The sequence below is a fragment of the Haloechinothrix salitolerans genome, assembly GCF_042662605.1.
Lineage (GTDB): Bacteria > Actinomycetota > Actinomycetes > Mycobacteriales > Pseudonocardiaceae > Haloechinothrix_A > Haloechinothrix_A salitolerans.
This window is the reverse complement of record NZ_JBHSXX010000001.1, coordinates 1,882,430-2,113,115: the sequence shown is the minus strand read 5'-3', so window position 1 is coordinate 2,113,115 and position 230,686 is coordinate 1,882,430. Positions and strand designations below refer to the sequence as shown.

At 67.5% G+C, this 230,686-nt stretch carries 205 protein-coding genes, 2 tRNA genes, 3 pseudogenes and 1 riboswitch (2 of these 211 cut by a window edge); of the genes and pseudogenes, 96 read left to right on the top strand and 114 right to left on the bottom strand.

The genetic code is table 11. The features are described from left to right. The 3 genes in view from ACFQGD_RS09955 to ACFQGD_RS09945 are tightly spaced (each overlapping or abutting the next) and all read left to right on the top strand, a layout consistent with a single transcriptional unit that may run on beyond the window. A protein-coding gene (locus tag ACFQGD_RS09955; RefSeq protein WP_345405426.1) for a LolA family protein crosses the window boundary here: on the top strand, positions 1-431 show its 3' end. The gene continues 670 nt to the left of window position 1, outside the view; only the last 431 of its 1,101 coding nucleotides appear in the window; its start codon lies off the left edge, out of view; it ends in the stop codon at positions 429-431. Then, positions 428-1,438: an ABC transporter ATP-binding protein gene (locus ACFQGD_RS09950; protein ID WP_345405423.1), complete on the top strand. Its 1,011-nt coding sequence runs from the start codon at positions 428-430 to the stop codon at positions 1,436-1,438. Before ACFQGD_RS09955 ends, ACFQGD_RS09950 begins: the two co-directional genes overlap by 4 nt. Further along, positions 1,435-2,307, top strand: coding sequence for an ABC transporter permease (locus ACFQGD_RS09945; RefSeq protein ID WP_345405420.1), 873 nt, complete (start codon positions 1,435-1,437; stop codon positions 2,305-2,307). The genes ACFQGD_RS09950 and ACFQGD_RS09945 overlap by 4 nt, the downstream gene beginning before the upstream one ends. Positions 2,308-2,311: 4 nt before the next feature. Here the strand turns inward: ACFQGD_RS09945 and ACFQGD_RS09940 are convergent, their stop codons facing one another. Further along, the gene (locus ACFQGD_RS09940) at positions 2,312-3,385 is read right to left on the bottom strand and encodes a thiamine ABC transporter substrate-binding protein (RefSeq protein ID WP_345405417.1); all 1,074 of its coding nucleotides are present in this window, start codon (positions 3,383-3,385) and stop codon (positions 2,312-2,314) included. Positions 3,386-3,482: 97 nt separating this feature from the next. On the opposite strand from ACFQGD_RS09940, the gene ACFQGD_RS09935 reads away from it, so the two are divergent. After that, positions 3,483-3,773 (top strand): 4a-hydroxytetrahydrobiopterin dehydratase, encoded by a 291-nt coding sequence (locus ACFQGD_RS09935; protein WP_345405414.1) that lies wholly within the window; start codon positions 3,483-3,485, stop codon positions 3,771-3,773. 124 nt (positions 3,774-3,897) lie between these two features. Here ACFQGD_RS09935 and ACFQGD_RS09930 read toward each other — a convergent pair whose 3' ends face one another. The 3 genes from ACFQGD_RS09930 to ACFQGD_RS09920 are packed head-to-tail and all read right to left on the bottom strand — an operon-like array spanning position 3,898 to position 5,797. Continuing rightward, positions 3,898-4,158 (bottom strand): helix-hairpin-helix domain-containing protein, encoded by a 261-nt coding sequence (locus ACFQGD_RS09930; RefSeq protein ID WP_345405411.1) that lies wholly within the window; start codon positions 4,156-4,158, stop codon positions 3,898-3,900. After that, entirely contained in the window at positions 4,155-4,754 is a 600-nt protein-coding gene (locus ACFQGD_RS09925; protein ID WP_345405408.1) for a maleylpyruvate isomerase family mycothiol-dependent enzyme, read from the bottom strand. The genes ACFQGD_RS09930 and ACFQGD_RS09925 overlap by 4 nt, the downstream gene beginning before the upstream one ends. 59 nt (positions 4,755-4,813) lie before the next feature. Further along, positions 4,814-5,797 (bottom strand): RNA polymerase subunit sigma-70, encoded by a 984-nt coding sequence (locus ACFQGD_RS09920; protein ID WP_345405405.1) that lies wholly within the window; start codon positions 5,795-5,797, stop codon positions 4,814-4,816. A gap of 138 nt (positions 5,798-5,935) precedes the next feature. Here ACFQGD_RS09920 and ACFQGD_RS09915 point away from each other — a divergent pair, with 138 nt between their 5' ends. Continuing rightward, on the top strand, positions 5,936-6,412 hold the full coding sequence (locus ACFQGD_RS09915) for a hypothetical protein (RefSeq protein ID WP_345405402.1): 477 nt from the start codon (positions 5,936-5,938) through the stop codon (positions 6,410-6,412). 11 nt (positions 6,413-6,423) lie between these two features. Here the strand turns inward: ACFQGD_RS09915 and ACFQGD_RS09910 are convergent, their stop codons facing one another. Beyond that, positions 6,424-7,014 (bottom strand): TetR/AcrR family transcriptional regulator, encoded by a 591-nt coding sequence (locus ACFQGD_RS09910; RefSeq protein ID WP_345405399.1) that lies wholly within the window; start codon positions 7,012-7,014, stop codon positions 6,424-6,426. Between the two features lie 89 nt (positions 7,015-7,103). Here ACFQGD_RS09910 and ACFQGD_RS09905 point away from each other — a divergent pair, with 89 nt between their 5' ends. Next, complete coding sequence (locus ACFQGD_RS09905; protein WP_345405396.1) at positions 7,104-7,778, top strand: haloacid dehalogenase type II; 675 nt, start codon at positions 7,104-7,106, stop codon at positions 7,776-7,778. Positions 7,779-7,785: 7 nt separating this feature from the next. On the opposite strand, the gene ychF is transcribed toward ACFQGD_RS09905, so the two are convergent. Further along, positions 7,786-8,868: a redox-regulated ATPase YchF gene (ychF, locus tag ACFQGD_RS09900; RefSeq protein WP_345405393.1), complete on the bottom strand. Its 1,083-nt coding sequence runs from the start codon at positions 8,866-8,868 to the stop codon at positions 7,786-7,788. Positions 8,869-8,975: 107 nt separating this feature from the next. Here ychF and ACFQGD_RS09895 point away from each other — a divergent pair, with 107 nt between their 5' ends. Both ACFQGD_RS09895 and ACFQGD_RS09890 read left to right on the top strand, forming a co-directional pair. Continuing rightward, the gene (locus ACFQGD_RS09895; protein ID WP_345405390.1) at positions 8,976-10,541 is read left to right on the top strand and encodes a DNA-3-methyladenine glycosylase 2 family protein; all 1,566 of its coding nucleotides are present in this window, start codon (positions 8,976-8,978) and stop codon (positions 10,539-10,541) included. Then, positions 10,538-11,050: a methylated-DNA--[protein]-cysteine S-methyltransferase gene (locus ACFQGD_RS09890; protein WP_345405387.1), complete on the top strand. Its 513-nt coding sequence runs from the start codon at positions 10,538-10,540 to the stop codon at positions 11,048-11,050. Before ACFQGD_RS09895 ends, ACFQGD_RS09890 begins: the two co-directional genes overlap by 4 nt. Before the next feature lie 78 nt (positions 11,051-11,128). Here ACFQGD_RS09890 and ACFQGD_RS09885 read toward each other — a convergent pair whose 3' ends face one another. Beyond that, positions 11,129-14,104, bottom strand: a complete 2,976-nt coding sequence (locus ACFQGD_RS09885) for an SMC family ATPase (RefSeq protein WP_345405383.1) — start codon at positions 14,102-14,104, stop codon at positions 11,129-11,131. Further along, on the bottom strand, positions 14,101-15,246 hold the full coding sequence (locus ACFQGD_RS09880; RefSeq protein ID WP_345405380.1) for an exonuclease SbcCD subunit D: 1,146 nt from the start codon (positions 15,244-15,246) through the stop codon (positions 14,101-14,103). The genes ACFQGD_RS09885 and ACFQGD_RS09880 overlap by 4 nt, the downstream gene beginning before the upstream one ends. Positions 15,247-15,335: 89 nt before the next feature. On the opposite strand from ACFQGD_RS09880, the gene ACFQGD_RS09875 reads away from it, so the two are divergent. Together ACFQGD_RS09875 and ACFQGD_RS09870 are read left to right on the top strand one after the other, a co-directional pair. Continuing rightward, complete coding sequence (locus ACFQGD_RS09875) at positions 15,336-16,253, top strand: DNA recombination protein RmuC (protein ID WP_345405377.1); 918 nt, start codon at positions 15,336-15,338, stop codon at positions 16,251-16,253. Positions 16,254-16,271: 18 nt separating this feature from the next. Beyond that, positions 16,272-17,543 carry a DUF6542 domain-containing protein gene (locus ACFQGD_RS09870; protein WP_345405374.1) on the top strand — a complete coding sequence of 424 codons (1,272 nt, stop codon included), beginning with the start codon at positions 16,272-16,274 and terminating at the stop codon, positions 17,541-17,543. 203 nt (positions 17,544-17,746) lie between these two features. Here ACFQGD_RS09870 and ACFQGD_RS09865 read toward each other — a convergent pair whose 3' ends face one another. Next, positions 17,747-18,721 (bottom strand): 4-hydroxy-3-methylbut-2-enyl diphosphate reductase, encoded by a 975-nt coding sequence (locus ACFQGD_RS09865; RefSeq protein WP_345405371.1) that lies wholly within the window; start codon positions 18,719-18,721, stop codon positions 17,747-17,749. Positions 18,722-18,926: 205 nt separating this feature from the next. Between ACFQGD_RS09865 and ACFQGD_RS09860 the strand changes: the two genes are divergently transcribed. From ACFQGD_RS09860 to glpX, 4 genes are all read left to right on the top strand, one after another. Beyond that, positions 18,927-19,604 (top strand): lipid droplet-associated protein, encoded by a 678-nt coding sequence (locus tag ACFQGD_RS09860; protein WP_345405369.1) that lies wholly within the window; start codon positions 18,927-18,929, stop codon positions 19,602-19,604. Continuing rightward, entirely contained in the window at positions 19,601-20,854 is a 1,254-nt protein-coding gene (xseA, locus tag ACFQGD_RS09855; RefSeq protein ID WP_345405366.1) for an exodeoxyribonuclease VII large subunit, read from the top strand. The genes ACFQGD_RS09860 and xseA overlap by 4 nt, the downstream gene beginning before the upstream one ends. A gap of 82 nt (positions 20,855-20,936) precedes the next feature. Continuing rightward, the gene (locus tag ACFQGD_RS09850; protein ID WP_345405363.1) at positions 20,937-21,242 is read left to right on the top strand and encodes an exodeoxyribonuclease VII small subunit; all 306 of its coding nucleotides are present in this window, start codon (positions 20,937-20,939) and stop codon (positions 21,240-21,242) included. A gap of 9 nt (positions 21,243-21,251) precedes the next feature. Beyond that, complete coding sequence (gene glpX / locus ACFQGD_RS09845; protein WP_345405360.1) at positions 21,252-22,292, top strand: class II fructose-bisphosphatase; 1,041 nt, start codon at positions 21,252-21,254, stop codon at positions 22,290-22,292. A 15-nt stretch (positions 22,293-22,307) separates the two neighbouring features. On the opposite strand, the gene ACFQGD_RS09840 is transcribed toward glpX, so the two are convergent. Beyond that, positions 22,308-23,327 carry an NAD(P)/FAD-dependent oxidoreductase gene (locus ACFQGD_RS09840; RefSeq protein WP_345405357.1) on the bottom strand — a complete coding sequence of 340 codons (1,020 nt, stop codon included), beginning with the start codon at positions 23,325-23,327 and terminating at the stop codon, positions 22,308-22,310. A gap of 61 nt (positions 23,328-23,388) precedes the next feature. Between ACFQGD_RS09840 and ACFQGD_RS09835 the strand changes: the two genes are divergently transcribed. The 3 genes from ACFQGD_RS09835 (at position 23,389) to guaB1 (ending at position 28,063) form a co-directional block, all read left to right on the top strand. Next, positions 23,389-24,783 carry a class II fumarate hydratase gene (locus ACFQGD_RS09835; RefSeq protein WP_345405354.1) on the top strand — a complete coding sequence of 465 codons (1,395 nt, stop codon included), beginning with the start codon at positions 23,389-23,391 and terminating at the stop codon, positions 24,781-24,783. Positions 24,784-25,067: 284 nt separating this feature from the next. Next, on the top strand, positions 25,068-26,576 hold the full coding sequence (locus ACFQGD_RS09830; protein WP_345405351.1) for an ATP-dependent DNA ligase: 1,509 nt from the start codon (positions 25,068-25,070) through the stop codon (positions 26,574-26,576). A 47-nt stretch (positions 26,577-26,623) separates the two neighbouring features. Then, the gene (guaB1, locus tag ACFQGD_RS09825) at positions 26,624-28,063 is read left to right on the top strand and encodes a GMP reductase (RefSeq protein ID WP_345405348.1); all 1,440 of its coding nucleotides are present in this window, start codon (positions 26,624-26,626) and stop codon (positions 28,061-28,063) included. A gap of 38 nt (positions 28,064-28,101) precedes the next feature. Here the strand turns inward: guaB1 and ACFQGD_RS09820 are convergent, their stop codons facing one another. Continuing rightward, positions 28,102-29,394, bottom strand: coding sequence for a PhoH family protein (locus ACFQGD_RS09820; protein WP_345405646.1), 1,293 nt, complete (start codon positions 29,392-29,394; stop codon positions 28,102-28,104). 438 nt (positions 29,395-29,832) lie between these two features. Further along, positions 29,833-30,609 carry an isoprenyl transferase gene (locus tag ACFQGD_RS09815; RefSeq protein ID WP_345405345.1) on the bottom strand — a complete coding sequence of 259 codons (777 nt, stop codon included), beginning with the start codon at positions 30,607-30,609 and terminating at the stop codon, positions 29,833-29,835. A gap of 86 nt (positions 30,610-30,695) precedes the next feature. Between ACFQGD_RS09815 and trhA the strand changes: the two genes are divergently transcribed. Together trhA and ACFQGD_RS09805 are read left to right on the top strand one after the other, a co-directional pair. Then, a complete protein-coding gene (trhA, locus tag ACFQGD_RS09810; RefSeq protein WP_345405342.1) occupies positions 30,696-31,391 on the top strand; it encodes a PAQR family membrane homeostasis protein TrhA in 696 nt (231 codons plus the stop codon). A 63-nt stretch (positions 31,392-31,454) separates the two neighbouring features. Then, complete coding sequence (locus ACFQGD_RS09805; RefSeq protein ID WP_345405339.1) at positions 31,455-31,889, top strand: SRPBCC family protein; 435 nt, start codon at positions 31,455-31,457, stop codon at positions 31,887-31,889. 9 nt (positions 31,890-31,898) lie between these two features. Here the strand turns inward: ACFQGD_RS09805 and ACFQGD_RS09800 are convergent, their stop codons facing one another. The 4 genes from ACFQGD_RS09800 to ACFQGD_RS09785 form a co-directional block, all read right to left on the bottom strand. Next, positions 31,899-33,134: an RNA polymerase sigma factor gene (locus ACFQGD_RS09800; RefSeq protein ID WP_345405336.1), complete on the bottom strand. Its 1,236-nt coding sequence runs from the start codon at positions 33,132-33,134 to the stop codon at positions 31,899-31,901. A gap of 11 nt (positions 33,135-33,145) precedes the next feature. Then, positions 33,146-33,493 (bottom strand): YciI family protein, encoded by a 348-nt coding sequence (locus tag ACFQGD_RS09795; protein ID WP_345405333.1) that lies wholly within the window; start codon positions 33,491-33,493, stop codon positions 33,146-33,148. Positions 33,494-33,606: 113 nt separating this feature from the next. After that, complete coding sequence (locus ACFQGD_RS09790) at positions 33,607-34,167, bottom strand: hypothetical protein (protein ID WP_345405643.1); 561 nt, start codon at positions 34,165-34,167, stop codon at positions 33,607-33,609. A 288-nt stretch (positions 34,168-34,455) separates the two neighbouring features. Then, a complete protein-coding gene (locus ACFQGD_RS09785; protein WP_345405330.1) occupies positions 34,456-36,462 on the bottom strand; it encodes a thioredoxin domain-containing protein in 2,007 nt (668 codons plus the stop codon). 61 nt (positions 36,463-36,523) lie between these two features. On the opposite strand from ACFQGD_RS09785, the gene ACFQGD_RS09780 reads away from it, so the two are divergent. Both ACFQGD_RS09780 and ACFQGD_RS09775 read left to right on the top strand, forming a co-directional pair. Continuing rightward, positions 36,524-37,924 carry a 3' terminal RNA ribose 2'-O-methyltransferase Hen1 gene (locus ACFQGD_RS09780; RefSeq protein ID WP_345405327.1) on the top strand — a complete coding sequence of 467 codons (1,401 nt, stop codon included), beginning with the start codon at positions 36,524-36,526 and terminating at the stop codon, positions 37,922-37,924. Beyond that, on the top strand, positions 37,921-40,482 hold the full coding sequence (locus ACFQGD_RS09775) for a polynucleotide kinase-phosphatase (RefSeq protein ID WP_345405324.1): 2,562 nt from the start codon (positions 37,921-37,923) through the stop codon (positions 40,480-40,482). The genes ACFQGD_RS09780 and ACFQGD_RS09775 overlap by 4 nt, the downstream gene beginning before the upstream one ends. A 13-nt stretch (positions 40,483-40,495) precedes the next feature. Here the strand turns inward: ACFQGD_RS09775 and ACFQGD_RS09770 are convergent, their stop codons facing one another. Both ACFQGD_RS09770 and mca read right to left on the bottom strand, forming a co-directional pair. Then, positions 40,496-40,783: a hypothetical protein gene (locus tag ACFQGD_RS09770; protein WP_345405321.1), complete on the bottom strand. Its 288-nt coding sequence runs from the start codon at positions 40,781-40,783 to the stop codon at positions 40,496-40,498. Beyond that, positions 40,780-41,652: a mycothiol conjugate amidase Mca gene (gene mca / locus ACFQGD_RS09765; RefSeq protein ID WP_345405640.1), complete on the bottom strand. Its 873-nt coding sequence runs from the start codon at positions 41,650-41,652 to the stop codon at positions 40,780-40,782. The genes ACFQGD_RS09770 and mca overlap by 4 nt, the downstream gene beginning before the upstream one ends. A gap of 146 nt (positions 41,653-41,798) precedes the next feature. Here mca and ACFQGD_RS09760 point away from each other — a divergent pair, with 146 nt between their 5' ends. Together ACFQGD_RS09760 and greA are read left to right on the top strand one after the other, a co-directional pair. Then, positions 41,799-42,221: a DUF4307 domain-containing protein gene (locus ACFQGD_RS09760; RefSeq protein WP_345405318.1), complete on the top strand. Its 423-nt coding sequence runs from the start codon at positions 41,799-41,801 to the stop codon at positions 42,219-42,221. 184 nt (positions 42,222-42,405) lie between these two features. After that, on the top strand, positions 42,406-42,900 hold the full coding sequence (greA, locus tag ACFQGD_RS09755; RefSeq protein WP_345405637.1) for a transcription elongation factor GreA: 495 nt from the start codon (positions 42,406-42,408) through the stop codon (positions 42,898-42,900). Positions 42,901-42,939: 39 nt separating this feature from the next. Here the strand turns inward: greA and ACFQGD_RS09750 are convergent, their stop codons facing one another. Continuing rightward, complete coding sequence (locus ACFQGD_RS09750) at positions 42,940-43,416, bottom strand: Lrp/AsnC family transcriptional regulator (protein ID WP_345405315.1); 477 nt, start codon at positions 43,414-43,416, stop codon at positions 42,940-42,942. A gap of 165 nt (positions 43,417-43,581) precedes the next feature. On the opposite strand from ACFQGD_RS09750, the gene hppD reads away from it, so the two are divergent. The 3 genes from hppD (at position 43,582) to ACFQGD_RS09735 (ending at position 45,753) form a co-directional block, all read left to right on the top strand. Continuing rightward, positions 43,582-44,778 (top strand): 4-hydroxyphenylpyruvate dioxygenase, encoded by a 1,197-nt coding sequence (gene hppD / locus ACFQGD_RS09745; RefSeq protein ID WP_345405312.1) that lies wholly within the window; start codon positions 43,582-43,584, stop codon positions 44,776-44,778. An 83-nt stretch (positions 44,779-44,861) separates the two neighbouring features. After that, entirely contained in the window at positions 44,862-45,230 is a 369-nt protein-coding gene (locus ACFQGD_RS09740; protein ID WP_390221032.1) for a CD225/dispanin family protein, read from the top strand. A 10-nt stretch (positions 45,231-45,240) separates the two neighbouring features. Further along, on the top strand, positions 45,241-45,753 hold the full coding sequence (locus tag ACFQGD_RS09735; protein ID WP_345405306.1) for a DUF2752 domain-containing protein: 513 nt from the start codon (positions 45,241-45,243) through the stop codon (positions 45,751-45,753). 75 nt (positions 45,754-45,828) lie between these two features. Here ACFQGD_RS09735 and ACFQGD_RS09730 read toward each other — a convergent pair whose 3' ends face one another. Further along, on the bottom strand, positions 45,829-46,098 hold the full coding sequence (locus ACFQGD_RS09730; protein ID WP_345405303.1) for a hypothetical protein: 270 nt from the start codon (positions 46,096-46,098) through the stop codon (positions 45,829-45,831). Positions 46,099-46,195: 97 nt separating this feature from the next. Here ACFQGD_RS09730 and ilvA point away from each other — a divergent pair, with 97 nt between their 5' ends. Then, positions 46,196-47,401, top strand: coding sequence for a threonine ammonia-lyase (gene ilvA / locus ACFQGD_RS09725; RefSeq protein ID WP_345405300.1), 1,206 nt, complete (start codon positions 46,196-46,198; stop codon positions 47,399-47,401). On the opposite strand, the gene ACFQGD_RS09720 is transcribed toward ilvA, so the two are convergent. The 4 genes from ACFQGD_RS09720 to ACFQGD_RS09705 form a co-directional block, all read right to left on the bottom strand. Continuing rightward, complete coding sequence (locus ACFQGD_RS09720) at positions 47,398-48,552, bottom strand: cystathionine gamma-synthase (RefSeq protein ID WP_345405297.1); 1,155 nt, start codon at positions 48,550-48,552, stop codon at positions 47,398-47,400. The two genes, ilvA and ACFQGD_RS09720, sit on opposite strands and share 4 nt — an antisense overlap. Positions 48,553-48,573: 21 nt before the next feature. Then, positions 48,574-48,999, bottom strand: coding sequence for a hypothetical protein (locus tag ACFQGD_RS09715; RefSeq protein WP_345405294.1), 426 nt, complete (start codon positions 48,997-48,999; stop codon positions 48,574-48,576). 80 nt (positions 49,000-49,079) lie between these two features. Further along, positions 49,080-50,420 (bottom strand): RDD family protein, encoded by a 1,341-nt coding sequence (locus ACFQGD_RS09710; protein ID WP_345405291.1) that lies wholly within the window; start codon positions 50,418-50,420, stop codon positions 49,080-49,082. Positions 50,421-50,520: 100 nt separating this feature from the next. Further along, a complete protein-coding gene (locus tag ACFQGD_RS09705; RefSeq protein WP_345405288.1) occupies positions 50,521-51,924 on the bottom strand; it encodes a cystathionine beta-synthase in 1,404 nt (467 codons plus the stop codon). 245 nt (positions 51,925-52,169) lie between these two features. Between ACFQGD_RS09705 and ACFQGD_RS09700 the strand changes: the two genes are divergently transcribed. Next, a complete protein-coding gene (locus ACFQGD_RS09700) occupies positions 52,170-53,390 on the top strand; it encodes an acetyl-CoA C-acetyltransferase (protein ID WP_345405285.1) in 1,221 nt (406 codons plus the stop codon). A gap of 122 nt (positions 53,391-53,512) precedes the next feature. On the opposite strand, the gene ACFQGD_RS09695 is transcribed toward ACFQGD_RS09700, so the two are convergent. Beyond that, positions 53,513-54,331 (bottom strand): Bax inhibitor-1/YccA family protein, encoded by an 819-nt coding sequence (locus ACFQGD_RS09695; protein WP_345405282.1) that lies wholly within the window; start codon positions 54,329-54,331, stop codon positions 53,513-53,515. Between the two features lie 303 nt (positions 54,332-54,634). On the opposite strand from ACFQGD_RS09695, the gene ACFQGD_RS09690 reads away from it, so the two are divergent. From ACFQGD_RS09690 to ACFQGD_RS09675, 4 genes are all read left to right on the top strand, one after another. Next, a complete protein-coding gene (locus ACFQGD_RS09690) occupies positions 54,635-56,626 on the top strand; it encodes an SDR family oxidoreductase (protein ID WP_345405279.1) in 1,992 nt (663 codons plus the stop codon). Between the two features lie 151 nt (positions 56,627-56,777). Then, positions 56,778-57,842 (top strand): coiled-coil domain-containing protein, encoded by a 1,065-nt coding sequence (locus tag ACFQGD_RS09685; RefSeq protein ID WP_345405276.1) that lies wholly within the window; start codon positions 56,778-56,780, stop codon positions 57,840-57,842. A gap of 151 nt (positions 57,843-57,993) precedes the next feature. Beyond that, on the top strand, positions 57,994-59,646 hold the full coding sequence (locus ACFQGD_RS09680; RefSeq protein ID WP_345405273.1) for a M14 family zinc carboxypeptidase: 1,653 nt from the start codon (positions 57,994-57,996) through the stop codon (positions 59,644-59,646). Between the two features lie 128 nt (positions 59,647-59,774). Continuing rightward, positions 59,775-60,752, top strand: coding sequence for a pirin family protein (locus ACFQGD_RS09675; protein ID WP_345405270.1), 978 nt, complete (start codon positions 59,775-59,777; stop codon positions 60,750-60,752). A gap of 42 nt (positions 60,753-60,794) precedes the next feature. On the opposite strand, the gene ACFQGD_RS09670 is transcribed toward ACFQGD_RS09675, so the two are convergent. Further along, positions 60,795-62,198 carry an amidase gene (locus tag ACFQGD_RS09670; protein ID WP_345405267.1) on the bottom strand — a complete coding sequence of 468 codons (1,404 nt, stop codon included), beginning with the start codon at positions 62,196-62,198 and terminating at the stop codon, positions 60,795-60,797. A gap of 142 nt (positions 62,199-62,340) precedes the next feature. After that, positions 62,341-64,023, bottom strand: coding sequence for a choice-of-anchor B family protein (locus tag ACFQGD_RS09665; RefSeq protein ID WP_390221031.1), 1,683 nt, complete (start codon positions 64,021-64,023; stop codon positions 62,341-62,343). Positions 64,024-64,406: 383 nt separating this feature from the next. On the opposite strand from ACFQGD_RS09665, the gene ACFQGD_RS09660 reads away from it, so the two are divergent. Continuing rightward, the gene (locus ACFQGD_RS09660; protein ID WP_345392756.1) at positions 64,407-67,484 is read left to right on the top strand and encodes a M14 family metallopeptidase; all 3,078 of its coding nucleotides are present in this window, start codon (positions 64,407-64,409) and stop codon (positions 67,482-67,484) included. A 270-nt stretch (positions 67,485-67,754) separates the two neighbouring features. Here ACFQGD_RS09660 and ACFQGD_RS09655 read toward each other — a convergent pair whose 3' ends face one another. Further along, the gene (locus tag ACFQGD_RS09655) at positions 67,755-69,092 is read right to left on the bottom strand and encodes an HNH endonuclease signature motif containing protein (protein WP_345392759.1); all 1,338 of its coding nucleotides are present in this window, start codon (positions 69,090-69,092) and stop codon (positions 67,755-67,757) included. A gap of 229 nt (positions 69,093-69,321) precedes the next feature. Between ACFQGD_RS09655 and ACFQGD_RS09650 the strand changes: the two genes are divergently transcribed. After that, on the top strand, positions 69,322-70,911 hold the full coding sequence (locus tag ACFQGD_RS09650; RefSeq protein WP_345392762.1) for a serine/threonine-protein kinase: 1,590 nt from the start codon (positions 69,322-69,324) through the stop codon (positions 70,909-70,911). Positions 70,912-70,930: 19 nt separating this feature from the next. Here ACFQGD_RS09650 and ACFQGD_RS09645 read toward each other — a convergent pair whose 3' ends face one another. Then, positions 70,931-71,551, bottom strand: a complete 621-nt coding sequence (locus tag ACFQGD_RS09645; RefSeq protein WP_345392765.1) for a hypothetical protein — start codon at positions 71,549-71,551, stop codon at positions 70,931-70,933. A 267-nt stretch (positions 71,552-71,818) separates the two neighbouring features. Here ACFQGD_RS09645 and ACFQGD_RS09640 point away from each other — a divergent pair, with 267 nt between their 5' ends. From ACFQGD_RS09640 to ACFQGD_RS09565, 16 genes and pseudogenes are all read left to right on the top strand, one after another. Next, a complete protein-coding gene (locus tag ACFQGD_RS09640; protein WP_345392768.1) occupies positions 71,819-72,049 on the top strand; it encodes a hypothetical protein in 231 nt (76 codons plus the stop codon). A 202-nt stretch (positions 72,050-72,251) separates the two neighbouring features. Next, the gene (locus ACFQGD_RS09635; protein WP_345392771.1) at positions 72,252-73,904 is read left to right on the top strand and encodes a ferritin family protein; all 1,653 of its coding nucleotides are present in this window, start codon (positions 72,252-72,254) and stop codon (positions 73,902-73,904) included. Between the two features lie 121 nt (positions 73,905-74,025). Further along, positions 74,026-75,069 (top strand): NADH:ubiquinone reductase (Na(+)-transporting) subunit F, encoded by a 1,044-nt coding sequence (locus ACFQGD_RS09630; protein ID WP_345392774.1) that lies wholly within the window; start codon positions 74,026-74,028, stop codon positions 75,067-75,069. Positions 75,070-75,154: 85 nt separating this feature from the next. Then, positions 75,155-76,324, top strand: a complete 1,170-nt coding sequence (locus ACFQGD_RS09625; protein WP_345392777.1) for a ferritin family protein — start codon at positions 75,155-75,157, stop codon at positions 76,322-76,324. After that, the gene (mimD, locus tag ACFQGD_RS09620) at positions 76,321-76,692 is read left to right on the top strand and encodes a propane 2-monooxygenase effector subunit MimD (protein WP_345392780.1); all 372 of its coding nucleotides are present in this window, start codon (positions 76,321-76,323) and stop codon (positions 76,690-76,692) included. The genes ACFQGD_RS09625 and mimD overlap by 4 nt, the downstream gene beginning before the upstream one ends. A gap of 131 nt (positions 76,693-76,823) precedes the next feature. Continuing rightward, on the top strand, positions 76,824-77,849 hold the full coding sequence (locus ACFQGD_RS09615) for an amidohydrolase family protein (RefSeq protein WP_345392783.1): 1,026 nt from the start codon (positions 76,824-76,826) through the stop codon (positions 77,847-77,849). 2 nt (positions 77,850-77,851) lie between these two features. Next, positions 77,852-78,646: an iron-sulfur cluster assembly protein gene (locus ACFQGD_RS09610; protein ID WP_345392791.1), complete on the top strand. Its 795-nt coding sequence runs from the start codon at positions 77,852-77,854 to the stop codon at positions 78,644-78,646. A gap of 10 nt (positions 78,647-78,656) precedes the next feature. Further along, entirely contained in the window at positions 78,657-79,682 is a 1,026-nt protein-coding gene (locus ACFQGD_RS09605) for an NAD(P)-dependent alcohol dehydrogenase (protein WP_345392794.1), read from the top strand. A gap of 46 nt (positions 79,683-79,728) precedes the next feature. After that, a complete protein-coding gene (gene groL / locus ACFQGD_RS09600; protein ID WP_345392797.1) occupies positions 79,729-81,420 on the top strand; it encodes a chaperonin GroEL in 1,692 nt (563 codons plus the stop codon). Between the two features lie 10 nt (positions 81,421-81,430). Next, on the top strand, positions 81,431-81,760 hold the full coding sequence (locus tag ACFQGD_RS09595; protein ID WP_345392800.1) for a putative quinol monooxygenase: 330 nt from the start codon (positions 81,431-81,433) through the stop codon (positions 81,758-81,760). Further along, positions 81,757-82,497 (top strand): aldehyde dehydrogenase family protein, encoded by a 741-nt coding sequence (locus ACFQGD_RS09590; RefSeq protein ID WP_345392803.1) that lies wholly within the window; start codon positions 81,757-81,759, stop codon positions 82,495-82,497. Before ACFQGD_RS09595 ends, ACFQGD_RS09590 begins: the two co-directional genes overlap by 4 nt. 5 nt (positions 82,498-82,502) lie before the next feature. Beyond that, positions 82,503-83,183, top strand: a complete 681-nt coding sequence (locus tag ACFQGD_RS09585) for an aldehyde dehydrogenase family protein (RefSeq protein ID WP_345392806.1) — start codon at positions 82,503-82,505, stop codon at positions 83,181-83,183. After that, positions 83,180-84,038, top strand: a pseudogene (locus ACFQGD_RS09580) (IS5 family transposase). Before ACFQGD_RS09585 ends, ACFQGD_RS09580 begins: the two are co-directional and overlap by 4 nt. A 256-nt stretch (positions 84,039-84,294) precedes the next feature. Then, positions 84,295-86,070, top strand: a complete 1,776-nt coding sequence (locus tag ACFQGD_RS09575; RefSeq protein ID WP_345403469.1) for a sigma-54-dependent Fis family transcriptional regulator — start codon at positions 84,295-84,297, stop codon at positions 86,068-86,070. Between the two features lie 148 nt (positions 86,071-86,218). Then, positions 86,219-86,399 (top strand): annotated as a pseudogene (locus ACFQGD_RS09570) (hypothetical protein); the annotation flags it as partial. A 173-nt stretch (positions 86,400-86,572) separates the two neighbouring features. Further along, positions 86,573-87,139 carry an enoyl-CoA hydratase-related protein gene (locus ACFQGD_RS09565; protein ID WP_345403466.1) on the top strand — a complete coding sequence of 189 codons (567 nt, stop codon included), beginning with the start codon at positions 86,573-86,575 and terminating at the stop codon, positions 87,137-87,139. A 16-nt stretch (positions 87,140-87,155) separates the two neighbouring features. Here the strand turns inward: ACFQGD_RS09565 and ACFQGD_RS09560 are convergent, their stop codons facing one another. The 4 genes from ACFQGD_RS09560 to ACFQGD_RS09545 all read right to left on the bottom strand — a co-directional run bounded on the left by ACFQGD_RS09560 (position 87,156) and on the right by ACFQGD_RS09545 (position 91,840). Further along, positions 87,156-87,416 carry a hypothetical protein gene (locus ACFQGD_RS09560; RefSeq protein ID WP_345403463.1) on the bottom strand — a complete coding sequence of 87 codons (261 nt, stop codon included), beginning with the start codon at positions 87,414-87,416 and terminating at the stop codon, positions 87,156-87,158. 47 nt (positions 87,417-87,463) lie between these two features. Next, positions 87,464-90,718: an AfsR/SARP family transcriptional regulator gene (locus tag ACFQGD_RS09555; protein WP_390183629.1), complete on the bottom strand. Its 3,255-nt coding sequence runs from the start codon at positions 90,716-90,718 to the stop codon at positions 87,464-87,466. Between the two features lie 6 nt (positions 90,719-90,724). Next, complete coding sequence (locus ACFQGD_RS09550; protein WP_345403457.1) at positions 90,725-90,955, bottom strand: hypothetical protein; 231 nt, start codon at positions 90,953-90,955, stop codon at positions 90,725-90,727. Between the two features lie 99 nt (positions 90,956-91,054). After that, complete coding sequence (locus ACFQGD_RS09545; RefSeq protein ID WP_345403454.1) at positions 91,055-91,840, bottom strand: rhomboid family intramembrane serine protease; 786 nt, start codon at positions 91,838-91,840, stop codon at positions 91,055-91,057. Positions 91,841-92,713: 873 nt separating this feature from the next. Between ACFQGD_RS09545 and ACFQGD_RS09540 the strand changes: the two genes are divergently transcribed. Further along, the gene (locus tag ACFQGD_RS09540; RefSeq protein ID WP_345403451.1) at positions 92,714-92,992 is read left to right on the top strand and encodes a helix-turn-helix domain containing protein; all 279 of its coding nucleotides are present in this window, start codon (positions 92,714-92,716) and stop codon (positions 92,990-92,992) included. Positions 92,993-93,596: 604 nt separating this feature from the next. Here ACFQGD_RS09540 and ACFQGD_RS09535 read toward each other — a convergent pair. The 3 genes from ACFQGD_RS09535 to ACFQGD_RS09525 all read right to left on the bottom strand — a co-directional run bounded on the left by ACFQGD_RS09535 (position 93,597) and on the right by ACFQGD_RS09525 (position 95,792). Next, positions 93,597-93,899, bottom strand: coding sequence for a hypothetical protein (locus ACFQGD_RS09535; protein ID WP_345403448.1), 303 nt, complete (start codon positions 93,897-93,899; stop codon positions 93,597-93,599). A 172-nt stretch (positions 93,900-94,071) separates the two neighbouring features. Further along, a complete protein-coding gene (locus tag ACFQGD_RS09530) occupies positions 94,072-95,007 on the bottom strand; it encodes a hypothetical protein (protein ID WP_345403445.1) in 936 nt (311 codons plus the stop codon). A 65-nt stretch (positions 95,008-95,072) separates the two neighbouring features. Continuing rightward, positions 95,073-95,792 (bottom strand): hypothetical protein, encoded by a 720-nt coding sequence (locus ACFQGD_RS09525; RefSeq protein WP_390183627.1) that lies wholly within the window; start codon positions 95,790-95,792, stop codon positions 95,073-95,075. A gap of 500 nt (positions 95,793-96,292) precedes the next feature. Between ACFQGD_RS09525 and ACFQGD_RS09520 the strand changes: the two genes are divergently transcribed. Then, the gene (locus ACFQGD_RS09520) at positions 96,293-96,469 is read left to right on the top strand and encodes a hypothetical protein (protein ID WP_345403439.1); all 177 of its coding nucleotides are present in this window, start codon (positions 96,293-96,295) and stop codon (positions 96,467-96,469) included. Continuing rightward, positions 96,466-98,919, top strand: a complete 2,454-nt coding sequence (locus ACFQGD_RS09515; protein WP_345403436.1) for an AAA family ATPase — start codon at positions 96,466-96,468, stop codon at positions 98,917-98,919. Before ACFQGD_RS09520 ends, ACFQGD_RS09515 begins: the two co-directional genes overlap by 4 nt. Positions 98,920-99,020: 101 nt before the next feature. Here the strand turns inward: ACFQGD_RS09515 and ACFQGD_RS09510 are convergent, their stop codons facing one another. After that, complete coding sequence (locus ACFQGD_RS09510) at positions 99,021-99,383, bottom strand: hypothetical protein (RefSeq protein ID WP_345403433.1); 363 nt, start codon at positions 99,381-99,383, stop codon at positions 99,021-99,023. A 5-nt stretch (positions 99,384-99,388) separates the two neighbouring features. Then, positions 99,389-100,798, bottom strand: coding sequence for a helix-turn-helix domain-containing protein (locus ACFQGD_RS09505; protein ID WP_345403430.1), 1,410 nt, complete (start codon positions 100,796-100,798; stop codon positions 99,389-99,391). Positions 100,799-101,203: 405 nt separating this feature from the next. Here ACFQGD_RS09505 and ACFQGD_RS09500 point away from each other — a divergent pair, with 405 nt between their 5' ends. From ACFQGD_RS09500 to ACFQGD_RS09460, 9 genes are all read left to right on the top strand, one after another. Then, entirely contained in the window at positions 101,204-101,467 is a 264-nt protein-coding gene (locus ACFQGD_RS09500) for a hypothetical protein (protein WP_345403427.1), read from the top strand. A gap of 2 nt (positions 101,468-101,469) precedes the next feature. Further along, the gene (locus ACFQGD_RS09495) at positions 101,470-101,904 is read left to right on the top strand and encodes a recombinase family protein (RefSeq protein WP_345403424.1); all 435 of its coding nucleotides are present in this window, start codon (positions 101,470-101,472) and stop codon (positions 101,902-101,904) included. Beyond that, a complete protein-coding gene (locus tag ACFQGD_RS09490) occupies positions 101,905-102,174 on the top strand; it encodes a hypothetical protein (protein ID WP_345403421.1) in 270 nt (89 codons plus the stop codon). A 143-nt stretch (positions 102,175-102,317) separates the two neighbouring features. Then, positions 102,318-102,476 carry a hypothetical protein gene (locus ACFQGD_RS09485; protein ID WP_390221030.1) on the top strand — a complete coding sequence of 53 codons (159 nt, stop codon included), beginning with the start codon at positions 102,318-102,320 and terminating at the stop codon, positions 102,474-102,476. A 57-nt stretch (positions 102,477-102,533) separates the two neighbouring features. Next, the gene (locus tag ACFQGD_RS09480; protein WP_345403415.1) at positions 102,534-102,959 is read left to right on the top strand and encodes a transcriptional regulator; all 426 of its coding nucleotides are present in this window, start codon (positions 102,534-102,536) and stop codon (positions 102,957-102,959) included. A 132-nt stretch (positions 102,960-103,091) separates the two neighbouring features. Further along, entirely contained in the window at positions 103,092-103,463 is a 372-nt protein-coding gene (locus ACFQGD_RS09475; RefSeq protein ID WP_345403412.1) for a hypothetical protein, read from the top strand. Beyond that, positions 103,463-103,942: a hypothetical protein gene (locus tag ACFQGD_RS09470; protein WP_345403409.1), complete on the top strand. Its 480-nt coding sequence runs from the start codon at positions 103,463-103,465 to the stop codon at positions 103,940-103,942. The genes ACFQGD_RS09475 and ACFQGD_RS09470 overlap by 1 nt, the downstream gene beginning before the upstream one ends. After that, positions 103,939-104,343, top strand: coding sequence for a hypothetical protein (locus ACFQGD_RS09465; RefSeq protein WP_345403407.1), 405 nt, complete (start codon positions 103,939-103,941; stop codon positions 104,341-104,343). The genes ACFQGD_RS09470 and ACFQGD_RS09465 overlap by 4 nt, the downstream gene beginning before the upstream one ends. 58 nt (positions 104,344-104,401) lie before the next feature. Beyond that, a complete protein-coding gene (locus ACFQGD_RS09460) occupies positions 104,402-105,028 on the top strand; it encodes a DUF6308 family protein (RefSeq protein ID WP_345403404.1) in 627 nt (208 codons plus the stop codon). Positions 105,029-105,100: 72 nt separating this feature from the next. Here the strand turns inward: ACFQGD_RS09460 and ACFQGD_RS09455 are convergent, their stop codons facing one another. The 5 genes from ACFQGD_RS09455 to ACFQGD_RS09435 form a co-directional block, all read right to left on the bottom strand. Next, a complete protein-coding gene (locus ACFQGD_RS09455; RefSeq protein ID WP_345403401.1) occupies positions 105,101-105,316 on the bottom strand; it encodes a hypothetical protein in 216 nt (71 codons plus the stop codon). A 580-nt stretch (positions 105,317-105,896) separates the two neighbouring features. Beyond that, positions 105,897-106,370, bottom strand: coding sequence for a DUF6416 domain-containing protein (locus ACFQGD_RS09450; protein ID WP_345403398.1), 474 nt, complete (start codon positions 106,368-106,370; stop codon positions 105,897-105,899). 540 nt (positions 106,371-106,910) lie between these two features. Further along, positions 106,911-106,987: transfer RNA gene (locus tag ACFQGD_RS09445), tRNA-Leu, on the bottom strand. A 117-nt stretch (positions 106,988-107,104) separates the two neighbouring features. After that, positions 107,105-108,460 carry an NAD(P)/FAD-dependent oxidoreductase gene (locus ACFQGD_RS09440; protein WP_345403395.1) on the bottom strand — a complete coding sequence of 452 codons (1,356 nt, stop codon included), beginning with the start codon at positions 108,458-108,460 and terminating at the stop codon, positions 107,105-107,107. Positions 108,461-108,518: 58 nt separating this feature from the next. Beyond that, positions 108,519-109,370 carry a uracil-DNA glycosylase gene (locus ACFQGD_RS09435; RefSeq protein WP_345403392.1) on the bottom strand — a complete coding sequence of 284 codons (852 nt, stop codon included), beginning with the start codon at positions 109,368-109,370 and terminating at the stop codon, positions 108,519-108,521. A gap of 32 nt (positions 109,371-109,402) precedes the next feature. Between ACFQGD_RS09435 and ACFQGD_RS09430 the strand changes: the two genes are divergently transcribed. After that, a complete protein-coding gene (locus ACFQGD_RS09430) occupies positions 109,403-110,899 on the top strand; it encodes a S10 family peptidase (protein WP_345403389.1) in 1,497 nt (498 codons plus the stop codon). Positions 110,900-111,008: 109 nt separating this feature from the next. Here ACFQGD_RS09430 and ACFQGD_RS09425 read toward each other — a convergent pair whose 3' ends face one another. The 10 genes from ACFQGD_RS09425 to mfd all read right to left on the bottom strand — a co-directional run bounded on the left by ACFQGD_RS09425 (position 111,009) and on the right by mfd (position 122,754). Next, complete coding sequence (locus ACFQGD_RS09425) at positions 111,009-111,965, bottom strand: Ppx/GppA phosphatase family protein (protein ID WP_345403386.1); 957 nt, start codon at positions 111,963-111,965, stop codon at positions 111,009-111,011. A 46-nt stretch (positions 111,966-112,011) separates the two neighbouring features. After that, positions 112,012-112,512 (bottom strand): DUF501 domain-containing protein, encoded by a 501-nt coding sequence (locus tag ACFQGD_RS09420; RefSeq protein ID WP_345403383.1) that lies wholly within the window; start codon positions 112,510-112,512, stop codon positions 112,012-112,014. A gap of 144 nt (positions 112,513-112,656) precedes the next feature. Next, entirely contained in the window at positions 112,657-113,061 is a 405-nt protein-coding gene (locus tag ACFQGD_RS09415) for an FtsB family cell division protein (protein WP_390183626.1), read from the bottom strand. A 141-nt stretch (positions 113,062-113,202) separates the two neighbouring features. After that, entirely contained in the window at positions 113,203-114,489 is a 1,287-nt protein-coding gene (eno, locus tag ACFQGD_RS09410) for a phosphopyruvate hydratase (protein WP_345403377.1), read from the bottom strand. Between the two features lie 136 nt (positions 114,490-114,625). After that, the gene (locus ACFQGD_RS09405; protein WP_345403374.1) at positions 114,626-115,093 is read right to left on the bottom strand and encodes a VOC family protein; all 468 of its coding nucleotides are present in this window, start codon (positions 115,091-115,093) and stop codon (positions 114,626-114,628) included. A gap of 52 nt (positions 115,094-115,145) precedes the next feature. Beyond that, on the bottom strand, positions 115,146-115,970 hold the full coding sequence (locus ACFQGD_RS09400) for a lysozyme family protein (protein WP_345403371.1): 825 nt from the start codon (positions 115,968-115,970) through the stop codon (positions 115,146-115,148). A 45-nt stretch (positions 115,971-116,015) separates the two neighbouring features. Beyond that, entirely contained in the window at positions 116,016-116,987 is a 972-nt protein-coding gene (locus ACFQGD_RS09395; protein WP_345403368.1) for a nucleoside triphosphate pyrophosphohydrolase, read from the bottom strand. Then, positions 116,984-117,943, bottom strand: coding sequence for a SurA N-terminal domain-containing protein (locus ACFQGD_RS09390; RefSeq protein ID WP_345403487.1), 960 nt, complete (start codon positions 117,941-117,943; stop codon positions 116,984-116,986). The genes ACFQGD_RS09395 and ACFQGD_RS09390 overlap by 4 nt, the downstream gene beginning before the upstream one ends. A gap of 70 nt (positions 117,944-118,013) precedes the next feature. Next, entirely contained in the window at positions 118,014-119,015 is a 1,002-nt protein-coding gene (locus ACFQGD_RS09385) for a DUF3048 domain-containing protein (RefSeq protein WP_345403365.1), read from the bottom strand. 178 nt (positions 119,016-119,193) lie between these two features. Beyond that, positions 119,194-122,754 carry a transcription-repair coupling factor gene (mfd, locus tag ACFQGD_RS09380; RefSeq protein ID WP_345403484.1) on the bottom strand — a complete coding sequence of 1,187 codons (3,561 nt, stop codon included), beginning with the start codon at positions 122,752-122,754 and terminating at the stop codon, positions 119,194-119,196. A 145-nt stretch (positions 122,755-122,899) separates the two neighbouring features. Between mfd and ACFQGD_RS09375 the strand changes: the two genes are divergently transcribed. From ACFQGD_RS09375 to ACFQGD_RS09365, 3 genes are read left to right on the top strand one after another with little or no spacing between them, the layout of a single operon-like run. Then, a complete protein-coding gene (locus ACFQGD_RS09375) occupies positions 122,900-124,096 on the top strand; it encodes a PQQ-dependent sugar dehydrogenase (protein ID WP_390183625.1) in 1,197 nt (398 codons plus the stop codon). A 57-nt stretch (positions 124,097-124,153) separates the two neighbouring features. Continuing rightward, the gene (locus ACFQGD_RS09370) at positions 124,154-124,465 is read left to right on the top strand and encodes a nucleotidyltransferase family protein (RefSeq protein WP_345403362.1); all 312 of its coding nucleotides are present in this window, start codon (positions 124,154-124,156) and stop codon (positions 124,463-124,465) included. Then, on the top strand, positions 124,452-124,832 hold the full coding sequence (locus ACFQGD_RS09365; RefSeq protein ID WP_345403359.1) for a HepT-like ribonuclease domain-containing protein: 381 nt from the start codon (positions 124,452-124,454) through the stop codon (positions 124,830-124,832). Before ACFQGD_RS09370 ends, ACFQGD_RS09365 begins: the two co-directional genes overlap by 14 nt. Here the strand turns inward: ACFQGD_RS09365 and ACFQGD_RS09360 are convergent. Beyond that, positions 124,829-125,431, bottom strand: a complete 603-nt coding sequence (locus tag ACFQGD_RS09360) for a TetR/AcrR family transcriptional regulator (protein ID WP_345403478.1) — start codon at positions 125,429-125,431, stop codon at positions 124,829-124,831. The two genes, ACFQGD_RS09365 and ACFQGD_RS09360, sit on opposite strands and share 4 nt — an antisense overlap. Before the next feature lie 329 nt (positions 125,432-125,760). Further along, entirely contained in the window at positions 125,761-126,705 is a 945-nt protein-coding gene (locus ACFQGD_RS09355; RefSeq protein ID WP_345403356.1) for an acyl-CoA desaturase, read from the bottom strand. 189 nt (positions 126,706-126,894) lie between these two features. Here ACFQGD_RS09355 and ACFQGD_RS09350 point away from each other — a divergent pair. The 6 genes from ACFQGD_RS09350 (at position 126,895) to pth (ending at position 132,714) form a co-directional block, all read left to right on the top strand. Continuing rightward, positions 126,895-126,966, top strand: a tRNA-Gln gene (locus ACFQGD_RS09350). Positions 126,967-127,046: 80 nt separating this feature from the next. Further along, positions 127,047-128,681, top strand: coding sequence for a GGDEF domain-containing protein (locus ACFQGD_RS09345; protein ID WP_345403353.1), 1,635 nt, complete (start codon positions 127,047-127,049; stop codon positions 128,679-128,681). A 49-nt stretch (positions 128,682-128,730) separates the two neighbouring features. Further along, positions 128,731-130,221 carry a bifunctional UDP-N-acetylglucosamine diphosphorylase/glucosamine-1-phosphate N-acetyltransferase GlmU gene (glmU, locus tag ACFQGD_RS09340; RefSeq protein ID WP_345403350.1) on the top strand — a complete coding sequence of 497 codons (1,491 nt, stop codon included), beginning with the start codon at positions 128,731-128,733 and terminating at the stop codon, positions 130,219-130,221. Further along, the gene (locus ACFQGD_RS09335; RefSeq protein WP_345403347.1) at positions 130,218-131,198 is read left to right on the top strand and encodes a ribose-phosphate diphosphokinase; all 981 of its coding nucleotides are present in this window, start codon (positions 130,218-130,220) and stop codon (positions 131,196-131,198) included. The genes glmU and ACFQGD_RS09335 overlap by 4 nt, the downstream gene beginning before the upstream one ends. Before the next feature lie 279 nt (positions 131,199-131,477). Further along, positions 131,478-132,122: a 50S ribosomal protein L25/general stress protein Ctc gene (locus tag ACFQGD_RS09330; RefSeq protein ID WP_345403344.1), complete on the top strand. Its 645-nt coding sequence runs from the start codon at positions 131,478-131,480 to the stop codon at positions 132,120-132,122. Position 132,123: 1 nt separating this feature from the next. Then, the gene (pth, locus tag ACFQGD_RS09325) at positions 132,124-132,714 is read left to right on the top strand and encodes an aminoacyl-tRNA hydrolase (protein WP_345403341.1); all 591 of its coding nucleotides are present in this window, start codon (positions 132,124-132,126) and stop codon (positions 132,712-132,714) included. A gap of 240 nt (positions 132,715-132,954) precedes the next feature. Here the strand turns inward: pth and ACFQGD_RS09320 are convergent, their stop codons facing one another. From ACFQGD_RS09320 to metG, 8 genes are all read right to left on the bottom strand, one after another. Beyond that, complete coding sequence (locus ACFQGD_RS09320) at positions 132,955-134,640, bottom strand: fatty acyl-AMP ligase (protein ID WP_345403338.1); 1,686 nt, start codon at positions 134,638-134,640, stop codon at positions 132,955-132,957. A 72-nt stretch (positions 134,641-134,712) separates the two neighbouring features. Then, on the bottom strand, positions 134,713-136,470 hold the full coding sequence (locus ACFQGD_RS09315) for an ABC-F family ATP-binding cassette domain-containing protein (RefSeq protein WP_345403335.1): 1,758 nt from the start codon (positions 136,468-136,470) through the stop codon (positions 134,713-134,715). A gap of 57 nt (positions 136,471-136,527) precedes the next feature. Next, entirely contained in the window at positions 136,528-137,493 is a 966-nt protein-coding gene (locus ACFQGD_RS09310) for a 4-(cytidine 5'-diphospho)-2-C-methyl-D-erythritol kinase (RefSeq protein WP_345403332.1), read from the bottom strand. 110 nt (positions 137,494-137,603) lie between these two features. Beyond that, entirely contained in the window at positions 137,604-138,641 is a 1,038-nt protein-coding gene (locus ACFQGD_RS09305; RefSeq protein ID WP_345403329.1) for a methionine ABC transporter ATP-binding protein, read from the bottom strand. Positions 138,642-138,811: 170 nt separating this feature from the next. Continuing rightward, positions 138,812-138,902: riboswitch (SAM riboswitch) on the bottom strand. A gap of 64 nt (positions 138,903-138,966) precedes the next feature. Next, a complete protein-coding gene (locus ACFQGD_RS09300; RefSeq protein WP_390183633.1) occupies positions 138,967-140,007 on the bottom strand; it encodes a ribosomal RNA small subunit methyltransferase A in 1,041 nt (346 codons plus the stop codon). 95 nt (positions 140,008-140,102) lie between these two features. Beyond that, positions 140,103-141,512, bottom strand: a complete 1,410-nt coding sequence (locus tag ACFQGD_RS09295) for a ubiquitin-like domain-containing protein (protein WP_390183632.1) — start codon at positions 141,510-141,512, stop codon at positions 140,103-140,105. Between the two features lie 318 nt (positions 141,513-141,830). Continuing rightward, positions 141,831-142,685, bottom strand: coding sequence for a TatD family hydrolase (locus ACFQGD_RS09290; RefSeq protein ID WP_345403323.1), 855 nt, complete (start codon positions 142,683-142,685; stop codon positions 141,831-141,833). After that, on the bottom strand, positions 142,678-144,480 hold the full coding sequence (gene metG / locus ACFQGD_RS09285) for a methionine--tRNA ligase (RefSeq protein ID WP_345403320.1): 1,803 nt from the start codon (positions 144,478-144,480) through the stop codon (positions 142,678-142,680). The genes ACFQGD_RS09290 and metG overlap by 8 nt, the downstream gene beginning before the upstream one ends. A 94-nt stretch (positions 144,481-144,574) precedes the next feature. Between metG and ACFQGD_RS09280 the strand changes: the two genes are divergently transcribed. Both ACFQGD_RS09280 and ACFQGD_RS09275 read left to right on the top strand, forming a co-directional pair. Further along, the gene (locus ACFQGD_RS09280; protein WP_345403317.1) at positions 144,575-145,885 is read left to right on the top strand and encodes an aminodeoxychorismate synthase component I; all 1,311 of its coding nucleotides are present in this window, start codon (positions 144,575-144,577) and stop codon (positions 145,883-145,885) included. Positions 145,886-145,953: 68 nt separating this feature from the next. Beyond that, a complete protein-coding gene (locus ACFQGD_RS09275; RefSeq protein WP_345403314.1) occupies positions 145,954-147,243 on the top strand; it encodes an MFS transporter in 1,290 nt (429 codons plus the stop codon). Positions 147,244-147,246: 3 nt separating this feature from the next. Here ACFQGD_RS09275 and rsmI read toward each other — a convergent pair whose 3' ends face one another. Next, the gene (gene rsmI / locus ACFQGD_RS09270; protein WP_345403311.1) at positions 147,247-148,095 is read right to left on the bottom strand and encodes a 16S rRNA (cytidine(1402)-2'-O)-methyltransferase; all 849 of its coding nucleotides are present in this window, start codon (positions 148,093-148,095) and stop codon (positions 147,247-147,249) included. Positions 148,096-148,349: 254 nt separating this feature from the next. Here rsmI and ACFQGD_RS09265 point away from each other — a divergent pair, with 254 nt between their 5' ends. The 3 genes from ACFQGD_RS09265 to ACFQGD_RS09255 all read left to right on the top strand — a co-directional run bounded on the left by ACFQGD_RS09265 (position 148,350) and on the right by ACFQGD_RS09255 (position 152,107). Beyond that, on the top strand, positions 148,350-149,870 hold the full coding sequence (locus ACFQGD_RS09265) for a dolichyl-phosphate-mannose--protein mannosyltransferase (protein ID WP_390183631.1): 1,521 nt from the start codon (positions 148,350-148,352) through the stop codon (positions 149,868-149,870). Between the two features lie 178 nt (positions 149,871-150,048). Further along, entirely contained in the window at positions 150,049-151,446 is a 1,398-nt protein-coding gene (locus tag ACFQGD_RS09260) for a TrkH family potassium uptake protein (RefSeq protein WP_345403308.1), read from the top strand. Beyond that, entirely contained in the window at positions 151,439-152,107 is a 669-nt protein-coding gene (locus tag ACFQGD_RS09255; protein ID WP_345403305.1) for a potassium channel family protein, read from the top strand. The genes ACFQGD_RS09260 and ACFQGD_RS09255 overlap by 8 nt, the downstream gene beginning before the upstream one ends. Positions 152,108-152,181: 74 nt before the next feature. On the opposite strand, the gene ACFQGD_RS09250 is transcribed toward ACFQGD_RS09255, so the two are convergent. Further along, entirely contained in the window at positions 152,182-153,888 is a 1,707-nt protein-coding gene (locus ACFQGD_RS09250) for a serine/threonine-protein kinase (RefSeq protein ID WP_345403302.1), read from the bottom strand. A 191-nt stretch (positions 153,889-154,079) separates the two neighbouring features. Here ACFQGD_RS09250 and ACFQGD_RS09245 point away from each other — a divergent pair, with 191 nt between their 5' ends. After that, positions 154,080-155,675, top strand: a complete 1,596-nt coding sequence (locus tag ACFQGD_RS09245) for a beta-N-acetylhexosaminidase (RefSeq protein WP_345403299.1) — start codon at positions 154,080-154,082, stop codon at positions 155,673-155,675. Between the two features lie 121 nt (positions 155,676-155,796). Here ACFQGD_RS09245 and ACFQGD_RS09240 read toward each other — a convergent pair whose 3' ends face one another. The 3 genes from ACFQGD_RS09240 to ACFQGD_RS09230 form a co-directional block, all read right to left on the bottom strand. Beyond that, positions 155,797-157,227 carry an LVIVD repeat-containing protein gene (locus ACFQGD_RS09240; RefSeq protein WP_345403297.1) on the bottom strand — a complete coding sequence of 477 codons (1,431 nt, stop codon included), beginning with the start codon at positions 157,225-157,227 and terminating at the stop codon, positions 155,797-155,799. Between the two features lie 19 nt (positions 157,228-157,246). Beyond that, positions 157,247-158,626, bottom strand: coding sequence for an LVIVD repeat-containing protein (locus tag ACFQGD_RS09235; protein ID WP_345403295.1), 1,380 nt, complete (start codon positions 158,624-158,626; stop codon positions 157,247-157,249). 253 nt (positions 158,627-158,879) lie between these two features. After that, positions 158,880-159,749 carry an SCO6745 family protein gene (locus ACFQGD_RS09230; protein WP_345403293.1) on the bottom strand — a complete coding sequence of 290 codons (870 nt, stop codon included), beginning with the start codon at positions 159,747-159,749 and terminating at the stop codon, positions 158,880-158,882. Positions 159,750-159,841: 92 nt separating this feature from the next. Here ACFQGD_RS09230 and ACFQGD_RS09225 point away from each other — a divergent pair, with 92 nt between their 5' ends. Beyond that, a complete protein-coding gene (locus tag ACFQGD_RS09225) occupies positions 159,842-160,399 on the top strand; it encodes a TetR/AcrR family transcriptional regulator (protein ID WP_345403290.1) in 558 nt (185 codons plus the stop codon). On the opposite strand, the gene ACFQGD_RS09220 is transcribed toward ACFQGD_RS09225, so the two are convergent. From ACFQGD_RS09220 to ACFQGD_RS09150, 15 genes are all read right to left on the bottom strand, one after another. Then, on the bottom strand, positions 160,382-160,675 hold the full coding sequence (locus ACFQGD_RS09220) for a hypothetical protein (RefSeq protein ID WP_345403287.1): 294 nt from the start codon (positions 160,673-160,675) through the stop codon (positions 160,382-160,384). The genes ACFQGD_RS09225 and ACFQGD_RS09220 overlap by 18 nt on opposite strands. Before the next feature lie 144 nt (positions 160,676-160,819). Then, positions 160,820-162,199 (bottom strand): nucleotide pyrophosphatase/phosphodiesterase family protein, encoded by a 1,380-nt coding sequence (locus ACFQGD_RS09215; protein WP_345403284.1) that lies wholly within the window; start codon positions 162,197-162,199, stop codon positions 160,820-160,822. Then, the gene (gene eboE, locus ACFQGD_RS09210; protein ID WP_345403281.1) at positions 162,196-163,362 is read right to left on the bottom strand and encodes a metabolite traffic protein EboE; all 1,167 of its coding nucleotides are present in this window, start codon (positions 163,360-163,362) and stop codon (positions 162,196-162,198) included. Before eboE ends, ACFQGD_RS09215 begins: the two co-directional genes overlap by 4 nt. Before the next feature lie 43 nt (positions 163,363-163,405). Beyond that, positions 163,406-164,266, bottom strand: a complete 861-nt coding sequence (locus tag ACFQGD_RS09205; RefSeq protein ID WP_345403278.1) for a TatD family hydrolase — start codon at positions 164,264-164,266, stop codon at positions 163,406-163,408. 8 nt (positions 164,267-164,274) lie between these two features. Next, positions 164,275-164,955 (bottom strand): EboA domain-containing protein, encoded by a 681-nt coding sequence (locus ACFQGD_RS09200; RefSeq protein WP_345403275.1) that lies wholly within the window; start codon positions 164,953-164,955, stop codon positions 164,275-164,277. Then, on the bottom strand, positions 164,952-165,812 hold the full coding sequence (locus tag ACFQGD_RS09195; RefSeq protein ID WP_345403272.1) for a sugar phosphate isomerase/epimerase family protein: 861 nt from the start codon (positions 165,810-165,812) through the stop codon (positions 164,952-164,954). The genes ACFQGD_RS09200 and ACFQGD_RS09195 overlap by 4 nt, the downstream gene beginning before the upstream one ends. Next, complete coding sequence (locus ACFQGD_RS09190) at positions 165,809-166,807, bottom strand: SCO3242 family prenyltransferase (RefSeq protein WP_345403269.1); 999 nt, start codon at positions 166,805-166,807, stop codon at positions 165,809-165,811. Before ACFQGD_RS09190 ends, ACFQGD_RS09195 begins: the two co-directional genes overlap by 4 nt. Beyond that, on the bottom strand, positions 166,804-167,958 hold the full coding sequence (locus tag ACFQGD_RS09185) for an inositol-3-phosphate synthase (RefSeq protein ID WP_345403266.1): 1,155 nt from the start codon (positions 167,956-167,958) through the stop codon (positions 166,804-166,806). The genes ACFQGD_RS09190 and ACFQGD_RS09185 overlap by 4 nt, the downstream gene beginning before the upstream one ends. An 86-nt stretch (positions 167,959-168,044) precedes the next feature. Beyond that, on the bottom strand, positions 168,045-170,165 hold the full coding sequence (locus tag ACFQGD_RS09180; RefSeq protein ID WP_345403263.1) for a PQQ-dependent sugar dehydrogenase: 2,121 nt from the start codon (positions 170,163-170,165) through the stop codon (positions 168,045-168,047). Positions 170,166-170,341: 176 nt separating this feature from the next. Continuing rightward, positions 170,342-171,301 carry a sugar phosphate isomerase/epimerase family protein gene (locus ACFQGD_RS09175; RefSeq protein ID WP_345403260.1) on the bottom strand — a complete coding sequence of 320 codons (960 nt, stop codon included), beginning with the start codon at positions 171,299-171,301 and terminating at the stop codon, positions 170,342-170,344. Positions 171,302-171,396: 95 nt separating this feature from the next. Continuing rightward, positions 171,397-172,398 (bottom strand): sugar phosphate isomerase/epimerase family protein, encoded by a 1,002-nt coding sequence (locus tag ACFQGD_RS09170; RefSeq protein WP_345403257.1) that lies wholly within the window; start codon positions 172,396-172,398, stop codon positions 171,397-171,399. After that, complete coding sequence (locus ACFQGD_RS09165; RefSeq protein ID WP_345403254.1) at positions 172,398-173,585, bottom strand: Gfo/Idh/MocA family protein; 1,188 nt, start codon at positions 173,583-173,585, stop codon at positions 172,398-172,400. The genes ACFQGD_RS09170 and ACFQGD_RS09165 overlap by 1 nt, the downstream gene beginning before the upstream one ends. 35 nt (positions 173,586-173,620) lie before the next feature. Next, positions 173,621-174,661: a substrate-binding domain-containing protein gene (locus ACFQGD_RS09160; protein WP_345403251.1), complete on the bottom strand. Its 1,041-nt coding sequence runs from the start codon at positions 174,659-174,661 to the stop codon at positions 173,621-173,623. 80 nt (positions 174,662-174,741) lie between these two features. After that, positions 174,742-175,788 (bottom strand): ABC transporter permease, encoded by a 1,047-nt coding sequence (locus ACFQGD_RS09155; RefSeq protein ID WP_345403248.1) that lies wholly within the window; start codon positions 175,786-175,788, stop codon positions 174,742-174,744. Further along, positions 175,785-177,323, bottom strand: a complete 1,539-nt coding sequence (locus tag ACFQGD_RS09150) for a sugar ABC transporter ATP-binding protein (RefSeq protein WP_345403245.1) — start codon at positions 177,321-177,323, stop codon at positions 175,785-175,787. The genes ACFQGD_RS09155 and ACFQGD_RS09150 overlap by 4 nt, the downstream gene beginning before the upstream one ends. Positions 177,324-177,473: 150 nt before the next feature. Here ACFQGD_RS09150 and ACFQGD_RS09145 point away from each other — a divergent pair, with 150 nt between their 5' ends. Continuing rightward, positions 177,474-178,649: an ROK family transcriptional regulator gene (locus ACFQGD_RS09145; RefSeq protein WP_345403241.1), complete on the top strand. Its 1,176-nt coding sequence runs from the start codon at positions 177,474-177,476 to the stop codon at positions 178,647-178,649. A 155-nt stretch (positions 178,650-178,804) separates the two neighbouring features. Then, positions 178,805-179,686: a type IV toxin-antitoxin system AbiEi family antitoxin domain-containing protein gene (locus ACFQGD_RS09140; RefSeq protein WP_345403238.1), complete on the top strand. Its 882-nt coding sequence runs from the start codon at positions 178,805-178,807 to the stop codon at positions 179,684-179,686. A 161-nt stretch (positions 179,687-179,847) separates the two neighbouring features. On the opposite strand, the gene ACFQGD_RS09135 is transcribed toward ACFQGD_RS09140, so the two are convergent. The 5 genes and pseudogenes from ACFQGD_RS09135 to ACFQGD_RS09115 all read right to left on the bottom strand — a co-directional run bounded on the left by ACFQGD_RS09135 (position 179,848) and on the right by ACFQGD_RS09115 (position 184,717). Next, a complete protein-coding gene (locus ACFQGD_RS09135) occupies positions 179,848-180,360 on the bottom strand; it encodes a Rieske (2Fe-2S) protein (protein ID WP_345403235.1) in 513 nt (170 codons plus the stop codon). A 27-nt stretch (positions 180,361-180,387) separates the two neighbouring features. Continuing rightward, the gene (locus ACFQGD_RS09130; RefSeq protein WP_345403232.1) at positions 180,388-180,945 is read right to left on the bottom strand and encodes a DUF6529 family protein; all 558 of its coding nucleotides are present in this window, start codon (positions 180,943-180,945) and stop codon (positions 180,388-180,390) included. A 209-nt stretch (positions 180,946-181,154) separates the two neighbouring features. Then, a pseudogene (locus ACFQGD_RS09125) lies at positions 181,155-182,550 on the bottom strand (IS1380 family transposase). A gap of 74 nt (positions 182,551-182,624) precedes the next feature. Then, the gene (locus tag ACFQGD_RS09120) at positions 182,625-183,359 is read right to left on the bottom strand and encodes a hypothetical protein (protein ID WP_345399311.1); all 735 of its coding nucleotides are present in this window, start codon (positions 183,357-183,359) and stop codon (positions 182,625-182,627) included. A 203-nt stretch (positions 183,360-183,562) separates the two neighbouring features. Continuing rightward, on the bottom strand, positions 183,563-184,717 hold the full coding sequence (locus ACFQGD_RS09115) for a GyrI-like domain-containing protein (protein ID WP_345399308.1): 1,155 nt from the start codon (positions 184,715-184,717) through the stop codon (positions 183,563-183,565). Positions 184,718-184,885: 168 nt separating this feature from the next. Here ACFQGD_RS09115 and ACFQGD_RS09110 point away from each other — a divergent pair, with 168 nt between their 5' ends. The 3 genes from ACFQGD_RS09110 to ACFQGD_RS09100 all read left to right on the top strand — a co-directional run bounded on the left by ACFQGD_RS09110 (position 184,886) and on the right by ACFQGD_RS09100 (position 187,102). Further along, positions 184,886-185,326, top strand: coding sequence for a hypothetical protein (locus ACFQGD_RS09110; RefSeq protein ID WP_009151870.1), 441 nt, complete (start codon positions 184,886-184,888; stop codon positions 185,324-185,326). Between the two features lie 198 nt (positions 185,327-185,524). After that, positions 185,525-185,974 carry a hypothetical protein gene (locus ACFQGD_RS09105; RefSeq protein ID WP_009151869.1) on the top strand — a complete coding sequence of 150 codons (450 nt, stop codon included), beginning with the start codon at positions 185,525-185,527 and terminating at the stop codon, positions 185,972-185,974. A gap of 3 nt (positions 185,975-185,977) precedes the next feature. Further along, the gene (locus ACFQGD_RS09100; RefSeq protein ID WP_345399301.1) at positions 185,978-187,102 is read left to right on the top strand and encodes a serine/threonine-protein kinase; all 1,125 of its coding nucleotides are present in this window, start codon (positions 185,978-185,980) and stop codon (positions 187,100-187,102) included. Here the strand turns inward: ACFQGD_RS09100 and ACFQGD_RS09095 are convergent. The 5 genes from ACFQGD_RS09095 to ACFQGD_RS09075 form a co-directional block, all read right to left on the bottom strand. Next, positions 187,021-187,458 carry a hypothetical protein gene (locus tag ACFQGD_RS09095; RefSeq protein WP_345399298.1) on the bottom strand — a complete coding sequence of 146 codons (438 nt, stop codon included), beginning with the start codon at positions 187,456-187,458 and terminating at the stop codon, positions 187,021-187,023. The two genes, ACFQGD_RS09100 and ACFQGD_RS09095, sit on opposite strands and share 82 nt — an antisense overlap. Before the next feature lie 180 nt (positions 187,459-187,638). After that, a complete protein-coding gene (locus tag ACFQGD_RS09090) occupies positions 187,639-188,733 on the bottom strand; it encodes a hypothetical protein (RefSeq protein ID WP_345399295.1) in 1,095 nt (364 codons plus the stop codon). Positions 188,734-188,823: 90 nt separating this feature from the next. Continuing rightward, the gene (locus tag ACFQGD_RS09085; RefSeq protein ID WP_345399292.1) at positions 188,824-191,553 is read right to left on the bottom strand and encodes an RNaseH domain-containing protein; all 2,730 of its coding nucleotides are present in this window, start codon (positions 191,551-191,553) and stop codon (positions 188,824-188,826) included. Positions 191,554-191,556: 3 nt separating this feature from the next. Further along, positions 191,557-194,910 (bottom strand): pPIWI_RE_Z domain-containing protein, encoded by a 3,354-nt coding sequence (locus ACFQGD_RS09080; RefSeq protein ID WP_345399289.1) that lies wholly within the window; start codon positions 194,908-194,910, stop codon positions 191,557-191,559. Continuing rightward, positions 194,907-195,971, bottom strand: a complete 1,065-nt coding sequence (locus ACFQGD_RS09075) for a restriction endonuclease-related protein (RefSeq protein WP_345399286.1) — start codon at positions 195,969-195,971, stop codon at positions 194,907-194,909. The genes ACFQGD_RS09080 and ACFQGD_RS09075 overlap by 4 nt, the downstream gene beginning before the upstream one ends. Before the next feature lie 416 nt (positions 195,972-196,387). Between ACFQGD_RS09075 and ACFQGD_RS09070 the strand changes: the two genes are divergently transcribed. The 3 genes from ACFQGD_RS09070 to ACFQGD_RS09060 are packed head-to-tail and all read left to right on the top strand — an operon-like array spanning position 196,388 to position 201,883. Further along, entirely contained in the window at positions 196,388-199,141 is a 2,754-nt protein-coding gene (locus ACFQGD_RS09070) for a type I restriction endonuclease subunit R (RefSeq protein WP_345399283.1), read from the top strand. Continuing rightward, positions 199,138-200,403: a restriction endonuclease subunit S gene (locus ACFQGD_RS09065; RefSeq protein WP_345399280.1), complete on the top strand. Its 1,266-nt coding sequence runs from the start codon at positions 199,138-199,140 to the stop codon at positions 200,401-200,403. The genes ACFQGD_RS09070 and ACFQGD_RS09065 overlap by 4 nt, the downstream gene beginning before the upstream one ends. Further along, positions 200,396-201,883 carry a class I SAM-dependent DNA methyltransferase gene (locus tag ACFQGD_RS09060; RefSeq protein ID WP_345399277.1) on the top strand — a complete coding sequence of 496 codons (1,488 nt, stop codon included), beginning with the start codon at positions 200,396-200,398 and terminating at the stop codon, positions 201,881-201,883. The genes ACFQGD_RS09065 and ACFQGD_RS09060 overlap by 8 nt, the downstream gene beginning before the upstream one ends. A 216-nt stretch (positions 201,884-202,099) precedes the next feature. On the opposite strand, the gene ACFQGD_RS09055 is transcribed toward ACFQGD_RS09060, so the two are convergent. Next, a protein-coding gene (locus ACFQGD_RS09055; protein WP_390221019.1) for an IS3 family transposase occupies positions 202,100-203,289 on the bottom strand; the annotation gives its coding sequence in 2 pieces (ribosomal slippage) (positions 202,100-203,037 and positions 203,037-203,289; 1,191 coding nt in all). Positions 203,290-203,566: 277 nt separating this feature from the next. Here ACFQGD_RS09055 and ACFQGD_RS09050 point away from each other — a divergent pair. Together ACFQGD_RS09050 and ACFQGD_RS09045 are read left to right on the top strand one after the other, a co-directional pair. Beyond that, positions 203,567-204,196 (top strand): NucA/NucB deoxyribonuclease domain-containing protein, encoded by a 630-nt coding sequence (locus ACFQGD_RS09050; protein ID WP_345395093.1) that lies wholly within the window; start codon positions 203,567-203,569, stop codon positions 204,194-204,196. Further along, the gene (locus ACFQGD_RS09045; protein ID WP_345395090.1) at positions 204,193-204,705 is read left to right on the top strand and encodes a hypothetical protein; all 513 of its coding nucleotides are present in this window, start codon (positions 204,193-204,195) and stop codon (positions 204,703-204,705) included. The genes ACFQGD_RS09050 and ACFQGD_RS09045 overlap by 4 nt, the downstream gene beginning before the upstream one ends. Positions 204,706-205,012: 307 nt before the next feature. Here ACFQGD_RS09045 and ACFQGD_RS09040 read toward each other — a convergent pair whose 3' ends face one another. Next, a complete protein-coding gene (locus ACFQGD_RS09040; RefSeq protein ID WP_345395087.1) occupies positions 205,013-205,273 on the bottom strand; it encodes a hypothetical protein in 261 nt (86 codons plus the stop codon). A gap of 66 nt (positions 205,274-205,339) precedes the next feature. Continuing rightward, positions 205,340-206,110 (bottom strand): NYN domain-containing protein, encoded by a 771-nt coding sequence (locus ACFQGD_RS09035; RefSeq protein WP_345395084.1) that lies wholly within the window; start codon positions 206,108-206,110, stop codon positions 205,340-205,342. A gap of 186 nt (positions 206,111-206,296) precedes the next feature. Here ACFQGD_RS09035 and ACFQGD_RS09030 point away from each other — a divergent pair, with 186 nt between their 5' ends. Both ACFQGD_RS09030 and ACFQGD_RS09025 read left to right on the top strand, forming a co-directional pair. After that, entirely contained in the window at positions 206,297-207,262 is a 966-nt protein-coding gene (locus ACFQGD_RS09030) for a hypothetical protein (protein WP_345395081.1), read from the top strand. Between the two features lie 340 nt (positions 207,263-207,602). Beyond that, positions 207,603-207,731, top strand: coding sequence for a hypothetical protein (locus ACFQGD_RS09025; RefSeq protein WP_345395078.1), 129 nt, complete (start codon positions 207,603-207,605; stop codon positions 207,729-207,731). A gap of 551 nt (positions 207,732-208,282) precedes the next feature. On the opposite strand, the gene ACFQGD_RS09020 is transcribed toward ACFQGD_RS09025, so the two are convergent. From ACFQGD_RS09020 to ACFQGD_RS08970, 11 genes are all read right to left on the bottom strand, one after another. Beyond that, positions 208,283-208,633: a PadR family transcriptional regulator gene (locus ACFQGD_RS09020; RefSeq protein ID WP_345395075.1), complete on the bottom strand. Its 351-nt coding sequence runs from the start codon at positions 208,631-208,633 to the stop codon at positions 208,283-208,285. Positions 208,634-208,664: 31 nt separating this feature from the next. Beyond that, entirely contained in the window at positions 208,665-209,654 is a 990-nt protein-coding gene (locus ACFQGD_RS09015) for an aminoglycoside phosphotransferase family protein (RefSeq protein ID WP_345395072.1), read from the bottom strand. Next, entirely contained in the window at positions 209,651-210,478 is an 828-nt protein-coding gene (locus ACFQGD_RS09010) for an inositol monophosphatase family protein (RefSeq protein ID WP_345395069.1), read from the bottom strand. The genes ACFQGD_RS09015 and ACFQGD_RS09010 overlap by 4 nt, the downstream gene beginning before the upstream one ends. Before the next feature lie 82 nt (positions 210,479-210,560). Continuing rightward, on the bottom strand, positions 210,561-210,902 hold the full coding sequence (locus tag ACFQGD_RS09005; RefSeq protein ID WP_345395066.1) for a hypothetical protein: 342 nt from the start codon (positions 210,900-210,902) through the stop codon (positions 210,561-210,563). 61 nt (positions 210,903-210,963) lie between these two features. Next, positions 210,964-211,398 carry an NUDIX domain-containing protein gene (locus ACFQGD_RS09000; protein WP_345395063.1) on the bottom strand — a complete coding sequence of 145 codons (435 nt, stop codon included), beginning with the start codon at positions 211,396-211,398 and terminating at the stop codon, positions 210,964-210,966. A gap of 87 nt (positions 211,399-211,485) precedes the next feature. Then, the gene (locus ACFQGD_RS08995; RefSeq protein WP_345395060.1) at positions 211,486-212,208 is read right to left on the bottom strand and encodes a 7-carboxy-7-deazaguanine synthase QueE; all 723 of its coding nucleotides are present in this window, start codon (positions 212,206-212,208) and stop codon (positions 211,486-211,488) included. Beyond that, positions 212,205-212,768 carry a 6-pyruvoyl trahydropterin synthase family protein gene (locus tag ACFQGD_RS08990; RefSeq protein WP_345395057.1) on the bottom strand — a complete coding sequence of 188 codons (564 nt, stop codon included), beginning with the start codon at positions 212,766-212,768 and terminating at the stop codon, positions 212,205-212,207. The genes ACFQGD_RS08995 and ACFQGD_RS08990 overlap by 4 nt, the downstream gene beginning before the upstream one ends. 293 nt (positions 212,769-213,061) lie before the next feature. Next, positions 213,062-213,463, bottom strand: coding sequence for an RNA polymerase-binding protein RbpA (locus tag ACFQGD_RS08985; RefSeq protein WP_345395054.1), 402 nt, complete (start codon positions 213,461-213,463; stop codon positions 213,062-213,064). Continuing rightward, a complete protein-coding gene (locus tag ACFQGD_RS08980) occupies positions 213,464-213,718 on the bottom strand; it encodes a helix-turn-helix domain-containing protein (protein WP_345395120.1) in 255 nt (84 codons plus the stop codon). A 27-nt stretch (positions 213,719-213,745) separates the two neighbouring features. Further along, complete coding sequence (locus ACFQGD_RS08975; RefSeq protein WP_345395051.1) at positions 213,746-214,000, bottom strand: hypothetical protein; 255 nt, start codon at positions 213,998-214,000, stop codon at positions 213,746-213,748. After that, positions 213,997-216,174 (bottom strand): helix-turn-helix transcriptional regulator, encoded by a 2,178-nt coding sequence (locus ACFQGD_RS08970; protein WP_345395048.1) that lies wholly within the window; start codon positions 216,172-216,174, stop codon positions 213,997-213,999. The genes ACFQGD_RS08975 and ACFQGD_RS08970 overlap by 4 nt, the downstream gene beginning before the upstream one ends. Before the next feature lie 362 nt (positions 216,175-216,536). Here ACFQGD_RS08970 and ACFQGD_RS08965 point away from each other — a divergent pair, with 362 nt between their 5' ends. Beyond that, positions 216,537-217,814 (top strand): helix-turn-helix transcriptional regulator, encoded by a 1,278-nt coding sequence (locus ACFQGD_RS08965; protein ID WP_345395045.1) that lies wholly within the window; start codon positions 216,537-216,539, stop codon positions 217,812-217,814. A gap of 11 nt (positions 217,815-217,825) precedes the next feature. On the opposite strand, the gene ACFQGD_RS08960 is transcribed toward ACFQGD_RS08965, so the two are convergent. From ACFQGD_RS08960 to ACFQGD_RS08930, 7 genes are all read right to left on the bottom strand, one after another. Then, positions 217,826-218,470: an HAD family hydrolase gene (locus ACFQGD_RS08960; RefSeq protein WP_345395042.1), complete on the bottom strand. Its 645-nt coding sequence runs from the start codon at positions 218,468-218,470 to the stop codon at positions 217,826-217,828. A gap of 52 nt (positions 218,471-218,522) precedes the next feature. Beyond that, positions 218,523-219,743, bottom strand: coding sequence for a methyltransferase, FxLD system (gene fxlM / locus ACFQGD_RS08955; RefSeq protein ID WP_345395039.1), 1,221 nt, complete (start codon positions 219,741-219,743; stop codon positions 218,523-218,525). 120 nt (positions 219,744-219,863) lie between these two features. Then, the gene (locus tag ACFQGD_RS08950) at positions 219,864-220,982 is read right to left on the bottom strand and encodes a hypothetical protein (protein ID WP_345395036.1); all 1,119 of its coding nucleotides are present in this window, start codon (positions 220,980-220,982) and stop codon (positions 219,864-219,866) included. Positions 220,983-220,987: 5 nt separating this feature from the next. Further along, the gene (gene fxlM, locus ACFQGD_RS08945; RefSeq protein ID WP_345395033.1) at positions 220,988-223,081 is read right to left on the bottom strand and encodes a methyltransferase, FxLD system; all 2,094 of its coding nucleotides are present in this window, start codon (positions 223,079-223,081) and stop codon (positions 220,988-220,990) included. Positions 223,082-223,126: 45 nt separating this feature from the next. Further along, the gene (locus ACFQGD_RS08940; protein WP_009151816.1) at positions 223,127-224,377 is read right to left on the bottom strand and encodes a lanthionine synthetase C family protein; all 1,251 of its coding nucleotides are present in this window, start codon (positions 224,375-224,377) and stop codon (positions 223,127-223,129) included. Beyond that, complete coding sequence (locus tag ACFQGD_RS08935; protein WP_345395026.1) at positions 224,374-227,481, bottom strand: lantibiotic dehydratase; 3,108 nt, start codon at positions 227,479-227,481, stop codon at positions 224,374-224,376. Before ACFQGD_RS08935 ends, ACFQGD_RS08940 begins: the two co-directional genes overlap by 4 nt. An 81-nt stretch (positions 227,482-227,562) precedes the next feature. Continuing rightward, positions 227,563-227,748 (bottom strand): FxLD family lanthipeptide, encoded by a 186-nt coding sequence (locus ACFQGD_RS08930; RefSeq protein WP_009151814.1) that lies wholly within the window; start codon positions 227,746-227,748, stop codon positions 227,563-227,565. A gap of 447 nt (positions 227,749-228,195) precedes the next feature. On the opposite strand from ACFQGD_RS08930, the gene ACFQGD_RS08925 reads away from it, so the two are divergent. The 4 genes from ACFQGD_RS08925 to ACFQGD_RS08910 all read left to right on the top strand — a co-directional run. Further along, positions 228,196-229,479: a helix-turn-helix domain-containing protein gene (locus ACFQGD_RS08925; protein WP_345395023.1), complete on the top strand. Its 1,284-nt coding sequence runs from the start codon at positions 228,196-228,198 to the stop codon at positions 229,477-229,479. 14 nt (positions 229,480-229,493) lie between these two features. After that, positions 229,494-229,853: a hypothetical protein gene (locus tag ACFQGD_RS08920; RefSeq protein WP_075849235.1), complete on the top strand. Its 360-nt coding sequence runs from the start codon at positions 229,494-229,496 to the stop codon at positions 229,851-229,853. Continuing rightward, complete coding sequence (locus ACFQGD_RS08915) at positions 229,846-230,373, top strand: NUDIX hydrolase (protein ID WP_345395017.1); 528 nt, start codon at positions 229,846-229,848, stop codon at positions 230,371-230,373. Before ACFQGD_RS08920 ends, ACFQGD_RS08915 begins: the two co-directional genes overlap by 8 nt. 152 nt (positions 230,374-230,525) lie before the next feature. Next, a protein-coding gene (locus tag ACFQGD_RS08910; protein WP_345395014.1) for a helix-turn-helix domain-containing protein crosses the window boundary here: on the top strand, positions 230,526-230,686 show its beginning. Its footprint extends 1,063 nt past the window's final position; the window shows 161 of its 1,224 coding nt (coding positions 1-161); the start codon lies at positions 230,526-230,528; its stop codon lies beyond the right edge, outside the window.

The window sequence follows — 230,686 nt, the reverse complement described above, 5'->3', positions numbered from 1 at the left end:
TCGACGTCGGCGCACAGCCGGACGAACTGTTCGAGTTCACCCCGCCGCGTGACGCCGAGGTCACTACCGCGGACCCAGACAAGGCACGAAAGGCAGGGAAAGCACTGCCGATGCACACCGACCCGGCGCAGGCGCTTGACTACGTCGGCGTTACTGGCTCCGGCTGGGACACGGTGCTCACCGGAACGCTGCCGGGAGACGCGCTCGACGGGGCGGCCGAACGTCTCGGCGAGATGTCCGGACACGACGGTAGGGCGGAGAACGCTCCTGGTGACCTGCTGCACCGGTTCGGGGAGCGGTTCACCGACGGCGAGATCAGCGGCTTCGTCTTCACCACGCGGGCAGGCACGGGCGTCCTGACCGACGACGGCCGGTTCGCCGTCGGCGCGGTCCCCCGCCAGGTGCTCATCGAGGCGTTGGAGCAGCAGTGACAGAAGCACTGAAGGCCGGTGCCGCCGCCCGCGAGGCGGCGGCACCCCGGCTCGCGGCGCGCACGCGCGGGCTGCGCAAGGTCTACCGCAGCGCGGTCGCCGTGGATGGCGTCGACATGGACGTGCCCGAGGGCGCGGTCGTGGGAATGCTCGGTCCGAACGGATCAGGCAAGACCACCACGATCCGTATGCTGCTCGGCCTGGTGCGGCCCACCGAAGGCGAGGTCGAGCTGCTGGGCCAGCCGATGCCCGCGGCGAGCGAAGCGAGCCTGCCGCACGTCGGGGCGCTGGTCGAGGGGCCAGGGTTCCATCCGTTCCTGTCCGGCAGGGACAACCTGCTGCGGCTGGCGGCGGCCGAACCGCTGCTGGGGCGTCGTCAGGTGGACGCCGCCGTGACGGACGCGCTGGAGCGGGTCGGGCTCGCGGACGCGGCGCATCGGGCGTACCGGGGGTACTCGCTCGGCATGAAACAGCGGCTCGGGCTCGCCGGTGCGCTGCTCGCGCCGCGCCGGTTCGTGGTGCTCGACGAGCCAACGAACGGTCTCGATCCCGCTGGCACGCGCGAGGTGCGGCGCGTCATCGCCGACCTGCACGCCGAGGGCGTCACGGTGCTGGTGTCCTCGCACCTGCTCGCGGAAGTGGAGGCGACCTGTACGCATGTCGTCGTGCTCAACCAGGGCACGGTGGTCGCGCAGGGCGAGTTGGACGAGCTGCTTGAATCGAACAGCCCGACGTTGCTGGTGTCCACTCCGGACGGTCCGCTCGCGGTGGACGCGTTGCGGGACAACCGGATTCCCGCCCGGCTCGCACCGGACGGCGTGCGCGTCGACCTCTCGGCGAACACCGCGTCGTCGGTGATCGAGACGCTGGTGCGCGCGGACGTCGCCGTCGAGGAGGCGCGTCGTGAGCGCACCGGCCTTGAGGATGTGTTCGCGCGGCTTACCCAAGCGCAGCCGGACGACCCCGACGACGTCCCGCTCGACCGTGCCCCGGAGTTGATGTCATGACAACGACAACGGGCACCTCCGCACCCACCTCGGAGTGGCAGCTCACCCGGGCACGCGTCGGGCTACCCCGGCTGTTGTGGGCCGAGCTGCGCTGGATCTTCCGCAGGCCGCGCACCCGGGTGATGCTGGGGCTGCTCGCCGTCATCCCGGTGATCATCGGGATCGCGCTGACGTTCGCGGACGGCGGTCCGACCGGCGACGCCGATCCGCCGGTGTTCGTGACCTTGGCGTCCAGTGCGCTGGCGTTGCCGATTGGGGCGCTGACTGTGCTGATGTCGCTGCTGCTGCCGCTGGCGATCACCAATTCGAGTGGCGACGCCCTCGCGGGGGAACAGGCGAACGGCACGCTGCGCGGCTGGCTGCTGGCTCCGGTCAGCAGGGGACGGTTGTTGCTGGTGAAGGCGTTCGGCGTCGCCGTCGTCGGGCTGGTCGCTGCCGGTCTGGTCGGGACGACCGGTTTCCTCACGGGGCTCGTCAGCAATGGCACGGACGGACTTATCACCCTCTCCGGGACGACGTTGCCGCTGCTGGACGCGCTCGGCAGGGTGGCTATCGCCGTCGGGTGGGTGACGGTGCAACTGTGGGCGCTCGGCGCGATCGCGCTCGCGATCTCGGCGTGCACGGAGCACCCGATGCTGGTGCTCGCGACCGTGTTGGGCGGCGTGATCGTGTCCCAGCTGCTACTGGTGTTCGACTCGCTGTCCTGGCTGCACCCGTTCCTGCTACCGGCGTCGTGGGAAGCACTGATCAACCTGGTGCGCGACCCGATCTGGTGGGACGGCCTCGGCGAAGGTCTCGTCCGTGCCGCCTGCTACCTCGTGATCGGGTTGTCGTTGGCGTATGCGCGGATCGTAACCAGCGACGGGTGAGCGTTTAGCGCCACACCTGGCGCCACTCCCGCAGCCAACGTCGCTCGTTCGTGGTGACGTCGGCTGCGGGCAGCGTCATCGGCTCGGTGCGCATGGGAGCGACGCCGCGCCAGTCGTCCGGCAGTGACACCCGTTCGCGTGTCGGATACGTGCCGTAAGTGGGGGCGATCGCGGTTTGGAACTGCTGCGACAGCAGGAAGTCGATCGCGCGGTGCGCCCGTTCGGGGTACTCCGCGTCGGCGAGCACGCCCGCGTAGCGCACGGTGCGGAAGCAGGTGTCCGGCAGCACTGCCACCGGCGACGTACCGTCGTCCTTCAGTTCCTCGGCGGGCGACGACGCCGGAGCGACCACCAGTGGCAGCGACCCGGACGTCGACGATCCGGAGAACCGATCGTCGTAAGCGACGTCGAATGAGCCGACGATGTGCGCGCCGTTGCCGCGCAGCCGTTGCCAGTACGACCGCCAACCGGTCTCCCCGTAGCGCGCGATCGTGGCCTGCAAGAAGGCGAAACCCACCTCGGTGCGGCTCGGGTCAGGCAGCGCCATGAGTCCGGCGTAGTCGGGTCTCGCGAGGTCGGCGAGCGTCTTCGGTTGCGTCCGGTCACGGGAGGTGAACCAGCTCTTATCGACGTTCACGCAGACGTCTGCGAGGTCGATGGCGGACAGGCGTTGCTGGTCGTCGATCGTGAACCGATGCTGCCCCTGGTTGGCTTCTGGGCTGGTGTACGGCGCGAAGACGTCGGCGCCGAGTGCGCGTTTCGCGTACCTGCCCGGCAGTCCGACCGCGACGTCACCGGTCGGCTCGCCCTCGGTCGCGGTGAGGTGCTCGGTCAGCCCAGCCGCGTCCGCGCCGACATGCTCGACCTCCAGCCCGAACCCGGTCTGGCGCTGGAAAGCGTCCCGCAACTCGGGCGGCACGTTCCAGCCCTCGTAGGCGAGCACCGTGACGGCCGGCGCGGCGGGGTCGGGCGGGGTCTCGGCGGGCTCCCCGCAGGCGGCGACCAACGCGGTCACCAGCATGGCGGTCACGGCACCCGCGACTAAGCGGGATGGCACCCGCCGCAACTTCTCGCTCACGATCCCTCCACGACGCCGGGCCAGGCGCGAGCCCCCATCCAACCCCGCGCGCCCGTAGCACGGGCAAGCGTACCGAGTGAGTGGCACGATGAGTGTCATGGTTGAGCTGCTAGCCGATGATCAGATCGCAGAAGCCAAAGCGGCCAGGCCGCACTGGGACGTGGTCGGAGCCGCGTTCGTCCGCACGGTCGAGCTGGCCAGCTTCCCGCAGGCCATCGAGGCCGTCAACCGGGTCGCCGAGATCGCGGAGGACATGAACCACCACCCCGACATCGACATTCGGTGGCGCACGCTGAAGTTCTCCGTGAGCACCCACTCGAAAGGCGGCATCACCAGCAACGACGTCGCACTGATCGACCGGATCGACTCGGTACTGGCGGAGTTGTAGGGCGCGCGGGAGGCCGCCGCGGCGCCGTTCTCGGCTCCGGAGGGGATCTTGAGGCGTTGTGGTCGCTATAACGACCACAACGTCTACCGCTCGCCCACGCCCCCGCCGTGAGCGAGCGGTTGTGTCAGCTGGGGCGGAGCGTCAGCCCCGCCTGCTGGAGTGCCGCGACCAGCGTCCGGATCGCGGTGGGGCCGACGCCATGGAGCGCGAGCAGTTCGGCTTCGGAATACTCGGCGACCTCGGCGAGCGTGATGATGCCGCTGCCGTGCAGCGCTCGCGTCGCGGGTGCGCTGAGGCCTGGCGGCAGTCCCGAACCCGTCGATGCCGCCGCAGGGCTGGCCTCGCGCACCCGCAGTTCCGGCTCACCGCGCTCGAGCGCGCTCATCCGTTCTCCCCCGGCACCTCGGCGAGGGCCCTGCGTCCGGTCACAACCAGGAGGACGTCCTTGGCCGGCATCCGGCGCGTCGCCCCATCGCCGACGGCGATGTCCGCATCGGTCGCCGCCAGCTGTGTGCCGCCGAGGTCGACTCCGAAATGGTCGAGGTTGCGCTTGCCCGCGTGTCGCAAAACGAGTTCGATGCGACTCGGCGGCGGGCCGTCCAGCCCCAACGGCTCGGTCACGTCAAGGCCGTGAATGACGTCGTGGCTCAGCGCGCCTGCCTGACCGCCGCCCGGCGGCCGCCAGGGGTGGCGAACGTTGTCGCGGAGCAGCGAGACCAACTCGCCGTCACTCGTCCGGGCGGCATGGGCCCGCGCGTCGAGGTCCGCGTACCGGTCGAAGGAGAAGCGCGCCCGCACCAAACCAGCGACAAGCCGCACCACGCTCGTGCGGAATGGCATCGTGATGTGCGCGACGACGTCGCGAACACGCCAGCCCGCGCACAAGGACGGCGTGGCCCACTGCGCGGGTTCGAGCCCTTCCAGCAGCGTTGCCAGGCGGGCGCGTTCGGCGTACGTCTCTTCAGCGATGCGGTCGGTCATGTTGGCTCTCCCGTTCAGATCATGGGTCCCACCTCTGGTACGTATGGGAAAGCGAGAACTCATCGCTCGGGACGAGAATCCACTCGCTCGGGGAGCCCGAATTCGGCGAATCGGTCGCCGCTGCCGAGGAAGGTGACGATGTGCGCGACGCGGTTGTCGCGCAGTTCCAGCAGCAGCAGCGCGAAGGGTCGCAGCACGCCGTCGTCGTCCGGCCGGTACTGACCGAACCCCACCGAACCGTTGATGGCCGTTGGCAGCAACCTGTCGCCAGCGCACGCGTCGCTCGCCGCCATCGCCTCGGTGATCCGGGACGCGCCGTGCAGCCACCAGGCGAACGGCGGCATCGACGACGTCGCGTCGTCGCGGAGCAGGGTGGCCAGCCGAGTCACGTCGTGGGCCTCGAACGCGGCGACATAGCTGCGGAGAAGCTCCTGCTGGTCGTCATCCGCCGGGTCAACGAGGTCCGCGGGCTCGACCGGTTTCGCGGCGAGCGCAGTCCTGGCACGCTGCAGCGCGCTGTTCACGGACGCTTCGGTGGTGTCGAGGATTTCGGCGCATTCCCGTGCCGAGAAACGCAGCACGTCGCGCAGCACGAGCGCGGCTCGCTGTTGTGCCGAAAGCCGTTGCAGCGCGGCGATGAACGCGAGCCGCACGGTCTCGCGAGCGACAACGCGGTCGGCGGGATCGGTCACTCCGAAGAGGCGCGCGTCGGGCATCGGCTCCACGAACCGATCGCTCGGCAACGGCGCGCCAAGATCGCTACCGTCGGCGGCTGGCCCTAGATCGGTCGCGAGGGCCCGCTTGCTCGCGCCGCGCAGCATGTCGATACAGACGTTGGTGGCGATCTTGTGCAGCCAGGTCGTCAGCTTAGCGCGGACTGAGTCGTACGAGTCGATCTTCCGGTAGGCCCGGATCAGGGTCTCCTGCACGGCGTCGTCGGTGTCGGCGGCGCTCCCGAGCAGCCGATAGCAGTACCCGGTCAGCGCGGCGCGATGTGCCTCAAGGTCCTCGACCGCGACGGTTCCAGTGCTGTCCACAGACACCGGTACATCATGCCCGACCGTGCGAACGTTCGCCCAGACGTCGAAAGGGACGTCATGTCGGCACGCCGCCCGAAACGCCGCGAGCCGACGAGCGAACGGACATAATGGGAGACCCTCGCACAACACGACGGGAGCGGCATGGTCACGATTGATCTCCACTACGACCGGTGGGGTTCCCGGCTGACGCGCGTCGGCGAAACACCGCTGACCTACGACCGGCTTGGCTCGCGCCCCCGCACGCTGGGGAACTACGCCCTGGAGTACGACATGCTCGGCTCCCGACTGAAGTCCATCGGGGACGCCGAGATCACCTACGACCGCCTGGGCTCACGCCCGTGCTCGCTCGGCACGTGGCCGGTGGAATACGACCGGCTCGGCTCGCGCATGATCCGCGTAGGGCCGTACGGCCTCACGTACCGCCTGCTCGGCAGCAGGATCCACACGATCGGACCGATGCGGATTCACCACGACCGCCTGGGCTCACGGCCGAAGCGGGTGGAACTCACCGACGGCACCGCACATCTCACCGACGAACTGCTGATCACGCTGTTCTTCGTGCTCGACCACATTCGACGTGCACACGAGTCAAGAGGTAACGCCGGAGGGAACTCGTAGCACACCCATGCCTACGCGGAACTCCCTGCGGGCAGCAGTCGGAGAGCAGCCTGACGAGCACGGCGGAGGGAGTCGGTGTTGTGCCGTAACGACGCGGTCACCGTGGCCCCTTCCAGCAGGAGGAACCATTCCTCGGCGATGTCGGCTGGTTGGGCGCAGCCAGCTTCGGTGGCAAAGGCTTCAAGGTGACGCCGGATACCGTCCTTGTGCTCGCGGATGACGACGTGCCCGGGATGGTCGGGATCGGTGAGTTCGGTGGCGGCGTTCACGAATCCACATCCACGGAACTCACCCGCCAGCGCCCATGCTTGATACGCGTCGAACATCGCGATCAGACGTTCCCGCGCAGTGACCCGTCCGGTCATGTACTCCTCGAACTCGGCCCACCACCGTTGATCACGCGCCTGCAGGTGCGCTGCCACGAGCCCGTCTTTGGATCCGAAGTGGGCGTAGAGGGTCACCTTGGTGACTCCAGCTCGCTCCGCGATGGCGTTGACCCCCGTCGCTCGGATACCGCGCTCGTAGAACAGCTGTGACGCGGCGGCGAGGACCCGCTCCGCGGCCGGGGTTTCGCTGCCGGTCCTTCGTTGTGTTGCTGCCACCGCGGCTCTCCCAGCGTCGTTTGGCACTATACAAACCGGTATGTACAGTACCGTTCCGGAAGCTCAATCGCCAACCGAGAGAGGTCCTTGTGTCTACTCGTCCGCACGCCGTTGCCTTCGACGTCCTCGAAACCCTGTTGAACCTGGACCCTCTTCGCGCCCGGCTCGAGAAAATCGGCCAACCCGCGGAGCTGTTGCAGCCGTGGTTCATGCGGTTTCAACGCGACTCCATGGCCCTGACCCTCAGCGGCGACTTCGGGACGTTCGAGTCGGTGGCGCGGCAGGCGTTGCGTACCGACACCAACCACACCGCCACCGAGGACGAGATCGACTACGTCCTGGAGGGGTTCGCGGAACTACCCGCATACCCGGATGCCGAACCCGCACTGCGACGGCTGTCCGAAGCCGGCGTGCGGGTCGGCTGCCTGACCGTCGGCAGCGTACGGAACACGGCACGTTTCCTGGAACGCGCGGGACTGGCGCAGCACGTCGACCAGGTCGTCACAGCGGAGCAGGCCGGCATCTGGAAACCGGCCCCATCCATCTACCGCGTGGCAGCCCACGAACTCAGGACGTCGCCAGAGCACATGGCGCTCGTCGCGGTGCACGCCTGGGACTGCCACGGAGCCAAACGCGCGGGCTGCCTCGCCGGATGGTGTCAACGACTGGAAGGCCGCTACGGCGACGTCTTCACCGCACCCGACGTGAGCGGCACCGATCTGATCGAGGTCGCCGAAGGCCTCCTGCGACTTCCCGCCGCCTGAGGCTCCCTCACACGTTGAAGCGGAATTCCACCACGTCGCCGTCGGACATGACGTAGTCCTTGCCCTCCATGCGGACCTTCCCCGCGGCGCGCGCTGCCTGCATGGACCCGGCCTCGACCAGGTCGTCGTAGGAGACGATCTCGGCCTTGATGAAGCCGCGCTCGAAGTCGGTGTGGATCACACCGGCAGCCTGCGGCGCCGTCGCGCCCTTCGGGACCGTCCAGGCGCGAGCTTCCTTCGGCCCCGCCGTGAGATACGTCTGGAGGCCGAGCGTGTGGAACCCAGCGCGCGCGAGCGCGTGCAGGCCCGGCTCGTCCTGACCGACCGAGGAGAGCAGCTCCTGGACGTCATCCGGGTCGTCCAGTTCCAGCAACTCGGCTTCGACCTTGGCGTCCAGGAACACCGCGTCCGCCGGGGCGACTAGCTCGGCGAGTTCCTTGCGCTTGGCCTCGTCGGTGAGAACCGCCTCGTCGGCGTTGAACACGTAGAGGAACGGCTTCGTCGTCAGCAGATGCAGCTCTCGCAGCTCATCGAGATCGACCTCGTTCTGCGCGGCGAACAGCGTGCGGCCCGAGTCGAGAATGTCCTTGGCTCGTTTCGCGTTCTCCAGCGCGGGGCGGGCTTCCTTGCGAGTCCGCGCCTCCTTCTCCATCCTGACCAGCGCCTTCTCCAACGTCTGGAGGTCGGCGAGGATCAGCTCGGTGTTGATCGTCTCGATGTCGCTCGTCGGATCGAGCGCCCCCTCGACGTGCACCACGTCCGGATCGTCGAACACACGGATGACCTGGCAGATCGCGTTGGCCTCGCGGATGTTGGCGAGGAACTTGTTGCCGAGGCCAGCGCCCTCGGACGCGCCCTTGACGATGCCGGCGATGTCGACGAACGACACCGTGGCGGGCACGGTCTTCTCCGAGGTGTACATCTCCGCGAGCGTGTCGAGGCGCGGATCGGGCAGCGGCACGACCCCGACGTTGGGCTCGATCGTCGCGAACGGGTAGTTCGCGGCAAGCGCCTCGTTGCGGGTCAGGGCGTTGAACAGGGTGGACTTGCCAACGTTCGGCAGGCCGACGATTCCGAGGGTCAAACTCACGACGTCATAGTCTACGGCCCGGTCTGGCGCCGTCCCCGGTCCCCCATCGGCCTGCGATGTCCGATTTCCGCCAGTCATCGCCAGCGCATGGTGGCAGGATCAACGACATGCCCCAGCAGACGGCCACGCACCCGGCGCTCTGGCAGGACTTCGAGCGCTGCTACCGCGCAGTCGCGTCCCGCGAGACGCGCTTCGATGGCCAGTTCATCACCGGGGTGCGCACCACCGGCATCTACTGCCGACCGTCGTGCCCAGCGCAGACGCCGTTGGCAAGCAACGTCGAGTTCTTCCCGACGTCGGCGGCGGCCCAGGCGGCGGGGTTTCGCGCGTGCCGCCGTTGCCTGCCCGACGCGGTGCCCGGCTCGCCGGAGTGGAACCTGCGCGCCGACCTCGCCGCACGCGCGATGCGGCTAATCACCGACGGCGTCGTCGAGCGCGAGGGAGTCCCGGGCCTGGCAGCGCGGCTCGGGTACTCCGAGCGGCAACTGGTCCGGACGCTGACCGCGGAGCTGGGCGCGGGACCGTTAGCGCTCGCCCGCGCGCACCGTGCGCACACGGCGCGGCTGTTGATCGAGCGCACGTCCCTGTCGTTGTCCGATGTCGCGTTCGCGGCTGGGTTCGCCAGTGTGCGGCAGTTCAACGCGACGATGCGCGAGGTGTTCGCGACGACTCCTTCGCGGTTGCGCGGCGCCCGGCGTGTTGCCCTCGGGAATGGCGCGGCGCCGAATGGCGCGGTGACGCTGCGCCTGCGACTCCCCGCGCGCACGCCGTTCGACGGCGCTGGTGTGCTGGACTTCCTGGCGGCGCGCGCGGTTGCCGGGGTGGAGGCGGTAGCCGACGGGGAGTACGCCCGCACGTTGCGCCTCCCGCACGGCACCGCCACCGCCCGGCTCCGGCCCGCTCCCGGACACGTCGAGTGCACGCTGCGGCTCACTGACACCCGCGACATCGCCAGCGCCGTCAACCGGCTGCGCAGGCTGTTCGATCTGGACGCCGACCCCGCCGCGATCGAAGCCACCCTGCTCGGCGAGCCGCTACTGAAGGCATCGGTCGCGGCAATGCCGGGCATCCGCCTCCCGGGCAGCGTCGACGGCGCGGAGACGTTGGTGCGCGCCATGCTCGGCCAGCAGGTCACCGTCGCGGCAGCCCGCACGGCGGCGGAACGACTCTGCGCGGCGCTCGGCGAACCGCTTGACCACCCAGACGACACGCTGACCACGCTGTTTCCCACACCGGACGTCATCGCCGAGCGCGGTCACGAGGTCCTGACCGGTCCTGCCCGCCGGGTCGAATCGATCATCGCGGTGTCGGCGGCACTGGCGTCCGGGGCGCTCGACGTCCACCTCGGTCGCGATCCGCACGAGCTGCGCGACGAACTGCTGGCGCAGCCCGGCATCGGCCCGTGGACGGCGGACTACCTGCTGCTGCGCGTGCTCGGCTCGCCCGACGTCCTGCTGACCGGTGACCTCGCGCTCCGTAGCGGCGCGGAAGCCCTCGGCCTCCCCACCAACCCCACTGCCCTGACCGACCGCATGGCCGCTCTGCGCCCCTGGCGTTCGTACGCCGGGATGCATCTGTGGCGTGCGGCGGGTGCCGTGAAGGGCATCTTGCTGGCGTCAGATGCCAGCAAGATGCCCTTCACGGCACCCCCAACCCCCGAAAGGACGACATGAGCATCGCCTACTGGTCCACGATGGACACCCCGGTCGCGCCATTCACCGCCGTCGTCACCGGCGACGGCGCGGTGCTGGCCTCCGGCTGGACGTCGGACATCGACGACCTCACCCCGCAGATCGCCGCCGCACTCACACCCACCGAGCTGCGGCAGCGCCGCGACCTCGGCCCGGTCAGCGCGGCCGTGCGGAAGTACCACGCCGGGGACCTCGCCGTCATCGACGACGTCGAGGTGCGGCAGACATCCGGCGAGTTCCTGACGCACGCCTGGGAGGTGCTGCGCACCGTCGCGCCCGGCAAGCCGGTCACCTACCGGGACTACGCCGCGCTCGCCGGACGTCCCGCCGCCGTGCGGGCAGCAGCATCGGCCTGCGCCCGCAACGCGGCGGCGCTGTTCGTACCGTGCCACCGGGTAGTGCGCGTCGGCGGCGCGATGGGCGGCTTCCGCTGGGGCGTCGACGTCAAGCGCTGGCTGCTGGCGCACGAGGAGCGCTGCGTCGCGCGATGACACGCAGCGGCCGGCCACCACGAGCGCCCGACGCCCGCGACTAGCCGCAAAGGAGCACGATCCGACGGCTGGGCGACGTCACCCAGCCAGCAGCTCCAGCGTCGAGCCGCTGCGCGCCTTCCGCACCCGCAGCCGGGTCGGGATCCGCTGCCGTAGCTCCTCGACGTGCGAGACCAGTCCGACGACGCGGCCGCCCGCCCGAAGTCCGTCGAGCGTGTTCATCACGACGTCCAGCGTCTCGGCGTCGAGCGTGCCGAACCCCTCGTCGATGAACAGTGTGTCGAGCTGCGCACCGCCGGTCTCAGCGGCGACGACGTCCGCCAGCCCCAACGCCAGCGACAACGACGCCAGGAACGACTCGCCGCCGGACAATGTCTTGGCGGACCGCACCGCACCGGAGTAGTCGTCCAAGACGTCGAGCCCGAGCCCGCCTCTCGTGCCACGCGCGCCCGCCGCGTCCGAGTGCACGAACGAGTACCGACCCTGGCTCATCACCTTCAACCGCGCGGTCGCGGCGACCGCGACCTCCTCCAGCCGCGCGGCGAGCACGAACGAGTGCAGCGACATCCGCCGCGCGTTCTGCCCCCGGCCGTTGACGACGTCGGTGAGCGCGTCCAGCTCCGCGAACTCCGCCTCAGCGGGCGCCAGCTCGGCGGCCAACGCGGACAGCTTCTCCCGCAATCGCGCGAGCTGCGTGGCCCGCTCGGCGGCGGCGCGCTGCGCGACCAGCGCGGCGTCGGCCCGCTCCCGTGCCGCCGTGGCCGCCTGCTGCGCGTCCTCGACGTCGACCTCGGTGTCCGGCGCGATGTCCGCCAGTTCCGGTTCGGCCAGGACAGCCCGCGCCGCCTGTTCCTCGACGGCGGCGTCGTTGATCCGCCGCTCCAACGCCTCGATTTCGACGGGCTCGCGCGCGGCGGCGAGCGCGTCCTCGCGCGTCGCGAAGCCCGCCGCCGTCACCTCGTCCGCCACCCGGTCTTGTTGCTCGGCGAGCCGTTGGCGAGCGGAGACGAGTTCGGCGCGCGCGGACGCCAGTGCGTCGTAGGCGGCGGCGAGCTCCTGGAGTGCGCTACGGCGTTCGGCCACGCTGGCGTACTCGCCGCGCGCGGCGTCAAGCCGGGCGGCGCGTTGTTCGATGGTCGCGGCGAGCCCTTCTCGCTCCGCGACGGCGGTGGCGGCGGCGCGGTCGGCCGCTGCGTGTTCCTCGTCCAGCCGCCGCGCGGTGTCCTCCAGCGAGCGCAGCTCCTGCTCGATGGTCTCCCGTTGCGCGGCCTTGTCCTCGAACGCGGTGACCTCGTCGCGCGCGGCGGCAAGCTCCTCGGCCAGCACGTCGGCGTCGCGGTCGCCCACTACCTCGACCAGCCGGGCCACCGCCGCGTCCGCCTCGTGCCGCGCGGACATCGCCTGCTCACGTTCGGCGTGGGCGCGCTGCTCCGACTGCTCGGCTTCCTGCTCATCGGCCTCACTGACACCGACCGCAGCGGCGGCGGGCGCGGGATGCTCAACCGACCCGCAGACCGGGCACGCCGCACCGTCCGTCAGCTCGCCAGCCAGTTCGGCCGCCATGCCGGACAGCCGCTGTTCCCGGAGCTGCTGGCGACGTTCCCGCGCGGTCTGGTGGACGTCAATGGCATCGCTGAGCCGTTGTGCCGCCGCCCGCGCGGCCTCGTGGGCTCGCGGGAGTTCCCGGGCGGCATCGAGGGCGGTGGCCACGGCGTCACGGTGGGCGCGGGCGGTGTCGAGACGTGCTGCGGCGTCGCTAGCGGCGGCGAGCCGTTCGCGGCAGTCGGTGAGCCGTGTCGGCAGCTCCCGCCTACGTTCGGCGAGCTGGCGTGCGCGTTCCGCCTGTTGCTCGGCCGTCGTGTCGAGCTGCCGCAATCGCTGCTCGTCCTCGCGCTGCCGCTCGGCCTCGACGAGCGCTTCGGAAAGCGCACCCGCCTTCTCCCGCAGCTCACTGGCCCGCTCTCGCAGCTCGGGCTCGGTTCCGTCGGATGGGTGGTCGCCGAGGTTGGCGACGGCGGTGTGCTCAGCGGCGACTGCCTTGTCGACGGCGGCGGCGAGCTGGTCGGCGTTGTGCTGCGCGGTCAGCACGGCGGTGGCGCGTTTGGCCTGCGACAGTTCCTCTCGCGTGCGGTCAAGCGTAGGCGCCTTGTCCGCGAGCAGTCGCAGCTTCTCGTGCGCCGCCGCGACCCGCCGCACCCGTTCCTGCCGCGTCTTGCGCTCCGCGAGGACGTCGTCAGCGCGGGCACTGGCCAGCCGCGCGTCCTCCGCGGCGGTCTCGGCGCGCTGCCGCTCGACGTCAGCCACTGAGCGCCGCTCCTCGGCCCACTCCAACAGTTCGTCAGTCGCGCCCGGCCCGGTCCGCTCCTCTGGTAGCTCCACGCCCGCCGCCTGCGCGAACCGCGCCGCCACCTCACGCAACCGGTCCCGGCGCACCTCCAGCTCGGCTCGACGTTGCTTGCGGCGGTTCATCAGCCAGTGTTGCGCCACCTCGAACCGGTGGGTGTCGAACAGCCGCTCAAGCAGCCGCTCTCGGTCGGCGGTATCGGCGCGCAGGAACCGCGCGAACTCACCCTGTGGCAGCAGCACCACCTGGAAGAACTGCTCAGCCGTCATCCCAACGAGGCGTTGCACCGTCCGAGCGACCTCGTCAATCCGGGTGATCGGCTCGCTTGACTCGCCATCAGGCGCGCCGTCGAGCCAGGTCAGCGACGCCTTCGCTTGCTGCTTGGTGGTGCCGTCTCCTCGACGCTTGGGTCGCTCGTACTCCGGGCTACGCACGATGCGCAACCGGCAGGACTGCACCGTCAGCTCCAACGACACCTCCGTCGGGGTGTCCGCCGCGGCCAGGTCACTGCGCAGGCGCTTCACGTCGCCGCGCGCGCCGGGCACGGTGCCGAACAACCCAAAGGCGATCGCGTCGAGCAACGCCGTCTTGCCCGCACCGGTCTCGCCATGCAGCAGGAACAGGCCGTCCGCGCCGAGCTCATCGAAGTCGACATCTTCTCGCCCCGCGTACGGACCGAACGCGCTCACCTCGAGCCGGTGCAGCCTCATTCCGCACCCACCTCTTCGCGCGCCGCCGCCGCGAGCGCCCGGTCAACGACGGTGCGTTCGCTCGCGCTCAGCTCGCTGCCCCGGCACGCGGTGAAGAAATTGTCCGTGATCTCGGCGTCACTGCGTCCGCGCACCGCGTCCTGGTAGCGCAACGCGTCGCCCTTGCCCTCTGGCGGAACCCACTCCAGGTGCACCGCGTACGGGAAGCGCTCACGCAGCGCGCGCATCCCATCGATCGGCCGCACCGGATCGGTCAGCGTGACGGAGAGATAGCACTCGACCAGGTGGTCGTACGCCGGGGCGGACAGCAGGTCGTCCAACCGCCCGGACACCGTCGCCAATGGACGAGGCACTGGCAGCTCTCGTCGGGTGACGTCGGCGAGGCCATCGGCGTCCAGGTCGACCAGCCACACCGATTTCCGGTGCGACGCCTCGGAGAACGAGTACGCCAGCGGACTGCCGCAGTAGCGCAACCGCTCACTCAGCGTCTGCGGCCCATGCAGGTGTCCGAGCGCGACGTAGTCCGGGCCGTCGAACACCGCCGCGCCGACCTGCTCCACCCCGCCCACGCCAATCGGTCGTTCGGAATCCGACCCGGCACCGCCGGTCACGAAGCCGTGCGCGAGCACAACCGACCGCGCGTCGCGGGTGGCACGGTCGGCGTTGATGCGGCGCATCGCCTCGCCAAGCACCCCGGCGTGGCCGCGCTCGGTGATCCCCATGCTGTGCCGCGCGGGATCGGGCTCCAGGTACGGAATGCCGTAGAACGCGACGCTGCCGTGATCATCATCCAACAGCACCGGCTCGGCGAGCCCGTCGATCGTGGTGCGCAGGTACAGCCCCTCGCCCGACGTGAACTCCCCGAACGCCCCGAGCCGCACCGCGGAGTCGTGGTTGCCCGGCGTGACGACAAGGCGCGCCCCCGCGTCCCTGATGCGTCGGAACGCCCTGCCCGCCACGCGGACCGCCTCCGCCGAGGGCACCGCCCGGTCGTAGACGTCGCCAGCGACCAGTACGACGTCGACACCGTCCTCGGCGACGATGTCCGCGATCGCACCGAGCACGACGTCCTGGTCGGCGAGCAGATCGACGCCGTGGAACGTGCGGCCGATGTGCCAGTCGGAGGTGTGCAGCACCCGCATGCGCCCAACCCTAGGGCGGCACACCGACAGGCCCGTGGCGACGCGCCGCCCGCGCCGTTCTGTCGGCGGTATCTGGCACGCTGCGTGACATGACCGCAACCGTGATCGCGACCGCCGCCGTCGCCATGGCGCTGTTGCTCGCCGCGGGGCTCGCGGTGCTGTGGCGGCTCTATACCGACAGCATGCGCCGGGCGGACGCGTCCGCCCGGCTGCTCGCCGAGGAACGCGCACGGCTGGATGAGCAGCAGAGCGCGCTACGCCGCTACGAGGTCGCGTTCTCGTCCATCCGGGGCAGAGGTGAGCTTGGCGAGCAGGTCCTCGTCGGGACAGCGCGCGCGCTCGGTCTGCGCGAAGGGCTGCACTTCACGCTGCAAACCGATCTCGCGGGTGGCGGCGCGGCCAAACCGGACCTGGTGCTGCACGTCGGCGGCGGCAAAACGGTGCCGGTGGACGCCAAGGCCAGCATGGCGGTGTGGGCCGAGGCGGTCGAAACCGACGATCCCGCTGAGCGGGCCGACGCGCTGCGGGTACACGTTCGCAACCTGCGCGCACGAGCGCAGGAACTGGCGAGCAAGGGTTACCAGCGGTGGGCCGACGCGATCTACGGCACGGTGATGTTCGTGCCTTCGGATGCCGCCGTGGTCGCTGCCATCGACACCGAACCCGAGCTGTTGCGCTGGCTGCTGGACCGCAGGGTGTTCCTCTGTGGACCGACCGGCTTCGCCATCGTGGCGTCGGCCGCGCTGTTCGCGGCCAGCGAGCGCACGTTCGCCGACGACATGGAGCGGGTGCGCGCGCAGGCACGCGGGGCACACCGCGCGGCGTCGAATGCCGTCGACGCGGTGAACCTGTCCAGCACTCACCTGCAGCGCTTCCTGTCGGCCCGACGTCGAGAACTAGACGCGCTGGAGACCTTCCGAACCGCCATCGAGCCGGTCTCCGAAGCCGCGGCGAGTGCGTCGGAACTGGCGGAAATTAGGAGAGGCGATGAGATCGCCACCTCCTAGCGGCTAACGTGGTGACCCGTGGCCAGCATCAGCGATCGCGGGGACGACCTCGCGGATGAGATCGAGCCGGCGCCGTGGAACGAGCGCCCGATCATTGGGACGTCCCAGGGGTTGCCCTGGTGGCAGGCGGTCCTGCTCGCCTTCGGTCTCGCCGTGTTCGCCGCCGTCGTCGACCACCAGTTCAACGACAAGCTCACGGTTCTGTTCCAAGGTGGCTATTTCGTCGCCTGCCTCGCGGCGGTGGGCTGGGTCCAGCGCGACAGTCTGTTCGCACCGATGGTGCAGCCGCCCCTGATCCTGGCGACCATCGTGCCGGGTGTCGTACTGGTCAGCTCCGCGGAGGAGGTCGATGGCACCGGGCTGAAGGACATCCTGCTCGGCTACGGCCTCCCCGTGATCAACGGCTTCCCGACCATGGCGATCACCACCGGAGTCACGCTCGCCGCGGGAATCGCTCGGATGTTCCTGCAGCGCGCGCCCTCCCGCGGTGAGGACACCGACGACGCGGACGATGTCCCACCGCGCGGTCGCCCGCGCACAGAGCGCTCCACCTCGGGCCCGCCCGCCGCGGGAGCGCCACGGGGGCGTCGGGCCCTTCCGGACGAGGACGACCCGGACGACGTGCCGACCAAGCGCCCCCTGCTGGACAAGCTACGCAGGTCCACACGCGAACCTGAGCCGGATACCGAGCGACCACCGCGCGACAAGGAACCGCCCGAGCGACCACCGCGTGGCAGGGAGCCTGCCCAACGGCCACCACGCGGCAGGGAGCCGGTCGAGCCTCCGCCCGGACGACGAGGCGAGCGACCGGTCGAACCACCACCACGGCGGGGCTCGCCAGCCGCGGGTGGCGCGCCTGGTCCCGGCGGTCGCCCTGGGCCGCGTGGTGCGCCTAACCCGAAGGAACCCCGCCCCGGCGCCGCCCCTCCCGGGAGGAATCCGTCCGGGCCGCCGCAACGCTCGCCGCGCACCCCACCGGAACGACGTCCGGACGGACCGCCCGGGGGACCGCCGCCCGGCAGGCGCCGCACCCCAAACGAGCCTCCCCGCAGGCCGCCGCGCGGTGAGGGTGCCGAGCCACCGCCGCGCAGGGGCCCGCCGAAGCCACCGCCCGGGGGGCCGCCGCCCGGAGGTCCACCGCCAAGCGGCAGGCCGCCCGGGGCCGGGGCGCCACCAGAGGGACAACCGCCCCGACGCAGGCCAGCGCCACCACTGGACGATCAGCCGCGTCCGCCGCGCAGGCAACCGCCACCGCCCCGACGTCGTCCATGGGACGACGACCAGGACTGAGCGACTGCGCGCGGACGAAGTTGATCGCGTCTACTCGCGCTGTTGCGAGATCGCTCTCGAGCGCCTCACCCTGCGCAAGTTGATCAACCTTGCTCCTTGAGTGACGAAAAATACCCGACAAAACGGACAAAATTTGGTCACCCGGGGAGCAAGGTTGATCAACTTCTCAGCGGGCCGGATGCGCAGCCAGGCACCGCCGCCCCTCAGCGCACGCTGGACCGCTCGCGGGCGTCCCGGATCTCGCGCGGCAGCGCGAACGCGATCTTCTCGTTCGCCGTGGTGACTTCCTCGACGTCGGACCAGCCACGCTCGGACAGCCACTCCAGCAGCTCCATGACCAGCACGTCCGGTACCGAGGCACCGGAGGTGACGCCGACGGTGCTCACGCCGTCGAGCCAGGACTCGTCCACCTCACGGGCGTAGTCAACCAGGTACGCGTTCGTCGCTCCCGCCTGCAGCGCGACCTCGACCAGTCGCTTGGAGTTGGAGGAGTTCTTCGAGCCGACGACGATCACCAGGTCACACTCGGGCGCCATCTCCTTGACGGCGATCTGCCGGTTCGACGTCGCGTAACAGATGTCGTCGCTCGGCGGGTCAGCCAAGTTCGGGAACCGCTCCTTGAGCTGGTCGACGCGCTCCATCGTCTCGTCGACGCTGAGCGTGGTCTGCGACAGCCACACGACCTTCTCGGGGTCACGGACCCGCACCCGCTCGACGTCCTCCGCGGTGTCGACGAGTTGCACGCGGTCCGGCGCCTCACCAGAGGTGCCCTCAACCTCCTCGTGGCCTTCGTGGCCAATGAGGAGGATGTCGTAGTCCTCACGGTCGAAGCGGTTGACCTCCTTATGAACCTTCGTCACCAGCGGGCAGGTGGCGTCGATGGTGCGCAGGTTGCGTTCCTCGGCCTCGGCGTGCACGGCGGGCGAGACACCGTGCGCGGAGAACACCACCATCGCGCCCTCCGGAACCTCGGAGGTCTCCTCGACGAAGATCACGCCGCGTTCGCGCAGCGTGTCCACGACGTGGCGGTTGTGCACGATCTCCTTGCGCACGTAGATCGGCGGGCCATACTTCTCGAGCGCCTTCTCGACGGTGACCACCGCCCGGTCGACGCCCGCACAGTAGCCGCGCGGTTTGGCGAGCAGCACTCGCTTGGTTGTGGCCTCGCTCGCAGTCATCGTTGTCCCATCGCGTGTCGGATGCTCGCTCGACGCCATCAAGGGTACGGGGTATGCGAGAGTGTTCGGGGTCACGCCTGAGGACTGCTTGCAGGTCCGAAGCATCAGAACCTGAGGACTGCTCGCGGGTCCGAAGCATCAGGCGCCGGCCATACGTGGCCAGCCTCGGTTGGGCGGTGACCGCCGAGTGAGGGAGACTAAAGCCATGAAGCCACTTCCCCTGCCCATTCGCCTCGCGGCGGGCATCGCCGTGAGCGCCAAGGAACGCGCACAAGACCTGCCGAAGCAGCTCAGCGGCCTGCCGGTGACGGTGGCGAGCCAGGTGCTGCAGTTGTCGATGCGGGTGCAGCAGCAGGTCACCGAGCTGGCGATCAAGGGCGAGGCCGCGCTCTCCGGGCTACAGCCCGTCGAGGAGACGCCGAGCTGGGCCACCTTCGACGAGGACGTCGATGAGCGCGAGGAGCTGTATCCGACCGGGTTCGATGAGCCGGACGTAGCCGTCCCACCACCGCGCGGCCAGCTCAACGGACGCCTTCCCGGCGCGTCGCTGCGGTCGAGCCGGTTCGACACGGCGGACGAGCCGGAGCAGGAGGCCGACCCGTGGTCGCGGGAGGCGGACGCGCTCGCCGTGCGAGAAGCGGAGACCGAGCGGGATGAAGCGGGCGAGCAGGTCAGCCCGCCGAGTTGGTTACCGGACTACGACGAGCTGAGCCTGCCCCAAGTCAGGGCACGGTTGCGCCGGTTCACCCGGGAGCAGCTGGTCGAGCTGCTCGCCTACGAGCGCGCGACGGCGAACCGGCCGTCGTTCACCGGGATGCTGGAGCGCCGGATCGACACCGTCAGCAAGCAGGCTGGTGAGGACGGAGCCGGTCCGACCTCGTGACGACTGAGTCCCCCGCCACCAGCACCGGCCAGCAGAAGCCAACCGCCGAGTCGCCGTGGCCGGTCCGCACGGTCGCCCGCAAGATCGCCGACTGGATTCACCGCCTCGGCGCGGTCTGGGTGGAAGGTCAGGTCACCCAGATCTCGGCGCGGCAAGGCACCCGCACCGCGTTCGTGACGCTGCGCGACCCGTCCGCCGACATCTCCATGACGGTCACCTGCCCGACGCGCCTGCTCAGCGATCTGGAGCAGCCGCTGTCAGACGGCGCACACATCGTCGTCCACGCGCGGCCGAACTTCTACGTCGGCAGGGGCACAATCAGCCTGCGGGCCAGCGAGATCCGGCCCGTCGGCGTCGGTGAGCTGCTGGCGCGCATCGAACGGCTCCGCAAGCTGCTGGCGGCGGAGGGACTGTTCGCACCGGAACGCAAGCGTCCGCTGCCGTTCCTACCGAGGGGCGTCGGGCTGATCACCGGGCGCGCGTCGGCCGCCGAACACGACGTCCTCGCCAACGCGCACGCCCGCTGGCCCGCCGTCCAGTTCACGGTGATCAACACCGCCGTGCAGGGCGCATCGGCCGTGCCGCAGATCATGAAGGCGCTGCGCAAGCTGGACGCCGACCCCGACGTCGACGTCATCGTGCTCGCTCGCGGCGGCGGCAGCGTGGAGGATCTGCTCCCGTTCTCCGACGAGACGCTGTGCCGCGCGGTCGCCGCGGCGGGCACGCCGGTCGTCAGTGCCATCGGGCACGAGCCGGACTCCCCGCTGCTCGATCACGTGGCCGACCTGCGGTGTTCCACGCCGACGGACGCCAGCAAGCGAATCGTGCCGGACGTCGCCGTCGAGACGGCGCGCATCGACGAGCTACGGGACCGAGCCCGACGCGCGTTGCGTGGCTGGGTCGACCGGGAGCGCGCGCTGCTGAACCAGCTGTGCAGCCGTCCGGTGCTGGCGGACCCGAAACGGCCGCTTGAGCGGGACTCCGAGCAGGTGTGGCTCCACGTGGAGCGGGCGCGGCGCGCGGCGTTGACGGTGCTGAACGCGGAGCAGGCGATGGTGTCCGAGGCGCGAGCGAAGCTAACGACGCTAGGACCATCCGCCACATTGGATCGGGGCTACGCGGTGGTGCAGTTCCGGCGCGATGACGGCTCGCTGGGCGTGCTGCGGTCGGTGTCCGACGCCCCCGCTGGCACCGGCCTGCGCATTCGAGTGGGTGACGGCGCGATCCATGCCACGGTCGACGACGACTGACGCGGTAGCCTGCCCCGGAGATGACTGGGCGGCACGGCCGTGCCACGAGCGACACGACGAGAAGGCGAGGCAGGGCTGATCCGTGAGCGCTGACGACACCGACACGACCGAGGCCAACGAGACGAGCGCTGCCTCCGACCTTGACGGCCTCGGCTACGAGCAGGCGCGCGATCAGCTGATCGAGGTGGTCCGCAGGCTGGAAGCGGGCGGGCTCTCACTTGAGGACTCGCTGGCGCTGTGGGAGCAGGGCGAGACGTTGGCCAAGGTGTGCGAGCGACACCTTGAGGGCGCGCGGAAGCGCATCGACGACAAGCTCGCCAGCGTAGAAGACACCGCGAACGGCACCGCGCCCGAGGACGTCGAGGGCGGCGCTGGGGCCGCCGGGTAGCATCGGAGCATGCGCACCCACACCAAAGAGGCCCCTGACCGCAACCTCGCCATGGAGCTGGTGCGGGTGACCGAGGCGGCCGCGATGGCGGCGGGCCGTTGGGTCGGCAAGGGCGACAAGAACTCCGGCGATGGCGCGGCGGTCGACGCGATGCGCCAGCTCATCAGCACCGTGTCGATGCATGGCGTCGTCGTGATCGGCGAGGGCGAGAAGGACGAAGCGCCCATGCTCTACAACGGTGAGGAGGTCGGCAACGGCGACGGCCCGCACTGCGACGTCGCGGTCGACCCCATCGACGGCACCACGCTGATGAGCAAGGGCATGCCGAACGCGCTCGCGGTGCTGGCGGTGGCCGAGCGGGGCGCGATGTTCGACCCGTCCGCGGTGTTCTACATGGAGAAGATCGCGGTCGGCCCTGAGGCGGCCGATGTCGTGGACATCTCCGCTCCGGTCGCGGAGAACATCCGCCGGGTCGCCAAGGCGCGGCACTCCGACGTCTCCGACGTCACGGTGTGCATTCTGGACCGGCCTCGACACGAGAAGCTCGTCTCCGAGGTCCGCGAGGCGGGCGCGCGCATCCGGTTCATCTCCGACGGCGACGTCGCCGGCGCGATCGCCGCGGCCCGTCCCACCACGGGTGTCGACATGCTGCTCGGTATCGGCGGCACGCCGGAAGGCATCATCGCGGCGGCGGCCATGAAGTGCCTCGGCGGCACGCTGCAGGGCAAGCTGTGGCCGAAGGACGACGCCGAGCGCGAGCGTGCGCGCGACGCGGGCCACGACCCGGACCAGGTGCTGACAACGGACGACCTGGTGCGCGGCGACAACGTCTTCTTCTGCGCCACCGGCGTCACCGATGGCGACCTGCTGCGCGGTGTGCACTACCGCGCGGGCGGCGCGACGACGCAGTCCATCGTGATGCGCTCGAAGTCCGGCACCGTGCGGATGATCGACGGCTACCACCGGCTGACCAAGCTGCGTTCCTACGCCTCGGTGGACTTCGACGGCTCGCCCGAGACCGGCGAGCGCGCGGTACCGCCGCTGCCCTGATCACAAGCGGCGCCCTCATTCCATGTTGCTGGAGTGTCCAGGGAAGAGGTGCGCGTCGGGGTTGAGCAGGACCGCGATGTTGTTGATCGCGGTGGCTGCCTCGCCGAACCCGGTGGAGATCAGCTTGACCTTGCCGGGGTAGCCCGCGACGTCACCTGCCGCGTAGATACGGTCGCGCGTGGTCGCCATGGTGGTGTCGACGGTGATCTGCCGGTGGTCGACGTGGAATCCCCACGACTCGATTGGCCCGAGATCGGCGGTGAAGCCGAGCGCGGCCACCACGGTCTGTGCGGGTAGCACCTCCCGGTCACCCTGTTTGGTGGTGACCTCGACCTCGGCGAGCTTGCCGTCGCCACGCAACGCCGTCACCTCGGCGTCGGTCATCATGCGCACGCCGAGGTCGCTGGCCTGCCGCACGATGGCCTGCGCCGCGCGGAACCGCGCCCTGCGGTGCACCAGCGTCACGCTTGCCGCGATCGGGTGCAAGGCGATCACCCAGTCGAATGCCGAGTCACCGCCACCGACGACCACGACGTCTTGGCCGCGGTGCTTGTCCAGCTGCGGTACGAAGTGAACGAGGCCGTTGCCGAGCCATTCGTTACCGGCAGGCAGTGGGCGCGGCGTGAACTCACCGATGCCCGCCGTGATCAGCATGGCGCCCGCGTGGACATCGGGACCATCTTCGATACCGACGACGAGTTTGTCGTCGCGTTCGTCGAGTGTGGTGGCCTTGCAGCCGAGCAGATAGATCGGATCGGCTTGTTTGGCCTGCTCCACCAACGCCGAGACGAGGTCGCGGCCAAGCACCGCGGGAAATCCGGCGACGTCGAAAATCTGCTTCTCGGGATACATCGCGGTGATCTGCCCGCCCGACTCGGGTAGCGAATCCACGATCGCGACCGACAACCCACGAAACCCCGCGTAGTACGCGGCGTAGAGGCCCGTCGGCCCGGCCCCCACGATGACGACATCCACGCTGATGTTCTCGCTCGGCGAGCCGGTGTCCGATGGTTCGGGCCTGCCAGCAGTCCTCATGTCCGCCAGGCTATCCCTCCCGCGCTGGTGTGTCTCGGAACTCCGGGCCAGACTCGGTGACATGACTGGCGAGGAATTCCGCATAGAACACGACACCATGGGCGAGGTCCGCGTTCCCGCCGACGCGCTGTACCGGGCGCAGACGCAGCGTGCCGTGGACAACTTCCCGATCTCCGGACGCGGGTTGGAGCGCACCCAGATTCGCGCACTTGGCCTGCTCAAAGCGGCGTGCGCGCGGGTCAACGCGCGGCTCGGCGTGCTGGACGGCGACGTCGCGGCTGCCATCGCGTCCGCCGCCGATGAGGTGGCCGCTGGGGAGCACGATGCGCACTTCCCCATCGACGTCTTCCAGACGGGATCAGGCACCTCATCGAACATGAACGCCAACGAGGTCATCGCGACCCTGGCGTCCCGCGCGCTCGGCACCGACGTCCATCCCAACGATCAGGTGAATGCCTCGCAGTCGTCCAACGACACCTTCCCGACGACGATCCGGGTCGCCGCGACGGAAGCTGTGCTCACGGATGTGATCCCTGCTCTGGAACACCTGGCTTCGGTCATCGAGTCGCGGGCTGCCGAGTGGGCCGACCTGGTGAAGTCCGGGCGCACGCACCTGATGGACGCGGTGCCAGTGACGTTCGGACAGGAGGCGGGCGCGTGGGCGGCGCAGGTGCGGTTCGGCATCGAACGGCTCCAGTCATGCTTGCCCCGGCTGGGTGAACTCCCCATTGGAGGAACCGCCGTCGGCTCGGGTCTGAACGCGCCGCCGGGTTTCGGTGACGCGGTTTCCGCTGAGCTGGCGTCGGTGACCGGCCTGCCACTGACCGAGGCGCGCAACCACTTCGAGGCGCAGGCCAGCCAGGACGGTGTCGTCGAAGCGTCCGGGCAGCTCCGCGCGGTCGCGGTCGCGCTGAACAAGATCGCCAACGACGTCCGGTGGCTCGGCTCCGGCCCGCGCACCGGGCTCGGCGAGCTGACGCTGCCTGACCTGCAGCCGGGGTCGTCGATCATGCCGGGCAAGGTAAACCCGGTGATCTGCGAGGCGACGTTGCAGGTCGTGGCGCAGGTGATCGGCAACGACGCGGCGGTGGCGTTCGCGGGGTCACAGGGCAACTTCCAGCTCAACGTGAACCTGCCGGTGATCGCGCGGAACGTTCTCGAGTCCGCGCGGCTACTCGCGGCGGTGTCGCGGCTACTGGCGGACAAGGTGTTCGCGGGGCTGACGGTCAACGCCGAACGCGCCCGCACGCTGGCGGAAGGTTCGCCGTCGATCGTGACGCCCCTGAACCGCTTCATCGGCTACGAGGAAGCGGCGGCCGTGGCCAAGCAGGCGCTCGCGGAGGGCCGCAGCATCCGGGAGGTTGTGATCGACCGGGGTCACGTCGCGGACGGCAAGCTCACCGAGGCCGAACTCGACAATGCGCTGGACCTTCTCCGCATGGCCCGCGGCACCTGACCCCTCCCGCCGTGTCCGACACTCTCGCACGCGTGTCTGACGCTCTCGCACGCGTGTTGGGCACTCGCGCGCGCCGAGTCCCTCGTTCCCGACCCTGTGTTCCCCGGTCTCGACCTTGTGTTTCGACTTCGGCGTGCCTCGCACGTTGCCGGAGTGCCAAGTACAACGGCGTGAGTGCCTAATACGGCGGCGAGAGTGTCGAACACGCGTGCAGGAGTGCAGGACACGACCCCACCGAACGTCGGACACGGCGGGTTGTCGGTGGGGCGCGGCATCATGGGCGCATGTTGCTTGCGGACGTCGTCGCGGCCTCAGGACGGCTGGCGGCCACGCGCTCGCGGAAGGCGAAGATCGCGGTGCTGGCCGAGGTGCTGCGCGCCGCTGAGCGGGGCGAGCGGGCTGTCGCCGTCGCGTTCCTCACCGGACAGCCGCTGCAGGGCAGGCTCGGCACCGGCTGGCGCACCCTGGCCGAGTTGGACGTCGAGCCCGCGCCGGAACCGACCCTAACGCTGTCCGACGTCGACACGGCGCTCAGCGAGCTGGCCGCGACCACCGGCAGCGGCTCGGCCGCGAAACGCACCGCCGTCCTCACCACCCTGCTCAGCAAAGCCACCGAGTCAGAACACCGGTTCCTCTTCCAGCTCATCACCGGCGAGCTGCGGCAGGGCGCGTTGGAAGGCGTCATGGTGGACGGCATCGCGGCGGCGGCCGAGGTCGACGGCGACGCCGTGCGACGCGCGTTCATGCTCTCCGGCAGGTTGCCCGCCACGGCGGAGGCCGCGATGACCGGTGGTGCGGCAGCGCTCGCGGAGTTCCGCCTCGAACTGGGCAGGCCAATCCGCCCGATGCTCGCCTCCCCTGCCGAGTCGCTGACCGACGCGCTCGCGCAATTGGGCAACGTCGTCGTGGAATACAAGATGGACGGCGCACGCATCCAGGTGCATCGCGACGGCGACGACGTCCGCGTGTGGACCCGCACGTTGCGCGACATCACCCAGCACGTCGCGGAGCTGGTCGACGTCGTGCGGGCGATGCCGTGCCGGTCGGTCGTGCTGGACGGCGAAACGCTGGCGCTCACCGACGACGGCAGGCCCAGGCCGTTCCAAGAGACCCAGGCGCGGTTCGGTGCGACGCGAGAGGAGCAGGTGCACGCGCTGCTGCTGCGGCCGTACTTCTTCGACTGCCTGCATCTCGACGGCGACGACCTGCTGGACGAACCGCTCCGACACCGCCGCGAGGCCCTGCGCCAGGTGGCGGGCGAGCACATCATCCCGGGCGCGATCAATCCGGACGAACCCGAGCGGCTGCTCAACGACGCCCTCGACGCGGGTCACGAAGGCGTTATGGCCAAGGATCTGGACACGTCGTACGCGGCGGGGAGGCGCGGCAGTGCGTGGCTGAAGGTGAAGCCGGTGCACACGATTGACCTGATCGTGCTCGGCGCGGAGTGGGGCCACGGCAGACGCACCGGGACGTTGTCGAACTTGCACCTCGGCGCGCGCGACCCTGACGGCGGTGAGCCGATCATGGTCGGCAAGACGTTCAAGGGCCTCACCGACGAGCTGCTGGCGTGGCAGACCGAGCAGTTCCAGCGCATCGAGACCCGGCGCACGGCGTCGACGGTGTTCATCAGGCCGGAGCTGGTCGTGGAGATCGAACTGGACGGCGTGCAGACGTCGACCCGCTACCCCGGCGGCGTCGCGCTGCGATTCGCGCGGGTGCTGCGCTACCGTCCGGACAAGGACCCGGCGGACGCGGACACGATCGACGCCGTCCGCGCCCTGCTGCGGTAGGTGACTCCCCGTGCGGGCCGCCACCCGAACGACGTAGCGTAGTCAGCGTGCAGTTCTTGAACGGACAAACACCCACGCATGACCTGACCTACGACGAGGTGTTCCTCGTGCCGTCCGCGTCGGGGGTGGAGTCGCGTTTCGACGTCGACCTCGCCACCGTGGACGGCACCGGCGGGACGATCCCGATCGTCGTGGCGAACATGACCGCGGTGGCGGGCAAGCGCATGGCCGAGACGGTCGCCCGCAGGGGCGGGCTGGTCATGCTGCCGCAGGACGTCGACCCGAGCGCGGTCGCCGACATCGTGAGCTGGGTCAAGCACCGCGACACCCGCTGGGACACGCCACTGGTGCTCACGGAGAACGATGCGGTGGTCGACGCGGTCAACCTGGCGGGCAAGCGCGCGCACGGCGCGGTCGTCATCGCCGACGCCGAGGGGCGTCCGACCGGCATCGTCCGCGACGAAGCCTGCCAGGGCGTCGACCGGTTCACCCGGCTGGCCGACGTCGCGGAGCCGCCACCAGTGGTGGTGCCGCTGGACACGCCGCCGCGCGAGGTGTTCGACCAGCTCCACGCGCACGGCAGTCCACTCGCTATCGGAGTGGACGCCGACGGCCGCATGGCGGGCGTACTCACGCCCGTCGCCGCCCTGCGCACGGAGCTGTACACCCCGGCGGTGGACGCCAACGGCGCGCTGCGGATCGGCGCGACCACCGGCGTCAACGGCGATGTCGCGGGCAAGGCGCGAGCGCTGCTCGACGCGGGCATCGACGTCCTCGTCGTCGACACCGCGCATGGGCACCAGGAGAAGATGCTCGCGGCGCTCAAGGCCGTCCGGTCGGTCGAGCCACGCGTGCCGGTCGTGGCGGGCAACGTCGTGACCGCGCAGGGCGCGCGGGATCTGATCAACGCGGGCGCCGACGTCGTCAAGGTCGGTGTCGGGCCGGGCGCGATGTGCACCACGCGGATGCAGACCGGCGTCGGCAGGCCGCAGTTCTCCGCCGTGGCCGAGTGCGTAGACGCCGCCCGTGAGCTAGGCGCTCACGTATGGGCGGACGGCGGAGTGCGCCACCCGCGTGACGTCGCGCTGGCGCTGGCCGCAGGGGCTTCGGCGGTGATGGTCGGCTCCTGGTTCGCTGGCACCTACGAGTCACCCGGCGACCTGCACTACGACGAACACGGCAAGCCGTACAAGGAGTCGTTCGGCATGGCGTCCAAGCGCGCGGTGAGCGCACGGACGCGCACCGAGTCGGCGTTCGACCGGGCCCGCAAGGCGCTGTTCGAGGAGGGCATCTCGACGTCCCGGATGGCGCTGGACCCGGTGCGGCCAAGTGTGGAGGACCTGCTGGACGCCATCTGTTCCGGCGTGCGCTCGGCCTGCACCTACGCGGGCGCACGCTCACTGCCGGAGTTCCACGAGCGCGCGGTCGTTGGCGTGCAGTCCCTGGCGGGCTTCGCCGAGGGCCGTCCGCTCCCGACCGGTTGGTGAGGCACGGGGCGTGCGCCGGGACGCACGCCCCGCCCCGCCTAGCCGTGGTCCTCAAGCAGCTCCGTCACCAGCGCCGCGATCGGCGAACGCTCCGACCGCGTCAACGTCAGGTGCGCGAACAACGGGTTGCCCTTGAGCTTCTCGATCACCGCCGAGACGCCGTCGTGGCGTCCCACCCGCAGGTTGTCCCGCTGCGCGACGTCGTGGGTGAGCACCACACGGGACGCCGTACCCAGCCGGGACAGCACCGTGAGCAGCACGTTGCGCTCCAGCGACTGCGCCTCGTCAACGATCACGAACGAGTCGTGCAGCGAACGGCCCCTGATGTGGGTCAGCGGCAGCACCTCGAGCATGCCCCTGTCGAAGACCTCGTCCAACACCTCCTGGCTCACCAGCGCGCCGAGGACGTCGAACACCGCCTGTGACCAGGGCTGCATCTTGTCGTTCTCGCTGCCGGGCAGGTAACCGAGCTCCTGCCCGCCGACGGCGTAGACCGGTCGGAACACCACGACCTTGCGGTGCTGGCGGCGTTCCAGCACCGACTCCAGTCCGGCGCACAGCGCCAGCGCTGACTTACCGGTTCCGGCGCGTCCACCAAGCGACACGATGCCGACATCGGGGTCGAGCAGCAGGTCCAGCGCGATCCGCTGCTCGGCCGACCTGCCGTGCAAGCCGAACGCCTCCCGGTCGCCGCGCACCAGTTGCACGCGCTTGTCGGCGTTGACCCGACCCAACGCGCTCGACGTCCCGGCGAGCAGCCGCAGCCCGGTGTGGCACGGCCATTCCGCGACGTCCGACCTGCCGAAATCAGCCGGGTCGAAGCTGCCACCGGCGAACAGCGCGTCGATCGCTTCCTGCGGGACGTCGACGTCGCCCATTCCGGTCCAGCCAGACGAGACGACTTCCTGCGCCCGGTACTCGTCGGCGGTGAGCCCGACGGCGCCCGCCTTGACCCGCAGTGGAATGTCCTTGGTGACCAGCGTGACGTCGCCGTGCTCTGCGCTGAGGTTCAGCGCGCAGGCCAGAATGCGGTGATCGTTGCTGTCGGCGCGGAACCCGGCTGGCAACACAGCCGGGTCGGAGTGGTTCAGCTCGACCTGGAGCGTGCCACCAGATTCACCGATGGACACCGGCTGGTCGAGGCGGCCGTGAGTGATCCGCAGGTCGTCGAGTAAGCGAAGCGCTTCCCGCGCGAACCACCCCAACTCCGGGTGGTGACGCTTGCCTTCCAACTCACCTATCACCACGAGCGGCAGCACGACGGCGTGCTCGGCGAACCGGGTGATGGCCCACGGGTCGGACAGCAACACGGACGTGTCAAGCACGAAGATCTTGTCCGAAGCCGATGTGGGGGGTGAGTCGGACGGGGCCTGGGATCCTGCGGTACCACTACCAGGGCGGCCGGTGGTCTTGCGGGACGCACGCTGCTCAGTCACGGCTTCTCCCTTGGGGCGCGGCACCACGCCCCTATGTCGCGTTGGCCGGGCACCGCCCTTTGGTGGTTCGACGCCTGACACCCAGGTCAGGCGCTATCCCCACAAGGGCCGGGTGCCGGCCCCCGCTTCAGTCTCGTGAGCGGGATCTCCGCTCCACCAACGTCAGCCATGACCAGGGCCTCCCGGGACGGTCCGGTACTCAGATCGAGCCGTCACTTCGGAAGTTACCGAAAACACGCGTGATCGCCCAGGCTGCCACACAGGTGATTCGGTGAATTGCAACCTAACCGTCGGTTGCCAGTGACCTACCGAAAGTAGCTATCAGCGCTGTGCTCAGGACCCGAACCGGCGTTGCCGCCACGCGAAGTCACGCAACGCACGCAAAAAATCCACCCGACGGAAGGCAGGCCAATACGTATCGGTGAAGTAGAACTCCGAGTGCGCCGACTGCCACAGCAGGAACCCGGAAAGCCGCTGCTCCCCCGACGTCCTGATGATCAGATCAGGATCTGGCTGGCCGGAGGTGTAAAGGTGCTCGGAGATGTGGTCGACGTCGAGGATCTTGGCGAGCTCGGTGATCGTGGTGCCCTCGCTGGCGTGGTGCTGCAGCAGCCTGCGGACGGCGTTGGCGATCTCCTGCCTGCCGCCGTAGCCGACGGCGACGTTGACCTCCATGCCGTCACGTCCAGCCGTGCGCGCCGCGGCCTCGGAGAGCCGGGTGGCGATCTTCTCCGGCAGCGTGTCCAGCGCGCCCACGATGCGCAGCCGCCAGTGCTCGTTGGGGTCGGCGAGCTCGTCGACGACGTCGGCGATGATCTCCAGCAGCGGGCCGACCTCGTCCGGGTCACGGTTCAGATTGTCGGTGGAGAGCAGGAACAGCGTGACGACTTCGACGTCGGCTTCCTCACACCAGCTCAGCAGCTGCTCGATCTTGCGCGCGCCGACGAGGTGGCCCTGGCTGACATCCGTGAACCCGGCCTCGCGCGCCCATCTGCGGTTACCGTCGAGCAGGACCGCGATGTGACGCGGCGTCCTGCCTTGGCGTTGTTGGATCAGCCGACGCCCGTAGGCGCCGTACACGATGTTCGACAGGTACGAACGAAGACTCACAGCGGCAGCCTACGCAATCTGGCGATGGGACGTGACGCCCACTACCAGCCGCTGAATACGGCCGCGGTGTCACGTAATCTGGCGCTGTGAGTGCCGCGACGGAATCCGAGTCGTCCGTTCTCGACCACCTCGAAGCCGCCGCGCAGCGTCCCCGGCTGCGCGGGCACATTCACTTCTGGTCGTTCCTCACCACGCTCGTCGCTGGCGCGACGCTGATCTCGCTCGCCGCGTCGACGGTGTCCGGGCTCGCCGCGCTGGCGACGTCGATCTACGTCGCGACAGTGCTCGGGATGTTCGGAGTGAGCGCCCTCTACCACCGTCGGACTTGGAGAAGCCGCCGCGTCTACACCTGGATGAAGCGGCTCGACCACTCGATGATCTTCGTGTTCATCGCGGGCACGTACACGCCGTTCACGCTGCTGGCGATGTCGCCGACGACGGGGTGGATCGTGTTCGGCGTCGTCTGGGGCGGCGCGGTCGCCGGGGTGACGCTGAAGCTGTTCTGGCCCACCGCGCCGCGCTGGCTCGGCGTACCGATCTACATCGCCCTCGGCTGGGTCGCGGTGTTCGTCCTGCCAGAGTTGCTGGACAACGCCGGGGTGACCGCGCTGGTGCTGCTGCTGGTCGGCGGGCTGCTGTACACCCTCGGCGGCATCTGCTACGCCGCGCACTGGCCCAAGCTGCGGCCCGACGTCTTCGGCTATCACGAGGTCTTCCACGCCTTCACCGCCGTCGCGGCGCTGTCGCACTACATCGCGATTTGGTTCGCCATGTATGCGTAGGTGCGTCGGGTGTGTCCCAACGACACCCTGCGCTCCCCAGCGCTCCGGCTTAGGATTCGCACCATGGACGTCAGGGCGCAGCGGGTCATTCCGGTCAAGCCGAGCGACGTCGCCGCCTACGCGATGGACTGGCGGCACGACCACGAGTGGACGCAGGGCATCACCAGCGCTGAGCTGACCACCGAGACAGCAGGCGGCGGCTTCGGCGTCGGCGCCGAGGTCACCCGCACCGCGTACTTCCTCCGTAAACGCATCGACTATGTCCTACGCGTCGAGGAACACGAACCGCCGCATCTGCTCGACATGCGGTCGGTACGCGGGCCGTTCCCGATGCACGTGACGTACCGGTTCGACGACCACCCGGACGGCACACTCGCGCAGATCAGGGTGCGCGGTGACGCGGGCGGCTTCTATCGGCTGGCGGGCCCACTGCTCGCGCCGATGGTGCGCGCGAACCTGCGCAAGGACCTCCGCGACCTGGAACGCGCGCTGACCTGACGCGCTCGGTCAGTCACTACCACGCAACGCCGACCGCCGCTCGTGCAGGAACGTCCGTTCCGCCGCGTTGCCGGTGCGCTCGATCGCCGCCGTGTAGGCCCGCAAGGCTTCCTCGTGCCTGCCGAGCCTGCGCAACAGGTCCGCCCGGATCGCGTGGAACAGGTAGTACCGGTCCAGGTTGAGCGCGTCGACCTCGATGAGCGCCTGCTCCGCGCCGTCCACCTCGGCCACGGCGACCGCGCGGTTCAGCGCGACGACCGGGTCGGGAGCCACCGCCATCAGCTGGTCGTATAGCCGCACGACCTGGCCCCAGTCGGTGTCGGACGTCGTGGCCGCGTCACTGTGGACGGCGTTGATCGCCGCCTGGATCTGGTACGGGCCAGGCTGGTTCCGCCGCAGGCATCGCCGCACGATGTCCTGCCCCTCGGCGATCAGCGCACGGTCCCAGCGCCCGCGGTCTTGCTCGGCCAGCGGGACGAGCTCCCCGTCCTCGTTCGTCCGTGCGGCGCGGCGCGACTCGACGAGCAGCATCAGCGCCAGCAGACCCCAGGCTTCCGGCTCGTCCGGCATCAGCTTGGCCAGCACCCTGCCGAGCCGGATGGCCTCCTGGCAGAGCTCACCGCGCGCCAGTTCGTCGCCCGAACTCGCCGTGTACCCCTCGTTGAAGATCAAGTACACGACGGCGAGCACCGCACGCAGCCGCTCGGGCAGGTCGGCCTCCCTCGGAATCCGATACGGAATCCGAGCGTCGCGGATCTTGCCTTTGGCCCGAACGATCCGCTGCGCCATGGTCGGCTCGGTCACGAGGAACGCACGGGCGATCTCGTCAGTGGTGAGCCCGCCGAGCAGCTTCAGTGTCAGCGCGACCTGCGCACCGCGAGCCAGCGACGGATGGCAACAGGTGAAAATGAGTCGCAGCCGCTCGTCACGCACAGGTCCCTCCTCCACCTGCTCGTCGTCCGCGTGGATCAGCGCGGCCTGGGCATGACGCTGATCGCGCGTGGCGTCACGCCGGATCCGGTCGATCCCGCGGTTGCGGGCGGTAGTGATGATCCAGCCCGCCGGACTTGGCGGCATCCCTTTCTCCGGCCACCGGCGCACCGCCTCGGCGAACGCGTCCTGGACCGCTTCCTCGGCGAGATCGATGTCGCCGAGGGCGCGGACCAGGACGGCCACCGAGCGGCCGTACTCCTCGCGGAAGACACGCTCGACGTCCGCGATAGAACATCTGTCGTGCTGTGTCACGCTGACGTCTACTAGCTCTCGTCGGCCAGCGGTCGCACCTCGACCGGAAGCGTGACCGCCTTGGCGAGCTTGCGGCCCCATTCGAGCGCCTCGTCCAAGTCCGATGCCTGGATCACGTTGAGACCGCCCAGGTGTTCCTTACCCTCGATGTAGGGGCCGTCGGTGGTCAGCACGTCGCCGTCCTTGGGGTGCAGGACGGTCGCGGTGCTCGGCGGGAAGAGCCCACCAGCGAACACCCAGGCTCCCGCCTCGTGCATCTCGGCGTTGACCGCGCGGACGTCCGCCATGATCGGCTCGAGAACCTCGGGCTCCGGCGCGGGACCGTCGGGTTGGTAGATGCTGAGCAAGTACTGCGGCATGGGAATCTCCTCCAGCGATTCGGGTGACGCCTCGTGGCGAGGCTTTGCACCCCCTACACGAACCACCCCACGCGTATTCGACACCATGCCGCGAGAAATTTCTGGGAGATTGGCTAGTCGTCCAGCTCGGGCCCCTTGGCGCGGAGGTCACTGACGGTGCGCATCGCCTCGCGAAGCTCGGCCAGCCAGGACTCGGTGTGCTCTCCGACCAGCCGTACGCACCAGGCGAGTGCGTCCGAACGGGACCTGGCGACACCGGCGTCGACCAGGGTGTCCAGCACTTGGCGCTCGGGTTGACGTAGCCGGGTCATGACCGGGGCGGAGTGGGTGGTGAATAGTTCCTCGGTGTCTCCGACCTTGGCACCCCAGGCGATCTTGCGCCGGTAGCGGTGCTCGGCCTGGCGAGCGATCTCGATCCTGACGTCCCGGGTGTCTTCGCGGAACCGCGCGATGCGGCCGGATTCCGCAGCGGCGCGCTCGGCGTCGTCCGCGAACCTCGCAGTGAGCGGAGGCAGTTCACCGACGACGAGGATTTCCTCCCGGTCCACGGTGACGCGCGGAGCCTCGGTGAACCACTCGTCGGGCAGGCGACCCGCGAACCACGCCGCCGCGTCGTCGGCGGGTGGCACATCGGCCTGCGCCCAGCCGCCCCTGCCCTTCCAGCCGCGTCCCATGTGTCCCTCCGCCGCGAAGTGTGCGTACATGGCTAGCTCCTAGTGGATTACACCATTACATCGTTACCAAGGCTACGCCAGCAGCACCACGTCGGCGGCGAAGTTCTCCCAGAGCGGACAGGACGACGTAAAGGGTGAACACGACGCCGGGAACGTCGAGCATGACGTCCCGAACGTCGGACACAACGTCGTGAGTGCAGGACACAGCGTCGTGAGTGCAGGACACGACGTCGTGAGTGCAGGACACAACGTCGTGAGTGCAGGACACGGCGCACGGGCGCCCTGCGGCTACCGCAGCGCCGTGGCCAGCTCCTCCGCGGACGTCGCGGGGCGGTCGCAGACGTAGCCGCGGCACACGTACGCGGCGGCGTCGCCGTCGACGAGCGGGCGGTCGGCAAGCAGCGGCACACCGTCAGCCTCCGGCGGCCCTGCCAGCACCACCGCACCCCCGTGCGCCGCTCCGGCAGCGACGTCGCGCAACAGCGCGCGCTGAGCGTCATCATTGCCGACCACGGCGACCTGCACCGGGCCGGACCGCGCGGCCTCCGCCACCGCGAGCCAGTTGCCCGCGAACCTTGGCGCGCGCGCCAGCAGTGTGCCGTTGCGGTTCAGCATCCGCTCAACCTCGTCACGGTAGCGACCGGCGACGTCCGAACCCGCCAGCGCGGACGCCGTGAGCAGCGCCGACGCCAACGCGGACGCTCCGGACGGGCTGGCGTTGTCGCCCGGGTCGGATGGCCGGTGCACCAGCGTCTCGGCGTCGTCCGCGGTGTCGAAGTACGATCCCGCCGTGTCCGGATCGGCGAAGTGCGCCAGCACGAAGTCGAGCAAGGCGATCGCCTCGGTGAGCCACGACGGCTCCGCTGTCGCCTGGTGCAGCGCGAGCAGCCCCTCGGCCAGGCAGGAATAGTCACCAAGCACCCCGGCCGCGTCACCCACCGTGGCATCACGGGACGCCCTGCGCAGCCTGCCGTCAACGAGGTGGACATCGAGCAGGTACCGCGTGGCCCGCTCCGCGGCCTCGATCCACTCCGGGTGGCCCAGCGCCGTCCCCGCCTCGGCAAGCGCGGTGATGACGAGGCCGTTCCACTCCGCGAGCACCTTGTCGTCACGAGCGGGCTGCGGTCGCTTCGCACGCGCCGCGAACAACCGCTGCTTCACGCGCGCCAGCCGCCGCGGGTCCTCCGGGTCGGCGCGCAGCTGCAGCGTCGACGTCCCGTGCTCGAACGTGCCCTCGTCGGTCACCTCGAACACCGAGGCCGCCCACGCGCCGTCGTCCTCGCCAAGCACCTCGACGAGCTGCTGGGGCGTCCACACGTAGGTCAGGCCCTCGACGCCGTCGGTGTCGGCGTCCAGCGACGCGGTGAACGCGCCCTCGGACGTCGTCATGTCGCGCAGCAGAAACTCCGCCGTCTCCTCCGCGATTCGCCTGGCCAACGCGGACCCGGTGCGCCGGGCCAGGTGCGCGTAGGCACGCAGCAGCAGCGCGTTGTCGTAGAGCATCTTCTCGAAGTGCGGCACGACCCAGTTGGCGTCGACCGAGTACCGCGCGAACCCGCCCCCGAGCTGGTCATACATCCCACCGCGCGCCATCGCGTCCGCGCAGGACTCCACCATGGTGAGCGCGTCGGCCGACCCGGTGCGCTCGTGGTGCCGAAGCAGAAACTCCAGCACCATCGACGGCGGGAACTTCGGCGCACTTCCGAACCCACCGGTAGCGTCGTCGAACTGCGAGCGCAGCGTGGCCACGGCGCTGTCCAGTGTCTCGTCAGTTACCTCGGACCCCGCGAGCGGACGGATCTGCTCAGCAAGGTGCGCGACGATTTTGCCGCCCGCCTCGCGAATCTCGTCGGGCTTCTCGCGCCACGCCCGGGACACGGCCTCAAGCAACTGCGGGAACGACGGCATGCCCATGCGCGGCTGCGGCGGGTAGTAGGTGCCGCAGTGGAACGGTTCGCCGTCCGGGGTGAGGAAGCAGGTCATCGGCCAGCCGCCCTGGCCGGTCATCGCCTGCGTCGCGGTCATGTAGACGGCGTCCAGATCGGGGCGTTCCTCGCGGTCCACCTTGATGTTGACGAAGTTCTCGTTCATCACGGCGGCGATGTCGGGGTCCTCGAACGACTCGTGCGCCATGACGTGACACCAGTGGCAGGCCGCGTAGCCGATCGACAGCAGGATCGGCACGTCTCTGCGTTTGGCCTCCGCCAGCGCCTCGGCCGACCATGGCCACCAGTCGACCGGATTGTCGGCGTGCTGGAGCAAGTACGGGCTCGATGCGCCGCCTAATCGGTTCATACCCCCAGGGTGACAGAAAACCAGGTGTGGCCAGCGCGTGGCTCGGGCACACTGAGCCGTTGTGTTTCTGACCATCTCCACCACCCACCAGCCCGCGACCGATCTCGGATTCCTGCTGCACAAGCATCCGGATCGCGCGCAGTCGGTGCCGGTCTCGGCTGGCACGGCGCACGTGTTCTATCCGCAAGCCACCGAGACCGAATGCACCGCGGCGCTGCTGGTCGAGGTCGACCCGGTCAAGCTGGTGCGCGGCCGTCAAGAAGGCGGGCTGGCGCAGTACGTCAACGACCGCCCGTACGCCGCTGGTTCGCAGCTGGCGGTCGCGCTGCGCGCGGCGTTCACCACGGCGCTGACCGGGCGCTGCGCCCAGCGCCCCGAGCTCGCGGCGATGCCGATCCCGCTCAGCGTGCGGGTGCCGTCGCTACCGTCGTCCGGCGGTGTGGATCTGGTCGAGCGGTTGTTCGCGCCGCTCGGTTGGCAAGTCACGGCCAAGCCGGTCGCCCTCGATCCGCGGCTCGACTGGGGCGAGTCGCGATACCTCGACGTCGAACTGCGCGCCACGCTGCGGCTGGCCGACGCGCTCACTCAGCTCTACGTGCTCCTGCCGGTACTGGATGGCGGCAAGCACTACTGGGTCAGTGACGATGAGGTGGACAAGCTGCTGCGGGCGGGCGAGGCGTGGCTGACCGGGCATCCGGAGCGGACGCTGATCACCCGGCGCTACCTAGCGCACTCCCGGCCGCTGGTCGGCGCGGCGCTGTCCCGGCTGGCGGAGGCGGACAGCGTCGAACCGGAAGCGCTGGACGACGCCCTCGCCGACCCGGTTGTCACCGAGGCGCCGGATCAGCCGGAGTCGCTGGCGGTGCAGCGCCAGGGCAGCGTGCTCGCCGCGCTCAGGGCGTCCGGCGCGCGGCGGGTGCTCGACCTTGGCTGTGGTTCCGGCGCGCTGCTGCGGGTACTACTCACCGAGCCGTCGTTCACCGAGATCGTCGGGGTGGACGTGTCGGCGCGGGCGCTGGAATTCGCCGCACGCAAGCTGCGACTGGAACAGAACGACAGGCGTAGGGCCCGAGTGTCGTTGCGGCAGTCGGCGCTGACCTACGTCGACCCCTCGCTCGCTGGCTACGACGCGGCGGTGCTGATGGAGGTGATCGAGCACATCGATGAGAGCAGGCTCGGGGCGCTTGAACACGCCGTGTTCGGCGCGGCAAAGCCGGGAACGGTCATCGTGACCACGCCGAACGCCGAATACAACGTCCGATTCGAGTCGCTACCAGCCGGGCGGTTTCGGCATTCCGATCACCGCTTCGAGTGGAACCGCGCCCGCTTCAGCGAGTGGGCGCACAACACCGCCGAGGCGCACGGCTACGACGTCCGGCTGCTGCCGGTGGGTGACGTCGATCCCGAGGTGGGGTCTCCCACGCAGTTGGCCGTGTTCACGAGGAAGGAGGGAAAGGCGTGACCGAAGCGGCCAACACCACACTGGGCATCCCCGACATGACGCTGGTGGTGCTCATTGGCGCGTCCGGGTCGGGCAAGTCGACGTTCGCGCGGCGGCATTTCGCGCCGACGCAGGTGCTGAGCAGCGACTTCTTCCGTGGCCTCGTCGCCGACGACGAGAACGACCAGTCCGCCTCGGCCGCGGCGTTCGACGCGCTGCACTACGTCGCGGGCAAGCGGCTCGCGGCTGGCAAGGTCACCGTCATCGACGCGACCAACGTGCGGCGCGCCGACCGTGCGTCCTTGGTGAAGCTCGCCAGGGAGCACGACGTGTTGCCCACGGCGATCGTGCTCGACGTTCCGGAGTCGGTGTGCGTGCGGCGCAACGAGGCTCGACCGGATCGTGATTTCGGGGCGCACGTCGTTCGCAGGCATCGTGGCGAGCTGCGACGCTCGCTCAAGACATTGCAGCGGGAGGGCTTCCGCCGAATCCACGTGCTGCGCGGCGAGCAGGAAGTGGATGACGCCGAGATCGTCGTGGAGCGGCTGCACAACGACCGGCGCGAGCTGACCGGCCCGTTCGACGTCATCGGCGACGTGCATGGCTGCCGCACCGAGCTGGAGGAGCTACTGACCAAGCTCGGTTACAAGCTGACGCGAGACGACGCTGGCAGGGCGGTCGGGGCGAGCCACCCGGAGGGCAGGACGGCGGTGTTCGTCGGCGACCTCGTGGACCGAGGGCCGGACACCCCCGGTGTGCTGCGGCTGGTGATGGGCATGGTCGAAGCGGGCAGCGCGCTCTGCGTGTGCGGCAACCACGAGCAGAAGCTGGTGCGGGCGCTGTCAGGGCGCAAGGTGCGGGTCTCGCACGGGCTCGCGGAATCCCTCGATCAGCTGACCGAGCAGGGCGAAGAGTTCACCCAGCGGGTCAAGGCTTTCTGCGACGAGCTGATCGCGCACTACGTGCTCGATGGCGGCAACCTCGTCGTCTGCCACGCGGGGCTGCCGGAGCGCTACCACGGCCGCGCGTCGGGCAGGGTGCGCGCGTTCGCGCTCTACGGCGACACCACCGGCGAGACCGACGAGTACGGCCTGCCGGTGCGCTATCCCTGGGCCAACGACTACCGGGGCACGGCGATGGTGCTCTACGGGCACACACCGGTGCCGGAGGCCGGGTGGGTGAACAACACGCTGTGCCTGGACACCGGCTGCGCGTTCGGCGGCAAGCTCACCGCACTCCGCTACCCGGAGCGCGAACTGGTCGACGTCGCGGCGCACCAGGTCTACTACGAGCCGGTCAAGCCACTGCGCCACCAGAGCGCCGACACGGCCCCGCGCCACGACCCAGCCACGCTCACGCTGACCGATGTCACCGGCAAGCGGGTGATCGAGACGGCGCACCACGGCCGCATCGGGGTGTCCGCTGAGCAGTCGGCGGCCGCGCTGGAGGTGATGAGCCGGTTCGCGCTCGACCCGCGCTGGCTGGCGTATCTGCCGCCCACGATGGCGCCGAGCGCGACCAGCGACCGCGAGGGCTACTTGGAGCATCCAGACGAGGCGTTCGCCGAGTTCCGGGCGTCGGGCGTCGCGCGGGTCGTGTGCCAGGAGAAGCACATGGGCTCGCGCGCGGTGCTGCTGGTGTGCCGGGACGCGTCGGTGGCGCCTGGCCGGTTCGGCATCGAGGGGCCCGGTGCGGTCTACACCAGGACGGGGCGCGGGTTCTTCGACGACGACCGCACGGCGAGCCTGCTCGACCGCGTCCGTGCCGCCGCGGAGAAGGCTGGCCTATGGGATGAGCTGGACACTGACTGGCTGCTGCTGGACGCCGAGCTGATGCCGTGGAACCTCAAGGCTGGCGCGCTGATCGCCAACCAGTACGCGGCCGTCGGCGCGGCGGGTGGCGCCATGCTTCCCGCGGCCGTCGCCGCACTGGACGACGTCGCGGCACGGGGTATCGACGTCGCCGACCTGCTCACCCGCACGCGGAATAGAGCGGACGCGCTGGAGCGCTACCGGGTCGCCTACCGCCGCTACTGCTGGCAGACCGAGGCGCTGTCCGGGGTGCGGCTGGCGCCGTTCCAGGTGCTGGCCGCCGAGGGCGCCGCGTTCCACGAGCGCCCGCACTCCTGGCACCTCGACCTGCTCGGCAGGCTCGGCGAGGCCGACCCCGACCTGTTCGCGACCACCGCCACCAAAGACGTCGACACCACCGATCCGGACCAGGTGGCCGACGCCGTCGCGTGGTGGGAGCGGCTGACCGAGGCCGGTGGCGAGGGCATGGTCGTCAAGCCGGCCGCCAACCTGACCAGGGCGAAGCGGGGGCTGGTGCAGCCTGGCGTGAAGGTGCGCGGCAGGGAGTACCTGCGGATCATCTACGGACCCGACTACACGATGCCGGAGAACCTGGAGCGGCTGCGTTCCCGTGGCCTCGGCCGCAAGCGGGCGCTGGCGCTGCGGGAGTACGCGCTCGGCCTCGAGGCGCTGGAGCGGCTCGAGCGGGGTGAGCCGCTGTGGCGGGTGCACGAGTGCGTGTTCGCGGTACTCGCGCTGGAGTCCGACCCCGTCGACCCGCGCCTGTAGCGGCCGGGACGGGTCAGGACTCCCGCTTGTCCCCGGTATCGGTGTCGGTGTCGTCGTCGGTGTTGTCGTCTGGCTGTCCAGCGGACTCGTCGAAGCTGGCAGGAACGCGCTTGAGGTGCTTGGTCATTGACCGCACCAGGAACACGACCGCGATCAGGAACAGGATCAGGACGACGAGGCCGACGGGCGACGCCTTTCCCTCGTCCTCGTCGCGCACGGTGTCGTCCTGCTGCGCGACGACGATGGCCGTCGTCTGCGTGTGCGGGACCGGCCCGGCTAGGCCGGGCAGCAGCATCGTCATGCCTGTGCCTTCCGGTCAGTGTTGCGATCAATGCCCGCGAACAGGTCGTCTTCGGGCAGGGTGCTGTCGACGAATGACCGGACCAGCTCGTACTCCTCGGTTGGCCACAGCTCGCGCTGCATCTCTAGCGGCACGGCGAACCAGCGGCTGTTCGGGTCGATCTGGGTGGCGTGGGCCTTCAGCGCGTCATCGCGGTACTCGAAGTAGTCCGCGCAGTGCACCTGCGTGGTCACCCGCTCCATGACGTCTGCCTTGTCCGGATCCCACTTGCCGAGCCACTCGCCATACGGGGAGTCAAGGCCTCGCGCGAGCAGCCCCTCGTGGAACGTCGTGATCTTCGCACGGGAGAAACCGTGCGAGTAGTACAGCTTCAACGGTTGCCACGGCTCCCCCGCGTCAGGGAACCGGTCAGGGTCTCCGGCGGCCTCGAAGGCGGCGACCGAGATCTCGTGACAGCGAATGTGGTCGGGATGCGGATACCCGCCGTTCTCGTCATACGTGACGACGACGTGCGGGCGGAACTCCCTGATCTCGCGCACCAGCGCCTCGGTGGGCCCATCGAGCGGGATCGCCGCGAAGCAGCCCTCCGGTAGCGGGGGCATCGGCTCGCCCTCCGGGAGACCGGAGTCGATGAACCCGAGCCAGCGGTGGCTGACGCCGAGGATCTTGGCGGCGCGGGCCATCTCCTCCCGGCGGACCTCGGTGAGGTGGGCGTGCACTTCGGGGCGGTCCATGGCCGGGTTGAGCACGCTGCCCGCCTCGCCGCCGGTGCAGGTCACCACCCGGACGTCGTGGCCTTCCGCGACGTAGCGGGCCATCGTCGCCGCGCCCTTGCTCGACTCGTCGTCCGGATGCGCGTGCACGGCCATAAGCCGCAACCCATCCCCCTGTGTGGTGACGTGCTTGTCGTGCTTGCCCTCGGCCACCCTCGGCACCCCTTCTCTCACCCAGCAGCGGATACTGTGCATTGTCCTCGTCCCCACGACAGCAACGGCCGGGAGGGTGCATCCATTCCGTGACAGAACACCAGTCGCTGGCCGACCGCTACGGAACGGCCCGCTCGCCAGGCAAGACCCGCAGGGGCCCGATCCTGTTCGCCATCGTGGCCGTTGTCGTCAGCGTGGCCATCGCCTACGTCGCGTTCCGCCTCATCGGATCGGCTCCGCTCTCGGCGGAACGCGTCGCCTTCACCGTGCGACCAGACAAAACGATGGAGGTCACGATCGACGTCGAGCGAAATGAGCCCCAGCGGCCAGCGGTGTGCGTGGTACGTGTGAGGGACATCAGCGGCGCGGAAACCGGCAGGCGAGAGGTGTATATCCCCCCATCGGACGGCAGCATCCGGCTACGGACGGTGATCACGAGCGGATCGCGCCCGGTCACAGCCGATGTGTTCGGATGCACATATTCCGTCCCGAAGTATCTGTCAAGACCATAGCGGCCAACGGAGTGAATCCAGCGGCGAATGCCGGAGATCGATTAGCGAGGGCGGCGTTTGACCCGCTCAGCGTGCTATCCTCGAAGTCTGGCACGGCCCGATCGGGCCGTGTCTTTCCTTATATGTGTTGCGGAGGCGACACGGCCGGTACGAAGCGCGTGCCGGTACGTACGACGAGGAGATGGTGACCGTGAGCGACACCAAGGTGACCTGGCTGACCCAGGATGCCTACGACAGGCTCAAGCAAGAGCTCGATGAGCTGATCGAGAATCGCCCGGTCATCGCCGCGAAGATCAACGACAGTCGCGAAGAGGGTGACCTCAAGGAGAACGGTGGCTACCACGCCGCCCGCGAGGAACAGGGGCAGCAGGAGGCCCGCATCCGCCACCTCCAGGAGCTGCTGCGCACCGCCAAGGTTGGCGAGGCACCCAAGAATGACGGTCGCGCGGAACCGGGCATGGTACTCACCATCCGCTACGACGGGGACGACGAGGAGGAAACGTTCCTGCTCGCCACCCGCGAGGAAGGGGGCGGCGGCGACATCGAGGTGTACTCACCCGAATCGCCGCTCGGCGACGCGCTGCTCGGCGCGACGGAAGGTGAGTCACGGGAGTACGAGCTGCCCAACGGCAACAAGCAGAAGGTCACGCTGATCAAGGTCGTGCCCTACGGCGGCTGAGCACCCCGACGTCTTGAGCGGATCGCGCGTCCCTGAGCTTCAGGGGCGCGCGATCCGTTCGAGTAGGGGCCTGATCCTGGGCCGCACCGGCGTCGACAGGGCGATCGACGTCGACGTCCTGCGCACTCCTGGCACGTCGACCACAGTGTCGATCACCCGCTGCAGATCGTCGTTGGACCGCGCCACCATGCGGACGAACAGGTCGCCTTGCCCTGTGGTGGCGTGCACCTCGCACACCTCATCGATCGCGGCAAGCGCACCCGCCACTTCCTGCCGCCTGCCCTGAGCTATTTCCAGCACCGCGAAAGCGGTCAGCCCGTAACCGATCTCGGTGAGATCGACGTCCGGCGGGAAACCCCGCAACACTCCGCCCGAGGTCAGGCGATCGAGCCGTGCCTGCACCGTCCCGCGCGCGACCCCCAACCTGCGCGCGCACTCCAGCACACTCAGCCGAGGTTCGTCGGCGAGCAACAGCAACAACTCCGCGTCGAGCGCGTCCACCCGCTGCTCCGCCACGTCCAGCCACCTCCGCTCGGATACACAGACTGTTCAATTTGATCGCCATAAACCGGAATTCATAATACAGATTGTTCAGTCGAATCGATGCCGATTGCACATGCTGCCACATGGGGCGCAAGCTGGGTACACCGTGACGACATCCGCACCCCTGAGGAGCCAGCGATGACACACACCGTCAGCCGCGATCAGCTCGACGACGTCAGTTATGACCAGTTGCGCCAGCTCGTCGGTCTGGTCGACCACGACCCGAGCAAGGACCCGTTCCCCGTCAAGGCGATGGACGCGATCGTGTTCGTCGCGGGCAACGCGACGCAGACCGCGCTGTTCTACCAGTTCGCGTTCGGCATGAAGCTGGTCGCCTACGCCGGACCGGAGCACGGCACCGCCGACCACAAGGCCTACGTGCTGACCTCGGGCTCCGCCCGCTTCGTCATCAAGGGCGGCGTACGGCCGGACTCGCCGCTGCTGGACCACCACCGCGCCCACGGCGACGGCGTCGTGGACCTCGCGCTGGAAGTCGCCGACGTCGACAAGTGCATCGCGCACGCCCGCTCGTGCGGCGCGACGGTGTTGGAGGAGCCGCACGACGTCTCCGACGAGCACGGCACCGTCCGCATGGCCGCGATCGCGACGTACGGCGAAACCCGCCATACGCTCGTCGACCGGTCCCGCTACACCGGCCCGTACCTGCCGGGATACGTCGCTCGCGAGGGCACTATCCAGCGACCGGAAGGGAGCCCGAAGCGTCTTTTCCAGGCCATCGACCACTGCGTCGGCAACGTCGAACTCGGCAAGATGGACTACTGGGTCGACTTCTACAACCGCGTCATGGGCTTCGTGAACATGGCGGAGTTCGTCGGCGACGACATCGCCACGGAATACAGCGCGCTGATGAGCAAGGTCGTCTCCAACGGCAACCACCGCGTGAAGTTCCCGCTCAACGAGCCCGCGATCGCGAAGAAGCGCTCGCAGATCGACGAGTACCTCGAGTTTTACGGCGGGCCAGGCTGCCAGCACATCGCGCTGGCGACCAACGACATCATCACGACGGTGACGCGGATGCGCGCCGCCGGCGTCGAGTTCCTGGCCGTGCCCGACTCGTACTACGACGACCCCGCCCTGCGGGAGCGCATCGGCGAGGTGCGCGTGCCGATCGAGACGCTGAAGCAGCACGGGATCCTCGTCGACCGCGATGAGGACGGCTACCTGCTGCAGTTGTTCACCAAGCCGATCGGCGATCGCCCAACGGTGTTCTTCGAGCTGATCGAGCGGCACGGCTCACTCGGCTTCGGCAAGGGCAACTTCAAGGCGTTGTTCGAGGCGATCGAGCGCGAGCAAGAACGCAGGGGCAATCTCTGAGGGTTATGCCCGCAACCCGGCGGCGGAACCAGTAAGGTCTCCCGGGAAGCTACAGGGGATTCCCGGGAGACTAGGGGGACGTCGTGACCAACCCGTACCCACAGCAGCCGCATGACCCGTATGGTCAAGGGCAAGGCACATACGGTCCTGGCATGCCAGCACCGTACGGCGCGCAGCCGCCGGGTCCGCCGCCAGACAACAATCTGGTGTGGGGCATCCTCACCACGGTCCTCTGCTGCCTGCCGCTCGGCATCGTGTCGATCGTCAAGGCCAACGAGGTCAACAAGCTCTGGTACCAAGGGCAATACGACGCGGCGCAGAAGGCGGCCTCCGACGCGGGCAAGTGGGCGATGTGGAGCGCGATCGCCTCGGTCGCGATCGTTGTCATCGTGTTCGTCTTCGTCATCGCCGCTGGCGCGATCTCGTTCAGCACGTACTCGACGTCGTACTGACGAATTCGTCATGGCCACCACCATTGGCTCCGGCGTCCGTGCCAGAACGGCGCTGGGCGCCGGTATCCGCGCCCTGAGCGTCGACTACACCGGACGTCCGGTGCGAGGTGCGCGCGACACCCTGCGCGCCCTCGCACCGCCGTTGGCCGTCGCGGCCGGGGGCGTCGCGGCGTGCGCCGTCGTGCTGGCAGGCGACCCCACGACGCCGGGCGGGCCACTGCCGGTGTGCCCGTCGAAGCTCCTGTTCGGCATCGTCTGTCCTGGGTGCGGCGGTATGCGCATGCTCTACAGCGCGCTACACGGCGACATCGGCGCCGCGCTGCACTACAACGCCGTCTCGTTCGTCATCGGATTCCTGCTCGTGTGGAGCGTGGCGGCGTGGACGCTCGGCAGACTCCGTGGCAGGCGCGTGCGGAGCTGGCTGCACTACCGTTGGGCGCCGCTGGCGTTCGCCGTCGTGTTCAGCGTCTGGTTCGTGATCAGGAACCTGCCGTTCGCACCATTCGACGCGTTGTACGTCTAGCGGCGTGTGGATCTGGATGCGTTTAGGTCGCTATAACGACCACAACGTCTTCAGATCGCAGGTGCCCGTGACCGCTCAGGGCCGGTAGAAGCCCTTGCCCTGCTCGTGCGTGCGGTCGCTGTCGTCGCCACCGTCCCGCGCGGGCAACTCGCTCCCATCGACACAGCCGCCGACCAGCTCCACGTGGTCGGCGTGCCTGATGTAGGTGCCCGGGTCGGCGCAGGTGGCCTGCTGCACGGTGAAGAAGGCTGCCCCGGTCAGGGCGACGGCTGAGGCAACGCCGACGAGCATCGACACCCCACCCGTAGCGCGGGTCGCCCGCGATTCCCTCTTCCCCCGAATCATCCGTTCTCCCACGTCGACAGGTCGTTGTGGCTCTCCAGCGTACCCGGTCCCCATGGGCGACATGAGTCGCGCCTCACACGTGGCATGATCCGCAGGCATGGACCTCGTCAGCATTGACAAGATCGAGGCCGCTCGGGACTTGCTTTCCGACGTGGTGCGCCAGACGCCGATGGAGCACGCCAGGGACCTCGCCCGGCTCCACAACGGCGACGTCTATCTCAAGTGCGAGACGCTGCAGCGCACCGGGTCGTTCAAGATCAGGGGCGCCTATACGCGCATCCACGGCCTCTCGGCGGCCGAGCGCGAGCGCGGCGTCGTCGCGGTCAGCGCGGGCAACCACGCGCAGGGCGTCGCCCTGGCCGCCTCGCTGATCGGCACCCGCGCCACGGTGTTCATGCCAGAGCGGGCCCCACTGCCGAAGGTGGCGGCGACAAGGGGCTACGGCGCTGAGGTTCACCTGGTCGGCACCGAACTGACCGAGACCTTCGCCGCCGCCACCGACTTCGCCGAGCGCGAGGGTGCGGTGTTCATCCACCCGTTCGACCACCCAGACATCATCGCGGGGCAGGGCACCGTCGGTCTCGAAATCCTGGATCAGGTGCCTGACGCCGCTACGGTGGTCGTGCCCACCGGTGGTGGCGGCCTGCTCGCGGGCGTCGGCGCTGCCATGGCCGCCCGCAGGCCGGACGTCAAGGTCGTCGGTGTGCAGGCATCGGGCGCGGCCGCATACCCACCGTCGCTCGCCGCTGGACACCCAGTGCCGCTGGGATCGACCTACACGATGGCGGACGGGATCGCGGTCGGCCAGCTCGGCGAGGTGAGCTTCGGACACGTCTCGTCGCTGGCCAGCGACGTCGTCACAGTCAGCGAGGAGTCACTGTCACGTGCGGTGCTGCTCTGCCTCGAACGCCGCAAGCTCGTGGTGGAGCCTGCCGGAGCGGCCGGGGTGGCGGCGTTGCTGGAACATCCACGCGCATTCAAGCCGCCGATCGTGTCGATCCTGTCCGGTGGCAACGTCGACCCGCTGCTCCTGCTGCGCATCATCCGGCACGGCATGACCGCTGGCGGCCGGTATCTGTCGCTGCGGTTGCGGGTCCGCGATCGGCCCGGTTCGCTCGGCGAGATCTTGACAACGGTGGGCAAGTTGGGCGCCAACGTCCTCGACGTCGAACACTCGCGGACCGCTGGCGCGCTGGAGCTCGACGAGGTCGAGGTGTCACTGAACCTGGAGACACGCGGCCCCGAACACCGTGCCGAGGTCGCTGCCGAACTGCAGAACTCCGGCTACACGGTGATCTCCTAGGCCAGCGCCGCCGACAGGTCCGCCATGAGGTCATCGGCGTTCTCGATCCCTACCGAGATGCGCAACAGCCCAGCGGGCACCTGAAGCTGTGACCCGTCCACGCTGGCGTGCGTCATGCGACCAGGGTGCTCGATCAGCGACTCGATGCCGCCCAGCGACTCCGCGAGCAGGAACAGCTTCGGCTTCGCCGCGACGTCGAGTGCGCGCTGCTCGCCACCCGCGACGGTGAACGACACCATCCCGCCGAACCGCCGCATCTGCTTCGCCGCCAGGACGTGCCCGGGGTGCTCGGACAGGCCCGGGTAGTACACCTCGGTGATGCCGTCGTGCTCGGCAAGCATCCGCGCGATGCGCTCGGCGTTGTCGCAATGCCGCTCCATCCGCACGGCGAGGGTCTTCATGCCGCGCAGCGTGAGCCAACTGTCGAACGGCCCCGGCACCGCGCCCGCCGAGTTGCGCAGGAAGAAGAGCTGTTCGCGCGTCTCGTCGGAGTTCGTCACCACCGCGCCGCCGACGACGTCGGAGTGCCCGCCGAGGTACTTCGTCGTGGAGTGCACGACGAAGTCCGCGCCGAGCCCGAGCGGCTGCTGGAGGTACGGCGTCGCGAAGGTGTTGTCCACGACGAGCCGCGCACCGCCGGAGTGCGCGATGTCGGCGAGCCCGGCGATGTCGGCGATGCCGAGCAGCGGATTGCTGGGCGTCTCGCACCAGACGAGCTTGGTCTCCGGCCGCAGTGCCGCGCGCACCTCGTCGGGCGAGGACATGTCGGCAACGGTGTAGTCGACGCCCCAGCCGGTGAGCACCTTGTCGATGAGCCGGAACGTGCCGCCGTAGGCGTCGTTGCCGAGCACGAGGTGATCGCCGGGCCGCAGCACGATCCGCAGCACCGCGTCACTGGCCGCCATCCCGGAAGCGAACGCGACACAGTGCGCGGCGTCCTCCAACGCGGCCAGCGCGTCCTCCATGACGGTGCGGGTCGGGTTGGCGGTGCGGGAGTACTCGTAGCCCTCGCGCGTGCCACCGACGCCGTCCTGCGCGTAGGTCGACGTCTGGAAGATGGGCGTGATCACCGCTCCGGTTCGCGGATCGGGCTCCTGTCCGGCGTGGATGGCTCGGGTTTCGAATCCAAGGTGTGAGGTGTCGTCGACCATGGTCCCGAGGGTATGCCCGGCTCACCACGTCGGTGGCCGCGACCCCTGCTCCCGCCGCGGCACCAAGGCGAGCGCCAGCATCACAATGGCGAGCACGAGGGCGACCACCGCGATCTGCCGTAGCTCGGTGTTCGCGGATGCCGCGAGCTCAGGCGTAACGCCCATTGGCGCGGTCGACGTCCTGAGCAGGACATAGCTGATCCCGCCGATGCTCAGCACGGCGCCAGCCACGACCGTCCACTGTCCCGATGCCCTACGGGCGAGCAACAGCACACCTCCGGTCAACAGCAGTCCGGAGATCACGACCAGGGCCAGGAAGACCACGGCACCGACCGGATCGAGCGTGTCGGCACCGGCAAGCTCGGCGCCGCCCACCACGACGAATACGCCACCGATGACGCCATACAGCACGGCGAGCGCTCCCGCGATCAAGGCACACCAGTTCACCAACCGCTCCCTCCCGGACGAGAGCCGCACACCAACTCCCCGACCAGGGACGTCAGCGTGCGGCTCGGCGGGAACGTCGATCAGCCCTGCTGCGGCGGCTGTCCGTACCAGCTCTGCTGCGGCTGGCCCTGCTGGCCGTAGTCACCGTACGGCGGGGACTGCTGGGCGAAGCCGTCCGATGGCGGACCCTGCGGAGGCATTCCCGGCTGGCCGAAGCCACCCGATGGCGGACCCTGCGGAGGCATTCCCGGCTGGCCATATCCGGGCGGCGGGCCCTGCGGCGCGCCGGGCTGACCGAAGCCGCCCGATGGCGGACCCTGCGGAGGCATTCCCGGCTGGCCGTATCCAGGCGGCGGGCCCTGCGGCGCGAAACCGGGTGGCTGCCCATGCGGCATGCCCGGCTGGCCGTAGCCCTGCGGCATACCCGGCTGGCCGTATCCGGGCGGTGGGCCCTGCGGCATCCCCGGCTGCCCGAACCCGCCTGGCGCACCTGGCGCGCCAGCGGGAGCGGGTGACGCTGTCACGACGACCGTGTGCATCAGCTTGTCCGCGAAGGTCTGCTTCTTGTCATCGAACAACGGCCAGAGGTATCCGATGCCGAACTCAAGCGCGTGCGCGATTTCGCGCACGAACGCGTTGCCGACGCCGATCGGCTGTCCGGTCGTCTCCCCGATCAGCCGGAGCTTCATCACCCTTTTCCCGAGGGACTGACCCGTCTTGCCTTGCTGGAACACCCGGTTGTAGATGCCGAACGCCGTGACCGCGAGCGCCACCAACATGAAGAGGATGAAGCCGACCACCATGTCGACGAAAAAGACGAACATGCTGAGGAACAGGGCCAGCATGGGGATGCCGTTGTCGATCAGCATCCCGGCGGCACGCGGTCCCCACTCGGCGAGCTGGCCGCCCGGCGCCGCACCCATCGGCGGTGGGAACCCGGGCGGCGGTGCACCGAATCCTGGCGGTTGGCCAGGTGGCGGGCCACCGAACTGTCCCGGCGGTGGCCCCTGCGGCGGCATGCCAGCACCCGGCTGACTCTGGTACGGGTCAAAGCCGGGTGCTGGCTGCTGGCCGAAGCCCGCAGGCGGCGACGCGGGTTGCAAGCCCGGCTGCGACATGGCGCCTGGGTTGTCCGCCGCGCTCGGCGGCGGCGTGTACGGAATCCCCGACGGCTGCTGTGCTGGCGACACCAGCTGTGTGGACTCGGCGTTCTGTCCCTGCCCACCCCCGGGCTGCTGCGCGGGCGAGACGATCTGTGTCGCGTTCGCCTCGTGCCCCTGGTCCTGCTCGGACGGCTGCCCCGGCTGAACGACCTGCGTTGGCTCCGGCGCATCGCCGAAGGGGACGTCCTGTTGTTGCTGTTCACCGCCCGGCGGACCCTGGTCTTGCTGCTGTGGATTCGGTGGCTCGGGAGCACTCATGTGGGCTCAATCCCCTTAGCGATCACGTGAAACTCTCACTCGCGGCACACGCTAGCGGATAGTCGTCGTCCTCGCCGGGATTACCCCACGGATCGTGGTGTCAGCCGCCCGCCAGGAACGCGAGCAGGTCCTGCCGGGTAATAACGCCGACCGGTTTGCCGTCCATCAGCACTAATGCCCCATCCGCGTGGACCAGCGCGTCGCTCACCGAAGAGATGGGCTCCCCCGCTCCGATGGTGGGTAGCGGCGCCGACATGTGCCGGTCAAGCCGGTCAGCGAGCTCCGCCTTGCCGGAGAACAGCGCGTCGAGCAGCTCTCGCTCGTTCACCGCTCCGACGACCTCGGCGGCCATCACCGGCGGTTCCGCGCTGACCACCGGCATCTGGCTGACGCCGAACTCGCGCAGGATCGACACCGCCTCGGCGACGGTCTCTGTCGGGTGGGTGTGCACCAGCTCGGGCAGCGAGCCATCCTTGCGCCGCAGGACGTCCCCAACCGTGGCGTCGGTCGATCCAGGTGGCAGGAAACCGTAGGAGGCCATCCAGGAGTCGTTGAACACCTTGGTCAGGTAGCCCCTGCCACCATCGGGCAACAGCACCACGATCACCGCGTCTGAGCGGCCTTCGTCGGCGAGTCGCTCCGCCAGCCGGATCGCGGCCGCGACCGCCATGCCGCACGACCCACCGACGAGCAGCCCTTCCTGCTCGGCCAGCTCACGAGTGGTGGTGAACGAGTGCGAGTCGCTGATCGCGATGATCTCGTCGGCGATGTTCCTGTCGTAGGTTTCCGGCCAGAAGTCCTCACCGACGCCTTCCACCAGGTACGGACGTCCGGTGCCGCCCGAGTACACCGAGCCCTCGGGATCAGCGCCGACCACCCGGACCGCGCCGTCGGACACCTCCTTGAGGTACTTGCCGGTGCCGCTGATCGTGCCGCCGGTGCCGACGCCCGCGACGAAGTGCGTGATCTTGCCGTCAGTCTGCTGCCACAGCTCGGGACCGGTGGTCTCGTAGTGGCTCCGCGGGTTCGCCTGGTTGGCGTACTGGTTCGGTTTCCACGCGCCGTCGATCTCGGTGACAAGCCGGTCGGATACGCAGTAGTAGGAGTCTGGGTGGTCCGGCGGCACCGCGGTCGGGCACACGACGACCTCGGCGCCGTACGCCTTGAGAACGTTGCGCTTGTCCTCGCTGACCTTGTCAGGGCAGACGAACACGCAGCGGTAGCCCTTACGCTGGGCGACCATGGCCAGCCCGACACCGGTGTTGCCGGACGTCGGCTCGACGATGGTGCCGCCTGGCTTGAGCTCACCGGACTCTTCCGCCGCCTCGATCATGCGCACGGCGATGCGGTCCTTGACGCTGCCACCCGGGTTGAAGTACTCGACCTTCGCCAGCACCGTCGGCGCGTTACCGTCGGCGTCCTTGGCGATGTGCGCGGTTAGCGCGTTCAGCTTCACCAGCGGGGTGTTACCCACCAGATCGATCACATGCTCGACGTAGTCCACCAGGGTTCCTTTGCTTTCATACGGCGCTCGTGGCGCCTCGGTTCTTCTGCTTGGGAAGCCTAGCCGCGAAGGCCCCACTCCCGCCGCTCCCCAACCCGGACGATTCGCCGATGCCTCTGGGGCTCGTCACCCGGGCGGGTGGTGACGAGACCGCGGTCCCATTAGGCGGAGCGCCCATAGCAACCTGCGAGTGAGCCATGCACGATGGACCCAACGCATTCTCACTATGAAGGAGAGACCCCGTCATGCCTGAAGCTGTGATCGTGTCGACCGCCCGTTCTCCCATCGGGCGTGCGGGCAAGGGATCACTGGTGGACATGCGCCCCGACGATCTGACCGTCCAGATGGTGCGGGCAGCGCTGGACAAGGTGCCGCAACTCGACCCCGCCCAGATCGACGACCTGATGCTGGGCTGCGGCCTGCCAGGCGGTGAGCAGGGCTTCAACATGGGCCGTTCCGTCGCCGTGCAGCTTGGCTACGACCACCTGCCCGGCACGACGATCACCCGGTACTGCTCGTCCAGCCTGCAGACCACGCGTATGGCGATGCACGCGATCAAGGCCGGTGAGGGCGACGTCTTCATCTCGGCGGGCGTCGAGACGGTGTCCCGATTCGCCAAGGGCAGCTCGGACTCGCTGCCGGACACTCACAACCCGATCTTCGCCGACGCCGAAGCGCGCACCGCGAAGGTGGCGGCCGAGGGCGCCGACAGCTGGACCGACCCACGCGAGCAGGGCCTGCTGCCGGACGTCTACATCCCGATGGGTCAGACCGCCGAGAACCTGGCGCGGTTGAAGGGCATCACCCGCGAGCAGATGGACGAGTTCGGCGTACGTTCGCAGAACCTCGCCGAGAAGGCGATCGCGGACGGCTTCTGGGCGAAGGACATCACGCCGGTCACGCTGCCGGACGGCTCCGTGGTCGACGCCGATGACGGCCCGCGCGCCGGCGTCACCGTGGAGGGTGTCGCAGGGCTGAAGCCGGTGTTCCGTCCGGACGGCCGCATCACGGCCGCCAACGCCTGCCCACTCAACGACGGCGCCGCCGCGGTGATCGTCATGTCCGACACCAAGGCCGCCGAGCTGGGCATCACGCCGCTGGCGCGGGTCGTCTCGACCGGCGTGACCGGGCTGTCGCCGGAGATCATGGGCCTCGGCCCCGTGGAGGCGTCAAAGCAGGCGCTCAAGCGGGCAGGCATGAGCATCAGCGACATCGACCTTGTGGAGATCAACGAGGCGTTCGCGGCGCAGGTCATCCCGTCGTACCAGGAGCTCGGCATCGACATCGAGCGCCTGAACGTCAACGGCGGCGCGATCGCCGTCGGCCACCCGTTCGGCATGACCGGCGCGCGGATCACCTCGACGCTGATCAACTCGCTGCGCCACCACGACAAGCAGTTCGGCTTGGAGACGATGTGTGTCGGCGGTGGTCAGGGCATGGCGATGGTGCTGGAGCGCATGAGCTGATCCGACACGGTTCGGCCGCGTGACCGGGCGGGCGGCCAGTCAGCCCCGGCCCACCAGCCCCCAGACGGAACAGGGGCGCCGGGTCACGTCGACCCGGCGCCCCGTCGCGTGTCGGTATGCGGTTACTCGCTCTGCAGCGCCCAGAGCAGGCGGATCATCTCGAAGTACAGCCACACCAGCGTGGTCATGAGACCGAACGCGGCGAACCACGCCCACTTCTGCGGCATGCCCGCGCGAATCATGTTGTCGGCCATGTCGAAGTCGAGCAGGAGCATGAACGCGGCGATACCGATGAACACAAGGCCGACAATGATGCCGAGCGTACCGTTGCCGCGCACCCCGAGGTCGATCCCGACGAAGCTGAGCAGCAAGTTGACCAGGATGAGACCGAAGGCGGCAGCCGCGGCACCGATAACCCATTTACGCAGCTTCGGTGTCACCTTCACCGCGCCGGTCTTGTAGACCACCAGCATGGTGACGAACACCAGCGCCGTACCGAGGATCGCCTGGAGGGCCACCCCAGGCACCATCAGTTCGAACATCCCGGTGATGGCGCCAAGGAACACGCCCTCGACGGCGGAGTACGCCAGCGTCAAGCCGGCGCTCGCCTTCTGCTTGAACGAGATGAACAAGGCGAGGCCGAGACCGGCCAACAGCGCGACGATCATCACACCGAACACCGCACCGGACGAACCACCGGCCGCGATGGCGTCGAGCATCTCCCCACGCGCCCAGATCGCGGTGATCACGCCGGTCAGCAGTGCGGTGCCGATCGCGGCACCGGTCTTCATCACGACGTCGTCAACGGTCATCGGCCGGTCGTCGGCGCCCGTCGCGGTCTGCGGGGCGCCGTAGCCCGGTTGGTCGTAGCCCGCGTACGGTGCGCCTGCGGCACTGCCGACAGGCAGGTTGCGGAACGCGGGATTGCTACTGGTTCGCACTGAGCCCTCCTGGACCTCTTAAGCATGCATGTCGCTAGCGCCTGCAACGAGTACAACGACCTCGCGTCCCGGCCGGTTCCCGTCGCCCTCAGACACCCTACTCGGGCGATCTACGCCGCTGGCGCGGACAGGCCAGCTCCGCCCAACGACCGCGAGACCGACAGGTTCCGCATTACCAACGGACATCACTCGCGTTGATACTCACACACACTGCCGTAGCCAGCACGAACAGCGGTAGACCAGAATAGCCTTCACACGGCGTAGTCGATACACCACGGATCCCCTCGGCGAAGGAGCAAGACGATGACGACCTATCTCGTGACAGGAGCGACCGGGCTGATCGGCAGGCATCTCGTCGAGCTGATCCTCGCGGATGAGGACACCGAACGGGTGTGGGTGACCGTGCGGGCGAGCTCGCAGCACAAGCTCACCGAGATCGCCAAACGGTGGCCGAACGCCGATAAGGTCAGCCCGGTCGTCGGCGACATCGCCCAGGACCTCGCCGGGGTCTCGCCCGACGACATCGAGCAGCTGCGCGGCAACGTGGACAACGTCGTGCACCTCGCCGCGCTCTACGACATCACCGCCGACGATGAGACCAGCAACAAGGCCAACGTCGACGGCACCGCGAACGTCATCGCGCTGAGCCGTGCCATCGAGGCGGGCTGCCTGCACCACGTGTCGTCGGTCGCCGTCGCCGGTGACTTCGAGGGCACCTTCACCGAGGACATGTTCGACGAGGGCCAGCGGCTGCCGACCGCCTACCACCGCACCAAGTTCGAGTCGGAACGGCTGGTGCGCGAACAGACCGACGTCCCATGGCGCGTGTACCGACCAGCGATCGTCGTCGGGAATTCACAGACCGGCGAGATGGACAAGATCGACGGCCCTTACTACCTGTTCCCCACCATCGCGAAGCTGTCCTCGCTGCCGAACCTGCCCACGATGGCGCCCGACCTCGGCGACACCAACATCGTTCCAGTGGACTACGTGGCTGCCGCGATGCACCTGCTCATCACCAAGCGGGGCCTGGACAACCGCACCTTCCACCTGGTCAACCCCGAGCCACAGCCGACGATCGGGGTGTTCAACGCCTTCGCCCGCGCGGCGGGCGCGCCCACCATCACCGCCGAGATCGGCGGCGACGTCGGTAAGAGCCTGCTACAGCTGGTCAAGCTGACCGAGCACATCCCGGGCGTCACGATCGCCCGCGACGCGGTGATGGAGCGTGTCGGCATGCCGCCGGTACTGCTGGAGCACCTCAACTTCCCGTCGGTGTTCTCGTCAGCGGCGACACGCAAGGAGCTGGCGGGGCAGGTCGAGGTGCCCCGGTTGCAGGACTACGCGACGACGTTGTGGGCGTACTGGGCGGAGAACCTGGACCCGTTCCGCGCTCGTAAGCACGGTCCGAAGGGCAACCTCGACGGCAGGACCATCGTCATCACCGGCGCGTCATCCGGCATCGGCCGCGCCACCGCTCTCAAGGTGGCCAGCGAGGGCGGCATCCCGCTGCTGGTCGCACGCCGCGAGCACGAGCTGGAAGAGGTGCGGGACGAGATCGTCGCGCAGGGCGGCAAGGCGTCGGTCTACCCGTGCGACCTGACCGACGACGAGTCGGTGCGCAAGAACGTCGAGCGGATGCTCGCCGACCACGGCCGCGTCGACATGCTTGTCAACAACGCGGGCCGCTCGATTCGGCGCTCGATCAGGCTGTCCTACGATCGCTTCCACGACTACGAGCGCGCCATGGCGATCAACTACTTCGGTGCGGTACGGATGATCCTGGCGCTGTTGCCGCACATGAGCGAGCGCAAGTTCGGCCACATCGTCAACATCTCGTCGATCGGCGTGCAGGGCATCGCGCCCCGCTTCTCGGCGTACGTCGCGTCGAAAGCCGCGCTTGACTACTTCACCAAGATCGCGGCGGTTGAGATGCACGGCGACGGCGTCACGTTCACCACGATCCACATGCCGCTGGTGCGCACACCGATGATCCGGCCGACCAAGATCTACGACGCCTTCCCGACGAAGTCCCCTGACGACGCGGCGGGGATGGTGGTGCACGCGCTCAAGAACCGGCCGAAGCACATCGGCACCCCCGCGGGCCAGCTGATCAACACCGCGTACAAGTTCTCGCCAGGGCTGTCGGACGCCGTGGCGTATCAGGCGTACCGAGTGTTCCCGGACTCGGTCGCCGCTGGCGGCGACAACCGGCTGAAGATCGGCCGCGGCGAGAAGCACCTTGGCAAGGCGGCCAACGCACTCGTCAAGCTCACCCGCGGCTTCCACTGGTGATGCGGCGTCACCTGCCGACACTCGCCTGAGACGCCTGTGTCGGCAGGTGCACGAGTGACACTCGGTAACGAAGTGGGTGCGAGACCTGCACGAGTTTGGGCGTACCGTGGGCCTGCCGTGACAACGGTCCGTACGCAGGTAGCGTCGGGGCATGACGTCGCCCAGCTCGAAGCGAGACAGTGTCCGGTCGCAGGCCGGGTCGCAACGGCCGTCTCAGTCCGGGGCACAGAGCCGTTCCCAGGCATTGCCCGAAGCCCCGTCCCAGCGCGAGTTCGCTCACCACTGGAACGGCTACGACCGCCAGCAGGTCAGGGAGTACCTGGAGCAGGTCGACGCGGCGATGCGACAACTGCGCGCCGAGCGCGATCAGGCGCTGGACCAGGTCAACGTCGTCACCAAGGAGCTCGAAGCCGAGCGCGAGGAGACCGGCAAACTGCGCAAGCGCGTCGATGAGCTGATGGTGCCGCCGGAGAATCTCGATGACCTCGACCAGCGGATGCAACGCGTCGGACACCTCGCCTACCTGCAGGCCGAGGAGGTCACGACCCGGGCGCAGACGGCCGCCGAGGAGAACTGGAAGGAGACCGCGCAGGCGTCCATCGCGTTGCGCGAGCGGTACCGCTCGCTGCTCAAGGAACTGGATTCCCAGGCGGAGGCGCTGCACGCGGAGCACCGCAAGGCGCTGGAGCAGACTCGCGCCGAGGTACAGGAGCTGACGGTGGACGCCGTCAAGCGGCGCGAGAAGCTGGACGACGAGGCCGAGCGCAAACGCCGCTCCATCGAGCAGGAGTTCGAGGCCAACATGGCCCAGCAAAAGGCCGAGCTGGAAAAGTACATCGCCGACCAGCGCACGGCGAGTAAGAACCAAGCAGAGAAGCGGCTCGCGGAAGCGTCAGCGGAGGCCCAGCGGCGCCTCGCGGAAGCCACGCACGAGGCTGACCGCAGGCTCAAGGAGGCCAACGCCGTCGTGGCGCGGCTCAGCGCGCTCTCCCAGGATGCCCACGGCAAACTCCGCAAGGCCGATGAAGTGCTGTCCGATGCGGCAGACACACTCGAGCCGACGGAAGAGGAGCGGCGGCCGGTGCCACGCGCGGAGGACGTCGACAGCGACGAGACCGCCAGCGAGGCCGATGCGGACGGGCCCGATGGCCAAGCGACGGCATCGAGCGATGGCAAGAGTCCGCAACCCGCGGGCGCGAACCAGAACGGCCACTGACGCCGTCCACTGTGGAAGAAACTGACCACGGGGACACGATCGTGGTGAACACCCAACTTTCCGACCTACCGGACTCACGCCGCGTGTGAGGATCATCACCCTACTGGTCCCTGGCCGCCGGTGATCCCGGTGGCGCGTGGAGGAGGTAAGGGTGAGACGCCAACGACTGTCCTTTGTGGCCGTAGCGGTCACGGCCGTCGCCGTCGTGTTAGGCGGCGGCACCGCGACCGGCCAACCCAGCGGCACCGATGACCGTGCCACCGCGGAGTACCTGATCTCCGGCGCGCGAGGGGTCGACGCGCGCACTGAGGTCGCGAGCACCGGCGCGGTGATCAACTCGACGGAGCACGGCACGATCAACATCACCGCGACGCCTGGCGAGGTGCGGAAGCTCCGCGGACTCGGCTACAAGGTGGAGCGACAGGAAACCCGGCAGCGTTCCTCGGATCCGTCAGCGATGGACTTCCCGCCGGAAGACTCGGACTACCACAATTACGACGAGATGATGGCCGAGATCGACAAGGCCGTGACCGACCATCCCGATCTCATCAGCAGACAGGTCATCGGTCAGTCCTACGAGGGCAGGGACATCCTCGCGCTCAAGATCTCCGACAACCCGGACGTCGACGAGGACGAGCCCGAGGTGCTGTTCACCCACCAGCAGCACGCGCGGGAGCATCTGACCGTCGAGATGGCGTTGTACTCGATGAACCTGTTCACGGACTCCTACGGGTCCGACCCAGAGGTCACCGACATGGTCAACAGCCGCGAGATCTGGATCGTGCCGACCATGAACCCGGATGGCAGCGAGTACGACATCGAGACAGGCAACTATCGCGGCTGGCGGAAGAACCGGCAGCCCAACTCGGGTTCGAGCTACGTCGGCACCGACCTGAACCGCAACTGGGACTACAAGTGGGGCTGCTGCGGCGGCTCGTCCGGCAGCCCGAGCAGTGACACCTACCGTGGCTCGGCACCGGAGTCGTCGCCGGAGGTCAAGCTGGTCGCGGACTTCGTGCGCAGCCGCGTGGTCGGCGGCGAGCAGCAGATCACGGCCGGAATCGATTTTCACACGTTTTCAGAGCTGATCTTGTGGCCATACGGCTACACCTACGACGACACCGCGCCCGGCCTCGACGCCGACGACCAGAAGGTGTTCCAGACGCTCGGCGAGGAGATGGCGGCGACCAACGGCTACACACCGGAGCAGTCGTCTGACCTCTACATCACCGACGGCACGATCAACGACTGGATGTGGGCTGAGCAGGGCATCTACAGCTACACGTTCGAGATGTATCCGAGCTCGGGCGGCCTCGACGGCTTCTACCCCGACGACGAGGTCATCGACCGGGAGACCAGCCGCAACAAAGAGGCCATGCTGCACCTGCTCTCGTACGCCGACTGTCCGCCGCGCGCCATCGGACAGACCTGCGATGGCAGCGAGCCGCCGGACGACGACACGTCGTTCGAGAACACCGACAACGTCAACATCCCAGACAACGGGTCGGCCGTGTACAGCGACGTCGTGGTGAGCGGAGTCAGCGGAAACGCGCCGAGCGACCTCAAGGCCAAGGTCGACATCGTGCACACCTACCGGGGCGACCTGGTGATCGATCTGGTCGCGCCGGACGGCACCGAGTACCGGCTCAAGGACGCCAGCTACTGGGACGGCGCTGATGACGTCCGCACGACGTACACGGTGGACGCGTCCAGCGAGTCCGCCGATGGCACCTGGCGACTCAAGGTGCGCGACACGTATTCCTACGACACCGGATACATCGACGCGGTTCGCCTGACGTTCTGACCGAACGACCGGGCGCTGTGACGAGGATCGCCCTCGGTCCGAGTATCGCGAGGAGGGGCGCGGGAATACCGCGCCCCTCCATGCGTTTGCATGGACAGCGTTCGTCTTTCCGTCGTCAGGAGGCAGTCATGCCAGCGGTGACCGTGGCCAATCCCGTTGTCCTGCCGCGCATCACGCGGCCGGGCCTGGACGCGACCGACCGTGCCCCGCGCACCATCGTGACCGCCCACAAACAGATGGAGGGTGCGGGATTCGAGGTACGCAGGCCGTTCCCCAGCGCGGACCTGCGCGGCGCCGACCCCTTCATCCTGCTGGACCACCTCGGTGAGGTGGCCTACGAGCCGCACGAGGCCAAGGGCGCTCCGTGGCACCCGCACCGCGGCTTCGAGACCGTCACGTACCTGCTCGATGGCGTGTTCGTGCACCACGACTCGCACGGCGGTGGCGGCACCATCGCCGAAGGCGACACCCAGTGGATGACGGCGGGCTCCGGCGTTCTCCACGACGAGTTGCCGTCCGAGGAGCTGGTCGTCAACGGCGGCTGGTTCCACGGCGTGCAGCTGTGGGTCAACTTGCCCCGCAGCAAGAAGTGGGTCGACCCGCGCTACCAAGACCTGCGCGGCAGCGAGCTGACGCTGCTGAGCTCAGACGACGGTGGCTCGCTCGTCCGGCTGATCGCGGGCGAGCTCGACGGCCACAGTGGACCCGGCTGGACCCACACCCCGATCACGTACGCGCACGCATCGCTCAACCCCGGTGCGCGGCTGAGCACTCCGTGGCCAGCGGACTTCACCGCGATGGTCTACGTACTGTCCGGCTCCGGCCGCGTCGGCCACGAGGGTCGGCCGCTGCGCGAAGGCCAGCTCGCGGTGCTCGGCCATGGCGAGGCGATCACGCTGATCGCGGACGACAAGCAGGACAACCGCACCGGTGCGTGGGAGGTGCTGCTACTCGGTGGGCAGCCGCTCAACGAGCGCACGGTGCAGTATGGGCCGTTCGTGATGAACGACGAGCAGGAAATCCTCCAGGCGATTCAGGATTTCCAGGCTGGGAGGATGGGAACGGTGCCCGCCGAGCACGCCAGCCCGGGACGGCCGGGGTCGTAAGGCCCGAGGCCGTGCCCGCTACGGCCCGCCGGTCCCGCCGCGTTAATCCTGGATCCGCCGGAACGGACGCTCCTGTTCCAGCGCGTACGCGACGTCCAGGAGCGTCCGCTCGTCACCGACGGCGGCGGAGAACTGCACCCCGATCGGCAACCCCTCCTCGGACGCACCCATCGGCAGCGAGATGGCTGGACCGCCGGAGACGTTGTTCAGCGGCGTGAACGCCACGTATTGCTGGAGACGTTCCAGCAGCTCACCGAACGGCAACGTCGGACTGAGGTGGCCGAGCTTCGGCGTCACGTGCGCCAGCACCGGCGACAGGATCAGGTCGTGCCGCGCGAACGCCGCCGCGTAGGCACGCTTGATCTTGGCCAGCCGGTACAGCGTCGTCGGGGTGCGGTGCAGCTCGCGCTGGTACAGGTCGTGCAGGCCCCGGCTGAGGTTGTCCATCTTGCTGGCGTCGAAATCACGGTCGATGACGAACCGGCCGAACCGGCTGACCATGAACGACAGCATGCCCCAGTAGCGGGTGAAGTCGCGGACGAACCCGGCGTCGACCGGCAGCGGTACCGGTTCGACGTGGTGACCGAGCTTCTCCAGCACGGCGGCGGTGTCCTCGACCGCGGCGCGCGTCTCCGGGCAGGTCCTCGCACCGGACACCGACTCCAGCAGCAGCCCGATCCGTAGCGTCCGGCCGGAGGGACCTTCGACGTGTCCCACGGGTGGCAGTTTCGGCGCGGGGCGGTACTTCTCGGCCGCCGCGAAGAACGCCGCCGTGTCCCGGACCGAGCGCGTCACGACGCCTTCGCCGATCAGGTTGATCGGCAATGTGCGAGCTTGGTCGCCATCGATAAACCTGCCGCGCGACGGCTTGAGACCCACCAGCCCGCAGCACGCGGCGGGAATGCGGATGGAGCCGCCGCCGTCGTTGGCGTGCGCGATCGGCACCGCACCGGACGCCACGAGCGCTGCCGACCCGCCGGACGACGCACCCGAGGAGAAATCGGTGTGCCACGGGTTGCGGGTGGGCTCACCCTCCGCGAACTCGGTGGAGGCGTTGAAGCCGAACTCCGGAAGCCTGCTCTTGCCCAGCACCGTCAGCCCTGTACCAAGGAACTGGCCGGTGAACGGCCCGTTCTTCGTGGCGGGCCGCGCACGGAACGCGACGGTGCCGAACCCGGTGGGCATGCCCGCGACATCGGTGTTGTCCTTGACGAACGTCGGCACGCCGGACAGCGATCCCGTCGCGGGCGCGGCATTTCGCGCCCATTCGTACGCCGAGTAGGTGACGGCGTTGAGCGTCTCGTCCACCCGCTGCGTCCTCGCGATGGCGGCGTCGATGACCTCGCGGGGACTGACCTCACCCGATGCGATGCGCGCCGCGATGCCGACGGCGTCGTCCTCACCGAGCACGTCGTCGGTGAACGCGTGCACCCTGGTCTCGGTCATCGCCAAGCCTCCTCTGTTCGCACGACCGTACGCCCAGTAGGTTACGCGCCAGTAGCCCATCCGCGAGTCCCGCGCTCTACTGCCGCGGCATGGGACTGCCCGGTGCGTCCCGCTCCAGGCGCACCGGGCAGTCCCGTTCCGGTCAGAGGTCGAGCGACCAGCGGTCGATGTGGCCGGTATCGCCGCTGTAGACGTCGCGTACCCGCAGCTTCCAGGTCCCGTCGGCGTCGTAGGCCGACAGGTCCTTGGTGTACGTCGTGTGCACGTCGTCCTGGTAGCCGAACCAGTTCGACGACTTCAGCCTGATGTCGCTGCCGTCCGGCGCGATCAGATCGATGACCAGGTCGCCTCGGTAGGTGTGCTCGATGTCGACCGAGATGCTCGCCGAGGACGACGCCGTCCTGCCGCAGCCACTGATCTCGATCGAGCTCGTCACCGCACTTCCCGCGTCCGGAATGCTCACGTTGGTGTCATTACTGCCCGAGCACTGCTCCGGGTCTGGGTCTGGGTCAGGGTCGGGGTCCGTCCCACCACTCAGGTCCGGCTTGACGACGACGAGCCCCTGCTCGATACCGCTGATGATCACGGTCCCGCTGTCGAAGTACGGGTACACGCTCCAGGCGCCGTTGAACTCGGCGGCGTTGCCGCTGGGGTAGATGTCGAAGTACGCGACCTCCGACAACGTGCCGCCGCCGACCTGCGTGACGTCGAGGATGCGCAGCCCGGCCTGGTAGTTGGCCTGGTAGACGTAGTCACCCTTGACGTACTGGTTGTGGTCGATCGCGGTCACCGACGACTTGTGCGTACCCACGTGCTCCGGATTGTCCAGATCAGACACATCGAAGATGTAAGTCTTCGTCTTCTTGTCCAACACATTGTTGGACTCGTCGAGTTCGTCGTCGAGGACGAAGTAGCGCTGGTCCTCGGTGAACCAGCCCTGGTGGGTGTAGGCCGCGCCGCTGTAACCGGTGCGAGACACCCGAACCGGGTTGGCCTTGTCGGTCACGTCCTCGATCGTGAGCGTGTCCTCATTGGAGTTCATACAGATCTCACGGCCCGCGTAGTCGGCATCCGGACCGGCGTAGTTCACGCACTGCGCGTCGTGAGTGTAGCCGTCGCCACCCACGCACCCGGCCGCGACCGGCGACTTCGGCGTCGAGATGTCAACGATGTGCGGACCAGCGTTGCACGTGTCGGACCCGACCGCGTACGCGTAGCCGCTATCGGTGTTGATCACGATGTTGTGCGCCGGACCGAAGTCATCGTAATGCGCGTCCTCGGTGAACGTCTGCGGCGACGACACACCCCGCAGCCGCGTCAGGTCGAACACCTGCATCCCGTGCCCACTAATGGCGTCGGCCACCACGAACGCGTGGTTCTTGTAGACCTTCACATCGCGCCAGGAACTGCTCTTCCCACCATGCGAGGGCAAATTGCCGAGGTAGACCGGCGAGGTCGGGGTGGTGACGTCGACGAACGCGGTCCCATTCGACCGGGTCATCAGCGCGTATTCCTTACCGGTACTGGGATCGGTCCAGCCCCAAATATCGCTACCATTACCGCCGCCGATGTCCGACAGCGGCAACACGCTCTGCAAATCCACATTTTGGCACGGATAGTCACCGGCCATGCCGTTCTCACACGGCACCTCGGCACCGGTGATCGCGGCCATCCGCTCCGCGGGTTCGTGGTCGGCCATGAACGCCGCGATCGCGGCGGCCCCTTCCTCGGTTTCCGGGTCATGCGCTTGCGCGGCGGGCGCACCCACCGACAGCGCCACCGCACCGGCTACCGCCAGCCCGGCGATTCTCGCGACAATTCGCACGAGCACGCTCCCTTCGATTTCGCCGCGTCGATTCCGGCACGGCGATAATGCGACGACGTCACCTCACCTATTCACACGAAAGTGCGAAAAGTGCGAATGAGCGTAAGCCGAAAAAGAGGTAACACAGAACCATCTTTATGGATTAAGAAGACAATGATCCACGAACATGGCCGAATTCATGACACCATTACGCGATACGCTGGCCCGAAACTACTTTCGTCGTGATCCGATCAGCGCAACGGCTCCCAACCATTCGTACTCGTTAAGAAGTACCCAAATAACGAAAAAATCTCGAAACTGTGACGTATAGCACAACCGGCGTACGCTCGCCTGCGGTCTCGATCACCCAGAAGGTTGAGGGGCACGCAGTGAGAAGATTATTGGTGACGATTGCGTCATCCCTGCTCATAGCGGCAGGGGCTGTCGCGACGACGGCACACGCGGAACCGCCGGACGGCGATCTTGAGGTCTACACCGCGACGGTGGCCGCCAAGCGCGCCGACGAACTGGCGCGACAAGGCCATGACATCGTCGAGACCCGCCAACGCGGCTCGAAACTCGAACTCGACATCGTGCTCGACGACAGCCAGCGAGACCAGCTGGCCGAGCACGGCGTTGATCTAGCGGTCAAACGCAACAAGCACGGTAAGACGTCCCGCCAGCTCGCGGTGGCTCAAGCGGAGAACGGCTACGACGTCTGGCGCTCGTGGGACGAGCGGGGCGGCATCCGCGACGAGCTGTACCGCATCGCCCAACGCAACCCGCACCTGACGAAGCTGAAGGTGATCGGCCACAGCCACCAGGGTCGGGAGATCATCGCGCTCAAGGTGACTCAGGGCGCTCGCGGCGTCCCAGACGGCACGCGGCCCGCGGTCCTGTACTCGTCGACGCAGCACGCGCGCGAGTGGATCAGCACCGAGGTCAACCGGCGCACGCTGCACTGGTTCATCGACCAGTGGCGCGCGAACAACCGCGACGTCCGCACGATGTTGCGGCAAACCGAGCTCTGGTTCGTGCTGGTCGCGAACCCGGACGGCTACCAGTACACCTTCGACAACGAGCGGTTGTGGCGGAAGAACCTGCGGGACAACGACGGCGATGGCCAGATCACCAACGCCGACGGCGTTGACCCGAACCGCAACTTCGATGAGCATTTCAAGTACGACGAGGAGGGTTCGTCCTCGCAGATCTCGAGCGCCGTCTACCGTGGCCCCGCCCCCGCGTCCGAACCGGAAACCCAGGCGATGCAGGGCCTGCTCGACCGGATCCAACCGGAGTTCCAGTCCAACTGGCACTCCTACGGTGAATGGATCCTCTATCCGCAGGGCTGGCAGATCGGCACGCCCGACGCGGACAACCCGCTGTACGTGGCGCTGGCCGGAACCGACGAGAAGCCCGCGATCGAGGGATTTGACCCTGGCATCAGTTCCGACGAGCTGTACGTCACCAACGGCGAGACGACCGACTACGCCGACTCCGCGAACGGCACCATCGCCTTCACGCCCGAGTTGGGCGAGGGCACGCCGGGCAGCGGCTTCGTCTTCCCCGACGACGAGGAGCTGATCCAGGCGGAGTTCGAGAAGACGTTGCCGTTCTCGCTCGGACTCGCGCGGTCGGCGACCGACCCGGACGATCCGGAGTCGCCGGTCGGCGTCTCGGTGGAGCCGTTCTACTTGAGCCAGGCCGATATCGATCCGGAGAACAACGCGCTATCGATGTTCGACTTCCGGTTCGACAAGTCTTACGGCGATCCGCAGGAGGTCCGGGTGCTTGCCAAGCGCAGCCTCGGTCCGGTGAAGCTGAAGTACCGCGTCAACGGCGGCGACGTCCAGACGGCGCCGACCAGCGAGTGGGCGTCCGGCGAGACCTACGGCGTCGGCAACGACGAGTACTACCACGTCGTGAGCGGCGAGGTCACCGGAACCGATCCGGGCGACACCGTCGAGGTGTGGTTCGAAGGCGGTGGCGAGTCCAGTGAGTCGTTCACCTACGACGCGGTGTCCGACAACGATGCCGACGTCCTGGTGATGGCGGCCGAGGACTACACCGGCGCGTCGCCGAGCCTGCCGTCCGACGGGCCGCGGTACCTCGGGTACTACACCGACGCGCTGGCGGCGAACGGGCTGTCGTACGACGTCTACGACGTGGACGCGAACGACCGCACCGCACCGGACGCACTCGGCGTGCTCGGCCACTACGACGCCGTGGTCTGGTACACCGGCGATGACATCGTCACCCGGGAGAAGGGCTGGGCACCCGGCAACGCGTCCAGCTTGGCGATGACGGAGTTGCTGGAGGTGCGCGACTACATGAACGAGGGTGGTCGCGTGCTCTACACCGGCAAGTGGGCTGGTCAGCAGTACACGACCAACGTAGGTTCGCAGCTCTACGACCCGTTCGAGAACGCCGAGTGCCGATCGGACCCCGCGATCCAGTCGCGGTGCCGCTCGCTGCCCGGCTCGGGTAACGGCATGAACGACGTCATCGAGTACTGGTTCGGCGCTGGCATCGCCAACCTCGGCGCCGGGATCAACCCGGAGACCGGCGAGCCGTACGGCGTCACCGGCACAGACACCCCGCTCAACGGGATGGCGCTCTCGCTGAACGGCGGCGACAGCGCGGACAACCAGGACACCGCGTCGTCGTTCATCACCACAAGTGGACTACTGCCCGAGGGTGAGTTCCCGCAGTTCGACAGCTGGGCGGCGGCGAAGTATGACCGTCCGGGTGGTCCGTTCGACCCGCACACCAGCGAGCACTATGTGTACTCGCAGATCGGTAACGTCGCCTACAAGCGACTGACCCGCACGATCACGGTGCCAGCGGACGGTGCGGAGATGTCGTTCTGGACGTCGTACAACACCGAGGCGGCATGGGACCACATGTTCGTCGAGGCACGCACCGCCGGCCAGAACGACTGGACCACGCTGCCCGACCTCAACGGGCACACGTCGACCGACACCGGTGACAGCTGCTCGGCAGGCTGGAACGACCTGCACCCGCAGCTCGAGCATTACCAGACGCTCAGCGCGGATGGCTCGTGCGACCCGACCGGCACGACCGGCGAATGGCACGCGGCGTCTGGCGGATCCGACGGCTGGCAGCAGTGGCGAGTCGACCTGTCCGACTACGCGGGCGAACAGGTCGAGATCTCCCTCGCCTACGCCAGTGACTGGGCGGTGCAGGGTCTCGGCGTGTTCCTCGACGACATCGAGGTGTCCACCGGCGAAGGCAGCACCAGCTTCGAGTCCGGAATGGACGGCTGGGAAGTGACCGGGCCGCCAGAAGGCAGCTCGCCGAACCCCAACAACTTCGAGCGCACCACCGCCGGTGGGTTCCCTGAGGGCGCGGTCGTCGCCACCGACGACACCGTCTACATGGGCTTCGGCCTCGAAGGGATATCGGACGCCACGAGCCGTGAAGCCGTGATGGGCAGGGCGATGGAGTACCTGCTCCGGTAGGTCTGGCACAGCGTCCGGCAACGGCGCCGCACGCTGGGTTCGACAGCGCAGGCCGCGAGGTTGGGTTCATCCCGACCTCGCGGCCTCGCGTGTCAGCATCAGGGACGGCGCAGGGCGCGGATAACCACGTGTCCGATGATGAGCCACACGAGCGCGGCGAAGCCGTAGTTGAGAATGCCATGTTTGGTCGGTTTTGGTTTATCTCGGGTATTCGCTGGATCTTTGACGGCGGACCCTCTTGGCACGCTGGTCAGGTTTGGACACTCATGTTCAGAACGGTGGTGGTCCGGGATCGGGCGGCTCGGTTGGTTCCGCGCCCTGCTCCGGCGGCTCGTGTTCGGGTTCGGGTTCGGCGATGCGGGGCGTGCGGGGCCGGTACTTCCGCCCGGTCGGTGTGGTGATGGTCAGCGTGTCGTCGTTGAACTCGAAGCTCCACCCAGGCCGATCCTTCAGCCGGTGGTGCCGCCGACAGAGACACACGAGAAGCTTGGCGTCAGTAGTGCCCTGGTATCGCCACTCGATGCTGTGGTCGGTATCGCACCGCCTCGACGGACGGTTGCACCCCGGCACCAGGCACCGCTGATCACGAGCCCGCACATAGTCACCGAGCTGCGCGGGCGGCTTGTAGCGCTTCCGCCCCATCTCCAACAACTGCCCCGTCGGGGGATCAGTGAGGATGCGTCGCCACGTACAACACGGATCGGCCGCCATCTCCCGCGCAATATCCGCCGGGATCGGCCCGTAACCCTCCAGATCGCCGGGCAGCTCCCGTGCGCCGAGTAGTGTCGTCACGGGGACGGTGACTTGGATCTGAACCTGCTTGTAGCTGTGCCTTTTGCCGAGTAGGAGTTCGGTGAGCACGTCGGCACGGATGGCGTCGAGGCTGCGCTCGTCGCGGCGTGTCTTGTCGGACTTCGCGATCGCATCAATTCGACCGTAAATCGCAGCAGCGGTGTCAGCCGGAAGGTAGGCACACAGGTCGGCCATGCCATTCTCGGTGAAATGCAACTCCAGCTTGCGGTTCTCGCGACTCCGCCGCACCCGCTCCGCCGCACCGTCGGGGTCGAGTTTGTCGACGCGGTAGCGCGCAGAGCGTTGGATCGCCGCCCCATCCCGACCGTTAAGGATCGGCTCCATGTCGGCATCGAGTTGGTCGGCATGCTCGTCCGAGAGCAACACACCGGTCTCGACCACCTTCTCCGCCTTGCTGGCGTCAACGTCGCCGCGCTCCAACGCTGCCAATAACCGCGGAAACCGCCGCGTGATCTGGGTAGCGAGCTCGATTTGGCGGTCGGCCTGGTGGCGGCCAACGGCTAGCGCGAGCCCGACTTCGTCTGCGGTCTCGCGGGCGTTGCCACGACGCTTGCGCAACTCCGCGACCGCCTTGAGCTGTACGGCCTGCACCCGCCCGATCAGACGCTGGGAGAGCTTCGCGACCTCCACGAGAGCATCCGCCTCGAACTCAGTCCACTCGACACCACCGAGGCGCAACACATCCTCCGGAGCGCACTGCCCATCAAGGAACGCATCCTCAGCCTCGGGCACGCCCTCCGAACCGCGATCGCCATCGCTGGACTCGTACTCGCCGTTGAACGGCGGCTCCGACATAGACCTCACCCCCTTGATGCGCGTTTGACACTGACTCGTCATCCCGCGCCTCCGGGGAGGCCTACAACCAGGATAGTCGAACTTGTATTCGACACAAGGATCTCGAAGCCACCCGAAAGGGTCGAGGCGCGCGACCACACAACGCAGGGGCCCGCCGCAGCCGCAGGGCGACCACCGGCGCGCTGCGGCTAACCTGGCCGGGTGGACAGCAGCACCGGAGGGGCGCACGGTGAGTGAGGTCGACGATCTGATCGCCGGTCGCTACCGGCTGCGCGCGATGCTTGGGCGTGGCGCGATGGGCGTCGTGTGGCAAGCCGTTGATCAGCGGCTTCACCGGACGGTTGCGCTCAAACAGCTGTCGCAGCCGAACGTCGATCCGCAGCACGCCGAACAGTCACGCCAGCGCGCCATGCGCGAGGGCCGGATCGCCGCGCGCCTGCATCACCCGAACGCGGTAGCAGTGCACGACGTCGAGATCGACAACGGCATGCCGGTGTTGATCATGGAGTACCTGCCGTCGCGAAGTCTCGCCGACGTCCTCGCCGAGCACGGCCGGCTGTCGCCAGCGGACGTCGCGCACATCGGTGCGCAGGTCGCGTCGGCGCTGTCCGCCGCGCATGCCGCCGGGATCGTGCACCGAGACGTCAAACCGGCCAACATCCTCATCACCGACGACGGCACCGCGAAACTCACCGACTTCGGCATCTCGCACGCGGCGGGCGACGTCGCACTGACGCAAACCGGGATGTTCGCGGGCACGCCCGCATACCTCGCGCCCGAGATCGCGCTCGGGCACCGGCCGACGCCCGCAGCCGACGTCTACTCCTTCGGCTCGACGCTCTACGCGGCACTCGAGGGCAGCCCGCCGTTCGGTGACGACGCCGAGAACCCGCTCGCGTTGCTGCACGTCATCGCCGCGGGTCAGGTGCGCCAACCGCAACACGCAGCCGAGCTCACCCCGGTATTAGCGGCGATGCTGAACGCCGACTCGTCGCGACGCCTCAACGCGGGGCAGGTGACCGAGGCGTTGCGAGCCGCAACAGCGGGTGCGCCGTTGCCGCCGTTCGTCGACTCCGCCGCGGCCCCATGGGCGACGTCCGGACTGGCCACCACTCCGGCGACGCCCACGGCCATGGGGGCGCCCGCGACGGGAGGAGCCAACGGCCCGGCGGGCACCTTGCTCGACGCGCATCCGATGCGGCAACCACCAGCCCCCGCCGTCCAGCAGCAGGGCGGTGCAGGCCGCCAAGGTCGCTACCTCGCGGCAGGGGTCGCCGTCGCCGCCCTCGCGGCGATCGTGCTGTTGGTATCGCTCCTAAGCTCAGAGTCACCGCCGGTCGCGCAACCCGCACCCGAGACCACGGCGTCCACATCAACGCGAACCGCCCACCCCGCCGACCTCAAGCAGGCCGCACTGAACTACTACTCGCTGTTGCCCGACCAGGCGGAACAGGCATGGCAGCGGTTCGCGCCAGCGATGCGGTCAAACGGAAAGACGGAGTATCTCGCGCGGTGGCAGCCGATCAGGCAAGTCGTAGTGTTCTCGCGACCTCGGACCACCGGCGACAACCAGGTCCACATTGGAATTGAGCTGCACCTGCCCAACGAGTCACGGGTCCGGGAGTTTCGCCGACTCTCGTTCACGACCGACACACCGAGACCGCTGATCACATCCCTCACCCTGTTGCACCGCGAGCGCATCGCCGCCCCGAAACCGCCCGGCCACGAGAAGAAGGGCGACAAGAAGGAAAAGAAGCCAGAAGGCTGGGAGGCCCACAAGGGCAAGGGCGACCGCGAGGAGAAAGAGGAGGACGACTAGGAAAGCCCTCGCTGCTTAGCTATTCCGACGTCGACGTCTCCTGTTCCGGCACCGCGACCTCGATGCGCGGGAGGTTGTTCAGCTCCGACGTGGGCAGCTGCTGCGCGGCGGCGTACACCTTTTCCTGATGCTCGGTGATCCGCTTGTCGACAAGCTGACTGAGCGCGTAGGCGATCGCGCCGGTCTGGCGCACGGTGCGACCGTCAAGGGCGGGTTGCGGCGTTGACGTGATCGCGATGCCCGTCGGCCTGCCGTCGTCGTCCTGAGCGACACCGATGTCGTACCGCTCACGCGGGTTGTGCACCGGATCGGCGTAATGCTTACGCAGTTTCCGCAACGCCTTGTGCCATTCCAGCACCTCTCCTTCCAGCTCCGTGGCCTCCACATCGGACTCTGTGAGGCACATTCCCCGCTCACCGCTGGTGAAACACCGGGAGTATGAGAGCAACGCCGTCGTCCACAGGCTCTCGATCACGAGATCATCGGTGGCGTCTCGCGCGGCCAACTCGGCAACGAGGCGCTCGCAGCAGCGCAGCACCGTCTGCAGTTCGCTGAAGATCGAGGCGAGATCGGCGAGCGCCCGTGCGGTCTGGGTGTTCAGTCGCCGGACGGCGATGGGGGTGTCCGTCGCGCTCGTCATGTCGCGGTCAGCCTCTCTGTTCGGTCGGTGACGTCGGCGCACTCGGCGCCTGTCGGCTCCGGCGACGCCGACCGCGGCGCGGGCACAGCGTCGATCGGCGTCTCCGGAGCCCGCTCAAACGCTAAGCCAGCGGCCGGGACCCGGGTGTCTCACATTGAGACGCCCCTACTGCCGCGACCGAGATGTCATGGACGGTCCAGCACACTGCGCGGCCGCCGTTGCGCACGGTATTTCGGCCAGCGGGGCCGCTCCGGCGGAAGGAATCCGATGCGCGACGAAACCTACAGCCAGTGGACGATCGTCAACATCGTCTTTCATCACCTCGTCGAGCAAGGGCTCCATCCCACGCTCGGCGACCACGGCGATCCAGGCGAGCGAGCCGCCGAGCTCTTACGCGCCCTGGGCATCACCCCGACCGCGACAGGCGATGCCCGGATTCAGCGCGACGTCAACGAGGAACTCGCCCAGCTCAGAGCGGTGCTAATGGACGATGGATGACGCGCTGTCGCGGCGTCGTCACCGGCCCTGTCTCATATTGAGACCCACGTCACAGCCGCGTGGCCCTCTAATCAACACCCACAGGACACATGCCACCTAACCGGCGCTCGTCCCCACCGCGCCCGGGGCACCGAGAGGCAGCCAACGGCGCGGTGGAGGCGACGCGGTCGCCGTCGGCGAGAGCGACGGGTAAGGAGTGATCATGAGCCGCCAGAGTGTGGCGAAGGCCCACCAGAAGATCCAGGAACTCTCCTGGGAACCGGTGTATCACGAACCGGTGTCGCAGTACGGAACCGACTACACGTTCCGCAAAGCGAAGAAGAAGGACCCGCTGAAGCAGGTCCTGCGTTCGTACTTCCCGATGCAGGAAGAGAAGGACCACCGCGTCTACGGCGCGGAGGACGGCGCGATCCGGGGCAACATGTTCCGGCAGGTGCAGGAGCGGTGGCTGGAATGGCAGAAGCTGTTCCTGTCCATCATTCCGCTTCCGGAGATCTCGGCCGCGCGCGCCATGCCGTTGCTGTTCCGCACCGTGCCCAACCCGGAACTGCACAACGGCCAGGCGATCCAGATGATCGACGAGGTAAGGCACTCGACGATTCAGCAGAATCTCAAGCGCCTGTACATGCAGAACTACATCGACCCCGCCGGGTTCAACTCGAGCCTGCGCAACTTCCACAACGACTACGCGGGCACGATCGGCAGGCAGTTCGCGGAGGGCTTCATCACCGGTGACGCCATCACCGCCGCCAGCATCTACCTGACGATCGTCGCCGAGACGGCGTTCACCAACACGTTGTTCGTCGCGATGCCAGCGGAAGCCGCCGCCAATGGCGACTACCTGCTGCCCACGGTGTTCCACTCGGTGCAGTCGGACGAGTCCCGCCACATCAGCAACGGCTACGCCACCCTGCTGATGGCGCTCTCGGACGAGAGCAACCACCAGCTCCTCGCGCGCGACCTGCGGTACGCGTGGTGGAACAACCACAGGGTCGTCGACGCCGCGATCGGCACGTTCATCGAGTACGGCACCAAGGACCGCCGCAAGGACCGCGAGAGCTACGCGGAGATGTGGCGGCGGTGGATCTACGACGACTACTACCGCAGCTACCTGGTGCCGCTGGAGAAGTACGGGCTCGAGATCCCGCACGACCTCATCGAGGAGTCCTGGAACCAGATCTGGCACAAGGGCTACGTGCACGAGGTCGCGCAGTTCTTCGCGACAGGGTGGATCGCCAACTACTGGCGCATCGACCCGATGACCGACGAGGACTTCGAGTGGTTCGAGCACAAGTACCCGGGCTGGTACGACAAGTACGGCAAGTGGTGGGAGAACTACAACCGCCTGTCCGTCCCGAATGGACACAACCCGATCGCGCTCGAGGACGTCGACTACGTCTACCCGCACCGCTGCTGGACCTGCATGGTCCCGTGCCTCGTCCGCGAGGACATGGTGGTGGACAAGGTTGACGGGCAGTGGCGCACCTACTGCCACGAGGCGTGCCGCTGGACCGATGCCGAGGCGTTCCGGCCCACCTACCAGGGCCGTAGCACGCCGAACATGGGCCAGCTCATCGGCTCGCGCGAGTGGGAGACGCTGTACCACGGCTGGAACTGGGCCGACATCGTCTCCGACATGGGCTACGTCCGCGACGACGGCAAGACGCTGGTCGCCCAGCCGCATCTCGACCTCAACCCGAAGAAGATGTGGACACTGGACCACCTGCGCAGGTGCCCGCCGTTGCAGAGCCCGAACGTCGTGCTCAACGAGATGACCGACGAGGAAAGGGCCGCGTTCCAGGCCGACTACAACCGGCAGGGTCCCGCCGGTCGGCCGGCTGGTGCGGTGTCCTGACACGGCGAGTGACCGCCACGACCAGGGGAGGGCCCTGTCCCATTGCCCGCGGGCCCTCCCCCTCCCTCGTGGCGCCAATCCGTCCGAGCCATCCGTCCGAGCGATTCGTGATGAGGCAGCCATGGCAGACAAACACCGGGTTCGATTCGAACCGGTAGGCGTCGAGATCGAGGTCGACGAGGACCAGAACATCCTGCGCGCCGCCGCCGAGCAGGGCGTGATGCTCATGCACGGCTGCAAGGAAGGCCAGTGCGCGTCGTGCAAGTCGTTCATCCTCGACGGCGACGACGTCGAGCACGACAAGTACTCCACCTTCGCGCTGCCCGACTTCGAGAAGGAGGAAGGCTTCACCCTGCTGTGCCGGGCGCACGCGTACGAGGACCTGACGATCGAGCTGCTCAACTACGACGAGGAGATGATCCGCTCTGGGCTGCCCATCCAGGAGGCGGTCGTCGAGGTGGTGGCCAACGAGCATGTCACCCACGACATGCGGCACCTCGTCGTGCGGTTGGTCGAGCCGGGCGAGCTGAAGTTCTTCCCCGGTCAGTACGTCGACTTCACCATTCCCGGCACCGATGAGAGCCGGTCGTTCTCGATGGCGAACACGTCGAGCAAGGAGGGCGGCCAGCTCGAGTTCGTCATCAAGATCTACCCGGACGGTCGGTTCTCAGAGTTTCTCGACACGCAGGTCGGTATCGGCGATCGGCTCGACATCACCGGTCCGTTCGGCGTGTTCACCCTACGGGACGCGCCGGACACCGAGCTGATCTTCGTCGGCGGCGGTGCGGGGATGGCGCCGATCCTGTCGTTGCTGCGCTGCATGGCCGAGCGCGGGATCAACCGGAAGGCGACCTACTACTACGGCGCCCGCACTCGCCGTGACTTGTGTTTCGACGACGAGCTGCGGGAGCTGGAGCGGACGTTGCCGAACTTCAGCTACGTGCCAGCACTGTCCGAGCCGGACGACGCCGACGACTGGGATGGCGCGGTAGGCCTGATCACCGACGTCGTCCGGGACCGGGAGTCCGACCTCAACGGCGTGCACGGCTACGTGTGCGGGCCACCGCCGATGGTCGAGGCCGCACTCGAACTGCTGCCAGAGCTCGGCATCGCCGAGGAGGAGATCTTCTACGACAAGTTCACCACGACCGGCGGCGAGGAGTGACGCCGATACGACCCGACGCCGAACCGTCCACCGAACCGATGACCGGCCTCGACGAGGCAAGCACGAACGGTAAAGGAACGAGCAGATGACAACCACGCAAGAACGCAGCGTGCCGAAACCGGTGTTCACCGACGCCGAAGCGGGCGCCAAGGAGTTCCCGGACTCGAACGCACGTCAGTTCAACTACTTCGTCCCCGCCAAACGTAAGCAGAGCCACTACGAGGACGTCACGGTCGAGGTGCAGCCCGACCCGAGGCACTACCTCTCGCAGGGCTGGCTGTACGGGTTCTCCGACGGCAGGGGCGGCTACCCGTTGGAGTGGACCGTGCTCAAGGCATGGGGCTCCGACCGGCCGGAGCCAGTGCGCGGGCCAGGGTCCGGCGGGCAGGGCTACGAGTGGCCAGCACACGGCTGGCACGAGTTCCGCGATCCCAACGAGGAGTGGGAGCTCACGCTGTACCGCTACAACGCGAACGTGGTGCGTCAGCTCAACCAGAACATCGAGGCCGCGAAACGCTCAAAGGCGTTCGAGCAGTGGAGCCGTAACTGGGTGCAGTTCGTCGCCCGCAACGTCGGTGCCTGGATGCACGTCGACCACGGCCTCGGTCTGTACCTGTTCGCCAACGCCAACCGGCGGGCGCCGACCAACATGCACAACACCGCCATCGCGGTGAACAGCATGCACAAGATCCGCTCCGCCCAGGATCTGGCGCTGTACAACCTGACGTTGTCCGAGGAGATCGACGGCTTCGACGGCACCGCGCACCTTGAGACGTGGAACTCGGACCCCGCGTGGCAGGGTGTACGGGAAGTCGCGGAGCAGCTAACCGGCATCGACGACTGGTGTGAGGCGATCTTCGCGGCGAACATCGTGTTCGAGCCGCTGGTCGGTGAGCTGTTCCGGTCCAACCTGGTGCAGCTGGCCGCGCCCGCGAACGGTGACTTCGTGACGCCGACACTGATCGGTGCCGAGGAGTTCGACTACGCCGAGCGGGACCTGCGCTATACCAAGCCGCTGTTCCAGCTGCTGATCGACGACCGCGAGTTCGCCCAGCACAACCGGCGGCACCTCGAACAGTGGCTGTCCACGTGGGTACCGCGCTGCCTGAACGCGGCCCGGACGATGCAACCACTGTGGTCGCTGCCGGACGCGAAGCCGCCACGTTTCGAGGACGGGCTCGACCGTGTGAAGAGCCGTTTCCAAGGAATTCTGTCCGACATGGATCTCCACGTGCCGAAGGAGCTGGACCAGTGACCACGTTCAAGACCGCGGAAAGCCCGTTCGAATCCAACAACACCGCATCCAACATGTGCGGGTTCACCTTGATGAACAACCAGGTCGGCTCGGTTGTCGCCGAGGTCATGGCGACGAAGCCGAACGCGACCGTCACCTACCTGCCTTCCATGATCCGCGTGGACGCCACCGGACGGCTCGACGTCCTCTACGACGAGATCGACGAGGCGGCAGGCGAGGAAGAAGGGTGGTTCGACCAGGCCGAGTTCGAGGAAAGCATGTCCACCCACTACGGCCGGATGATCCACGAGGACGACCGGACGATCATGTTCGCCAATCCCGAGGACGCCGCCGAGTACCTCGACTTCGACCTGAAACCAGTCAAATGACACGACAGCGCGAAGCGGGCCGACGGGCATTCATCACCGACTGCCCGTTCGGCCGCTTCCAGCTGGCGTGCCGTCCCCCAAACACAGTTATCGCGTGCCGGTAGCACTCGATCCAACCAGGAGGGAACACCGTGTACGAGAAGAACGGCGAGAAATATTTCGTAGTCGATGGCCATACGCATTTCTGGGACGCGAGTCCGCGGAACTGGGTTCCTGGCCAGGAACAGTATGCCAAGGGTTGGATCGAGTGCTTCCACGCATACCAGGGCCTTGGTCCACCCGAGACGCACTGGTCGCTTGAGGACTTCCAGAAGTACTCCGAAGAACGGATGATGAAAGACGTCTTCGATGACGGTTACGTCGATGTCGCGATCTTCCAGCCCACCAACCTCAAGCAGTGGTACACCGAGGGCTTCAACACCGTCGAGCGCAACGCGATTCTGAAGGAGAAGTACCCCGACAAGTTCGTGCTCAACACGACGTTCGATCCCCGCGAGGGCGATGCTGGCCTGCGCAAGCTGGAAGCCGACGTCGACCGGTGGGGTTGCAAGGGCGTGAAGCTCTACACCGCGGAGTGGCGCGGTGACTCTCGAGGCTGGGACCTCAGGAGCGATGACGCGACCCGGTACTTGGAGAAGTGCCGCGAGCTAGGCATCAAGAACGTCCATGTCCACAAAGGACCAACGATCTGGCCGCTTGACAAAGATGCCTTCGACGTCCGCGATGTCGACTACGCGGCGACCAACTTCCCCGAGTTGAACTTCATCGTCGAGCACGTCGGGCTGCCAAGGATCGAAGACTTCTGCTTCATGGCGGTGCAGGAGCCCAACGTCTACGCGGGTCTCGCGGTCGTCGTCGGCGGGCTGATGCACGCGAGGCCGAGGTTCTTCAACAAGGTCATGGGCGAGCTACTGTTCTGGCTCGGCGAGGACAAGCTGATCTTCGGCGCCGACTACGCCATCTGGGAGCCGAAGTGGCAGGTCGAGGGCTTCGTCGACTGGAACATGCCGGACACCGAGGAGTACTCCGACTACGGCAAGGTCAGCGTCGAGGCGAAGAAGAAGATCCTCGGCCTCAACGCGGCCAAGCTGTACGACCTCGACGTCCCCGCAGAGCTGCGTCTCGACCAACCGGCCGCCCAGCCGGTTGCATCGTGACGATGACGGCCGCACGCTCCGCGGGCGCCTTCACCGACCAGGCCGCCGGTGTCGCGGCGGCGGTCTGGTCGGCGTTGGCCACCGTCCGCGATCCAGAACTGGACGACCCGCTCACCGAACTCGGGTTCGTCTCCCACCACGAGGTCACCGCCGAGGGCGAGGCCGTTGTTCGGCTGCGGCTGCCCACTTACTTCTGCGCGCCGAACTTCGCTTACCTGATGGTCGCCGACTCCTACGACGCGGTGTCGGCGGTACCTGGTGTGACGAAGGCCGACGTGCGGTTGGAGGACCACTTCGCCGCCGACGCGATCAACACCGGTGTGGCCGCGCGCGCCGGTTTCGTCGAGTCATTCCGCGGCGAGGCCGCCGCCGAACTGGACGAACTGCGGGCTGACTTCCTGCGCAAGGCGGTGCTGGCGGGTACCGATCGGGTGTGCCGCGCGCTTGTCGCGTCCGGCGTCGACCAGTCCCGGCTCGCCCATCTCACACTCGCTGACGCGCCGGAGGGCCCGGACCTGTGGCGGCTCATCGACCGCAGGCACGAGCTCGGTCTGCCCTGCCGCGACAGCGACGCGCTCATCGTCGACCCCGCGACCGGCGAGGCCGTCCAGCCCGATGCGCTCCGGATGCATCTGGGCCTCGCCAGGGCGACGCGCGTCAGCCAGGAAGCCAACTCCGGGGTGTGCCGGGGCATGTTGGCCGTCCGCTACCCCGGCATCGGCACGCACAGCAGCACCGCGAACGAGGCCGCCACCGACGCCGAGCGGGAGCGCGACCAGCGCACGAACCAGCATTGAGGAGAACACCATGAAGGCCGTCAGGGTGCACAAGTACCACCAACAACCATCCATCGACGAGGTTCCCGAACCGACCGTGAAGGGCCCGTTCGACGTCGTCGTCAAGATCGGCGGCGCCGGGGTGTGCCGCACCGACCTGCACATCATCGAGGAGCAGTGGGCCGACAAGACCGGCGTCGCGCTGCCGTACACCATCGGACACGAGAACGCGGGCTGGGTGCACGACGTCGGCTCCGCGGTGTCCAATGTGGCCATCGGTGACACCGTGATCCTGCACCCGACGCCGACCTGCGGGCTGTGCCGGGCGTGCCGGGCGGGCGACGACATGCACTGCTCCAACAACGCCTTCCCCGGCATCGACTGCGACGGCGGCATGGCCGAGTACCTGCTGACCTCCGCGCGAGCGTGCATCAAACTCGACCCCGGCACCCAGCCGGAAGACGTCGCCGCGCTCGCGGACGCGGGCATCACCGCGTACCACGCGGTACGCAAGGCCGCGCCGCTGCTGTACCCCGGCACGACCTGCGTGGTCAACGGCGCGGGCGGGCTCGGCCACATCGGCATCCAGTCGCTGCGCGCGCTGACCGCGACCAACATCGTCGTCGTCGACCGCAACGCAGAGGCGCTGGACCTCGCCAAGCAACTCGGCGCGGACCAGACGGTGCTGGCCGACGGGAAACATGTCGACACCGTCCTCGATATCACCAACGGCGACGGTGCCGAGGTCGTGCTGGACTTCGTCGCCGAGCAGGGCGCGCAGCAGGACGCGTTCGCGATGACGCAGCGGGCGGGCTCGCACTTCGTCATCGGCTACGGCAGCAACATCGACATCCCGACGATCGACATCATCTCCACCGAGCGCAACATCATCGGCAACCTGGTCGGCACCTACAACGACCTCGCCGAACTGATGGTGCTCGCGCAAGCGGGCAAGGTCACGTTGCACACCAAGAAGTATCCCCTCGATGCCGCGCTCGACGCGCTGGCCGATCTCGACGCGGGCCGTGTCAGGGGCCGCGCCATCCTCACCCCCTGATCGCCACCTATCCGCACCCGTCACGACTCAACGAGGAGATCGCACCATGGCCAAGGAATTGCGCTTCGGGCCGCAGGCCCGCGAACTACTGCTCAGCGGCGTGGACAAGCTCGCGGAGGCGGTCAAGTCCACGCTCGGCCCCAAGGGCCGCAACGTGATCCTGGAGCAGATCACCGGATCGCCTGATGTCACCAACGACGGTGTGACCATCGCGCGCGAGATCCACCTGAAGAACCAGTTCGAGAACATGGGCGCGCAGCTGGTCAAGGAAGCCGCCATCAAGACCAACGACATCGTCGGCGACGGCACGACGACGGCGACGGTGCTCGCACAAGCCATCGTGCACGAGGGCATGAAGGCGATCAGCAACGGCGGCAACCCGGTGTTGGTCAAGCGTGGCATCGACAAGGCGGTCGCCATGCTGGTGGAGCACCTGCAACAGGTGGCCCACCCCGTCGAGTCAAGCGACGACTACGCACGGGTGGCGGCCATCTCGGCGAACGACGACGACAACGTGGGCGCCGTGATCGGCAGGGCGCTGCACACCGTCGGCGACGCGGGCGTCGTCACCGTCGAGGAGTCCCCCGCGATCGGGATGAGCGTCGACTTCGTGGAGGGCTTCGAGTTCGACAACGGCTACATGTCGCCGTACCTGGTCAACGACCCCGGCAGGATGGAGGCGGTCCTCGAGGATCCGTACATCCTGTTGTGCGCCCACAAGATCAGCAAGGTGCAGGATCTGATGCCCCTGCTGGACAAGATCATGCGCGACCCGAGGCCGCTGGTCATCATCGCGGAGACCGTCGAGGGCTCGGCGTTGAGCATGCTGGTGCACAACCACCGCAACGGCACGTTCCAGGCGACCGCGGTCCAGGCGCCCGGCTTCGGTGACCGCAGGCTGCACAAGCTGGAGGACATCGCCGCCATCACCGGCGGCGCGGTGCTGTCCAAGCAGTCCAGCTTCTCGCTGGAGACGATCACGCTGGAACACCTCGGCCGCGCGCGGCAGGTGCGGGTCACCGAGAACTCCACCACGATCATCGATGGCGCTGGTGGTCCCGAGCGGCTCGACTTCCGGATCAGCCAGCTCCGCGCCGAGCTGGAGCGCGCCCAGTACGGCATCGACGAGGACGTCCTCACCGAGCGGATCGGCGCGTTGACCGGCAAGGTCGCGGTGATCAGGGTCGGTGCGGCGACGCCGTCCGAGCTGAAGGAGCTGCAGCACAGGGTGGAGGACGCGCTGTCCGCCACAAGGGCAGCGATGGCCGAGGGCATCGTCGCCGGCGGCGGCGCCGCGCTGCTACACGCCGAGCGGGTGCTGGCCGACCACGGCCTGACCGGTGACTACGCCATCGGCGCCGAGATCGTGCGCAGTGCGCTCACCGAACCCGCGTACCTGATCGCGGACAACGCGGGCTACAACGCGCGCGAGGTCGTGACCAAGACCGCGCAGCTCGGTGACGACGAGGGTTTCGACGCGCTACACGACCGCTACGGCAATATGATCGAGCTCGGAATCATCGATCCATTACGGGTGTGCCGCTCGGCGTTGCAGAACGGCGCTTCCGTCGCGGGCCTGCTGCTCACGACCAATTCGCTTGTCGCGGAGGAGCAGACGCCGTGGGGCGGAAGTCCGGCATTGATGACCGAGTTCGGACCGCTCGACGAGGGCCTGAACCAGCCGTCTCCGGATGCGAGCACACCGCAGTCGCTCGGCCTAGGGCCCTCGGTCGGCTGAGGAGGCTGCCATGATTTTCATCGTCGTCAAGTTCACGATCCGCCCGGAGTACAGCGAGAGCTGGCTCGACGCGGTGTCCGAGTTCACCGCGAGCACCAGGGCCGAGCCCGGCAACCTGTTCTTCGAGTGGTCGAAGAGCCTCGAGGTGCCGCACCAGTACGTGCTCGTGGAGGGCTTCGCCTCGCAGGAGGCGGGCGAGCAGCACGTGAACTCCCCGCACTTCAAAGCAGCGATGAGCTGGATGCCGGACTACATCGCGACCAAGCCGGAGATCATCAACGCCGAGATCCCCAACGAAGGGTGGGGCGAGATGGGCGAGCTGACACCGAGTAGCCCATGACGGACACGCTCGAACGGGTCAGGCTGCGCATCGGCGGCAAAGCCGTCGATGCGGCGTCGGGTGCGACCTTCGAGTCGCGGAACCCGTACACCGGCCGGAGCTGGGCGGTGCTGCCCGACGGCGGCGTCGCGGACGTCGACGCCGCCGTCGCGGCGGCACGGGAGGCGTTCGAGGGCGAGTGGAGCCGCACCGCGGGTCAACAGCGGGCGGCGCTCATGCGACGTCTCGCCGAGCTGATCGGTGAGAACGCGGAACGGCTCGCTCGGCTTGAGGTCAACGACTCGGGCAAGCTGTACCGGGAGATGCGAGGGCAGCTCACCGCTCTCGGCGAGTGGTACCACTACTACGCGGGGCTCGCGGACAAGCTGGAGGGTCGCCAGATCCCCGCGCCGAACCCGGACTACCTGGTCTATACCCGCAAGGAACCGATCGGTGTAGTCGCCGCGATCACCCCGTGGAACTCGCCGCTGTTGTTGCTGAGCTGGAAGCTCGCGCCAGCACTGGCGGCGGGGTGCACGATCGTGGTGAAGCCGTCTGAGCACGCGCCGGTATCCACACTCGCGTTCGCGGAACTCTTCGAGCAGGCTGGGTTCCCGCCCGGCGTCGTCAACGTCGTCACCAGCCAGTCCCGCGAGGTTGGTGCACACCTCGCGGGACACCCTGGCGTGGACAAGGTGGCCTTCACCGGGTCGACAGCGACCGGGGGGCGGTGGCGCGCGCCGCCGCCGAGAACCTGACAGCGGTGAGCCTGGAGCTCGGCGGGAAGTCACCGCAGGTCGTGTTCGACGACGCCGACCTCGCCGCGGCGGCCAACGGCGTGGTCGCCGGCGTTTTCGCGGCGGCGGGCCAGACGTGCATGGCCGGTTCGCGGCTGATCGTGCACGAGAGCGTGCATGACGAACTGGTCGAGCAGGTGGCCGAGCGCGCGGCGGCGATCCGGCTCGGCGACCCGGGGGACCCGGCAACCGAGATGGGCCCGATCGCCAACCAGCCGCAGTACGAGAAGGTGCTCAGCCACCTGCGTCAGGCGACGGCGGACGGCGCCCGCGTCGTCGCCGGCGGGACGGCGGACGAGGAACTCGGCGGACTTTTCGTGCGGCCGACCGTGCTCACTGGCGTGACACCGGACGCCGCCGTGGTGCGGGAGGAGGTGTTCGGGCCGGTACTCGCGGCGTATCCGTTCACCGACGAGGAGGAAGCGATCACGCTGGCGAACGACACGCCGTACGGGCTGGCGGGCGCGGTGTGGACCAAGGACGTCCACCGCGCGCACCGCGTGGCCGCACGGTTACGCGCGGGAACCGTATGGATCAACGCCTATCGCGCGGTGGCTCCGAGCGTGCCGTTCGGCGGCTACGGACAATCCGGCCTAGGGCGTGTCTCCCGAATATCGGCCGGTGGTTCGCTGATGATCGGTGAATGATCAGAACTGGTGTGATCACGGACGAGTTGTGGGAGTCGATCGAGCCGGTGTTGCCGTCTGATGTTGGGCGGCGTGGTGCGCGCTGGCGTGATCACCGTCAGGTGCTGGAAGCGATCGCGTGGCGCTTTCGCACCGGATCGCCGTGGCGTGATGTGCCCGCTGAGTTCGGCCCCTGGCAGACCTTGTGGAAGCGGCATCGCCGCTGGTCAAGCGACGGCACGTACGAGCGGATCTTCGAGCATGTGCTGTCCGACCACGCCGATACGGGCAAGCTGGACTGGTTGCTGTCGGTGGACTCCACCGTCGTGCGGGCGCACCAGCATGCCGCCGGCGCGCCCTCCGCGGACCACACAGGGGGCCAGGTCGAATGACAAGATTTCCGAGCCGGACGACCACGCGATCGGTCGTTCGCGCGGCGGATTGACCACCAAGGTCCACGCCCTGGTCACCTCCGGTGTCCGCCCGGTGGCCATGCTGCTGTCCGCCGGGCAAGCCGGGGACAATCCGCGCCTGGCGCCGTTGCTCGAGGCCCTGGCCGCGACCGGGCACCGGCCGGATCGCCTGCTGGCGGACAAGGCCTACTCACACCCGTCGACTCGCCGCGAACTGCGGCGGCGACGCCTCCGGCACACCATCCCCGAGCGCTCCGACCAGGCCAAACGCCGTAAGGACAAGGGGTCCGCCGGTGGTCGGCCACCGGGTTTCGACCCCGAGCTCTACAAGCAGCGCAACACCGTCGAGCGCGGTTTCGGCCGGTTCAAGCAGTGGCGCGGAATCGCGACCCGCTACGACAAGTACGCGCGGACCTACTTCGGCGGCGTACTCCTCGCCGCCACCGTCATGCTCGCCCGATGAATCGGGAGACACGCTCTAGGCAGAGAAAACGGATGGGAGGCGATTGAGCATTACATCGAGAACAAAGCCGTCTGGGTCGAGCTGAGCGGCCGCACCCGCGACCCGTTCACGCTCGGGTGAATCACCCGTTTGCCAACCAGAAATCTCAAGATGAGACAGACCTGTCTACACCTGGGCCGTACCCTAAGGAACGGCACTCCATGTGATGCACATAACTGCGACCTTCGGCGTCGCGACACGCCGAGGAGGTGAGACCGTGACCCAGCTGGAGGGTCGTGACGCTACACAAGTCGCTACGGCGCGAGAGCGGTTCCTCAGTGCCGAGAACGTTCACTCCGGGGAGGTGCGCGACACCATCCTGAAGTCGTGGCGCAGGTCGAAGAGCCTGCGTGTCGCCGCGGATCGCATCCAGCTCCCCTTCATCAAGGATCCCGAGCGGGACACCCCGCTGACCCGCAGCGCGGCGCCGATCCTGCGGCGGCTCCAGGACCAACTCAACGACCTACCGGTCAGCGTGATCCTCACCGACCCCAACGGCGTCGTGCTCGACCGCAGGACCGATGACACCAACCTGGAGCGGTATCTCGACCGCGTCCAGCTCGCACCAGGGTTCAGCTACGCGGAGGAGTACGTCGGCACCAACGGCATCGGTACCGCGCTGGAGGGTCTGCAACCGGCGGCGGTATTCGGGCATGAGCACTACGCGGAAAGCCTGGACACGCTGGGCTGCGCGGGCGTACCGATCCGGCATCCGACATCAGGACAGGTACTCGGCCTGCTCGACCTCACCTGCTGGCGCAAGGAGGCTGGCCCGCTGCTGATGACGCTGGCCAAGGCCACCGCCAAGGACATCGAACAGGAACTGACCAGTCAGGTCGGCCAACGGGAGCTGAGCCTGTTCACCGAGTACCTGCGTGCGTGCAAGCGGGGGCACGGCTTGGTGTTCGCCCTCGACAACGACCTCGTCGTCACCAACGAGCACGCCCGCGAGGTGCTCTCACCCCAAGACCAGGACGCGCTGCTCGCCAAGGCCGCGGAAGCCTTGTGCCGCCGCGAACACGTCACCATCGACGTCGACCTGCCGAGCGGTGGGCGGGCACGGATGTCGTTCACCCCGGTCACGAGCCCGGTTGGCCCCGCGGGCGGTGTGGTGCGCGCCAAACTGACGCGCAGGGCCGAGTTACCCAACGTCAACATCGATCATGGCCCCATGCTGCCCGGCGTCGTTGGGTCGGGGGCGTTGTGGGTGCACGCCTGCCAGGAGATCGACAACCATCACTCGGTGCGCGAATGGTTGCTGGTCGAAGGAGAGCCTGGCGTCGGCAAGCACACGGTAATCAAGGGCGTGCACGCGCGGTCGTGCCCGACCGAGCCCTACATCATGATCGATTTCGCCGCGCAGAACAACAACGACGGCGAGTGGTCGCGGCGGCTCCGCCAAAGCTTGATGGACGGCGACGGCACCCTCGTACTGCGCCACATCGACGCGCTGCCAACCGAGTACCGGCCGGTGCTCGCCAGAGAGCTGTCCGCGGCGAGCGCGGGAGCGACACCCTGGGTGGTCGCGACCTCGAGCTCGTCGCGCGAACACATCGGGCAGGACCTGCTCCGGCACTTCCCCACCTCGGTGACGGTGCCACCGCTACGCCACCACATCGACGACCTCAACGAGCTGGTGCCGTTCCTGCTGCTGCAGCTGAGCAAGGACACCTGGCTGATGTGCGCGCGTAGCACCGTCCAGTTGCTCATGCGCTCGAGCTGGCCCGGCAATGTCGCACAGCTGCGGAAGGTGCTGCGCAAGGTCATGCTGCACCGCCGATCGGGCACGGTGCAGCCGGACGACCTCCCGCCGGAATGCCGCTCGGTGGCCAGGCGCGTGCTGACACCGCTGGAGTCGATGGAGCGAGACGCGATCGTGCAGGCGCTGCTCGATGCCGAAGGGAACAAGACGACGGCCGCGCGCGCCCTGGGGGTCTCACGCGCGACCATCTACCGAAAGATTCGGGAGTACGGCATCGACGTACCGGCATGAAGCCACGTCTCATACCGGCACGGCGCGTTCGATGGTCCGCGTCGCTCGCCGGAGCCCGCGTCTCACACTGAGACCTCCGCACGGCGGATCGCGCGGTTTCCTGTACGCAGGCAGCCAAAACGATCCGGCGCCACAGGAGGTGGTGAGCATGCCACAACGAAAAAGCATCGTCGTGACGTCACCAAGAGCACGCGCGATACTGGCCGCGGTGGCCGATGGCCGCGCGGAAGTGTCGGACAGTTGCGAACCCGACATGTTCATCGATGGGCTCGCCTGCTGTGATCAAACACTCGCGCATGCCCTCGCGCACGCGGGCCTGATACGACCCATTGGGCCAGCGATGCCGTCCGGGCGCCACGTCGTCGCGCTCACCGCGCGTGGTGTCGAATCGCTGGCGTGGTCGTTCGGCGACGCGACGCGTTCCGCGAGCACGGCGGATTCTTCTCCCGGGTTCGCACGCTCCCGTGACACGGTGCGTCCGCGACAGGAGGCGAGCTAAGGGATGCTCGACCTGGAGGAACGCGACGGCGTCGCCGTTATTCATCTGCACGGCGCTGACCACAACCGGCTCGACACCGCATTGCTGCGGCGGTTGGCGGCGGCGATGGGGTTCGTCGGTCCGACACGTCCGGTGGTGCTGACCGGGCATCGGCGGACGTTCGCGATCGGTGCGGAAGTGGCGGGCACACCCGAGCTACTGGCTGCCCAGGACGATGCGTTGCGCGCGGTCGCCGAGCATCAGGCGCCAGTCGTGACCGCGCTCAACGGCGACGCGCTCGACACCGGTTTCGCCCTCGCCGCGGCGGCCGATGTCCGACTGATGGAACGCGGGCTGATCGGCACCGTCGCCTCGCCACGAGGCGATGCTCCGCTGTCGGCGGTAGGGCGGGAACTGGTGCGCACGGCGTTCGCACGGTGCGGTGTACCGATGCCGTCCGGCGCGCTGGCTTTCACGGCGGCGGAAGCCGAGACCGCTGGGTTCGTCCAACGGCCGGTGCGTCTGACATGCCTGCTCGACGAAGCAGTGCAGCATGCGAGGAACGGAATGCGCCTCCCGCAGCGGGTGTAGTCCTACCGGGACGCCGCTACTCCGAGTACGACGCTTCCCGCTCCGGGACCGCGACGTCACCGCGCGCGGCATCACACGCAACCTGATCATCTAGCGACGGTGGCGTCACCGAAACCTCTCCTGGCACACGGGAACCAGTGAGCAGGCCGACGACCTCACCGTCGTAACAGGTGAACTCGAGCAGGATCACGCCTGGCTCGAGGTTGACCATCCGTCGCATCCTGCTCAGCCCGAGCAGCACCGTCGAGTCGTGCTGGGGACAGTAGACGGGAAACATGACACCACTGTCGCCGGTAGTGCTGACGATTCCCTGACGGTGCGAAGCTAGGAGCGGTCCAGTATTCGATCGACCGCGCCCGCCACATCACCCAGCTCGCCGGCCAGCGACTTACCCCTCAGTTCCGCCCGCTCGACCACCTCGGGGGTGAGCCGATCCCGCACGACGACCTCAGCCTTGTCGATCTCGGGGATCTCGCCTCGCGGTCGTGGTGTGCCCGACTCGGCACGCAACGCTCGAGCGGTGCCGAGCAGCACCGCGGCTCGTTCCGACGGGGCGAGGGCGACGGCCAGCCCCTCCAGCGCGAGGGCCACCGCCCTACGGTCGCCGCTGGCGATCGCGGCGTCCAATGCCGTCCGCTGCCGGCGCGCCGCATCCTGAACATTCCCCGCGACGCTGGCGGTCAGCCCGATCATCGCGCTGGTGAACGCGATACCGGAGACCGAGCCGATCTGGCGGTAATGCCGCAGGGCGGCCTCGTGTCGAATCCGCGCCTGGTGTGGCTTACCCGCCCGTCGCAGCACCAGACCGAGCCCGTTGTCGGCGTAGGCGACGGTGCTGGCGATACCCAGCTGCCTGGCGAGATCGCGGGCATGCAGCAGCAGGCGCTCCGCCGCGTCGAGGTCAGCGGTCAACGCGCACAGGTTGCCGATACGGACGAGCTGGTACGCATGCACATCACGCAACCCCAGCCGCTCGGCCAGCTCGATCACCCGTTCCCGAGCACGCCGCGACGACGAGTAGTCGCCCGCCATCTCATCCAATCCGGCGAGCAGATCCAACGACTGCGCCTGCCCCCACAGGTCCGCGGAGTCGACGAAGCCAGCGTGGGACGCCTCCGCGTAGTGACGCGCCTCAGGTACGCGGCCGTGCAGCGTGGCCTCAACACCCGCGGTGAACCGGGCCGCCGCCGTGTACCACTGATCGTCTTCACGTTCGGCGACGTCCTCGATCCGTTCCCGGAACCGCCTGGCACGGTTCGGGTCGCCGCGCTGGTACAGCCGGTCGGCGACAAGGATGGCGACAAGCAGCAAGCCGGTGTCCCACTGTCGCGATGGGATCTTGTCGAGCGCCAGGATGCACTCCTCTATGGCCTCCTCCGCATCGCCACCGGTGAAGCCGAGCGCTCCCGCCCATGCCCGCGCCGTCCAGATCCGCGGCATGTCGTCACTCGCCGTGATTCGGCTCAGCAAATCGGACAGGACAGCGCGGCCCTCGTTGCGCCTGCCACTGAGCCACCAGTACCAGCCCATCGCGGTCGCCGCGCGCAACGCGCTCTCAACCCGCCCCGCCGACAGGAAGGTGCGGATCGCCGTCAGCACATCGGGGTGGTTCGCGCCGAGCAGCGCGAAAGCCTCCGGCTGGTTAGGCCCGCGGAGCAGCGGGTCGGTGCGTTCCGCCAACCGCAGGAAATACTCCGCGTGCGCGAGCACGATGGCATCGCGGTCCGGATGGCTCGCGAGCGTGCGTGCCGCGTAGTCACGAATGGCTTCCAGCAGCCGGTACGGCGCCAGCGGGCTCGCGGGGTCGTAGTTGACCAGCGAGCGCTCCACCAGCCGTGCCATCGTGGTGGCCACTTCCTCATGCGGCACCGACGCGTCGGCCAGCGCGTACGCCGCGTCAAGCCCCCACCTGCCCTCGATGGTCGAGACCCTGGTCAGCAGGTCGGTCTCGGCGGGATCGAGCAGCCCCCAGCTGCGGTCGATGGTGTCGTTGAGCGTGCAGTCGTTGCCGTTTTGCAGCAGATGCCGATCGTCGCGGAGGTGGTCGGCCACGTCGTTGAGGGTCATGCCGCGCAGCAGACCCGCGGCGACCTCCATCGCGAGTGGAATGCCTTCGGTGCGGCGCACGATCGCGGTGACCCGGTCCAGGTCGGAATCGGAGAGTGACTCGGCGCTCAACCGCGCCCGCGCGCAGAACAACGCGACCGCTTCCGACGCGAGGCAGGCATCCCGCCCAGCGCCCTCGGGTGGCACCGGCAGCGGGTCAAGACGCAGCACGACCTCTTCCGGCAAGCCGAGCAGCACCCGCGTCGTAGTCACCAGCCGCAAACCGGGGCACCGCACGAGTAGCTTACGTGCCAGCGTGGCGACGTCGGCGGTGATGTGTTCGCAGTTGTCGAGCACGAGCACCGCGTCCCTGTCTCCGATGCCGGCACACATCCGATCAAGCGGATCCCGGTGGCGGTCCGAGACAACTCGCTCGTCGGCACCGAGGCTGGCGCCATCGCGGTCCCGGACCGTCCGCAACACCGTGTCGGCAACCTCGGTTAGACGATCGGTCGCACAGTCGTGTTCGGCGACGCCGCGCAAATCCGCGAACCACACGCCGTCCGCGGGCGGCATCATCGAACTGAGCGTGTTCACGACGAGACGGGTCTTCCCGATCCCGCCGGGACCGGTCACCGTGATCAGCCGCTCCCGCTCGATCAGCTCGCACAGTCGCTCCCGGTCCCGGTGTCTGCCGATGAAGCTGGTCGATTCCGCGGGAAGCCGGACCGGAGCGCCCCCTGTGGAGCCGGCGGCCATCGGGCGCTGCGTGAGCACGTCCGCGTGCGCGGTGCGCAACTCAGCACCTGGATCGACGCCAAGTTCGCCCGCTAGCAGCTCGCGACCCTCGGTGTACACCGTCAGAGCCTCGGCTTGTCTGCCCTGCCTGGCCAATGCCCGCATCGCCAGGGCACGCAACGACTCCCGAAGTGGATGTTCGGCGAGGATGCGTAGCAGTCTGTCCGGCATGTCGCGGCTGCCGCCCACCGACAGCCAGGTGGTGGCGTGGAACTCGACAGCGGTGAGATAACGGGCGGTGAGATGCTCGGCTGCCACCGCGGCGTACGGGTAGTCCCGCAGCTCCGGCAGTGGCTCGCCCCGCCACAGCGCCAGCGCCTCGTCGAGCAGTCCGTACGCGCGGGCGAGCCGGTCGCCATCGATGTCACGGCGCGCCTCGGCAATCAGGTTCTCGAACCGAACCGCATCGACCGCATCATCGGGCACGGCAAGCCGGTAACCACCCTCATCGGCGCGCAGCAGCGCACGGCCGCGTTCCGGATCGCCGGGAGCGAGCGCGCTCCGCAAGCTCGACACCTTGGCCTGCAGCGCGTTGCGCGCCTTGCTCGGCGCGTCCTCACCCCACAGCGCGTCGATGATCCGGTCAGCGGGCACCGGGTACCCGTGGTGAACCAGCAGATAGCCGAGTAATGCGCGTTGCTTGGCTCCTGGAATCGAAATCCGGACATCGCCGTCCCAGACCGCGAGCTGACCGAGGATCTGGAACCGCATACCGGTCACATTACGACTGACCACCGACGCTTAGCACCTTGTTTTTCGGTCCGAGCCACGCTCGCCGTGCAGTTCGCGCAGGTAACGGTCCAGAGTGCGCTGGTAGTTCACACCCATCCCGCGCGCGGCCGCCAGCCCAGTCACCAGATCTCCGCGCAGCGTCCGGTCAGCGAATGGCCGGGACCGCCGGGGCCACATCGCCCGACCGAGAGCCACAGCCATACCACCGATCACCAGCACGAACATCAACCACGTCGTCATCACGTCCACCGCTCTCGCCTCCTCACCAACAACGCTGCCAGGCGGCGCTGATGATTCGCTGACGACGGGCGAAACAGCAGCTGACATGCAGTGCGGGGACTACCGAGTGTCAGCTCCTGGTGGCGACTCTTCAGCCGAGCCCGTGTCGGTCTCGGGACGCACGGGCAGAGCTGAGCTAGCAGCGGGTGACTCGGCGTCAGGTGACGCCGCGGCGTCGGCAGCGGCTGTTTTGCGACGCCTGCGGAAGATCCAAGCCGCGACGATGCCCGCGAGGAAACCCGTCAAGTGGGCCCACCAGGCGACACGCGCTTCAGTGGGCACCACACCAGAAAAGATGTGGTAGCCAAACGCGACGCCGACGCCGAGTGAGATGACGATATCGACAGGCCGCCGTTCAACGAGCCCCCGCGCGACGAGATAACCCAGCAAGCCGAAGACAATTCCGCTGGCACCGACCGAGACAGTGCCCTGCGGCGCGAAGACCCAGGCCACGAATCCGCCGAGCAGGACGACGACGAGCACCACCCCGAGAAAACGCCAGATGCCGTACAACCCGGCGATCAGGCCGAGGGTGAACAGCGCACTACCGTTGGCTACGAGATGCTCGGCATTGGCGTGCAAGAGCGGAGCGGTGACGATGCCGAGAAGATGCTCGGGGTCGCGGCCAACGATGCCGAACTCGAAGTTCCACCGCCGGTCCCCCAGCGCGTTGGCCACGTCCACCGCCCACAGCACGACGAGCACGAGCAGCATCGTGGTCGCGGACTTGCCGAGCGGTGACCGCAACGACCCGATGTCCCGGTCATGCGGGACCTGTGTGCCCTCCCGCACTACCTTCTCGGACGCGGGTGAACCCGGCAGAGGCGACGAACCGACCGAACGCATAGCTCGCGACCATACCTGTGCACGCACACCGCGGCGACTCCCGCCAAGCCCGCAATAGGCTAGTGGGAGGCAACGCGCGCCGAGACAGCTTTCCAGGCTCGGCGAAGCCCACGGTTTGAGAAGCCAGGTTGGTGCACCTCGTGGGGGCGCTTTCGAGGCCGTCGCCGGAGACGCGGCGCTTGCTAGCGATGGCGGAAGAGTGGCGGAAGAGTGGCGGAGCGACCTCGGTGCCCGACAGTGAGAACTAGATAGCGCGGGTTTGAATGGGCGAGGCATGGTGGGAGGCACTGAGGCCCTTGCACACCCGGCACGCCCCACTAGACGGTTGCTCGACATGGCCAGCTCCTGGCCAGACAGCTTGCCGGACCAGGCGCAATCGGGAGGTCGCGCAACGCCCTGCAAACTCGCCCGCCAGCTCCGAACTACTGACGTTGACCAGCTCGTAGCGATCTACCAGTCCGGTGCATCCATCCGTAAATTAGCGAAACAATTCGGCCTCCACACCCAGACCGTCAGCCGACACCTCCGGTCCCGTGGCATCGACACCAACCCGGCTGCCATGACAGCTGCCAAGTTGCAGACAGCAGCTCTACTTTACAAACAAGGCTGGTCACTCCGACAGCTTGCTGCCAAGTACGACGCCGACGACGAGACAATACGCCGGCTCCTGCGACAGCAAGGTGCGACTATGCGAGCGCCAGGCACTACAATCTGTGACAACGTGTCACGGGTGTGACATAGCGGCACCGCCTGTGCCATTCGCCGTCGCATATGCGGTCGGTAAACGTCGCTCGCCGCCAAGCTTGATCACCGTGTTCTCGACGTCAACTCTTCGATGCGCGTCAGTTGCGACCAGACGAGATCGACAAGCTAGTGGCAGAGTACCTGGCGGGGGCGACAGTGTATGTCCTGGCCGAACGTTATGGCATCCACCGAGCAACCGTTGGTCAGCACCTAGCCGCTCGGGACATCGACACTCAGCCACCAGGATTGCATCCGGATGATGTACCGACGACCGTCGAGCTGTATCAGGCTGGGTGGTCACTGGCCCGGATCGCTACGAAGTTCCATACCAGCGACATGACGGTGCGGGCACGGCTGCTGGAGGCGGGCGTGGTGATGCGGAGTCCACATAAGCGGGTTCGACTCTAATTAGCGTCCGCGCGTCGACGACACGCCGACCGTGGGAGCGTACCGAAACATACGAACCACCGGAAAGTCGTTAACAGATTGCCAGCGGCCCGGCACGGTCTGTAACACATGCGCGCCTAGGCTCGACATGCCAAGCGCAACGTCCTTTCGCACCTGGAGGTCACATGTCACACGACCCCTCGCCGCTCGCAAAGCTACCGGACATCAGTGAGGTTGTCCCTTTTGGTGCCCGCGAAGAAGACCAGCGATGTTTCGATGAGATTCGCGCGGTACTCCAGAAGTACGATGCGCTGCAGCGATTCGGAGTCACGTTACTTCATGAACACTTCGACATTGGAGACGATGAAGTTCTCGTGGAATCCGTCGACGTTGTCAACAGAGTACTCTCATCTACGCCCGGCAAGCCAAATCGCCGACCGGGGGTTATCGAAACGTCCTGGCGTCTTGACGATCCGGTAGGTCGGCAGCGCTGTGAGACCTTGTGCATCCGGGACCGCGACATCGACGGAAATGAGTATCACCGTCAGCAACACTATATGACCGGATAGCTTGTCAAGTGCGGACCGACTCGGGTCGCATAGTCGAGGCCCGAGTCTCAGCCCACCTACTTGAACTCCGTGCCAAAACGGCGTTCGACGGCATCGACGACGTGCCGCGCGTACCCCCAAGTTGGCGCCTCTTCGCCCTGACCTTTGGCAAATACAACTGGGTCACCGACGCGGGGAATCTTCAACGAATGGCCCATTGGTTGAGCTTGTTGATTGCTAAATGTCGGTATGGCGAGATCGGTACCATAAACAATGCTCCGTCCGTCCGAAAAGCGGAACTGGACCCGACTGCCGCCGCGATATACAATCTCGCCAACTCCAGTGCCTGAATTAAAACTCGCCACGATCCCCAGATGCATGCTTCTATTGTATTCTTGGCAAAATACTTAATCAAGGCGAACTGGGGCCAGAGTTCGTTAATGCTTCCTGAACCCATTGCGCAAGATCGCCTCTTCGCTCATAACCTTAGGTCGAGTGAAAACGAAATCGACTGGAGCGATACCAAGATGCGCTCCCCGTCATCCTCGCACGTCACGGGGCGTCAATCGTCACCGCCAGTGCCGCTGAGATCGGCGCACCCCGGCGACTGAAGATGTAGTTCAAGCCGCCATCGGTCGGGCTGTCGGCAATGTAGCCAGCCTCGCACTCCAATAGTAGATCGACGACAAAGTGCTCCAGCCGCCAGCCTGCCCGATGCTGCACCTCCGTAAAGGGCTCGGCAAGGCTGTACGCCAGCTCATCGTAAGCCGGGCTATGCCCTTCGGACTCACTGTTCAATGCAGTGCGCAGCGCCCGAGCCGGGACCACCCGGCAGCCAACCTCACAATTCCCACCGACTCCGGCGACACCCGTCACGGGATACGTCACGTTGTGCGGTATCTTCCACGGGTGGTACAGCAGGTAGTAGACCGGGATTCCGTTCCGTCGCTCATACTGCGCTATCGCCTGGTACTGCGGGACACCGGTCATCAGCGCCTTGTAGCGCGACTGTGGTGTGAAGCTGAAGGTGCGTGGTGCCGTGACGGCCGCCCACTCAGCGTCCGGCCGGAGCAGCCGCCCGAAGCCGATCACGTAGTCCACAGGGTTGTCTTCGTCCCATTCCAACTCATCAGGGTAGAGACGCTTCGACTGCAGGAGGGCAACCTTGGAACGGATGAGCTTGCCGCCCTGCCGGAACAGCACCAGGAATCCGATATCGGCGATTTCCCATCGCCGCGGCATGTCTGGCCACTCCGCGAAATGACGTCCACCACCGAGGAAGTGCGTGCTTACCTCCACCGTCCACCCCGAGGGGAATCGGACCGGGGCCGCCATCGTTGCAAAGTGCTCGATAAACGCCATGTCGAGGGACGTTTCGTGTGTCGTCGGCACGCGCGTCAGGACGGATGCGACCCGCTCGTTGCATGACAGGAAGGTTCCGCGCAGCCACGCTTGCACATCCGCTGGAAACGGGATCGGTGGTGCCACTCATCCTCCGTTTACGACTCAACCTCGTCGACGATCTCGCAGGAGATGCCAACCAGGGCCACTGCTCATCGGCTGGTCGCCGAACCGATCGGCATCAGCTTCCGGAGGCCTTCGGCGGAATCACCAAACGCTCCCCTTGCGATCATGTAGCCGATGACGAAGTCCGCATCGAGTGATGGCTTGAGATGGATCAGCTCCTGCAAGATCCGTCGGGCGTCACGTTTGCCGGGCCGGTCATACCACCCGTTGTTACCGGCCCACTTGAGTGCGTCGAGCGCCTCACGAATGGGGACAGCCAGCGGCTCGGGGCGTTCACCCGTCACCAGGTCGACGGCGTCCGTGGCCGTCGCCCAACCGCGGAGACCGAGCTGCCCACCTTCAATCGCGCACAATGAACGGCCATTGGCGCGCTTGTGAGCCAGTTCGAGCAGCTTGGCATCGGGCACATCAACGAGCACGGGGCCACGGCTGTACCGGGCGCGGCCGGGCGACTTCCGGGTGATGTGGCCGTGATTGGCAGCAAACCGTTCGAGGCTGGACGTGGCTGCGTCTCGAAGGTGGTGGGTCACCAAGACCCCGCGGACGCCCTGCTCACAGCAGAGGCGCTCGGCATGCGCCGTTGCCACGATCGTCGGGTCCTCGCCATCGGACTGGCCCGTGAGCGGCAGCCATGTCGCTTCGTACGCTGAAATCATCGAATGCTCCCATCTTGCAACCCACACCCGGCTCAAGGCTGGCACAGAGCCACGACAAATCGCCGCAACGCGGCCGATACGAACGGTCACATGTTGGCGCTTCGTGACGGCGGTTCGCTTTGCGCCACAGGCACCGAAACGAGGTAGATCAGGGCCAGGCCGGGATCGATGCCTACTTGATCGGTACAACCGTTCGTCCTCACTTCGAGTCGAACCGACTCGAAGTGAGCACGGTGAGACAGTGGTTCCGACAAGAGGCGAACCATGTTCGTCGAACACGAACTGCCAGCCAGAGCCAGCTGGAGCGAGCCGTGCTGGCCAGGAGCAGATAACCGCAACTACTGCTTGGGTACCGTTCACCGTTCCTTCATGACCGTTCGGCGCACCAATCTCGCCATTGAGCTACAGTTCTGTAACTTGAACTATAGGAACGCGGTCAGGCATGGTCCTGCGACACTCGACATATCGGGGGTTAGTCGCACCGGCCCAGCAAGTGTGGCATGAAATCCTGAACGTTGAGCCGTTACCGCAGATCAATAGAATAAAATTTCGACCTGCGGCAAGATATTTACAAAACAGCCTGAGGTCTTATGTCCATTATCGAAGATGAAGTCGTCAAAAAATACACCGAAGCACTGCAACAGAACGAGGAGGTTCCCACTGAACTCGCGAGAGCAGTAGCTGAGGAGTTAACCACCGAAAAAGGTCCCAACTCTGAACGCCTCGCCAAACTAGTTGCTGTGGCAAGCGGGAGCGAGTCGGCATGATCCAGATCCTTGAGTTGCACATCGAGGAGTTCAGAGGTATCCGGAAACTCGACCTCAATCTCGATGGGAATCATTTCGCCATCCATGGACCAAATGGTTCGGGCAAGAGTGGCGTAGTTGACGCCATTGGATTCGCCCTAACCGGTACAATTGCCAGGTTAACCGGAGCTGGCACCGGCGCCGTCTCAATGCAGCGGCACGGCCCCCACGTACACAAGCGTGATGATCCCGCAGCCGCCAAAGTAACCCTCAAGTTTAAGGACACCACAACCGGTAAAACCGGCACCATCACACGAGCTATAAAGAATGCTGGAAACTACATTCTGGAACCAAACACACCACAGTTGCGCAGCGTGATTGAAAGCGTAGCCCAGCATCCAGAATTGACGCTATCCAGACGTGAAATTATCAAGTTTATCCTCACCGAGCCTGGGAAGCGTGCCGACGAGGTCCAAGCACTCCTGCAACTTGATGCCCTCGATAGCCAACGGAAGGCCCTTCGATCTGCCGTAACAAGGGTAGCGAAGGAAAAGTCAACGGCGAACAACGCTCTAGAAAATGCACAATCGAGCTTCATGCGGCACTTCGACATTCCGGAATTCGTACCGGCTGAGATACTCAGTCAGGTTAACGAGCGCCGAGCCCTATTAGGCCTGTCCCCGTTCACCGAGTTATCGAGCGGCATGAACTTCAAGGAGGGTATCGACCAAAACCCTCAAGAGGTGCCCTTCAACAAGGCATCAGCAAGCAGCGATATCGACGCACTACGCTCCTGGCTCTCCAACCCGGGCCCGAGGGACGAATCTCTCTGTAAACTCCAGCGCATACTCAATGAACTTGGCGACAACGTTACGGTTCTCGACTCGCTACAGCATCGCAGCTTTGTTGAATCGGGACTTGAACTTGTAGCTGAGGATGGACGATGTCCACTCTGTGATACAGCATGGGACACGCCGGAAAGTCTCCGGGAGCATCTTGCCGAAAAGATTCACCTCTCCGACGTTGCAAAGCAGCTTGAACGGAATATCACAGATGCCGCTGCCCAGCTGATACAACATCTGCGGACTGGCCAAGCAGTGACAAAGTCTGTTCGCAATCTCGCAACGACCTGGGGTACACCCCAGATGCAAACCGTCTTTGAAGCTTGGCACGACGACCTAAAGGAACTCGAAAATAAACTCACAACTGTTTCTAGCATACTCGCGACGCGGGATCAGCTTAACGACAATCCGCTCGCAGTGCCAGCAAATCTCATGACCGAACTCAATCAGCTCGCTGAATCATTGGCCGCCCGACCGGACACGAGCGCAAAGCGTGCGGCCAGAGACTGGCTGATCATCGCAGCTGAACGATGGACACAACATCGTCAAGCAAATGCAAGTTGTGATAAGGCAGTCAAGGCACACAAGTTAGCCCAAACGCTATACGACACGTACTGCACGATCGCCGACGAGGCACTGACCAACCTATATAACGAAGTAGAGAAGCGGTTTAGCCACTTCTATCAGCGGATAAACGCTGACGACGAGTCGGCATTTAAGGCTGAGTTGGAGCCAAGCGCCGGTAAGCTCGATTTGAATGTCGATTTCTACGGGCTCGGAATGTTCCCTCCTGGGGCGTACCACAGTGAAGGCCATCAGGATGGCATGGGCGTCTGCTTGTACCTCGCTCTGGTCGAGAAGCTCATGGGAAAAGATTTCCGGTTTGCGGTGCTGGATGACGTGGTCATGTCTGTTGACAGCAACCATCGCAAGGAATTCTGCAAGCTACTCAAGACGGAGTTCCCCGGAGTCCAGTTCATAATCACTACGCACGACCCTGTGTGGGCGAAACAAATGCAGTCCTCACACCTGATAACCAAACAGTCCCAGATTCGCTTCCACGGCTGGAATGTCGATACGGGCCCATCGTGTGAACGCGGGATTGACTTCTGGGACAAAATCGCATCTGACCTTGCAAACGATGACGTAGAAGCCGCTGCTCATAAATTACGTCGGGGTCTTGAAGCTGAGTTGCCAGAGTTGGCAGAAGAGCTTCGTGCGCGCGTCGCGTACAAGGGAGATGCAAGGTACGACCTCGGCGAGTTCCAAAGCGCGATCAAAGGTCGGCACGGCGATTGGCTGAAGAAAGCAGCTGCGGCGGCGGACTCGTGGGGAAACAGCGATGCCCAGCAGAAGATTAAGGAATTGAGGAAGGCACATTCGAACGCAATGCTCATGCAAGAAAAAGAGTCATGGGCAGTGAACGCACTCGTGCACTATAACGAGTGGGCAACGATGAGCAAATCGGACTTCAGGCCCGTCGTAGAGGCGTGGAAGCAATTTCTGTGCCTATTCAGGTGCGGAAACGAAGAATGTGGTTCGTGGATTGGAGTGAGCGGCACGCCTGGCCACGAGGACTCTCTGCGCTGCAGGTGCGGTGCCTACAACTTCAACCTGCTTGCGAAGTAGCCGCCTGGAAGCGTCTACGGGGCCGGGTTCGTCGCTTCCACCGACGGCCTGCTGGAGCTGTGCCTTCTGCCAGGCTACTCACCCAAGCCCTGCTGACTTCTTTAGTAAGCTAGTCGCTCGATCCGCTCAAAGATGTCCGCGTCCGTCTCCTGCTGCCACTCCGGCAGCGCGTCCCAGTCCGCCACGTAAGCAGGCTTGGGGTCCTCGAAGTGCTTGTAGATCTGCCCAATCCAGCACAGCGCCACGAAACGACCTTTCTGCTCGCGGGTCAACTTGGCCGTCTTGCCGCCGGTCACTTCGATGAACGCCCGCACCTGCTCGTAGACAGCCGCGGCGCTCTCACGCTCCCAATCCGGCGTTTGGTCCCACGGCGTGATGTAGCTGGGCTTGGGTTCGCCGAGGTAATGGCGCTTGACGCCTTCGATCCAGGCTTCGCGGAAGATGCGGCCGGGCTCATTCGACACCGTGCTTACTCCTTGTTCGGGTTGGTGGCGGACATGGTGGTCAGGCTGGTTATCTGCCGGTCGAGCGTGCGGACGTGACGATCCGCGAGGAACGGCTTGAGCTGTGGCTTCAAGGTCTTGAGCTTTCGGCCGAGATAGCCGACCGAGTTGGTCTGTCTAGCGACATCGAGCGCGGCATCGGCATACATCACCAGCTGTTCGGAATCCCCGCGCTGGGCGCCGACCATGGCCAGGTCGGCCAGCACGCTTCCACGCCGGCGGGTGGACGTCGTTCTGCTGAGCGCCTGCACCAGCGCCGGTTCGGCCAGCTCCGGGCGACCCAGTTCGACGAAGCAGCTACCTCGTTCCTCTGCCAGCCGGGAACCTTCGAAGCGCAGCCAACCATCGGTATGCACGGTGCCCTTGAGCTGTGTGACCTGCTCCGCTGTCTCCAATGCGCGTTGGCAAGCTGAGAGCTGCCCGAGTCCGGCAAAGGTCTGTGCCTGCACCGCCGCCACCCAGTACCGCGTCGACAAGCCGCTGTCGCCCTTTTGCGCAAGCGTGGCCGCGCCCGACAACAACGGTGCCGCTCGGTCGAACTGGCGCTCGTACACGCCTATGTAGGCCTGGCGGGTCATGGCGCAGGCCCAGAGGTCGTAGGCGGCGGCTTCCTTGCTGGTGTTCGCGGCGAGCGAGTAACAGTTCGCGGCGTCGGTGTACCGGTCGCTGTCGAAGAAGATTTCCCCACAGAGCTGGAACAGATCGGCGGCCAGCTCGCACAAGCGACGGCGGACAGCGGAAGTATGGGTCTGCTGCAAGCTGGTCGTCAGCACCTCGAGCTGCTGGCGCACCATCGGCAGCGCCAGGCGCTTGGCCTTGGCGTCCGCGAACACCTGCCAAAGCCGGGCATTGAGCCGAGCGTATTCGTCCAAGGTGCACGTATCGACGTGACGTGGTCGGGTGGCGGCGTGACCGAGCCGGTCGACGTCGAGCGCCTCGTCGGTGACTGGCAGGGCGAGCAGTGTGTTCGCCAAGCTGAGTAGTCGGAGGACGTCGCGGCGGTTCACGTCATCCTCCAGCGACTCGCCAGCCGCTGCCGCCAGGGCGGGCTGCTGGCTGGTGGTCGCAGGCTCGGCACGCGCTGCTGGGCGGCCCGGCAGCTTGAACCACAGCAGCTCTGGTGGAATGCGCAGGACACGCGCCCACTGTATGAGCTTGGCAAGGTCCTGTACGGCAGGGCCGTTTTCGATCCGGCTGAGCTGGGTCTGGGTGAGGCCGACCCAGCTTGCCACCACGCCCTGCGGGATGGGCTGGCCGTGCCACGGATGCAGCCGGTAGGCCTGGATGACCCGGCCGATGTGCCAGGCGGCCAAGGCGTCTTGCATCTGGTCGGTTTGCCAGAATTCGGGCGGCACCGACGGGGCGCTGACCAGCACATTTCGGGCTTGCCGCGTGCAGGCGCCGCAGAGTCGGTCCGGGTTGTCACGAGCCAGGCGGGCGCCACAACGGCAGTAACGAACAGGCGGACGCGTCCCCACAGGCCAGCCTCACCATCTTCCGACGTCGACGTCGAGCATGAACACCATCACGATACGTGTTCGGGCGCATACGGCATATGCGTTCCATGCATATCGCGCACGCGGCATTCGTCATGATCGCGCCGCCTCACTTGCGCAAACCTTGCTTCCAGGCACCCAGCGCCGGATAGCCAGCCCGGTCGCGCCGCACGCGACCTCCCGCATGGGTCCGCCCCGGCGTGCGTCTTGCTGCGACGGCTGCCCCGGCGCTGGGTGCCACCCACGGAAAGTTGCACCCCCGGATGAGACGGAGACCGAGAGCCAATGCCTACCCAACTCACCACCGAGCGACAGCCCCTCGCCGTACCGCGCGCCTGGTATCGCGGCCGTAATGCCCTTGAGCAAGCGAACACCCCGGAACCGCGGCTGCCGGACCCAGCCCGGCTGTACGGGCTGGTTGTCATGGCGTTCGTCTTCCACGTGCCGGACGAACACGGCGATGCGGTGCTAACCGTCTGCCGGTCGTGCCGGGAACCGTGGCCGTGTGACCAGGTGCGCCTGGCCTTCCGGCTGCGGGAGGCGTTCTAGCCATGACGGCTGAACCAGACACCCGCAGCGCACAGCTCGCCGACGCGTCCCCGGTCGTCTACGGCTATGTGCGCACCACCGATCACAGCCCGTCGCTCGCCGCCGCGCATGAAGCCGACCTCGTCGCCTGGTGTGAACACGACGGTTGGCAGCTTGGTGCGGTCTTCCGCGACCTCGGCGTAGCCCCGGACGCGCTCATCCGACCTGGCTTCACAGCCGCCCTCGCCGCCCTCCATCTGCCCGACAACGGCACCTTGCTCGTGCTGGACCGTAGCCACCTCTCGACGGTGAACACCGTGGCCACGCGGCTGCGCTCCGAACTGCACCGCACCGGCGCGACGCTGTTCATCAAGAACGAGGCGGCACCGGCTGCGTGTCGCCGGACGGCTGCGGACAGCGCCGACGACGACCGCGACGACTCCGCCTGGGCGTCGTAGATGTCGGCAGACGAGTCGCCCGTCCTGGAGCCGGACACCAAGGCGCTGCTCTCCGCGCTGGCGGCCATCAACGGCAAGGTGCCGGACGTGGCGCTGGCGCTGCTGGAAGGCCGCATGAGCCCGCAGCGGCAGCGCGAGTTCGCCGACCTGCTGACGGAGCTGGCCGAGCTACTGCGCACCCACGCAGGCGGACTGATGATCCCTGGCAAGCCGACCGAGCCTGCCGACGGGTCAGCCGACACCGGAATCGACCCGTCACCACCGCCATGAGGGACGCCGCTCCCACCATGCCGACCAGCAGAAACGGAAACCGCATGCAAGCAACAGAACAGCATCGGTCGCGCCGAATCGGTGGACATCACACCTGTACCACCTGCGATACGGCGTGGCCCTGCACCAGTGCAGCAGCCGCGTTGGACGCCGTCCGCACACACAGCCGCGACCGCGACCGCACCACACGTAACGAAGCCATCCGCCACGCCGTCGCCCTCGGCCTGCCGCTCGACGACATCGGCTACGCGGCAGGCGTGACCCGGGAACGCATTCGCCAGATCGGAAAGCATCGGCCGTGACCCGCCAGCCCACTACGAAATCCCCGACCCACCGACACATATCCAGAAAGGCCAGTCATGACCACCGCCCCGACGCCGGAACTAATCCGCTCCCGCACTGAGATCATGGGCATTCCCTGGATCGGCCCGGACTTCGATCCGCTGCTGCTCAACCCGACGCGGCTGCTGCTCATGGCCGAGCTCGTCACCGACTGCTACTACCGCTTCGGCTGGCTGTGCGAGATGGTCGGTGCTCAACCCTCCGCGATGTCGCGCCAAGTCACCCGGCTACGCAAAGCCGGCTACGTACACACCACCCGGGGTGCCTACCAGTGCATGTGGGTCCAGCGCACGCCGTTCGGGCACGCCCGGTTTGAGGACCACGTCACCAGCTTGCTGAAGGTCATCGAGCAGGGCCGCGACGCCGGTGCGGCAGTCCCGCCCGGCAGCATCTGCGTGCCCCACAAGCCCGCGCCCGAGTACGACAGCATCGCTCCGGCTTGAGCGCCACTCGCCTCGCACCAGCCACCGTCCCGGTGCCACGCGGCCGTGCTGCGAGAGCACCGTGCCCGCTGCACAGCGCCACGACATTCCTGGGGAATCTGCGACACCACATCGACAACACCACCGTGAGCCATGAACGCTGCCCTGGTCTATGTGCTGGCGATCCTGGCAGCACCCGTGTTGTGGGCACTCGGGCTCGGGGCGAGCGAACTCGTCCAGCAGCTTCGAGCACGGCGAGCGCAGCGGCGGCCGACAGCGCCCAGGACCACGGTGGCGGAGATTATCCAGCGCATCGACGCCGAGCGGTTCGTCCAGGAGTTCAGGGACGGCGAAGTGCGGTGGGCCGCCGCGCGCGACCAACAGGGTCGGGCAGGCTACTGGCCGACCTGCGACCCAGGACGGCGACTTCGTCACCGACGAACTGCCGAAAACCCTGCCACCGCGTGCAACCGGGAACCAGAGCGGACTGGCACACGGGCGGTACCGACGACTCAGCGAGGGTGATGATGCGACACGATGACGGCTACGACTGGCCCACGGACTTCGAGGTTTACGGCCACCACCTCCGCTCGGCGGAGCCGTATCCCGTGCCGATCCGATGCGGCCTGCTCACGCTGACCGGGGATCCCGACGACTGCGTGATAGCCATTGGCGTCAACGAGGACGAGCCGGTGACCATCACCGCCGCCGCCGCGGCACGGCTGCGCGAAATCCTGGCCAACGTGGCCTCGGAGCACACGGCGCTGACGCGCCGCACCGAGCACAAGCGACTGCACGCGGCGCAGCAGCTCATTGGCGACGCCGCGGTGGTTCTGGCTACGGAACGGTGGCAGGCCATCCTGGCCGCCTTGTCTAGCGACGACCGCACCGAACGCGACCAGGTGCTGCACGACCTCCAAGCGCGGGCACCCGGCACCTCCGGCGCCACGAGCGAGTCGAACGCCGCATCCACGGCACGCACACCTGATGAAAGGACGCCATGACAAACGAGCGCCACAGCCTTCCCACGCCGACACCCGCCCGCGTGACGCCCAGTGACCTCGTCACGCCGACCGCGCTGCGGGTGGCGCGGGCCGGGTATGAGGCTGCTCGCGTACCGACAAACAGGAGCGCGCGGACGGTGCACCGGGCACGGCTGGCAGTCGCAGTGACCGCTGCCGCGCCGTACGTGGCTGGCGAAGCCCTGGCCCGCTGGTCCGTGTTCTTCGACCGCAAACACCAGCAGTTCGAGCGAATGATGGCCGAAGAAGCCGAACAACACGGTGAGACGACGCAGTACCACTGTCGGCATGGAATGGCGATGGGGATGGAGCTGGCGTGCATTCTGACAGGGGGCCATGTGCTGGCGCTGCGACGGACGGCGCGGTGGTTGGGGCAGGGATAGCTTCGTTCAGAACCTCCGAGCTGTAACGGCACGCCCTGAAGCCTCGACGGTAACGGGCATGGGATCGTTCGCCGACCTCCGCCGATGCGCCGCCGCGCACGTGGAGACGTTCATGGACCGCGCGGCAGGTTATGCCTTCCACACCTACGACCAGTTGTACGGCTTCTCCGGTCAGCTGACCCCGTTGGACTGCTTCGCCGCCAACTTGCTCAGCTTGCGGCTCACCCATAACGAGGTAATCCCTCTGTTCCAAGGTGGCAACGGCGCCCCTGCCGCGTTGCGAGCGAGCATGCAGCGCGTGCTTGATGAGACAGATGGTTCAGAGGTGTTCGCTGAGATGCCGTCGATCGATGAGCCACCATTTCGGTTAGTACGTAACGCGAATTGGCACACGGAGGCCGTCGACAACTGGACAGCGGTCACCGTCTCGAAGGTGCTGCATCGACTGCGCCCCCAGCTCGTGCCGGTGTACGACTCGCACGTCCGCGCGTTCTATGGCGTGCCGAGAAACCCGGCACGTTTCTACGCCACGCTGCATGCGGATATGCAGACCAACCGTGCCCTGCTCGCTGACCTCGCTGATGGGCGGCTCACGCCGGATGGTCGCCCTCTGTCGGCGCTACGGGTGCTCGACATCGTCGTATGGCACCACGTGCGGTCCCAGTGCAACGGCGCGCCGCGCTAGCCGTGGTCCTATTCCGGCAATCCACGTCAGCGCCCCGACTGACGACATGATCACGGAGGCGTCACGTCAAACTCAGGCGAAATAGTACAGCGGCCGTCCGGTGCGCTGGTCGTACAGCGTGTCTTTGTGCAACCAGCCGATAGGCTGGCCAGTTGTCGCATCGTAGAACCACTCACGCTGCCGCCACGTCCAGCATGAACCGCCATCCACCAGCCAGAACCACTTATCATCGGTCGTCCACGCATACGGCGTGCCGCCTGCACACCGGTATAACCATCGTGATGCCATAGGCCAAAGGGTAGACAGCCGAACGGACATACTGGCGGCTTCACACGCTCGCTCCCGGAGGGAACACGGTGGACCAGCACATGACGAACCCGCTCCTCGCCGAGCCCTCTGAAGAGCAACGTGTCCTGCTCGAAATGTTGTGGGATGCCTTTGGGAGCATGGGCAGTGGCCCATATACCAGTACGTCGAGGGGAACCTAGGAGCCGCGGGACTCAATGCCCTGGCGATTCTTGGCAGCTTTCCGATAGTTGGGCGCGCTGGGACGCAACCGCGCTACCAAGCCGTGTGGTTCGCGAGCCAAGGCGGCGCTGCTCCGCGCCCGGATAGTCACGTTGCGCTGACCATCGCCGGCCTGCGGCACGTACCCGTGGTGATGAAAGCCGAGGTGGCCGCACTAGATCACCTGCTTGCCGATGACGATGCGCTGTTGCCGCTCCGAACGGCTGCTTGACCATCAATGCTCCTTGTCCATCCGAACGACTCGGCAGACAGTTGGCAGACACCTCTCGGCCTGACTTGCGCCGCTTCGGTGGTGTCCAGGATTCCACGGACTGCTTAATCCGAGTGCAGGCGTGACTAACTAGCCGTCCAGGTCAGCGCGAACAGCGGCAAACAACGCCGCTACGTCGGCGTCCATCCAGTAGACGGAGGGCGCGCCGTCTTCGCCGTCACGCCACTGGGAAGGCAGGTGGCGGTTCATGTTCCAGCAGTATCGCCCCGGCCATGAAAGGACACCGGCAACGCCGCTCGCACCGTTAGGAATGTTCAACTTCTCGGCGATGTAGTTACCGGTGAACTCGGTTCCTGGCGCGTCGATGAGCAGGCTGTAAAACCCCTTAGCGCGCTTGTTCAGCTTGCCCCAGAGCTCCTCAGCGTCCTCGCGGTCTTCGTCTGAACCGGTCCACCTACGACGCTCCTTGGAGGGCTCTGAACCCTCAGGAAGCTTCTGAGTAGTAACCTCAGAGAGGCTGAGAGACCCTCCAAGCCAGAGGCCGAAGAAGTGGTAGAACTCGGCAACCCTGTCGTCTGGAACAGGCACGGTAATGTCAGACACTGCATTTTCCTTCAGATCAGCAAGGCCAGTTTAACCTTGTTCCAGAAGACAGCATGAGGGATTCCAGAAAGCCTGTCAACTCCTTCTCGACTACCTCTAGTAGCCTCAGAGGGTCTGGGCGCCTCCAGACAAGCGTGTGCAGCGGAAGCGGGCCCGTCTGCTCCGTCGCGCGTCAGCGCCGCCGAGAACCCGCTCGTGAGCCCAACCCGGTCACCCCCACTCCCGCAGCAGCACCGTGCCCGCCTGCGACACCACCCCCTTGCCGTTCACCGCAACAACCGACAAACTGCCTACGCAGTCTTGTACGCATCACCGAGAAAGTGCCTTTCCATACGGCGATCTTTGAACCAGAAGCTTGAGGAGCCAAATTCTGGACGGATTGATCACGCCGTGGACGTCGTATAGGCCATTAAGGACGTCCGGAACGGCATGCAACATTCCAAACGCCATCCGCGGGCGATCGAGCAGCATAGCGCCGCCGGGGTCTTACTGCAGCTTCAACACCTGGTTGCGGTGTCTAAGGTTTGATTACGACTGATCTGGTGCCCCCGACGGGACTCGAACCCGCACTTGATCGATTTTAAGTCGACTGCCTCTGCCGATTGGGCTACGGGGGCACCGTCGAGCCTATGCGCTCCGGCGAACGAAGGCACCCGTGGGGCGTTTCGCCGCGTCGTGTCCCACACTCCCGACGGCGTGTTCCCCGCTCACGACGTCGTCAGCACGCAACGTCGTCAGGCAGAGTCGTCCGGCTTCCGTTCCGGCACCTTGCCCGACGCGCGGTGGAACTCCTCGTGCGGCGAGTGAATCTGACCCATGGAGATCACCTCGCGCTTGAACAGACCGCCGAGCAGCCAGTCCATGGTGATGCGCGCCTTGCGGTTGAACGTCGGCATCGCCTTGACGTGGTACATCCGGTGCATGCTCCACGCGGGGAAGCCCTTCAGCTTGATGCCGAGGGTGTCGGCGACGCCCTCATGCAGGCCGAGGCTGGCGACCGCACCCATGTTCTTGTGCTTGTAGTCCTTGACCGGCTTGCCACGCAGCGCGCGAATGATGTTCTTCGCGAGGTGTCGGGCCTGCCGCACCGCGTGCTGCGCGTTGGGCGGGCAGATCGCCGTCGGGTCCTCCTCGGTGACCGAGAGGTCCGGAATCGCGGCGCAGTCGCCAGCGGCCCAGACGTCCGGGTGGTCCAGCACTTGCAGCGCGGGGGTCGCCTGCACCCTGCCGGACTTGTGCAGCGGCAGGTCGGAGTCGGCCAGCACCGGATTCGCCTTGACACCAGCGGTCCAGATGATCGTGTCGGAGTCGAACTCGGTGCCGTCGGAGAGGACGACGTGACCCTTCTCGAACGACTTCGCCAGCGTCGACAAGTACACCTCAATGCCGCGCTTCTCCAGTTGCTCGACGGTGTAGACACCCAGCGTCTCGCGCACCTCGGGCAGGATGCGCGGCGCGGCCTCGACGAGGACCCAGCGCAGGTCCTCCGGCTCGATGTTCGGGTAGTAGCGGCACGCGAACCGCGACATGTCCTCCAGCTCGGCGAGCGCCTCGATACCCGCGAAACCGCCGCCGACAACGGTGAACGTCAGCTTGCGCTTGCGGATCTCGGGGTCGCGGGTGCTCGATGCCTGGTCCATCTGCGACATGACGTGGTTACGCAGGTAGATCGCCTCGCCGATGGTCTTGAAGGCGATGCCCTCCTCGGCGAGACCCGGGATGGGCAGCAGGCGGGCGACGGATCCGAGCGCGCACACGAGGTGGTCGTACGGGACCTCCTCGATGTGCCCATCAGCGGCCTCGACCGTGACGACCTTGCGCTTGTGCTCGATCTTCTGCACCCGCGCGGTGAGCACGTGGCAGCGCTTGAGCGCGCGCCGCAGCGGCACCACGACGTGGCGCGGCTCGATAGCGCCAGCCGCCGCCTCTGGCAGAAACGGCTGGTAGGTCATGTGCGGCTGCGGATCGACCACCGTCACGGCCGCCTCGTTGGCACGCAGCATCCGCTGCAGCCCCAACGCCGTGTAGAGACCGACATACCCGCCACCAAGGATGACGATGCGGGTCGGTTCCGACTTCGTTGCGCCCATGCGGACATAGTCGCACCTCACGGAGCGCGACGCTTGTGGGGACCCTGAGCGGGGATACCTACGTCACGTTACGCACGGGTAACGACGCTGCCTTCGCTGCGTCGGTGAGGACGTCCCGCAGCATTTCGCGTGTCAGCCTGCCGGTGAAGGTGTTCTGCTGCGACGGATGGAAGCAGCCGAACAGGTGGAGCGTGTCGTGCGTGCAGGACACAGCAGCCTGAGTGTCGGACACAGCGGCCTGAGTGTCGGACACAGCGGCCTGAGTGTCGGACACAGCGGCCTGAGTGTCGGACACAGCGGCGGGAGTGCAGGACACGACGTGGTGGGCGGCGTGGCCGAAACGCGGACGGGGCCGGGGGATGCGCCAGCCCGCGTCGGCTAGCACCGGCAACAGCGCCTGCCAGCCGAAGGCACCCAGGACGACGACAGCGCGCAGCGTCGGTGCCATCAACTCCAGCTCGCGCGCCAGCCAGGGACGACACGTGTCGCGTTCGGCGGGCGTCGGCTTGTTCGCGGGCGGCGCACAGTGCACGGGGGCGGTGATGCGCACGCCGAACAGCTCAAGACCGTCGTCGGCACTGGTCGCGGTCGGTTGCGAGGCAAGCCCGACGTCGTGGAGCGCGCCGTAGAGAAAGTCGCCGGACCGGTCGCCGGTGAACATGCGCCCGGTGCGGTTCGCGCCATGCGCGGCGGGTGCGAGGCCGACGATGGCCAGCGATGCGTCGGCGGGACCGAAACCTGGCACTGGACGTCCCCAGTACGTCTGGTCCGCGAACGCGGCGCGCTTCGTCCGCGCGACCTCCTCCCGCCACTCGACAAGTCGCGGGCACGCGGTGCACTCGACGACGTCAGCGTCGAGTTGAGCGATGTCAGCGGCGCGGGCCGCCACGGCTGCAGGATGTGTGACCACGCTCCCATTGTGATCGTTCTAGAGTGAGCGACATGGCGAACCCATCCGAAGACGAAACAGGGAAGCAGACCGCACCCGACTCGAAGGACGACCGACCCACGCCGACCGACGACCTCGTCACCACCAATCACACGTTGACGGTCAAGCGGCAGAAACTGCGCTACACCGCGCGAACCGGCCGGATGGTGCTGCGTAAGGAGAGCGTCACCGACGGCACGTTCGACGGCCACGTCCCCAAGGCTGAGGTGTTCCTCACGTCCTACACGCTCGACGACGCAGACGCGGGCGAGCGACCGGTGACGTTCGCGTTCAACGGCGGGCCGGGCTCGTCCAGCGTGTGGCTGCACCTTGGCCTGCTAGGGCCACGTCGCGTCGTCGCTGGCGACGTCGACGCGCCGGAGCCGCCCCCGTACCGACTGACGGACAACCAAGAGACGTTGCTGCGACACAGCGACCTCGTGTTCATCGACCCGGTGTCGACCGGCTACTCCCGGCCGGCTGAGGGCGAGAAACCGCAGGACTATCACGGCTTCACGGGCGACATCGAGTCCGTCGGGGAGATCATCCGGCTGTGGACGTCACGGAATGGGCGGTGGCTGTCGCCGAAGTTCCTGGCGGGCGAGTCGTACGGCACACTGCGCGCGGCCGCGCTGGCCGAGCACCTGCAGAGCCGTTACGGCATGTACCTCAACGGGCTCCTGCTGATCTCGGCGGTGCTCGACTTCGCCACCATCCGCTTCAACGGCGAGAACGACCTGCCGTACAGCTTGTTCCTGCCGACCTACGCCTCGGTCGCGCACTACCACGGACTGCACGGCGACCGGGAGCTCGACGACGTCCTCCGGGAAGCCGAGGAGTTCGCCGAGCGGGACTATCCGCTTGCACTGGCGCGGGGCGCACGACTGTCCGCCGACGAACGGCGCGAGATCGTAGCGAAGCTGGCCAGCCTCACCGGGCTGTCGCACGAGTACATCGACCGCGTCGACCTGCGCATCGAGCACCTTCGGTTCTTCGCCGAACTGCTGCGAGACCGCAAGCTCGTCGTCGGCAGGCTCGACTCGCGGTTCACCGGACCGGACACCGACTACGGCAAGGAGCAGATCACAAACGACCCGTCGATGTCGGCGATGGTCGGGCCGTACACGGCGGCGCTGAACCACTACGTGCGCGCCGAGCTCGGCTACGAGAACGACTTGCCGTACGAGATCATCAACATGGCCGCCCACAAGGAGTGGTCATACAAGGAGTTCGAGAACCAGTTCGTCTCGACCGTGGACAAGGTTTCGGCGGCGATGCGGGCGAACCCGCACCTCAAGTTGCACGTCAGCCTCGGCTACACCGACGGCGCGACGCCGTACTTCGCCGCGGAGCACACGCTGGCACATCTGGCGATCCCGGATGAGCTGCGGGAAAACATCACGCGGGCGTACTACCCAGCGGGGCACATGATGTACGTGCACGAACCGTCCCGGCTGCGTCAGTCGTCCGACCTCGCGGAGTTCGTGCGGGCGGCGTCGAACCAGACGTAGCCCCGGCCTGCCACCTTCGCCGGGCTCCTTGCGTGATTCACGCCTGACTAGCACCGCATTGTCCGTTTCTCAGGACAACGTGCCCGGCGAAGGTAGGCCAAGCTGCACCTCACTCCGCCAGCGAAAGCGCGATACCGTCCAGAATGTCGTGTTCGCTGACCACGAGGTCGCTCGGGCCACCGCGACGCGCTAGTTCCTCGGCGATCACCCGCACGATCAGCGCGCCGCCGCCGATGACGTCGACCCTGCCCGGGTGGATCACCGGATTGGCAGCACGGGTGTCGTGATCCGCCGCGAGCAGCGTCTCCGCCGTGCGCTCCAGATCAGCCGGAGTCAACGTCGACAGGTGCGTGCGCTCGGCGTCATACTCCGCCAGTTCCTGCGCGACCGCGGACAACGTGGTCACCGTGCCCGCCACCCCGATCCAGGTCTTCGCGCGGGACACGTCAACGGCGTCGAACGCCTCGGCGAGGACGTCGGCGGCGAACTCCCGCGCGGCCTGGATCTCCTCGGCGGTGGGCGGGTCGGACTTCAGCGTCCGTTCGGTGATCCGCACGCATCCGATGTCCACCGACTTCGCGGCGAGGACGTTGGCCTTCCTGCCGTCCCACTCGCCAAGCACCAGCTCGGTCGACCCACCGCCGACGTCGACGACGAGGAACGGCCCGTCGTCTGGGTCCTGCTCACCGACGGCGCCGGTGAACGTCAGTCGCGCCTCGGTGTCACCGCTGATCACTTCGGCCCGCACGCCGAGGGTCTGCTCGGTCATGTCGAAGAACTCGTCGCGGTTGCTGGCGTCGCGCGTGGCCGACGTCGCGACCATGCGCACCCGCTCCGCGCCCTTGCGCCTGGCGGCGATGGTGTAGGCGGCGAGAGCCTGCCGTGTGCGCTCGATGGCCTCCGGTGCGAGCCTGCCGGTGGCGTCGACGTCCTGGCCGAGCCGCACAACGCGCATCTCGCGGTGCAGGTCACGCAGGAACAGCGTGCCGTCGTAGTTCGGCATCAGCTCGGCGACGAGCAGGCGGATGGAGTTCGTTCCACAGTCGATCGCGGCAACCCGAGTCATGCGACTCAGGGTATCCGCCGCGCCGGTACGGCCTGCGTCACGCCGCTCACGACGCCGCGCAGTCGCCGGACGGCCAGTCGCCCCGCAACAGCTCGTAGGTCTCGTCGCCGAAGGGGTTCACGCCAGGGCCGACCGCGAGCCGGTGCGCGAGGTGGACGTGCAGGCACTTGACGCGCGTGGGCATACCACCAGCGGAGACGTCGTGACCTAGTGACTCGATCGCGTCGCGTTCGGCGAGGTACGACTCGTGCGCCTTGCGGTAGGCGACGGCGAGGTCCTCGTCGGTTGCGAGCCGGTCGGTCATCTCGCGCATGACCCCGGACGCCTCCAGCCCGCCGACAAGCGAGCACAGCTTAGGGCAGGTGAGGTAGTACAGCGTCGGGAACGGCGTGCCGTTTTCCAGCCGAGGATTGGTCTGTACCACGGCGGGGTGCCCGCTGGGGCAGCGCGCGGCGATCGCCCGCATGGCCCTCGGGGGCCTGCCGAGCTGCTCGGCGACGACGGCGCGGTCGGCCTCGGTGACGGGTTCGAACCGGGTGTCCTGCACGGGAGCAGGTTACGGAACGCGGTCGGCTACCGGCCGAGCGGGGCAGCGGGGGACACGGCGCCGGGAGTGCCGGACACACGTGCGAGAACGCCGGACACACGTGCGAGAACGCCGGACACGCGTGCGGGAGCGCCGGACACGGCGTCAGCCTGGGTCCGGTTGCGGCTCGGTGACGCTTCGCCACAGCTCCTCGTACCAGGTCGACGTCGAGCCGTCGCCCTGGCCATCGCCAGTGCCAGTGCCGTGTTCGCCGTCGCCGGGCAACTGCACGATGTACGGCGTCTCTCCCGGCATCACGTAGCGGAGGCGTCGCCGCGCCTCGGCCTCGATCTGTGCGGGGTCGGACAGCTTGGCCTTACGGCGCTCGAACTCCGCGACCTGCTCGCGCAGCTCTTCGGCGCGTTCGGTGTGCTCGGCGATCTCGGCGCGCTGCGCGAGGTAGGTGCGAAGCGGGACGGCCAGCGTGAAGGCGAGCGCACACACCACGAGCGCGGCGATGGCGGCGCGCCGGGTGGTGGACAGCCCGAGCGTGCGGGCGGCGGTCGCCATCCGCTTCGACCGCAGGCTGGCCCGCAGTCGCGTGCGCGCCGAGCCAGCACCGACGACGCGGCGGGGCCGACGGGAAGGGCGGGGCGATCTCCCGCCCGGCCGCTTCCCGTCGCGCGAACGCCCTCTGCTGGCCATGCCCGATCAGGCGCTCGGGTTGAACCGGGGGAAGGCCAGGTCACCCGCGTACCTGGCGGCGTCGGCCAGGTTCTCTTCGATCCGCAGCAGCTGGTTGTACTTGGCGACCCGCTCGCTGCGGGCTGGCGCGCCGGTCTTGATCTGCCCGGCGCCGGTGGCCACCGCGAGGTCGGCGATCGTGGTGTCCTCTGTCTCGCCGGAGCGGTGGCTGATCATGCTCTTGTAGCCGTACGACCCGGCGAGCGTGATCGCGTCGAACGTCTCCGACAGCGTGCCGATCTGGTTGACCTTCACCAACAGCGCGTTCGCGGCGCCCTTGCTGATGCCGTCCTCAAGGCGGTCGGGGTTGGTGACGAACAGGTCGTCGCCGACGAGCTGCACCTTGTCGCCGATGGCCTTGGTCAGCTCGACCCAGCCGTCCCAGTCGTCCTCGGACAGCGGGTCCTCGATGGAGACCAGCGGGTAGGCGTCGAGCAGCTCCTGGTAGTAGCCGCTCATGTCGGTGGCGGACCGCCGCGTGCCCTCGAAGCGGTAACCGCCGTCGCCATAGAACTCGGTCGCCGCGACGTCGAGGGCGAGCGCGATGTCGGTGCCCGGCTGGTACCCGGCCTTCTCGATCGCCTGCAGGATCAGGTCGAGCGCCTCGCGGTTGCTGGACAGGCTTGGCGCGAAGCCGCCCTCGTCGCCGAGGCCGGTGGCGAGGCCCTTGCCCTTCAGCACGCCCTTGAGCGCGTGGTAGACCTCCGCGCCCCAGCGCAGCGCCTCGCGGAACGTGTCGGCGCCGATCGGCGCGATCATGAACTCCTGGATGTCGACGTCGGTGTCGGCGTGCGCACCGCCGTTGAGGATGTTCATCATGGGCACCGGCAGCACGTGCGCGTTCGGCCCACCGAGGTAGCGGAACAGCTCAAGCTCGGCGGACTCGGCGGCGGCCTTCGCGACGGCGAGCGAGACGCCGAGGATGGCGTTCGCGCCGAGGCGGGACTTGTCCGGCGTGCCGTCGAGGTCGACCAGTTTCTGGTCGACGATGCGCTGGTCGACGGCGTCCGTACCGGCGAGGTCGGGACCGATCTCGTCGAGCACGCCTGCGACGGCGCGGTCAACGCCCTTGCCGTTGTAGCGCTTCGGGTCACCGTCGCGCAGCTCGACCGCCTCGTGCTCTCCCGTGGAAGCCCCGGACGGCACGGCGGCCCTGGCCAGGGTCCCGTCGTCGAGGGCCACCTCAACCTCGACCGTCGGGTTGCCACGCGAGTCCAGAATCTCCCGCGCACCTACCTGATCGATGATCGCCACGCCACACTCCTCACGGCTCGGGTCTCTTCGTGGGCGAAGTTCCACTCCCCTGAGAGCCTAGCTGGCGACCCAGATCACCCGTACGAGGCACGCGGAAGGGACCGCACCCACCTCCCTCGACACGGCGGCCGGTGACTCACTCTGGGCGGATCTCGCGCCACCCCGCCGGCAGCTCGACGGTGTCGGACACGTGCTGCCAGAACGTCCAGGAGTTGCCACCGATGTCCTCGATGGTGAACACCCGTGCCCCGTACGGCTGGTCCTGTGGCTGTGACACCTCGACGTCCGGCAGCGCGGCCTGCACCCTCTCGTGCTGCGCGTCGACGTCGTCGACGAAGACGATGTTGAGTTGCCCGACCGGCCCGTCGACGCCCTTGGTCGCCCAGTAGTCGGCCCCAACTCCTGCCAGTTGCACCTCGTTGTCCCCTGCCAGCACCGACGCCTGGAAGACGTTGCCCGCGGAGTCGACGTAGCGGACTCGTTCGGTGAAGCCGAACACCCGGACCAGCCAGTCGAGCGCTGCCCCCGCGTCGGCGTAATAGAGGTAGGGCGCGAGACCGAGGTAGGTGGGTGCCATATCCCTCTCGCCGTCTTCTTCGCTCATAGCCCCGGAACCTTACCGTCGCGGCGCGACCACATCACGGCAGGTCGGGCGGTCAGTGGGCGAGTTCGGCGTAGCGATCCGCCGAGGTGAACACCTTCCGTGCGAATCCGGCGGCGTCGTGGCCGCCTCGGTAGGCGCGCACCGCCCGCCACCAGCCGTTCGGGTGGGCGAGGTCCGCCTTCGTGCCACATAGGATCCGGCCCGCGGTGAGCGCGGCGTCGTCGATGTTGTGCGGGTCCGGGACCTTGCCGTCACGCGTGGCGCGGGCGCGCCACCGGTGCCAGCGTTTCGGCATGATCTGTAGCGGCCCGACGGCCCTGTCCCAGCGCGCCGCCCCGTCCAGCGTGCCGTCGTCGGTGTCGGGCACTTTCGCCATGCCGTTGGTGCCGTCGCGTAGCGGGCCGAGGATGGGTGTCGTCGCCATACCGTCGCGGTCGATACGTCCACCCGCTACGGTGCCGTGCTCGGAGGCGACGTCGGCGATTCCCGCGACGGTGGCCCATGACAGGCGGCAGTCCGGCGCCTCAGAGCGCATCCACATCTCGGTGCGCCCGTACGCGGCCAGCGCACGGGCGGGAATCGTGGTCTTACGGGCGATCCGCTTCGCCCACGCGGTCAACCTGGCGGCGTCGGAGGCATTGGGGCGGTCGATCGGGGCCGGTGGCGCGGATTCCGGTGTCGCCACGCCCGGCATGGGGGCGGCGGTCTGGGTCCCATCGGCCGCCGGTGCGTCGTCAGGCGGAGTGACGCCCACGGTCGTGATCAACACGACGCCGGCGGCGAGTAGTGCGACGGTCCCGGCGATCTTGCCGTAGGCGATCCGGCTCCCGGCAGACGTGGACCGCTTCGCGCGTGGCCTGCCCGCCGGTTCAGTCACTCGATCAGGTTACCGTCCGAGGTGGGACGTCGTCTCCTAGGCCGGTCAGCGAGGCCAGTACCGTCGCCAGCCCGCCGCGTCCAATGTCGACGGGTCGACGTCATCCGCCCGCGCCGCCGCCTCAGCGGCTCTGACGTCTGCCGCGAACGCCCTCGCTGCCTCCCGTAGCTCGCCTTCCGGCTCCGCGCCAGCCCGCTTGGCCTCGGCCACGGCGCGAAACAATCGCTGGCCGACGTCGTCCCCTTGGGGGAACAGCTCGGCGGGCAGGTTCGCCCTGTCGGTGCGGGAGGCGAGCTTGGCAGCGAGCGCCGTCGCGGGCTGACCGAACGCGACGCCGTCCACGATCGACTCGCGCTGCTTCTCCTGCTGCTTCAGCTCCTCCCAGCGGTGTTGCTGCCGCTCGGCGGTGTGCACGACCTCGGCATCGGCGAACACGTGTGGATGACGTCCGACGAGCTTGTCCACCAGCTCCTCGGCGACGTCATCGACGTCGAACGGCTCGTCATCGTCCTCTGCCGCGATGCGGGCGTGAAACAGCACCTGCAGCAAGACGTCGCCAAGCTCCTCGAGCAGCGCGGGCCGGTCGCGCGTCTCGATGGCGTCGAGCAGCTCGTAGGTCTCCTCGATGAGGTACTGCCGCAGCGAGTCGTGGGTCTGCTCGGCGTCCCACGGGCAGCCACCCGGTGAGCGCAGCCTGTCCATCACCGCGACCGCCCGCAGCAGCGGCGGGAGCTCCGGGTCGATCACCGGCACGCCAGCTTCGGCCAGCATGGCGGCGGTGGATTCGGTGCGCCTCGCGGCCAGCAGCACCACCGCGCCGCGACCCGCCTCGGCGAGCAGGTCGGCGTGCTCCGGCACGGGTTTGGCACCGGCGACGAGCGCGACGGACTCGTCGACGTCCTTCGTGGCGTAGAGCGCGTCCGCCGCCCGAAGCGTGGGAATGGCGTTCACCGGCAGCGCGGGATGGGCCGCTGGCAGCAGGACGACGGCGCAGCCGGGATGCGGCGTGGTCGTCACTGCTTACTGGTGGGCCTGGTGGGCAGCAGGTAGCTCGCCACGGTGTCCTCGCTCTCGGCGATCGCGACCGTCGCCTGGTTCCACACGCCGAAGCGCGGGCTGATCTCGACGCCCTGCTCAGCGGCGTACGGCGCGAGCTGCTGAATGCCGATCTGCGCGAGCAGTTGCGGCGGAACCGGCTGGTCGGAGTTGTCGACGGAGCCGCCGCCGACTTCCCGCTCCTCGACCAGCGCGACCAGCCACAGCGAACCCTGCTGCGGGCTCGGCTGCGTGACGACGACGGTGCCCTCGTCCGCGCTGAAGAGCGGGCTCGCGGCGAGCAGCGCCGTCTGCTGACCCGACGCCAGCTCGCCCAGCGTCACCGACTGGTCGATGACCTCGGTGCCGTTCTCCTGGGCCAGCTCCTTGGCTCGTTCCGGTTCCGCCGCGATCTTCCTGCCGAGGTCGAGCGCCTTCTCCTTGGCCGTCTGTTCCGGCGACTCGCCGGAGATGTACGCGCCGACGAACTCGACCGAGATCCGGTCAAGGTTGCGCTCGGCCAACTGCTGCAACAGCACATAGTCCGAGGCGAACTCGCGCACCCGCGAGGCCTCGACACCGAACTGGCTTGGTGCCTGCTCCGCCCCACCGACCTGCTGCAGGAGCTGATCGATCTCACCCGCGTCCGCGCGCAAGCCCTCCTGCCGCGCGGCGGCGCCGATCAGCTCGTGGCGCACCCTGGTCTGCACGATGTGGCGAGACAGCAGCGACAGCTTGTCCTGCTGCTGCAACTGCCGCATGTCCGGCACGTTGTCGAGTAGCCACTGGACTTCGTGCTGCACGGAGTCGAGCGAGATCCGGTCGTCGCCGACGATCGCGGCGGCATTGGCCTTCGACGGCGCGTCGCCGCATCCCGCGAGGACGATGGCGGTGGTCGCGACGGTGAACAGCAGCGTGAAGCGGCGGATGAGGTCCATCACATCGGGTACTTTCTCACAGCGGCCGTTCGGCCGGTGAAGGGCATGGCCGGAAGCCGGAACTCGCGGGTCACTTGGGGACGAACAGCACCCAGACCCTGCCTCGGTCGAACAGGAGACGCTTGTTGTTGCGTGCCAAGCGGTAGACCGTCTCCCGCTTCGGGTTGGGCCGGGACCACTTCGCGGCGTATGCCTTGCCGTCGCGCAGCACGGTCGCCTTGCCCTTGCCGACGCTCTTGACCACCGGCGACATGTCACCCGCTGTGTCGACGATGCCCTGCCCCCGCACGATCTTGACCCGCTGCACCACGATGGTGCTCGCGTGCACCCTGCCGGTGCCCGCCGACGTCAGCGGGCGACCGTTCAACCTGATCACCCAGTTGTCGCCGCGCGGTGACCAGCGGAAATCGTACGACGCCGACCGGTAGGAGACGTCGAAGCGCTTGGTCTTCTTGCCACCCTTCGGCGCGGGACCGAACGGGAGCGGCGAGGACGTCGGCTTGGTGTTCGGCAACCGTCGCGGGTTGACGAACAGGTTATGCGGGACCGGCCGCCCACCCACGCGGTAGAACGCGCCGGGCTGGGTTCGCGGTGTCGCCCTGACGAGCGGAGCACGGGCCAGCGCCGGGTGCAGTTCTGGCGCCGCGCCCGAGTACGTCAGCACCGGACGTCGCATCTGCGCCAACATCTGGATGTCGGTCTCGCGCGCGCTACGTACCGGACCGATCACGCGGGGGCGCTTGCCCCAGTACACCGCGGCCATCCTGGTCAGCCCGCCCTCGACGGGTTCGACAAAGATCAGGTCCGACATCCGCAGGCCGACGTGCGGCCGGGCCGCCGACGTGTTGTCGACCTTGACGACGAGACCCCGAGGCCACCGGCTCGGCTTGGGCGGCGGTTTCGGTGCGGACTTCGTCGTGGTCGTCGTGCTCGACGTCGGTTTCGGTGAGGGCCGTACAGCCTGCTCTGCTGGCCCGTCGTCACCGACGAACTGGAGCAGCACCAAGACCAACGCGACGACAACGCCCGCGCCCAGTACCGCGATTCCGGTCTCCCGCCATCGACGTGCCACAAACCCTTGATACGTGCTTGATCGCCACTGGTCAGCACACCTCACCCTTGCGGGTGAGTGAATGGCGTCACGAATCCGCACAGCAGGGGTGCAACCACCCGAAAAGCCCAGCTCAGCTCACGAGCGGGTCGCGTTTCGCACAGGAGCGTCACGACCTACTCAAGGCGGCTATCCGGCCTCAACTCCCTACCGCAGCCGGCGACATCGACTCGACGAATCGCGTGCACCAGTCGAGCAGGTCCTTGTTGATCAACGGCGGCGCACCCATCCGCCCGCCAGCGGCACCCTCGGTGGGGCGGGGCACCGCGACCGTGTTGGTCACCGACTTGTAGACCGCCTTCGGATACAGCCGCTTGAGCCGCACCTGCTGCGAGTCGGCCAGTTCCAGCGGCGTGAACCGGATCATGTTCCCTTGGCTGGCCACCTCTGTGATGCCTGCCGCGCGGCAGACCTGCCGGAACGCGGCGACATCAAGCAGCCGCAGCACCGGGGCGGGCGGCTGACCGTAGCGGTCCACCAACTCGTCGCGAACCGTCGCGAGGCCATCGGCATCTGTTGCCGCCGCGATCTTGCGGTACGCCTCAAGCCGCAGCCGCTCGCCGGGCACGTAGTCGTGCGGGATGTGGGCATCCACGGGCAGGTCGATGCGTACCTCGGCCGGGCCATGGTCCTCCACCGGCTCCGCGCCCGCCTGCCTGCGGAAGTCGTTCACCGCCTCGCCAACCAGCCGGACGTAGAGGTCGAAGCCGACACCGGCGATGTGCCCCGACTGCTCCGCGCCGAGGATGTTGCCCGCGCCCCGGATCTCGAGATCCTTCATCGCGACGGCCATGCCCGCGCCCAGCTCGGTGTTCTGCGCGATGGTGGCGAGCCGGTCATGCGCGGTCTCGGTCAACGGCGTCTCGCGCGGGTAAAGGAAGTAGGCGTAGCCGCGCTCGCGACGACGTCCGACACGTCCCCGCAACTGGTGCAGCTGGGCGAGGCCGAGCAGGTCGGCGCGCTCCACGATCAGCGTGTTGGCCGCCGCGATGTCCAGCCCGGTCTCCACGATCGTCGTGCAGACCAGGACGTCGTACTCGTGCTCCCAGAAGCCCTGGATGATCTTCTCTAGCTTGTCCTCGTTCATCTGGCCGTGCGCGGTGGCCACCCGCGCCTCCGGCACCAGCTCGCGGATGCGCCTGGCCGACTTCTCGATCGACGACACCCGGTTGTGCACGTAGAACACCTGGCCGTCGCGCAGCAGCTCGCGGTAGATCGCGGCGGCGACCTGCTTGTCGTCGTAGCCGCCGACGTAGGTCAGGATCGGGTGGCGCTCCTCCGGCGGGGTGAGAATGGTCGACATCTCGCGGATGCCAGCAAGGCTCATCTCCAGCGTGCGCGGGATCGGCGTCGCGGACATCGTGAGGACGTCGACGTGCGTACGCAACGCCTTGATGTGCTCCTTGTGCTCGACGCCGAAGCGCTGTTCCTCGTCCACGATGACCAGGCCGAGATCCTTGTAACGGATGCCGGTCTGGAGCAGGCGGTGCGTGCCGATCACGATGTCGACCTCGCCGTCCGCGAGACCGGTCAGGATCTGCTCCGACTCGTTCGGGTCAGTGAACCGCGACAACGTCTTGATGTTGACCGGGAACGAACCCATCCGGTCGGTGAACGTGTTGTGGTGCTGCTGCGCGAGCAGCGTGGTCGGGACGAGCACGACGACCTGCTTGCCGGCCGTGACAGCCTTGAACGCGGCGCGCACCGCGATCTCGGTCTTGCCGTAGCCGACATCGCCGCAGATCACGCGGTCCATCGGAACACCGCGCTTCATGTCGTCCTTGACCTCGTCGATGGCGGCGAGCTGGTCGGTCGTCTCCACGAACGGGAAGGCGTCCTCCAGCTCGGCCTGCCACGGCGTGTCCTCACCGAAGGCGTGGCCGGGCGCCGCTTGCCGCGCCGCGTAGAGCTGCACCAGCTCGGCGGCGATCTCCTTGACGGCCTTGCGCGCCTTGGCCTTGGTGTTCTTCCAGTCGGAGCCGCCGAGCTTGTTCAGCGTGGGCAGCTCGCCGCCGACGTAGCGAGAGACCTCGTCGAGCTGGTCGGTAGGCACGAACAGCCGGTCACCAGGGTGGCCACGCTTCGACGGCGCGTACTCCAGCACCAGATACTCGCGGGTCGCCCCACCCACCGTGCGCTGCACCATCTCCACGAAGCGGCCGATGCCGTGCTGGTCGTGCACGACGTAGTCGCCCGCCTTGAGCGCCAGTGGGTCGACGGCGTTGCGCCGACGCGACGGCATCTTGACGCCGAGGTCGCCGTCCGACGTCCCGGGCGTGGTGGCGCGGCCGGTGAGGTCCGATTCGCCCAGCACGACCAGCGCCGCATCGGGAACCACATAGCCGTCGGTGACCGTGCCCGTGGTGACCGTGACGACGCCGGGCTTGGGCCCTTCCGGCAAGCCCTCGACGTGCGCGGCGGGCACCTCGGCGGCGGTCAGCTGTTCCACCGCCCGCTGCGCGGTACCGGAGCCCGCCACCACCAGCACCGCAGCGCCGCCCGCGCTGGTGTGCGCGAGCAGTTCCTTCGCGGCCTGCTCGACGTCACCCCGGTAGGTGGGCGCGGCGTTCACCCCGCTGCCGACGTCGAGCACCCCGGCACCCTCGCTGGTCAGCTGGCTCAGCGTCCACCACGCCCTGCCGGTGTCGGTGGCGTGGCTGCGCACCTCATCGAGGTCGCGGTAGGCGGACAGACCGAGGTCGAGCGGCGCGCGCCCGCCGTCGCCCGCGACCTCCCACGACGCCTCGAGAAACTCCTGCCCGGTGCGCACCAAGTCGGATGCCCGCGCACGGATCTTCTCCGGGTCGGCGAGCACCACGTGCGTGCCGTCCGGCATGGCGTCGGTGAGCAGGTCGAGCTTGCCCGGCAGCAGCACCGGAATCAGCGCTTCCATGCCCTCGCACGGGATGCCGTCCGCGAGCTTGCTCAGCATCTCGCTCAGTGCGGCGTCGGCCTCGTGCTGGGCGAGCAGGTCAGCGGCGCGCTGTTTGACATCGGTGGTGAGCAGCAGCTCCCGGCACGCGGGCGCGGTGACGGCGTTGATCTCCTCCGGCAGCGAGCGCTGGTCCGCGACGGCGAACGTGCGGATCTCGCTGACCTCGTCCCCGAAGAACTCGACGCGGTAGGGATGCGCGGCCGTGGGCGGGAAGACGTCGATGATGCCGCCGCGCACGGCGAACTCGCCGCGCTTCTCCACCATGTCGACGCGGCTGTAGGCGAGGTCGACCAGCCGCGCGAGGGTGTCCTCGAAGTCCAGGTCCTCCCCGACCACGAACTCGATCGGCGCCAGCTTGCCGAGACCGGGCGCCATCGGCTGGATGAGGCTGCGCACGGCGGTGACCACGACCCGCAGTCCGCCGTGGTCCGGCTGCGCGAGCCGGTGCAGGACGTCGAGGCGCTTGCCAACGGTGTCGGCGCGCGGCGAGAGGCGTTCGTGCGGCAGCGTCTCCCAGGATGGCAGCGACGCGACGGCGTCGTGGCCGAGCATGTCGCCGACCGCGGCGGTCAGCAACTCCATCTCGCGGCCGGTCGCCACGACGGCGAGCACCGGCCGGTCGGCGCCTTGCCGTGCCGCGAGCGCCGCGACGACGAGCTGGCGCGCGGCGGGCGGCCCCTGTAGCTCCAATTCCGGCGCACCAGCGCGCTCGACGACGGCGGTGAGCGGGGAACTGGGCAGGGTGGCGGCGAGCAATCCAGACAACGCGGCGGGCACCCTTCCAGGGTACGGACGCGCGTCGGGCGGCCGATGACCACCCGGAGCCTGTCCAGAACCGGCGAATCCGGCATCAAGGGCACGTGCCGATGCACCAGTACACGGGGTAGCCTGCATGTGCATGATGGGCGTCATGGCACGACGCATGATCGCGACCCTGCTTACCGCCAGCGCGCTCGTTACCGCCTGCACGCCGTCGCCCGCGACCCGGTCACAGGCACCGTCCATGCCGCCGAGCAAACCCGCCCCGGTCGGCCTCGACGTCATGACGCTCACCGACAAGCTCGAGCACGGCTGGGACATCGGGTTCCTGCCGGACGGCCAACTGCTCATCACCGAACGGCGCGGCAGGCTGCGGCTGCTGTCCAGCGCCGACGAGGACGCTGAGCTGACAACGGTGCGCGCCGACTTCTCCGATGTCTACGACGTCGGAGAGGGCGGGCTGATGGGGATCGCGATCCACCCCGACTTCGAGCGGACGCGCGAGTTCAGCACGTGCCAGACCTATCAGGAGAACGGCGAACCGAAGGACGTCCGGCTGGTGACGTGGCGACTGTCCCAGGACGGCACCCGAGCGACCAGAGTGAAGCCGCTGGTGACTGGGTTGCCGATCAACGAGAGCGGCAGGCACTCCGGCTGCCGCCCTGTGGTGACCAAGGACGGGGCGCTGCTGGTCGGCACGGGCGACTCCGCGGACCCCGACGTGCCGCAGGACAAGACCAGCCTCGGCGGCAAGGTGTTGCGGGTCGACCCGGCGACCGGCAAGGGACTGGAGAACAACCCGTTCGCGGACTCGGACAACGCCAACACGCGGCGCATCATCACCTACGGCCACCGCAACATCCAGGGCATCGCGGTCCAGCCGGGCACTGACCGGGTCTACGTCTCAGAACATGGGCCTGACGTCGACGACGAGGTCAATCTGATCGAGTTCGGCCGGAACTACGGCTGGGACCCGTCGCGGGGCGGCACCGTCGACAGCTACGACGAGAGCGTGCCGATGACCGACCGGGAGCGGTTCCCGAACGCGATGCGGGCCGCGTGGACAACCGGCGACATGACCGAAGCGATCTGTGGTGCGACGTTCTTGTCGGGCGAGCAGTGGGGCGCACTTGACGGCAGGCTCGCGGTGGTCGCGCTCAAGGGCTCGAAGCTGATCCTGCTCACCATCGGCAAGGAGGGCAACGCCATCGGCCGCACCGACCCGCCGGAACTGGACGAGGACTACGGCAGGCTCCGCGCCGCACGCACCGGCCCCGACGGGGCGCTCTTCATCACCACGAGCAACGGCGAGAACGACAAGCTGCTGCGCGTGACGCCGAAGGGCTAGTGGGACTTGCGCTGCTGCGGTCGTGCCGACCGGACTCCATTGCGGCATGATGGAGCCATGCGGATCAGGACAAACCTGAGCGTGGATGACGCTGCCATCGCCGACTTCTGCGAGCGGCACGGCATCCGGCGGCTTGCGCTGTTCGGCTCGGTGCTGCGTGGCGACTTCTCCGACGCGAGCGACATCGACGTCCTCGTCGAGTTCCTGCCCGGCAAAACTCCGGGCCTGCTCACGATCGCGGGGATGGAACTGGAGCTCAGCTCGCTGTTGGATAGCAGGGACGTCGAAATCCGCACCTACGAAGACCTGAGTCCCTACTTCCGCGACACCGTGCGCTCGACAGCGGTTCCCCTCTATGCCGCGGCTTGACGACGCGGTTCGCATCCGGCATCTGATCGATGCCGCGACAAGGGCCATCGAGTTCGCTGCCGACCGCGACCGTCCTGCACTCGACCAGGACGAGATGCTTCGGCTGGCCCTGACGAAGCTGGTGGAGATTGTCGGGGAAGCCGCCAAACAGGTCAGTACCGAAACCCGCCAGGCATACCCCGAGGTGCCGTGGTCGGCGGCGGCGAAAATGCGTGATCGCCTCATCCACCACTACTTCGACATCAACCTCGACATCCTCTGGACGACGGTGACCGTCGACTTGCCCGAGTTGCTCAAAGTTGTCCCCGAGATCGATGCCGCGACGACGCAGTCCGACACCGGGAAGTCCGCGAGCGATCTCGCCTAGGGCGACGTGTCGATCCGCAGTTCTGGCTTCTGCTCCAAATGCGACAGTCCGTTCCACGCCAAGTTCACCAGTTGTGCGGCCACCTCATCCCGCTTCGGCTTGCGCGCGTCCAGCCACCACTGCCCGGTCAGCGCGACCATGCCGACCAGCGCCTGCGCGTACAGCGGCGCGAGCTTGACGTCGTAGCCGCGCGCGGCGAACTGGTTCGCGAGAATGTGCTCGACCTGGCTGGCGATGTCGTTGAGCAGGGTGGAAAACGTGCCCGTGGTGCTAGCGACCGGCGAGTCACGCACGAGGATGCGGAAGCCGTCGTGCGACTCCTCGACGTAGCCGAGTAGTGCGACGGCCGCCTGCTCCAGCATCACGCGTGGGTGGCCACCGTGCAGACTGGAGACCATCCGGTCGAGCAGCGTATGCGTCTCCCGGTCGACGACGACGGCGTAGATGCCTTCCTTGCCACCAAAGTGCTCGTAGACGACCGGTTTGGACACGTTCGCCCGATGCGCGATCTCCTCGATCGACGTCCCGTCGAAACCCTTTTCCGCGAACAGCGCCTTGGCGACGTCGAGTAGTTGCTGCCTGCGTTCGGTGCCGGTCATCCTGACCCTGGTCACCGGTGCGGTAGGCCGCGTCCCCGTGCTGCTCGCCGCCTTGTTGCTCGCCACTGCCTTTCGTGCGCGTCTCCTCCCAGCCATATCAGCAGCGTAACCCCGGATACCCGCCGGTAACCGCACCGGCGCCCTCGACGGGGTGCCGTACCCGGCGCCAGCGAACCCTCCGGCTACCACCGCGGACCGCTTCACTCCCGGTGTGTCAAACGAAGCCGGACATCGGGGACATTTTCTTGTCACAGCGGGCGTGTAGTCGTCCCGCGTACCACGAAAGGGCTACCGCGCCGGGTGCCGCGGCACCCGGTCAGCCAGCGGCACTACGACTTCTCGACAGCGAGTCGTGCGAGGCGGTCCGGCCGCGGCCAGCGGACGTCGTGTGCCCAGCCGAGCTTCTCGAACGCCCAGATCAGCCGCGCCGAGATGTCGATCTGCCCACGCTGGACGCCGTGACGCGCGGACGTCGGGTCGGCGTGGTGCAGGTTGTGCCAGGACTCCCCCAGCGACAGGATCGCCAGCGGCCAGACGTTGGCAGAGCGGTCTCGCGACGTGAACGGCCGCTCGCCGATCATGTGGCACACCGAGTTGATCGACCAGGTCACATGGTGCAACACACACACGCGGACGAGTCCCGCCCAGAAGAAGGCGGTCACCGCGCCCCACAACGACCAGCTCAGCAGCCCGCCGAGCACACCGGGCAGCACGAGGCTAAGCAGCGTCCACAGCCAGAAGTACCGGTCGACCGCGCGCATGTCGGGGTCCTTGGCCAGATCGGGCGCGAACCGCTCGATGTTGGTCGTGTCGCGCTCGAACAGCCAGCCCATGTGCGCGTGCCAGAACCCCTTGGCGATCGCCACCGGCGACGTGCCGAACAACCACGGCGAGTGCGGATCGCCCTCGCGGTCCGAGAAGGCGTGATGCCTCCGATGGTCGGCGACCCAGACCAGCAGCGGGCCTTGCACGGCCGTGCTGCCCGCGATGGCGAGCATGATCCGGAGCCACCGCTTCGCCTTGAACGAGCCGTGCGTGAAGTAGCGGTGGAAACCCACCGTGATACCCGCCGCGGCGAAGAAGTAGAACGCGACGAACAGGCCCACGTCGAGCCAGCTCAGGCCCCAGCCCCAGGCGAATGGGATCGCCGCGAGCAGCGCGAGTAACGGCGCCACCACCCCGAAGTACACCGAGATCTGCACACCCGTCGAGCGCCGCTCGCCGAGGATCGGCTTGGGTCCCTGTCGCACTGGCTCCCGCATCGTGGCCGTCATGCGCATCCCGCCTTCCGTGTTCGCTGTTGCCGTTCCTACCTACGGTGGCGTAACTTACGGTACCGGAAAGTGTGACGGCGTCGGTAGTGAGCCAGTCGCGCGTCACGCGGCGCACACGACGAAAGGCGGGGGTAGCATCGATCACCCTCCGCATCACGTCTACCCTGCAGATGGGCAGTGAACACCCAATCCGCCGTGGTGTAATAGGCAGCACTTCAGATTTTGGTTCTGACGGTTCAGGTTCGAGTCCTGGCGGCGGAGCACCGCGAGCAACCAAGGGGGTGCGGCCGCTGCGCCAAGGACAACGCATCCGCGATGCCAGGCGGCCTGCCGTCGTCGACATGTCCGACGCCTGGCTGGTTGGCCGCGCCCGCGAGCTGCGCGCCGCCGTGCAGTCCACCACCCGCGCCGAACAACTCGGCATCGTCGCCGAACTGGACGTCCTGCTGGAAGAAGCGCAGACCAGAGGCGAGCCGCTCATGGTGGCCGATTTGCTGCGCAGCGCCGCGATGGCGAGGCTGTCAACGCCTGGCCTCAGCCCACAGGCGGAGCCGCTGCTCGACGAACTGCTCGCGCACACCCGCAAGAACGGCCTCCCCGTACTGCGCGCCGGCGCGCACGCCTTGCAAGGCAAGCGGATGATCCTCGCGGAGAAGGAAGACGAAGCGCTCACCGAGATCGCGAGGGCGCTGGCCATCCTGGACGACCTGCCGACCCCGGCAACCCCCTTCGAGACACGCGTCTTCAACCGCTCGCTGGTAACGGCGCTGGTCGACTGCTGGCAAGGACTCAACGAGCTCGGCCTTTACGAGACAGCCGAAGAAGTCAGCGCCCGGTCGCACCGGGCGATGCGGGAGAGCGCGGGTCCGCACGAGATCACGCTGCAGATGTTCAACCTCATCGAGATGCTGCTGGCGTGGGCGCTCCGGCTGGAGCGCATCAAACACACCAACCAGGCGCGAGAGAAATTCGCGGTAGCGGCATCGGTGGCCGCGGCGGTGGAGGCGCCGTTCACCGAGTCGCTGTTCCGGTTGCGAGAGGCGCCTGCCATCGAGCAGATCGGTCTGATCGCGGCGGCCGTGGCGTTCAACGACCCCGGCCGCAGCCACATCGAACGGCTGAAGCGCCTGTTCACCCAGCGCAGCGGCGCCCAGGAGCAGGTACTCGTCGCGATCGCGCTGGCGCGTTGCCTCGAGTGCGACGGCCAGGGTGAAGCGGCCCGTGACGTCTTGCTCACCGCGCGGCGGGAAGCCGACGAGGCGAACACCCCAGTCGCGGCGCGTCTCAACATCGACCGCGAGCTGGCACGGTTCGAGCTGGCGGCCAATCCCGGCCTACCGGAGGCGGTCACCGCCTACACCCTCGCGCTGGAACGAGAGTTGTGGGACATGCGCGAGTCCCGCGCGGCCGCGTTGCAGACCAGACGCAACCACGAACGGCTTTCCGCCGAGCACGGTGCGATCGCCGCGCAGGCAGCACAAGCGTTGCAGGACCCGCTGACCGGGCTGCCGAACCGCCGCGCACTCGACGAGCGACTCAGAGCGCTGGCCTCGGACGAGAACATGCAGCCGCTGTCCGTGGCGTTGGTCGACCTCGACGGCTTCAAGGGTGTCAACGACAACCAGTCGCACGCGGAGGGCGACGATGTGCTCCGGGTGATCGCCAGCACACTGCGGGACACGCTGCGCGGCAACGACGTCGTCGCCCGCTACGGCGGCGACGAGTTCGTGGTGCTGCTGCCGGGCGCGCCCGCCGCGTCGGCCGCGGCGGCGATGAACCGCACGGTGGCAGCGGTGTCCGAGCTACCGGGCCATCTCTCCCGAGGGGTGACGCTGTCGGTCGGGCTGGTGTCGATGGCGCCGTCCGAGCACCCGGAGTCGGTACTTACCCGCGCTGACGCCGCGATGTACCAGGCGAAGCGTAGCGGCGGAAACCGTGTCTACGCGGCGACGCAGGACTCCCCCGACGCCTCCTGACGACGTCGTAGGATCGTGGGCCACACGAGGTACCCGAGTTGGGAGAGCCGTGACCACCCCACTGAGCACGTTGGTCCTCGCCGCTGGCGAGGGCACCCGCATGCGTTCATCGACTCCGAAAGTGCTGCACCCGATCGCGGGGCGATCGCTCGTCGAGCATGCCGTCAGAGCCGCGGCGGGGCTCGACCCCGACAACCTGGTCGTCGTCATCGGTCACGGCCGCGAACAGGTCGGCGAGCACATCGCCACCGTCGCCGACGCGCTCGGTCGCGACGTCGCCACCGCCGTGCAGGAGCGCCAGGACGGCACGGGGGACGCCGTACGCTGCGGGCTGGCCGCGCTGCCAGGGGAACCGACCGGCACGGTCATCGTGACCTGCGCGGACACGCCGCTGCTCGACACCGCCACGATGTCGGCCTTGCTGGCCGAACACAACGAAGCAGGCAACGCCGTCACCGCGCTCACCTCGGTGCCCGCCGACCCGACCGGCTACGGCCGGATCGTCCGGGACGACGACGGCTCGGTGCGTGCGATCGTCGAACACAAGGACTGTGACCAGGAGCAACTCGCCATCGGCGAGATCAACTCCGGGGTGTACGCCTTCGACGCCGCCGTTCTCGCCGACGGGCTCGGCAGGCTCTCCACCGACAACGCCCAGGGTGAGCTGTATCTCACCGATGTCCTCGGCATCGCGCGCGGCGACGGGCGCGGGGTCGGTGCGCTCGTCGTCGACGACCCATGGCTGACGGAAGGCATCAATGACCGTGTGCAACTGGCCACACTCGGCGCCGAACTGAACCGGCGCATCGTGCGGCACTGGCAACGCGCGGGCGTAACCGTGGTGGACCCGGCGTCGGTGTGGATCGACAGCGACGTCGAACTCGCCCAGGACGTCCGGATCGAGCCGGGCGTGCAGCTCAAGGCGGGCACGCGGGTGGCGGAGAACGCCGCCATCGGTCCGGACTGCACGCTGGCCAACATGGAGATCGGCGCGGGCGCGTCCGTCGTCCGGACGCACGGCAGGGACTCCGTGATCGGCCCTGGCGCGACGGTGGGCCCGTTCACCTACCTGCGGCCGAACACCGTGCTGGGCGCCGACGGCAAGCTCGGCACCTTCGTCGAGGCCAAGAACGCCACCATCGGCACCGGATCGAAGGTCCCCCACCTGACGTACGTCGGAGATGCGACCATTGGGGAGTACAGCAACATCGGAGCGTCGAGCGTGTTCGTCAACTACGACGGAGTGAACAAACATCACACCACGATCGGCTCGCATGTGAAGACCGGATCGGACAATATGTTCGTGGCCCCGGTGACCATCGGCGATGGCGCTTACACCGGTGCCGGGTCGGTGATCAGGCGGAACGTACCGCCTGGCGCACTCGCCGTCTCCGGCGCACCACAACGCAACATCGAGGGGTGGGTTGTCAGGCGCAGGCCAGGCACCCCAGCGGCGGACGCGGCTGAGCAGGCACAGCAGGCCGAGTCCGGAGGGGGCACAGCAGAGCAGGACAACGAGGACACGGAGTCGCGGTCATGAGTTCGAAGTCGGGAACGCCCAAGAAGAATCTGATGCTGTTCGCAGGGCGCTCGCACCTCGAACTCGCAGAAGAGGTCGCGAAGTGCCTCAACGTCACCATCACGCCACAGCAGGCGCGCACCTTCGCCAACGGTGAGATCTTCGTCCGGTTCGAGGAGTCGGTGCGCGGCGTCGACGCCTTCGTGATCCAGAGCCACTGCCCGCCGATCAACGAGTGGATCATGGAGCAGTTGATCATGGTGGACGCGCTCAAGCGCGCCAGCGCCAAGCGCATCACCGTGATCATGCCGTACTACCCGTACAGCAGGCAGGACAAGAAGCACAAAGGCCGCGAGCCGATCTCGGCGCGCCTACTCGCGGACATGTTCAAGGTGGCTGGCGCGGACCGGATCATGACGGTTGACCTGCACACCGCGCAGATCCAGGGCTTCTTCGACGGCCCTGTCGACCACCTGTTCGCGCAGACCGTGCTGTGCGAGTACCTGCGGGATCACTACGGCGACAAGCCGATCACCGTCGTCTCGCCGGACTCCGGCAGGGTGCGGCTCGCCGAGAAGTGGGCGCAGGAACTAGGCAACCGGCCGATCGCGTTCATCCACAAGACCCGCGACCCGGACAAGCCGAACGAGGCGATGGCCAACCGGGTCGTCGGCGACGCCAAGGACCGACTGTGCGTGATCATCGACGACATGATCGACACCGGTGGCACGGTCGCGGGCGCCGTGCAGGTGCTCAAGGAGGAGGGCGCGTCCGACGTCGTCGTCGCGGCGACCCACGGCGTGCTGTCCGATCCAGCGACGGAACGCCTCTCGCGGTGCGGCGCGCGGGAAGTGATCTTCACGAACACGCTGCCAATCCCTGACGAGAAACGCTTCCCCGGTATGACGGTGCTGTCCATAGCGCCGCTCATCGCGCGGGCGATCGAGCAGGTCTTCGAGGACGGCTCGGTGACCAGCCTGTTCGACGGCAATGCCTGATTCACTGCCTGATCCGGCCTGAACACCCCCGGCCGTCGCCGCGCTCACGTGGGCCTGGCATCGGCCGCCGACCCCGGCACCACCGAGAGTCGTCACCCCCGTTCGCCGGCGTGACCCGGCGAGGCTAGACTATCCGGGTTGCCCCGGCGAGGCGGGTTTCGGCCTGGCGTGATCGACGTGGCGGTCTTTGGTTGCCGCGCGCCGTCATGCGCGAAGCCCCTCGCGCCGGGTCGACCCCGAGCAAACCGATTTCCCTGCCTAGTGTCAAGGAGAAGACCGTTGGACGAGGTACGTCTGTCCGTTGAGCACCGCTCCGAGTTCGGCAAGGGCGCGGCACGCCGCACCCGCCGCGCGGGCAAGATCCCCGCCGTGCTCTACGGGCACGGCTCCGATCCGAAGCACCTTTCGCTGCCGACCGTCGAGTTCGCCCGCGTCATCCGTGACCACGGCCGCAACTCCGTGATCACGCTGAACATCGAGGGCGAGCGCAAGTCGCAGCTCGCGCTCACCAAGACCATCACGGTCCACCCGCTGAAGAACTACATCGAGCACGTCGACCTGCTGCTGCTCAAGCGCGGCGAGAAGGTCACCGTCGACATCCCGGTCGTGCTGACCGGCGAAGCCGTCAGCGGCACCCTGGTCAACCAGGACTACGACACGCTCTCCGTCGAGGTGGACGCGCTGCACATCCCCGAGCAGCTCGAGGTGTCCCTCGATGGCGCCGAGATCGGCACCCAGGTCCACGCGGGCGACGTCGAACTGCCCGACGGCGCTACGCTGCTGACCGATCCAGAGGCGCTGGTCGCCGCCGTCAACGAGGCGCCGACCGCCGAGTCGCTCGAGGAGCCCACGGAGGAGGAAGAGGCCGCGGCCCCCGCGGAGGCCGCGGCCGAGGAGCCAGCCGCGGAGGAGTCCAGCGAGTAACGTGTCCGAACTGGACATTCCGGGGGCCGGCGAGCGGGTGCTGCTCGCCGGCCTCGGCAATCCGGGACCCGCGTATGCGGGCAACCGCCACAACGTCGGTTTCCTCGTCGCCGACGAACTCGCCGACCGCGTCGGCGGCAAGTTCAAGGCACACAAGGCTGGTGCCGACGTCGTCGAGGGCAGGCTGGCTGGCACGCCCGTCGTGCTCGCCAAGCCGCGCTCGTTCATGAACCTCTCTGGCGGCCCGATCGCCGGGCTCGCGCGGTTCTTCAAGCTCCCCGCCAGCGCCATCGTCGTCGTGCACGACGAGCTCGACATCGATTTCGGTGCGGTCCGACTCAAGTTCGGCGGCGGTGAGAGCGGCCACAACGGGCTGCGCTCGCTCTCGAAGTCACTCGGCACCCGCGACTACTATCGGGTGCGCTTCGGCGTCGGCCGCCCGCCAGGGCGGATGTCCGCCGCCGACTACGTGCTCAAGGACTTCTCCCGCATCGAGCGGCGCGACCTGGCTTACCACGTCGACCGCTGCGCCGACGCCGTCGATGAACTGGTCAGTAAGGGCCTGGCCTCGGCGCAGAACCGGTTTCATTGAGGGGCACGGGTGGGCCATGCCGTGTCGCTCGCACGTCCACGCCGCAGCGTAGGGCCCGCGCCTCGCGTCACCTGCCCTGCTGTCGTTCCCACGCCGCTTTCATCCGTTTTGCGTGGTCGTCCGCACTGAATACCGGCGATTGTGAGTCGTTGTGGTCGCTGCCACGACCACAACGGCTCACAATCCACAGCGAGACTCGACACGAACGCCCGACCGGAGCGCCCACCGTCCACCGCCAGGCTAGGCGCTCGCCTTGTCGATCTCGTCGGCGTACGTCTCCGCCGTTGCGGCGCGCTTGACCTTGCCAGACGGCGTCTTCGGCAAGCTCCCCGGCGAGAGCACCAGCACCGAGAACGGCCGAACGCCGACCGCGTCGGTCACCCGCGCGGTGACTTCCTTCGCCAGCGCGGATTCGTCGTCGGAACCCGCGACATTCGACTCCAGCACGACGGCATAGCGCTCCCTGCGCGTACCCGCGTCGATGCGCACCGCGATCGCGTTACCCGCGCGCACGCCGGGCACCGCCTGCGCGGCGCGTTCGACGTCGGTCGGGTAAATGTTGCGGCCGCCCATGATGATGACGTCCTTGCTCCTGCCGCAGATGACGATCTGCCCGTCGATCAGGTAGCCGATGTCGCCGGTGGCGAACCAGCCCTCGGCGTCCTGCGTGTCCAGCGGCCCGTCGACGGTCAGGTATCCCGGTGTCACGGCTTCGCCGCGTAGCTGAATCTCCCCGACTTCACGGTCACCAAGCACGGTGCCGTCCTCCGCGACGATCCGCGCCTCGAGACCGGACAACGGCCTGCCAAGCACCGCGAATGAGCGCACCTTGTCGGTGCCTCGGCGCGGGTCGTCGTCGGGAACCGGCACCGCCCGGTCGTGCGCTTCCAGCGCGTCCGGCTCGACGACGTCCAGCTCCAGCCCGGCGCCTAGCGGAGCGAAGGACACCGCGAGCGTTGCCTCCGCGAGACCGTAGGCGGGGAACACCGCACCGGGATCGAGACCGAAGCGCGCACCCGCGTCGGTGAATGTCTGGACGGCGGCGGCGTCGATCGGCTCCGCGCCGTTGAGCGCGATGCGCAGGCTAGACAGGTCGTAGGACGCGTCGTCACCGGCCCTGGCGAGCCGCTTGCCGACAATCGCGTAGGCGAAGTTCGGCGCTGCCGTGACGGTGCCCTGGTAGCGGCTGATGAGGTCCGGCCAGATCAACGGCCCGCCGAGGAACTCCACCGGGGTGACCTTGACGAGCTCGATACCGAAGGTCATCGGAACGGTCAGGAAGCCAACCATCCCCATGTCGTGAAACAGCGGCAGCCACGACACCATCGTGTCCACCTCGGGGTCAACCTCGGAGCGCTCGATCATGGCCGACATATTCGAGAACAGGTTGCCGTGCGTGATCTTGACGGCCTTCGGTTCCGCCGTCGACCCGCTAGTGAGCTGCAGCAGTGCCAAGTCGTCCTCACCAGCGGCAACCGGATCGGCGATTGGATCGGCGTCGAGCAGGTCATTGATCATCCGGTAGCGGATGCCGTTCTCCTCGAGGACCGGCGCGAGCTGGTCGAAAGGGTCGCCGAGCAGCACCAGGTCGGAGCCGATCATCCGCAACACGGTAAGCGTGTCCGACGCCCACTCGCCGAGGTCGGTGCGCGGAGTGGGTTGGTGCAGCATGGTGACGCTGCCCCCGGCGAACCACACCGCCTGCACCGTTGGCGCGATCAGCGCCGGCGCGGCGGCGAGGACGCCGACGGATCCGCCGGGGCGAAGCCCGTCCGCGGCGAGACCGCCCGCGACGCGCCGCGCCTGCTCGTGCACGTCGGCCCACGTCGCCCGGACCGGGTCGTGCGGTTCGCCGGTGGTCATTCCGCGCTTGCCGCCGCCGTCGGAAAGGGCAATGGATATCAGTTGGTCGACAAACCTGCTCATACCGTCGAGCCTATAGACCACATAGTTGTCACCGATACACAAGCCCGCCCAGCACGGCTTGTACGAGGTCGACTATTCGGCGGCGTCGGCGAGCTCCATCCAGCGGGCCTCGACGTCCTCCTTCTCGGCGATAACGGCTTTGAGTTCGGAGTCCAGTTTCAGCAGTTCGTCCGGGTTGTTGGCGGCGTTCGCGAGCGCGTCGTGCAGTTCCCGCTCCTTGCGGTGCAGCGTCTCCACCTTGCGTTCCAGCTTCGCCAACTCCTTCCGCGCCGCGCGCTGCTCGGCTGCGGAGGACTTCTGCTTCGCCGGAGCCGCTTCGGTGGCGGGGGCGCTCAGCAGCGACGCCCGACGGCGCAGGTACTCGTCGATGCCGCCGGGCAGGTCGGTGACCGCGCCGTCGCCGAACAGCGCGACCACGGTGTCGCAGGCGCGTTCGACCAGGTAACGGTCGTGCGAGACGACGACGAGCGTGCCGGGCCACGAGTCGAGCAGATCTTCCAGTTGCTGCAACGTGTCGATGTCGAGGTCGTTGGTGGGCTCGTCCAGCAGCAGCACGTTCGGCTCCGCCATCAGCAGCCGGGTGAGCTGCAATCGCCTGCGCTCGCCGCCGGAGAGGTCGTCCACCGGGGTCCACTGCCGCCGCGCCGGGAAGCCGAACCGCTCCGCGAGCTGCGACGCCGTCATCTCGTGCTTGCCAAGCACGACGCGCTTCGCCACCTGTTCGACGGCCTCAAGCACCCGTAGGTCGCCGGGCAGGTCCTCCAGCTCCTGCGTCAGGTACGCCAGCCGCACGGTGGTGCCTTCGATCCGCTTGCCCGCGTCCGGCTCGCGATGTCCGGCCAGCAGCCGCAGCAACGACGTCTTGCCGGACCCGTTCACCCCGACCAGGCCGATCCGGTCGCCTGGCCCGAGCCGCCAGGTGACATCGCTCAGCAGCTCCCGCTCCCCCGCGCGCAGCGTGACGTCCTCCAGCTCGATCACCGTCTTGCCGAGCCGTCGCTTGGCGAAGGCGTGCAGTTCACGCGGATCGCGTGGCGGTGGGACGTCGGCGATCAGCGCCTCGGCGGCCTCCACGCGGTAGCGTGGCTTCGACGTCCGCGCCTTCGCGCCACGCCGCAGCCACGCGAGCTCCTTGCGCGCCAGGTTGCGGCGCTTCTCCTCAGCGGCCGCTGCCAGCTTGGCCCGCTCCGCACGGGCGTACACCCAGTCGGCGTAGCCGCCCTCGTACTGCTCGACGGTCCCGTTGACGACTTCCCACGTCCGGGTGCACACCGTGTCCAGGAACCACCGGTCGTGGGTGACGACGACCAGCGCGACCTTGCGGGCTAGCAGATGATCGGCGAGCCAGCGCACGCCCTCGACGTCAAGGTGGTTGGTGGGTTCGTCCAGGATCAGCAGGTCCAGCTCGCGCACCAGTGCCGCGCCGAGGGCTACCCGGCGTCGTTCCCCGCCGGACAGCGCGCCGACCTTCGAGCCGAGGCCCAGCGCGGTGATGCCGAGCCCCTCAACGATGGAGCGCACACGCGGATCCGCCGCCCACTCGAACTCGGCGTCGTACCCGGCGAGCACGGCGTCGCGGACGGTGACGTCGGCGTCGATCTCCACCCGTTGGGTGACCACGGCGAGCCGCAGGTCACGTGACCGGGCGACCCTGCCGGAGTCCGGCGGTTCCAGGCCAGCCAGGATCTCGAGCAGCGTCGTCTTGCCGCCGCCGTTGAGGCCGACGACGCCGATCCGGTCAGTGTCCTCGACGCCGAGCGACACGGCGTTGAGCAGGGTGCGTTCGCCGAAGGACTTCGAGACGTCCTCGGTGTTGATCAGGTTGACCATCTAGGCGCTATTCCAGGGGCAGAGGTTCGGGGTCCGTGTCCAACTTAGGCCACGGCGTCAGGCGTGCACCTGGGGCGGGGTCGGACGCGTGCTGTCCTCGCCGCCGACGATCCGCGCGCCGTGCACCGGGCCGTGCGCGACCCGCACCGTGCGGCACACGCCGGTACCCGCGAGCTGTGCGGCGACGTCGACGGCGGCGTCCTCGTCCTCGCACAGGAACGCGCACGTCGGCCCGGACCCGGACACCATGCCCGCCAGCGCACCCGCGTCCACGCCAGCGCGCAGTGTGCGACGCAGCGACGGCCGCAACGATACGGCCGCGGCCTGCAAATCGTTGCCGAGCAGCATGGCGAGCTGTCTCGGGTCGCCGGACGCCAGCGCCTCCAGCAGCGGGGCGTGCGAGCCGACGCGCGGCGGCTCGCCGTTGTCGCGGAGCCGGTCCAGCTCGCCGAACACCCTGGGCGTCGACAGGCCCTTCGTCGCGAACGCGAGCACCCAATGGAACGTGTGGCGGCACAGCACCGGCACCAGTTCCTCACCGCGACCCGTGCCGAGTGCGGTTCCGCCGGACAGTGCGAACGGGACGTCGCTGCCGAGCTTCGCGGCGATCTCGGCGAGTTCGTCCCTCGCGATGTCCAGGTCCCACAACGCGGCCAGCCCGACCAGCGTGGCCGCGGCGTCCGCGCTGCCGCCCGCCATGCCGCCAGCGACCGGGATGCCCTTGCGGATGACGACCCTGACCTTGGGTTCGTCGCCCGTCCGGCCGACGTAGTTCGCGAGCTCGTTGGCGGCGCGCCAAGCGAGGTTGGCCTCACCGCGCGGCACGGTGTTCTCGCCCTCGCCGGACACCTCGATGCCCGGCTCCTCGCTCGCGGCGACGGTGACCTCGTCGACCAGCGACAACGCCTGGAAAACCGTGGTCAGCTCGTGGTAGCCGTCATCGCGCGCGTCGCCCACACCGAGGTGCAGGTTCACCTTCGCTGGCACCCGGACGGTCACCGGTGGCGGTACAACGGCTAGCACGCTGCCAGCCTACGCCTACCGAGCGTGTGTGACCCGTCGCGCCCACGACGCCGTGTCCGACGTTTCGGACGCTGTGTCCGACACTCCCGACGCTGTGTCCGGCAGTGTGGCTACGCGGCGACGCTGGCCAGCGCGGGCTCGCGGGTGACACGACCGCCGAACGTTGCCACGCGTGTCGGACGACGCACCGGCGTGACGAGGCCGCCGTGCTCGCCGATCCAGCCGAGCGCGATCGCGGCCTTCTCGCCGCGCAGCCCAATCCGGTATCGGGCGACCGGGACGTCACCGATACGAGTGGTGCCGCCGTCCAAAGTGGCGATGTCTACACCCAGTCGGTCAGCCGCCGACGGCAGGGTCGTGCCGACCGTGGCGTGGCCGATGAGCGTCACATCAGCGACGACGTCATAGCCATCGGCGTCGGAGTCGTCGGTACGCGGCAGCACGCGGCGCGCCAGGTGGCTGTCCTGGTTGGTGATGAGGTCGAACACCGTGCCGGTCTCCAGCAGCCTACCGTCGGCGAACAGGGCGACCGCATCACACACCTTGCGGACGACGTCCGCGTCGGCGGTCGCGAGCACGATGGTCACGCCAAGTTCCGCCCGCGCGCGGTCCAGCGTCGCCAGGACGGCGCCCGCCTGCCCGGCCTCGAGCCCGGCCGTGGGCTCGTCCAGGACGAGCACCGCGGGGTCGGTGGCCAGCGCACGGGCGATCGCGACGCGCCTGCGCTGGCCTTCATCGAGCTCACCGGGATGCTGCGCGCCAGCCCGCGCCAGACCGACAAGGTCCAGCAGCCGCAGCACTCGCTCGCGCCTGCTCGGGCCGTCGACCCCCAGCCGCTCAAGCGGGGTGGCGACGTTACCCGCGACAGTACGCTCACCGCGCAGTGACGGGTAGGCCTCCAGCAGGCTGAACCGTTGGCGCAGGTCACGCAGCGACCCGGTGTCCAACCGGGTGGTGTCGACGTCGTCGACACGAATGGTGCCGGCGTCGGGCCGCTCATGCAGGCCTAGCAGCCGCGCGAGGGTCGACGTCCCCGATCTCGCGCGGCCGAGCAGGCCGAACACGGCACCGGCTTCGATCTCAAAGGAGACATCGCGCAGCGTGGTGGACTCGGTCGTGGACGTGGTCAGATTTTCGACAGTGATCACGAAGAACTCCAGTGTGGTGCGGCCCTCGCGCAGCGAACAGCGAGGCGTGCGGCAGGGCCTTCGGTCAGGACGGGCTGGCTGTCAGCAGCGGCGACACGCGCACACCGTGCGGCGGCACTGGTCGACTACGCGACGCTTCGTCAGCATTCGTGACCGATACACAGAGAATCCCTCCATCGGTCCTGGCGGTAGCACCTGCCCATCGGTGGGTGGTTGCTGCGGCGTCAACAAGCCAGGTCTCTCGGCCGCTCGGGATGGATGCCTCAACATTACAGCGGAAAGCCACCACTCTTGGCAACACCAGGCGGGCGCTAGATGTTCCAAATCACAGCGCGGCGTGCGCGATCCGGGCGAAGTCGGCGACGGTGAGTTGTTCGCCCCGAGTCGTCGGCTCGACGTCGGCGGCACGAAGGATCCTCTCCGCACGCTGCGCAGAGCCGGCCCACGACGCCAGCGCGGCGCGGAGCGTCTTGCGACGTTGGGCGAACGCGGCGTCCGCGACGGCGAACACCTGGTCGCGGTCTACTGTCGACGCCGCCGCGGGACCGTCGGGGTGGCGTTCGAACGACACCAGTGCGGAGTCGACGTTCGGGACTGGCCAGAACACGGCGCGCGGGACAGGAGCGACCTTGTGTGCCGTGCCGTACCAGGCCAGCTTCACGCTCGGCACGCCGTAGACCCGACTGCCGGGACCAGCAGCCATCCGGTCCGCCACCTCGGTCTGGACCATCACCAACGCACGCCGCAGCGACGGTAGCTCGCCGAGCAGGTGCAACACGACCGGCACCGCGACGTTGTAGGGGAGATTCGCCACGAGGAGATTGGGTTGGGCGACGCTTGGTGTGTCGGGAGTGCAGGACACAGCATCCGGAACGTCGGACACAACGTCCGGAGTGTCGGACACAACGTCGGGAGTGCAGGACACAGCGTCCGGAGTGTCGGACACGGCGGCGGTGGCTAAGTCCTCCGCGCGGAGGCGGAGGGCGTCGGCAGTCAGGACCGTTAGGCGTGAGGTGGCGGCGCTGACGGCGCCCGCCTCGCTTGCCTCGCCCGGCTTGCCTGCCTTGCCCGGCTCGCTTGTCTTGGATGCCACTGTCGCGGGCAGCCGGTCGGCCAACACCGGATCGACCTCGACGGCCACCACCCGCGCGCCGGTGGCGAGCAGCCCCAGCGTCAGCGACCCGAGCCCCGGGCCCACCTCCAGGACGACGTCGTCAGCGCTGACACCGGCGAGCCGCACGATGCGGCGCACCGTGTTCGGGTCGTGCACGAAGTTCTGGCCGAGCTTCTTCGTCGGGCGCACCGCGAACTGCTCGGCCAGCGCGCGCACCTCCGCAGGCCCCAGCAGGGCGACGTCCGATTGGATCACCTGAAAAGACTATGTCGTCGCGGGAGCCGCGGACGCGGCAGGGCCGAAGCACGGTGACAAGCCTCGCGGCAGGGCGAGAGGCCCGGACCCCGTTACGTCGGCAGGCCGAGTTTCTGCGCGCAGTGGGGCCACGCGCTGTAGCCGTTCCTGGCGTCGCGGAGCTTGGTGGCGATCGCGATCTGCTGCTCACGTGAGGCCTGGTGCGGGTACGCCGCGTACTGGCCGCCGCCGTAGGCGTCCCAGGTCTGCTTGTTGAATTGCAGGCCGCCGTAGTAGCCGTTGCCGGTGTTGATCGACCAGTTGCCGCTCGACTCACAGAACGCGAGGCGGTCCCACACGGCGGCGTCGCTGATCACCAGCTGCTTGGTGCCGACGATCACGATCCTCGGCACCGCCTTGCTCAGCACCTTAACCTCGAGCTCTTCGCGGCTGACCTCGACGTTGTTGCGCCGGGTCACGCGGTAGGTGACGAGTTTCTCGCCCGCCTTACCCTGCTGCTTGACCTTCTCGGTGCCAGCGGGCATCTCGGGGTCCTCGATCGTCTTGACCGGGGGCTCGATGGGTTCCTTGATGTTGATCGTCGAGACGCCGGTGCGCACGATACGCAGCTCGGCGCCGTCCACGAGTTTACGCTTGAGCCCCTTCTCGACCGAGTCACGCTCGCCGAGCTTGATCTCCTGGGTCGCTAGGAACTCCTTGACGGTCACCGCGTTGGTGGTGACCGTGCGCGGCTTGTTGCCGCCGTCGAACAGCGTGATGTCCTTCTGGGTCTTGACCTCGAGGGTCATGCCGTCGAGCGGCACCGAGCCATCGCGCGGGGCGGACAGCACGGCACCGTTGGACAGCATCTTGCCCATGTCGAGCTGCTTCATCGCCTCTTCAACGGTGGTCGCGCGCACCCAGGTCTCGCGCTGCTTGCCGTCGACGATGAGGGTGAGCTGCCGCCCACGCTCCAACTGGACGACGCCGCCATGGCCGACGGCGGCGTTCGGGGACGGCGACAGCGCGTCATGCTTGCCGATCGTGATGCCCGCGTCGTCAAGGACATCGCCAACGGTCGACCCGAACGTGTTGACCGTCTGCGTCTTGCCATCGACGTTGAGCGTGACGCTCTTGTTCATCGCGAGCGCGGCGGCGCCACCACCGGTCAGCGAGACCAGCACCGCGACGACAGCGCCCTTCAGGAAGCGCTGCTTCCAGGTCCTGATCGCGGTTGCGAGCCCAGATTCCTCGGGCTCCGGCTCCCTCGCGGGTGCGTATGCCTCGACGATGTCGTCCGGGATGTAGTCCGGGATGACGGGCAGCACCGTCGTCTCGGCGTTGACAAGCCGGATCAGCTCATCGACGTCGACGTCGAGGTCCCGCAGCATCGCCTCCGCCTGCGGGCCGAGCACAGCGTGCACGTCCTGCGGCGTGACGGCGGGTGAGGGAGAGAACTCACCGATGTCCGCGTCGTATTCGGGCCAGTGAAAGTCGGTAGTCGGCCGGTCCAGCTGAGCCACCGAAGAGCGCTCCGGGCGCAGCGGGGCACGCCACTGGTCAACAGTCACGAAGCCGATCCCTTTCGCACAGCGGTCTTCCTCAACGCATGCGGGCGCATGCGTACGGACTCCCGCAGTCGGCGTCGCCAAGGCACCAGCTCACGACTGTGCCCCAATCCCCGACGTGCACCGACGCGACTGAGGGTTTCCGTAAGCGGACTCCCAGTCACTGAGCCCACTCACTACGGTCACGAGACCATAACGGAGACTACGTGGTTGCGCAAACACCCTGAGCGATGTCGTGAACTTGGTCACTCCCTCGAGTGGCCCAGTCTCGCGTCACTTGTCGCAACGCGTAGTACTCGGCGTCACGCTGCGCAACGAGAAGATCCGCTCCGCCGTGGCGTTGACGGCCGCTGCCAGCGAGGAAACATCGTCTCCGCGCAACTCCGCGAGGTCACGCAGGGTGTAGGCGGCACAGTACGGCTCGTTCGGCCGTCCCCGGTATGGGTGGGGCGTCAGAAACGGCGCGTCGGTCTCCACGAGCAGTTGATCCCGCGGCACCAGTGTGGCGGCCTCCCGCAGCGGGCGCGCGTTGCGGAACGTGACCGGCCCGGCGAAGGACAGCACGTATCCCGCTTCGACGCAGCGCCGCGCCACGTCGGCGTCCCCGGAGAAGCAGTGGAAGATCACCCGATCCGGCGCGCCCTCTTCGTCGAGGATCCGTAGTACGTCCTCATGCGCGTCGCGGTCGTGGATCATCAACGGCTTGCCAACGCGCTTGGCGAGGTCGATGTGCCAACGGAACGCCGCCTGCTGCGACTCCGGCGTCGAGAAGTCCCAGTAGTAGTCCAGCCCGGTCTCCCCGACCGCGACCACGCGCTCGTCCGTGACGAGGCGTTCGACCTCGGCACGGACGGTGTCGTCGAAGTCCTCGGTGCGGGTGGGATGGATCGCTACGGCGGCATACAGGCGCTCGTCCCACGTCGCCGCGTCAGCTGCCCAGCGGGCGGCGGCGATGTCATCCGCGACCGTGACAACGCGCGTCACCCCGGCCGCCTCGGCACGGTCCAGCATCACCACGACGTCGTCGGCGGTCTCCGCACCACAGGCGTCCAGGTGCGTGTGGGCGTCGACGATCGGCATGGGCAGCCGTTCCGGTACGGGCGGCCGCTCACGACGCTTGTCACTCATCGGCGGTCCTGATCGGAGCCCAGGACGGCCCGGTCTCGGCTAGCGACGGGTCGAGCTTGCCGAAGATCGGACGCGGCTTGGCCAGCGGGCGGCCCACCTCGATCGGCACCGGCTCCCAGCGCGCCTGCTCGGCGGCGTACTCACCGGTGAGGATCGGATACGACCTGCCTGGCTCCTCCAGGTCGTCCACCTCGGACACATCCGGCTGCGCCGACCACACGCCGGTGCCACCCAGCGCCTCGTGCACCTGCTGCGCGGCGTGCGGCAGGAACGGCGTCAGCAGCGCGTTGGCGTCCGAGACGACCTGCAGCGCGGTGTGGAGCACGGTGTCGCGGCGGGCGGGATCGTCCTTGAGCTGCCAGGGCTGCTGCTCGGACAGGTACCGGTTGGCCGCGGTGACCACGCGCATCGCCTCGTTGGCCGCCTGCCGGAACCGCGACCGTCGCAGGTGCTCGCCCACGGTGTCGAACGCCCGCGCCGACAGCGCCTTGAGATCGACGTCGGCCTGCTGCGGGGCCTCCGGCCTCGGCACCGCGCCCACATTCTTGTGTGCCATCGAGATAGACCGGTTGACGAGGTTGCCCCACTCGTTCGCCAACTCGTAGTTGGTACGGCGGACGAACTCATCCCAGGTGAAGTCGACGTCCTGGTTCTCGGGACCCGCCACCGAGATGAAGTAGCGCAGCGCGTCCGCTCCGAACTCCTCAAGGAAGTCGTGCACGTAGATCACAGTGCCGCGCGAGGTGGAGAACTTCGACCCGCTCATGGTCAGGAACTCGCTGGAGACGACCTCGGTGGGCAGGTTGAGCGTGCCGAACGCGCCCGGTGTGCCCCCCTTGTCGCCCGCGCCGTTCTGACCGAGCAGCAGCGAAGGCCAGATCAGCGAGTGGAAGACGATGTTGTCCTTACCCATGAAGTAGTAGCCCTTGGCGTCGGGCGACGTCCAGAACTCGCGCCAGGCGTCGTCATCGCCGCTGCGGCGAGCCCACTCCACGCTGGCCGACAGGTAGCCGATCACCGCGTCGAACCACACGTAGAAGCGCTTCATCGGCGCCTCCCGCCATCCGTCGAGCGGCACGGGAACGCCCCAGTCGAGGTCGCGGGTGATGGCGCGGGGGCGCAGGTCGTCCAGCAGGTTCTGACTGAACTTCAGCACATTCGGCCGCCAGTGGGTGCGGGTGGACAGCCACTCGCCCAGCGACTCGGTGAACGCGGGCAGGTCGAGGAACAGGTGCTCGGTCTCGACGAACTCCGGCTTCTCGCCGTTGATACGCGAGACCGGGTTACGCAGGTCAGCCGGATCGAGCTGGTTGCCGCAGTTGTCACACTGGTCGCCGCGCGCCCCGTCGTAGCCGCAGATCGGGCAAGTGCCCTCGATGTAGCGATCGGGCAGGGTACGGCCTGTCGATGGGCTGATCGCGCCGAGCTGGGTCTTGGCGACGACGTAGCCGTTGCGCCACAGCGCCGTGAACAGCTCCTGCACCACGCGGTAGTGGTTGCCGGTGGTGGTGCGAGTGAACAGGTCGTAGGAGAGCCCGAGGCCGTGCAGGTCGCCTACGATCTGCCGGTTGTACTTGTCGGCGAGCTCGCGGGCGGTCATGCCCTCCTTGTCGGCCTGCACCTGGATCGGGGTGCCGTGCTCGTCGGTTCCGCTGACCATGAGCACCTTGTTCCCCGCCATGCGCTGGTAGCGCGCGAAGACGTCGGAGGGGATGCCGAACCCGGACACGTGGCCGATGTGGCGGGGGCCGTTGGCGTAGGGCCAGGCCACCGCGGTGAGAACGGGAGTGCTCATGCCTGCGTAGCCTACGGACTTCCCGTGCGCGGCCGACACGGGCCAGCCCTGCCCCGTTCGAGCTAAGACGGACGGGACGGGGGAGGATGGCGGCATGCGGTTGGAGCGGATGGCGTTGCGGACCGGCGCACGGCCCGAGCAGGTGTTGTCCCTGCTCGACGCCCGTGCCCGGCGGCTTGGGCTACCCGCCCCCGCCGCGCTTATCGGCGACTGGTTCGGCTCACGCGCCGTCATCGCTCCCACCGTCGAGCTGCGCCCAGTCACCGAGGTGGCTGAGGCCTTCGCTACTCCGGCTCGGCAGCGCGCGGTGAATTCCCCCGCTGATGGCGCCATTGGCGGGGGCTGGTTCGGCTACCTCGGTTACGACCTGACCGACCCCTCCGGCCGATCCGGCGCGCTGCCACCAGCCGCGTGGGGCTGGGCCGACCACGTGCTGCGGCTCGACACGACCGGGCAGTGGTGGCTGGAGACGCTCGGCCCCGAGCTGGATGCCCTCGCCGCGGAGTTCGACGCGCTGCTCGACGTCCTGTCTTCGGATGACGCTCCCGACGTCCTCACGGAGCACGGCTGGACCGCGACGCGCCTGCGCAGGCCGGACGGTAGCGAGCACACCAAGGCGGTCGCGGCCTGCATGGACGCCATCGCGGACGGCGAGCTGTTCCAGGCCAACATCTGCGCTCGTTTCCACGGCGAGTTCGACGGCTCGGCGTGCGAGCTGTTCACCGCGGGTGTACGACGGCTGCGACCCCGGCGCGCGGCATACCTGGCGGGCAGCTGGGGCGCGGTCGTGTCGCTGTCGCCGGAGCTGTTCCTCGCCCGCACTGGACGTCGAGTGCGGTCGACGCCGATCAAGGGCACGCTCCCCCGCCGCGGCGACGCGGATGCGGCCAACGCCGAACGGCTGCGGCGCTCCACCAAGGACGTCGCGGAGAACGTGATGATCACCGACCTGGTGCGCAACGACCTCGGCCGGGTCAGCGCGGTCGGCAGCGTCACCGTTCCGGAACTGCTCAGCGTGACCGAAGCGCCCGGCGTGTGGCATCTGGAGTCAACCGTGGCGTCGGAACTCGCACCGGACATGACGGACGCCGACCTGCTGCACGCCACGTTCCCGCCCGGTTCGGTCACCGGCGCGCCGAAGCTGCGGGCGCTGGATCTGATCGCCGAGCTTGAGCCCGAGGCACGCGGCGTGTACTGCGGCGCGGCCGGACTTGTCTCCCCCGCGGCGGGGATGGAGCTGAACGTCGCCATCCGCACGCTCGAAGTCGCCGACGGCGCGGTCGCGCTGGGTGTCGGCGGCGGGATCACCGCGCTGTCCGATCCAGCAGCGGAGTGGCAGGAATGCCTGCACAAAGCGGCGCCGCTTGAAGCGCTGCTGCGGCATTTCGCCGCCGAGCCGACGTGAATGGAATTTGTGATCAGAACGTCACGTTGCCTACTGTTCGGACGACTGAACCAGCGAGGGGACAGGCGATGACGACGAGAACCGATCAGACCGCTGACGGCGGCAGCGCCGCCGACACGGTCGCGGACACCCTGCCACGTGAGGTGTGGGTGCTCGTCGCCGCAAACGTCCTGATCGCGGCGGGCTTCGGGCTGGTGGCGCCAGCGATCCCGATCTTCGCTGACAGCTTCAACGTCGGCGTCACCGCGGCCTCACTGGTGATCAGCGCGTTCGCCGCGGCGCGGCTGCTGTTCGCGCCAGTCGCGGGCGGTCTCGTCTCCCGGCTCGGCGAGCGCAAGGTCTACCTCACCGGACTACTGATCGTAGCCCTGTCCACGGGGGCGACCGCGTTCGCCAACGGCTACGTCCAGCTGCTGGTGTTCCGCTCGGCGGGCGGCATCGGCTCGACGATGTTCACCGTCTCCGCGATCGCGCTGCTGATCCATCTCACCCCGCCGCCGCTGCGCGGCAGGGCAGCTGGCTTGTTCGGTACCGGCTTTCTCGTCGGCAACGTCATCGGGCCGCTGGCGGGCGGCGGCCTGATCGAGATCAACATCCGCGCGCCCTTCCTCGTCTACGCGCTGGCGCTGCTGATCACCACGCTGTTCGTGTGGCTTATGCTGCGCAACTCGACGTTGATCAGCGCGGCGGACAGCGACGACGCCCCCGCGCTGACCCTGCCCGCCGCGCTGCGCGACCACGCCTACCGGTCGGCGCTGCTGGCCAACTTCTCGTTCGGCTGGATGGTCTTCGGAGTCAGGGTGGCGCTGGTGCCGCTGTTCCTGGTGCAGGTGCTCCACCAACGAGAGGGCCTGGTCGGCATCGCGTTCGGCGTGTTCGCGGCAGCCAACGTCGGGATGCTGCTGCTGTCCGGCAAGCTCGCCGACACCATCGGCCGCAAACCGTTCGTGCTGACCGGGCTGACGGTCACCGCCGCGGGCACGGTCTGGCTAGGCCTCACGTCGTCACTACTCGAGTTCATGGTGGCCACCGTGGTCACCGGGCTCGGGGCCGGGCTGCTCACGCCGCCGATGCAGGCGACGGTGGCGGACGTCGTCGGCTCGCGCGGACGCGGCGGTCCGGTGCTGGCGACGTTCCAGATGGCCGCGGACGTCGGCGCGATCATGGGCCCGCTGCTGGCGGGCGCGCTGGCCGAGGACGTCTCATTCGGCTGGGCGTTCGGTATCACCGGCGCGCTGGCGCTGATCGCGGCGTTGGTATGGGTGCCCGCGCGGGAGACCCTGCCGACGAAGCAGGAGGAACCGCACCACCCGACGCCGGAGCAGTCCTGCGAGCTGGACGCGCGGCGCCAGCCGTAGCCCCTACTTCCGCGCGGCGAGCACCGCGTCGTACAGCTCCTTCTTGGACACGCCGTGCGCGGCGGCGACGTCACCGGCGGCCGTCTTCAACCGCTCCCCGGCATCGACCCGCTCCCGGACGGCGGCGACAAGGTCCGCGACGTCCGGCTGCCGAGCGACGGCGCCCGCGACAACGACCGTGATCTCGCCGCGCAGCCCCTCGGCGGCGCGGTCGGCCAGCTCGGCGAGGGTGCCGCGCAGGACCTCCTCGTACGGCTTGGTCAGCTCCCGGCAGACGGCGGCGCGCCGCTCACCGCCGAGCACCCGCGCGGCGTCGGCCAGCGTGGTGGCGATGCGGTGCGGTGACTCGAAGAACACCGTAGTCCGGGGCTCCTCGGCCAGCGCGGCGAGGAACTTCTCCCGCTCGCCCGGTTTGCGGGGCACGAAGCCGTCGAAGCAGAACCGGTCGGAGGCGAGCCCGGACAGCGCCAGCGCCGTCGTCACCGCGGATGGCCCCGGCAGACAGGTGACCGGCAGTTCGGCGTCCGCGCAGGCGCTGACCAGCGAGAATCCTGGATCAGACACGCTGGGCATCCCGGCGTCGGTGACCAGCAACACCGTCTTGCCCCCACGGATCGCCTCAAGCAACGCGGGAATCCGCGACGTCTCCACAGCATCGTAGAAGCTGACCAGCCGCCCGGTCATCGTCACGCCGAGCGCGATGGCCAGCGCCCGCGTCCTGCGGGTGTCCTCCGCCGCGATGATGTCGGCGCTGCCAAGGGCATTGACCAGCCTCGGCGACGCGTCGTGGGAGTCGCCAAGCGGTGTCGCGGCCAGCACCAGCCCGCCCCGGTCGTCTGTCGGCGTGTCCACGGAGCCAGCTTCGCACGACGAACGACGCGTTCCCCGCACTGGGCGCACCGAACGACGCTTTCACCGCGCCCAACGCAGCGAAAGCGTCATTCAGCGCAATACGACACCCGCACGTCGACCTCACACCATCGGGCCTAGCATGGACCCTCGTGACGACGGTGCTGCCCGACAACGCGCTGACCGTGACGCGCAAGCTCCCAGCACGCCCACCCGCGCCGCCGTCGGACGCCGAGCTCACCCTGCTCGGCAGACCGATGCCCGACGACCGGCTGCGCGCTTGGCTCGTCACGCTCGTCATCACCGGCATCGGCGCGGTCGTCCGGCTATGGAATCTCGGGTTCCCCACCGACAAAGGCACACCGGTCTTCGACGAGAAGCACTACGTTCCGCAGGCATGGCAGGCGCTGCGCAACGGCGGGTACGAGGACAACTACGGCTACGAACTGATCGTCCATCCGCCGGTCGCCAAGCAACTCATCGCCATCGGCGAGTGGCTGTTCGGCTACAACGGCTGGGGCTGGCGGTTCAGCGCGGCCATCGCGGGCATCGTGATCATCTTCCTGGTGATCCGGATCGCTCGCAGGCTCACCCGCTCCACCCTGCTCGGCGCCGTCGCGGGCGTGCTGGTGATCGCCGACGGCGTGCTGCACCTGCAATCCCGCATGGGGATGCTGGACATCTTCCTCACGGTATTCGTGCTCGCCGCGTTCGGTTGCCTAGTGCGCGACCGGGACCAGGTGCGGGAACGCCTCGCGGAGGCGGTGCGCAACAACTGGCTGTCGACGTCACCGTACGGGCCGAAGCTCGGGTTCCGTTGGTGGCGATTCGGCGCGGGGGTGATGCTCGGCATCGCCTGCGGCGTGAAGTGGTCCGGCCTGTACTACATCCTGGCGTTCCTGCTCATGCTGCTGGTACTTGACTGGAGCGCCCGCCGCGCGGCGGGCATCGCCCGGCCCGTGCGAGCGGTGCTCTTCAGAGACACCGCGCCCGCGGTGCTGTCGCTCGTGGTGCTCGCCGTCCTGCTGTACCTCGGCACCTGGTGGGCGTGGTTCGCCAGCGAGACCGCCACCGACCGGCATTACCTGGAGATCGCCAATCCGGAGGGCGGCTACTTCGGATTCCTGCCAGGCGGGCTGGCCGGGGCCATGCCGGACAGCCTCGCCGCCGTGCTGCCGAGCGCGCTGGGCTCGCTCGCGCACTACCACGGCAACGTGCTGGACTTCCACGCCAACCTCGCAACGCCGGACGGTGACCCGCACCCGTGGGAGTCGAAGCCGTGGACGTGGCCGATGGGCCTGCGGCCGATGCTGTACTACTACTACGGCTCCGGTGAGGAGGCCGTCGGCTGCGGGCAGGCGGAGTGCGTACGCGCGACGATGCTGATCGGCACCCCAGCGCTGTGGTGGCTGGCGGTGCCGGTGCTGGTGTGGGGGCTGTGGCGCACGGTGTTCCGCTCGGACTGGCGCTACGGCATGGTGCTGGTCGGCTACGGCGCCGGGTTCCTGCCGTGGTTCGCCAACCTCGACCGGCAGATGTACTTCTTCTACGCGACACCGCTTGCGCCGTTCCTCGTGCTCGGGCTGACGCTTGTGCTTGGCCAAATCCTCGGCACTACCCGCGACGGCGCCGAACGAAGAGGCACTGGACTGCTCGTCGTCTCGCTCTACATCGGTCTCGTCGTCGCCAACTTCATCTGGCTTTGGCCGATATTGAATGGCGATTCGATCACGACCGCGCGGTGGGAGGCCGAAATGTGGCTGCCCTCGTGGCGGTGATTCCGACACGGGGATAGGCTCCCCTCTCGGCGCGGGCCCGTCACGACAGCAGGGGCCACGCGTCACGACACGGCAGAACAACACCGTCGGGGCGCGGTGGGTCGCCCACCGCTGTAGGTGAAGGAGACGTACGGGTGCGCGCGTTGACCCTGCTCGGCCGCCGAGCGCGCAGGGCGCCATGACACGGGCCGGACCATCCGAGCCGAGATCACCGCTGCTTAAGGCGCTGCTCGGGATGCGGAAGGCGCTGCCGACGGCGGGTCATCCCGCCCGCGCGGTCATCATGGGGTTCGCCGCGACAGTGGCCGTCGGCACCATCCTGCTGATGCTGCCGATCACGGCGGAGAACGGCCAGGCGACCGACTTCGTCACGGCGCTGTTCACCGCGACGTCGGCCGTGTGCATCACGGGGCTGATCGTGGTCGACACGAGCGGGCATTGGTCGACGTTCGGCGAGATAACGATCCTCGTGCTCATCCAGATCGGTGGGCTCGGCATCATGACCGTGGCGTCGCTCATGGTGCTGCTGGTTTCCCGCCGGTTCGGGCTCCGGATGCAGCTCAGCGCGCAACGGGAGACGAAGAGCCTTGACCTGGGTGAGGTTCGCGACGTCGTCCGCAGGATCGTGCTCATCAGCATCACGGTCGAGGTCATCGTCGCGACGGTGTTCACGGTCCGGCTGATGAGCGGCTACGACTACGGGTTCGGCGACGCACTGTACTCCGGCGTGTTCCACGGCATCTCGGCGTACAACAACGCCGGCTTCTCGCTGTACTCCGACAGCATGGAACGGTTCGTCAGCGATCCATGGATCTCGCTTGCGGTGATCATCGCGGTGATCATCGGCGGGCTCGGCTTCCCCGTGCTGTTCGAACTGGGCCGCAGACTGCGCGGCAAGATCCACTGGAGTATGCACAGCAAGATCACCCTGCTCACGACGGGTGTGCTGCTGGTCGTCGGGTTCACCTACATCACGATCAACGAGTGGCAGAACGCCGACACGATGGGCGGGCTCGGCGTGCCAGGCAAACTGCTCGCCGGGCTGTTCGCCGCGACGATGCCCCGCTCTGCCGGGTTCAACTCGGTGCCCACCGGCGAGCTGGAGTCGTCAACGCTGCTGGTCACCGACGTGTTGATGTTCATTGGCGGTGGCAGTGCGAGCACCGCGGCGGGAATCAAGGTGACAACGTTCGCATTGCTCGCGTTCGTGATCCTGGCGGAGATCCGAGGAGAACCGACGGTGCATGTCATGGGCAGGCGGCTGGCGGCGACCGTGCAGCGGCAGGCGCTGACCGTCGCGCTACTGGCCGTCGCGCTGGTCATGCTGACCACGATCACGATGCTGTCCATCTCGGAGCACCCGCTCGACGAGGTCCTGTTCGAGTCGGTGTCCGCCGTGGCCACGGTCGGGTTGTCCACCGGAATTACCGCCGATTTGCCCCCCGGCATGCACGTGATGATGTCGATACTGATGTTCATCGGACGCCTCGGGCCGATCACGCTGGCGACCGCGCTAGCGTTGCGGGACCGTCCACGGCGTTACGAACTACCTGAGGAGCGACCCATCGTTGGCTAGGAACGGATCGAGCGGAAACCGTGCCGTGATCATCGGCCTCGGCCGGTTCGGCGGTTCGCTCGCACTCGAACTCGCACGGCAGCGCACCGACGTGCTCGCCATCGACAGCAGCCCGAAGCTGGTCGACAAGTACGCCGAGGACCTGACACACGCCGTCGTCGCCGATTCAACGGACGAGGACGCGCTCAAGCAGCTCGGCGTGCACCAGTTCCGGCGCGCAGTCGTCGCCATCGGCGCCGACCTTGAGGCGAGCATCCTGACGACGTCGGTGCTGGCGGACTTCGGCATCCCCAACATCTGGGCGAAGGCGCTGTCACGGCAGCACGCGCGGATCCTGGAGCGCGTCGGCGCGCATCACGTCGTGCTACCGGAGCACGACATGGGCGAGCGTGTCGCCCACCTCGTGATGGGCAGGATGCTGGACTACATCGAGTTCGAGGACGACTACGCGATGGTCAAGACCGTCGCGCCCGCCGAGGCGGTCGGTCGACCACTCGCGGAAAGCGAACTGCGGTCGAAGTACGGCATCACCGTGGTCAGCATCAAGCGGCGCGGTGAAGGCTTCACCTACGCGACGGCGGAGACCGTCGTCCGCAGGGGCGACCTGCTCATCGTGGCGGGGAAGTCAACAGACACGGAGCGGTTCGCCGAGCTGACGTGAGGGTGGGCGAGTTGATCTGAAGACAGTTGCGTCGTCATAGCAACCGAAACGTCTTCAGATCAACTGGCGCCCCCTCACTGCCGAGGGATCACCCGTGTCACCGGGCCCTCGCGGGACTCGCCCACCCCGGACAGCCACGCGTTCATCTCCTCGACTACCGCCCCGAGTGTCGGCCGGTTGCGCGGCTCGGCGTCCAGCGCCGCCGTCAGTAGCCGGGCGTGGACGCTGCCGCTCGGCAGTTCCGTCGGGGCCTCCGCGCGGGACGCCGCCAAGAGCGCCGCCATCGGGTTCTCCCGGTCACCGCGTGGCGGACGTCCGGTCAGCGCGAAGCTCACAGTGGCGGCGAGCTGCCAGGCATCCGAGGCGGGACTGGCGCCCGCGCCGTTCGCGACCTCTGGCGCGGTGTAATCCGGCGTCCCGATCATCATGCCGGTCGCGGTCATGGCTGAGTCGCCCTTACTACGCGCGATGCCGAAGTCGATCAGATGCGGGATGCCGCGTGGGTCAACGATGATGTTCGACGGCTTGACGTCGCGGTGCAGGACACCTTTGTCGTGCGCGGCGATCAGCGCGCTCGCCGTCGTCGACCACAACCGGGCGGCGGCGACGTCGTCGATCGGGCCGCGCTCGTCAACAGCACTCGCCAGCGCGTCACCGTCCAGGTACTCCATGACCAGCGCGAGTCCTTCGGGCTGCTCGACGAGGTCATACACCCGGACGCAGTTGGGGTGGTCGAGAGCGGCGAGCGCACGGGCCTCCCGCTGCATCCGCTCCTCGGTGTCACGGTCGGGTGCGTGCGCGATCTTGAGCGCCACCGTGCGGTTGAGCTGCGTGTCGTAAGCCTGCCAGACCGTGCCGAAACCACCGTGGCCGAGCCTGCGGGTGCGCTGGTAGCGGGTGTCCGACGTCGGCGCGCGGGCAGGGATTGGCACCGGCACCGCACCTGCCATGGCGGATTCTCCCGACGTCGGCGCCACCGCCGTCGGCGGGTAATTCCCAGGAGGCGGGGGCGGTGGCTGCACAGGACGTTGCGGTGGCTGCTGTGGCGGCGCCACCTCACGGCGGGCCTTGCGCTGGTCCGCCCGCCGGATGGCGTGCCAGGACGGCGGGCCGACCACGGCGATCGGGATCAGTCCGAGCACGCTGACCGGGAGGAACCCGAGCCACAGGTGGATGGCGGTGTTGGCGTTGACGGTCACGCTGAGCAGCGCCAGCCCGACGAACGGTACCCAGAAGAACCGCGCGGGCCACGCGGGACCACGGCGGAAGGCGAGTTTGCCCTGCAGCATCACGAAGATCAGCGACAGAATGGGCAACCCAACCAGCGTGCCGAGGTAGAAGCCGTAGGCGAGTTCGTTGCCACCGGGGTAGAACAGCGTGTCGAACACGCCTGGACCCTTGCCAAGGTAGACACTCTGGTCACCGATGAAGTCGCAGTATGTCGTGTTGAGGGCGGCGACCTCGCCCTGGCTCAGACCGCCACGACCACCGGCGGCCACGATCCGGAATGTCTCGGAGACCCCGGCCATCAGGACCCACGGCAGCACACCTACGAACACCACGCCGATCACGCCGAACACACTCAGCGTGACGGCGGAGTAGGTGTTGCCGGTGAATTTTCTGATGACGCTGATACCAAGCGCGCCGATGATCGGCAGCAAGGCGATGAGCGCACCGGCCGTTCCGGTGGCCCACACCCAGTCACCAGGGCAGATACCCGGACCGAACAGCTGCTTCGAGAACGAGAGCAACCCACTCGCGAGGTCCGAGAACAGGTCCACGAATGCTCCTCCACCCAATGGGACTCCGCGTGCGAATCACGGCACGCACGACACGTCACGTTCACCCACAGTATGTCGCCACCCATCACGATGGGCCCGCCAACGCGCGGAGTGACGGCACATGGTGCGATAGGCGCGTGGGAGCGAGGATAAAGTCACGACGCGCCGCGATCCTCCTGAGCCTTCTTGTGGTGAGCCTAGTGGTCAATGGATGCACCGACGATCCCCCGACGCAGGGCACGGCGTCCGTCAGCGCCCAGGCGACCTCGCCTCGGCCCGCGACGCCGACGACGACACCGGAACCGGTGCGGTTACCGGACGACGCGCCAACGTTGTCCGACGTCATCCCCGCCCCGGCCAGCGTGCGGGCGGCGGAGAAGGACAACTTCGCGCTGACGAAGCAGACCGTGATCTCCGCCCCTGACGACGCGAAGGCCGCCGGTGACTACCTCGCCGACGTGCTCCGCCCGGCGACCGGTTTCCCGCTGCGCGTGGTGCCCGGCGAGGACGACGCTGGCGGCATCCGGCTGGTACTCCGCGAGGGCGGCGACCCGCGGGACGAGAGTTACCGACTGGAGATCGCCCGCGACGGCGTCACGCTGAGCGCGGCGAGCAAGGACGGACTGTTCGCCGGGGCGCACACGTTGCGGCAACTGCTGCCCGCAGACGTCGAGCGCGGCAAGACCGTCGACCGCGAATGGGTGCTGGCCGGCGGCGTCATCGAGGATGAGCCTCGGTTCGGCTACCGAGGCGCGATGCTCGATGTCGCGCGGCACTTCTTCGGCGTCGATGTCGTCAAGCGCTACATCGACCGGGTGGCGCAGTACAAGATCAACTATCTGCACCTGCATCTCGCTGACGACCAGGGCTGGCGCATCGAGATCGACGGCTGGCCCAAGCTCACCGAGGTCGGAGCACGCAACGAGGTCGGCGGCGGCAAGGGCGGCTTCTACACGAAGCAGCAGTACCGGGAGATCGTCGCGTACGCGGCCTCGCGCGGGGTGACGATCGTGCCGGAGATCGACATGCCCGGCCACACCAACGCCGCGCTGACCTCGTATGCCAAGCTCAACTGCGACGGCAATGCCCCGCCGCCCTACACCGACACCAAGGTCGGCTTCTCCTCGCTGTGCATCGACAAGAAAGTCACCTACGAGTTCGCCCGCGACGTCATCACCCAGATCGCGGAGATGACGCCGGGCCCGTACCTGCACATCGGCGGCGACGAGGCGAACAGCACCACCGACGCCGACTACCGAAAGTTCTTCGACAAGGTGCTGCCGATGATCGTCAAGGCGGGCAAGCGCCCCATCGGGTGGCACGAGTACGCCAAGGCTGACGTGCCCCGCTCCGGCGTGGTGCAGTACTGGCGTATCGAGACGGAGGACGCACCGACGCGGCGCCAAGCGAACAGCGGCAGGCGGGTGCTCATGTCCCCGGCGCACAGGACGTACCTGGACATGAAGTACGAGGAGTCGAACCCATGGGGTAACTCCTGGGCCGGGCCGGTCGACGTCCGCAAGGCATACGAGTGGGAACCGACGAACGAACTCGCCGGGGTCGGTGCCGGCGCGGTACTCGGCGTGGAAGCTCCGCTGTGGACGGAGCTGGTCACGACCGAGGACGAGATCGAGCGGATGGCGTTCCCCCGGATGCAGGCGATCGCAGAGGTGGGCTGGTCGAAGCGGACGAAGTGGGACGACTTCAGGGAGCGGCTAGCCGGTCAGGCGGAGCGGATGACCGCGCAGGGCATCGCGTTCCACCGCGACACCGGCGTGCCGTGGTGATGACGCGGTCGTGATGCGGTGAGTGTTGTCGAGCGACGTGGAGCGGCGTCGATGTTGAGGCGTTGTGGTCGTCATAGCGACCACAACGCCTCAAGATCGACAAACTTTCTCGCGCTTCCGCTTACGGCAGGCTGAACTCCTGCGTCTGCGGGTTAAGGTGACCGAGCTTCATCGCGCCGCCAGTGCGCTTGTCACTGACACGGAACACGTTCAACCCCGTCTGGATCTCGGACTCGTAGACGAAATTGTTGTACCAGTACGTCGACCACGCGCCGCCGAGGTTCTGCGGCTCGATCGGTGACGGGTCGGAGAACGCGATGGTCTGCGCGTTCGCCGGGTCGCTGAAGTCGACGACCCAACTGCCCGCCTGGTAGTGCCCGCCGGTGACGATGTAGCTGCCATCGCGCATCGGCACGATGTTGTAGTTGTGGATGGTGCAGTTCTCGGTCTCGGTCTGCGGCCGAGGCAGCGTCCACTGGCCCAGTTTCTCGCCGGTGTTGGCGTCGTAGAAGAACATGCTCTTCTTGATGTCCGGGTCATCTGCCTCGCACTCCGCCCCGGCGCCGCCACCCGGCTCCCAGCCGAGCGCCAGCACTTCGCCGTCCCATGTGAACGCGGCCGAGTGCCACCTGCCGCCGACGCCGACCTTGTTGCCCGCCTCGTCCGATTCCTCGACGTTGTAGAGGAACTGCGGGTTCTCCAGCGTTCCGCCATCGGAACCGCCGATGGAGAACACGTTGGCAGCGTGCCCGCTGGCACAGGCCAGCTTCTGGACGTCGCCGAGGATCACCGCGGCGTCGTGGCAGCCGTTGTTGCTGCCCAGCGATCCGCCGACCAGCGGCACGTAACCGATGTGCGACGCGCTGGCCGGGTCATCCAGCGGCACCTCAAGGACGTTGATGGTGTCGCAGATCGCCCTGCCACCGCCGGATGAGTTGTTGCTGTAGATGATGATCCGGTTGTTCGCCAGGTCGGGTGCGACCGTCTGGGTGTGCGAGCCACAGCCGTCGGCCGTGCCACGCGTGGCCGCGCCAGCCTCACTGAACTCGACCTCGCCGATGAGCTGCGGGTTCGCCGGGTCGCCGATGTCGAAGACGTGCACGCCTTCGAATCCGACCGGGACCGGTTCGCCCATGCAGAACCGGCCAGCGGGCGCTGGCGAGTTCCACGAGCGCACGACGATGTCGTTCCAGACGACGATGTCGCCCTGGTCGCCGTTGCACTTCGGGTGCGAGATGAGCTGCGGGTCGCCCGGCTCCGCGATGTCGACGACGCGGAACCCGTCATAGTTGCCGTGGATAGCCAGATCGCCCCAGAACGCGATGTCCGAGCTGATGGTGCGTTCCGCGGCCGGCACACCGAAGAACTGCGCCGGGTGCTCGCTGTGCCCGAGCGCGTGCATGTTCTGCGTGCTGACCCGTTCGGTGTAGCTGCCGGGCTCGCCGGGTGTGTCGTCGTGGTCTTCGTCCGGGTGCGCGAGCGCGACACCCGGTGTGACCAGCAGTGCGGCTGCCGCGAGGGTGACGAGCAACCGTCGTGGTGAGAGATGCATGATCTGCCTCCGATGGGGACTAGTTGATGACGCGTTCCTGCGTCTGCGGGTTCATGTACGGCAGCTTCCGCGCCCCGGCACGGGCGTTGTCGCTGAGCAGGAAGATGTCCACGCCGCGCTGAATGTCATTGGCGTAAATGAAGCCGTTGTACCAATAACTGGACCAGGCGTTGCCGCCGCCGGGTTGGTAGAAGCCGACCTCGGCGTCAGCCTCGGACGCGCCCGCGATGAGCTTGTCGACGTCGACCACAGTGGTGCCAGCGGTGTACGACGAGCTCACCAGAACCTTGCCGCCGTCCCTGCGCGGGATGAAGTTGAAGTTGTGCATGGTGCAGGTGGTCTCGACGGCGCGCGGCACCTTGTAGCTGGCCAACTCCTCGCCGGTGGCGAGATCGAGGAACCACACGCGGCCTTGGTCGTCGTTCGGGTCCGTGCAGCGCGCCGCACCGCCACCGCCGGACTCGTCACCGAACGCGACGACCTCGCCGTCCCAACTGAAGCTGGACGAGTGGAACAGGTCGATGTTCTCCGGCTTGACGACCGGGTTGTCGTAGCGCCACAGGAACTCCGGGTTCGCCGGGTCGGAGATGTCCCAGATCTGCGCCTCGGACATGCAGGCCGCCGCCGCACGGTTGATCTCGGTGAACACGGAGATGTCGTGGCACGCCCGGAACGTGTAGGAACCGAGGTACGTGGCCCACTGCGTGTCCTCGTCGAGGTGGTACGGCGACACCGTCGCGCTCGCCGGGTCGTCCAGCGGCACGTCGATGATGGAGATCTTGCTGTGCCCGCCGCCGTCCTCGGCGCGCATGCAGTTCGGACCGAGCGCCGAGCCGCCGATCGGGTACGACGAGACGTAGATCAGCACCCGGTTGTTCGCCGGGTCGGGCACGAGGGTGTTGGTGTGTGAACCGCAGTCGGTGTTGACCGACGCCAGCCGCCGCGGGTTCGCCGGGTCGCTGACGTCGAAGATCCGAACGCCTTCGAACATGCCCGGGGTCGACGCGGTGGCGTTGGTGCTGTCGCAGCCGCCGTGGTTCTGCGGTGCGTCGACGGACTGGAACAGCAGCCCCTGATACACCGAGACGTCGCCCTGCGCGCCGTGGCACTGGAAGTCGGTGACGACCTCCGGCGCCTCCGGGTCGGAGACGTCGATCACGCGGAAGCCATGGTAGTTGCCCGCGTAGGCGAGGTTGCCGTCGAACGCCAGGTCCGACTGGGTCGCCACCGCCGAGCGCTCGACGTTGGCCAGCAGCTTCATGTTCTGGCTGTGCTGTGTGCCGGACGCGCTGGAGTCGGGGTGGTTGAGATCCGGGTCGTGCGCCGCGGCACTTCCCGGGACGATGAGCCCCGCGGCCGCGATGATCACGATGGCCGCACGCCGCCATGATTGTGTCACGACAGATTCCTTTCTCAGGTGAGTAGAGGGCAGCGCGATCGCCGCCCCCGTCTGAGAAGGTCGTGAAATCAGCCCAAGATGTGACGTGAGTCACCTATATGGCCCAACGTTCGTCGTGGACCGAATGGCGCCTTCAGGTCGACGTCCATTCCGGACACCCACGGCAACACCGCAATGGCTCCACCTCGGCCAGCGGCGAGATCACCGGGTCGCCGATACCTATCTACTCGCTAGTAGATTGGCACCTGGTCCGCTACCGCCCGAGGCCGAGCGTGCTGCGCCGCGGCAGGATGCCCGCGCTGACGATCGCCATCGTGATCGGCATGGCCAGCTCGGCGAGACGTCCAGCGCGGGCGGCACCCAGCTCCCGCCACGGCGGCGCGGCCAGTTCATCGGTCAGTCGCTCGACGTCCTCCCTGCCGTCGATACCGACTGAGGTCGCGGTGCCGTCCGGCCCGAGCCAGCCGCGCTCCGCGAGTCGGTCGGCAGCGGCGTGCCACTCGACGTCGCTCCACTCCCTGCTGGCGAAGACGTCTTTCTCGGCCGCGCCGACCGCGGCGAACGACACCAACGACTCGCAGGGGTCGAGCTGATGCGCCTGCAGTGCGGCGATGTGGCCATCGCCCCGGTGTTCGCGCAGCACGGTCGCGGCCTGCCACAACACGAGGTGCGGCGCGTCCGGCCATGACAGCGCCGCGTTCGCCGCCGCGAGCGGACGTCCTGCCGTGTTCGCCGATGTCGCGGCGTGCCGCGCCAACTCGGCGGCCTCGGCCAGTTCCCGCGAGTCGATGCGGTCGCCGAGGATCGTCCGCAGCGCGCGGTCGACCGCACGCATACGCGCGGCGAGCACCTTGTCCGCGCTGGCCACATCCCACGCGGCGGGCACGTAGCGGGCGACCATCCGCGGCCGGAAGCTGTAGAACGTCGACGTCACCAACTCCGCGCTGGCGTCCCCGAGCGGGGCCGCGCGCCACGCGAAGTAACTGGGCCAGCGTTCGTCGGTCGCGTAACCGAGCGCTTCGGCCTCCGCGAACGCCTCCGGCGCGTAGTACAGCACCGCGTGCACCGGTTCGAGCAGCCGCCAGAGCTGGCGCACCATGCCGAGTTCAACCGTGTCAGACATCGTTCCCACCTTCCTCGGGCAATCTTGTCAGCGTCTAGATAACCGCGTTATGGCGAACTTGTCAATGACTAGATTTGCCGTAGGCTGCCCGTATGGCTGCACGCTCGTACCACCACGGCGACCTCCGGCGGTCCGTGCTCGACGCGGCACTCGACGTCGTCGAGTCCAACGGACCCGCCGCGATCAGCATGCGCGACCTCGCGCGACGGGCCGGGGTGTCGCACGCCGCGCCCGCACACCACTTCGGCGACAAGCGCGGGTTGCTCACCGCGATCGCGATCGAGGGTTTCGAGACGTTGGCCGAGTACCTGTCGATAGCTGACGAACTGCGGGAACTCGGCGTCGCCTATGTGCGGTTCGCGACCGAGAACCCGGCGCACTTCGAGGTGATGTTCCGGCGCGACCTCTGCCACGCGGACGACCCGGCGCTGGTGGCCGCGCGGGCGCGCACGGCCGGGATGTTGAGCGGCGGCGTGGACACCGTCGTCCCGGACGACTCGCGGAGCGCGGGGCTGGCCGCGTGGTCCCTCGCGCACGGGTTCGCGACGCTCTGGCGCGGCGGCAGCATCGCGGACGGCTCCGCTACGGAGACGTTCCGGGCGATCAGCCAGCACCTGTTCACTGGGCGTTCGCTACCACGCGCCGAGTAATCCGAGGGCAGCCACCATCGGCATCGGCAGCGCCAGGAGGAGCCACCGCGACCGTGGCCGCCACCCCATCAGCAACCGACACCAGCCGACGGCGATAACCCCGAGAAACGCGGACCCGAGCAGGCCAGGCGCGTTGTCCCACAGCCGTGGCCAACCCGGCTCGGTAACGCTCCAGCCGGTCATCACGGCGACGAAGAACGACCACGTCATGAAGAGGGTGAAGACGATCGAGGCGAGCACGACCCGAACCAAGCGGTCCGTCGTTTCCCAGCGCATGACGTGTCTCCCTCCGCGAGCCCGTGGACATCGTTACACACGTTCGAGCGCGCGCAGGCAGCCGCGTCGCCTCAATGGACGAGCGCGGGCGCCGTGTTGATCTGAAGACGTTTCGGTCGTCATGACGACCGAAACGTCTTCAGATCACCGCGCCTCTACCGTCACCCCGGCCAGCTCCAGCACCAGGTTCCGGACATCCGCGGCGGCGAGGCGGTCGCGGCGCGCGGCCGGGTCGCTGCACAGCAGGAGCGGGCCGTCCTTCGGGTCCTCAGGAAGACGTCCGTGGGTGCCCTTCACCCAGCGCCCATCCATCGGGACGACGTTCATCGCGTACCGCAGCCCCAGCTTCTTGCGCGCTAGCCCGAGGAGCGCCCGCGCCTTCGCCGTGGGGTCGGCCGGGTCGAGGAACAGCTCGGCCGGGTCGTAGCCGGGTTTGCGGTGGATGTCGACGCCGCGCGCGAAGTCCGGCGCACGCGCGTCGTCCAGCCAGTAGTAGTACGTGAACCACGCGCCCGGCTCCGCGACAAGTACCAGTTCGCCCGCGCGCTCGTGGTCGATGCCGTAGTCCGCCTGCGCCTCGCGGTCCAGCACCAGGTCGACGCCGGGCAGGTCCTGACACAGCTTCGCGACCGCCGCGACGTCGGCCGGGTTCCCGACGTAGACGTGCGCGACCTGGTGGTCGGCAACCGTGAACGCCCGCGACGTCCATGGGTCCAGGTACTCCATGCCCGCCTGGGTGTAGACCTCCAGGAGCCCGGACGTCCGCAGCATCCGGTTGACGTCGACAGGCCGGGACGCTGGCGTGATGCCGTACTCGCTCACCACGACGACCGTCGCACCGGACGCCCGCGCGTCGTCGAGCAGCGGCGCGACGGTGCGGTCGACGTCGCGGACGGCGGCGAGCGCCTGCGGGCTGTCGGGACCGTAGCGTTGCAGGTCGTAGTCCAAGTGGGGAACGTAGGCAAGCGTCAGGTCCGCCTCCGGCAGCAGTCTCCTGCTCGCCGCGACCACCCATTCGCTGGAACGCAACGACGCCGTCGGGCCCCAGTAGTTGAACAGCGGAAACGCGCCAAGCTCCTCGGTGAGTTCGTCGTGCAGCTCCGGTGGGCGGGTGTAGCAGTCCGGCGACTTGCGTCCGTCGGCGTGGTAGACCGGGCGCGGCGTGATCGTCCAGTCGGTGCTCGCGCCCATGGCGTACCACCAGCACACGTTCGCCGCGCGGTAGTCGGGATGGGTGCGCCGGGCGGTCTCCCACACCTTCTCTCCCCGCACCAGCCGGTTGTGCTGCCGCCACAGGTACACCTCGCCGAGGTCGCGGAAGTACCAGCCGTTGCCGACAATGCCGTGCTCGCGCGGCGGACGTCCGGTGAGCATCGTGGACTGCGCCGCACACGTGACGGCTGGCAGCACGGTGTCGAGCTGGGCCTGCCAGCCGTCCGCGGCGAGCGTGCGCAGGCGTGGCGCGTGCGCCAGCAGGCGTGGGGTGAGCCCAACGACGTTGAGCAGCAGGATCTTGTTAGTCACGCTTCCTCCAATCCCGCTCGCCGCATCCGCTCGGCGACCCAGCGCAGTTCGGCGGCGAGCCCGGAGACCAGCTCGGCATCGTTGGTCGGTCGCTGCGATTCCGGCAGCACCGACCAGGTGTAGGTCTCCATCTCGACGTGGTCGGTCAGCGCGGTCGGCCCGCCGAGTAGGGCATCCAACGTCGCGCCAAGTTCATCCTGTGTGGACTCCAGCGGCGGTTCGGGACGTCGATGGATCGGCACGTGGAAGTGCACCCGCCACGGCCCGGTGCCCCGCAGCGCGCGGCGGCCCTCGACGGCGTCGGGGAGGTCGTCGTGACCCGCGATCCGCGACGGCCCACGCTCCCGCACCTGGTGCAGGAACCGGTCCTCGGCGTAGGACGACAGCGCCTGTCGGGTGGCGGCATCGTTCGGTGTCGCGGCGTGCAGTGCCGCCGAAGCCTGCGTCTTCACAATCGGCAGTCCCGCGTCCGTGAGCCGCCGAACCGTAGATGCCGGATCCTCGAACGCCACGGCGAGGTGGCAGGCATCCAGACAGAGTCCGATGTGGTCGGTGTCGACGCCGGACAGTTGCTCGATCGCGTCATCCACGGTCTCCACGACGCAGCCGGGCTCCGGCTCCAGCCCGACGCGGATCGGCCTGCCGGTCTCGGCGGTCTGCTTGGCGAGCCCTTCCGCGAGCCGGTCCAACAGCTCGCGGGCTCGTAGCCGTCGGTCGGAGTACCATGGCGCACGCCACGCCAATGGCACCGTGGAAATGCTGCCGCGCGCGGCATCGTCTGGCAGCAGCCGCGCCAGCACGCGTGCACACGTCAGGGTGTACTCCAGCCGCCGCGTCTCCACCCAGTCGGGGCTATACACCGCCTTCTTCACCACCGGATCGTGAAACCCCTGGTACGGGAAGGCGTTCAGCGTGACGACTTCAAGCCCATGGTCGTCCAATGTGGCCCTGAGCCGATCGAGATCGGGGTGATCGGACAGATGCGCGGCCAACGGCGCGGGCAGCCACAGCCCGACGCCGAGCCGGTCGACGTCGAGTTCCGCGCGGATGCCGCCGCCGAACACGCGGAGTTGGCGCAGCAGGCCGTCGATGTCCTCGGCGGGGTGGACATTGGTGCAGTAGGCCAGGTGGACGCGGCTGCCGTCAGGATGGGTGAAGCGCATGCGGGCTCCCTTCACGTCGGCCGAGCGGGTTGGCGGAGACACCTCACGCCGGGCGCTGCCCGCGCAGCACCGAGTTGCCCTCGAACGTCGCGGTTTGGTCCACATCGACCGGATCGAGCAGTAACCGTCCACTTTGGCCGTAGAACGCCACCGGGTTCCGCCACAGCAGACGGTCGACGTCATCCTCACTGAATCCGGCGTCGCGCATCGCCTGGCCGGTCTTGGCCGTCTTCAGTGGATCGCTGCGGCCCCAGTCGGCGGCGGAGTTGACGATCATTCGATCCAAGCCGTAGTCAGCGAGTATGCGCACCATCCGGTGTTCGTCCATTTTGGTGTCCGGGTAGATGGAGAACCCGAGCCAGCAGCCGGACTCGGCCACCATCCCGACGGTGACCTCGTTCAGGTGGTCAATGAGCACACGTTCCGGTGGCAACCCGGACGCGGCGACCAGCTCCAGGCTGCGGCGCGTGCCCTCGACCTTGTCGCGGTGTGGGGTGTGCACCAGCACCGGCAGGTCGTGCTCCCCGGCGAGCTCCAACTGCCGGACGAACACCTTCTCCTCGGCATCGGTCATGGAGTCGAACCCGACCTCGCCGACCGCGACCACGCCGTCCTTGGCGAGGTAGCGCGGCAAGACGTCCAGCACCTCCGCGCAGCGGGGATCGTTGGCTTCCTTGGGGTTGAGCGCGATCGTGCAGTGGTGCCGAATGCCGAACTGCGACGCGCGAAAGCGTTCCCAGCCGAGCAGGCCGTCGAAGTAGTCGTAGAACGACGCGGCGCTGCTGCGCGGCTGGCCGAGCCAGAACGCCGGCTCGGTGACCGCCCGGACCCCGGCGGCGTACATGGCTTCGTAGTCGTCGGTGGTGCGGGAGGTCATGTGAATGTGGGGGTCGAAGATGCGCATCAGTCCTCCTAGTCGTGCCGCACGCGTTGCTGGTCAGGGACGGTCCCCGACGTCGCGTCGAGGTCTGGCCGCTGCGAGGTCAACTGGTTGAGCAGCCATGTCGCGTCGGCGGGGATGTCGCGACCCGCCGCACGACGCTCGTCCGTGAAGCCTTCGACCATGCGGGCCAGCTCGGCGTCGCCACGCTCCGCGATGCCGGACACCGCAGCCAGCGGAACACCGGTGAACAGGCACTTCAGTACGCCGTGCCGCCAGTTGTGGGCGTCCAAATGACGCGCCGCGTATGAGCCGAGCGCCGCCGCGATGAGCCGGGTGTCGTTCCCACGCAGCGCGTCCCCCACCAGATCGAGCGCGACGTCCCCCACGTCGAGGTGATCCAACGCGCGCAGCACGGCGCGCTTCTCGTCGGCGTCGCCATGCCGGTACAGCGCGTCGATTTCCGCGACGAGGTCCCTTGTGTTCCAGTCCTGCGCGGCTGCGCGCAGCAACGCGACCCTGGCCTGGTCCTCGACACGGGGCGTGACCAGCCCGTCCGGGTCGTCCGGGTCGGCCGGTCCCCTGCCGACGGCGCGGGCCACGGCCGGGAACAACACGGCGATACGCGCCGGGGTGGATGTCACCTCGTCGATCAGCTCGATCAGCCTGGCTCTGCCCTCGTTGTCGAGCAGGTCGTCCAGCAGGTCGGTCACCGCGTCACCTCCGCCGCGAGTGCCGCTGCCCGCGCGGTGCGCAGCGCATCAAGCGAACGCGCGGCCACGGCTGGTGCGGCATGGGAATGCCGGGGCAGCTCCACGCTGACCAGGCCCTGATAGTCGACGTCGAGCAGCGCGCCGAGCGCGGCGGGCAGGTCGACGTCGCCGTCGCCGAACTCAAGATGTTCGTGCACACCGGGTCGCATGTCGTCGATCTGCACGTTGCCGAGCAGCAGCCCGACGTCGCGGATGCGGTCCTGTGGTGGGGCGGGCTCGTTGCACACGCAGTGTCCGACGTCGACGGTCACCTTGAGGTGTTCGGGCTCGCCGAGCCTGCGACGCAGTTGCAATACGCCGTCGAGGGTGTCGACGAACATGCCGGGCTCAGGTTCGAACGCGCAACGCACGCCCCGTCGCTCTGCCTCGGCCAGCACCTCCGCGACTCCGGTTGTGAGCCGGTGCCAGCCCTGTGCTGGGCCCACGTCCTCGGGCAGCGTGCCCGACCAGAACGACACCGTCTCCGCGCCGAGGTCGGCGGCCACGCGGATGGCGCGGTGCAGGTAGTCGACGCGGCGTTCGCGGCCGACGTCGGACACCAGCGTCGGCTCGTGCTTGCGCCACGGGTCCATGACGTAGCGGGCGCCGGTCTCGATGACGACGGCGAGCCCGTACGCGGCGAGGCGGCGGCGCACGTGGTCGATGCGGGCGGCGAGGTCGGGCGCGAACGGGTCTAGGTGCGGGTGGTCGAGCGTGAGCGCGACGCCGTCGTAGCCGAGATCCGCGATGACGCCGAGGGCGTCGTCCAGGCGGTGACCGGCGAACCCGTTGGTGCCGTAGCCGAACCGCAGGGTCATGTCGGCGACACCACCTTGGACGCCAACCGCGCGACGGGACCAGCGGCGAGCAGCCCTCCGGCGAGTCCGATCGCACCTGTGCCCGCCACGAGCGCGGCCTGCAGCCCGATGACGCCCCGCACGCCGGCCCCGGTCGCGGTGCGCACCGTGGCGGCGTCGGGGTTTCGCGCGGCGCGGGCCTGCGCGCGGCCGACCGTGCCCACGTAGGTGGCGGCGAACGCGGCAGTGGCAGCGGTGACACGGCGAGCGGCGTCAACGCGGCCGGTGTCGGTCGTGACGTCACGGGTTGCGCGCGCGGGACCGGTGGCAGCGGCGTGGCAGAAGCGACCAAGCGCAGCGCGTCGCCCGGAGCTCCGCCGAGGTAACGCGGCCACCACCGCGGCCGTGGCCGCGGAGGCCGTCGTGGCGAGCGCCGCCAAGCCGGTGCGCCGCGACCCACCGTGCACCTCGCCCCTGCTCAGGGTAGTCACGCCGAGCGTGTGCCCGGCGACCGCGCAGGCAGGCAATGCCGCCCTGCGCGGTCGACCCCCAGCTCCGAGCAACACGTCCAACCCGCGCGCCGTCGCCATCACGGCGGGACCGGCCGGGGTGTCCTTCGCGACAAGGTCATACGTCCACGCCGCGGCCGCGACCGGCACCGCCACCCGCAACGCCGCACGACCTCCCACCGCGGCGGCGATGCCCAGGCCCGCGCCCGTCAACCCGGACGCGAGCGCCAGCGCCTCCCCCGGCCGCACGCGCCCGGACGGGATCGGCCGCTCCGGACGTTCCACCGCGTCCAGCTCGCGGTCGGCGTAGTCGTTGAGCGCCATGCCCGCGAGGTAGAAGCACGCCGAAGCAGCGGGCATCGCCCAGCCCCGCTTGCCATACGGCCAGCCCGCCGCCGCGCCCCCGGCGAGGCTGTCGCCGGGAATGGTCAGCACGGCGGGCAACCGCACCAGCTCGACCGCATCCCGTAGTTTTCCGGACCGCGACACAGCAGCACCGAACTTCATCGGTCACCTCCGATTCGCTGGCACCACTCGACAAGGGCACGCCACTGGCCGCCCAAGTCATGCCCGCCATCCCCGGCGGGGTCCTTGAAGAAAAAACCGAGCGCGCCAAGGGGCCCGGACTCCCCGACCTGTTGGGCGCGCGCCACCAGCCGGGCAAGGTCGAGCACGAGCGGTGCGGCGAGCGCGGAGTCGCAGCCCTGCCAGGTGAACTGCATCGACATCTTGGTGCCGAGGAAGCCCTCGAACGACACCATGTCCCAGGCCGTCTTCCAGTCGCCGAGGTCTTCGACGTAGTCGATGTGCAGCGGGCCGTCTACCGGCTCGCCCAGCATCTCGGTGAGCCCCTTGCCCTTGGACTGGGTCTTGCTCGACGCCGTCACCGGGTCGGACAGCGCGCGACCGTCGCCGCCGCCGAGCAAGTTGTACGACGCCCAGGACCGCACCCGCAGCGCACGGGTTGCGAACATCGGGGCGAGCGCCGACTTGACCAACGTCTCGCCGGTCTTGCCGTCGGAACCGGCCCACGGCAATCCCGCCCGCTCGGCGAGCTGGGCCAGTGCGGGCAAACGGGGACCAGGGCTGGGCGTGAAAGCGACGACCGGACAGCCCGCTCGCAGCGCCGCGTAGGCGTAGACCGAGCTGAGCGGCAGCGGCGCCTTGTCCGCCGCGAGTGCCCGCTCCAGCGCGTCCAAGTCGGATAGCTCCGGAGTGGGCTCGACGGGCGGTTCCGTTGTGGCGACGTCGATGACGATGACCTGGTCGAGCGCGTGCGCCGCGCGGAACCCTGCCAGGTCGCGGCTGACCCGTTCGATGGCGTCCCGCTGAGTGCCTTCTTCGGCGGTGATGCCGTGCCGAATACGGGCGTCCACCTGGGTAAGCCCGTCGTGCACCGCCCGGGCGAGTTCGATGCCGAACACCCCGCCGTCCGCGAGCGCCTCGGCTCGTTTAGGCAGCGGGTCGCTGATGACGTCATGGCCACCGATGAGCAAGTCGGCCACGCCCGGCGGCGCGGCAGCCGCTACCTCAGGGAGGTCGGCGACGCACCCGGTGCGCCGTGTCAGCCCCGCGGTCAGCGAGAGCGCGCCGACGGTGGCGGTGGTGGCCACTGACCCGCGCGCGCCGATGAACCACAGTCCGATCTTTGGTGCCATCTTCCGGCCTCCCTGGGGTGGTTGGGCGCGGTGAACGTGAGTCGTTGTGGTCGTTCGAGCGACCACAACGACTCACGTTCCACCGATCACTCAGACGGTTCGAGCACGACCTGGTCGCTGCCGGACAACGACGGCAGTCCATCGGCGCCCGGATCCGTGTAGCTCGCGTTGAACACGCCGTGCAACTCGTCGTGTTCCGGGTCGTGTCCTTCCGGTTCGGTGGTCTGGATCGACCCCGAGCAACCGAACGCCGTGGTCTGCGGGTGCCCGTGATCGTCGTGACCGAGGATGTAGGTCACCTCGACCCGCGAGCAGTCCACCGGCTGGTCGTCGGTGACCGAGACCTCGTACTCGACGACGTCACCGAAGGAGAACTCCTGCCCGTCGACCGGCGTGACGAACTCGACCACCGGCGCCTGGTTGCCGACGACGATCTTTACCTCGTCGACGCCGGTCTTGCCCCGGTGCCTGCCGCCGACGTCGGTCACCTGCAGCGTGGCGGTGTAGACGCCGTTCTCGGTGTAGGTGTGAGTCGGGTTCGGCTCCCGCGAGTCAACCTCGCCGTCGGAGTCGAAGTCCCAGGCGTAACGCAGCCGGTCGCCTTCGGCGTCGTCACTGCCCTCACTGGAGAACGCCACCGTCAGCGGGGCCTGCCCGTTGTCGACGCTGGCTGTGGCCGTCGCCTCCGGGCTGTGGTTTCCGTTCGGTCCGATGTAGTCGATCCGCGACAGCGCCGCCTCCGGGAGTTCGGCGAAGTAGCCCTTGCCGTACTCAAGCATGTAGAGCGCACCGTTCGGGCCGAACTCCATTGCCATCGGAGCGGACAGCGGGATGGACGGCATCACGTCCTCGATGCCGCTCACCGCGCCGGAGTCGTCGAGGTGGAATCCCTTGATGTAGTCGCGGGTCCACTCGAAGAACAGCGGCATCCCGTCGTAGTGCTTCGGCCAGCCGACCGGCGCGCGGCCACGCCGGTTCTTGTGGTCGAAGTCGTAGGCGGGACCGGCCATCGGCCCGATGCCACCGGTACCAAGCTCGGGGAACTCGCTTGACTGGCCGTAGCCGTACCAAACCTGCGGCTGCTCGACAGAGGGCAGTTCCGTCAGCCCGGTGTTGTGCGGCGACTCGTTGACCGGCGCGGCGCAGTTGAACGTCTCGCCGGACTCGCCGGTCGCGAAGTCGTAGTCCACATAGGGCAGCTCGGCGGTGGCGCAGTACGGCCAGCCGTAGTTGCCCGGCTCGGTCGCGGCGAACCACTTGCCCTGCCCCGCCGGGCCGCGGTCGGGGTCGGCGCTGCCCGCGTCCGGCGAGTAGTCCGCGACGTAGAGCGCGTCGCTGGCCGGGTCGACGTCGATGCGGAACGGATTCCGCAGCCCCATCAGGTAGATCTCCGGGCGAGCCTTCGCCGTGCCCGGCTCGAACAGGTTGCCGTCAGGGATGGAGTACGAGCCGCCCTTGCCGACGTCGATCCGCAGCACCTTGCCGCGCAGGTCATTGGTGTTGGCCGAGCTGCGCTGCGCGTCGTAGGCGGGGTTGCGGTCCGCCCGCTCGTCGATCGGCGTGTAGCCGTCCGAGGCGAACGGGTTGGTGTCGTCGCCGGTGGCCAGGTACAGGTTGCCGTCGCTGTCGAAAGCGATGTCACCGCCGACGTGGCAGCAGATACCCCGGTCCACCGGGACGTCGATGATCTGCTGTTCGCTCGACAGATCAAGCGTGTCGCCGTTGAGCTGGAACCGCGACAGCCGGATCACGCCCTCGAACGGGGCGAAGTCCTCCGGCGTACCGAAGCCGGGCGCATCGCCTTCATTGATGTCCGGTGTGGACGGATCATCCACCGGGGTGTCCATCGGCGGCGAGTAGTAGAGGTACACCCAGCGGTTGCTCTTACCGTTGAAGCCGGGGTCGACCGCGATGCTCTGCAGGCCTTCCTCGTCGTGCTCGTAGACATCGACCTCGGCGGCGACGATGTTGCGGCCGGTGTCCGGGTTGTGCAACCGCACCTCGCCCGGTCTCGTCGTGTGCAACACCCTGCCATCCGGCAGCACGGCGAGGTCCATTGGCTCGCCGGGGGTATCGTCGAGTACGACCTTCTGGAACAGCGAGTCCGATGGCGGTTCGTGGCCCTCGTGGGCCATGGACGTCGCGGACCCGGTCACTAACGCCGTCACCATGGCGGCCGTGACCGCCGCGACGGGAATTTTTCGCATGACAACCTCTCCTCAGTGGGGACCCCGTGCCCCTGCGATACGGCACGGACGGGATGGGTAGGGCCGGAAAATGAGCGCGTTGGCCCTGCGGGCGAGCACACGGCTCGTCCGTTATCGGTGCTTCAAGTGAGGTGAATCAGCGGCCCGCGATCGCGCCAGGTACGCGGGCGCCGGTGTCAGTAGCGCAGCTTGCGGAGGTAGGAGTAACCGACTTCAGCGGTCTGGCGGACGGTCACGTCCGGGGTGTCGTTCTCGACGATGTACTCCCGTACCCGGTGGGCGCGGAAGATGCGGCCGAAGTCGATATGGCCGGTGCCCAGGTCGGCCATGTCACCGTCGTGGGCGTGACGGTCCTTGACGTGGTACTGCAGCACCCGCTGCGGCGCGGACCGCATCACGTCGATGGTGAAGCCCTCGGGGTCGCTCGCCCCGTCGCCACTCTCGATGCCGCCACGCACCGCCCAGTAGATGTCGATCTCGAAGTGCACGAGCTTCGGGTCCAGTTCGGACGTCAACACCTGCCACGGGGTGACGCCGCCACCGAGATCGATCGTGAACTCGTGTGCGTGGTTGTGGTAGCCATAGCGCAGCCCAGCCGAGCGAGCCACCTCGGCCTCGTGGTTCATCCGCTCGGCCCACCGCTGCCAGTCGCTCTTGTCGGACGAGTTCAGGTACGGCACCACCATGTACGACTGGCCCAGCGTGAGCGCGTTGTCGATCTTGGTGTGCAGCGCCTGCTCGGAGTCGGCGATGCCGTCGTGGCTTGACGTCGCCGAGATGCCGATGTCGTCGTAGAAGTCGCGCAGCTCCTGCGCGGTACGGCCGAAGTAGCCGAGTGCCTGCTCTACCTTGGGGTAGCCGATGTCGGCGAGCATGCGGAGTGTCTCGTCGAAGCCGGGCTCACCCCACAGGGCGGAGCGCACTGTCCACAACTGGATACTGATCAGCCCCGGTGGTACGCGGTGCGGCCCGGCGCCCCTCGTGACGGCCTGCGCGGCCGGCGCGCCGACCCCAGCGGCGAGCAACCCGGCACCGACCGCCCCGCCCAGCGCGGTACGGAGTGCGCGGCGTCTGTTGAGCCCCTTCTCCTCGAGGGAACGACGAACCGCGCCCTCACCATCGAATCCGTAACACATGATTCTCTACTCCTTCGTTCTACTACTGTGGAGAACTGAGGACTGCTTGCAGGTCCGAAGCATCAAGAACTGAGGACTGCTTGCAGGTCCGAACACTAAGAACTGAAGGCCGCGTCGAACGCGGCGTCAGGTGGGTCGAACAACTGCTCGCGCACGTAGCGCAGCGATTCGGGAGCACCCCGCAGGCGGTCCATGCCCGCGTCCTCCCACTCGATCGAGATCGGGCCCTCGTAGCCGATAGCGTTGAGCACACGGAAACACGCCTCCCACGGCACATCGCCGCGCCCCGTGGACACGAAGTCCCAGCCACGCCTCGGGTCACCCCACGGCAGGTGGGAGCCGAGCCTGCCGTTGCGACCATTGCCGGTGTTGCGCTTGGTGTCCTTGCAGTCGACGTGGTAGATCCGGTCGGCGAAGTCGACGAGGAACCCGGCCGGGTCGATGTCCTGCCACACCATGTGGCTGGGGTCCCAGTTCAGCCCGAACGATTCCCTGCGCCCGATCGCGTCCAGCGTGCGGACCGTGGACCAGTAGTCGTAGGCGATCTCCGAGGGATGGACCTCAAGTGCGAATCGCACGCCCTCCGCCTCGAAGACGTCCATGATCGGGTTCCACCGATCGGCGAAGTCCTGGTATCCGGCCTCGACGAGCTCGGCGGGGACCGGCGGGAACATCGCCACGTACTTCCAGATCGCCGAGCCAGTGAAGCCGACGACCGTGTTCACGCCGAGCTTCGCGGCGACTCGCGCGGTGTGCTTCATCTCCTCGGCGGCACGACGTCGCACGCCCTCTGGCTCGCCGTCGCCCCAGATCCGGTCCGGCAGGATGGCGCGATGCCGCGCGTCGATCGGATCGTCGCAGACCGCTTGGCCCTTGAGGTGGTTGGAAATCGCCCACACACCAAGGCCGTACTTGTCCAGGATGTCCACACGCGACTGGAGATAGGCATCGTCCTCCACCGCGCGCCAGACGTCCAGGTGATTGCCCCAGCAGGCGATCTCCAGCCCGTCGTAGCCCCACTCCGAGGCGAGCTTCGCGACCTCCTCGAACGTCAGGTCCGCCCACTGCCCGGTGAACAGGGTGACCGGTCGTGCCATCACGCCACCTCCCTCGTCGTGCCTGCTGCTGTCGTCTGGTCCACGGCGACCCACCGGCTGTCGGCCGCCGCACTGGCCTGCACCGCGGCGACCACCCGCTGCACCCGCAGCCCGTCCGCGAACGACGGCTCGGGGTCGGTGCCGTCCGCGATGGCGGTAAGCAGGTCGGCGGCCTGGTGGGAGAACCCGTGCTCGTAGCCGAGCAGGTGGCCCGGCGGCCACCACGCGCCCAGGTACGGGTGCGTCGGCTCGGTCACGAGAATCCGGGTGAAGCCCTGCGTCTCGGCCGACGTCGAGGCGTCGTAGAACCGCAGCGTGTTCATATCCTCGAAGTCGAACGCCAGACTGCCCGCTGTGCCGTTCAACTCGATGCGAATGGCGTTCTTGCGGCCGGTGGCGTAGCGGGTGGCCTCGAAGGTAGCCATCGCGCCGCCGCTGAAGCGGCCGAGGAACACCGAGGCGTCGTCGACGGTCACCTGGCCGGTGCCGTCACCGTCCGCAAGCGGACGTTCGGTGACAAAGGTGTCCATGGTGGCGCTGACCCCTGTGATGTGCTCATCGGTGAGGAACTGGGTCAGGTCGATCACGTGGGCGCCAATGTCGCCGAGCGCGCCGGAACCCGCTCGCGTGGCGTCAAGCCGCCAGGAGTACGGCGCGGCAGGGTCGGTGAGCCAGTCCTGCAGGTACTGCGCCCTGACGTGGCGCAGCCTGCCGATCCTGCCGTCCCGCACCAGCCGCCTGGCCAGCGCCAGGGCGGGCACCCGGCGGTAGGTGAAACCGACCATGGCGCGTATGCCACCGTCTCGCGCCTGCTCGGCGGCCTTCGCCATCCGCTCGGCTTCCTCGACCGAGTTGGCGAGCGGTTTCTCGCACAGCACGTGCTTGCCCGCCGCCAGCGCGGCGATCGCGATCTCCGCGTGGGTATCGCCGGGGGTGCAGATGTCGACGAGGCCGACGTCGTCCCTGGCGATCAACGCGCGCCAGTCGGTTTCCACGTGCTGCCAATCGAACCGGCGTGCCATCTCCTCGGCCTTGGCGCGGTCGCGCCCGCCGAGCGCGGTCAGCCGTGGTTCGAGCTTCGGGTCGAAGAAGCTCTTGGCGTTGCGCCATCCTTGGGAATGCGCCATCCCCATGAAGGCGTAGCCGATCATGCCGATCCCGATCGGCGCTCTGTCCGCGTGCGTCATCAGCCCTCCCTGGGCGGTTCGTCGGTGCGGTGCGGTTAGGACTCGAACCCGAGCGGGAGGTACTCCTCGACGTTCTCCTTGGTCACGACGGGCGCGTTCAGCACGATCCGGCGCGGCACCTCGACCTGCACCAGGTCGGACATGCCCTTGTCCTGGGCGAGCAGCCGGGCGAGCCGGATGCCGTCCGCTGCCTGTGTCGGCGGGTAGAGCACGGTGGCTTCCATCTCGCCTTCCTGAATCCAGCGCATCGCGTTGGCCGAGCCAGCGCCGCCGATGAAGAAGAACTCGTCGCGGTTCGCGTTGTCGAACGCGGCCTTGACGCCGACGCCCTGGTCGTCGTCGTGGTTCCAGATGATGTCGATCTCCGGCACCGCCTGGAGCAGGTTGGAGGCCACCCGCTCACCGGACTCCACAGTGAACTCCGCGGCGACCCGGTGGTCGACGTCCTGGTCGCATTCCTTCAGTGCGTCCTTGAAGCCGTCCGAGCGGTCCTGGGTCAGCGGCAACGAGTCGAGACCCGCGATCTCGGCGATCACCGCGTCGCCACCGAGGTCGTTCTCGTCGACCAGCTGACACGCGTAGGTGCCAGCCGAGACACCCATCCCGTAGTTGTCGCCGAGGATGGTGGTGCGGGCGGCGAACTCGCTGGAGAACTCGCGGTCGACGTTGACCACCGGGATGCCGGCCTCCATCGCCTGCGTCGCGACCTTGGTCAGCGCGGCACCGTCGGTGGGCAGCAGCACGATCGCGTCCACGCCGTCGTTGATGAACGTCTCGATGTGGCTGATTTGCATGCTCGGGTCGTTGGTGCCCTCGGCGACGCGGAGTTCGACGTCCTCGTACTTTTCGCCCTCCGCCTCGGCGGTGGAGTTGATCGCGGCCAGCCACCCGTGGTCGGCCTCGGGACCGGAGAAGCCGATCACGACTTCTTTGCCGGGGTCGTCATTCGAGCTGACCGCCCTCGGCTCGCTGTTCTCCTGCTGGCTCGCCGGGTCGTTGCCGGTGCAGGCGGTGGCGAGCAGGGCCACGGCTGCGACGGCGCCGGTCGTGCGTAGGAGTCTGCTGCGTTGCGGCATGGTTCTCTCCTTGGATGTGGGGGTTGGGTGGGCTCTACTTGCGAGGGCGTGGCTGGCTTCCTGGAACGTGGCCACCAGGGCTAGGGCGGGGAGCCGTTGCGGGCCGCGACGCGCTGCTGCAGCAGCACGGCGACGACGATGATCGCGCCCTTGGCGACGGCCTGGGTGGACGTGTCGAGGTTGTTGAGCGTGAAGACGTTGGTGAGCGTGGTGAAAATCAGCACGCCGAAGACCGTGCCGACGATGGTGCCGCGACCGCCGGAGAGCAGCGTCCCGCCGATGACGACGGCGGCGATGGCGTCGAGCTCGAGGAGCATGCCGTGCGTCGACGTCCCCGCCGTGGTGCGGGCCAGCAGCATCACCGCCGCGAGTCCACATGCGACACCGACGAGGACGTACAGCAACGTCGTGTGGCGCTTGACGTTGATGCCTGCCAGCCGTGCCGCCTCCGGGTTACCGCCGACCGCGAGAGTTCTGCGGCCGAACGTGGTGCGGTTGAGCAGAATCCAGCCCGCGACGGCGACCACGGCGAAGATCAGCACAAGCACAGGGATGCCGAGCACTTCGCCGCCAATGACGTCGACGAACTCACTGACCGTGACGACCTGCGTGCGCTTCTGCGCGATGATCTCGGCGAGGCCGCGCGCCCCGGCGAGCATCGCAAGCGTCACGATGAACGGCGCCATTCTGCCGTAGGCGATGAGCGTTCCGTTCACGAGTCCGCAGGCCGCGCCGACCAGCAATGCCGTCGTCACCATGACGATCCAGTGGGTGTCCTCCGCGAGCGTCTGGGTGGCGATGGTCGACGCCCACACCGACGACAACGCCACGATCGCGCCGACGGACAGGTCGATACCGCCGCCGGTGATCACGAACGTCATGCCGACGCTGACCACGCCGTACACCGCCGCGAGCCGCAGGATCGTCATCATGTTGTCGAAGCTGACGAAGCGGTCGCCCGCGGTGATGAGGCCGACGACGCACAGCAGCAACAGCGCGATCACCAGGCCGAGGTTGCGTCCCGCGGGGCCGGAGAACAGGGCGGTCACGCCGCGCAGCGGGCTCTGGGTGTCGCGGCCAGCCGCGTCGGCGTTCGTGTGCGCTCTCTCGTCAGACGCGGTCGTCATGCCGCCTCTCCTTCCATCACCATGTCGAGCACCTGGTGCTCGTCGATCTCCTCGGCGGGACTGTCGTGGACGAGGGCGCCGTCGGAGATCACCAAGACCCGGTCGGACAGCCCAATCACCTCCTCGATCTCACTGGAGACCACGACGACCGCGATGCCGCTGGCGGCGAGGTCCCTGACCAGCGCGTAGATCTCCGACCGCGCGCCGACGTCGACGCCGCGTGTCGGCTCGTCAAGCAGCAGCACCCGGCACTGCCGCAGCAGCCAGCGGGCGAGCACGACTTTCTGCTGGTTGCCGCCGGAGAGCGTGCGCACGTGGCGCTGCACGTCAGCGGGTCGGACGTCAAGGGCGCGGACCTGCTCGTCCGCTGCTTGCCGCTCGTCACGGCGGTTCACGAAGCCCCCTCGGGCGAATCGGCCGAGGCTGGCGAGCGAGATGTTGCGCGCCACCGACTCGTGCAGCACCAGTGCCTGACTCTTGCGCTCCTCGGGACACAGGCCAACACCAGCGGCCACCGCGGCGCCGACACGACCCGCGCGCAGTCGACGTCCGGCGACGGTCACCGTGCCCGACTTGGCCTTGCGCGCGCCGTAGATCGTCTCCAGGATCTCCGAGCGACCGGAGCCAACCAGCCCGGCGAGCCCGACGACTTCACCGGCAGCCACCGTGAACGAGACGTCGTGGAACTCCCCCGGCCTGCTCAGCCCGGACAATTCGAGCACGGTCTCGCCCAACTGCCGCACCGGCCGCTCGGGGAAGACGTACTCGATGGACCGCCCGGTCATCAGGCGGATGATCTCGGACGTCGGCGTCTCGGCGGCCGCGAGGCCGGTGGCGGCGGTGCGCCCGTCCTTGAGCACGGTGACGCGGTCGCCGATCTCGCGGATTTCCTCGAGCCGATGCGAAATGTAAACGATCGCGACACCCTGCGCCGCGAGTTCACAGATCACGCCGAACAGCCGGGCGACCTCTTCCTGGTCCAGCACGGCGGACGGCTCGTCCATCACGATCAGCTTCGCGTCATGCGACAGCGCGCGGGCCATGCTCACGACTTGCTTGCCAGCGGAGGACAGTCGTCCGACCTCGGTGTCAGGAGTGATCTCGGGGTGGCCGAGGCGGCGCAGCAGCTCAGCGGTGCTGCGGTTCGCCTCGGCCCGCGCGACGACTCCCCATCGCGCGCGCTCGTGCCCGAGGTAGATGTTCTCCGCGACGGTCAGGCCGTCGACCAGGTCAAGCTCCTGGTAGATCGTTGCGATGCCATGGTCGAGCGCGTCCTGCGGGTTGACGATGCGAATGTCTTCGCCCTGCCAGTGGATCGTGCCGCCGTCCGGCTGATGTGCTCCGGACAGCACCTTGATCAGCGTGGACTTGCCAGCGCCGTTCTGGCCGAGCAGGCAATGGACGTCGCCCGCTCGCACCTCAAGGTCGATGCCGTCCAGCGCTTTCACGCCAGGGAAGTGCTTGACGATGCCGCTCATCCGCAGCAGCGGTTCCTGCCCCTCAGGGGCTGTGACCTGAATCTCCCTCGGACCCATGGTGGTGAACCATAGGCGCACTTTTGTATGAGAGTCAAGCAAAAGTTCACCGACTAACGTCCAAATGGTCGTAGGATGGCCGCGAGAAGCCAGCGATGTTCTAGTGTTGAACCAGCAGATCCTGCTGCTGAGGGGAAGGAAGGCGATTGCATGACTCGGGGCGAGCTGTCACCGGCAGGCTCGGCGGCGCTGTTTCAGCTCCTGCGCGACGGGCGGCCACGCACCCGCGCTGAGCTGTCCACCGAGACCGGCCTGGCACGCTCGACCGTCGCCGAGCGCGTCGACACCCTGCTCAGCTCAGGTCTACTGAAGTTCAGCGACAAAGCGAACTCCACTGGTGGACGTCCGCCGACGATGTTCGCGTTCAACCCCGCGGCCAGGGTGGTACTCGCGGCCGATATCGGCGCGACGCACGCCAAGCTCGCGGTCACCGACCTGGCGGGTGAGGTACTCGTCGAGCAGGACAAGGTGCTCGATATCGCCGACGGACCTGAGGTCGTGTTGCGGGAAGTGTGCGAACGCGGCCGCGTGCTGCTCAGCCAGGCCGGGCGGGACGAATGCGACCTGCTCGGCGTCGGCATCGGACTACCCGGCCCCGTCGAGCACCTGTCCGGCAAGCCGACGAACCCGCCGATCATGCCCGGCTGGGACGGCTTCGACGTTCCGGCGTTCATGCGCGGCGAACTGGGCGCGGTGACGTTGGTGGACAACGACGTCAACATCATGGCGCTCGGCGAGTACCGCAGCCACTGGTCGGAGTACGAGCACATGATCTTCGTGAAGGTCGCGACCGGCATCGGCAGCGGGCTCATCAGCTATGGCCAACTGCACCGGGGGTCGCAGGGCGCGGCGGGCGACATGGGACACGTGCGGGTACCGCACGACACCGACGTCGTCTGCCGCTGCGGCAACGTCGGATGTCTTGAGGCCGTCGCCAGCGGGGCGGCGATCGCGGCGAAGCTGACCGAGGCTGGGGTGACCGCCGCGAACAGCGCCGACGTCGTCTCGCTCGCCCGCAACGGATCGGTACCCGCGCTGCAGCACATCCGGCAGGCGGGCCGCGACATCGGGGAGGTACTGGCGACCGCGGTCAGCCTGTTCAACCCATCGGTGCTCGCGGTCGGCGGCGCGCTGTCGTTGGCGGGCGAGCATCTGATCGCCGGGGTGCGGGAGGCCGTCTATCAGCGCTCGCTGCCGCTGGCGACGCAGAACCTGCGCATCGTGCAGTCCCACTCCGGCGACGAGGCGGGCGTCTACGGCGCGGCGTTCATGGTGATCGACCACGCACTCGCGCCGAGCCAGGTGGAGGCACTACTCACGACGTAAGGGCGAGGCGGGGTTGCCGTAGTTGATCACGTCTACTCGCGTTGTTGCGCGAGAATGTCCGATTCACACGGTTTTCCGAACAACACCGCGAGTAGACGTGATCAACTAGGAGTGAAGGGTCATAAACCGTCAGTGGCCGTCACTACGGTGCCTCCATGGGGACAATCGGCGAAGCACCCTTTACTCGCGCGGACGCGCTCGCAGCGGGAGTCAGCCCTGCCACGATCCGCAGACGTCTCCAGGACGGCGACTGGACGACGTTGCGTCGTGGCGTGTACGTGCCACGCGCCGTCCTGGCCGCCGCCGATACTCCGGAACGGAGACATACCCTCGACGCGGCCGCGGTGCTTCTAACCCTGCGTCACCATGACGCGCTCGTCGCGGGGACATCGGCCGCACGGATCTTGGGACTCGACACGCTGGCGCCGCCGCCCGATGACGTCGTCATCGCCACGAGCGACCCAGCGAAGGGGCAACGTCGCCGTGGCTACGTGCTGCGCTACGCCGACGTGCCGCCGCATCATCGGACGACCAAGCACGGTGTCGCACTGACCTCGGCCGCCCGCACGGTTATCGACCTCGCCCGGAGCTTGACACTCCGGGAAGGAGTCGTTCTCGCCGATTCTGCGTTACGACAACAACTTGCCACACTGCCGGAACTCCACACCCTGGCGAGGGACTGCTACACCACGCCAGGCATCTGCGGAGCGTATCGGGCCATCGAGCACGCCGACCCGAAGTCGGAGTCCGTACTGGAGTCGTTGTCCCGGGTAGCGATGCGCGAGCAGGGACTACCCGAGCCGCGCACACAAGTCGTCATCTGCGACGCGTACGGCCCCATCGCCCGAGCCGACTTCTTCTGGGAGCGCTTTGGTGTCGTCGGCGAAGCCGACGGTATCGGCAAGTACGCGCCGGATGGACGTCGGACGACGGCCGAATCATCCGCGCGGAGAAACGTCGCGAGGAACGAATCCTCGACGCCGGGTACGAGATCGTGCGATGGGGCTGGCGGGACGCGAACCGTCCTGAGGTGCTAGCGCATCGCCTGCACGCCGCGTTCGCCCGCGGTGTCGCGCGGCAGATCGGGGAACGCGCTAGTTGATCACGTCTACTCGCGTTGTTGTTCGGAGAACCGTGTGAACCGGACATACTCGCGCAACACCGCGAGTAGACCTGATCAACTTCGGGACGGCGGGCCCTACCGCAGCCGGATCTGGTCGCCCTCGACGACGACGCCACGTTCCGGCAGCGGCTCCGGCGCGGGCCCGCCCGCCACGGAGCCGTCAGCGACACGGAACTTGCTGCCATGGCACGTGCAGTTGATCGTGCCGCCGCTGACGTTGGCCACCGGGCAGCCCTGGTGCGTACAGATCGAGGAGAACGCCCGGATCGTCCCCGCGCTAGGTTGGGTTACAACGACTTCCTGGTCGGCGAACACTCGTCCACCACCGACCGGCACGTCCGACACGTTAGCCAGTGCCGCGCCACCGCCGCCGGACTCGGCAGCTGCGCCCCCGGTCGCCGGAGCGCCCCCGGTCGCCGGAGCGTCCCCGGCAGCCGTGCCCTCGGCCGCCGTGCCCTCGGCCGCTGGCGCAGCCGCGTCCGGTGTCTTGCCGTACGTCGTGCAGCCCGCCACCAGCGCACCCGCGCCCACGGCACCCGCACCCAGGATGACCGCTCGCCGCGATGGGTGTCCCATGTCCTCACTCATGATTGACTTCCTTTCGATGTCGCCCGGCTACGCCGGAATTCCGATGGTCGTGAACACCCACAGCGCCGAGGTCAGCCACAACCCGACCAACGCCGCGAACACCAGGCCGCCGACGACCGGCAACAGCCATCCCGGCAGGCCCCTGCGGGTGAGCAGCAGCATCTTGGTGACAAACGCGCCGAAGAAGAAGGTGCCGAGCAGCGAATGCATCAACACACGCGGCGTCGTGGTCTGCAGGCCGAGGGCGTACAGGCAGTGCACCGCTACCGGCACCGCCGCGAGCACGGCAAGACGTCCGGACCAGCGGTGCAGCGTGCCGATCCACGGCGGAGCGGCGACGCGGACCTTGCCGTACATCACCAGTGCCGAACCGACCTGCACCAGCGCCAGCACGAACGCGACCGTGGTGAGCCACGTCTTCGGGCCAAGCGGGCTGCCGAACCCGGCGATGTTGACGGAGAAGCCGGTGGGATCGTGCAGGCGACCGTAGACGCCGATGGCGATCGCGACGGCGGCCCCGATCGCGACCGGAACGCCGATCTTGACGACGTCCGACGCCGAGGCGTGGGGTTGCTGGGCAGTCATCACTCGCTCCTCGCGTTCCTGAATTACCTGGCACCTAGCCTCGATCTTTCTCGCGTTTGAGGTGTCGGCCTGACTGCGCTGGGCGGTGGTGTTGTTGGCCTCCTTTTCGGTCGGTGGCGAGCTGCAGTGGCCCGTGGTCAGTCGGGGCGGCCTGCCGGGTTCCACGGGCCCGGGTGGTGTTTCGTCTCGTCGGGGCGGGTTGTCGCTGATCAGGGCGGTGCGGGTGGTGCGGCGAGCCGGGCGAGCGCGGTCTGTATCAGATCGGCCCAGGGTGCGTGCGCGGACAGCCGTAGGCGTGTGCGGCGGGCGTGACGGGCGATGCGGCCGGCGATGGAGAACAGCCGCAGCCGCAGGCGTTTGGGTTCCCATCGGCGGGCGGGGTGGTCGGCCAGCGCGAGCAGCTGCATCCAGGCGGTGAGCTCGACGGCGAGCGCGACGATGGCCAGCCAGATCTGGTTCTGCGCGAAGTCATGCAGCGGCAGGTTCGACAGGCCGGTGTCCTTACAGATCCGGATGCGGTCCTCGCAGCGGGCGCGGCGGCGGTGCCGCAGCTCGAGGTCGGCCAGCTGCCCGCGGGCGGTGTTGGTGATGAAGGCGGTCAGCCGGAGTCCGTCGACGTCGGTGAACCGCAGCTGCGCGCCGGGATGCGGCCGTTCCTTGCGGACGACCACACGCATGCCCTCGGGCCAGCCGGACAGGTCCAGCACACCGGTGGCGTCGGCGACCCACGCCCCGTCGCGCGGGTCGCCGTCGGAGTCGTAGGCCGGTGTCCACACGTGCGCGGGAATGGTGCCGATGCGGGCGACGATGTCGTCGGAGAGCCCGAATCCGAGAGAGTAGGACAGCTTCTGTTTGGTCAGGTAGTCGACGAAGTCGTGGGTGCCGCCGGCACCGTCGGCGCGAATCAGCACCTTGCGCCCGACCCGGCCACCCCGGGCGGTGAACGGCAACTGGCGCAGGCATTCGGCCACCACCGTGATGTGGTCAGCGGCGGTGTTCGCTCCGGCGTTTCCCGGCGCAGCAGCCAGCCCAGCGGCTCCCCGGTCCCGTCGTCGCCGTGGTCGACGAACCCGAGCAGGGGATGGAACCCGAAGCTCTTCTTATAGGTCGGGGCCGCGTTCTCCTTCTCCGAATGCGCGGTCACCAACGTCGCGTCCAGGTCGATGACCAGCGGGTGCTCGGCGTCGATGCCGTGATCGGGGCGCGCTTGCCGGCGTGGCCCCACGCCGTCTTCCGCGCTGCCACGCGGGCCCGGCCGATCGCCGACAGGGCCTTGCCGGCGTCGGCGGCCAGGCAGGAGATCAGCCGGGACACGGTCGGATCCGACGCCACCCGGCCGAACACCGCTGGCTGCTCGCGCAGCAGAGCGATATCGGCCAGGCAGTCACCGCCCAGCGCCACCGACACCGCGAGATCGAGCACGACCTTGCCCGGATCATGTGTGGCCAACGGCTTGCGCCACGGCGCCAACGCCGCCGACAGCGCCGCAGCAAGACCGGCCTTCTCGGCGGTTCGCAGCAGGATCACCGCCCCGGCCTGCGACACGACCCCACTTCCGGCGGTATCGACCGACAACGACGGGTACGGACCAGTAGACTTACCCACCAGAAAGGTGCTCCTGAACTCGCTCGAACATGACCCTCAGCAAGTCATATTCTTGCAGCTCAGAGCACCTTTCTTCATGATCGACACAGCCCGCGGGCCGAACCAGCGTGAAAGCGCGAGGCTAGAACGTCGCTGTCACCGTCGATCCGTTCCGCGCCGACGAACGCGCCGTCGACCCGCGCGCCGCCCTGCGCCACCGACAGCGCCGGAGCCGGGCTGGACTGTCCGGACACGGTGCGCACGCCGACCTGGCTGCCGTCGGGGAGCACGATCCAGCCGATATCGTTCTGCTTGCCGTTGACGGTGGCGGTGCCCTGATACAGCCCGGCGGGCTCGTTGGCGAGCTGCGTCGAGTACTGCCACCGCTTGCCGGGCGCCGTGATCTCGCCGCTCACGGCGTAGTCGGCGAGCTGTCCGGTCAGCCGGGTGCCGTCCGGTCCGCGCAACGTCACCGTGTCGCCGGAAACCGTGCCTTCCAGCCACCACTCGACGTTCTCGCCGTCGCAGAGGTACCCCGCAGCCTTTGTGCCGGACACCGCGACCGCGACGGCGATGCCGCCGGTCTGGGAGCGTCCGACGTACACGGCTTCGTCGGGGAAGGCGCTGTCGGCTTGTCGCGCCGTGGTGGTCGACGGTGCGGCGGACGCGGTGGTCGGTGGCGCGGTCGCGGTTGTGGTCGCGCCCGCCTCCGTCAGCGGCGCCCCCTGCTCGGCGGCACGATTCGGCGCTTGCGACTCGTTCACCGCGAACAATGTCACCGCGATCACCGCGACCGCGAACAACGTGACCAGTGGCCCCTGAAGTTTCATCCTCGAACCTCCTTGCGGCACCCATAGTCGGGCCCGCGGAGGGACGCGGTCGTTGTCCGCGGACACACAACGAACGTCACCGTCGCGACAGTTCGATGCGGAACGGAGAGCGGGAGCCAGGTCGCGCTATGGCGCTCGCATGGTCGAAGGTCCTGGGCTCGCGATCCGGCCGGTGTCCACCCCGAGGCCGGGCGAGCAGCGCGCTACCCGGGCTTGACGGGTTGTCTCAACACCGTTTTGAGCTTGGCGGGCGCGGTTTTCCGTGGGTCGCTGAGGTAGATCTCGTGATGATCGCCGTTGAAGGTGAGACCGTGTTCTGGCATGTACTGGTTGTGCAGGCGATCCAGGACCGGGGCCTCGTCGTCGTAGGAGCCGATGTGCAGGATCTGCACGCACGTTCTTTCGATAAGAGTGCGCAGCCGAATATCCGCCAGGGCGGGGTTGTCCTTCTTCTTCGCAACGTCGTCGACGGCGGCCATGACCATGTCTTCGGTGATCCAGCTCGGCTGGCTGATCATCATGGTCCAACCCCAGCTGTCCTTGTCGCGGGTGGTGAACACGGTGGGGTCATCCGCCCGCCACAGCCCTTCCAGCGGGGCGACGACGAAGTCCCGGCCCAGCGTCTTCTTACTAGCGAACTTCAGCGTGTACGCCACCCCGTACAGGGCTGCGACAGCGTTCGCGTACTCGGCTGACGTATTCGGATCGCCGCTGCCATCTACCGCGATGTACTGGAACTCGGGGACGTCGACGACGGTGAACTCCTTCGACGGCGGCGAGTAAAGCGCTCTGTGGGTCTTTTTGACGTCGTACTTGTCCACGGCGACCTCCTGCATAAGCGCGTTCAGTGTGGTTTCGGTCCAGTCGGCATCAGCGGCCAGCATGGCCTCGCTGTAGTCGAAGATCGCGGAGGCAACCGAGGGCAAAGGTTCCTGCTTGGCACGGGTCTCGCGGACCTCGGTCAGCTGCTGTCGCACCGCTTCGCGGCGCTGGGTCAACCCGGCCACCACGTCCGCGTCCGGCAAGCCCGGACTGTTCGCCATCCCGATCAGGACACGCGCGCGCATCGGCGTCAGCGTCGCAAGGGCGTCCTGCGTGGCCGAGGCACACAGTTCCCGGCCACGTGCTGTCACCTGGAAGGTCACGCGCGACTTCACGGACGACGGAGCACCGGTCGCTTCGATCAATCCTCGTTTGGCCAGTTTGTCGAGCACGTAGTAAATGGAAGAGAAGCCGAGCGCGATCCACGCACGCATTCCGCGTCGCTCGATGACCTTCTCCAGCTCATACCCGTGCCGCGGGTGCTCGGCAAGCAGGCCGAGCACCGTCAGTTCCCCATCGGTCAGCCCCGGAGACATGGCGATATTCTAGCGCTAGAATTGCCGACTCGCCGCCTTACTCAAGAGGGCACGGGCACAGAACACCTGTCCGCCAACTAGACATCTCCCCTACCGGTCGCCCCAAACGCAAAAAAGCCGAACCCCGCTGAGGGTTCGGCTTGTTTCGATGTCCCGAGACATCTCGTGGTGGACCTTGGGGGAACTTACTACAACACAAAACCCCAGGTAGAAGCCCTGGAGACCCTGCTCCAGAAGCTCCCGGACCCGTCCACGCCCGCTCCGCCGCCCGCAAACCGGCCGAAACCAGGTCGTGCACGGCAACTCGACGCCGACCAGGTCAAGGACCTCATCGCTGGGTACCAAGCCGGAGCAACCGTGTACGAGCTGGGTACCCGGTTCGGCATCGAACGGCGCACCGTCAGCAATATCCTCAAGCGACACGACGTGCCGATGCGCCGCCGTGGACTCTCCCCCGAGCAGGTCGACGACGCGATCCACCTGTACAACCTCGGCTGGTCACTCGCGCGAGTCGGCGAACACCTGGGCGTCGACCACACCACCGTGCTGACCAAACTCCGCGAACGCGGCATCCCCACTCGCGACACCCACGGACGGCCACGATCGTGAGCTGAACACCGACTGCCCGACCAGCGACGACCAGGTCCCGATCCGCCGAGCCGGTGAGCGCGGCGACAGCCCGCGATACTACCTACGCGGAGCTGAAGGATGAGGTCTTCAAGGCCCCGTCGGTCTGGGCGCTTACCCTGGTGCCCTGCGGATCCGGCACTGACGAGGGGCGAGTACGTAGATTTGAGAGTTCTCGGCGTGAACGCGGCGGGCGGCAAGCTGTGGCTCTGCCTGGTCGACGACAACGGTGTGTTAGAGACTGAGCCCACTTGCCTTGAGTTGCGCGACGGCCCCGACGCCGGGTACGCCATCGTGGCGTTCCGGGACGAGTGCGTCCACGCGCTGACGGCACTGTCACCCAATCGGGTCGTGATCCTGGACATGGAACCGGGCGGGCGGGTACCGAAGGTTGCGGACATGCGGACTCGGTTTACCGCCGAGGCGCTGTTGGCATCTTGCGCAGTAGACGCCGGGGTGACTTGCGTTCGGCTCGCCCGCGCGACGCTCCGCTCCCGGCTGGGCCTCCCCCGCAAGGGCGCGGTCGCCGACCACGTGGCCAGCGTCTTCGATACCCCGGTAGGGAAATACTGGACGAAGAAGCGGGATCTCGCCGCTGTGGCGGCACGCGCAGAAATCGTCGGAGAGTGAGATATGCCCATCGTCGGAGACCTCCTTCAACGGCCCACCTACGAGATCCTTCAAACAATCGGGGAGGGCAACGTTGGCGTCTGCCGGCTTGCGAGGCACGACATCTTCGATCGTGACGTCGTACAGAAAACGATCTCCCTCCTCAGCGTGCCTGATGGGGTGGCCCGCGAGCCGCACCTGTTGAAGGAGGCCCGGCACAAGCATCTGATCGAGGTATGGGACGCCCAGTGGGAACCCGACCCCCAGTTCCGTGGTCTGGACGCCGTGACCTTCATCTGCGACTACTACCCAGGAGGGAGCGTCTACGACGCGCTCATGGACGGGCACGGATTCGGCGTGGCCGACGCGATGAGGATCTGCGGCCAGGTGCTGGACGCCCTGGAGTACCTGCACCAGGATCGCGCGTATGTGCACAGGGACGTGAAGCCCGGCAATGTCCTTCTCGATCAGTCACGGGAGAATGCAGTCCTCGCCGACCTAGGCTCGGCTGGCAAAATCGATCCACGCACTGGCACGGCGCCGGATTACGGGGGCACGCCCTTGTACCTCGCCCCCGAGGCCAAGTCCACTGGGCACGTGACTCTCAGATCTGATCTTTACTCGATCGGCGTTACGACGATCGAGATGCTCGCCGGCAGGTTCCCGTACGAGCAGATCCAGTTTTCCGAGGTTGACGCTCGCCTTGCCGCGGGAAAGCGCGCGATGACCGACCGATGGTACACATTCCCGCCGCATGTGCCGCCCAACGTGAGGAGGTTTGTCAGTTCACTGGTGCGGGTGGAACCTGCCAGGCGGCCAGACACAGCACGCTCCGCGCTCCGCAAGCTGAACGGGCTGCAATACGTTGACTGGCGACGTGTATCGGGGACAGAACTGCTCGGCGAGTGGGTCGGCACCTGGCCACCCACCAAGATTCCTGCGAGGCGCCGACGCTACCGCGTCCAGGCGATCGAAGTGGCGCGTGGACGTCACGCCGGACGGGTACAGGTAACCGCCGAGTGGCAGAAGCCGGGCAGCCCTTGGCGAAGCATCCGCAGGCTAACCAGCTACACGGACGCGGGGGACGCGAAGGCGCTGACCGAGTTCTTCAGGCAGGTGGAGTCCCTTGCCCAGGCGTCACCAGCCTGACGCAGCGCGCAGCCTTGGGATCGGTCGAGTTGGCTGAGCTCCGCTGCGAGGTCCTTTGCAGCGGTGTCCGACAGCACGAGTAGCGCTTGCCCGCCTCCGTCGCGGGGCTCAAGCCAACCGCGGCCGACTGCCCTCCAAAGGGCCTGGGTCAGGCCGAGGACGCGCAGCCCGACGCTGGGGTCTGGCGCTGTACGCACCTCCGTGCCGAAGACGCGGGAGAGCATCTCGCCACCTGGCAGACGGACCGCGCGGAGCACAGCAGCATGAGCATCGGCAGGATGCGCGGCATCCACGGCGGCCACCCCGCCGGACACCATAAGCGACACGACCAGTCGCGTCAGACCGTCCTTGCTCATACCGTCACGGTAGCGCCGACCCCCGACAGTGCGCGAGACATCGGCAGGAAACGTGCAGACGCCGCTAGCCTGATGGACCAGGGGAACTTGCTCGATCCGGGAACTCGGGGGTACCCCGGCCGAAGCCGCCGTCGGATTGCGGATGACCACGACCGTGAGTATCTCTGTTTCACTTTCACATCAGTGCTCTGAGGGTTCCGGTAGTTGCTTGCAGGGGAACATGCCGTGTTGGTCCTCAAGCACAACTTCCTTTCCAGGCAAGCTCTCGTACAACTCGGAGATGACATCCACCGAGTTCGCTGCCCTGCAGTGAGCGCCATCAGGCTCGGTCTGGACGAGGTAGGCCGTGCCACACTCACAGGCTGTCCCGAATGCGTAGAACCTGCCGCGCAGCGCCTCGTCAACCAGGCCGGCGGGGTAGTACACGACGTGCTTGCCGCAGGCGGTCGGCAGCTCCACCATGCCGTCAACAGTCCTGCTTTCAGGAAGTTCCGTCGCGGGCTTCAACGGCCGTACCTCGATATGCTGCTCCATCGAACGAAGGTCTTTGCCTGCGGCGAAGCTGAGGAAGGCCGCATCGTCTACGGGCATCCCGCTGGACCACGCGACTCGTTCCGCAGGTGGCCACAACTGCGGCAGCTCCTGCCTGGTGGTCACCTCGACTTGCAGGCTTGGCGTCGTGAACCGCACGCCGTGCAGCAACAGTTGCCCCAGCACGAGGGTCATCGCGTAACCCTGCGGCCGGTCGGGCTCAGGCAACTCACTGGCCGTCACCGTCAACGGCGTGACCCACGTCGAGGCGAACCGGCTCTCTCCGGTGTACCGCCCGACCCAGAACTGACTGGCCGGAAGCGGTTGCATGTCGTTTCTGGCGTTAGACAGCCCACGGTACTCCGATTGCGGGAGCCCATAGCCTGCGCTGCGCTGGGTCTCGGACGAAACGAGCATGGCCGTGAGCGCTGTCTTCTGGACCCATGCCGCGACGGCTCCCGCGTCTTCGGCCGCGATCTGCCCCGCTTCACCCAGGATGAAGGGTGTCAGGACCCGCGCGGCGACCGCCTCGAGGCGACTCATCCAGCCGTTGTTACAGCCGCCACAGACGCGCACCGTCTGGCGGAACGGCGGACGCACACCCAGGTCCTGCCCTACGCGATTCAGCGGCCCAGCGCCGTGCGCAATTGGTTCCAGGTCCAGGCCGATCCGCGACAGCCAGTTCCCAAAGACATGCTCGGCGGTCAGCTTGCCGGTGAAGCCGCAGAAGGGGCAAGTGGGCAAGAAAGCTCCTTGGGTCCGTCGCTAATTCAGGCTGATGAATGTCGAGTTGGCGGAGATCGGCGTGTATAGCTCCGCCAACACGGGCGGCGCCTAGTTCCCGTCGTCGACCGGTGATGAGATGTCTGCCTCGATCTCGTCCACGTCGTCGAGGAGGTCGAGGGGCATGATGTATTGAGCGAGTTGCTTGGCGACTGCGAGTGGCCACGGTAGCGCGATGGAGTAGTCGTAGTGCGGGGTGGCCCAGCGGAGATCGTGCACGAGTGCAGCCCAGTCTTCCGGGACGTCGCCGGGCTGGATTGCTGCGACGGTGAACTCGAGTGCACGGGCGTTCCACACCATTGATTTGGTTGATGGGTTGACGAGTTCCCCTTTTCGCCATCGGGGTACGACCTTTGATGCGCTCTTGACGGCGTTGCTGGCCGTGCGGGGCTTTTCGCCGGTGCTGAAGAAGATGCGACCCTCAGCGATCCAGTAGCCGGCGGAGTGGCCTTCCTCCTTGCTGTTGGCGGCCCACGTGTCGGGTACCTCGTGGCGTTCGGTCGTGCGCAGACGGACGTGCCGGAGACCGGGGTAGCGGGTGATGTCTTGGGGTTGTTGGCCGAACTTGATCGTGTCGATAGCCATGTCGGGGTTGTTGAGGTGCGGCCAACCCCACCTGAGGTTCTGGGCGCTGGTCAGCAACAGCAGCGACGGGTACTGGCGGGCGACGCTGCGAAGGACCTGCTCGAAGAAGCGGGTGATCTCTTCGGGGGTCCGCTTCTGGTCCGTGAGCATGTGATGCCGACTGATCTCGTGCTGTGCGCGGTGCAGGGGTGTCCACCGGACGTTGGGCGCGCAAGCCTGAACATGCCGTCCGGTCGGGTCGATGAGGACGGCGACGGGAACCTGGCGCGTGATGCCTTCCCAACGACTGCGCTGGTTCTGGCGGACCAGCCAGAACGCGAGGTAAGCGGGTGCCTCGCGGACGCTGGTTCCTTCCGGTCGGACGGGGAGGTCGGTGGTGCGGACTCCCAGTTGGCGCAGGAGGTCATACCAACTGAAACGCATCTTCTCCAGACTGGAGTCGGATGCGGTTGTTTCTTGATTGTCTTCGACCGCGACCGGTTCTGGGGCTTCGGTGACGCATTGGGACAGTCGGCCGGTCCGGGACAGGCCGACCTTGATCGCAAACTTTGGGTCGGAAGTTCGCTGTTTGCCGGTGTACGACTTCTTGCCCTTGATCTCGACGAGCGAGATGGTTGGCACTTCTGCGTTTCCGAGCTCATCGCCGATCTTGTCGATACGACTATTGACGGCCGCTTGGAAGCGGTCTTTGTTGGTGATCGTCGTGTCGTCGCCGGCCAGTCCGCCGCCCCATGCGCCGACCGGGCGCACGGTAGCCAGGATGGTGAGTTCGTCCGTGATGATGGTTTCGGGTTTTCCAGTGAGGCGGTCAGTGTCCTCGGGTACCTCGATGCCGAGCAGCTTGGCAAGGGTGGCACGGGCGTAGTTCTTGGTGTGAGTGGTGTCGTAGAAGATGTCGACGCCCAGCGTCTCGCCGACGGTGTCCGCGATGGCCTTTCGCAGTTGGGCTGCCTCCGAGGCGGCGAACTTGGACTCCTTGAGCTTCTTGGAGTCCAGGAAGACTTGGGATCCCTTGCGCAGGTTCTCAACGGGAACCAGTCGATCGGCAAGGGTGTTGGTGACCCATTCGACGAGCGGGACCTTGTCCGCGAGGGACGTCCCTGGGGCGACTGGGTGGTCGAAGGAGTACATGCCGTTGCGGAAGACGAGCGCCGCGGCGTCGGGCGCTCCCAGATACGCGGTGGGCTTGCCCTTGAGCACCTCGGGGTCGGGAAGCTTCTCGGAGAGTCCGAGTTCCCGGAGGATTTTCCCGATCTTTCCGCCTGACCATCGGGCTGAGTACTCAAAGCCCTGATCGGTGTTCGGCGCGTCTTTCTTCCAGGACTCGATCGATGCCACGAGGAAGCTGCGTGACTGGTTCAGCCCCGGCAGCCACGGCAGGGAAGGCAGCATGTAGACGCTGTGCCCTTGGTTGAAGCTCAGCTTGGCTTCCTTATGCGCCCACCTGCGCGTCCCCACAGAGATGTGTACCAGCGGTTGCGAGTTGAATGCCCGGCTTTGAGCCGTAATATTGATCATGTAGGACAGAGGTCGGTGGGGCATACGGTGCGGTGGCCAGTTCATCACGCACGCGCCCTGTTCGGCGGGCGTCCGGTGGAACTGCGAGATCACCTGCTCGACGGCCGCCGGGTCGTCGTCCGCAGGATCCGCGTCGGGATTCTTCGGCATCAGGTGCACATGCTGGAGTCCCGGTGCGCTCAGTTCCGCAGCGATGACGTGGGGCAGGAGGCGGTAGAGCTCGTCAGACTGGATCTCGTCTGCACTGTCTGAGGTCAACGTGGTGAAGTCGACATCCAAGGGAGTCCAGACAAGATCGGATTGGTGCAGTCTGCCCAGGATCGCTTCGGCCTTTGCCGGGTCCGTTGCCGTGGCGCGGATCCAGGTCGCGATGATGGCGAACAGCGACTCGGTGTTCACCTCGACATCGCTGTAGATCCACGGCGCGTTCTCTCCGATCGTCGCGCGCGTAGCGACTGTGATGACGTCGGGTACCAGGGCCGCGATGACGTCGTTGAGCAGCGTGATCGGGATCGAGCGAATTTCCTCGCCGTTCCGGCGTGCCTTGGCGAGGGTGGTCAGTGGTTTCTTCCAGGGCTCGGGGAAGCGCAGCAGGTACAAGCGGCGCTCCCAGGGGACGTCGGTCCGAAGCTGGAACGCGGCGAGTTTGAGGTCTTCGTACTTGGGTTTGGCTGGCATCGGTCACAGTCCTTCGAGCTGGGCGAGCGCCTCGTACAGGCAGCCGTAGAGGGTTTCAACGAGGTAGGTGTCGGGGTCTGCACAGTCGTCGGCAAAGTAAGGCGCCAAGACCTCGCGCAAGCCGATGAGCAGGCTCAGCGACGCGTCGTCGCTGCTGTTCTCCGAGCGGCGGGCCGCGTTCGGTGCGAAAGCCGCATCGCAGAAGTAGACCTCGGCTGGAACTCCGCCCCGGACCAGCCGTCCGATCACCTGCCAGATGGTGACCAATTGCGTCCACGCCAAGGCTTCGCGTTCCCGCACCGGCAGGTTGCTGTAGGCGAGCTTGAGGTTGAGCAGCCACCTCCATTGACGGTGGCCCGCGGAACGGAACGCGGTGGCGCACCGCCCCAGCGCTTCCCGGTCGGTATCTTCGACGACCGGGAACTTGTTTCGGATCTGGTGGGTCGCCCAGCGGTTGACGCGCTGAATGACGTAGCTGAGGTCGTCGGGGCGCGGGTGGGGGCGGATGAGGAAGTAGGCCGCCCCGATCGCGGCTTGGCTGTCGTCGTTGAGGATATTGTGTCCACGCTCGACTGCCAGCAATGGAGCGACCAGGATCCAGGCAGGTGTCCGTGCGAGGGTGTGCACGTCTCCGCGTCGCAAGCCGTTGGCGCCGTCCCAGGAGTCGGTGAACTCTTCATCATCGGCGACCAGGTGCAGCACCTGGTCTTGCCAGCTGCTGCGCAGGGACACAAGGTGTTGAGCCACCATGCGGGCTTCGGCGTAGCTACCGACCAGCAGGAGCAGTCGTTGCCGGCTCGGCGGCAACGAGTCGCGGTGTTGTTCCAGGATGCTCTTGCCGGCACCTGGGTTGGCCAGCTCGGCGATCATCTGCCGCAAGGCCAGTTCGCGTTGTTCGCCGAACTTGCCCGAGACCTTGATAGGAGCCGTGTTGTCACCGGCGAAGAGCGGGAAGAACTCGAAGCGGCTGGCCCGTACTGCGGCCAGTTCTTTCTTCGGTGGTGTCAGGATCGCTGTCACCGGGATGTCGATGTGGTAGCGAGCCGACGTGCCTGCCCAACTGGTACCTGACAGCAGCAATACGTTGGGGCCGCGGTCGGAGTCCGTGAGAAACAGCTCGTGGAGGTGCAGCAGCACCCAGCGGCCGATGCCGCTACAGCGGAAGAAACGCAGCCGCCCCATCTTGGAGCGTCCCCTGCGCTGATCGTGATCGTCGTCGAGGTACTGGAAGCCCAGCACGTTGCCCATCGGTGAGTCTGGGACGACGGGCTGGTAGTCGGCCGGGGCGCGGTGGAACAGCGCGGAACTGGTGCCCTCCAGACCGAGTTCCATCTCCACGGCTCGGAACATGTCCATCGCGTGATCGAGCGACTTCGCCAGTACCGCGACCGCTAGGGTGAACTCGAGCCGGACAGCCTGTCGCTCCGGATCGTCGATGGTCAGAGTCAAGCCTTGCTCGGCGAGTTCTTTGGCTGTGGACTCCAGCCACTCACCGACCCGGCGAAGGCGGACGGACTCGTTGGCGTCCCGAAGGACTTGCGCTGTGAGCGTGACCATCCGCCGGGTGAGTTCGTCGTCGGTGTCCTTCGCGCCGAGGGGATCGTCGATCAATCCGTCGAACGCGCGTCGCAACCGGCGGTAGACCGGATCGTCCTCCCACCCGTCCACAGGGCGGTGGGTGTTGGTCTTGCTCGGCCCAAAGCCAGCCCAGGACTGGGCAAGCTGCTGGGACAGAGTCCATTCGGTGAAGTACGCCTTGTCCAACCATCGGCGTGACAACGCCGGTTGCGGCCGGGCACCGTCGCGAGAGAGCGCCGAGTACATGATGTCCACCGCGATGTTGGCGTTGTCGAGATTGACCAGCCAGTGCCGCACCAGTGGTTCGTGCATGGGCTCACGCCCGGCTTGACGGATCGTCCTCTTGGTACGGTCGATGACCTCGTCGAGCCAGGCGTCGTAATCTTCGCCGATGAGCTGCTGTTCGGGGCTGAACACCGAGTCCAACTGCGCCTGAACCTGGTCGGCCTCGTCCACGATGATCAGGTCACTACGGCGCCAGGCGAGTTCGAGGTAGCGCAGTCGCTCCTCGTTGAGCTGCTTGGGTATCGGGGTGTGGATAAGGCTGGCCGTGGTCGCCACCCATACGGTTGCGTCGACCAGTTCGCGCGAGGGCTCATGTCGTTGACACGTGTGCCATGCCGGGCACGTGTGGGCCTTCGGCTTGTCGTCGGTTTCCTCGGGGATGAGACCCGCGCAGGGCGAATGCCGTAGCTCCCACGGTGTCGCCGAGTGGTCGCGCAACCCGTCCAATGAGCAAGAGGTGCTGGTGAGGTCGAACATCCTGTCCCCTGCGGGTGCGATGCGACCGTTACGCGGGTTGGTCAACCGGTGCAGGCGGGTCAGGTGTTGGACGCGGTTCGACTGCCCCAGCACCGGGGCAGCGCGGACGCCGAGCGCTTGGAGGTGCACCGTCTTACGCAGTACCGACGTCACGTTGTCGGCGACCACACAGACACGTTTGTTGTTGAGGTGGCACCAGAGGAGGAGCACCTCGACCAGGGTGCTTTTGCCAGCCCCAACCATGCCGATCATGTGCATGATGCCGGCGATCGTCAGTTTCTCGGACCTGGAAAAGCTGTTGTCGCCCTGGCGGACTTCGAGGGTCACCCGCTTCAACCTGTCGACCCAGTTCGACCGCAAACGTTCGGGCCAACCCAGCTCAGCCTCACGGTTATCACCCCAACGTGCCGCGGTGACCAGCTCGGACCACTCGAGCTCGATCGCGTCGCGATCACAGCGCGCCAGTACGTCGTGACCGCGACCACCGGGGTGGATAGGGAACCAGTCAGGGATCGTGACGCTGGTTCCCATATCGGCCTGGTTGAAGTAGCGGCCCGCCTCGGCGACTGTGATCTTGCTCGTAAGGTCTGGTGGCGGATTGGACAGGACGTCTTCGTAGTAGTCGAAGCGATCGGTCAGCACCGTGGGCACACGTCGCGAGGTTGTTCCCGAGTCGAGGTCGACTTCGTAGCCTCGAATGGTCTCGGGCAACTCCGCGTACTCTTCCAGCGCGGCGCGCCAGTCTTCGCGGTCCTTGAACCACAGGACCAGGTGGCGTGCTACACCGATCATCGACTCGTGTTCTGAGGCAACCAGTCCGCGGCCGGCAGTCAGGAACGGGTAGCCACCCAACAGCGCCCAGGCGTCCAGAACCGACTGGTCCGGAGCAACCTGCTCGACGAGGTGCAAGACCAGCTCGATATCGACCAGCCGCAACGCCGTGCGGCTTTCGAGCGTGTCGTGCTCGCGCCGCAGAAGCCTTGCGGTGTCCTTCTTCCACGTGTTGCTGTCTCTCACGCCTGCGCCTTCCGAAACTCGCGGACCACCCGGTCAATGAACGTCTTCTCCGACACCGCCTCAATCCGGGACTGACCCTTCAACCAGGTGCAGTGGTTGCGCAACGCCCGCAGGTACTCGGGACGACCCGTCGTCTGCTCTTTCGCGATCACGATGAAGCCTCGTTCCGCTCCGCGCGGCAGCACGAACGGCCGCTCGGTCAACCGCCAGGCCAGGCGGACCGGATTCGTCCACGACTTCACATCTGCTGCCCAAGGCACCTCTACCGGCAGGACATCACAGGCGTCGAAGTCCGGCCACAACTGCGCGGTGACTCCCGCGCGTTCCAGTGTCTTGGCAATTCGAAGCTCCGCCCGGCCAGGACCAGACACGAACATGCGCAGCTCACGGCTCAGCCATACAACGCCCTCCGAGGCGGGCAGGCGTTTCTTGATCGTCGTGGGCGCCGGACAGTCCCACTCACTGCATCGACGGACACCGTCAGCCTGCAAGGTCCACAAGTGACCGCAGCCTCCGCACACAACCGCCTCTCCTGTGGCCAAGGCTTCCGCCGGCGCCGCGCGGTAAGCGCCCCGCAGGTGCTGAGCAAGTATCGCGAATTCGGGCTGAGCCATCGTCACGAGCAGGTCACGCTCCGACATGGCGGGCTTCTCGACCAACAGACGCCGGAAACGCACGTAAGCGTCGGGATCGTCATTCGCCTTGCACACATCCAACACCCCGTGGATAAGGAGACGTTCGCGAATCTCGCCTTCGACGTCCCCACTCACCACCGCCCATTCCAAGCACGCCTTGGTGGGCTTGCCGTCCATCAGGAGCGACTCGTCGTCGTTCAACCCCTCCACCGCTGGACGGAACGGCCACTGCACGAACGGACGGTGAGCCCAGGCTGCCAAGTCCATGACGCTGCGCGGCACTTCGGCACCAGCAATCACGCCCATCGCGGTCAAACGATCCAACGCGCGCTGCAGGGCAGCCGGATACGGCACGGGAAACGCGCCCTGACGCTCCAAGATCTGCGACAACTCGACCAGCCCGCTGGCCACCAGGCTGATGACCACGGTGTCCCACTCGGCTGGCCACGGCCGCGTATGCCCTGCCGAACTCGCTGCACCGCCAGCCAGGGACGTCTGTCGCACCATGCGCGGCAACCTAGACCTCACTACCGACAAAAACGGGGCCGCCAGCAGCCGACGACCACGAACGAGTCAACTAAGTAGCCCAATCGGACTAGTCGATGACTCTCAGTGTCGAAGTTGTCTACGGTGCTGGTCCTGCGCACCCAATCGCGGCAGGACTGACGGGTGCGACGTCGCCGATTGCCTGCTCGTAACCTGCGGCCGTTGTCGGACGACCTTCATGGCAACAGCATCAGCACCTTGCTGACCGACGCGGGTCTCTGGTGCCTTGCGCTGTCGTGCACATGGTGCAAGATGCTTGTGGTGGTCAATACGAGGACGTAGGGGGATACGGCGAGGTGGCGGACGATCCCAGGCTGGCCGCTGAGCAGCGGGCGCGGGCACTCATCGACCAGCAGTTGGTCGAGGCCGGATGGTTGGTCCAGGATCGGAAGAACATCAACTTGTTCGCCGGGCTGGGGGTCGCAGTTCGCGAGATGATCATGGCCAAGGGGCATGGCCGCGTGGACTACCTGCTCTACGTCGACAAGCGGGTGGTGGGGGTCATCGAGGCTAAGCCGATAGGGACCACCCTGTCCGGCGTCGAGTGGCAGTCCGCCATGTACGCCGAAGGGCTGCCGCCTGAAGTGCGACTCAAGGCGTTGACCGTGGACGGGCGCTTACCGTTCGTGTTCGAGGCCAGCGGCACGGAGACCCACTTTACGAACGGCTATGACCCCCAGCCGCGGGCTCGGCGGCTGTTCAGCGTCCCCAAGCCCGAGACGCTCGCCCGCATCATGAGGGACGCAGAACGTGACCCAGGCCGACCGACCTGGCGGGCTAAGGTCCGGACTCTGCCCGCATTGGACGAGCGACCTATGCGCAAGGCGCAGGTCACCGCGATTCGTGGAATCGAGAGGTCGCTGGCCGAGCAGCGGTTCGACCGTTCGCTGGTACAGATGGCCACCGGCGCTGGGAAGACCTACACGGCTGTCGCCGAGTCTTACCGACTGCTCAAGCACGGCGGCTTCAACCGGGTGCTGTTCCTAGTCGACCGCAACAACTTGGCCGATCAGACGCTGGCCGAGTTCCAGAACTACCGTACGCCCGACGACGGACGCCGCTTCACGGAGATCTACAACGTCGACAAGCTCAGCAGCGCGGGAATGCTCGGCTCGAGCCACGTGGTGATCTCCACGATCCAGCGGGTGTTCAAGGCGCTCAAGAACGAAGAGACCACCGAGGGTGACGACCCTGGCCTGGACGGCTACATCCCCGACGCGCCGGTCACCGTCACGTACAACCCGCTGCTGCCGCCGGAGACCTTCGACCTGGTCATCGTCGACGAGGCGCACCGCTCCATCTATGGGGTCTGGCGAGGGGTGTTGGAGTATTTCGACGCCCACGTCGTTGGCCTGACCGCCACCCCCGGCAAGCAGACGTTCGGGTTCTTCCGCCAGAATCTCGTGTCCGAATACACCTATCCCGAGTCGGTGGCCGACCTGGTCAACGTCGACTTCGACCTGTACCGCATCAAGACTCAGATCACCGCCGACGGCTCCTCGATCGAGGCCGGCACGGTCGTGCCCATGGTGGATCGCCGCACCCGCGTCCAACGCCTGGAGGCGCTCGACGAGGACCTCGTCTACACGAGCAGGCAGTTGGACCGCGCGGTAACCTCGACCAGCCAAATCCGGCTGGTGTTGGAGACCTTCCGCGACAAGCTGCCCGAGATCTTTCCTGGCCGGTCGACCGTGCCCAAAACACTGATCTTTTGTAAGGACGACAACCACGCCGAGGAGGTCGTCACCACCATCCGGGAGGTGTTCGGCAAGGGCAACGACTTCGCCGCCAAGATCACCTACAACGCGAAGGATCCTAAAGGCCAACTCCAGGCATTTCGCACTTCGACGGTTCTGCGGATCGCGGTCACAGTGGACATGATCGCGACAGGCACCGACGTCAAGGCGCTGGAGTGCGTGTTCTTCCTGCGTGACGTCCGCTCGGCACAGTACTTCGAGCAGATGAAGGGCCGCGGAGCACGGACGATCGCTTCGGCCGACTTCCGCGCGGTCACCCCGGACGCCACCGAGAAGACCCGGTTCGTCATCGTCGACGCCGTGGGTGTCACCGAACACGACTTCGTGGACCCTCCCCTGAACAGGCAAAAGGGCATCAGCCTGAAGAAACTGCTGGACAAGGCAGCCACGCTCACCCTCACCGAGGACGAGACCGCCACCCTCGCGTCGCGCCTGACGGCCTTGGAGTTGCAGCTCACGCCGGCCGAACGCGGCGAGCTTGACCAAGTCGCTGGAACCTCCGTCCAGGCGATCATCCGCGGTCTCGTGGACGCGGTCGACCCGGACAGGCAGGCCCACGCCGTCCAGGGGGCCGCCGACCCGGCCGCCGCCGTACAGCAGCTCCTCGATCACGCGATCGAGCCACTGGCGGCCAACCCAGAGCTGCGTATTCGGATCCTCGAACTACGGCGCGCTCACGACCAGATCATCGACGAAGTCAGCGTGGACGTGCTTCTTGACGCGCACGGCGTTGTCGACACTGGGCGTGCCCGGTCCCTCGTCGAATCCTGGGCGCAGTATCTCGCCGACCACCGCGACGAGATCACCGCGATCCAACTGATGACGGAGGCACGCGAACGCCGCGTCTCCTTCGACGACATCCAGGAACTTGCCGACCGGATCAGCCGCCCCCCTTACAACTGGACCCCCGATGTGATCTGGGCCGCCTATGAAGCAATCGAGGCTGGCCGGGTCCGGCGTAGCACCCGGCACACCCTCACTGACCTGGTGTCCCTCATGCGCTTCACCATCGGCGAAGACGAAGAGCTGGTCCCCTACGCCGACAGAGTTCGCGAGCGCTACGCTGCGTGGCTCACCCAGCAAGAACAGGCTGGAGCCAAGTTCAGCGAGACCGAGAGGTGGTGGCTCGACCGCATGGTCGAGGTAGTGGCATCTTCAGCCGGCATCACCCCCGAGGACCTTGACCGTGCTCCCTTCACCGATCGCGGGGGTACCGATGGCGCCCTCCGTGACCTTGGCAGGGCCCGCGCGGCCGAACTACTGGACGAACTGAACAAGGAACTGCCCGCATGACGCCGCTGCCCCCTATCCCGGATGGTTGGACATGGGCACCGCTCGGTGAGATCGCTGATGTCGTTGGAGGGGTAACCAAGGACACGAAGAAGCAGTCGGATCCGAAACTCCCCCTCGTACCGTACTTGCGTGTCGCCAATGTCCAACGCGGCCGTATCGACGTCACGTCGGTGGCTGAAATCCGCGTACCGGAAGCCACGGTCAGACGCCTTCAACTTCAGCCCGGCGACGTCTTGCTGAACGAAGGCGGTGACCGGGACAAGTTGGGGCGAGGATGGGTGTGGGAGGGGCAGATCCCGAACTGCATCCATCAGAACCACGTGTTTCGGGCGCGAATCCGCAACAAGATACTGCACCCAAAGCTGCTCGCCTGGTTCACCAACGAGTGCGCAAAGGGCTGGTTTGAGAAGCACGGCAAGCAAACGACTAATCTGGCGTCAATAAGTCTGTCGATGATCAAGCAGCTCCCAGTGCCAATTCCACCCGTGGCGGAACAAAAACGGCTGCTAAACCTACTTGAGGACCATCTCTCCCGGCTCGATTCGGTACTGGCCACCTGCGCTGTCACAACCCTACGCCTTGCCCGGCTACGGCAGGCGGAACTTAATGCGAAGTTCGGTCTGACCGACGACTCCATCGCGCTCGGCGATCTTCTGGTGGGGATTCAAGCCGGGCGGTCCGTGGGCGGTTCTGCCCCACCCGCCGGGGAGAACGAGTGGGGAATTGTCAAGGTCAGCGCTATGACGTGGGGCGAGTTCCGCCCACAGGAGAACAAGGCTATCCCTGAGTCGCTGGTGAACCCGAACTTCGAGATCATGCCCGGTGATCTGCTCGTCAGCCGCGCCAACACGAGTGAGTATGTGGGGGCGCCGGTCCTTGTAGGTGAGACGCGCCGCCGTCTCCTCCTCAGCGACAAAAGCCTGCGGCTTATGCCGAGGAATGATGTTGATCCCGAGTGGCTCTGGAGGGCACTTCAAGCGCCAAGCGCGAGGCGTCAAATCTCGGCGGCGGCCACAGGCACCAAAGACTCGATGCGGAACATCTCACAAAAGTTGCTGATGGGAATTCGGTTGCCGAGAGTTGAACCAGACGCCCAGCGCTGGCTCGCGAAGGCGTACGCAGAGCGCGACTCGGAGCTCAAACGTATTGAGCGAGCAGCGAAGGCTGGAGCTCTACGCGTAGAGGCGCTCCGCCGGGCCGTATTGAATGCCGCATACTCGGGGGCGTTGAACGATAAGATCGAGGAGCTTGCTGGTGTCTGACGCGCGTCGATTGGTCGACAAGCTGTGGTCCTACTGCAACGTGTTGCGCGACGACGGCGTTGGCACGATCGAGTACACCGAGCAGCTTACCTATCTACTCTTTCTCAAGATGGCGCATGAACGCGCCCAACGTGAGCTAAACCCACAGCAGATCGTCCCGTCGGAATACTCTTGGCAAACACTCCTAGACGCCAAAGGTGACGCCTTGGAGACGCAGTATCGACATATCCTGGAAGAGCTCGGGAAACGGCCGGGTGTGCTAGGAACGATCTTCCGCAAGGCCCAGAACCGCATCCAAGATCCCGCGAAGCTGAAGCGGCTCATCGTCGATCTCATCGACAAGGAGAATTGGTCGGCCACCGGCACTGACATCAAGGGCGACGCCTACGAAGCGCTCCTGTCCAGGGGAGCCGAAGACATCAAGTCCGGCGCTGGGCAGTACTTCACGCCACGTGCTGTAATCCAGGCAATTGTCGACTGCGTCCGGCCGACAGTGAAGGACACGGTGGTCGACCCTGCGGCAGGGACGGCTGGCTTCCTCCTCGCCGCGCACGAGTACGCCTCGCGCGGTTCCGAGTCGATGACCCGAACCGAAAAGAACCACCTCCAGCACGACTTCGCCTACGGCTATGAGCTGGTCGACGGGACAGCCCGCCTTGCCGCCATGAACATGCTTCTGCATGGCATTGGCAACCCCGCCGGTGACTCGTTGATCGAAGTTCGTGACGCACTGATCAGTGATCCCGGCCAACGTTGGTCGGTTGTCCTGTCTAACCCTCCGTTCGGTCGCAAGTCCTCGTTGGCGATGGTTGGAGCCGACGGATTCGAAGTCCGCGAGGACCGCGCGATCGAACGGCAGGACTTCGTCGTCACCACATCGAACAAACAGTTCAACTTCCTCCAACATATCGCAACGATCCTCGACATCAATGGCCGTGCTGCCGTCGTACTCCCGGACAATGTGCTGTTCGAAGGCGGGGCCGGCGAGACTCTGCGACGCAAGCTGCTACGTGACTTCGATCTGCACACCATGCTGCGCTTGCCGACCGGCATCTTCTACGCCCAGGGCGTCAAGGCGAACGTACTCTTCTTTGATAAGAAACCTGCAGCCGAACGTCCCTGGACTGACAGGCTCTGGATCTACGATCTGCGCACCAACCAACACTTCACTCTTAAGCAGAACCCACTTCGTCGCCAGCACCTGGACGACTTCGTCGAGTGCTATGCGCCTGAAAAGGCCCGCTCGGAACGAACTGAGTCCGAGCGATTCAGGTCATTCACCTACGCCGAACTAATTGCACGAGACAAGGTCAACTTCGACGTCACGTGGCTCCGTGATGAGTCGCTCGAGGACACCGATAATCTCCCAGCACCTCACCTCATCGCCCGCGAGATCATCGAGGACCTCACTGCGGCGCTGGTCGAACTCGAAGCCGTCGCCGCGGCGCTCGAACCGGCATCTGGCGGGACGCCCGCCTGAACATCGACCCGGATGCCTAACGCCTTGCGACCACGCTCGTGGTGTCGGTACCTGGCTAGATGACACGGGTGGATCGTCCATCACGGCGTCGTCAGCCTATGTCGCGCTGGTTGGCGCTCGCACGCGGTTGAGGATGGCGCCGTCGTGGGGCTCATCCTCCAACTCGGGCCAGTTGAGCGGCCTCGATCTTTCCGGACAGCTGTTTAGTGGGTCAATTCATGCCGCTTGCTGCCGGTTCAGGTACTCGTTGTAGACCTCATTTGGGGCCTTATAGTCGAGTCCCGAATGGAGACGTCGACTATTATATCTAAGTTCGATATAGGCAGCAATATCTGTCCTGGCCCTCTTTCGGGTGGAGTAGATCACTCGGTGAACCCGCTCGTTCTTCAGGGCACCAAAAAACGATTCGGCCATCGAATTGTCATAGCATATTCCCGTGCGTCCGACCGATTGCCTGATGCCCAATGATCGGAGCGTGCTGGCAAACTGGGCGGAAGTGTAATTGCTGCCACGGTCGGAGTGGAATATCGCCCCGCGTGCGATAGGATAGTTGCGTACGGCCATGCGAATCGCCTTCTCGATGAGAGGCGTCTGGTAATTATCGTCCATCGCCCACCCGATAACGCCCTTCGTATGACAGTCGATGACCGTCGCGAGATAAACCCAGCCCTCCCACGTAGGGATATAGGTAATATCGCCAACCATCTTCTCGCCGGGCGCGGATGCGGCGAAGTCGCGGCCAACGAGGTCGGGCAGCAAGCTGGCAGACGGCTCAGTCAGGCCGAGTCGCCACGGACGGGGCTGGCAAGGCTCGAGCCCCAGCTCACGCATGATGCTGCGGATCAGCTCAGGGGTGCACCGCTCACCCTGGCGCTGCAGCTGGGCGTGGACGCGCCGGTGACCGTAGGTCTCATCCGAATCGTCGAAAACCTTCGTGATCAACGGAGCCAGGTAGGCGCGACGCTGCGCCGTCGCGCACTTGGGCCGACAACGCCATTCATAGAATCCCGACTTCGACACACCCAACCATTCGCACATTTTGGTCACTGTGTACTTTTTCTCGCCAGTATCGGTCACTGCGCCCTTCTCCACCTCGATGAACTCGTACCTCTCGTTCACCGATACTCGCTCGCGAAGAAGGCTGCGGCTTTTCCCAGGAACTCCTTCTCCATCCGTAGCTCACGGACTTCCTTCTCCAGCTCACGCAGCCGCGCGCGCTCCGACACGGTCAATGGTGGCTCGTCCGCAGCATGAGCCTTCCGGTAGTCGTTCACCCAGTTACGAAGCGTTTGCTCGTTCAGCCCGTTCTCCCGCGCGACCGACGCCACCGGGCGGCCCGTCTCGACCACCATTTTCGCCGCCTCCTCCTTGAACTCAGGAGTAAACGACCGACGATTCTTTGACACTGGCTTCCTCTCTTCCGAACAAAAACCCTAGTGGGTTCGCTGTCCGGAAGATCAACAGCCCCTCAGCCGCCGCACCCGACGGAGTGATCCCACTTCGCCGCTGACACCGGTTAAGCTGCACACCTCGACTGGGGATTTTCAGGAAGCGCCTCTGGCCCGTCTCACAGAGCGCCGTCATGGCTACTGGTCAAGCGCCAGATCGCATGACTACCGGAGATCGCGAGAGTCACCTAGTTAGCGGATAGTCACGGTCAGTAGCAGCAATGAGGATCTTTCTGTGGCTACCAAGACCAAGGGTGGACTGCTGTTGCCCGTCCTGATCGTTGCTGTGGTGGCCGTGGTCGCCGTTCCGGGTTTGCGAGACAAGGCTCTTGGCTTGTTTGGTGGTCTCACCGGCGGCACAGAGTTGGTGGGAACGGGTGAGACTCAGTTCATGGTCGCCTCATCGGCAGCATCTCAGGTACACAAGTGCACCCCACAACAAGGGCTGGCCGACCAGCAGTGCGACGACCTGAAGTTCGTGATCTTCGATGCGGCGCGAATGCCGTTCATCACGCGCAATATCTCGACGGCGTGGGCAGCGGGCAAGCCAGGCGTGCTGACGAAAGATGCGACCGTGGAAGCTGCCAACCGCAAGCAAGTCTGTCTGGCCAGCTTCCCCAGGCCGCACGGCGGGCAATGCGACGAGTTCCCCTTCGCTGCCACTCGTCAGGGTGGAGCTGGCGCACAGGAGCATGAGGTTCCCGCGCGGGAAAACCAGTGCCAAGGCGGCACTCTGTCCACGCGGTATCGTGCAGCCGGGATCAAGGATGGGGATGACTTCCTCGTGGTCATCATTCACCCGGACCAGATCGCCTCCGGCCCGTTCCAGGGGATCGACATCGCGAAGGACCAGACCTGCGGATGACTCAGCCCACCGTGACGACTGACCTGGACGTCGAGATCAACCATGGCCAGGTCTACATCTACGCGCAAGCTCCCTGGGCCGACGATCCGAGCAACAACGCTGTCCTACGAGCGCTGGACGACGCGCGGCAGTCAGGCCGATTCGTCGGCGTTGCAGATGCGCTGGTTGATCTAGTCACCCCGGTCCAGTGGAACTTTCAGGCGCCGATGCGGATCGAGATCTGGTCTCTTGAACCTCCCGCGGACGACGATGCCTGGGACCAGGTGGTGGACGTGGACCTCGACGTGCCAAACGGCAGGCTGTGGTTCGAGGGATCCGGTGGGCGCGAGCCGATTCCCTGTGATGTGCCGGCAGGTACCTACCGCGCCCGCGTGTCGGGGCGCGGCTATACCGAGGCAGCTGATGGTGCCGAGGGGCTGGATTCATATCGACTTCGGCTGTGGCCCCGTGACGACGAGGCCTCGCCTGCACTCCGGAAGAGTTGGCCAGGCTGGCAGAACCTCACATAACCTGCCGCTCGCTCAGCCGCCCACGTCGCGCACAACTGCAGTGCGCCGAGCCTCGACACCCATCGGACGGCCCTGATCTTGAGCGGGTGGCCTACCTGCCGCGCCGCCGTCCTCCCCTCGGCATCGCGGCCCGGCTGTAACCGTTCTTTTCGTCGGCATCAGCCGCGTCGGCCTGGCCCGGCCCGAACATGGACAACCCCGACCGGCGCGCGGTGGGCGTCACGTGTCACTGGCCGCCAGTACGGCCCGACCGCGACGATGGGCGAACGGCAGGATCCTGCTCAGAAGCCGGATCCTGTGGCGGCCGTTATCGCGCGGTGCGCCAGGGCCGGTCCCGGTTCTGCATTCTTCCCAGGAGTTGGGTGTAGTAGCCGTCGTCGCGAGCTTGCGCGTAGCCGCCTTGAGATGCCGACCGGTTGCCCAGCAGCGACCACGCTGCGCTCGCCGCGTCGCGGACTCCGGGATCGCCACCGTGGCCTTGAGAGATGTCGGAGAGAAGGGCGAGGAGCGCTTCGGTCTCGTCGCCGCTGAGGAGCGTGTCGGCGTCCAATGGTCCGCGACTAGACATTTCGCCTTCCTTGAGCTGTGGCCTCAAGATCAAGGCCGGGGTGTGGGTTCCGGGCGGCGGCGTGGCCTACTCATCAGGCTGGCGCCGCTTGTCGCGGGTGTAGATGACTGCTGACTTGCCGTCGCCGGGGCTGCGGCGATCCAGCTCGAACAAGGTGGTTGCGGTGATCAGGTCACTGAGCTTGGCATAGCCGTAGTTGCGGGAGTCGAAATCCGGGCGTTGCTTGGTGATGATGTTGCCCACGGAGGCGAGCGGAGCCCAGCCATCATCGTCGGAGGCTGCCTCGACGGCGTTGCGCAGCTGGTTCACCAGCGCGGTGTCTGCCTTGAGCTGTGCGGCGGCCATGGCGGCTTTCGGCTTGGGTATGGCTTCCAGCGGTGCGGTCGGGCCGTGGGCGTATGCGAGGTTCTCGGTGTAGATGAACTTGTCGCAGGCCGCGACGAAGGGCTGGGGCGTCTTGCGCTCGCCGAACCCGTACACGGTGAGGCCGGACTCGCGTAGTCGCGCGGCGAGTCGGGTGAAGTCGCTGTCGCTGGAGACGATGCAGAATCCGTCGAAGCGACCCGAGTACAACAGGTCCATCGCGTCGATGACCATCGCCGCGTCGGTGGCGTTCTTTCCGGTCGTGTAGGCGAACTGCTGGATGGGCTGGATCGACTGGGACAGCAGTTGGTCCTTCCAACCCTTGAGACTCGTGCCGGTCCAGTCGCCGTACGCGCGTTTGACATGCGCGGTGCCGTACTTGGCGACCTCGGCCAGTAACCCTTCGGTGATCGACGGCCGCGCGTTGTCCGCGTCGATCAGCACAGCCAGCCTGGCTGCGTTCTCGCCGGCCATGGATCAGGCACCCCCTCGTAGTCGTCGACCCCGTTGGATCATCCACGGCCGGGTGGTTCGCTCCGATGAGCCACCCCGCTGACCAGCTCGCACGTCACTCGTTACCGTGACACGCGAGCCGCGAATGCGCCCGACAAGACACGCCTGGTCATACGGTCTCCCTCTGGGACCGCACGGAGGAGTTCGATGCCCGCCAGTAGCACGTCGTACCTGGCGTTCGTGCCCCAGCACGCGCCCACCACGCACAGTGTGCTGGCCATGATCGATCGTGGTGACGGTCCCGAGGCCGAGGTCCTGGTCAGCTTTCCCGATGCCCCGTCGGCAACCATGCTGGCCGCCGCGCTCAACGGCGTCCTGCTGCACCAGGCCACCGCGGAGAGGCGCCTGGATGCGGTGCTGGACGGCGCACCCGTTGCGGCGCGGAAGGCGATCTCCGTGTTGCTGCCTGTCCTGGCCGCAGCCACCGCGGATGATCCAGCGGCCCCGCGGGTGGCCCGGCAGCTCCCGACGGTCGGAGACGGCGGCTTTTTGCTGTTCCCGACGACCAACTGCCCTGGCCAGTGCGAGTTTTGCGGGACGTGCCGCAACGACTGTGTCGGCTGTCCGGAGTGCGCCGATGGCGGGTGCGAGATCTGCCCTCCGCCGATGCTGACGCCCCGCACGGCCGCGATGCTCGGCCACGCGCTGGCCGTGCTCGCCGATGAGGCGTACGACCACGTCTACCGCACCGGAATGTGCCGCGACGGAGCGCCCGGCCCGCTCGGCGCGGTGCTCGGCTGCGTTGCCGACCAGGACGAGTGGTTCCTGCGCCGCTACGCCCGTGCCTTCGACGACCTGAGCTCGGACCTTCAGGTCGGCCGGCACCCCACACCGACTTGCACTGCCGAGGAGATCGCTCTTGACCTGGCGATCCAAGACGCCGAGCGGCTCTACCATGACGAAGACGAACTCGTCGCGGATTTGGAGACCGAGCTACCGGCCTCGCGATCTGATTACAACTGGGACACTCTGCAGGAAGTTCTGTTCCAGGACAAGGACTACGAAGGGCTGCTCAGCTACCGCGTCCCGCTCGAACGGCACGAGGCTGAGCGGTGGTTCGATGAGTTCGGCAACGTTCCGCCGCGCGATCGTCACCGTGGCTTCCGCCGATAGCTGTTGCCCTGTTCGCGTACGTCCAGCCTTCTGACAAACGACCTTGTCTTGCGTTCGCTGGACGATCGATGCGTAACGGGCGGCTTCGGACTCACAGCCGTCGCAAACCATCCAGAACTCGTTGGAGGAACGTGAGATTCGGCTCAGCGCTGCGCCGTATCGCCCGTGTCGCAGCGGCTCTCTCGTTCGCGAAGTCGGCGTCACTGGTCTCGTTTGGCGGCTCGTCGTCGAGCCTCCCGACACGCGGCAGGTATGCGGTGACCGCGTCGTGTAGCTCGCCTCTCGGCGGGAACAAGAATTCTGGTGGCATGGTTGGGTTGTCATCGCCAGGAACGAACCGATGCAGCCCGACATACTCATCCGGAGGGTCGCGGATGAGCGGTTCTCCGGTGTCGGCGTAGCGGCGAACACGCGCGCCATGCGTGGCATCGGCGGCCACGCGGTCATCGCCGACGCCTCACCCATCTAAGCGGGTGAAGACCTGTGTCGTAGTTGGGAGCAATCATGGTTGCGGCAACGCTCTCCGGGCGTCGTCGCCCTCATTGTCCGTCGTGTCAGATCTACCGTGCTGTCAACGCAGTGAATCGTTCATGCGTGAGAGCTTCCAGAGCGCTGATGCGGCGGGCATGAGGCGCCGATGCGGCGGCGAGCGCAGTGACCTGCGGATTATCCCAGCGTTGGTGGCGACGATGGACATGTCCGAGTGCCAATGAGCGGGACGATCTGGCCCGATGCGGAATGGTCAGGTCCTGTGTCGTGCACGTAACGCTTGCCAGTCAACGGGTCTGATGTAGTCCGGATGATCGGTGGGGATGATCAGCGTCGCTTCGGGATCGTCGCTGAGCCGTTTTTCGTTCGCCCATCGGACTTGTGCGGGCGATAGGGTAGGCGGTCGAAAGTAGACTTGCCGATCGGCGCGCCATGCTCGCGCTTGCGCGACTGCCAGGAACGCCAGCAGCGCCGCGATCAGTGAACCGAATGCGCAGCCACCCGCAATCCACGCGACCGCCATCCCGACGTCTAGTTCCTCGCGGACGTGACCGAGGCGACGACCTGCGCTGCGGGCTGTGGAATCCACCTGAGCCAGCGGCGTAGGAGTCCAATCAGGCCGGTCACCTCGGCCAGCATCGCTGGTGCAGCAACGAACCCGAGGTCGGTGAGCTGGTAGTAGCGGCGACGTGGCCGACGAGGGTCGGCGGGGTCAGCGTCTTCCCAGCGGGAGCACACCAACCCGGCGGCCTGCAATCGAAGAAGGATCGGGTAGGTCGTTCCGGGCATTAGCCCGGTTCGTCCGTAGATCTCCAGGCCGTACAGTTCTCTGCCCGGCTCGGCAACGAGAGCGCTCAAGACGGCGTGTGTTTTCTTCGTCATCGGGGCACCTCTGCGTGGGCTGGAATCGCGGTTATCCGTGGTCGCCTGTAATCAGGCTTCGGGTGCGGTGTAGCTGCTGCTCGAAGGCGGACGCGTTGGTGTCGCGTCGTTTCCAGCGGACGGCCAGCCAGCGCAGGGCAGCGGTGCGGCGCGCGGCGACGAAACGGCGGCGCGCCTGGCCGTCGTTGACCCCGAGCTCGGGAAGGAGCGCGAGCCACAGGTCGTCGTCGATCGCGCGTGCGCTGGGATGTTCGATGAGTTCCGCCGCGTCGTAGGCGGCGTCGGAGTGTCCTGCGAATTCCCAGTCCAGGGCGTAGATGGTGCTGATGAAGTCGTGCCAGTGCCAGTTGTCGAGGTTGCCGTCGCCGTGGGAGAGCACCCGTGGGGCCGGTTCGGCGAGCACGGCGGCGTCGCCGCGGTCGTGCCAGGTCCCGATCATCGCGGCCATGTCGCGGCTGAGTGGTTCGTCGGGGTACTGGCGGAGTTGCTCGGGCCACGTGGTGATGCGCCGGATGAAGTCGCTCGCCGAGTCCAGTCGGCCCAGGCTGGCGAACGGTCCGAGCGGAACCTGGCGGATCTGGTCGAGGGCGGTGACCATCGCGGGGAGGGCGGTGCTCGGCCTGTCCAGCGCGGTGATGGGCTGTCCGGGTACGAACCTCAAGCCGACGGCGGGCAGCTCGGGATGCGGGTCGTGCCACAACGCCGTGGACGTGGCGGTGACGCCGTGGTCGGTGAGGTGCCGCAGGGCTGTCCATTCGCAGCGGGCGCGGTCGCGCTTGTCTGTGCGGTAGAGCTTGAGGCACACCGGGCCGCGAGGGCTGCTCCAGCGGTAGACGCGGTTGTTCCGGCCGCCGGTGATCGGGATCAATCCGTACTCCGGCAGGTCCGTGTCCAGAGCCTCGGGTCGCTCTCGGTGCAGGACGCGCAGCTCGGTCAGCAGGTCGTGCGGGATGGTGTCGCGGTCCAACGTCGCGTGCTCCGGTTCGGTGTGCTCGGGCAGTAGCGCTCGCGCTGCGTTCATGGGGTGCCCGCCGGCTGCGGCCAGTAGGTCGTGTTGCGGGCGACCTCCATCATCGGCACGAGCGCCTCTGCGAGCGCGGGCGTGGTCGCCAGTGTGCAGCGTGAACGGGTGGAGTGTGGGCTGCCGTCTGCGTCGAGGACGAGGGCGCCCGCTTCGCGCGCGATGATCGCTCCGGAGGCGGTGTCCCAGGCGCGGTTGCCGAACAGGATGCTGGCGTCGAGGGTGCCGTCGGCGACCCAGACCAGTTCGAGCGCGGTGGTGCCCAGGCGACGGACTCCTTGGGCTTGGCCGGTCAGTCGCTGGTCAAGTTCGCTGCAAAGCCGGTCGCGGGTGCTGGCGTCGGGGCCGCTGCCGTAGTCGCACATTCCGATGAGCGCGTGGTCGAGCCTGGCGGTCGTGGATACGGTGATGGGGTCGCCGTCTCGGTAGGCACCTTCGCCCGTGACGGCCCAGTAGCGGTGTCCGAGGAACGGGACGGCAGTGACGCCGAGCAGCGGTTGGTCGTCATGGACGAGGCCGAGGGCGATGGCGCACAGCGGGCTGCCGTGGGAGAAGTTGATGGTGCCGTCGATCGGGTCGAGGACCCAGTAGGTGTCCTCGGCGCCGGAGGCTCCGTTTTCCTCGCCCACGAAGCCGACGGCGGAATCCCAGTCGCTCAGCCGGTCCCTGATGAGGTTTTCGACGGCCACGTCGATGTTGGTCACGACATCGCGGTCGCCTTTGGTGGTGATGTGGGTCGGCTGGTGGCTCAGAGCGTGTTGGACGGCGTGATCGATCGCGCGCTGCGCGGCCGTGAGAGCGTGGTCAAGATTTGGGAAGGGCATTGAGCGGCGTTCCTTGGGTTCTGCGTGACACGGGCTTTGGGCCGGAGCGCCAACTGGTCGGTGCGTACGGCGAAGTTGTGGCTTATGCAGTCCATGGCAGCGGACGGCGTGCGATGACGAGCCGGGGCGCAAGGCGGTCGCTGGGGGCAGGTAGGGCGATAAGGCCATCGATGACCTCGGTGAGGGTGCCCTCTCGTTGCCAGGTGACGCCGCCGGTGTGGTCGTTGCGCAGGCCGGCGGCGTCGGTGGTGTAGCGGACACGCAGGGCGTCCGCCCACCCTTCCGGCCAGGTCCGCACGCCATGCACCTCAACGAGTTCGCCGTCAACGACGGTGGGCAAAAACATCCAGCCCGCGCCGCGGAGGTCGATGAGCCGCTGCAGCTCGGGATACTCGGTTAGAGCGGCGGCCTGTTCTGGGGTCATGAGGCACTCACCGCGACTACGCGCGCTGCGAGGTTGGTCAGGAACTTGGGGCCGAGGTTGCTCATGGCGTCCACGCCCGCCACGGGTGTTCGGCCGACAGCGTGCCTGCGACCAGTCCGTCCCGAACCGCTTGGGGGCGCAGAGCGGAGAGTTCGTCTTCGTTGGCCCACCGATGCGGTTGCGCCGAGTCGATGAGGCGGTCGGCGTCGGTGAGCGTCACGTCGAACAGGACGACGATCTCGGAGGCGGGCGTTTCGCCGGGCTCGTTGGTGCCGTGTTCGACAACGGCGCAGAAGTCCAGCTCGGCGATGGTCGCGCCGAGCTGGTCGAGCAGGGTTCTGCGGAGCGCGTGTTCGACGGGTTCACCGGTACGAACCGCGCCGCCGGGCAGCGCGTCGTGGCCTGGGTACTCGACGAGGAGCAGGCGGTCGTTCTGCCCGACGAGTGCGTAGACCCCGACGCGGGGGCCGATGGCCGGGGTGTCGGGTTCGCTCATCGTGGACCGCCTGTCGTTGGGAGATGTTCTGGAGTGCGAGCGACGCCGGGCGCGAAATTCCGAACGGCGAACTCGTTTGTGGTGATGTCAGCGACCACGGTCGTTCTCCCACAGCAGTGTGTGGAGCCGGGTCGACAGGTTCCAGCGGCGTGCCAGGACCGGATCGGCCAGCATCCGCATCCGTGCCAGGACGGTGGAGCTGTCCGTGCCCTCCGGCATGACCCAGACCGGGTGAAGGTCGTAGGCGCCGACAAGTTCCTGGATCTCGTCCAAGTCGTCGGGCGCTTGGACCACGAACTTCCAAATGGCCTTCCCGCTGTCGGCGAGGTCGCGCAGCACGGCGGGGCGGATGCGTTGATGGCGGCGCAGCCCCGAATGCGAGAGCTTCGGCGAGACGTTGAATCGTGTCACCGCCGAGGTGATCATGTCCGTGGGCGCGATGGTGCCGGATGTCTCGATCTCGATATCGGTGGCCAGCGCACGCTCCCGGATCGCGCCCAGCAGCCGGCCCACGGCGTGCGGCTGCAGCAGCGGTTCGCCACCCGTGACTACCAGCAGGTCGGCCGGACCGGCGGCGAGCCAGGACAGGATGTCCTCAATCGAGAGGATCCGCTGTTCGTCGGCGAGGTCGCAGCGGGTGGCGTCATGGGTTTGCGGACTATCACACCAGATGCACGACAGATGACAGCCGAATAGCCGGATGAAGTGCGCATAGCGACCGGTGCTCGGTCCCTCACCTTGGAAGGTCGGACCAAACGTCTCGTTGACCACAAGTTCACGGTCCACATCGGACACAGCGGGTAGCTTCACGGCGCGTCCACCGGTCCGTAGGTCGCGGTGTTGAGGTGTGTTTCGCGCACGAACACCCGGCCGACGCGGGCATCGGGAGCGCAGGGCAGCGCGGCGAGCGCGGCCTGGCTCACGCGTCGCAGCAACACCGCGACAGCTTCGACGGTCGGCCAGACCAAGTCGGTGGCCAACAGCTCCGCATCGACGGTCGTCTGGCAGCTATCTGCGCCGAACCGGAAGACTTTGCACTTCGCGACGTAGAGGTGCACAGCGAGCGGATCGTGCACGCCGAGCATGGTGCCGTGATCGAGGTAGGTGTCGATCCACTCCCGGATTCCGGCTTTGAGTGCGCCGAACTCCACGACGGTGACGTCGTTACTCAGGGTCGGGGCGATCACCGGCACCGCGACCCGCCAGGAATGTCCATGCAGGCTGGTGCACTTACCGCCCAGGTGCGGCAGGCGATGCGCGGTTTCGAAGGTGTGCTCGATGGTGATCTGGTGGGCTGTCGGCGCGGAGTCCTCCGTCACGAGGGCCGCCCGGTGGGCGGTGGCGTGATCGGTTGTCTCCGTGCCGAGCATCGTGAGCGCCAGATCCTTTCACCTCGGTGCGTTCCCGCACGCGCGTACTCATCGACGAGGACTGGGTGTGGGCTGCGGCGGAAGACCGAGGGGGGAAGGAAGACGCCTTCCGCCGCAGTCCGGTCCAGTCAACGACGGGTGATCATCGTTATCCAGAGCGTGCGTGCGGCGTCGATGAGGCGCGAATGGGGCGTCGACCGTCCTGACCAGCGAAGCTGCACGCCATCAGCGTTGACGCGCGGCACGTGTTCACCCGGTCAGGACCGAAATGTAACCCGGCTGATTGACGACGGTCAGCCGTCGTAGCGGAACGAATATGTCTTATCCCCAAACTGCACACAGCCCGGCTGGGCGCCTCCCTGTCTGCGGATTGCCGCAAGCGTGTCGGCGAGCAGAACCTCCAGCTCGGCCACGCTGCGTCGCTCGTACAGCATCGTCAGGTGGGTGCGAGGGGGCTTGCCCTTGCTCTCGGCCGCCGCCGAACCCGTGGCGTCGATTCGAGCGCAGCCCTCGACGCCGTGCTGCCGACAGCTCCAGCTCGCAGGCAGCTCCGCTTCCACTGCGAAGTGCACCGCGAACTCGTGCCCACGCGTGCACGCGAACCGGGCGGTCACGCGCGGGACAGGTCCGGTGTAGCGATCGGGTTCCACCGTCGTGTGGCCCCAGCGGTAACCGCGCAGCGTTCCTCTCGACATCTACCCGGCTCCGATCTGCCGACTCGAGCGCGCGGTCCGCGTGGCTTGGCTGCGCCGACGGTGGGGACCGCCGCCGCGTGCTCGCAGCTGGACTCCGGACTCGGACAGGATTCGGTGTACGAAGCCGTACGAGCGGCCGGTCAGCCTGGCCAAGGTGCGGATGCTGGCACCCTTCTCGTACTTCTTCTTCAGGTCCGCGCCCATGCGAGTCCGCGCGGATCCGGTGATCCGCTTCCCCTTCTCAACCTTCGTCACTGTTGGCATGACCGACCACTTCCCAGGTCAGGCATTGCCGTTCGTGGAGGGGCCGAAGACGAGGCGGTCAATGACCTCGCGGGCTGCCGGGAGTTCATAGGCCGCGGCGAGGAGCACGGCCGCCGGCCACGACGCCCCGACGACGATCGTGAGGACCACGCATCGGGCGACATGAGAGCTGAGTTTTCCGGCGGCCCATGTGCCGCGAGTGCGGCTCCAGACAACCGCGCTGACGCCTACAGCGACGCCGACGTACAGGATTGTCAGAATCGGGATGATCATTTGTTCGCATTTCCTTCCGTGTTCTCGTCTTCTGCGCCAGGAGCATCCACATGCGAGCCGTGGGTCGCCGTGTCGTCGAGTTCGTCGCGGAGCTTCAGCACAGCCTCGCGATCGGCCGCCGCGCCCGGTCCAGCGTCGGCGAAGAGTGCCAGCGCGTTGCCGTAGCAGCGATCCGCGTCCGCGTTGTTGCCGAGCTGGGCGTGCGCCCTGCCCATGACGGTGTAGGCGTGACCTCGGTAGCGCGACGAACCGCAGGACGCCAAGGTGTTGTCGATCCGGCGGAGGGTGAACAGCGCGGCGTCCGGTTGCCGAGCCGCGACGTGGACCTCGGCCAGGTAGGTGATCACTCGGGCATGGCCGGACTGGTCACCCAGGGCTTCCATCAGGTCGGCGGCTTCGCGCAGGTGCCATATGGCTTGGGGGAAATCGGCGATCTCGGGGTGAGCGTATGCCTGGCCGATTCGCCGATGCCGCAGGGCGATGCTGCGGCGGTCGCCCCGTTGCTCGTCGAGGTTCAGGGCGCTGCCGAGATCCTCCAGCGCGGTACGCGGTTGCCCGGAAGCTGTCAACGCGCGCGCTCGGGTGGATAGGGCCGCCGCCTGTATCCAGCTGTCGCCGAATGCGGTTGCTCGCTCGATCGCCGTGGTGCAGGCCGTGATCGCCGCGTCGTGGTGGGCGCGGTTGGACTCGCCGAACCCCAGCCGGGTCAGGAACACCGCTTCGAGGATGTGCTTGCAGTGCTGGGCGGAGACGATGCCGAGCTGTTGCGTCTGGACCAGGTCGTCGGCGAAGTAGCTGGGGCGCAAGGGGTTCCAGACGGCTTCGGCAAGCTGGAACACCAGCCCGTCCCAGCCCTGCTGTGCGGCGAGGTATTGGGATGCAAGCACGTTCGCCCGTTCGAGGGTGAACCAGTTCAGAGCAAGTTCGACGTTGGAGAACGGCTCGGTGTCCAGCTGTTCGTACACCGGGCTGAACCGCCGCGATCGAGGGTTGATCGCCATGTCGGCGGCAGCGGTGCGTCGTAGATACCACTCGATCATGCTGCGAAGAGTGGCCCGACGCACGCTCTTGTCGTCATGTTGCTCGGCCAGTGCCTGGGCGTGCTCGCGCGGCAAGTCGTGCTGGCGGAAGCGGCCGGCGGCCACCGCGGTGACGAGGTGGGCATCCGCCAGCCGGGTCAGCCCATGTTCGACCTCGGCGACGGGCTGGTCGAGGGCTGCGGCGAGCGGGTCGGCGGTGAACTCGGCGCCGGGGTGCACGGCCAGGAGCCGGTACAAGCGCGCGGTGTCGGCGTCGAGGTCGTCGTAGCTCATGTCGAGGATTCCTCCCACGGATGCCTCGTCCACGTGCAAGGCCAGGGTGGCGCCGTGGTCGGTGTTGAGACGGGTGATCAGGTCGGCCGGGCTGCGGTGTGGGTTCGCGGCCAGGTGCACGCCGGCCACAGCCAAGGCGAACGGGTGACCGTGGCACCGCGAGGCCAAGGCTCGAAGCTCGCTCTGCTCGCCGGGCGGCGGCTGGCCGAGTAGCGCGGCCAGCAGAGTGCCGCCCGCGTCCGGGGTGAAGTAGGTCAGATCCACCGGATGGAACCCGGCGAGAAGAAGCCCGCGCAGCTGGCGGCGGCTGGTGGCGAGGACGGTACTGCTCGGCGATGCCGGGATCAGAAGGCGGACCTGCTCGGCCGAGAAGACGTTGTCCACCAGGACCAGGAGCGACTTCTCGGCGGTGACACTGCGATAGAGCGCGGTCAGTTCGGCCGGGTCATCAGGCAGGTCGCCTGGCGGGATGCCGAGGGCTCGAAGCCAGCCTGCCAGCACCTGGTGAGGACGAACGGGCGGTTGATCACGCCACGCGCTCAGATCCGCGTACAACTCGCCGTCCGGGTGGCCAGCGCGCTGACCGAGGAGCCAGCGGACCGCCAGTTCGGTCTTGCCGATGCCTGCCAGCCCGGTCAGCAGCGCCCTGGTCGAGGTCGCTCGAGCGGCGAGTTCATCGAGTGTGGCCAGCTCTCGGGCGCGGTTCGTCCACACCGGATGTGGGGGCGGCAACTGGTGCGGGGTCGGCGTCCGCGCGGCCTGTTGCCCCATGGCGATCGTGTGAGCGATCACGGTGCGCGCTTGCAGAACGGATCCGCTCACCGTCCCATCGACGTCGTTGCGGTGCCCAGGCACGGTCACCTCGGTGCTCCGAGTACGCCGACGGCGAGGCGCGCAGGGAGCGCCATGTGGAATTGGGCCTTGCGGCGGATCACGGGGGTGCTCATGGTGATCCCGCTTTCACCACGGCGTTCTTGTTGCGCGACATTGCCAAGGAATGAGTCATTTCCGGGAGAACAGGTGCCGAATACTGAACGGGCAGGAATCGTGGCTCCCCAGTTCCGCTGCCGTGCCGGTGTTGTCGAACGCCAGTAGATCGCCCGCTGCCGTCGGCCACCAGAGCGCAGGTGGGGCGGCGATGAGGCGCTGATGCGGCGTTGACCCTCGTGAGCTGCGCTAACCGGACCGGGTAGCGTGACAGCCGCACACCAGGGGGTGAGGAGATGGCGATCCAACCGTCCAGCCCGTTGGCCGACTGCCGCCACGCCGCTGGGTACACGCAGGAGACCTTCGCCGACAAGCTGGGTGTCGACCGAACCACCGTCGGGCGTTGGGAACGCGGTGTGCAGTCTCCCCAACCGTGGCAACGTCCCGACCTTGCCACAGCACTGGACGTCAGCCTAGATCATCTCGACGACCTGCTCCGGCGAACGAAACGGCACACAAATCCGTCAGCCGTTCTCGAACCATTCCTCACGCCCGGTCCTTCATTCTCCGCGCCTCTCGCTGATCATCAGCCGGGAATGGTCAACGTGTTCTCCGGTGATGACGCTGTGCACGCCGCCATCCCGCAGCTGCGGCGGGCGCTCGACAGCATCGATCTCCCGGACGACGGTCCGACCCGTTCCTTCGCCGAACTCGCAGCCGAGGTCGCAGGAATGATCGAGCACCGCCTGCAGGCGCGCTATGTCGAGATGGCGTGGCGTCTGCCCGGCCTGATTTCCGAGCTGGCGCGGGCGCACGCCGATGCCCGGCACGGTGCACGCGACACCGCCATGCTGCTGACTCTCGCCTTCCGGGCAGCCGATGGTGTGGCTTACAAGTTCGGCTACCTCGACCTCTCGGCCCGGATCATCGACCTCATGCGCGTGTCCGCCCTGGCAGCCGAGGATCCGCTGCTGGTGGCCGCTGTCGCCTACGTGCGCACCGAGACCTTCTTCGCCACGGGCGACCTGGCGTCGGCCTCGCGGCTGCTGATGGCCGCGGCGGACGATCTGTCGGCTGACCTCAGCGCGTCGGCGTCCTCCGCCGCGGCCTTCGGCGCCCTGCACATGCGAGCCGCTGTCGTCGCCGGCCGCGCTGGCAAGCCCGACGCCGCGTGGGATCACCTCGGCGAGGCTCATCGAGCCGCCCGGCAGGTGCCTGAAGGTGTCTACTTCGGCACGGCCTTCGGACCAGCGTCGGTACGCATCCACGAGCTCGCGGTCGCCGTCGAGCTGGGCGACAGCCCAGCGGCGGTGGAGCGAGCGGCATCCTGGCACCCACCAAGTCATCTCCCTGCCGAACGGCGCTCGCACTACTACATCGACCTCGCTCGCGCCCAGCTTCGCCTTGGCCACCACCAGGACGCCTACCTCGGGCTGGAAGCCGCCCGTCGGGTCGCCCCGCAGCACGTTCGCGAGCACCCCCAGGTTCGGCAGACGCTGTCGGCGCTGCTGCGAACCCACGGGTCACCAGATGACCGCCTATTGGAGTTGGCTGCCTGGGCTCGCGCGCGTTGACGGCTGCCGGGCTACTGGTCGAGAAGAAGGGCGGGCAGCTCGGCGAGCGAGTCGATCACCCAATCGGCGCTCTCCCTCGCCACCGGGTCGTCGGCCCAGAGGTATCCCCATGGGCCGCGCCGGATCAATGCTGCACGGAGACCGGCCGCCTTCGCGGGCAGCACGTCGTTGTCGCGGTGGTCACCGACGTACACGATCTGGTCGGCCGGGCCGGGTGCGACCTCGACGACCCGTTCGAAGAAGCCGGGGTTCGGCTTCGCCACACCCCATTCGCCGGACGTGCCGACGTAGTCCACGGGCAAGTCCAATGCCCGCAGCAGCTGAGCAGCTCGCGGGGTCTGATTGCCGGCGACACCGACCCACAAACCTCCTGCGCGGAGGGCCGCCAGGCTGGGCCGTACGTCCGGGTACAGATCGCTGTCGTCGATCTGCTCCCCGCGCCCGGCCTCCTCCCGCAACTGTCGCTCACGGGCCAGGTCAAAGCCGGGGCGGAAGTACTCGAACGTCTCGGCGTTGTCCCGGCCCGCCGCCGTCACAGCGCCGAGCACGGTCGAGAACGTATGTGGAGACACCCCCACCCAGTCGGCCCACGCACGCCACTCACGTGAATCGTCCAGCAGAGTTTCACCCACGTCGAACACCACCGCGCTGACCATTCCCCCATGAGATCAGACCGGTCTGCCTCGTCGGTTGGTGCCTCCGTCGGGGTCACTCGGAGATGCAGTCGTAGGTGAACACGAACCTGCTGTGAGTCTTCTCGAAAACGGGGCGGCCAAGCTCGCTGTCCGGGATGTCTGCGGGGTAGATGACCAGCCTGGGCTCGTAGTGATCGCGTTCGGGAGACCAGGCTCGGGCCTCGTCACACAGGTGCTCGGTCAGCTCGGTAGCGGCGGGGCCATGACCGATCGCACCCAATTCCCAGTGCACATCGTCGCCGGTCTCCAGCCTGCGAGCCGTCAGGTAGACGAGCGAGCCGCCGTCAACCAGCGCCGGGCGCCAGTACCCGCCGATCGGGTTGACTACCTCCGGGATAGCGTCCGGGTGCGCGCTGATGCGGCATACGCGCTGGTCGGTGACGGTAAGCCGTAGCCAGAACCCGTCATGGCCCTCGTTGGGCGCAATGGTGATGCCGGACCAGGCCGTGACGCGTGGCTGGTCGAGCACTCCACCCAGTGTGTTGAGGTCCACGGCTTGGTCGCGGTCCCAGTGGAGCTTCACCTTGTCGTCGGCGGTAATCGGGCCGCTGAGCTCGCCCTCGGTCTCCCCGCGGAGGTACACGAAGCCGCACAGGTGCAGCGAGTCGGAGACAAGGCGGCCGTCGGTGTAGGTGAAGCTGACGCTACGTCCCTGGCCGCGCCACCGCAGCGGGGCGACCAGCCGTGCTCCGGGGGCAAGTTGCTGCCACCACGGGGCGGGTATGTCCCAAGGCGAGACGGTGGCGATCATGCGGTCGTACGGGGCGTGGTCGGGGTAGCCGTGCCCGCCGTCGCCGGTGATCACGTGAACGTCGCCGTAGCCCGTGGCGGCCAGCGCTTGTGAGGCTTTCGCGGTGACGTCCGGGTCGATGTCGATGGTGGTCACCAGGTCCGCGCGGCCGGTCAGCTGGGCAAGCAGGCTGGCGTTGTACCCGGTTCCCGCGCCGATCTCGAGGATGCGGTTGCCCGGTTGGACGTCGAGTTGGTCGAGCATGGCCGCGACCAGCCACGGCGCCGACGCACAGGACAACGACCGGCCGTCGTCGAAGCGATGGGTGACTACCGCCTGCCACGGGTCGTAGGTGACCGCCAGGTCGGCGTCCGGTACGAACTCGTGCCGCGGTGTGTCGAGCAGGACCCGCTCGACTTCGCTTCGCTGCGCGTGTCCGGCTTTCCGGATTCTCTCGACCATTGCCGCACGCAACGCTTCCGGCGAAGTAGTGGTGGTGTGCATCGGTTCCTTCGTGTCAACGGTCGTCGGGTTGGCGAGTACTGGCTAATGATCGACACGGACTACTTCTCGGACAGAGGAACCAAACCCGTTGTGGTGTAACGGCTTCGATTGGGACCAGCATCACGAGCTTGCTGGAAGTTTGACGTTGGACGACGTCGCATTCACCTTGCGTGCCATGACCTCTTCGGCGGAGGCGAGTGCTGTCGTGAGGTCTGTCAGCAGCGGGGCAGGGAGTGTGCCGCTGCCGAGTGCACACGCTTCTACCAAGTCGGCCATCTCGCGTGCTTGGGAGTCGGTGAGCAGTTCGCGGCAGCCATTGTGGGTGAGCACGTCGCGGGCGACGTATCCGTCTCGTGTAGCGGTGGCGTGGTCGATCAGATTGACGGCGATCTGGCGGACGGATGGATCGTCGACAGTGCCGATGGCGTCAATGAAAGACAACCCGAGCCGTGTGTGGAAGACCGCCAAGCCTGGCGCGGAGACGTCGAGGCCGTGGTACCGGTTCACGAGCGCGGCCAAGTCGGCGTCGCCCGAGGTGCACTGGATGGTCAGGCAGGCAGTCACGGCGTTCTCCCAGGGGTCTCCTGGTGTTGTCTCGGCCAGGAGGGCAAGGGCACTGTCGGTGTCCCTGGATACGGCGTGGGCGATGACCGCGATCTGGCGACCGTCAAGCATCCGTCGCCCGACGCCCTTGTACGCGTCGAGCCGGGCGCGTGCCTCCGCCCAGCGGCCGGCTGCGGCCAGAGCGCGGCCACCGGTCGCCAGCAGGACTGCCCACAGCCAGCTGCGGATGTGCTGGTGCGTCTCGGCGGAGTCGGTGAGTTCGGCCGGGATCTCGATGCCGTCGACGATGGCGTCAGTTCGGGCGGAGACCGCGGTGAACAGGGTGTCCATCAGCGCGAAGGCGCGCTCGCCCTGACCCTCGCGGATGTAAAGACGGGCGAGGTTGGTGATCGGTTCGAGAGCGAGCCGGGCTACCTGCGCGCCCAAGGGGCGGACGCGCAGGTAGATGTTCACCTGCTGGTGGCACCACCGCCGGGCCAGTTCGGGCAGGCCGCAGTCGGAGGCGATGAGCGCCGCGTTGTTGTGCACGGCGGCGGCTTCGGCGAGGTCGCCGCTGTGCTCGACTTGGCGTGCTCGGTCGCACAGCTCGGCCACCCGCCGGGCCAGCGGGAGGCAGGCCGGGCGGGTTCGGGCAACGAGGGGGAAGCGGCGCGCGAACTGGCCGGCGGGGTCCACGGGCGTCACTCCCAGGTGACGGTCATGGGCTTGGTGGGGCGGTCCAGGACCACGAAGCCGGGGTTGGTGTCCGGCTGGGGCGCGGTGTCGGGAATGGCGAATCGGACGGTGCTGGAGCGGAAGCCCTGGTCCCACGTCGAGATCTCGACCGAGACCTGCTCGGCGAGTTCCTGCGCGTTGGGGCCGTGGCCGATGACGCCGACCTCGTAGCGTCGGCCGCCGTCCGGATCGGGGTCAGCGGCGCGGATGGTGAGGTAGGCGAGGCTGCCATCGGCGGCGGTGGTGGCCATCGCCACCGAGGGGAACATCGGCCGCACAAGGCCGCTTTCCTTCGCGGCGGCGGCGACCTCCATGCGCATCAGCGGGTTGGGCAGGTGGCAAGCCAGCCAGAGATCCAGCCATTCGAAGGATTCCATCGGGACGAAGTGCACGCCGGTCCACACTTCGCAGGCCGGGCTTTCGAAGACCCCGGTCAGGTTGTCCGGGTCGGTGGCGTGGTTGTTGTCCTTGTGGATTTGCAGCGTCACCTCCCCGGTGCCGGTGAGGTCCAGAACGCGGCGAGCGTCGTCGCCAAGGCCACGCAGCGGCATGAAGATCGCCATCTCGCTGCCCAGGCTGCGCCAGCCGTCCTGGTCGCGTTCGAAGACGATGCTGCGAGAGGCACAACCACGCAGGCGCACCGGAGCTACCAGACGTCCGCAGGGTGCGAGCTGGTCGAGCCAGGCAGCCGGGACCTCGTGGGCGCCGACGGTGGCGATGACGCGGTCGAAAGGCGCGGTCTCCGGGTGGCCGAGCGCGCCGTCGGCGGCGACCGCCTCGACGTTGCTGATGCTGGCGGCGGCCAGGTGCTCGCGGGCACCGGCAACGAGGTCCTCGTCGATGTCGATCGTGGTGACATGCCCGTCGGCGCCGGTGAGGGTGGCCATCAGGGCGGCGTTGTAGCCGGTGGCCGCGCCGAGTTCGAGCAGCCGCTCGCCGGGCTGGATGCCGAGCTGTTCGAGCATCATGGCGACGATCTTGGGCTGGGACGCGGCGCTGATTCGGGTGCCGTCGCCCTCGTGTTTGGTGTAGACGGGCTCGTCGGCGTATGCCTCGATCAGGGGGACGTCGGGCAGGAACAGGTGTCGGGGCACCTGCCGGAACGCGGCCTCCACAGCGTCGGTGCGGACGGTGCCGTCCTTGACGAGGCGGTCGGCGAGCTTGGTACGCAGCTCGTCGGCGGAGCCGGTGGAAGCGTCACTGACGGTGGTTGTCATTGCGGGAACCCTAACGGTGTTGGAGGTGGTCCCGGCTGGTGCCTGCCGGGTAGGCGTGCTGTGGAAAACGGTGTCGACGGCCAGCGCGGCGATGGTGGCCTGGTCGGTGCCGGAGAGACCGGCGCGGTTGGCGTGGAAGATGAAGTGGTGCGCCAGAACGGCGCGCAGGCCACGCTCGAGGTGTCCGGCGCGAGCGAGTTCGGCGAGTTGGCGGCCGGCCGTGTCGAACGCTGTCCACCAGGTCTCGGGAACCACGTCGGGGGCGACGTCGGCGACCTTGTGCGTGTTGGTCGTCATCAGTCGGCGCACGGCTTGGCTCAACCGCTCGGTGTGCGGAGAGTTGTTGGAGTGGGGTTGGGCGGTGGGCCGGAGCGCAGCCACCTTGTCCCAGACGTCGCCCTGCTCGAACCAGTCCAGTCCGGCGGCGCGCAGCATCGAGCTGAACAGCAGGACGGTGGTCTCTCTCTGACCCAAGGCAGCGGGTTTCGTGGCACGGGCGAGGCAGTGGCGGCTGTCATGGTGAAACAGCGAGTGCGCGATGTCCATCGCGGCGGGTCCACCGAAGGCAAGGGTTTCGGGTTCGTAGATGCCGCGAGTCCAGCGCGCGAGATGCCCATCGGCCTCCAGGTCGGACAGCAGCGTGTCGACCGCTTTGGTCTCGGGGTTGACCGGTTGGTAACGCAGTCGCCAGGCGGGTGTCTTGCGCAGGTGCCACCACGTGTTGAGTTCGCCGTCCTGCTGGGCCTGGTCGAGGGCGGGTACGAGCAGGGTCGCGGCGGTGTGCTCGGCCGTTGTCGGGTCGGCGAACTCGACAAGGTAGTGGTGCCAGCTGTCCGGCAGCATCAGCGCGGAATCTCCTCTCGGTCGGACGGATCAGGTTCGGACGGATCAGGTGATGAGCATGCTGGTGTCCCAGCCTGTCGCGGGCTCGATCTCAGCGGCGAGGGCAGCTACGCCGACCCCGGCAGCGCCTTCGAGGAAGCCGGGGCTTTCGGGAACGGCCTGGGCGCAGGCGCGGTGCAGCATCTCGGTGGCCAGCGCGCGGAGTCGGGAAGCGGCCGGCTCCAGTGCGTCGATGGCGGTGTGAGCGGTGATCCGGGCGAGTCCGGCGTAGCCGTGGCACAGCGAAGCGTCGCTGATCAACGCATCCTGTTCCGGGTCGGTCACGGCACTGATCAGGGCTTCTTCTGCGGTCTGGCGGCGATCGGCGTCGTCGAGGGCCAGGGCGGCGAGGTGCAGGGTGCGGGCGATGCCTGCTGTTCCGTAGCACCAGCTCGGGCGTCGGCTGGCCCCGCTGTGCCGCACGTGCATGGGCGTCGACCGTGCCTCGTCTCGGGTGATCATGTAGGGCCACCGGTGTCCGCTCGGAGTGCTTATGCGCCAGGAGTCCAGCCAGGCGCAGATCGTCGCGACGGCCTGGCGCTGCCCGTCCACGGCGATGCCCCGGCGCAGGGCCTGGGCCAGCAGTGCCAGCGGGCCGCCGATGCCGTGTGCGACGCCGAAGTTGCCGTGGCCTCCGGGGAACTCGTCGTCCGCGTGGCCGGTGGGACCGGTGAGGGTCCACCACCCCGGCATGGCCTCTCCTTCGACCATCACCGGTTGGGTGAGCCGCACGAGGGCGCCTAGAACGGCCGGCAGGGCGGTGCCGTCGGGGTCGTGGTGCAGCAGATGGGCACCGAGACCAGCGAGGCCCCGAATCGTGTCGAACTCGGCCATCTGCGGCAACATCCCGACGGCATCCATGCGCTCGTGGGCCTTGTCGACGCGGTTGTGGGCGTCGGCGGCGATCTGCCGGGTCAAGGGCGTAAGGGCGGACTGGTACGTGCCGGGACGGACTGTGGCGGCGCCCGCGAGGGCGCGCGCGACTGCCGGCGCGCCGTAGAACAAGCCGGTGCTCGCTCCGGCGGTGATCGGCTTGCTGGTAACGGCGGTCAGCCAGTCGTGGGCGCGGTCGAATGGCCGTATCCCGGCGGCTGCTAGCTCGATGTGCAGCAGTGCCACGCCGGGAGCGCCGTGGGCGAGGGATTGGTGCCACCACGGCTCGTCCGTGGGCAGGTGGGCGGCGTCCGGCCGGGCGAGGCGATCGGCGATCCCCGTCGCGTACTCGACCGCGGTGTTCGAGGCGAGGTCGGCGTTCATCGCGGTCCTCCGGTGCGGGCGGCGAAGGTCAGGGCCGCGGTCCGGGCCAGGTAAAGGCACACCGCCTTGTCGTCGGGTTCGATGCCGTAGGCCCGCAGGAAGTGCGTGTGCAGCAACGAGCCCAAGGCGGCGTCCGGGTCGACGCCCTCGGCCCCGGACAGGTGCGCTCGGTAGGCGGCTACGGTCTGGGCGCGCTCGGCCCATGTCGCGACAACCGAAGCCGCACCTGGCGTGCTGCGCAAGGCACGGAAATCGTCGGAGGGGTCGGCGAGGCATCGTGCCTCGGCGAACACCGGCCGGGGCACGACGGCAGGAGGTTTGGCCGGGACATGGTCGATCAGCCACCGCATCCCGGCTTCAGTCCCTCCCATGAAGGCGACGGCGATGGCGGCGAAGTTCGCCGCGGCCAGAGCATGGTCGTGCGTTCGCGCGGGCCAGGCGAGCTGGGCGAGCACGGCGCGGGAGTCAGCCGTGAAGAACGCCTCGACGGCTGACAGTGCCGCACCTGAGCCCCAGCGGCCGGTCTCCGGGTAGGAGGTCGCGAAAGCGATGTCACGCAGCAGGCCGAGGCGGCGGAGCCGGTCGGCCCAGGCGCTGACCCGGCCAGCCGCCTCGCCGAACACCACTGGCTCTGCGCTGCGGAGACTGATCCGCAAGCGCAGGTAGTGCTCGTTGCCCTCGCGGAATCGCAGAAACCACCACCGCGGTTGGGCCTCGCCCCACTCCGCCAGCAGTGCGGGCAGATGCTCGGCGAGCACGCTGTTGTGACGTTGCGGGTCGCCGTAGAGCTTGGCGAACAGCATGGGGGAACCACCCGGCGACAGCCCGTGCTCACCTGGCCGGACGATCCGCTGGGACGTCGGGCGTGGTGGTCGCGTCGTGGCCTGCGGCTGATAGCTGGCCATGGGCACGACGACGTCGTGAGCACGGCCATCGAGCCATCCGGCGGCGTTCTCAGCGGGTCCTTCCTCCAGCACCGCGTGGGGGTGGGTACCGAGGTGCTCGCGCAGCAGGACCCGGTGCGTTTCCTCGACGAGATCGAGCGGCAACCGCCAGTCCCCGTCGACCAGGAACACCGCCTGCGGAAGGCGGCGGCGGGTGCGCCATTCGGCCAAGGCGCCCTCCCAGGTCGCCCAGCTGGAGGTCCGGTCGGGAAGGTCGGCTGCGGCCAACCGCCACCGGGCCGGGGACAGCACGATGCGGCCGAAGCGCAGCCGGGGAAGAAACGGCAACGTGGCCGCCGTGCCCCAGTCGAAGTCGGTGACCTCCGCGCAGTGGGCGCGGGTCAGTTCGACCAGGAGGCGGGCCAGCGGCGGAGTGTGTTTGCGCAGGTTGAGTGCGTGCAAGCCCCACGCTTCGACCCTCGCGCCGAGGGCGGGTGCGGTCAGATACAGGCGGTCGCTGTCGCAACTGACCGCCAAGTCCGCCGCCGTGAGAACCGCTGTTGACGCGGCGGTGTCGCGGTGTTCGGCGAGGCTGACGATGGTTGGCAGGACCTGGGCGCTGCGGGCGACGTGTGCGGTGGCGGGATCCAGAGGCGGGAATGACAACTGGGCCTGGATTACCCCGTCAGACGCGGGCGGGGCGAGCGGCGTGATCAGCATTCGGCGGTCGTGTTCGTCGAACAGGTGCAGGAATCGGCCGCTGACGACGCCGGCCGATCGCGAGACTGAGGTGACGACGAGCTGGAAGTTGCCCTGCTTCAGGGTTTGCAGGCTCGGGGAGTCGACGCGGGCGCACAACTCGAGGTGCGAGGGCAGCCGCATCGACTGCACCGGCGCCAGCTCCAGCTCGGCGATCAACCTCTCGTCGAGGACGACCTCTTGCTGACCGTCCAACGCGGCGGCCTGGGCCAACGCCAGCAGCCGTTCGTCCCGAGGCGTCTGCTGGGGTCGTGTGACCACTCCCCTGGTGCCGGGGTAGCCGTCAGGCCAGCCGATCCCGCTGTCGGCAATGACCTCGAGCAGGGGCACCTGTGCGCCGGTGCCGAACCGCTGGTAGAAGCGTCGGTGGAAGTCCGCCCAGGCTGCCGTACTGCTGGCGCGGGAGGTCAGTCGCGCCAGGACCAGCGCGGCACGTTCCGCTTCGCGGGCGACCGCGCCGGGGAGCACTACGTCCAGGTCCAGCCGCAGGTCGACCGTGACTGGGCTCCGCCGTGACGGAGCCAGGCAGCTCATGGACGCGGCGGCGTCGGTCCGTAGCCTGCGCCGCGCTTCCGCTGGGCTATTCCGATGTCGCCGCAACATGTCGTGGATGTCGTTCAGCGTCATGCACCACTCGGTGGCAGCCTCGCCGACCGTGGCCAGCTCGCGCACCAAGTGGCCAAGTGCGTCGGGCTCCGTGCTCGGCGCATGGAGGTTGGTGACGAGCACGCGACGAGCGACCAACGTGGCCAGCAAGCCGGTTACCGTGCTCCCGGCGGCGCTCGGGAACTCGGCCTGAACCTGCTCGCGCACGTCATCGAAGGGAACTGGTGTCCGCGCAGCTCGCACGGCCGCGCGCACCGGGCCGGTGTAGCGAAGTTCGACTTCGACCGCGCCGGCGCCTCGATGGTTGACGGTCGGCTGGTACGGAACCACAAGCCGCTCACCGCGCACCATCAACGTGGAGTTCGCGACGAGGACCAAGCGCTCCAGGATCTCGGCCTGACCCTCCAACCGCCGGATGACCTCGGCCAGCCACCCGGCGTCGGCCGCAGCGTCCGCGCGATGATCATCGCCCCAACGCCGAGACGGATCCGCGTCGAACCGCGCGGCGGCGACCCCGGCGAACAAGCCGTTGGGAGTCGGACGGCCGGTCAACCGTGCCAGGTACCGCAGAACGGACAGCACCACGCGCCGGGATTCGCGCTCGCTGGCAACCTGAGCGCCACACAGGTTGTGGACGCGGTCAGCAAGGACAGGGCTGGCCAGGCCGATGGCGTCACGGACGGCTTCGACCTGCCACACTTCGCGCAGCCAGTCCACCCACGCGGTGACGGCGTCGGTCCCGGTCGCAGTCAGCGCCGGCCGTGGCGGAAGTTTCAGCTCGCCCTCTGCAACAGCTCGGACCAACAGGCCACCCGCGGCTCGAAAGCCGACGCGGTCGGGCAAGGCCGTGGACACGGGACACCTTTCCAAAGCGACGGATGGAAACCGGACGCCCGCCCAAGAAGCCCCAGGCGGGCGTCCGGTCGCTCGTGACAATCAGGCGGCGCTGATGCAGGTCGACTTCTCGCACGTCGTCCCGCAGCCGTCATCCGTCATGTTGATCAGATGCGCCGGGTCCACCACCTCGACCAGCGTGATGTCGAGGTCGAACTCCGAGCCCATCTCGACCTCCGCGGCGGGCGTGGCCACCGTGGTCGGCGACCACTCCATCTGAACCGTCACAGATCCTCCTTCGTGGGTTTACGCTCCGAGTCCCGGCGAGTCGGTCGTGACTCGCCCGCCAGGCGGACCAGCCCGGAACTCGACCGAGGTACCGAGCGCTCCCGCCAGCACACCCGCGAGCGGAATTCCATCGAAGTGGAGGGCAGTCTCACCACCACACACCCCTCGGCGGCACGTCCCGGTGAAAGACGCTTCCGGATACTCGGGCTGCGCCGAAGCGGAAGCTCGCCCGGACCGCAGCGATATCAGTCAACCCCTGGTGATCAACGACAGCCAGAGCGCCGACGCGGCGTCGATGAGGCGGCAATGAGGCGTCACCACCTCTGACCTGCATAAACGTCTTTTCAGAGGCGGTAGTCCGAACGGGTACAGCTCGCCGAGCGGGTGATCAGCCTTGACCCGTAGCTGGCTATCGTGGCAGGTGACCGACGGGGTGAGGTGGTGTTCATGGGTGACCGACGAGATGCCTTCGCCGCGCGGCGTGAGCAGATGGGTTTCACCCAGGAGAGCTTCGGCGCGGCGGTGGGCGTGGAGTTCTCCACGGTCGGACGCTGGGAACGCAGCACCCTGACCCCGCAGCCGTACCGTCGACCGTGTTTGGCTAAGACCCTCGATGTGAGCCTCGACCAGTTGGATGCGTTGCTCACGCCGAACCGGCAAGCTTCTACCGTTGCCACTGAACCAGCCGACCCTGCGGAGGCCGACGACATGAACCGTCGCGACCTGCTGCGCTTGTTCAGCATGACCGGCGCGTTGCTCGCGCTTCCTGCTGGCGAGACAGTACTCGGCGACGTCGACCGGCTCGCCGCCACAGCTCACGCGGGCACGGTGGACACGGCGGGAGCAGCCGAGTTCGCCCAGCTCAACTCCCACCTGTGGCGCGTGTACGCACTGTCACCGACCAAGGCCCAGGTGCTGCCGCTGGTCCGAGCCCAACTCGGTGTACTCAGCGACTCCTTGCGACGACCGCAGACACCGACCATCCGACAACGGCTCTGCGAGCTGACCGCCGACCTCTTCCAGTTGGCGGGGGAAATCTTCTTCGACGGCAACCGATACACCGACGCCGCTCACTGCTACACGCTTGCGGCAACAGCGAGCAAGGAGGCCGTCGCTTCCGACCTGTGGGCCTGCGCGTTGACCAGGCATGCTTTCGTCGCCGTATACGAGCGCCGATTCGCGGATGCCGCGCCGATGCTCGACGTGGCCGCCACCCTCGCACGTCGAGGCGACCCCAGCCTGTCGACCCGACACTGGGTCGCCGTGGTGCAGGCCGAGACCTTCGCCGGCCTCGGCGACTTTGACTCCTGCCAACACGCCCTCGACACCGCTGCTGAGGTCCAGCACCTACGGGGCCAGGTGCACAACGGCGGCTGGCTCCGGTTCGATGGCTCCCGCTTGGCCGAAGAACGCGGTACCTGCTACGTCACGCTGGGCCGCCACGACCTAGCTGAAGCGGCTCTGGTCGACGCCCTGCAGGGCACCTTGACCGCCCGCCGGAAAGCAGGCGTCCTGACCGACCTGGCGATGATCGGCGTGCACCGCCGCGACCCGGACCAGGTCGTCACCTACGCCGACACCGTCCTGACTACCGCCCGCCAGACCCGCTCGGGGGTCATCGAACAGAAGCTGCGGGGCCTTCAACCGCACCTCGCTTCCTTGCTCAACGACCAACAAATCCAGCGACTCGATGCCGAGATCACCGAACTCGTCGGCAACCGCGCCGCGTGATGGAGGACGAACGAATGCACAACGACCGTGGCCGCGTGTTCCGCGAGGCGTGGATAGCCGGAGTCACCAAGCACTACCCCGGTGAGCCGAAGCCTGGCTACATCACCCCGTGGGACCAGACCCCGGACTGGGAACGCGACGCCGCGACCGCCGTGTACGACCAGGTCCTCGCCTTCATCAAGGCCACCGACGGCGCCACCACCAAACTGACCCCAGACCAGAAAGGCCGCTTTGTGGCGTTGTGCTGGATCGGCCAGATCTTCAAGCACTTCCCCGAGCCGAAGCCGTCGTACGTCGCGGACTGGAACGACTTGCCGGACTGGCAGAAGGCGACGGACATCGACATCTTCGAGCGCATCGAACACGATGCCTGACCAGGCGACCATCGACGCTGCGGCCGTCGATGCCCGCCTTGCCGAGACCGAATACGACGGCGCTCAGGCGTGGCTGCGCGCACGTTCGACCGCGTTGGAGCCGCTCGCGGCTGAGGTCTGGGTCACCGACCCGGAGCACCGCCACGTGCTGCTCGTGCGGCACCGGGTGCGAGGCTGGGTACCGCCTGGCGGAACCGTCGAGCCAGGCGAGACTCCTCGCGACGCAGCAGCCCGTGAACTCTTGGAGGAGACCGGCCTGCTGGGCAAGCTGCTGTCAGTGCCGGCGGCCGTCGCTGTCCGCTCTTTCCGCGCCGACTGGACGCCGACGCTGAGCCTGTCGTACGGAGCGGTCATCAGCCGCGACACGCCACTCGGCGGGGAGAAGGGACAGCCGCCGAAGTGGGTCGACCTGAACGAATCGTGGGAGAGCGTGTTCCCCGAGGATCGCGACCGAATCCGCGCGTATGTGCGCAGGCTCGCGGCAGGGCACGCGGCAGGGCACGCGGTCGAGGCGCGCTGATCCCTTCAGCGGCCACCCCGCCCTGACGATTGCACGGGCGGCCTGGGTCGTACGTCTGGACCTGAACGTCCGCCGTTGGCTGTTGACATGGCCGCTGATCAGGTCCGATCAACGCCGGGTAGCGTGGGCGAGCTAGCGAATCAGGAGTGATCATGGCGATACGACGAGATGCCCTCGCAGCACGGCGCGAGGCTCTCGGGTTCACTCAGGAAACCCTCGCCCAGGCGCTTGGGGTGGAGCTCTCGACAACCGGGCGGTGGGAACGCGGAACGCTGACGCCCCAGCCCTGGAGGCGTCCGGATCTAGCCAAGTT

Excerpts from the sequence above, each read along its gene's own strand:
- ACFQGD_RS09945 (WP_345405420.1), top strand. The coding sequence starts at position 1,435 with ATGACAACGACAACGGGCACCTCCGCACCCACCTCGGAGTGGCAGCTC.
- ACFQGD_RS09935 (WP_345405414.1), top strand. The coding sequence starts at position 3,483 with ATGGTTGAGCTGCTAGCCGATGATCAGATCGCAGAAGCCAAAGCGGCC.
- ACFQGD_RS09930 (WP_345405411.1), bottom strand. The coding sequence starts at position 4,158 with ATGAGCGCGCTCGAGCGCGGTGAGCCGGAACTGCGGGTGCGCGAGGCC.
- ACFQGD_RS09925 (WP_345405408.1), bottom strand. The coding sequence starts at position 4,754 with ATGACCGACCGCATCGCTGAAGAGACGTACGCCGAACGCGCCCGCCTG.
- ACFQGD_RS09915 (WP_345405402.1), top strand. The coding sequence starts at position 5,936 with ATGGTCACGATTGATCTCCACTACGACCGGTGGGGTTCCCGGCTGACG.
- ACFQGD_RS09895 (WP_345405390.1), top strand. The coding sequence starts at position 8,976 with ATGCCCCAGCAGACGGCCACGCACCCGGCGCTCTGGCAGGACTTCGAG.
- ACFQGD_RS09890 (WP_345405387.1), top strand. The coding sequence starts at position 10,538 with ATGAGCATCGCCTACTGGTCCACGATGGACACCCCGGTCGCGCCATTC.
- ACFQGD_RS09885 (WP_345405383.1), bottom strand. The coding sequence starts at position 14,104 with ATGAGGCTGCACCGGCTCGAGGTGAGCGCGTTCGGTCCGTACGCGGGG.
- ACFQGD_RS09880 (WP_345405380.1), bottom strand. The coding sequence starts at position 15,246 with ATGCGGGTGCTGCACACCTCCGACTGGCACATCGGCCGCACGTTCCAC.
- ACFQGD_RS09875 (WP_345405377.1), top strand. The coding sequence starts at position 15,336 with ATGACCGCAACCGTGATCGCGACCGCCGCCGTCGCCATGGCGCTGTTG.
- ACFQGD_RS09865 (WP_345405371.1), bottom strand. The coding sequence starts at position 18,721 with ATGACTGCGAGCGAGGCCACAACCAAGCGAGTGCTGCTCGCCAAACCG.
- ACFQGD_RS09860 (WP_345405369.1), top strand. The coding sequence starts at position 18,927 with ATGAAGCCACTTCCCCTGCCCATTCGCCTCGCGGCGGGCATCGCCGTG.
- glpX (WP_345405360.1), top strand. The coding sequence starts at position 21,252 with ATGCGCACCCACACCAAAGAGGCCCCTGACCGCAACCTCGCCATGGAG.
- ACFQGD_RS09840 (WP_345405357.1), bottom strand. The coding sequence starts at position 23,327 with ATGAGGACTGCTGGCAGGCCCGAACCATCGGACACCGGCTCGCCGAGC.
- ACFQGD_RS09835 (WP_345405354.1), top strand. The coding sequence starts at position 23,389 with ATGACTGGCGAGGAATTCCGCATAGAACACGACACCATGGGCGAGGTC.
- ACFQGD_RS09830 (WP_345405351.1), top strand. The coding sequence starts at position 25,068 with ATGTTGCTTGCGGACGTCGTCGCGGCCTCAGGACGGCTGGCGGCCACG.
- ACFQGD_RS09805 (WP_345405339.1), top strand. The coding sequence starts at position 31,455 with ATGGACGTCAGGGCGCAGCGGGTCATTCCGGTCAAGCCGAGCGACGTC.
- ACFQGD_RS09795 (WP_345405333.1), bottom strand. The coding sequence starts at position 33,493 with ATGCCGCAGTACTTGCTCAGCATCTACCAACCCGACGGTCCCGCGCCG.
- ACFQGD_RS09790 (WP_345405643.1), bottom strand. The coding sequence starts at position 34,167 with ATGGGACGCGGCTGGAAGGGCAGGGGCGGCTGGGCGCAGGCCGATGTG.
- ACFQGD_RS09785 (WP_345405330.1), bottom strand. The coding sequence starts at position 36,462 with ATGAACCGATTAGGCGGCGCATCGAGCCCGTACTTGCTCCAGCACGCC.
- ACFQGD_RS09770 (WP_345405321.1), bottom strand. The coding sequence starts at position 40,783 with ATGACGATGCTGCTGCCCGGCCTAGCCGGGCCGGTCCCGCACACGCAG.
- mca (WP_345405640.1), bottom strand. The coding sequence starts at position 41,652 with ATGGCCGTGCACGCGCATCCGGACGACGAGTCGAGCAAGGGCGCGGCG.
- hppD (WP_345405312.1), top strand. The coding sequence starts at position 43,582 with ATGACACACACCGTCAGCCGCGATCAGCTCGACGACGTCAGTTATGAC.
- ACFQGD_RS09735 (WP_345405306.1), top strand. The coding sequence starts at position 45,241 with ATGGCCACCACCATTGGCTCCGGCGTCCGTGCCAGAACGGCGCTGGGC.
- ACFQGD_RS09730 (WP_345405303.1), bottom strand. The coding sequence starts at position 46,098 with ATGATTCGGGGGAAGAGGGAATCGCGGGCGACCCGCGCTACGGGTGGG.
- ilvA (WP_345405300.1), top strand. The coding sequence starts at position 46,196 with ATGGACCTCGTCAGCATTGACAAGATCGAGGCCGCTCGGGACTTGCTT.
- ACFQGD_RS09720 (WP_345405297.1), bottom strand. The coding sequence starts at position 48,552 with ATGGTCGACGACACCTCACACCTTGGATTCGAAACCCGAGCCATCCAC.
- ACFQGD_RS09710 (WP_345405291.1), bottom strand. The coding sequence starts at position 50,420 with ATGAGTGCTCCCGAGCCACCGAATCCACAGCAGCAAGACCAGGGTCCG.
- ACFQGD_RS09700 (WP_345405285.1), top strand. The coding sequence starts at position 52,170 with ATGCCTGAAGCTGTGATCGTGTCGACCGCCCGTTCTCCCATCGGGCGT.
- ACFQGD_RS09690 (WP_345405279.1), top strand. The coding sequence starts at position 54,635 with ATGACGACCTATCTCGTGACAGGAGCGACCGGGCTGATCGGCAGGCAT.
- ACFQGD_RS09685 (WP_345405276.1), top strand. The coding sequence starts at position 56,778 with ATGACGTCGCCCAGCTCGAAGCGAGACAGTGTCCGGTCGCAGGCCGGG.
- ACFQGD_RS09675 (WP_345405270.1), top strand. The coding sequence starts at position 59,775 with ATGCCAGCGGTGACCGTGGCCAATCCCGTTGTCCTGCCGCGCATCACG.
- ACFQGD_RS09670 (WP_345405267.1), bottom strand. The coding sequence starts at position 62,198 with ATGACCGAGACCAGGGTGCACGCGTTCACCGACGACGTGCTCGGTGAG.
- ACFQGD_RS09655 (WP_345392759.1), bottom strand. The coding sequence starts at position 69,092 with ATGTCGGAGCCGCCGTTCAACGGCGAGTACGAGTCCAGCGATGGCGAT.
- ACFQGD_RS09645 (WP_345392765.1), bottom strand. The coding sequence starts at position 71,551 with ATGACGAGCGCGACGGACACCCCCATCGCCGTCCGGCGACTGAACACC.
- ACFQGD_RS09640 (WP_345392768.1), top strand. The coding sequence starts at position 71,819 with ATGCGCGACGAAACCTACAGCCAGTGGACGATCGTCAACATCGTCTTT.
- ACFQGD_RS09635 (WP_345392771.1), top strand. The coding sequence starts at position 72,252 with ATGAGCCGCCAGAGTGTGGCGAAGGCCCACCAGAAGATCCAGGAACTC.
- ACFQGD_RS09630 (WP_345392774.1), top strand. The coding sequence starts at position 74,026 with ATGGCAGACAAACACCGGGTTCGATTCGAACCGGTAGGCGTCGAGATC.
- ACFQGD_RS09625 (WP_345392777.1), top strand. The coding sequence starts at position 75,155 with ATGACAACCACGCAAGAACGCAGCGTGCCGAAACCGGTGTTCACCGAC.
- ACFQGD_RS09610 (WP_345392791.1), top strand. The coding sequence starts at position 77,852 with ATGACGGCCGCACGCTCCGCGGGCGCCTTCACCGACCAGGCCGCCGGT.
- ACFQGD_RS09605 (WP_345392794.1), top strand. The coding sequence starts at position 78,657 with ATGAAGGCCGTCAGGGTGCACAAGTACCACCAACAACCATCCATCGAC.
- groL (WP_345392797.1), top strand. The coding sequence starts at position 79,729 with ATGGCCAAGGAATTGCGCTTCGGGCCGCAGGCCCGCGAACTACTGCTC.
- ACFQGD_RS09595 (WP_345392800.1), top strand. The coding sequence starts at position 81,431 with ATGATTTTCATCGTCGTCAAGTTCACGATCCGCCCGGAGTACAGCGAG.
- ACFQGD_RS09590 (WP_345392803.1), top strand. The coding sequence starts at position 81,757 with ATGACGGACACGCTCGAACGGGTCAGGCTGCGCATCGGCGGCAAAGCC.
- ACFQGD_RS09565 (WP_345403466.1), top strand. The coding sequence starts at position 86,573 with ATGCTCGACCTGGAGGAACGCGACGGCGTCGCCGTTATTCATCTGCAC.
- ACFQGD_RS09560 (WP_345403463.1), bottom strand. The coding sequence starts at position 87,416 with ATGTTTCCCGTCTACTGTCCCCAGCACGACTCGACGGTGCTGCTCGGG.
- ACFQGD_RS09550 (WP_345403457.1), bottom strand. The coding sequence starts at position 90,955 with ATGACGACGTGGTTGATGTTCGTGCTGGTGATCGGTGGTATGGCTGTG.
- ACFQGD_RS09545 (WP_345403454.1), bottom strand. The coding sequence starts at position 91,840 with ATGCGTTCGGTCGGTTCGTCGCCTCTGCCGGGTTCACCCGCGTCCGAG.
- ACFQGD_RS09535 (WP_345403448.1), bottom strand. The coding sequence starts at position 93,899 with ATGCATCTGGGGATCGTGGCGAGTTTTAATTCAGGCACTGGAGTTGGC.
- ACFQGD_RS09520 (WP_345403439.1), top strand. The coding sequence starts at position 96,293 with ATGTCCATTATCGAAGATGAAGTCGTCAAAAAATACACCGAAGCACTG.
- ACFQGD_RS09515 (WP_345403436.1), top strand. The coding sequence starts at position 96,466 with ATGATCCAGATCCTTGAGTTGCACATCGAGGAGTTCAGAGGTATCCGG.
- ACFQGD_RS09500 (WP_345403427.1), top strand. The coding sequence starts at position 101,204 with ATGCCTACCCAACTCACCACCGAGCGACAGCCCCTCGCCGTACCGCGC.
- ACFQGD_RS09495 (WP_345403424.1), top strand. The coding sequence starts at position 101,470 with ATGACGGCTGAACCAGACACCCGCAGCGCACAGCTCGCCGACGCGTCC.
- ACFQGD_RS09490 (WP_345403421.1), top strand. The coding sequence starts at position 101,905 with ATGTCGGCAGACGAGTCGCCCGTCCTGGAGCCGGACACCAAGGCGCTG.
- ACFQGD_RS09480 (WP_345403415.1), top strand. The coding sequence starts at position 102,534 with ATGACCACCGCCCCGACGCCGGAACTAATCCGCTCCCGCACTGAGATC.
- ACFQGD_RS09475 (WP_345403412.1), top strand. The coding sequence starts at position 103,092 with ATGAACGCTGCCCTGGTCTATGTGCTGGCGATCCTGGCAGCACCCGTG.
- ACFQGD_RS09470 (WP_345403409.1), top strand. The coding sequence starts at position 103,463 with ATGATGCGACACGATGACGGCTACGACTGGCCCACGGACTTCGAGGTT.
- ACFQGD_RS09465 (WP_345403407.1), top strand. The coding sequence starts at position 103,939 with ATGACAAACGAGCGCCACAGCCTTCCCACGCCGACACCCGCCCGCGTG.
- ACFQGD_RS09460 (WP_345403404.1), top strand. The coding sequence starts at position 104,402 with ATGGGATCGTTCGCCGACCTCCGCCGATGCGCCGCCGCGCACGTGGAG.
- ACFQGD_RS09455 (WP_345403401.1), bottom strand. The coding sequence starts at position 105,316 with ATGGCATCACGATGGTTATACCGGTGTGCAGGCGGCACGCCGTATGCG.
- ACFQGD_RS09440 (WP_345403395.1), bottom strand. The coding sequence starts at position 108,460 with ATGGGCGCAACGAAGTCGGAACCGACCCGCATCGTCATCCTTGGTGGC.
- ACFQGD_RS09430 (WP_345403389.1), top strand. The coding sequence starts at position 109,403 with ATGGCGAACCCATCCGAAGACGAAACAGGGAAGCAGACCGCACCCGAC.
- ACFQGD_RS09425 (WP_345403386.1), bottom strand. The coding sequence starts at position 111,965 with ATGACTCGGGTTGCCGCGATCGACTGTGGAACGAACTCCATCCGCCTG.
- ACFQGD_RS09415 (WP_390183626.1), bottom strand. The coding sequence starts at position 113,061 with ATGGCGACCGCCGCCCGCACGCTCGGGCTGTCCACCACCCGGCGCGCC.
- ACFQGD_RS09405 (WP_345403374.1), bottom strand. The coding sequence starts at position 115,093 with ATGAGCGAAGAAGACGGCGAGAGGGATATGGCACCCACCTACCTCGGT.
- ACFQGD_RS09390 (WP_345403487.1), bottom strand. The coding sequence starts at position 117,943 with ATGGACCTCATCCGCCGCTTCACGCTGCTGTTCACCGTCGCGACCACC.
- ACFQGD_RS09375 (WP_390183625.1), top strand. The coding sequence starts at position 122,900 with ATGGCACGACGCATGATCGCGACCCTGCTTACCGCCAGCGCGCTCGTT.
- ACFQGD_RS09370 (WP_345403362.1), top strand. The coding sequence starts at position 124,154 with ATGCGGATCAGGACAAACCTGAGCGTGGATGACGCTGCCATCGCCGAC.
- ACFQGD_RS09365 (WP_345403359.1), top strand. The coding sequence starts at position 124,452 with ATGCCGCGGCTTGACGACGCGGTTCGCATCCGGCATCTGATCGATGCC.
- ACFQGD_RS09360 (WP_345403478.1), bottom strand. The coding sequence starts at position 125,431 with ATGACCGGCACCGAACGCAGGCAGCAACTACTCGACGTCGCCAAGGCG.
- ACFQGD_RS09355 (WP_345403356.1), bottom strand. The coding sequence starts at position 126,705 with ATGACGGCCACGATGCGGGAGCCAGTGCGACAGGGACCCAAGCCGATC.
- ACFQGD_RS09345 (WP_345403353.1), top strand. The coding sequence starts at position 127,047 with ATGTCCGACGCCTGGCTGGTTGGCCGCGCCCGCGAGCTGCGCGCCGCC.
- ACFQGD_RS09335 (WP_345403347.1), top strand. The coding sequence starts at position 130,218 with ATGAGTTCGAAGTCGGGAACGCCCAAGAAGAATCTGATGCTGTTCGCA.
- ACFQGD_RS09320 (WP_345403338.1), bottom strand. The coding sequence starts at position 134,640 with ATGAGCAGGTTTGTCGACCAACTGATATCCATTGCCCTTTCCGACGGC.
- ACFQGD_RS09315 (WP_345403335.1), bottom strand. The coding sequence starts at position 136,470 with ATGGTCAACCTGATCAACACCGAGGACGTCTCGAAGTCCTTCGGCGAA.
- ACFQGD_RS09290 (WP_345403323.1), bottom strand. The coding sequence starts at position 142,685 with ATGAGTGACAAGCGTCGTGAGCGGCCGCCCGTACCGGAACGGCTGCCC.
- metG (WP_345403320.1), bottom strand. The coding sequence starts at position 144,480 with ATGAGCACTCCCGTTCTCACCGCGGTGGCCTGGCCCTACGCCAACGGC.
- ACFQGD_RS09280 (WP_345403317.1), top strand. The coding sequence starts at position 144,575 with ATGCGGTTGGAGCGGATGGCGTTGCGGACCGGCGCACGGCCCGAGCAG.
- ACFQGD_RS09275 (WP_345403314.1), top strand. The coding sequence starts at position 145,954 with ATGACGACGAGAACCGATCAGACCGCTGACGGCGGCAGCGCCGCCGAC.
- ACFQGD_RS09265 (WP_390183631.1), top strand. The coding sequence starts at position 148,350 with ATGCCCGACGACCGGCTGCGCGCTTGGCTCGTCACGCTCGTCATCACC.
- ACFQGD_RS09260 (WP_345403308.1), top strand. The coding sequence starts at position 150,049 with ATGACACGGGCCGGACCATCCGAGCCGAGATCACCGCTGCTTAAGGCG.
- ACFQGD_RS09240 (WP_345403297.1), bottom strand. The coding sequence starts at position 157,227 with ATGCATCTCTCACCACGACGGTTGCTCGTCACCCTCGCGGCAGCCGCA.
- ACFQGD_RS09230 (WP_345403293.1), bottom strand. The coding sequence starts at position 159,749 with ATGTCTGACACGGTTGAACTCGGCATGGTGCGCCAGCTCTGGCGGCTG.
- ACFQGD_RS09225 (WP_345403290.1), top strand. The coding sequence starts at position 159,842 with ATGGCTGCACGCTCGTACCACCACGGCGACCTCCGGCGGTCCGTGCTC.
- ACFQGD_RS09220 (WP_345403287.1), bottom strand. The coding sequence starts at position 160,675 with ATGCGCTGGGAAACGACGGACCGCTTGGTTCGGGTCGTGCTCGCCTCG.
- eboE (WP_345403281.1), bottom strand. The coding sequence starts at position 163,362 with ATGCGCTTCACCCATCCTGACGGCAGCCGCGTCCACCTGGCCTACTGC.
- ACFQGD_RS09205 (WP_345403278.1), bottom strand. The coding sequence starts at position 164,266 with ATGCGCATCTTCGACCCCCACATTCACATGACCTCCCGCACCACCGAC.
- ACFQGD_RS09195 (WP_345403272.1), bottom strand. The coding sequence starts at position 165,812 with ATGACCCTGCGGTTCGGCTACGGCACCAACGGGTTCGCCGGTCACCGC.
- ACFQGD_RS09190 (WP_345403269.1), bottom strand. The coding sequence starts at position 166,807 with ATGAAGTTCGGTGCTGCTGTGTCGCGGTCCGGAAAACTACGGGATGCG.
- ACFQGD_RS09185 (WP_345403266.1), bottom strand. The coding sequence starts at position 167,958 with ATGGCACCAAAGATCGGACTGTGGTTCATCGGCGCGCGCGGGTCAGTG.
- ACFQGD_RS09180 (WP_345403263.1), bottom strand. The coding sequence starts at position 170,165 with ATGCGAAAAATTCCCGTCGCGGCGGTCACGGCCGCCATGGTGACGGCG.
- ACFQGD_RS09175 (WP_345403260.1), bottom strand. The coding sequence starts at position 171,301 with ATGTGTTACGGATTCGATGGTGAGGGCGCGGTTCGTCGTTCCCTCGAG.
- ACFQGD_RS09170 (WP_345403257.1), bottom strand. The coding sequence starts at position 172,398 with ATGGCACGACCGGTCACCCTGTTCACCGGGCAGTGGGCGGACCTGACG.
- ACFQGD_RS09165 (WP_345403254.1), bottom strand. The coding sequence starts at position 173,585 with ATGACGCACGCGGACAGAGCGCCGATCGGGATCGGCATGATCGGCTAC.
- ACFQGD_RS09160 (WP_345403251.1), bottom strand. The coding sequence starts at position 174,661 with ATGCCGCAACGCAGCAGACTCCTACGCACGACCGGCGCCGTCGCAGCC.
- ACFQGD_RS09155 (WP_345403248.1), bottom strand. The coding sequence starts at position 175,788 with ATGACGACCGCGTCTGACGAGAGAGCGCACACGAACGCCGACGCGGCT.
- ACFQGD_RS09150 (WP_345403245.1), bottom strand. The coding sequence starts at position 177,323 with ATGGGTCCGAGGGAGATTCAGGTCACAGCCCCTGAGGGGCAGGAACCG.
- ACFQGD_RS09145 (WP_345403241.1), top strand. The coding sequence starts at position 177,474 with ATGACTCGGGGCGAGCTGTCACCGGCAGGCTCGGCGGCGCTGTTTCAG.
- ACFQGD_RS09140 (WP_345403238.1), top strand. The coding sequence starts at position 178,805 with ATGGGGACAATCGGCGAAGCACCCTTTACTCGCGCGGACGCGCTCGCA.
- ACFQGD_RS09135 (WP_345403235.1), bottom strand. The coding sequence starts at position 180,360 with ATGAGTGAGGACATGGGACACCCATCGCGGCGAGCGGTCATCCTGGGT.
- ACFQGD_RS09130 (WP_345403232.1), bottom strand. The coding sequence starts at position 180,945 with ATGACTGCCCAGCAACCCCACGCCTCGGCGTCGGACGTCGTCAAGATC.
- ACFQGD_RS09120 (WP_345399311.1), bottom strand. The coding sequence starts at position 183,359 with ATGAAACTTCAGGGGCCACTGGTCACGTTGTTCGCGGTCGCGGTGATC.
- ACFQGD_RS09115 (WP_345399308.1), bottom strand. The coding sequence starts at position 184,717 with ATGTCTCCGGGGCTGACCGATGGGGAACTGACGGTGCTCGGCCTGCTT.
- ACFQGD_RS09100 (WP_345399301.1), top strand. The coding sequence starts at position 185,978 with ATGCCCATCGTCGGAGACCTCCTTCAACGGCCCACCTACGAGATCCTT.
- ACFQGD_RS09095 (WP_345399298.1), bottom strand. The coding sequence starts at position 187,458 with ATGAGCAAGGACGGTCTGACGCGACTGGTCGTGTCGCTTATGGTGTCC.
- ACFQGD_RS09085 (WP_345399292.1), bottom strand. The coding sequence starts at position 191,553 with ATGCCAGCCAAACCCAAGTACGAAGACCTCAAACTCGCCGCGTTCCAG.
- ACFQGD_RS09065 (WP_345399280.1), top strand. The coding sequence starts at position 199,138 with ATGACGCCGCTGCCCCCTATCCCGGATGGTTGGACATGGGCACCGCTC.
- ACFQGD_RS09045 (WP_345395090.1), top strand. The coding sequence starts at position 204,193 with ATGACTCAGCCCACCGTGACGACTGACCTGGACGTCGAGATCAACCAT.
- ACFQGD_RS09040 (WP_345395087.1), bottom strand. The coding sequence starts at position 205,273 with ATGTCTAGTCGCGGACCATTGGACGCCGACACGCTCCTCAGCGGCGAC.
- ACFQGD_RS09035 (WP_345395084.1), bottom strand. The coding sequence starts at position 206,110 with ATGGCCGGCGAGAACGCAGCCAGGCTGGCTGTGCTGATCGACGCGGAC.
- ACFQGD_RS09030 (WP_345395081.1), top strand. The coding sequence starts at position 206,297 with ATGCCCGCCAGTAGCACGTCGTACCTGGCGTTCGTGCCCCAGCACGCG.
- ACFQGD_RS09025 (WP_345395078.1), top strand. The coding sequence starts at position 207,603 with ATGCAGCCCGACATACTCATCCGGAGGGTCGCGGATGAGCGGTTCTCC.
- ACFQGD_RS09020 (WP_345395075.1), bottom strand. The coding sequence starts at position 208,633 with ATGACGAAGAAAACACACGCCGTCTTGAGCGCTCTCGTTGCCGAGCCG.
- ACFQGD_RS09015 (WP_345395072.1), bottom strand. The coding sequence starts at position 209,654 with ATGAACGCAGCGCGAGCGCTACTGCCCGAGCACACCGAACCGGAGCAC.
- ACFQGD_RS09010 (WP_345395069.1), bottom strand. The coding sequence starts at position 210,478 with ATGCCCTTCCCAAATCTTGACCACGCTCTCACGGCCGCGCAGCGCGCG.
- ACFQGD_RS09005 (WP_345395066.1), bottom strand. The coding sequence starts at position 210,902 with ATGACCCCAGAACAGGCCGCCGCTCTAACCGAGTATCCCGAGCTGCAG.
- ACFQGD_RS09000 (WP_345395063.1), bottom strand. The coding sequence starts at position 211,398 with ATGAGCGAACCCGACACCCCGGCCATCGGCCCCCGCGTCGGGGTCTAC.
- ACFQGD_RS08990 (WP_345395057.1), bottom strand. The coding sequence starts at position 212,768 with ATGCTCGGCACGGAGACAACCGATCACGCCACCGCCCACCGGGCGGCC.
- ACFQGD_RS08985 (WP_345395054.1), bottom strand. The coding sequence starts at position 213,463 with ATGTCGAGAGGAACGCTGCGCGGTTACCGCTGGGGCCACACGACGGTG.
- ACFQGD_RS08975 (WP_345395051.1), bottom strand. The coding sequence starts at position 214,000 with ATGATCATCCCGATTCTGACAATCCTGTACGTCGGCGTCGCTGTAGGC.
- ACFQGD_RS08965 (WP_345395045.1), top strand. The coding sequence starts at position 216,537 with ATGGCGATCCAACCGTCCAGCCCGTTGGCCGACTGCCGCCACGCCGCT.
- ACFQGD_RS08960 (WP_345395042.1), bottom strand. The coding sequence starts at position 218,470 with ATGGTCAGCGCGGTGGTGTTCGACGTGGGTGAAACTCTGCTGGACGAT.
- fxlM (WP_345395039.1), bottom strand. The coding sequence starts at position 219,743 with ATGCACACCACCACTACTTCGCCGGAAGCGTTGCGTGCGGCAATGGTC.
- fxlM (WP_345395033.1), bottom strand. The coding sequence starts at position 223,081 with ATGCTGCCGGACAGCTGGCACCACTACCTTGTCGAGTTCGCCGACCCG.
- ACFQGD_RS08940 (WP_009151816.1), bottom strand. The coding sequence starts at position 224,377 with ATGAACGCCGACCTCGCCTCGAACACCGCGGTCGAGTACGCGACGGGG.
- ACFQGD_RS08925 (WP_345395023.1), top strand. The coding sequence starts at position 228,196 with ATGGGTGACCGACGAGATGCCTTCGCCGCGCGGCGTGAGCAGATGGGT.
- ACFQGD_RS08920 (WP_075849235.1), top strand. The coding sequence starts at position 229,494 with ATGCACAACGACCGTGGCCGCGTGTTCCGCGAGGCGTGGATAGCCGGA.
- ACFQGD_RS08915 (WP_345395017.1), top strand. The coding sequence starts at position 229,846 with ATGCCTGACCAGGCGACCATCGACGCTGCGGCCGTCGATGCCCGCCTT.